Source organism: Pantoea sp. PA1 (assembly GCF_056856975.1).
Genome location: NZ_JBXGEE010000001.1, coordinates 2,045,132 through 2,259,424 on the forward strand (window position 1 = coordinate 2,045,132; position 214,293 = coordinate 2,259,424).

Below are 214,293 nucleotides of genomic sequence, written 5' to 3' on the forward strand. Positions count from 1 at the left end.
CTGACTCTGCTGCTGCTGATTTTGCTGGTCATGGCCTTTGTCGTCTGGTCACTGATGAACGGCAACGATCACCGCACCAACGATGCTTACATCAATGCCGATTACACGCTGGTGGCGCCGAAAGTCCCGGGCTATGTCAGCAGCGTGCAGGTTCAGGATAATCAGCAGGTTAAAGCAGGCCAGCTGCTGGCCACGCTGGACGCTCGTGACTATCGCGTGGCGCTGGAGAGCGCCACCGCTGACCTGCAGGTGAGCCAGGCGAAGCTGCTCAGCAGTCAGGCGCAGCTTGAGCAGCAGCAGTCCGTGATCGATCAGCAAAAAGCCAGCGTAGCGGCCAGTCAGGCGTCAGCACAGTATGCCGGTCAGAGCGCGGAACGCTACAACCGCCTCTACAAGAGCGGCACCGTCGCAGCCGACGATCAGCAAAAAGCGAGCTCAACTCAGCGCTCAGCCCTGGCGGCGGTTCACCAGAGTCAGGCCGCGCTGGCGTCAGCCGTTAAACAGGTGGGGGTACTCCAGGCAGCGGTGCGGTCGGCGGAAGCGGATGTGGCTGCCGCGAAGGCCAGCGTCGATCAGGCCCGGCTGAATCTCTCCTACACGCGTATTGTCGCCCCGGTGGACGGCATGGTCGGTCAGCGTGCGGTGCGGACAGGCGCCTATGTCTCCGCCGGAACCCGTCTGCTGGCGGTGGTCCCGCTGCAGCAAACCTACGTGACCGCGAACTACCTTGAGACGCAGCTCAGCGATGTGCGTCCCGGTCAGCGGGTGCAGATCCGGGTAGATGCCCTGCCTGGCAGGACGTTCACCGGTCACGTGGACAGCATTGCACCGGCAACCGGCGCAACTTTTTCCGCTATCTCTCCCGATAACGCTACCGGCAACTACACTAAAGTGGTTCAGCGTTTGCCGGTCAAAATTGTGCTGGATAGTGACCAACCCAATCTGGCCCAGTTGCGTGTCGGCATGTCTGCGATCCCGGACATCGACGTACCGTAATATTGTGAGCAATATCTCAGAACGGACCTATTTCATTTGGGCGGGATTACGCGTAAATTAGCGCTCGATCCTGTTCTGAGTTATTCAGATCGACCCGGACAAGAGAAGACCCTGCCGCTTATGGCGCTCTCTTTTCCACATCTGTTCGCGTTGCACTGGTTTGGGATCGCCATCATCGTAACCGCTCAGAGGAGTTGCTTTGTGAAATATGCCTTGATGGGAATTTCTTTTTTCGCATTACTTTGGTTCGGAACCTTCGTTCTGCTGCTGAAGTAACGGCGTGACAGTGCCGCCAGAGGGCGACGATAACGTCGCCCTTGCTGGCTGTCAGCGTTCTTCTTCCTGCAGTTTCATGCTGCCCGGCAACACGCCGTCGGCACGAAACATCGCTTTTATCCCCCGCACCGCCTGACGTATGCGATCGCTGTTTTCAATCAGCGCAAAACGCACGTGCGTATCACCGTAGTCGCCAAATCCGATACCGGGCGAGACACAGACTTTTGCCTCCTGAAGCAGATGTTTGGCAAATTCCAGCGATCCCAGATGCGCATAGTGGTCCGGAATTTTTGCCCAGACGTACATGGACGCTTTCGGATTCTCCACCATCCAGCCCGCTTCATGCAGGCCTTTTACCAGCACATCGCGACGGCGTTTGTACTGCTCGGCGATGTCGCGCACGCACTGCTGATCGCCCTCCAGCGCAGCAATCGCCGCCACCTGGAGCGGTGTGAACGTGCCGTAGTCGTGGTAGCTTTTGATACGCGCCAGTGCGGCAACCAGCTCTTTGTTGCCCACCATGAAACCGATGCGCCAGCCTGCCATGTTGTAGCTTTTCGACAGGGTAAAGAATTCCACGGCGACATCACGCGCCCCCGGCACCTGCATGATTGACGGCGCTTTCCAGCCGTCGTAAACGATGTCGGCGTAGGCCAGATCGTGGATCACCAGCACGTTGTACTGTTTCGCCAGCGCAATAACCCGTTCGAAAAAGTCGAGTTCCACACACTGGGCGGTGGGGTTGGACGGGAAGCCGAGGATCATCATTTTTGGCTTGGGATAACTCTCGCGGATGGCGCGTTCCAGCTCGTTGAAGAAGTCAACGCCCGCCACCAGCGGCACTGACCGCACCTGCGCACCCGCAATCACCGCGCCGTAGATATGAATCGGATAGCTGGGGTTCGGCACCAGCACGGTGTCGCCGTGGTCCAGCGTTGCCAGCATCAGATGCGCCAGCCCCTCTTTAGAACCGATAGTTACAATCGCCTCCGATTCCGGATCGATTTCAACCTGATAGCGATCGGCGTACCAGCGGGAAATGGCCCGGCGCAGACGCGGAATGCCGCGGGAAGTCGAGTAACCGTGGGTGTCATCACGCTGTGCCACCTGGCAGAGCTTTTCGACGATGTGCGGTGGGGTCGGACCATCGGGATTGCCCATTGAAAAGTCGATGATATCTTCGCCGCGCCGGCGCGCAGCCATCTTCAGTTCAGCGGTGATATTAAAAACGTAAGGGGGTAAACGTTCAATACGCGAGAAACGACGGGGTGTGCTGTTATCAGCCATAGTGTCCTCTGGATTACGTAAGCGCCCGGACCGTCCGAGCGACGCGGGTCACTGCGGTGACCCGTTATGAACATAACGTGGTGAGGATCATTTTGTCGAGCATGGCAGAAAATATTTTTATTGCTGCGGATTCAGTCGTCCCAGCAGCCAGTCGTTCACCCAACAGCCGTTCAGCAGATAATTATCCCGCAGCGTCCCCTCCAGCTGAAAACCGTTCTTCTCCAGAATACGGCGCGAGGCCCAGTTACCTTCCACCACCAGCGCCTTAAGTTTATGGAAATCAGCCTCCAGTAAAAACTGGCACAGGGCCGCCAGCGCCTCGCTGCCATATCCCTGACCGCAGTAGCGATGCAGCAGCATGTAGCCCACTTCTGCCTGCCGATGCGGCTCCCACTCCGGGCTGCAGCCAAACAGGCCAATCGGCTCCCCGTTATCCCGCCGCCGCGCAACCAGACAGAGCATATGAAAGCTCCCGGGCTGCCAGGGGGCCAGACGCGACGTGAAACGCTGGCGGATATCCGCCTCATCAGGGATTTCACTCACCCAGGCCATGGTGTCGCGATCTTCATGGACGGCGCGGAACAGCTGCCAGTCTTCTGGCTGTAATCGGGTGAGGGTTAAACGGGTGGTGACAAGTTGCATCTGCTGCTCCCGGGTGATGCGGTTTACCGGCGATCGCTGGCACGCGTTATCGCGCAACATAGCAAAATGGCCTTCCAGCGACCAGCGTTAACCGGCAGGAAAACTGTTCCCCTTTATTGCGCTCAGGCTTTCCTCTTTTAGCTGCATCCCCTTAAAAATTGACCTGCAGCAGGAATACCCGGCACGATTCACCAGGAGGCTGGCGGTTCGCGATCACATTTTTTATCATAGGGTCACTTTCCCTTGCCGACGAGCCGCCTGTGCCCTCCCACTTCACGATGTTGCTGGCCGTTTTTGACCGCGCCGCCCTGATGCTGATCTGCCTGTTTTTCCTGACGCGCACCCGTCCGTTTCGTCAGCTGCTGCAGAAAGATGAACACACCCGCGCAGAGAAGATAGCGGTCACCGCGATCTTCTCCCTGTTTGCCCTGTTCAGCACCTGGTCGGGGGTCAATGTGGATGGGTCGCTGCTGAACGTGCGGGTGATCGCCGTGATGGCGGGTGGCATCCTGTTTGGTCCCTGGGTCGGTATCGCCACCGGCATCATCGCCGGCCTGCACCGTTTTCTGATCGATATCCACGGCGTGACCTCTGTTCCCTGTCTGATTACCAGCATCATTGCCGGTGTTGTGGCGGGTGGCATTAACCGCCGGGTCCTGAAAGAGCATCGCTGGCGTGCCGGTATCGTCGGCGGGATGCTGTGTGAAGCCCTGACGATGGTGCTGATTGTCTTGTGGGCGCGCCCCACATCGCTCGGCCTGGCGATAGTGTCCGAAATCGCCCTGCCGATGATCCTCGGCGCCTCCAGCATCGGCCTGATTGTGTTGCTGGTGCAGAGCGTTGAAGGGGAAAAAGAGGCGATTGCCGCGCGTCAGGCCAAGCTGGCGCTGGAGATCGCCAATAAAACGCTGCCGCTGTTTCGTCAGGTTAACAGCGACTCACTGCGCAACATCTGTGACATTATCCGGCGGGAAATCAAAGCCGATGCGGTGGCGATGACCGATAAAAAGCAGATTCTGGCCTATGTTGGCTATGGCGAACATAATTATCAGCACGGGGATGACGGTATCAGTCCTACCACCGCGCAGTCGATCGCCAGCGGTAAAATTATCATCAAAAACAATGATGAAGCCCATCGCACCAAAGACATTCACTCTATGATTGTGATTCCGCTGTGGGAAAAGGGCAAGGTCACCGGCACGCTGAAAATCTACTACCGTCGTGCGCATCGTATTACCGGCTCGCTGAAAGAGATGGCGATCGGTCTGTCACAGATTATCTCTACGCAGCTGGAGGTGTCGCGCGCCGAGCAGCTGCGCGAAATGGCCAATAAAGCGGAACTGCGCGCGCTGCAAAGCAAAATAAATCCCCATTTTCTGTTTAATGCCCTGAACGCGATCTCCTCCTCCATCCGGCTCAATCCCGATACCGCCCGCCAGCTGGTGATTAACCTGTCGCGCTATCTGCGCTACAACCTGGAGCTGAACGACGATGAGCTGATCGACATCCGCAAAGAGCTGTGGCAGGTCAAAGATTACATTGCCATAGAGCAGGCGCGGTTTGGCGACAAGCTGACGATGATTTATGACGTCGATGAAGATCTGCACTTTCTGCTGCCCAGCCTGCTGATTCAGCCGCTGGTGGAGAATGCCATTGTGCACGGTATCCAGCCCTGTAAAGGCAAAGGCGTGGTGACGCTGAGTGTGCGGGATCAGGGCGACCAGGTGCGGATTTCGGTGCGGGATACCGGCAAGGGGATCAGCGAGGAGGTGATGGCCCGGGTGGCGCGCAACGACATGCCCGGCAATAAAATCGGCCTGCTCAACGTACATCACCGGGTGAAACTGCTGTCGGGTCAGGGATTGTGCATTGTGCGGCATGAGCCGGGCACGGAAATCTCCTTTACGCTCAGTAAACATGGCCAGCGGCTGGCGGAGAATCTGTTATGAAAGCCATTATTGTGGAAGATGAATTCCTGGCGCAGCAGGAACTGAGCTGGATGATCCAGCATCACAGCAAAATCGAAATTGAAGCCTGCTTTGATGATGGCCTCGACGTGCTGAAGTATCTGCAACAGCATCGGGTGGATGTGATCTTTCTCGACATCAACATTCCTTCACTGGATGGCATGCTGCTGGCGCAGAACATCCATCAGTTTGCCCACAAGCCGCTGATTGTCTTCATTACCGCCTGGAAAGAGCATGCGGTGGAGGCGTTTGAGCTGGAGGCGTTTGACTACATTCTCAAGCCCTATCAGGAATCACGGATTGTCACCATGCTGAACAAGCTTGAAGCCACGGCACAGGCGCAGCAGGCGGTCAGCCACCTCAGTGCCACACCCGCCCCGCAGACGGTAAATCTGGTCAAAGATGAGCGCATCATCGTCACGGACGTGAATGATATTTACTACGTTGAGGCACATGAGAAGCTGACGTTCGTCTACACCCGGCGTGAATCCTATGTGATGTCGATGAACATTACCGAGTTCTGTTCCCGCCTGCCGGAGCAGCAGTTTTTCCGCTGCCATCGCTCTTACTGCGTCAGCCTGAACAAAATTCGCGAAATCGAACCCTGGTTTAACAATACCTATCTGCTGAAACTGCGCGATCTGGAATTTCAGGTGCCGGTCAGTCGCAGCAAGGTCAAGCTGTTTCGACAGTTAATGCGGCTCTGACGCCGGGGAAAAGCGTGTCCGGGAAGGGAGTCGTAAGGCGGATAAGGCGTGCCTGAGCCCGCCCCGATCAAGCCGGGAATCCGCTCGCGCGCAGTCAGATGCCGTGCACGAGCGGAAGCCGGATCAGATTTCGCGACCCAGGGTCTGACGCAGATGCGCGCCCGCGCCCAGCAGGCCAGGCTGATCGTGCGTAATCATATAGACCGGAATGCTGGCCACATAGTCGCGGAAACGCCCTTTGTCTTCGAAAGCAGCGCGGAACCCGGACGCCTTAAAGAACTCCAGGAAGCGAGGCACGATGCCCCCTGCGATGTAGACGCCCCCGAAGGTGCCGAGATTCAGCGCCAGATTGCCGCCAAAACGGCCCATGATGACGCAGAACATCGACAGCGCACGACGGCAGTCGGTGCAGCTGTCATCCAGCGCACGCTGGCTGACATCTTTCGGCTTCAGGTTTTCCGGCACGCGCTTGTCCACTTTAACAATCGCGCGATAGAGGTTAACCAGACCGGCACCCGACAAAACGCGCTCGGCGGAAACATGGCCGAGCTCTTCGCGCAGCACTTCCAGAATCTGATCTTCTTCTTCGCTGTTGGCCGCCAGATCGACATGGCCGCCCTCGCCCGGCAGGCTTACCCAGCGCTTGTCCACATGCACCAGATGGCTGACGCCTAACCCGGTACCGGCACCATAAATCGCGATAGGTTTATCTTTTACCGGTTCAGTTCCGCCGAACTGAATCACGTTGTCAGCGGTCAGCATCGGGATCGCCATTGAGACGGCCGTGAAGTCGTTAATGATTTCCAGGTGTTCAAAACCGATGTTCTCTTTGAGCTTGCGCGTCGAAAACGCCCAGTCATGGTTGGTCATTTCAACCCAGTCATCGGTAATCGGGCAGGCAATGGCAATACAGCCATCTTTAACATCCTGCTGTTGTTCATCAAGATAGTGGCGGATGACAGCTTCGAGGCTGTCGTAGTCTGATGTTGAGAATGTTTTGGCCTGGGAGATGCTGCCGCTTTCCACCTCACACAGGGCGAGGCGCGCGTTAGTCCCGCCGACATCGCCGACCAAGGCATAGGTTGTCATTCTTCTGTTGCTCCGCTTGGGGTCTTAAGAGTTGGAGGACACTATAAAATTCTGCCCATAAAACAACAACGCTCACCGGTGCGATTGGTGAGCGTCTTACTCAGGTGTGCTACAGCCTAACCGCGATAGTCAACCCTGCACAGCGGCAACTATCTGAATCTTAGCCGCCGTTGCGTTGATTCAGGCAGGCCGTGACTTTTCGTAACAGCGGCGGCAGATCGTCTTTCGGCATCACCACCTCAACCAGCGACAGCCATTGAGGCCGTGAGAGCCGCGCCATCACCTCGTTTAACTGCACCGTTTCACTGATGCGCCAGCTCTGCGCCTGGCCCTGCAGGCTGAAAGCGTGCGGTAAGGCGGTCCAGTTCCACTGTGCAATATCATTATAACGTTGAGTTGCACCATGAATCGCTCTTTCGACGGTATAACCTTCATTATTCAGCAGAAAGATAATCAGCGACTGCTGGTCACGCAGCATTGAGCCCAGTTCCTGAATGGTCAGCTGCGCCGAGCCGTCACCGATGATCAGGATAACCCGGCGATCCGGCGCGGCCGTCTGCGCGCCAAAGGCTGCCGGAAGAGTATAGCCGATCGAGCCCCACAATGGCTGCACCACCAGCTGTGCCTGTGAAGGCAGTCGCAGGGTCGCTGCACCAAAGGCTGCCGTCCCCTGTTCGGCCAGAATCAGGTCGCCGGGTTGCAGGAATGACTGCATGGCCTGCCAGAACGCCTGCTGACTGATGATCGCCGCTGGCGCTTCGGGCTGCGCGACGGTGGGCGTGTCACCACTCTGCCACTGCTGCCCATATTGCGCGAACAGCGACTGGAGCTCGCTTAACGCATCGGCCATCGACAGCGGCGCAAACTGTTCCGAGCCTGCACGGGCGCTGTGCGGCTGCAGGTCAATACATTTCTTCGGGACGAACTGCTGCGTGAAGCCCGCGGTGATCGTATCGGTAAAACGGACGCCGACGCAGATCGCCACGTCCACCTGCTCAATCTGTTCACGCACCTGTCCGGCGCTCGCCTCACCGGCATAGGTGCCGACGTAACCCGGCTGCTGTTCATCCAGTACGCCTTTACCCATCAGCAGCGTGGCGCAGGGTATCGCACGCTGTTCACGCAGCGCGGCCAGTGCCGCCTGCTGCTGCCAGCGCAGCGCAAGGAAATCCGCCAGCAGTGACACGCGCTGCGCCGAAGCCAGCATCCGCTCCGCCGCAGCGCGGAAAGCACGGCGGACGTCGGGCGAAGAGGTTTGCCGGATAATCAGCGGCCGGGCGGGTGGCGGGACTTCCGTCGCCGCGACGTCAACCGACAGCGAAAGATAACCCGGACGACGAGCCTGCAGCGCATGGGTTATCACCCGGTCAATCTCAGCCGTGGCGTTGTCCGCGGTAAGCCGGGCGGTTGCGGCGCTGACCTCCCCGGCCATACGAATAAAATGCTGAAAATCGCCATCGCCCAGCGAATGGTGAACGCAGTCACCCTGCGACTGTGCGCCTGTCGCAGGCGCACCCACGATGTGGATGACCGGCAGATATTCAGCATAGCTGCCTGCGACGCCGTTGATTGCGCTCAGCTCGCCGACACCAAAGGTGGTCAGTAGTGCCCCTGCGCCGTTGCAGCGCGCATAACCATCTGCCGCATAGGCTGCGTTAAGTTCATTGGCGCACCCCACCCAGCTGAGAGTGGGATGGGCAATGACCCGATCAAGAAACTGGAGGTTATAGTCGCCCGGCACACCAAACAGATGCTCTATACCAATCTCCTGCAGACGGCTTAGCAGGTAATCGCCAACGGTAAATGTAGACATCGCGCATTCCTTTCAGGGAAGAGTCGACTTAAGTATCTGACAGCCGTTGAAATTAGCGAGAAAAGGGGTGGCTTTCAGCCGCCGCAATGTGCGGAAAGCGGGCGTTACGCTGGCGGAATATTCTGTAAAATTGCGAACTGGTGCGCATTGCCACTAAGTGTAACCGTATACACTGATAGACTTTTGGCACATCTTCCCGTTTTTACTCAGGAGCGCTGAATGTCCTCTTTCCCCCATCCCGACCGTTATCAGCAGATGGAATACCGGCGCAGCGGCCGCAGCGGCATTAAGCTGCCCGCCATTTCGCTGGGGCTGTGGCATAACTTTGGTGACAGCACCCGCGTCGATAACAGCCGTGAACTGCTGCGCCATGCCTTTGACCGTGGCATTACGCACTTCGACTTAGCGAATAACTATGGTCCGCCGCCCGGCTCGGCAGAGGAGAACTTCGGCCGGCTTCTGCGGGAAGATTTTCGGGCCCACCGCGATGAGCTGATTATCTCCACTAAAGCGGGTTACACCATGTGGCAGGGGCCTTATGGCGACTGGGGATCGCGTAAGTATCTGGTCGCCAGTCTGGACCAGAGCCTGAAACGAATGGGACTGGAGTATGTAGATATTTTCTATCATCACCGCCCCGATCCGGACACCCCGCTGGAGGAGACGATGCGCGCGCTGGATCATGTGGTGCGTCAGGGCAAAGCGCTCTACGCCGCCCTCTCGAACTATCCGGCCGGGCTCGCGGCTGACGCGATAGCGATCCTGCGCGATCTCGGCACGCCCTGTCTGATCCACCAGCCGCGCTATTCGATGTTTGAACGCACACCGGAGCAGGGACTCATTCAGACGCTCGGCGAGGCGGGCGTCGGCTGTATCGCCTTTTCCCCGCTGGCGGGTGGTGTCCTCACCGATCGCTATCTGCAGGGCATCCCGGCCGATTCGCGTGTGGCCAGCGGCAGCCGCTTTCTGGATGAGAACCAGCTGACGGAGGAGAAAATGGCGCGGGTGCGCAGGCTGAATACCCTGGCGCAGCAGCGCGGGCAGAAGCTGGCGCAGATGGCGCTGGCGTGGGTGCTGCGCGATGAGCGCGTCACCTCGGTACTGATTGGTGCCAGTAAAACGGCGCAGATTGATGATGCCGTGGCGATGCTGGCCCGCCGTGAATTCAGCGATGACGAGCTGGCAGCCATTGACGCGGCCCTGATGTGATGCCTGCCCTGCCCGGTGCTCACCGGGCAGTTTCAGGGCCAGAATTGTCTCAATCCCCTTTCTCTCCCCAATTTCCTCACAATCTTCCGACACAATGATACGGTAACAACAGCAATCCGCAGGCACAGACTGCGCCGCAACAGCATCAGACTGTTGATGAGGAGAAAAAAATGAAAAGAGCCCTGATATTTGCTGCCCTGCTGGCCCTGTTGTCGCCACTGGCACACCAGACCGCCCAGGCCTCTGGAGCCTCTATTACACTGGCCCCCGGCGTAACCCTGAACCTGGGTGACCGCGATCGCCGTGGCTACTACTGGGATGGCGGTCGCTGGCGTGAACCGCGCTGGTGGAACGATCGTTATTCTTATAATGAACGCCGCTGGTGGCGCCACGAAGAGTGGCGTCGTCATCAGCAGTGGGAGCGTGAACGTCGCTGGCATGAGCGCGACCGTGAGCGTCGCTGGGAACATCAGCATCGCCGCGATCGTGACTGGGATCATCATGACCGTCGTGGTCCGGGGCCGCATGGGTTCGGGCCTCACGGACCCGGCCCGCACGGCCACGATCGTCACTAAACAAAACGCCCGGCATAACCGGGCGTTTTTGTCAGTCAGGCGCGTTACAGCCCCAGCGCCTCTCCCACCAGCAAATAGAGGTTCAGCGTAATCACCAGCAGCACAATCAGGCGGCCGGTGTTCTGCATCAGGCGGGAGTTAACCATATCCTCCCCCATCAGCTCGCGATTGCCGGTAAAAGCCAGCAGCGGGATCAGCGCCAGTGCAATTCCGAAACTCAGCAGCACCTGACTCATCACCAGAACCCGGGTTGGGTCCCAGCCTGCCGCGATGACAATAAACGAGGGCAGCATGGTGATGGTGCGGCGTAACCAGAGCGGAATATGGAAGCGGATAAAGCCCTGCATCACCACCTGTCCCGCCAGGGTGCCCACCACGGTCGAGGATAATCCCGCGGCGACCAGACTCAGACCGAAGACCGTCGCCGCTGCCTGACCCAGCAGCGGTTGCAGCGTCAGGTAGGCCTGATCGAGTTCCGCAATTTTACTGTGACCGCTGAAGTGAAAGGCGGCTGCCGCAGTCGCCATCATCGCCAGATTGACGAATCCGGCAATCGTCATCGCAATGGCCACGTCCAGCTTGGTCGAGGAGTAACGCTGACTTTTGCTGTCCTCACTTTTACCCTGCGTCAGGGCTGAGTGCAGATAGATAACGTGCGGCATGATGGTGGCGCCCAGCACACCGGCCGCCAGGAAGACGGCATCGGATGTCGGCAGCGCGGGCAGTGCCATCCCGGTCACCAGCTCTTTGACGTCAGGCTGAGAGAAGAAGAGTTCGACGATATAGGCCGCCGCCACAAACAGCAGCAGTCCTCCTATCACCAGCTCCAGCGGCTTTTGCCCCCGGCTCTGCAGCATCAGGATCAGGAACGTGGCGACACCGGTCAGCACCGCGCCCTGCATCAGCGAGATGCCGAGCAGCAGTTTGAACCCCAGCGCGGCCCCGATAAACTCCGCCAGGTCGGTCGCCATCGCAATAATTTCTGCCTGCACCCAGTAGAACCAGACGGCGGGCCGGGGAAAACGATCGCGGATATGTTCAGCGAGGTTTTTGCCCGTGGCGATACCCAGCTTGGCGGACATCAGCTGGATCAGCATGGCCATGACGTTTGCCCACACCACGACCCACAGCAGCTTATAGCCGTAAGCGGCGCCCGCCTGAATATTGGTCGCAAAGTTGCCCGGATCGATATAGCCGATAGCGGCGATAAAGGCGGGCCCCAGCAGTGCGAGTTTGACTTTTCTGACTCCGCGAGCGGCGCGCTCGGCGGTACGACTTTCAAACATATCCGGTACCCTGTCTGAACATGTGCCTGCCCCGGCAGCTTAGGGGTTGGCATGAGCAAGTGAAATTCGTTTATTGTTATCAGTGTAATAGATACTGCTATAAAGTATAGCCATTGCTATACATTACAGCAAAGGAAGTGACTGCTAAAAATGTGAGCAAGCATGTCACTTTACGCTCTGTGTAAAATATAGACAATAATTATGTGGTTATAAGAGGTAAATGATTTGTAAACAGGACGTGATCACGGAAACTTTTCTGGAAAATATAGCGATAGCGAATACTTATATTGTGGTTCAGATCTCGTTTTTAAGTAACGCGTTACATAGAATACGCAGCAAAATACAATCCTCCTCAAATTTGGAGCAACTATGTCCCATATTTTGCAGTTTATTTTAGCACTGGTGGTGGTCGGGATACTCTCCCTGCTGGTCAGTCACGATCGTAAAAGCATTCGCATCCGCTACATCATACAGCTACTTGTGATTGAAATAGTCCTCGCCTGGTTCTTCCTGAACTCAGAAGCGGGACTGGGCTTCGTTAAAGGTTTCGCTGGCTTCTTTGACCATCTGCTGAAGTATGCTGCCCAGGGAACCAACTTTGTCTTTGGCAACATGAACGACAAAGGTCTGGCCTTCTTCTTCCTGAACGTCCTCTGCCCTATCGTCTTTATCTCTGCGCTGATCGGCATTCTGCAGCATTTCCGTATCCTGCCGTGGGTGATTCGCGGTATCGGCACCGTGCTGTCGAAAGTGAACGGCATGGGAAAACTGGAATCTTTCAACGCCGTGAGTTCTCTGATTCTGGGACAGTCAGAAAACTTCATCGCCTATAAAGATATCCTCGGCAAGATGTCTAACCGCCGCATGTACACCATGGCAGCAACCGCGATGTCGACCGTCTCGATGTCTATCGTCGGTGCCTACATGACCATGCTGCAGCCAAAGTATGTGGTCGCGGCGCTGGTGCTCAACATGTTCAGCACCTTCATTGTGCTGTCGCTGATTAACCCTTATCGCGTTGAGAACGAAGAAGACCTCCAGTTGCAGGATCTGCACAAGGGTCAGAGCTTCTTTGAGATGCTGGGTGAATATATTCTGGCGGGGTTCCGCGTCGCGATTATCGTTGCGGCCATGCTGATTGGTTTTATCGCGCTGATTTCAGGGCTGAATGCGCTGTTTGACCTCATCTTCGGCGTCACCTTCCAGGGCGTGCTTGGCTTTGTCTTCTATCCGTTTGCGTGGATGATGGGCGTGCCGTCCGGTGAAGCGTTGCAGGTTGGCAGTATCATGGCGACCAAGCTGGTCTCCAATGAGTTTGTTGCCATGATGGATCTGCAGAAAATTGCGGGTCAGCTGTCGCCAAACTCAGAAGGTATCCTGTCGGTGTTCCTGGTGTCGTTTGCTAACTTCTCATCCATCGGCATCGTGGCCGGTGCGATTAAAGGGCTGAACGAAGAACAGGGCAACGTGGTCTCCCGCTTTGGCCTGAAGCTGCTGTACGGCTCTACGCTGGTCAGCGTGCTCTCCGCCGCTATCGCCGGGCTGGTGCTGGCATTTTAAGTTTCAGAGGGCGAGCCGGTCTCGCCCTTCTCTTCTGCCTTACCCTTCTTTTCCCTCCATCGCTTTAACTTATCTCCTTCGCTCGCCTTCCGCCTGCCTGCTCAGGCCTGTTCTCTTCGTTTAACCGCCGTGCAGAGGCCGCGCAGCATGGCGCAGAACAACCCTGATGGCGGAAAGCGTTAACGAGGGCATAGCGGGAGAAACAGCAACAGAAAGTGAGACTCGCAGAAAAGGCGAAGAATGCGTACTACAGAAAGGATGTTGACAGCGATGTGTCAGAAAATGGTGGAGATAAGCGGGATCGAACCGCTGACCTCTTGCATGCCATGCAAGCGCTCTCCCAGCTGAGCTATACCCCCACATCTGGAATCGTTTTCAGTACCAAACTTTTGGGAAGAAGTTTGGTGGAGCTAAGCGGGATCGAACCGCTGACCTCCTGCATGCCATGCAGGCGCTCTCCCAGCTGAGCTATAGCCCCGAACCGAAAAACTGTCGTGTTAAGCGACGGACGGCATAATATGAAACCGTCCCCGGGGTGTCAACGGCAAAATCACATTCTCGGTTTGATCGCTGAAAAAGGCGGCAACCTGCGAAGTTTCAGCAGCATGGCGCAGCGGAAAACCGTGATGCTGACCTCATACGGGGACAACGGCTGTTATTTACCCTGAGGTCAGGTTAATTCATGGTTAAATATGTTATAGGAATTTTCTTGTCTTCATCTTTTACGCATGCAAAACTTAGCCCGCTAATTTAGCGGATGCCGGGACCCTCTCCCGCGCGCCGCGCGTCCACCAGGCGTTTATCGTCCCATTATTCATAAAAAAACTACTGAGATACTATGTCGCTGCATACACCTAAAGAAATCGCACAACTGGCGATCCAGGCAGGCGTGGCTAAAAGCCGTGTGCCTGTCAGCATCCTTCTGATTCTCGGCTTTTTGGCGGGCGCGTTTATCGCGACCGGCTTCCTGCTGGATCTTCATGTCATTAACTCCCTGCCTGCAGACTGGGGCTCCTTTGGCGGCCTGCTCGGTGCAGCCGTTTTCCCGGTCGGATTGATTCTGACCGTACTGGCCGGTGGTGAGCTGCTGACCGGTAATATGATGACCCTGCCTGTCGCCTGGTTCGCCCGTCGCATCAGCTTTATGAGCGTGGCGCGCAACTGGTTCTGGGTAACCCTGGCTAACTTCCTCGGCAGCGTGGCTGTCGCCTGGTTCTTTGGCCACATCCTGGGCATGACCGAAGGCGATTATCTGAAGAAGACCGTGGCCATCGCCTCGGCAAAAGTTCACGCCGATTTCCTGCACGCCTTTATTTCCGGCATCGGCTGCAACTGGCTGGTCTGCCTGGCGGTCTGGCTGGCGTTTGCCAGTAAAGATGTGGTGGGCAAAATCTTTGGCATGTGGTTCCCGATCATGGCGTTTGTGGCCATCGGCTTCCAGCACGTCGTCGCGAACATGTTCATTATTCCGGCCGCCATTTTTGCCGGTCAGCTGAGCTGGGCGGAATACTTCCCCAACTTCGTTGCCGTCTTCGCAGGCAATGCCGTAGGGGGCGCCGTCTTCGTCGGCCTGGCCTACTTCCTTGCCTTCCGTCCTGCCGCTGAACCTGCCAGCAACCCGCAATAATCCTCTTTTGCCTTTTGTCGAGCGACAAAAGGCAATTTCTGCTTCAGTTACTTTCACGCGTTAGGTTTTGCTGTAATATGTACCGCTAATGTATTTAACAGGGATAGCATCGTGAAAAAGGAATGGCTTACTCCCGAAGAGCTGGCTGCAGAAACGGGTTACAGTCGGCAAACGGTGAATAAATGGATTAAGCGTGAGAACTGGACGACGACACCGAAGCCCGGTGTGCAAGGCGGCAAAGCGCGTCTTATCCATATTGATGAGCGTGTGAAAAGTTTTATACAGTCTACCCGCAATCTCCACGAACCGGTGGCAACCTACGGTGCCGCAGCCAATTCGTTACCTGCGTTATTAATAAGTTCCGTCCAGCAAATGAGTCAGGAAGAGCAGGATCAGTTCACTGCGTTAATCTTACGTGAAGGGATAAAAGGCGTTCTGCAGCGACTGGGCATCAGCCAGGAGTAAAGAAACCGGAAGCGTGAAGCTTCCGGCTGTGTGAATTAAGCCTGCGCTTCCCGCTCACTGATAAAGGCCAGAGCCTGCTCAATGCGCGCCACGCTGCGGTTGCGGCCAATCGCCTCCACGGTGACATCCAGACCCGGAGACTGACCAGCACCGGTCACCGCAACACGCAGCGGCATGCCGACTTTGCCCATCCCGACTTCCAGCTCATCTGCCGTACTCTGAATAGCCTGATGCACGTTTTCAGCGTTCCATTCAGCGATTGCGGCCAGCTTATCACGCACCACTTCCAGCGGCTGACGCGCCACCGGACGAAGATGTTTCTTCGCGGCATCCGCATCAAATTCGGTAAAGTCTTCATAGAAGTAGCGGCACGATTCCGCCATCTCTTTCAGCGTTTTGCAGCGTTCGCCCAGCAGGCCAACCAGCTTCGCCAGTTCCGGGCCGGTGCGGGTATCAATGTTCTGCTGTTCAATATGCCACTGCAGATGGGTCGCCACATATTCAGGCGGCAGCGCGTTAATATAGTGATGGTTCAGCCACTGCAGTTTCTCAGTGTTGAACGCACTGGCAGACTTGCTGACCGCATCCAGGGTAAACAGCTCGGTCATTTCAGCTACGCTGAAAATTTCCTGATCGCCGTGTGACCAGCCAAGACGCACCAGGTAGTTCAGCAGCGCTTCCGGCAGGTAGCCATCATCACGATACTGCATAACCCCTACCGCACCGTGACGTTTGGAGAGTTTTTTACCGTCATCGCCCAGGATCATCGAAACGTGCGCATAGACCGGAACCTGTGCACCGATCGCTTTAAGGATGTTGATCTGGCGTGGCGTGTTGTTGATGTGGTCTTCACCGCGAATAACGTGGGTGATACCCATATCCCAGTCATCCACGACGACGCAGAAGTTGTAGGTTGGCGACCCGTCGGTACGACGGATGATCAGGTCATCCAGTTCCTGGTTGCTGAACTCAATCGGGCCACGGATCTGGTCGTCAAAGATGACCGAGCCTTCCTGTGGATTGCGGAAGCGCACGACGCAGGGCTCATCATCGGCATGATGTTCATGGCTGTCACGGCAGCGGCCGTCATAACGCGGCTTTTCATTATTGGCCATCTGCGCTTCACGCAGCGCTTCCAGACGCTCTTTAGAGCAGTAACATTTATAGGCGGTGCCCGCTTCCAGCATTTCATCAATGACCGCGTTGTAGCGATCAAAACGTTTAGTCTGGTAGTAAGGGCCTTCATTCCAGTCGAGGCTCAGCCAGTTCATCCCATCCATGATGGCTTCAATGGCTTCCGGCGTGGAGCGCTCCAGATCGGTGTCTTCGATGCGCAGCACAAACTCGCCCTGGTTGTGACGGGCAAAAAGCCAGGAGTAAAGTGCGGTACGAGCGCCACCGACATGTAAGTAGCCGGTCGGGCTGGGCGCGAAGCGTGTTTTGATTTTCATTGAGTATTGCCTTAGATGCGCGGGTTCGTTGTCTGGATGACAAAAAACAGGTTAGACGCGAAAAACAGTGGGCACATTCTAGCATCTGCCCATGAATCCTCAATGGATGCCGGCCGGTTGCCGGCCGTGAAAAGGCGCTTTTCTGCCAGTAAAACCAGCATATTGGCTAAAAGCGCGACAGGATGTTTAAAAATAAACCGAACGAACATTTATGTTTTAAAAAGCGTTGACTCAAAATCAACTATCCCTATAATGCGACTCCACACAGCGGGGGTGATTAGCTCAGTTGGTAGAGCATCTCCCTTACAAGGAGGGGGTCGGCGGTTCGAACCCGTCATCACCCACCACTCTTAACAGGGTGCCCGCAGTGAACAGGTATGAAGATATGGGTGATTAGCTCAGTTGGTAGAGCATCTCCCTTACAAGGAGGGGGTCGGCGGTTCGAACCCGTCATCACCCACCATATCTTGCCTGTTAGCACTACTGAAGTACGAAGTGGGTGATTAGCTCAGTTGGTAGAGCATCTCCCTTACAAGGAGGGGGTCGGCGGTTCGAACCCGTCATCACCCACCACTTCGGGTCGTTAGCTCAGTTGGTAGAGCAGTTGACTTTTAATCAATTGGTCGCAGGTTCGAATCCTGCACGACCCACCAATTCAGAGAAAAGCGCCTTTCAGGCGCTTTTTTCGTTTCTGTGCTTTAGCCGCTTATGCGTTTCAGTCCTCCCCTTCACTTATTCTGGCTGCCTGAGTGCCACGTTTATTTTACTGCGCCAGGCTCAGCCTGAATGACGACTCCCCTCAGAAAGGGGCTTTCAGAAGAAGAATCTGCTTTTTTACTCCCCTGCTCTTTTTGACACTTCAGTTATTCCTGCCTGCGCCGATAACCTTATAGACGAACTACAGGGAGAAAATGATGTCCTCAATAGCCGGAGTTTTAAAAGTTATGTCAGGTGGCGGTGACAGCGGCGGCGGCAGTATCGCCTCGCAGATCGCCGCACTGAATAAACAGATTCAGAGCGTGATGAAAAAAGTCAAAGAGCTGGCCGACAACCACGATCTTGACGAAGACCAGAAATCTAAAATAGCGCAGATGTACCAGTCGCAGATCACCATGCTGGAAGCGCAGATTGCTCAGTTGCAGAAGAAGCAGGCTGAGCAGGCCGAAAAGGCGCAGCAGAAAAGCGACAGTGTTAATCCGGTCAGTGAAAGCAAGGCGAACGGGATTAACCGCCCGACTGACAAAAATAATGTCGATGTCTATATCTAAAACGCGGGCGTAATGGCCCGCTGTTGCGCCAGCAGCGCCGCCTGCTGGCGCACCTCCTGCCAGATGGCTTCGGCGGCGGGCGTCAGCGAGCGGTTTTTGCGTTTAATGAGGGTCAGACTTCGATTGATCTCGGGATAAAGCCGCCGCACGGTCAGCGCGCGATCCGCCGGCAGAGGTAATGCCAGCGCGGGCAGAATACTGATACCAATCCCTACCTGCACCATCGGAAACAGCGTGGCAGGATGACCAATCTCCTGCACTACCTCTGCCTGAATATTCTGCTGCTGCATGGCTGCATCAATCAGTACCCGGCTGCCGGATGCATAATCCTGCAACACCAGCGTGCGCCCATCCAGCATCGACCATTCCGCCCTGTCCACCCGCGCCAGCGGATCATCATCCCGGCACAACAGTAAGAAAGGCTCATCGAGAATGGCAATCGTGTCAAAATCGCTGTCGCGCAGCGGCCCGATTACGATGCCAAAATCGACTTCGGCGTTTCGCACACTTTGCAGCACCCACTGCTGCGCGCGGTCGTGCAGTATGACTTTAATGTCGGGGAAGTGCTGCTGGCTGGCCGCCAGACACTGAGGCATCAGATGCGCGGAAATCGTCTGGCTGGCTGCCACCCGCACGGTGCCGCTACGCTGTTCGCCAAAACTGCGGATATCCAGTAGCGTGGTATTAATCTCCTCCAGCAGACGTTCCATGCGGGATGCCAGCTGTTTTCCTGCCTCGGTCAGCATCACCTCGCGCGTGGTGCGATCCAGCAGCCGCACGCCAGTTTCCGCCTCCAGCTCTTTGATGCTGTGACTCACCGCCGACTGGCTCAGGCCTATCGCCTGCCCTGCCTGGCTGAAACCACCGTAATGTGCCACCGCAATGAAAGTCCGCAATTGACGCAGGGTATAATTCATCGATTATGCTCATAGATTAATGCAATAAATCAATTTTATTTCTAAAAATGATTCCCGCACAATCGGCCTATTGAAAAATTTACCGGATTTTAACAATGGGATTTTTAAAACTTGATCCGATGATGGTTAAGCTCATCATCACCGTGCTGCTGGCCACCTTCCTGCCTGCCAGAGGGATCTACGTCGATATCTTCAGCTACCTCGCCACCGCGGCTATCGCACTGCTGTTCTTTATGCACGGTGCCAAGCTGTCGCGGGAGAAGATCATTGCGGGAAGCAGCCACTGGCAGCTGCATCTCTGGATCATGTTCAGCACCTTTGTGCTCTTTCCGGCGCTGGGCATGCTGCTGGTCTGGTGGCATCCGGTTGATGTCGGTCCGGAAATTTATACCGGCTTTATCTATCTCTGTATCCTGCCTGCCACCGTGCAGTCCGCCATCGCATTTACCTCGATGGCCGGCGGTAACGTCGCCGCCGCCGTGTGCAGCGCCTCGGCATCCAGCCTGCTGGGGGTCTTCATCTCCCCGTTGCTGGTGAATGTGGTGATGGATATCCACAGCAGCGCGCCGACTGACGGTCTGGAGCAGATCGGTAAGATTATGCTGCAACTAATGGTGCCGTTCATACTGGGCCATCTTTCACGCCGCTGGATCGGCGGCTGGGTTGAAAAGCACCGCAGCCTGATTGGCAAAACTGACCAGACCTCGATTCTGCTGGTGGTCTACAGTGCCTTCAGTGAGGCGGTGGTGAACGGCATCTGGCATCGCGTGGGCGTGATTACCCTGCTCTGGATTGTGGCAGGCTCCATTCTGCTGCTGGCCACCGTGCTGATTATCAACCTGCTGGCTTCGCGCCTGTTCCGCTTCAAACGCGCCGATGAGATTGTGGTGCTGTTTTGTGGATCGAAGAAGAGTCTGGCGAATGGGGTACCGATGGCAAATATCCTGTTCCCGGCCAGTACCGTGGGGATTATCGTGCTGCCTCTGATGATCTTCCATCAGGTTCAGCTGATGGTCTGTTCGTTCATCGCCGGACGCTACAAGAAGAGCGGTGAGAAAAAGCAGGCTTTAGAGGTGAAAACCTCCGTGATGGAGTCGCAGAAATAGTCTGCATGGCCCGCCTGTGCGGGCCATGTTATTTCCGGGTCTGAAGCGGCTTCACCAGCCCTTCCAGACCTTCGATTTTTATTGTCAGCGTGAGCTGCATCAGATCACCCAGCTGGCCGGAGGGGAAGTCGCCACTGCGGGCAAACCACAGCAGGTAGGGTTCAGGCAGATCGATCAGCATCCGCCCTTTATATTTCCCGAACGGCATCGCCGTGTTCGCTATCGCCACCAGCTGATGCTTATCCATCTCAGGCACCCAGCAGACGGATCATTTCAGCTTCATCGATCACCTCGATGCCCAGCTCCTGCGCTTTCGCCAGCTTGGAACCCGCCGCTTCACCGGCAATCAGCAGATCCGTTTTCTTCGACACGCTGCCGCTGACTTTAGCTCCCAGCGCGATCAGCTGTGCTTTGGCATCGTCGCGGTTCATCTGCGACAGCGAACCGGTCAGCACCACGGTTTTCCCGGCAAACGGACTGTCAATCTCTTCGGCTTTCACCACCACAACAGCCGGCCAGTGAACACCAATATCGTCCGTCAGCTGGCGGATGACCTCGCGGTTGCTCTCCTCTTCCATAAAGTTGCGAACGTGCGCGGCGACGACCTTACCCACATCCGGCACGGCAATCAGCGCCTCCAGATCGGCATCCATCACCTTCTGCAGCTCACCAAAGTGGTTTGCCAGATTGGCGGCGGTGGCTTCGCCCACTTCACGGATCCCCAGCGCATAGAGGAAACGCGCCAGCGTCGTCGACTTCGCTTTTTCCAGCGCATCCACCACGTTCTGCGCCGATTTTGGCCCCATGCGATCCAGCCCGGTCAGCTTACCCGCCGTGAGACGGAAGAGATCGGCGGGGGTCGAGACATACTCTTTCTCCACCAGCTGGTCGATAATCTTATCGCCCATGCCGTCAACATCGAGCGCACGGCGCGAGACAAAATGCTTCAGCGCCTCTTTTCGCTGCGCGCCGCAAATCAGACCGCCGGTGCAGCGCGTGACCGATTCGCCTTCGACCCGTTCCACCTCAGAACCACAGACCGGGCAGTGAGCGGGAAACACCACTTCACGCGTCTCTTCAGGACGTTCAGCGGTGACCACATTCACGACCTGCGGGATCACGTCGCCTGCACGGCGAATCACGACCCGGTCCCCGATGCGCAGTCCCAGCCGCGCGATTTCATCGGCGTTATGCAGCGTGGCGTTGCTGACAATCACACCCGCTACCTGCACCGGCTCCAGGCGGGCGACAGGAGTGATAGCCCCGGTCCTGCCAACCTGGAACTCGACATCCCGCACCCAGGTCAGCTGCTCCTGCGCCGGGAATTTAAAGGCTATCGCCCAGCGCGGCGCACGCGCCACAAAGCCCAGCTGTTCCTGCTGCGCCTGTGAATCGACTTTGATGACCACGCCATCGATATCAAATCCGAGACTGGGGCGCTGTTGCTCAACGTCGTGATAAAAAGCCAGCGCCTCTTCCGCATTATGCACCAGCTTAATGCGGTCGCTGACCGGCAGCCCCCAGGCTTTGAACTGCTGCAGGCGTGCCATGTGACTGTGCGGCATCTCACCGCCTTCCAGCAGGCCGAAACCGTAGCAGAAGAAGGTCAGCGGACGTTTTGCGGTGATGCGCGGATCAAGCTGACGCAGCGAACCTGCCGCTGCGTTGCGCGGGTTAGCAAAGACTTTGCCGTCCGTGCGGCGCGCTTCCTCATTCAGCTTTTCGAAGCCGCGCTGCGTCATAAAGACTTCGCCACGCACTTCCAGCCGCGCCGGAATGTTGTCACCTTTAAGACGCAGCGGAATAGCGCGAATGGTGCGCACGTTGGCGGTAATATTCTCACCGGTGGTGCCGTCTCCCCGCGTTGCGGCCTGAACCAGCAGCCCGTTTTCATACATCAGGCTGACCGCTAAGCCATCGAGTTTAAGTTCACAGCAGTAGGTAATCTCTTCACTGCTTTTCAGCCGATCGCGCACCCGCTTGTTGAAGGCCATAAAGGTCGCTTCATCGAAGGCGTTGTCCAGCGACAGCATCGGGACTTCATGGCGAACCTGTTCAAACACCGTCAGCGGCGCAGCGCCGACGCGCTGGGTTGGTGAGTCCGGCGTAATGAGATCGGGATGATCCGCTTCCAGCTGGCGCAGTTCACGCATCAGGCGATCATATTCGGCATCCGGCACTTCCGGTGCATCCATGACGTGATAGAGGTATTCGTGATGACGCAACGTAGTGCGCAGTTCGGTGATGTGATCCTGGACGGATTTCATAAAGCCCCATCAGATAAAAAACCCCCGACATGCGGGGGTTTGTTTTAACAGTTCAGATAGCGGTTTGCGCCGTGGTCAGACACCGACCACATCGCGAATACGCGCCTTGTAAGTTTCCAGCTTCTGCGGCGTCATCATGCGACGTTCATCATCCAGCACTACGCCGCCAACGTCATCAGCGATGCGCTGTGCCGACTGCAGCATCAGCTTGAAGTTCTGATTCGCATCGCCATAGGAAGGCACCATCATAAAGATAGAGATACCCGGCGTGCTGAAATCTGTCATCAGGTCAGGGTTAAACGAGCCAGGCTTGACCATATTGGCCAGACTGAACAGGACCGGACCACTGCCTGCCGGACTGAGATGGCGATGGAAGATGTTCATCTCGCCAAACTGGAAACCCGCCTGCAGAATCCCCTGGAGGAGAGCCTCACCATTGAGTTCGCCACCCGAGTGTGCGGCAACGTGCAGAACCAGCACCGCTTCTTTCGGCTTCTCTGCCGGTGCGGCAGGTGCAGACGGCGGAACGGGAGTCGGTTCCGGCGCCTGAGTGATTTCAGGCTGCGGCTCGGGTTCAGCCTGGTACTGCGGTGCGGGCTGCACCGATTCCAGCGGGTCCAGGTCCAGCAGCGGATCGGCCTGCACAGGCGGTGCGACAAAAGCAGGCGCAGGCTGTTGCTGCTGACGAGCCGGTTCCGGACGCGGCTGAGGAGCAGGGCTGAAAAGCGGATCGCTTTCCGGTTCGGCTTGCGGAGCAGGTCGTGGCGCTGGCTGGCGTACAGGCTCAGCAGGCGCGGGCTTACGCGGCGCAACCGGCTGGGATTCGCGAATATCATCGAAACGCGGTTCCTGATGGTTGCTGCGCTCAGCGCGAACACGAACCTCGCCGACGCCATCATCTTCGTCGTCGATCAGGTCCGGCTCATCATGTTCATCACGTTGTTTCAGACGTTTGTGCGGGCGATCGCGGAACACTGACGAACGCTCTTTACGGCTGGTCCACAGTCCGTGAAGAAGGAGCGCTATTATGGCGATCGCGCCAACAACGATTAATATCAGACGCAAATCCTGCATCATTGTATTCTCTGTTGTTCCAATACCTTGCCACCGCGGCAAACTTTATCCTCTAACTGTATTTGCCCTGCTACACAAGTGCAAGTCTGTGCACTATTTTCTAACAAATAAGATAGGCAACCCACGCTTTTTTGCTGTTTTTTTACCCAAACGGCACCTGGCCTGGGGAAAAAGCCAGGTTATAGTGGGCCCGCCCTATTACCTTCAGGAGAATTGCCTATATGGCCCTTGAGAAGTCCGTCTCAGATTTTAACGGCATACACTACTTCAGCCAGGGCTGGAAACTGATGCGTTTGCCTGGCATTCGTCGCTTTGTAGTCATGCCGCTGCTGATCAACATTCTGATGCTGGGTGGCGCATTCATCTGGCTTTTCTATCGTCTGGGTGACTGGATCCCGCGGCTAATGGCCTCGATTCCGGACTGGCTGCAGTGGCTCAGCTATCTGTTATGGCCACTGTCGGTGATTGCGATTGTGCTGGTCTTCAGCTACTTCTTTTCCACCCTCGCTAACCTTATCGCCGCACCGTTTTGCGGCCTGCTGGCCGAGCAGCTTGAGGGACGCCTGACCGGTAAACCGCTGCCTGACAGCGGCTGGGCGGGTCTGATCAAAGATGTGCCGCGCATCATGAAGCGCGAGCTGCAAAAGCTGGGCTACTACCTGCCACGTGCGGTGGGACTGCTGCTGCTCTACTTTATCCCGGGTTTCGGCCAGACGGTTGCGCCCGTGCTGTGGTTCCTGTTCAGCGCCTGGATGCTCGCGATCCAGTATTGCGACTACCCCTTCGATAATCACAAAGTGCCTTTTCAGCAGATGCGTAACGCCCTGCGTCGGCATAAAACCGCCAATATGCAGTTTGGTGCGCTTACCAGTCTGTTTACCATGATCCCGGTGCTGAACCTGGTCATCATGCCGGTAGCCGTCTGCGGGGCCACAGCGATGTGGGTCGATCGCTACCGGCAGCAACTGGCACGGCAGGAAGTGCGCTGAACATATCAGCGCGCCTTATGCTCTTTTTAACAAGGCTTATTGCCGGGTGACATATAGATATGCGATTTCTTTCCTTCCGCCCCCAGGCAGAACAGGTATGCTCATAGGGTTCCCAATAATTCATACAGTTAAGGACAGGCTATGAGTAAGATCTACGAAGACAACTCTTTGACAATTGGTCATACGCCATTGGTTCGACTGAACCGCATCGGTAACGGCCGCATCCTTGCGAAAGTTGAATCCCGTAACCCGAGCTTCAGCGTAAAATGCCGTATCGGTGCCAATATGATTTGGGACGCAGAGAAACGCGGTATTCTGAAACCGGGTATTGAACTGGTTGAACCGACCAGCGGCAATACCGGGATTGCCCTCGCCTATGTGGCCGCCGCGCGCGGTTATAAACTGACCCTGACCATGCCTGAGACGATGTCCGTTGAGCGTCGTAAACTGCTGAAAGCGCTGGGCGCGAATCTGGTCCTGACTGAAGGTGCCAAAGGCATGAAAGGGGCTATCGGCAAAGCTGAAGAGATTGTTGCAAGCGACCCGGATAAATATGTCCTGCTGCAGCAGTTCAGCAACCCGGCTAACCCGGAGATCCATGAAAAGACCACCGGCCCGGAAATCTGGGAAGATACCGACGGCGAAGTGGATGTCTTTATTGCTGGTGTCGGCACCGGCGGTACGCTGACCGGCGTGAGCCGCTACATCAAGAACACCAAAGGTAAAAAAGATCTGATCACCGTCGCGGTGGAGCCAACCGATTCGCCGGTCATTGCTCAGGCCCTGGCAGGTGCGGAGATCAAACCTGGCCCTCACAAAATCCAGGGGATCGGCGCAGGCTTTATTCCGGGCAACCTCGAACTGAATCTGGTTGATCGGGTTGTGGCCATCACGAATGAGGAAGCGATCAGCACTGCGCGTCTGCTGATGGAGCAGGAAGGCATTCTGGCCGGTATCTCCTCCGGTGCTGCGGTCGCCGCCGCACTGAAGTTGCAGGAAGAGGAAACCTTCGCCAACAAGAATATCGTGGTGATTCTCCCCTCCTCAGGTGAACGCTATCTGAGTACCGCTTTGTTCGCCGATCTCTTTACAGAAAAAGAGCTGCAGTAGTCGGGGCAGAAAGTCTGAAAATGCCGCAAAAAGCACCCGACCGGGTGCTTTTTTGTGGCGCAGATCTCACTTTCACCACCCGGCAGATTGATTTCAGTGACGCCGCTCTGGTATTTAGACTGCCAATTATTTCGATGCCTGAAATTAATCCGCGTTTGAAGTGGATCAAGCTGAATCGATTTACGGATTCAGTGAAACGGCGAATCACGGCATAATTAACCGGTGACGTGTAGAATCGGTTTTACGACGCAACGGAATGTCGATTTGACGCATGCGCGTCCTGGGTCAGCATGAAGCTATACCCGCGCACCGACACAGGCTAAAGTGAAGGCTCCAGGCTAGACTTTAGATCCATAACACTCATTCTGATAACGTTGGGGAAATAGAATGTTCCAGCAAGAAGTTACCATTACTGCACCAAACGGTCTGCATACTCGCCCAGCAGCGCAATTCGTTAAAGAAGCCAAAGCTTTCCAGTCAGAAATCACTGTGACCTCTAACGGTAAATCTGCCAGCGCCAAGAGCCTGTTCAAGCTGCAGACACTGGGTTTAACGCAGGGAACCGTTGTGACCCTGTCAGCAGAAGGCGAAGACGAACAGAAAGCAGTTGAGCATCTGGTCAAACTGATGGCTGAACTGGAGTAATCTCCGCTCAGCTCTCCAGCCAATCGACTCCTCTGCGCCATTGAGTGCAAACATCTTGATCGCGGACAATCTGTCCGCGTTATTGCTTTCGTAGAGTACGTGTCCCGCGACAATGGCACCGCAAAGAGTCCCATCAGCCATCGTGATTAAAAGGTAGCGTTATGATTTCAGGCATTTTAGCATCACCAGGTATCGCTTTCGGCAAAGCACTGCTGCTGAAAGAAGACGAGATCGTCATCAACCGTAAAAAAATTTCTGATGACCAGGTTGAGCAGGAAGTTCAGCGCTTCCTCGATGGTCGCGGTAAAGCGGCACAGCAACTGGAAGCGATTCGCGTCAAAGCGGGTGAAACCCTCGGTGAAGAGAAAGCTGCGATCTTCGAAGGCCACATTATGTTGCTGGAAGATGAAGAGCTGGAGCAGGAAATCATCGACCTGATCAAAAAAGATCACGCCTCTGCCGATGCTGCTGTCGACTCGGTTATCGATGGTCAGGCGAAAGCGCTGGAAGAGTTAGACGATGAGTACCTGAAAGAGCGTGCGGCTGACGTGCGCGACATCGGTAAGCGTCTGCTGCAAAACATCCTCGGTCTGCATATCGTTGACCTGAGCGCCATTCCGGATGAATCCATTCTGGTAGCAAAAGATTTAACGCCGTCAGAAACCGCACAGCTGAACCTGAAAAAGGTGCTGGGCTTTATTACCGATCTGGGTGGCCGTACCTCACATACCTCAATCATGGCGCGCTCGCTGGAGATCCCAGCCATTGTCGGCACCGGCAATGTCACCGTCACGGTTAAAAACGGCGACTTCCTGATCCTGGATGGTGTGAACAATGCGATTCACGTCAATCCTTCTGACGCCGTTCAGGAAGAGCTGAAAGCCGTACAGAACCAGTATCTGTCGGAAAAACACGAATTAGCCAAGCTGAAAGACCTGCCTGCGGTCACGCTGGATGGTCATCAGGTTGAAGTCTGCGCCAACATCGGCACCGTGCGCGACGTCGCCGGCGCAGAGCGCAATGGCGCAGAAGGCGTGGGTCTTTACCGCACCGAGTTCCTGTTCATGGATCGTGACGCGCTGCCGACCGAAGAAGAGCAGTTCCAGGCGTATAAAGCCGTCGCTGAAGCCATGGGTTCACAGGCCGTTATCGTCCGTACCATGGATATCGGCGGTGACAAAGATCTGCCTTACATGAACCTGCCGAAAGAGGAAAACCCTTTCCTCGGCTGGCGCGCTATCCGTATCGCCATGGACCGCAAAGAGATTCTGCATGCGCAGCTGCGTGCTATCCTGCGCGCCTCCTCCTTCGGCAAACTGCGCATTATGTTCCCAATGATCATTTCCGTTGAAGAAGTGCGTTCGCTGAAAGCGGAACTGGAACTGCTGAAAGCGCAGCTGCGTGAAGAAGGCAAAGCGTTCGACGAGTCCATCGAAGTCGGTATCATGGTGGAAACCCCGGCGTCAGCGGTGATTGCACGTCATCTGGCGAAAGAAGTCGACTTCTTCAGTATTGGGACAAACGATCTGACGCAGTATACTCTGGCGGTCGATCGTGGTAACGATTTGATTTCGCACCTGTACAATCCAATGACGCCGTCTGTGCTTAACTTAATTAAGCAAGTCATTGATGCATCTCACGCTGAAGGTAAATGGACCGGCATGTGTGGTGAGCTGGCAGGTGATGAACGTGCTACACTACTGTTACTGGGAATGGGGCTGGACGAGTTCAGCATGAGTGCCATTTCTATCCCTGGCATCAAGAAAATCATTCGTAATACTAATTTTGAAGATGCGAAGGCATTGGCAGAGCAGGCACTGGCTCAACCGACAGCGGAAGATTTAATGAACCTGGTGAACAAGTTCATTAAAGAAAAAACGCTCTGCTAATCTGCATGATGCTGGCCCCAAATTACTGCTTAGGAGAAGATCATGGGTTTGTTTTCTAAACTTTTTGGCGAAAAAACGGATAGCGCTGGGACAATCGATATCGTAGCGCCTCTGTCAGGCGAAATTGTGAATATTGAAGACGTACCAGATGTGGTGTTTGCAGAAAAAATCGTGGGCGACGGTATCGCGATCAAACCGACTGGCAACAAAATGGTTGCGCCGGTGGATGGCACTATCGGTAAGATTTTTGAAACCAACCATGCTTTTTCAATCGAATCGGACAACGGCATTGAGCTGTTCGTGCATTTCGGTATCGATACGGTTGAACTGAAAGGTGAAGGTTTCAAACGCATCGCTGAAGAAGGCCAGAAGGTCAAAAAAGGCGACGTCGTTATCGAGTTCGATCTGCCATTGCTGGAAGAGAAAGCGAAATCAACCCTGACTCCGGTTGTTATCTCCAACATGGATGAAATCAAGGAACTGATTAAGCTCTCTGGCCAGGTCACCGTCGGCGAAACGCCGGTGATTCGCATCAGAAAATAAGGCTTTGTTCCTGCTCTGACGGCACCTTCGGGTGCCGTTTTCGTTTCTGCTCTCTGCGCTTTTCAGGAGGGCCAGTGCGGCAGCCGCAGCGTCAGTTCCAGCCCTCCTTCCGGCCGGTTCCGTGCCTCGACTTCACCCTGATGCGCCAGCACCACTTTGCGGACGATCGCCAGCCCGAGGCCATAGCCCTTTCCCATCAGCGGTGAGTTGACCCGCACAAACGGGTCAAAGATGCTGGAGAGTTTCTCTTCATCGACACCCGGCCCCTGATCGCGCACCTGAATTTCCAGCCACTGCTGCGCGGTGCGCAGTTCAACCTCGATCCGCTGGCCTGGCAGGGAAAAGCGCAGCGCGTTGCGTAACACATTCTCGGTGGCGCGCCGTATCAGTTCGGCATTGCCACGCACGGTGTAGTCGGCCCGATTGTCCACCTGAAACGCCACCTGCACACCGGGGAGCTGCGCTTCATAGCGGACATCGGTGATCACCGCCTCCAGCAGGCCGGTGAGGTCAAAGTACTGCTCATCCGGAATACTTTCATGCTCAGCGCGCGACAGCGTCAGCAGTTCACCGATCATCTTATCCAGCCGGCGCGCCTCTTCGTCGATACGATCGAGCGAACTGTGCACATTTTCAGGCGTCTGCCTGGCCAGCCCGGTCGCCAGCTGCAGGCGCGCCAGCGGTGAACGCAGCTCGTGTGAGATATCGTGCAGCAGCTCTTCGCGCGCGTGGACCAGGGTCTCCAGCCGCTCAGCCATGGTATCGAAGGCCCGGGCGACATCAGAAATCTCATCATGCCGTTTACGCATCACCGGAAAAAGCCGCACGCTTAAATCGCCCTCTGCGACCCGGGAGAACCCTTCGCGCAGCTGACGCATGGGTCGCGTCAGATTCCAGGCAAGCAGCAGGCTGAAGAGTAATCCTACCGAACCGGCGAAGACAAACATCGGCTCAGGGATATTGAGGAATCTGCGCGGCATGCTGTTCATCATGCTCTCTTTTCGCATGCCATCAATGTCATAGCGCAGCTGATACCCTTTTCCATCGGCGCCGCGCACCCAGCGCTCACTTTCGGCGGGCCGATGCGCCTCCCCATCCGGGTTAGCCTGTGCAGGCGACGGTTGCGCCTGTGGCAGGATGTGGAAAAACTGCCGGTCACGTTCGTCCCAGCCCGACAGCATCGCGTTCAGCGCCTCAGGCCCGTTCTGCGCCAGCACCGTCGCCGCCGAGGTGAGTTGCAGATCGGCCACGCGGCGGACCGCCACCAGTTCAGGCGGCTCGTGTCGTCTACCGGAGAGCGAAAAGCCGAGCCAGATAAGCTGACTGATGATGACAAAGACGATCCAGAAGCCGATAAAGATCTTCCAGAACAGGCGTCCACGGTAGTGCCTCATCGAATGCGATAACCGATACTGCGAACGGTTTCGATCGTGATGCTGTCAGCGGTTAAGGCACTGAGCTTCTGACGGATGTTGCTGATATGCACATCGACGCTGCGATCATACGCCTCGCGCGGGCGACCAAGTCCCTTCTCCGACAGCTCATCTTTTGAGACCACCCTGTCCGGGGCGCGCATCAGCAGTTCCAGCAGATTAAATTCCGAGGCGGTGAGATCGAAGGCTTTCTCCTGCCATTCACTGATACGGGTGGCGGGATTGAGGGTCAGCGCCCCCCAGCGCAGCGGCTCCTGGCTATCCGGCTGCGGAGCCTGCTCTTCGAAACGCCGCAGCACCGCCCGCAGACGTGCCACCAGCTCGCGCGGATAGCAGGGCTTGGGCATATAGTCATCGGCCCCCATCTCCAGACCGATTACGCGGTCAATGTTATCGCCTTTGGCGGTCAGCATGATCACCGGTATACGGCTGTTCTGACGCACCTGCCGCAGAACGTCAATGCCACTCATGTCGGGCAGCATGATGTCCAGGATCATCGCGGTGAACTGGCCGGAGAGCGCGCCCTGAATCCCGGCGCTGCCGGTCAGCACCAGCTGAGCATCGAAGCCTTCCGCAATCAGGTACTGGCTTAACATCGTGCCGAGCTCTACATCATCATCAACAAGCAGAATTTTCATGGTCATTTCTCCGGAGAACGGGCGCTATTTTCACCTGTGCGGCTGAACGGCGCAGCCTGATTTACGTGATCCTTACAGATTCACACTCGCTGGCACAGTAAACCGGGCAAAAAAAAGGCCTGTGGGCAGCAGACGCTTCACAGGCCAGGTTTCGCATCCACAGCGGTTACGGGTGATAGAGACCGGTCGAAAGATAACGATCGCCGCGATCGCAGGCGATCGCCACCACCACGCTTCCCGGATTTGCCTCGGCGATGCGCAGTGCCCCCGCCACCGCGCCGCCTGAACTGACGCCACAGAAGATGCCCTCACGGCGTGCCAGCGCCCGCATGGTCTCCTCCGCTTCCTTCTGCGTCATATCGATGACGTCATCCACCAGATTGGGACGGTAGATCCCCGGCAGATAGGCCAGCGGCCAGCGACGGATGCCCGGAATGCTGCTGCCCTCGCTGGGCTGTAAGCCAATGACCTGCACGCCGGTGTTGTGCTCTTTCAGGTAGCGTCCCACGCCGGTGATCGTGCCGGTGGTGCCCATACTGGAGACAAAATGGGTCATACGCTGATTCGACTGCTGCCACAGCTCCGGGCCGGTGGTCTGATAGTGGCCCAGCGGATTATCGGGATTGTTGAACTGATCCAGCACCCGGCCCTCGCCGCGTGCCGCCATCGCCTGCGCCAGATCGCGCGCCCCTTCCATTCCCTGCTCGCGCGGCACCAGTATCAGCTCTGCCCCATAAGCACGCATCGCATCCTGCCGCTCCTGACTCATGTTGTCCGGCATCAGCAGGCGCATACGGTAGCCTTTCATCGCGGCGATCATCGCCAGCGCAATGCCGGTGTTGCCACTGGTGGCTTCGATCAGCTGATCGCCGGGCGTGATATCTCCGCGCAGCTCCGCCTGATTGATCATCGACCAGGCCGCACGATCCTTGACCGAACCCGCCGGATTGTTGCCTTCCAGCTTAAGCCAGACCTCACTGCCGTTAGCGGGCGTCAGGCGCTGTAACCTGACCAGCGGGGTATTGCCGATGGTATTTTCAAGAGTCGTCACGGTAAGGTTCCTGGCTTAATGCAAACAGAAGGCAAAAAAAAGGCGGGAGTCACACTCCCGCCCGGTGTTGATCAGAAAATATCAGGCGCTCTGGGCAAAGGCAACAGCGCGCAGCGGGGTATCACCCTTATAGAGACGCGCCTGCTGCAGGCCAACAAACAGGCGTTCGCCACGAATCGGGGCGGTCTGTTCACCTTCAAATACCAGCGAAAACGGCTCGCTCTGCCAGCCAGCGGGCTGCACCACCAGCTGCCAGAAGTGTCCACGCGGACTCACTTCCAGCACCTGCACCGGCAGCGGGGTTTCCAGGCTGCTGTGGCGGGACACATCGATTTCCCACGGACGCAGGAACAGCTCAACCGGGCCCTGATGTGCCGAGGTATACCCCAGCGGCCAGTGATGCGCGCCGACATGGAACTGCGACCCGTGGATCTCACCATCAAAGCGATTCACTTCACCCAGGAACTCCAGCACAAAGCGGGTTGCCGGATCGCGCCACACGTCATCTGGCGTGCCGACCTGCTCGATATTACCCTGGCTCATCACCACCACGCGGTCTGCCACTTCCATCGCCTCTTCCTGGTCGTGGGTCACAAACACGCTGGTAAATTTCAGCTCTTCATGCAGCTGACGCAGCCAGCGACGCAGCTCTTTACGCACCTGCGCATCGAGCGCGCCAAAAGGTTCATCCAGCAGCAGGATTTGCGGTTCTACCGCTAACGCACGCGCCAGCGCCACACGCTGTTTCTGCCCGCCCGACAGCTGAGCCGGGAAGCGGTTCGCCAGATGGGCCAGCTGCACCATCTCCAGCAGACGGGTAACACGCTGTTTGATCTCGGCCGCAGAAGGACGTTCCCGACGCGGCAGTACCGTCAGGCCAAAGGCGATGTTGTCGAACACCGTCATATGGCGGAACAGCGCATAGTGCTGGAAAACAAATCCAACCTGACGATCGCGCGCATGCAGACGGCTCACATCGTTGCCATGAAAACGGATCTGGCCGCTGTTCTGATGCTCCAGCCCGGCAATAATGCGCAGCAGCGTGGTTTTACCGGAGCCGGATGGGCCAAGCAGCGCCACCATTTCACCCGAGGCAATATCCAGAGAGATATCGTTCAGCACCGAGGTGCGACCAAAGGATTTGTTGATCTTGTTAATCTCAATGCTCATGATTTCCCTCCTGTTGCAGGTGCTTGTGCTGTTGCTCCAGACGCCACTGCACAATACTTTTCAGAAACAACGTTACAATGGCCATCAGGGTCAGCAGCGCGGCAGCGGTGAAGGCGCCGACCGTATTGTAATCCTGATGCAATAATTCAACCTGAAGCGGCAGCGTATAGGTCTCACCGCGAATCGATCCCGATACCACCGAGACCGCACCAAATTCACCAATCGCACGGGCGTTGGTCAGCACGATGCCATACAGCAGCGCCCAGCGAATGTTCGGCAATGTCACACGACGGAACATCTGCCAGCCTGAAGCGCCCAGCAGCACTGCCGCTTCATCTTCGTGACTGCCCTGGCTCAGCATCACCGGCACCAGTTCGCGCACCACAAACGGACAGGTCACAAACACGGTCGCCAGCACCATGCCCGGCCAGGCGAACATAACCTGGATGTTATGCGCATCCAGCCAGCCGCCCGCCGGACCGTTGACGCCCCAGAACAGCAGATACATCAGACCGGCCACCACCGGCGACACGGCAAACGGAATATCAAGCAGGGTCAGCAGCAGCTGACGCCCCGGAAAGGTAAAGCGGGTCACCAGCCAGGCGAGCAGCGTGCCGAACACCAGGTTAACCGGAACGGTGATCAGCGCCACCATCACCGTCAGCCAGATGGCGTGCAGCATATCGGGGTCAGCCAGGTTGCTCAGGGAGACCAGCAGCCCCTGATTCAGCGCCTCCCAGAAGATGGAGACCATCGGCACCAGCAGCAGCAGAATCGAGAGCAGCGCACCGATACCAATCAGCAGCCATTTTCCCCAGTTCACCGGCTGGCGATCCGCATGATTCAGTTGTGAGACCTCAGCCATTAGTGACCTCCCAGTCGACGGCCAAAGCGGCTCTGTAAGGTGTTAATCGCAAATAACAGGATAAGCGAGGCGGCCAGGATCACCGAGGCGATGGCGCTGGCGGCCGGATAGTCAAACTCCTGCAACCGGACAAAAATCATCAGCGAGGTCACTTCCGTTTTCCAGGCGATGTTACCGGCAATAAAGATCACCGCACCAAACTCCCCCAGGCTGCGGGTAAAGGAGAGCGCCGTGCCCGCCAGCAGCGCCGGGGCGACTTCCGGTAACACAACCCGACGGAAGCTCTGCCACGGTGTGGCACCCAGCGTTTCCGCGGCTTCTTCATACTCCGGGCCTAACTCCTCCAGCACCGGCTGTACCGTGCGCACCACAAACGGGATGCTGGTGAAGGCCATGGCGATGGCGATGCCGATCCAGGTGTAGGAGATTTTGATATCGAAATGGGCAAACCACTGTCCATACCAGCCGTTGACCGAAAAGAGTCCGGCCAGTGTCAGGCCCGCGACGGCGGTCGGCAGCGCAAACGGCAGATCCATCAGGCCATCCAGCAGCGTGCGGCCCGGGAAGCGGTAGCGGGTCAGGATCCACGCCATCAGCATGCCGAACACCGCATTAAACAGCGAGGCGACACCGGCGGAGAGCAGCGTAACCTTGTAGGCCGCAACCAGCTGCGGGTTGGTCACCACATCCCAGTACTGCTGAAGGGTCATCTGTGACAGCTGCATGATCACGGCGCTGATGGGCAGCAGCAGAATCAGGCAGGTAAAAAGCAGGCTGGTGCCCAGGCTCAGTCCAAAGCCGGGCAACACGCGTTTATGACTTGCTGCAAACATTATCCACGCCCCGCCGCTAACAATTTATCCAGCTCACCGCCGCTGGCGAAATGCGTTTTCATCACGTTGTCCCAGCCGCCAAAGGCCTCTTCAACCCGGAACAGGCTGGTCTGCGGGAAGCGATCCTTCTGCTCTGCCATCAGCTGCGGATTGTTCACGCGATAGTAGTAGTGCGTAATAATCGTCTGCGCTTCCGGTGTGTAGAGGTAGCGGAGATAGGCACTGGCCGCATCCGCGGTATGGTTAGCGGCAACGTTTTTATCTACCCACGCCACCGGGAACTCCGCCAGAATGTTGGTTTTCGGCACGATCACCTCATACTCATCTTTGCCGTACTGATTGCGGATATTGTTTACTTCCGACTCAAAGCTAATCAGCACGTCGCCCAGACCACGCTCAGCGAAGGTCGTGGTCGCACCACGGCCCCCGGTATCGAAAACTTCAACGTTTTTCAGAAACTGCGTCATAAAGGCACGGGTTTTAGCCTGATCGTTACCGTCCGCTTTATCAGCAGCCCCCCAGGCGGCCAGATAGGTATAGCGACCATTGCCGGACGTTTTCGGGTTGGGGAAAATCAGCTTCACATCGTTACGGGTCAAATCTGACCAGTCATGAATCTGCTTTGGGTTTCCTTTGCGCACCAGAAACGCCATGGTGGAATAGAACGGTGAACTGTTATTTGGCAGACGGCTTTTCCAGTCTGCGGCAATCAGGTTGCCTTTATCATGCAGGACCTGCACATCCGTCACCTGGTTGTAAGTGACAACATCGGCGCGCAGTCCCTGCAGGATAGCCAGCGCCTGTTTAGATGAACCGGCATGGGACATTTTGATGGTCAGCGGGTCGGCAGGATGGCTGGCATCCCACTGTTTAACGAAAGGGGCATTCAGGGCAACAAACAGCTCCCGGGACACATCGTAAGAGCTGTTAAGAAGTTCAGTGGCATTGCCTGCGCCAGCAAGGCTCAGCGACAACGCGATACCGCTCACGACTTTTTTCATCGCTTGTAATGTCATTTGGCACCCTGAAAAAAATTTGATGCGGATCTCACCCGCTGAAACATCAGTTTATTTATAACTCAGGGAAAACCAGTAACGGTTTTATATATCGTTTGATGATTTCAAAGTCGAAAAAAGCATAAGACAGCGGCAGAGTTTATGCAGAAATCAGCAAAAGCCGCAGAGAGGATAACCCCCGCCGAGTACCAGCCTGCGGGGGTGACCAGGCGCGTCAGCGCATGGCGTTTAGCAGGCAGAGTTAACGCTGCCAGACGATTTTGCTGAGTTTCCAGGTTTTCAGCGTGTCATCAGAAGGCATCAGTCCTTCCGGTCCATGCCAGTCGCCATGGTAGAGATAGGTGAGATGCTGACTGCCAGGGGCCCGGCATGCTATGTCTCGCGCATCCGTTCCGCTGGCCAGGGTGCAGTTGCTGAAGGCTTTGGTGAACTTATTGCTGAAGGCATCGCCCACTTTACTGCCGTCGCTGCTGGCAATCTGGCTGTCCATCACCTCAATGCGTTCAACCTGCGACTGCCCGTAAATCACCAGCTTCACCTTGTCGTCATCCAGCGCCTGCCAGAACGCAACCACCTGACCGTTTTCGCCACGCATGCCCTGACGCAGGGTGTAATCCCCGTTAAGGCCGGCTTTGATCGCCTCCTCTTTCATGGCCGTCGAGGCGGTCAGTCCGCCTACGCCCTGCTCCGTCGCGGTGAGCGATGAACCGAACCAGTTCCACGGCAGCGCCGAGGACCAGTGATACGTCAGCGGATTCCACCAGCTGGCCTGCTGGCTGCTGTCAGTGCCGGAACCCGAACTGGCACAGCCGCTCAGTGCAACGGCGGCGATCAGTAGCGTGGAACGAACAGCTTTCATGAGAACTCCTGTAAATACGATGCCGGAAGGCGGAACTGATTGGAGTCGCAAAGCGCCAAAAAGTTTATTTAAGATGATGTTCAGGCAGAAAGCAGTCGCGGCAGCGACGGTCAGTCTGCAGCCAGATGAGTGCCAGCAGGTCAAACAGCGTCAGCAACAGGGGCAGCGGCGAACTGAGCAGATCACCCTGCACAAACTGCAGTCCCTGCCAGATGAGATTCACTAAAAACGACAGCGACAGCACGCTGCGCCAGTGCTGCCAGAGTCGCGGCAGCCGCAGCCGGTAACCGGTCAGCAGCAGACCTGCCAGCGCCGGTAACCCCAGGGCAAGACCGATCCAGAACGCCTGGCGATCCGGATAGAAGAGCGCCAGCAGATCGTTGCCCTGCTGCCGTGATGCCCCGGCCATCACCAGCAGTAGCCAGGTGCGCGCCTGCAGTAACAGGATCAGCCAAAAAAGAAACGGCAGCCGCAGCTGCCCTCTGGCGTCATAGTGGTCCGGCTGATAGTCAGGGGACGGTTTAGTATTCACGATCTTCGATCAGACGTTTGCCAAACAGCAGTACATCGACCGGCTCATAATCGAGCTTCTCGTAAAAGGCCACCACCTGATCGTTCTCTTCGCGGATCATCAGATGCAGCTTCGGACAGCCGCGAGCGATGAGCTTCTTCTCCAGACGATTCATCAGCGCATTCGCAAAACCGCGTCCCTGATAGTCAGGATGCACCGCCAGATAATAGGCCGCACCGCGATGACCATCGTAGCCCCCCATCAGGGTGCCGACGACCACGCCGCCGACTTCAGCGACCAGAAAGAGATCGGGGTCGTGATGCATTTTGCGTTCGATATCCAGCTCCGGATCGTTCCATGGCCGTAACAAATCGCAACGTTCCCATAAGGTGATCACTTCTTCAAAATCTTCCTGGCGGAAGGCGCGGATTTCCATCTTCTTCACCTGCAATTAAGCACAATTTGCTGATTATCACGCATTCTCTGCCGCACGCAACCCTCGGCTGAACGGCGGCAAATAAAAAAGCGCAAATTTTCTGTTCGCGGCCTGCAATACAAAGTAATGCCCTGAAATGGTTATGTGATCGCAGACAACAGAGCCTTAGGCTATAACACCGGCAGGATTTCTGTTACCGGACCCGCACATGCACCTGCTTAAACGTTTGATTCATCGCCGTCAGTTACTCCTTTCCGGTCTGGCTCTGGCCGTTTTATCGCCGCGCGCGGTTCAGGCCAGAGAGCCTTCAGCGCTTACAGGAACAGGCCGCCATGCACGCCCTGCTCCGCCAGCCAGTAACGGAAAGCGCATTGTGATGATTGATCCCGGCCACGGGGGCATCGACTCCGGCGCGGTTGGCGAAGAGGGTTCAGAAGAGAAGCACATCGTGCTGGAGATTGCCGGTAACGTGAAACGGCAGCTGCAGAGCCATCCGCGCATCGAAGTGCGTCTGACCCGCGACAGCGACCACTTTATTCCGCTCTACCAGCGGGTGGAGATTGCTCATCAGCATGGCGCGCATCTGTTCATGTCGATCCATGCCGACGGCTTTACCAGCCCCGATGCCAGCGGCGCCTCGGTATTTGCCCTCTCTAATCGCGGTGCCAGTAGTTCAATGGCGCGTTATCTCTCTCAGCGTGAGAACGATGCGGACAAACTGGGCGGCGTGAAGGCGCAGCAGCAGGATCACTATCTGCAGCAGATCCTGTTCGATCTGGTTCAGACCGACACCATCAAAAACAGCCTGACGCTGGGCAAACATGTGCTGGATCAGATTCGACCGGTTCATCATCTGCATAGCCAGCACACGGAACAGGCGGCTTTCGCGGTCCTGAAGTCGCCCTCCATCCCTTCGGTGCTGGTTGAAACCTCCTTTATTACCAATCCGCACGAAGAGCAGTTGCTCGGCACCACGGCGTTTCGTCAGAAAATTGCCGCCGCCATTGCCAGCGGCATCGTCAACTACTTTGATGAGTTTGATCGCCGTAATGCCTGATGCGGAAAGTAACAATGACTCAGTGCAGAAGCTTGAATAAACGCATGTGAACCTGAGAAATGCTCCATCCGACGTAACGTTCAGGCGAAGCGAACGGCGGAATGGTCATTGTGAATTAAGTTTTAAGTAAGGCCGTATTAACGGCCTTCTGTCTGCCTCTCTGCCGGAAGTTAATCGTGGCAGAGGGTTATCGGCGGTCAGACTTATCCGCGATAAGATAAGTCAGCCCATAAATCACCAGACCAGCAACAAGCACCAGCAGCGGCCCGACAATACGCATCGCCCCTTCATTCAGCGTTGCGGTCAGAAATATGCCAATCACTATCGCCATAAGCACAAGTCCGCCTGACACCTCGGCTATCAGCTTCCGGATCAGCCTGATAATTTTCGATAGCATTAATAAACTCCTCCGCGGCCGATGGATTTTTGCACAGCGCTTCACCCATTTTTATAAAATTCTGCAAGGTTCTTCAGACATGAAAATTTCCCATTGTATGCCTGCCTGGATAGCCGCACTCATGCAAGCAGCCCGATTTTGCGTATAATCGCCCTAAATTAAAACCGACGATAAGCGAAAAGATGGCTGATATTTCCCGCGTAAAAGCATTCCTGCTCGCTCTGCAGGATGAGATTTGTAACCAGCTGGCGGCTGAAGATGGCGGCGCAGCGTTCGCAGAAGATAGCTGGCAGCGTCCTGGCGGCGGCGGCGGTAAGAGCCGCGTACTGCGAAACGGTGCGGTGTTTGAACAGGCAGGCGTAAACTTTTCGCACGTGCATGGCGATAAGATGCCGGCCTCGGCTACGGCGCACCGTCCGGAACTGGCGGGCCGCAGCTTTGAAGCGATGGGCGTGTCGCTGGTGATCCACCCGAACAATCCCTATGTGCCCACCAGCCACGCCAACGTGCGCTTTTTTATCGCGGAGAAACCCGGTGCCGATCCGGTGTGGTGGTTTGGCGGCGGGTTTGATCTCACGCCGTTCTACGGCTTCGAAGAAGATGCACTGCACTGGCATCAGACTGCCGCCGACCTCTGTCAGCCTTTTGGCGACGACGTTTATCCGCGATATAAAAAGTGGTGTGACGACTATTTCTATCTGAAACACCGCGATGAGCAGCGCGGCATTGGCGGCCTGTTTTTTGACGATCTCAACACGCCCGATTTTGAGCAGAGCTTCAGCTTTATGCAGGCGGTGGGACGCGGCTTTATTGATGCCTACCGGCCGATTGTGGCACGCCGCAAAGATCATCCGTGGGGCGATCGCGAGCGCCAGTTCCAGCTCTACCGCCGCGGGCGTTATGTGGAGTTCAATCTGGTGTGGGACCGTGGCACCCTGTTTGGCCTGCAGACCGGCGGCCGCACGGAATCGATCCTGATGTCGATGCCGCCGCTGGTGCGCTGGGAATATGATTATCAGCCTGAACCAGACTCGCCTGAAGCGGCCCTCTATCGCGACTTCCTGCCGGTGAAGAACTGGCTCAATCTGCCGTCATAATCCCCCGGACCGCAACGTGGCTCTCTGCCTGCGTTGCGGTTCATTACGCTGTCTCAACCGCCTGAAACCGTTCATCTTCCTGCCGCTCCCACCCGACCTGATAACCGATAAAAAGGGTTCAGTTCCGTTTGTTTCTCATTCATTAGTGCCCTGAATTTCATTGATACACTAGGCCATATTCAGGATAAGGACACCAATGATGGCTTCATTCACAGACCCCGATAAAAACCTTGAAACACGGAGTTTTGCGGAGATAGCGGAACGGCTTAACATCGAAATATACAGTGGTTTCAAACCCGACCTTTCTCCCTGGCTGGGCAGAAATATTATCTTCGACGACATCATCGCAAAGAGAGCGGCGACTGAAGGACACTACGAAGATCAATGCTCCGGGAAATATTACTTTGATATTTTTAATACCATTAAGTCGGCACTGGGTGAAGTCAGCAGAATCGTTGAAGTGGGCGTCTTTATGGGAGGCAGCACCTCTGTTCTGGCTGGCTGTGCACACTATCTGGGTATTGAACTCGATTTGATCGACATCAGCCCGGACCATTTACAGTTCGCCAGAGAGCGCGCAAGAAGAGCCTATCCGGAAACCGTCGAAAGCCGGGTCAGGATGTACCATGGCACCCTTCCGGAGTATGTCAGGGATGTGCTGATGAAAGAAGAAGGCGGAAACGTCATCATTCATCATGATGGCGCGCACGATTTCGAACAGGTGATTCGTGACCTCGGCAGCCTCTTTTATATCAAAGATAAACTGCACAGCTTACTGATTCAGGATACCCATCTGCGTGGCGTTCCGGAATCTTTCAATTTTGTCGATGCCGCCGTCTATTCTATTTTCGGTCGGGATGTCACTTATGCGCCGCTGGGCACCGTCTATCACGACGGGCCGGTTTGTGAACCGAACCGCTGGCAGGGCAACTATTTTATGCCGGGTGAACCCGAAGGGATGTATATCCCGCTGACGCATAATAAATTTTACTACCCGCACCCCAAAATAACGCTGGCGCAATTTTTTGAGAGGCAATAGCGCAGCGCGGAATTCGGGCCGCCTGTACTCTCATCGCGGCCTGTTTTAAAACGCCTTTCCCGGGGAGGCTCAGACATCCCCCCTGTTTAGCATTCAGCCTGCCCCGCCACATTTCACTGTGGCAGCGCTTTTACCGTCCCCGCGTTTTTACTTTCCGATTCACCGCACCGTTATCTGCTCCCGGCGTATGACGAGAGTGAGTGTCGTCACGCCGCTTTGATGCGGAGAGGGCACGGATTGCTACAGTGTTGCCTGCGTCATTTTCCCCGACTGCTATGCTTAAGGGTGGAATATGGCGCACCCCTCGGGTTACACCGCATGACGGCTCCTTCGCACCGCCTCGCAGCGCAACAATCAGAGAAACCGCATTTTCATCAGAAAGTGTCTGTTGCAATGTTATGGGTTCGCGTTCCCGCTAGCAGCACATGCCACAGACCGGCTGCGAGGCCTGAGGTGATCCCTGTTCGCTTTCATTTTTCTTTTCAAGGAGTTTAGAGATGAACCAGCTAGAAGCCCTAAAACAGTTCACCACCGTGGTGGCGGACAGTGGCGATATCGAATCGATTCGTCATTACCACCCGGAAGACGCCACCACCAACCCTTCACTCATTCTGAAAGCATCCGGTCTTGAAGGGTACAAACACCTGATGGATGACGCGATTGAGTACGCTAAAAAACAGGGCGGCAGCAAAGAGACCCAGATCATCAACGCCAGCGACAAAGTGGCAATCAATCTCGGTATGGAAATCCTGAAAAGCATACCGGGCCGTGTTTCGACCGAAGTGGATGCGCGCCTCTCCTTCGATCGTGGCATGTGTGTGACCAAAGCAGAAAAACTGATTCGGATGTACGAAGAGCAGGGTATCGACCGCTCGCGCGTGCTGATTAAGCTGGCTTCAACCTGGGAAGGTATCCGCGCTGCAGAAGAGCTGGAGAAGAATGGTATCCACTGCAACCTGACCCTGCTCTTCTCCTTCGCGCAGGCGCGTGCCTGCGCGGAAGCGGGCGTGTTCCTGATCTCGCCGTTCGTGGGTCGCATCTACGACTGGTATAACTCACGCAAGCCGATGGAACCCTACGTGGCAGATGAAGATCCGGGCGTGAAATCCGTGCGTCGCATCTACGACTACTACAAAAAGCACCGCTACAGCACCATCATCATGGGTGCCAGCTTCCGTAAAGTGGAGCAGATTGTGGCGCTGGCGGGCTGCGATCGCCTGACGCTCTCCCCTAACCTGCTGGAGGAGCTGCAGAACAGCGACGCGCCGCTGGAGCGCAAGCTGGAGCCGTCTACCGAAGGCTTCCATCAGCCATCACCGCTCTCCGAGGCGGAGTTCCGCTGGGAGCATAATCAGGATCCGATGGCGGTTGAGAAACTGTCTGATGGTATCCGCCAGTTCGCTGTTGACCAGCAGAAGCTGGAAGATGTATTGGCCGCACGTCTGTAGTCCTCATTTTAGTCGGGCGGGACTTTCCCGCCCTGATGCATAACAAGGGAGAACTTTATGTCCTCACGCAGAGAGTTGGCAAACGCGATTCGTGCACTGAGCATGGATGCGGTTCAGAAGGCAAATTCCGGCCACCCCGGTGCGCCCATGGGAATGGCCGATATCGCCGAAGTGTTGTGGCGCGACTTCCTTCAGCACAATCCGACCAATCCCGCCTGGCTTGATCGCGACCGCTTTATCCTCTCCAACGGCCACGGCTCAATGCTGCTGTACAGCCTGCTGCACCTGAGTGGCTATGACCTGCCGATTGAAGAGCTGAAAAACTTCCGTCAGCTGCACTCTAAAACGCCTGGCCACCCGGAAATCGGCTACACGCCAGGCGTGGAAACGACCACCGGCCCGCTGGGTCAGGGTCTGGCGAACGCCGTTGGATTGGCGATTGCAGAGCGCACGCTGGCCGCGCAGTTTAACCGTCCGGATCATGAGATTGTCGACCACCATACCTATGTCTTTATGGGCGATGGCTGTCTGATGGAAGGGATTTCGCACGAAGTCTGCTCCCTGGCGGGCACCCTGGGTCTCGGCAAACTGATCGGCTTCTATGACCATAACGGTATCTCGATCGATGGTGAAACCGAAGGCTGGTTTACCGACGACACCCATAAGCGCTTTGAGTCTTACAACTGGCACGTCATCGGCGACATCGACGGCCATGACGCGGACGCCATTCGCGAGGCGATCAAAGAGGCGCAGAGCGTTACCGATAAGCCTTCGCTGATTATCTGCCGCACCATTATCGGTTTCGGTTCCCCGAACAAAGCCGGTAAAGAGGAGTCGCACGGCGCAGCGCTGGGTGAGGAAGAAGTCGCCCTGACCCGCAAGCAACTCGGCTGGAACTATCCGGCGTTTGAGATCCCGGCTGAAATCTACCAGCAGTGGGATGCCAAAGCCGCCGGTGCGGAACGGGAAAAAACCTGGGATGCAAAATTTGCGGCCTATAAAGAGGCACATCCTGAGCTGGCGAAAGAGTATGAACGCCGTATGAATGGCGAGATGCCGTCAACGTGGGAAAGCGAAGCCACCCGTTTCATTCAGGAGCTGCAGGCTAACCCGCAGAAAATTGCCAGCCGCAAAGCCTCACAAAACTCGCTGGAAGCCTACGGCAAATTACTGCCGGAGTTCCTCGGCGGTTCTGCAGACCTGGCGCCCAGTAACCTGACGATCTGGTCTGGCTCCAAATCGATCAAAGAAGATCCGGCCGGCAACTACATTCACTACGGCGTGCGTGAGTTCGGGATGACGGCGATTGGTAACGGTATCGCACACCATGGCGGTTTCGTCCCCTACACGGCCACCTTCCTGATGTTTGTCGAATATGCGCGTAACGCAGCACGCATGGCGGCGCTGATGAAGGCGCGACAGATTCTGGTCTACACCCATGACTCCATCGGTCTGGGCGAAGATGGCCCGACTCACCAGCCGGTTGAGCAGATCGCCAGCCTGCGTCTGACGCCCAACATGAGCGTATGGCGCCCGTGCGATCAGGTGGAAACGGCTGTGGCGTGGAAAGCGGCTATCGAACGCCATCATGGCCCGACTGCGCTGATCCTCTCCCGTCAGAATCTGCTGCAGCCGGAACGTACCCCGGAACAGATCGAGAACATCAAACGCGGCGGCTATGTGCTGAAAGATTGCGACGGCACCCCCGAAGTGATCCTGATTGCCACCGGTTCAGAAATTGAGATCACCCTGGGTGCAGCCGATAAGCTCACTTCAGGCGGTCACAAGGTGCGGGTGGTTTCACTGCCTTCAACTGACCTGTTTGATGCGCAGGATGCCGCCTACCGCGAATCCGTTCTGCCTGTCGGCGTGAAGGCGCGCGTGGCGGTGGAAGCCGGAATCGCCGACTACTGGTTCAAGTATGTGGGTCTGGAAGGCGCGATTGTCGGTATGACCACCTTTGGTGAATCAGCGCCAGCCGGCAAGCTGTTCCCGGAGTTTGGCTTCACGGTAGAGAATATCGTCAGTCACGCTGAAGCATTACTCAAGCCGGTGTAATGCTTTTGCCCTTCCCGGTGCACCGGGAAGGGCCATTTCATCACATAGCCCGAAACAGAAAAAAATCTCGTCTCCCCTCTTCACGCCCCGCACAAACTGATTACTATAGAGCCGTCATAGTTAATGCTGCCTGCGCCCTGGCTGCCCGCCTGTTCCTGCTGCTCTTCTGCCGGAATAACGCGATGTGCTGGCCGCGTCTGTCCGATGCGTGAAGGCAGATCTCCTCCGATCTCTATAGCGAAGCCATTTCCGTTGAACATGCGCACACCCTATTTTCTGGCCCTGATGGTTTCACTGCTTCCATTAAAAAGCATGGCGCAGGTCGCGCCCGATCCGCTGCTCGCCTCTCAGATTGTTGACCGCTATGCGGAGCATATCTTTTATGGCAGCGGTGCAACCGGTATGGCACTGGTCGCGATTGATGGCAATCAGCGGGTCTTCGCCAGCTTTGGTGAAACCCGGCCAGGCAACAATGTGCGCCCGCAAAAAGATTCGCTGATTCGTATCGCTTCGCTGAGTAAGCTGATGACCAGTGAAGTGATGGTCAAGCTGGCGGAGCGCGGACAGATTCGCCTCGACGATCCGCTGAGTAAATATGCGCCGCCGGGCACCCGCGTGCCTGCTTATAACGGACAGCCCATTCGTCTGATCAACCTCTCCACCCATACCAGCGGACTGCCGCGTGAACAGCCTGGCGGCAAGGCGCAGCGGCCGGTGTTTGTCTGGCCGACGCGCAGTGAACGCTGGACGTGGCTGTCACGGGCGAACCTCAAAGCCGCACCGGGCAGCAGTGCCGCCTACTCCAACCTGGGTTACGATCTGCTGGGCGATGCGCTGTCGCGCGCGGCGGGCACGCCCTACCCGGCCCTGTTTCAGCAGTTGATCACCCGTCCGCTGGGTATGAAAGACACCACCTTTACGCCTTCGCCTGAGCAGTGTGGTCGCCTGATGGTGGCTGAGAAAGGGGCCAGCCCCTGCAACAACACCCTGGCGGCGATTGGCAGCGGCGGCGTTTACTCCACGCCGGATGATATGGGCCGCTGGATGCAGCAGTTCCTTAACTCGTCGGTTAACCATCGCACCCCGCAGATCGATCGGCTGCAAACGCTGATCTATCGCCGCGATCAGCTGACCCGCGTGGAAGGCATGGATGTGCCAGGGAAAGCGGATGCGCTGGGGATGGGCTGGGTCTACATGGGACCAAAGAATGGTCGTCCCGGGATTATTCAGAAAACCGGCGGTGGCGGGGGTTTCATTACCTATATGGCGATGGTGCCGCAGCATAACGTGGGCGTGTTTGTCGTGGTGACGCGCTCGCCGCTGACCCGCTTTACGCCAATGAGCGACGGCGTAAACAACATGCTGGCTGAGCTGGTCGGCAACCAGACCGGCTCTCCGATGATGGTGCAGGTCATCCGCTAACGCTGCTGGACGCCACCGTCTGACTGGCTGACCCACAGGGTTGGCCAGTCATCACTGCTGTGCCAGGCATCGCAGGTCGACTCCTCCGCATATTCCGCCAGCACAAAGCGGGTACCATCAAACTGCCAGCGTGTGGCACTGCCGCAGTCACCGAGCCCTCGCCCCTTGCCAAAAGTATAAAGCTGGCCGCTGGCCGCATCATACTCAGCGTTAATCAGCTCAAGCTGGCGGTCACTCGCCCGCGGCGGGGTAAAGGGCAGCGTCAGCGTGATGCCCCGGGCCACGTAGGGCGGGCTGCGCGTCACTTCAAACGCCAGATCGATGACGTTATATGCCCCCATTTCACAACTGACCAGCAACAGCGCATGCTGATCGGTGAGAGGCGCAACGCTGACCTCACGCCGCAGCGGGTCGAGTGAGCAGGAGTCGGTATTGATGCGCCAGGTGCCGTAATCAATTAATCCGCTGGTCTCTTCGCGCGTCAGGGGCGCAGGCGGCCTTACGGCGGGAGGCAGCTGTGGCAATGCTGGCGGCGGCGGAACCTCCCAGCTGGCGCGGTCGCCACGTTTAATCCATGCGCTCATGCTGTTCACCCGCCCCTGCCTGTCATCCATCAGCAGCAGTGCAGCTTTCATACCGCGCAGGGAGATCGCGGCACTGGCATCGTAGGTCAGTTGCAGGGTTTTGGCTTCCATCACCAGATCAAGAAATTCATCAATGGCGATAGCATTGCTGGTGGCGAGATGGTGCGGTTCTGCCGTCCAGTGTTTGAGGTCCGGTTTCAGACGCCGCTGGTCGAGCAGCAGATTATCCTGCAGCGGGCCGCCAGGCAGCGCGCCGGTATAGGCACTGCCGTAGTCGATACGGAGTAAGGGGCGATCGTTGACGCCCGCATGGCGCGAAATCGTCATCACCAGCCCTTTATCGCCGGGGATATTGCGGGCCACGCAGAAGGCTTCGTTGTTGCAGGTGATTTGCCAGTCGTTGAATGACTTTTGCAACGGTTCCGCCTGAACACAGGTCACCCATAAAGACGTCGACAGCCACAGCGATTTCATCCAGTACGACATTAAGAAAATCGATCCCCAAAAACCCAGAGTGGAGAGGATAGCGCATCAATGGGCCAGACAGAGTTCGCATTCTGTGAACCCGTGCAAAAAGCGCAGTTAACTGCTTAAAAAGCGTGCATAACCTGGAGACAGTGTCCGCATTGCATCCCGGGCTGTCGCGCGGCGGGCCGTTCAGGGCACGATTATGGTGTCAGCCAGCCTGCGATACGGGCATGCTGCAGCAGCATAATAGTTTTACCGTCGCGAATGCGGCCATCGGCGACCATCGCCAGCGCATCCGGGAAGCGCAGCTCCAGTACATCAATCGACTCATCATCAACGCCCCCGCCCGCATTGTCACGCAGCGCGTCGTGATATTCCGCCGCGAAAAAGTGGATCAGCTCGGTCACGCCGCCCGGTGACATGTAGCAGCTATAGAGTTTTTCCACCTCACCCACGGCGTAGCCGGTCTCTTCGATGGCCTCTTTGCGGATGCAATCTTCCGGCGTGTCATCATCCAGCAACCCCGCGCAGGCTTCGATCAGCATGCCGCTGTCATTACCGTTGACGTAGGTGGCGATGCGGAACTGGCGCGTCAGCACCACACTGTTTTTTTCACGGTTATAGAGCAGGATGGTCGCCCCGTTGCCGCGATCGTAGACTTCACGCTTGTGGCGGATCACCTCACCCTGACGGTCGGTTATCTCATAGGTGTAGTTGCGCAGCACAAACCAGTTTTCAGACAGGAGTTTATCTTTGATGATGTTGATCTTAAACGACATGCAGACTCCGCTACCGCATAAAGGGAGCCTTTCATCATAGGGGCAAGGAGGCGGGAAAACTATCCTAATTCGCGGCGCCGGTTTGCGCCCAAAAAAAAGCCAGCCCGGAGGCTGGCCTGATGACGGCAATGGCGATCAGCGGGAGGATTCATCCGCCAGCTGGGTCGGCTTTGCCTCCTCTTCATGATGATCATGCTCGGTTTCGGCGATAGCGTTAACGCGCTTACGCACGCCAAACCATCCCAGCACCAGCACCACGGCAATCAGCGGAATAGAGGCGATGGTATAGGTGCCGTTCGGGTAGTCGAACGCCATCAGCACCAGCACGCTGAACAGGAACAGCAGGGTCAGCCAGGACGTAAACGGCGCGCCCGGCAGCTTGAAGCTCACATCATCCGCCTTGCCCTCTTTGATCGCCTTACGCAGACGCAGCTGGCAGACCACGATAAAGGCCCAGGAGGAGATAATGCCCAGTGAGGCGACGTTCAGGACGATCTCAAACACCTGTGACGGCACGTAGTAGTTAAGCACTACGCCAATGACATAAACGCCGATGGTGACCAGAATCCCGGCATACGGCACCTGCTGACCGTTCATCTTAGACATGAACTTCGGTGCAGAACCGCCCATCGACATGGAACGCAGAATACGTCCGGTCGAATAGAGTCCGGAGTTCAGGCTGGAGAGCGCCGCGCTCAGCACCACGATGTTCATGATGCTGCCGATGTAAGGTACGCCCAGCTTTGAGAAGAAGGTCACGAACGGACTCTGACCGGCCTGATAGGCGTTCCACGGCAGCAGCAGCACCAGCAGGACCACCGAACCGACGTAGAACAGACCGATACGCCAGATCACGCTGTTAATGGCTTTCGGCAGCATGGTCTGCGGATCTTTACATTCGCCCGCCGCCGTTCCGACGAGTTCGATCGAGGCAAAGGCGAACACTACCCCCTGAATCAGCACCAGCGCAGGCAGTAAGCCGTGCGGGAAGATACCGCCGTTGTCGGTAATCAGATGGAAGCCGGTGCTGTTGCCATCCAGCGGTTTGCCGGTGCCAAGGAACACCACGCCCACCACGAGGAAGACCACGATAGCCAGCACTTTCACCAGCGCGAACCAGAACTCCATTTCGGCAAACCACTTCACGCCGATCATGTTCATGGTGCCAACAATCGCCAGCGCACCCAGGGCGAAGACCCACTGCGGCACATCACCAAACGCGCCCCAGTAGTGCATGTAGAGCGCGACGGCGGTGATATCCACGATACCGGTCATGGCCCAGTTGACGAAATACATCCAGCCCGCCACGTAGGAGGCTTTCTCGCCGAGGAACTCACGGGCGTAAGAGACAAAGCTGCCGCTGCTGGGACGGTGTAACACCAGCTCACCCAGCGCACGCAGAATAAAGAAGGAGAAAATGCCACACACCAGATAGATGATGGCTAAGGCGGGGCCCGCAGCCTGCAAACGGCCACCTGCGCCCAGGAACAAACCGGTGCCGATGGCACCACCGATTGCGATCATCTGTACGTGCCGGTTACCCATAGCCTTCTGGTAGCCCGCGTCATGAGAATTGAGCCAGCGTCGTTTCGCAGCGCGCAACTCGCCTGGGGTTTTCTTTTTAGATTTCATAGCTTTCCTGTTTGTCCTGACCATCAGTCGTCGCTTCCCCCATGCAGGTGTCATGCCCTGAGTTATGGGGTATTTTCCTCTGTGCGCTTGCCTGTGAGTGAGTGCCAGGCAAGGCGGGAATTTACGGCGATGAATCCTACCCGTTATGCAGGAACGAAGCAAAATATACCGGGCGGATGCACAGGCTGATTTGTAAGAATCCGTCATGATGCACAAAAATAAAAAAACCGGCCATTTTCAGGCCGGTAAGAGCTACAGGGATGGAAACAGGAGGGTATAGCTAGCGATAAATCTCTGCGGTGCCGCTCCACAGGCTGGAGTCGCCTGGGTTATCGACGCCGATAACACGGTAGTGGCTGGCGCCCATCTCTTCCGCTTTTTGCGACAGATGGCGGCTGGCATCATCCAGCGAGCCTCGCACGCCGGAGACCGAGACGCTGCCGATGCTCTGGAGGTTCTGCGCCTGGGCCTGATCGACCGGTGCAGCAGCGAAAGTGGTAAATGAGGCGGTAGTCAGTAAGGCGCCCGCCAGAACAGCATTCAGTTTTTTCATGGGATGCTCCTTAATCTGTAATCGGGGGTAAGTCAGTGACTGGAAGAATTATTAGCGCTGCAATGAAAAGCAACATCGGGGCGGTGTAAAGCTGTTTGTTTTTTGACCACAGAACCGTCGTCGATCCTGGGAACTGTCAGTTGCGGTCATTTTTTGTTCGGTCCGACACGACGGGTGCGATAAACCGCAGCAGGATCATTTGCGTCAGGGGATTGCTCTTTTATAATCCCGCACTCACCACAGGGCCATTCATGTGATTGTTAAACGTTCCGTAACTCAAAGCATCGCGCAGGCGCTCAGTGCAATTGTCCTGCTGTCGCTGCTCACAACAGGTCTGGCCCTGGTCACGCTGCTCAGCAGTCAGCGCGACGCAGAGGCGATCAATCTGGCCGGTTCACTGCGTATGCAGAGTTACCGCATGGCCTGGGATGCCAGCCGTCAGCCGCAGAATCTGCCGCAGCATCTGGCGCTCTATCAGCAGACGCTCGACTCCCCGGTGTTACAGAAGCTGGATCGCCCCTGGGTTCCGCGTGAAGTCAGTACTCGCTATCAACGTCTGCGCGCCGCCTGGCCCGACCTGCAACAGCAGTTGCTGCAGGGCGATACCGTCACCTGGCAGCATCAGATCCCGGTTTACGTCGCCGAGATCGACCGCTTTGTGCTGGGCTTACAGCGTTACACCGAACTGAAAATGCATCTGGTGGCGGGCAGCAGCCTGGTGGGGGTGATTGCGATTGTGGCACTGGCGCTGATGACGATTCGCTTTACCCGTCTGCAAGTGGTACGGCCTCTCAATGCGCTGGTCACCGCCAGTCGCTACGTTGAGAGCGGCAATTTTGCTTTTCCGCCGCTGCAGGTCGAACAGCAGAATGAGCTGCGGGTACTGTCACACGCCTTTAGCGGCATGGCGGCTCGCCTGCACTCGCACTATAAGCTGCTGGAAAGTACGGTGCGTGAAAAGACCGAGGATTTAACCCAGGCGAACCGCACCCTCTCCCTGCTCTATGACAGCTCACAGATGCTGACGGCCAGCCCGCTGCATCCGGCCCTGTTTGAAGCCGTTCTGAGCCGCGTGCTGACGCGTGAAAAACTGACGGCTATCCGGCTCGACAGCGATCAGTTTCAGTTCTGCTCCGGTGATGAAGAGGCCGGGGGTCAGTGGCAGCGGCTGCCGGTCCGGCAGGCCGACCAGCCAATGGGCGAGCTGCGCTGGCAGACAGCCGGTGCCTCTCCCCCGGATGAGCTGATGCGCAGCCTCGCGGCGATGCTCGGACGCGCTATCTGGATCTGGCAGGCGCAGCAGCAGTATCAGCAGATGCTGCTGATCGAAGAGCGCACCACCATCGCCCGTGAACTGCATGATTCGCTGGCGCAGTCGCTCTCCTTTTTACGCATTCAGCTGACCCTGCTGCGCCGCACCGTCGATAAAGAGGATAGCGCAGCGCACACTATCATTGCCGACTTCGATCGGGCGCTGGCTGATGCCTACCGGCAGCTGCGTGAACTGCTGACCACCTTCCGCCTGACCATTGAGCAGGCAGATCTGGTCGCGGCGATGCAGGCGATGATCGCCTCGCTGCAGGAGAAGAGTGGCGCAGAGATACAGTTTCACTATCAGACCGGGCTGCTGAGTCTGGAAGCGCAGCAGCAGGTGCATGTATTGCAGATCGCCCGTGAGGCGCTGCTGAACGCGATACGTCACGCCAGCGCAGAGGTCATCCGGGTGGAGTATCAGCACAGTGAAAAAGGTGAGCACTTACTGACGATTACGGACGACGGTGTGGGCATGAACAGCACCGACGACCCCCCCGGCCACTATGGCCTGACCATTATGGCGGAACGCGCTCAGCGCCTGGGCGGCAACCTGACCATCCACGCGCAACCGCGGGGCACCCGGGTCGAACTGCGCTTTCCGCCGCAGCCTGCCCGCCCGCTGGAGTAACGGGCCGCCGCCTGGTTTACTCGCCAGAACAGACTGTCGGTTTCACTGAACCGATAAACGGAGAGACTATGCAACAACCCGCATTAACCCTGATGATTGTGGATGACCACCCGCTGATGCGCCGCGGTATTCGTCAGCTGCTGGCGCTGGAGCCGCAACTGACGGTGGTCGCCGAAGCGAATAACGGCACAGAGGCGCTGGCCGAGGCGCGCCGTCAGGAGCCCGACATCATTCTGCTCGACCTGAATATGAAAGGCATGTCCGGGCTGGACACGCTGAAGGCGCTGCGCCATGAAGGGATCAGCGCCCGCATTCTGGTGCTGACCGTTTCTGATGCCCGCAGTGACATTTTTGCGATGGTGGATGCCGGTGCCGATGGCTATCTGCTCAAGGACAGCGAACCGGAGATCCTGCTGGCGCATATTCTGCAGGCTTCGCGTGGCGAAAAAGTCTTCAGTGAAGGCGTCGCCAGCTATCTGACCAATCGCCAGCACAGCGCCGATCCGCTGCGTCAGCTCACCGATCGCGAGCGGGATGTGCTGCAGGAGGTCGCGCGCGGCCTGTCGAACAAAGAGATTGCCGCTATTCTGCACATCTCGGAAGAGACGGTAAAAGTGCATATCCGTAATCTGCTGCGCAAGCTGGATGTGCGTTCGCGCGTCGCCGCCACGGTGATGTGGCTGGAAAGCCGCAAATAGCCAACGAATTTACACTTTCTCCTCAATTTCTCCACGATTTCCCCCGCTGCCGCACGTAGAGTGAATGGCGGCGGCGAATCGTGGCAAAGCACATCCGATTTGTCTGTCAGTACGCCCGTAGCGGGCAGGCCTGGTCGATTTTAACTGTCGTGAGGAGTGTCGGTTTAATGTCGAATTTCTTTATCGACCGCCCCATCTTTGCCTGGGTGCTGGCGATTCTGCTGTGCCTGTGCGGCACGCTGTCGATCAGGTCACTGCCCATTGAGCAGTACCCCGACCTGGCCCCGCCCAATGTCCGCATTACCGCTAACTATCCGGGCGCATCGGCCCAGACGCTGGAAAATACGGTCACCCAGGTGATCGAGCAGAACATGACCGGCATCGATAACCTGATGTACATGTCCTCCAACAGCAGCAACACCGGCCAGGCGCAAATCACCCTCACCTTTACCGCCGGAACCGATCCTGATGAAGCGCGTCAGCAGGTGCAGAACCAGTTGCAGTCTGCGCTGCGCAAATTGCCACAGGCGGTGCAGTCACAGGGCGTCACGGTGAACAAAACCGGTGACAGTAACATTCTGATGGTGGCTTTCGTCTCCACCGACGGCAGCATGGATAAGCAGGATATTGCAGACTATGTCGCCAGCAACATTCAGGACCCCCTGAGCCGCATTGATGGCGTCGGCCAGGTGGACGCCTACGGCTCGCAATATGCGATGCGCATCTGGCTCGATCCCAACAAGCTTATCGCCTATGCCCTGACCACCGGGGATGTGGTCAGCGCTATTCAGTCGCAGAACACACAGGTTGCCGTGGGTCAGGTCGGAGGCCTGCCCTCGGTGGAGAAGCAGGCGCTGAACGCCACGGTCAATGCGCAGTCGATGCTGCAGACCCCGGAGCAGTTCCGGGCCATCACCCTGAAGAACAATCCTGACGGTTCCGTGGTGACGCTGGGCGATGTCGCCAGCGTGGCGCTGGGGGCGGAAAAGTATGATTATCTGAGCCGCTACAATGGTCAGCCCGCCTCGGGGCTGGGGGTAAAGCTCGCCTCCGGCGCCAACGAGATGAACACCGATAAGCTGGTGCGGGCGCGCATTGAGGAGCTGTCGCACTACTTCCCGCACGGGCTGGAAGCAAAAGTGGCCTACGAAACCTCGCCGTTCGTCAAAGCGTCAATTACCGATGTGGTGAAGACGCTGCTGGAGGCGATCGTGCTGGTGTTTGGCGTGATGTATCTGTTCATGCAGAATTTTCGCGCCACCCTCATTCCGACCATTGCGGTGCCGGTGGTGCTGTTTGGCACCTTCAGCGTGCTCTACGCCTGCGGATTCAGCATCAACACCCTGACCATGTTTGCCATGGTGCTGGCGATCGGGTTACTGGTGGATGATGCCATCGTGGTGGTGGAAAACGTGGAACGTATCATGCGCGAAGAGGGACTCTCGCCGCGGGCCGCCACCCGGAAATCGATGGGCCAGATTCAGGGCGCGCTGGTCGGTATCGCGCTGGTGCTGTCAGCCGTGTTTGTGCCGATGGCATTTTTTAGCGGAACCGTCGGCGCGATTTACCGTCAGTTCTCCATCACCATCGTGTCGGCGATGGTGCTGTCGGTGCTGGTGGCGATGATCCTGACACCGGCACTCTGCGCCACGCTGCTCAGGCCGGTGGCACAGGGCGAACAGCATGCGGCGCGCGGCTTTTTTGGCTGGTTCAATCGTCACTTCAACCGCAATGCTGAGCGCTATGAGCGCGGGGTCGCGGCGATTCTGCGCCGCGGCGGTCGCTGGCTGCTGCTCTATCTCGGCCTTATCGGCCTGATGGCCTTTCTGTTTCTGCGCCTGCCCACCTCGTTTCTGCCGCTGGAAGATCGCGGCGTATTCCTGACGCAGGTGCAGCTGCCGGCGGGCTCGACGCTGGAACAGACCGCTCGCGTGGTCGCCAGGGTGGAGCACTACTATCTGACTCAGGAGAAAGCGAACGTACTGTCGGTCTTCTCCACCATCGGTGCAGGCCCGGGCGGCAACGGACAGAACGTCGCGCGTCTGTTTGTGCGGCTGAAAAACTGGGAGGAGCGGCCCGGTGACGATCGCACCTCCTTTGCGATTATCGAGCGCGCGACCAAAGCTTTTCAGCAGATCAAAGAGGGCCGGGTGATAGCCAGCAGTCCCCCCGCGATTACCGGTATGGGCAGCAGTTCCGGCTTTGACCTGCAGTTGCAGGATCACGGTGGCATCGGTCATACCCAGCTGATGGCGATGCGTGACAGGCTGCTGGAGATGGCGGGCAACGATAAGGCGCTGTCGCGGGTGCGGCACAATGGCCTGGATGACAGCCCGCAGTTGCAGATCGATGTGGATGCGCGCAAAGCGCAGGCGCTGGGCGTGTCACTGGATACCATCAACGACACCCTGACCACCGCGTGGGGCTCCAGCTATGTCAACGATTTTCTGGATCGCGGCCGGGTGAAAAAGGTCTATGTGCAGGCCGCCGCTCCGTTCCGCATGCTGCCGGACGACATTGACAAATGGTATGTCCGCAACAGCAGCGGCAAAATGGTGCCCTTCTCCGCCTTTGCCACCAGCCGCTGGGAGACCGGTTCGCCACGCCTTGAGCGTTATAACGGCTACTCCTCGCTGGAGATCGTGGGCGAAGCCGCCAGTGGCGTGAGCAGCGGCGCTGCCATGGATGAGATGGAGAAGCTGGTTAACGCCCTGCCGCTGGGTGTCGGCTTCCAGTGGAGTGGCGCCTCTTATCAGGAGCGCCTCTCCGGCTCACAGGCCCCGGCGCTCTATGCCATTTCGCTGCTGGTGGTCTTTCTCTGCCTGGCCGCGCTCTATGAGAGCTGGTCGATTCCTTTCTCGGTGATGCTGGTGGTGCCGCTCGGCGTCATCGGGGCGCTGATCGCCACCTGGCTGCGCGGGCTGGAAAATGATGTCTATTTTCAGGTGGGCCTGCTGACAGTGATCGGCCTGTCTGCGAAAAACGCCATCCTGATTGTCGAGTTTGCCAGTGAGATGAACAGCAAAGGGCGTGAGCTGTTGGAGTCTACGCTGGAGGCGTCGCGTCAGCGCCTGCGGCCCATCATCATGACGTCACTGGCCTTTATCTTTGGCGTGCTGCCTATGGCGATCAGTAGCGGAGCAGGCTCCGGCAGCCAGCATGCCGTGGGAACCGGCGTGATGGGCGGCATGATCTCCGCGACGCTGCTGGCGATCTATTTCGTGCCGCTGTTCTTTGTGCTGGTACGCCGTCGCTTCCCGCTGAAAGAGAAGCCGCATGAATGAATGCGGAGCCAATAAAAAGCGGCCCCTGAGATCAGCGGCCGCCTTATTTCTGTGTGTGGTAAGAATGTCAGCAAGCGGGAATGTCCTGCTTTAATCTCCACGTGTTACTTGTTGCGTAACATCGCTTCGATGAATTCTTTCCAGGTTCCCATTTCAGTGTCAATCATAATGCCCTCTCTTATTGTGCTGGCAATATTACGCGTTTTTTTTCGCCAGGTGAATACGTTTACACCTGTTATCACTATCGGCAGCAGCGATGAAAACATGAATATTGCGGATTTTGTAAGCTGACGCACATTTCAGCAACCTCCTAACTACGCAGGAAATATTTCGCGATTAACCCAGCGGTAGACGATTTTTTCAACATGGCGAAATTCTTAATCGCGAAATGATGAGCAGGGTAATGATTGCCCGCTGAATTGATAGCGTTTACCCGGGAGGAAATGATCCTCTGCCTGATACTCGCTTTACGCACTATCAGCCGTCAGGGCAGATGCCGCAACGGATCACACTATGCTAAACTCGCGCTTTGGCTGCTTTTTCAACTTAACGCGCTTCATAACAATAAGGATCAGGCGATGTGCACGCAGTGGGTGATGTTCGGGATAAAAAATTGCGACACCATAAAAAAAGCCCGGCGCTTTTTAACAGATGCAGGCGTTGATTATCACTTTCACGATTACCGGGCCGACGGCCTGAGCGATGCACTGCTGCAGGAATTTATCGATGCGCTGGGCTACGAAGCCCTGCTCAACACCCGCGGCACTACCTGGCGTAAACTGCCCGAGGCTGACCGCGACGCGGTGACCGATGCCCACAGCGCCAAAGCGCTGATGCTGGCGCATCCCGCCATGATTAAGCGTCCGCTGTTGCGCGCCCCGGATGGCAGCCTGCTCGCCGGTTTCAGCGAAGCCACCTATCAGAATGCTATTCAGGAGAAGCCATAATATGTTTTGCCCGGTCATTGAGCTGACGCAGCAGCTTATTCGTCGTCCCTCTCTCAGCCCCGATGATGCCGGATGTCAGGCTTTGCTGATCGCCCGTCTTGAAGCCATTGGCTTTCAGATTGAGACGATGAACATCGACGATACCCTGAACTTCTGGGCCACCCGTGGCGAAGGGGAAACGCTGGCGTTTGCTGGTCACACCGATGTGGTGCCGCCGGGCGATGCCAGCCGCTGGATTAACCCGCCGTTTGAACCCACCATCCGCGACGGCATGCTGTTTGGTCGCGGTGCGGCCGACATGAAAGGATCGCTGGCGGCCATGGTCGTCGCGGCCGAGCGTTTTGTGGCAGCCCGTCCCCATCACAGAGGGCGACTCGCCTTTCTGATCACCTCTGATGAAGAGGCCAGCGGTGCCAACGGCACGGTAAAAGTGGTGGAACGGCTGATGGCGCGCCGGGAACGCCTCGACTACTGCCTGGTCGGTGAGCCTTCCAGCACCGAAGTAGTGGGTGACGTGGTGAAAAATGGCCGACGCGGCTCGATCACCGCCAACCTGATGGTACATGGCGTGCAGGGTCACGTTGCCTATCCGCATCTGGCTGACAACCCGGTTCACCGCGCGATGCCTGCCCTGAATGAGCTGGTGGCGACGGAGTGGGATCAGGGTAATGAGTTCTTCCCGGCCACCAGTATGCAGATTGCCAACGTCCAGGCGGGCACCGGCAGCAACAATGTGATCCCCGGCGAGCTGTTTGTGCAGTTCAACTTCCGCTTCAGCACCGAACTCACCGATGAGATGATCCGCCAGCGGGTCGCAGAACTGCTGGATCGTCACCAGCTGCGTTACACCATTGAGTGGAAACTTTCAGGTCAGCCCTTCCTGACCTCACGCGGAAAGCTGGTTGATGCCGTCGTGAAAGCGGTAGCGCACTATAATGAAATTAAGCCGCAGCTGCTGACGACGGGCGGCACCTCCGATGGCCGGTTTATCGCCCGGATGGGGGCGCAGGTGGTGGAACTGGGGCCGGTGAATGCCACCATTCATAAAATCAATGAGTGTGTGAAAGCTTCCGACCTGCAGATGCTAAGCCGGATGTACCAACGCATCATGGAACAACTGATCGCCTGATGGCGATGTTAAGGAGCAGCAAATGGAATTTATCAAAGATTACTGGTGGATCCTGGTGATCCTGCTGATGGTTGGCGTGCTGATGAATGTCTATAAAGATCTGAAACGGATCGACCATAAAAAATTCATGGATAACAAACCTGACCTGCCGCCCCACCGTGACTTTAACGATAAGTGGGATGACGAAGACGACTGGCCGAAGAAGAAGTAACGAAAATGCCCCTGCTCTGCAGGGGCATTTTTACATCATCGCAATGACATCATCGTCACCGGGTTTTGCCCCGCTTAACGCTTCATCGAAGTAGCGTTTTGGCACCGTGTAGCGCAGATGATTCAGCGCCAGCGTCATGCTGCGGTCATCAATAGCGTGCGCCAGATCGTCGACGATATCGAGCGTGACGTCGCCCCCGCTGGCGGTGAGTCGCTGCTCCGCCTGCTGCGCATGAAACACCGGAATCTGCTCATCATAATCACCGTGGATCAGGTGAACCGTGGTACGGGTGCTGGCTTTCTCCGGCAGGGTAATAAACCGGCCGTTGAACACTACCGCGCGGCCGGCCAGATCGGAATGGGCTTTCACCCCTTCCAGCACCATACTGCCGCCCTGGGAAAAACCGATTAACGCCGTCGCTTCCGGGCGCACACCGCTTTTTTTCTGCCAGTGACGCACAGATTCCACAAACTGTGGCATCGCCGCGTTAACCCGCTGCTGTAGCGTCATATCGTGCAGTTCAGCCTCGCTGAACCACTGACGGCCCGCAGCCGGCGAGCCAACAGAAACCACCAGCGCCTCAGGAAATGTCCGGGCAAACCAGCTGCCAATCTCACCCATAGAATCCGGGTTATCGCCTACGCCATGGTAGAGCAGAAACAGCTGAGCCGTGGTGGCAGGCTGTTGAACGATTACATATTTCAGTGTCATAGTGACCTCCGTTATTCACTCTACGCCAGCTGGCAAAGAATGATATGAGGATTATTTGAACCCGCTGGTCGAATTATTTCAACGACGGGTGCAGCGCATCCTGCCGAATGCCCAGACTTTCCAGTGCGGCTGCCGCCTGCTGACGCAGTACCGAAATCAGCGCCTTGCGTCCGCTTATGCCCGCCTGGTGTGCCAGCCCGCTTAACGCATCCGGTGTGCTTACCGCTGCGGCCAGCAGTGAGTCTGGTGCCGCACTGGCCGCCACCAGACGCTGCAACACCGGCAGGCTCGCTTCCAGTGGGCGCTGCGCCCAGGCAAAACCCGCGGCCAGCGGGATGTCCTGCGCACGCCATCCATCATCACACCTCGCCTCAAACTGCAGCTCCAGCGCGATGTGCTGACGCAGCAGCGGCCAGTCACGCGCCAGCTGGTCTGCCGCGCGACGCTGCAATGCCTCGCCGGCTGCAGAACAGGGCAGGATGGCCATCGCCGCATAACAGCCGCTGCTGGCCTCACGCTGACTGCCAATCCGTACCAGCGTAAAACCGCAGGCGCGCCAGAATGACCAGAGAGATTCAGTGTAGCCGAAGCTGACCGAGAGGTAGTCGCGACCGGCGGCGGCGCGGGCTGCGGCGGCCACGAGCTGCTGTCCCATCCCCCGACGGCGGCTCTCCGCCGCCACGGCAATCCGGCTGATGCGCAGCGAGCGCAGGATTGCCGCCTCAGCCAGACCCGCGTGTGCGGCCAGCGACTGCGCCACCAGATTGCCGCGCGGTCGCCGGGTACCTGCCCAGACCGCCTGCGCCAGGGCGGGCTCCAGCCCGCCCTCCTCCACCAGCCAGAGCGCCCCCTGCAGACCCGGCGGCTCCCCTGCCCGCCACAGCTGCATACCCGGTGCATCCAGCAGGCGGCGCAGATCGAGCGGTGAGGTGCGGTAGTGCGCGCTGGTCAGCAGACGATAGGCGGCCTCCAGCATGGGGAAATCGTGACGCGGGACCGGGTGTGGCGTCACGGCAGAAGCGGGCGTGGTGGCAGCGGCATCCTCAAACAGCAGCGCCGCATTCAGCCACTGCTCCAGCGGATCGTGACGCGACCAGCGCAGCGGCTCATCCAGCGTGAAGTAGCGTGCCTGCGGCAGCCCGGCACAGAATTTAAGGATAAACCCGCGCCCGCTCCCCTCGTAGCCCTGCACGGTGGTAGTCAGCAGGACGCGGGGATAGCGGCTGACCAGTGCCTGCAGCAGCGGAGCCGGGATGGCCGCCGCTTCATCCACGATCAGCCACGACGCCGCTGGTAGGGGATCAGACGCCAGCAGAGCATCCGGGGCCATAAAATGGAAAGCCTCAGCAGCAAAGGTCGCCAGCACTTCCGTGGAGGCTCTGGCCGGGGCGGTCACCAGACACTGCCCGTTCTGCCGGGCCAGCATGCCCGCCAGCGCCGATTTACCCCGTCCGCGAGCGGCCGTCAGGACCGCGACGCCGGAAGGCATCGTCGCCAGCTGATCGAGTATCGCCTGCTGCTGTTGCGGTGCCTGACAGTGCCAGTGTGGCCAGTCCGGTGGAGGCGGAAAACGGTCAGGCTGATGCTGACGCGCCAGCAGTACCTGCTTATCGCCGATTATCAGCTGTTGCAGATGGCGAACAAAACCGGGCGTCGCGATCGGTTCCGCAACATCTGCCCAGCGCAGGCTATCGGCGTCAGGCTGCTGCGACCACTGCCCCCAGGGTGGCACCAGCAGTAACAGCCAGCTACCGGCGCTGAGCGTCCCCGCCAGCGCAGCGAAAGCCTCGGCATGAAAGCCCTGTCGGGCGTCAAAAATGGCGTGATGAAACTCGCGGCCAAGCAGCGTTCGCAGCGCTGCGGGCGGTTTATGCAGTTCGGGAGCGTCAGAGGGACCTGTAAACAGCGGTTCAGGACTCACCTGCAGCCAGTCGCCCGGGAGCGTTTCACGCCACTCTGCGGCCCGCCTCACACACCAGGCCGGGTCGCCGCTGATCACCGCCAGACGACGGAAACCGGCCTGCTGCATTAGCTGCGTCTGCTGTGGCAGAGACATCAGTTGCTGGCGAAGGTGTTGCACTGTCCCGGATCGCCACCATCAAATCCGCGCTTGAACCAGGTGTAGCGCTGCTCAGAGGTACCGTGGGTAAAGCTGTCCGGCACCACGCGCCCCTGACCTTTCTGCTGCAGGCGATCATCACCAATCGCCTCGGCAGCATTCAGCGCCTCCTGCAGATCGCCCGCTTCCAGGATGTTTTCCTTCTGCATGTAGTGTCCCCAGACACCGGCAAAACAGTCAGCCTGCAGTTCCATTTTAACGGAGAGCTGATTGACCTGTGTCTGACTGGCGCCCTGCTGCATTTCACGCACTTTTGGCTCAATGCCCAGCAGCTTCTGCACGTGGTGACCCACTTCATGAGCGACCACGTACCCCTGAGCAAAGTCTCCGCCCGCGCCCAGTTTCGTCTTCATCTCGTCGTAGAAGGAGAGGTCAATGTAGACGGTCTGGTCAGCAGGACAGTAAAACGGTCCCATCACTGACTGGCCGGTGCCACAGCCGGTGCGGGTTGCGCCGCGATACATCACCAGCTTCGGGGCCACATACTGCTTGTTCATCTGCTGGAACAGTTTGCCCCAGGTATCCTCAGTGGTAGCCAGAATTACCTTCGTGAATTTCGCCGCCTCATCATCATTGGCGCTGACGCTGCGCTGCTGCTGACTGGTCGGTGCCACGTCGCCGCCGGTCAGCAGTCCGGTAAGGTCGTAACCGTAATAGCCTGCTACCGCCACCACAATCAGCAGCACGATGCCGCCTTTACCACGTGGCAGACGAATCTGGCGTCCGCCGCCGCCAAAACCGGATGACCGATCGCGACGGTCCTCTACATTGTCGCTCTCGCGACGCCCTTGCCAGCGCATGCTCTACTCCCTTTGATAATCTTCAGATGGCATGATTTTAGTTGTGCGACGAAGCAATCACCAGCTTTACGCCAAAATGAAAAAAGGAGAGCCGGGGCTCTCCTTTTTATCTTCTGCACGGTCGTCAGACTCAGTCGAGTTTAACGCCCAGTCGCTGTGCCACCGCCTCATAGGCTTCCACTACACCCCCCAGGCTCTGGCGGAAACGGTCTTTGTCCATTTTATCCAGCGTCTCTTTGTCCCACAGGCGCGCACCGTCCGGGGAAAACTCATCGCCCAGCGTCACTTCACCGTTGAACAGACCAAACTCCAGTTTGAAGTCGACCAGAATCAGACCCGCCTCGTCGAACAGCCTGCTCAGCACCTCGTTAGCTTTAAAGGTCAGCTCCTGCATCCGCGCCAGGTTCTGTTTACTGACCCAGCCAAAGGTTTCGCAGTAGGATTCGTTGACCATCGGGTCATGCTTTGCATCATCTTTCAGGAAAAGATCAAACAGCGGCGGATTAAGCACCATGCCCTCTTCCACGCCCAGACGTTTTACCAGCGATCCTGCGGCGCGGTTACGCACCACACACTCTACCGGTACCATCTCCAGCTTCTTGACCAGCGCCTCGTTATCGGACAGCAGCGCTTCCATCTGGGTCGGGATACCCGCTTCCTGCAATTTGGTCATGATGAAGTGGTTAAACTTATTGTTAACCATTCCCTTACGATCAAACTGCTCGATTCGGGCGCCATCACCTGCTGACGTATCGTTGCGGAATTCGAGTATCAGCAGATCCGGGTTATCGGTGCTGTATACGGTTTTCGCTTTACCGCGATACAACTCAGCTCGCTTTTGCATCTTGTTCACTCCAGACTTGAAATAACGGGTGTTCAGCGGCCAGCGCCGCTGCGGCGATTGCCTTGACGCAATCGTTTACTTCGCCGCGCGCTATTATGCCAAAAACAAAATAAAAAGGCCGGAGAATCTCCGGCCTGAGGCAACTTTATTTGTTCAGCGCCGCCTGGAACACGGCCACCAGCGCATCGTTCTGCGACTGGGTCAGCACATGCCCTTTCGGGTCGATGAATTGCAGACTGGTGCGGTTGTCGAGATCGCCGACCTGCACTTTGTAATCGCCGTTCGGCAATTCCGGATCTTTCGCGCCCACGGAATCCCAGTCGCTGCTGCTCAGAGACTTGTAGGTCACCTTCATGCTGCCGGTGGAGCGGGTAGTGTCAGTCACCTCCATGCCAACGCGTTTCATTGCGTCTGGCAGACGCTGCCAGGCCACGTTGTAAGGCGTTCGCAGGATCAGCATAGGCAGACCGGTATCATCGGCACCGCTCTGCACATCGATCGCGCCGTTCACCCGACCGGATGCCGCGTTTTCACTGGCGGTATCGATCTTGTCCATGCCGGTGCTGATGTCATTCAGCATCTGCGCGGTGTAACGCTGGATCTGGGCAGGTGAAGTGATGGTTTTCCCATCCTGTTGCAGCTCCAGCAGACGCACGGTCAGCAGCTGCTGATAGCTCTGCGACTGCACGCTGATCTGGTAGCGACCGCGGTACTGCTGATCTTCATCCGCACGGTTCCACTGAACCCAGTCGGTCGTCAGCTGCTGACCGGCATCATTGCGGGAGGCGATCGGGAATTTGTAGGACTGCACCACATTGACGACCTGCGACCAGACCGAGCCACGGCTGTTGTCAATGATCAGCGCGCCGGTGTTGTTACTGAACTGCGCGCGGGTGCCGTTCATCAGTGCCAGCGGCTGTGCTGGCGGACGGATGTCCAGCTGCTTGCCGGTAGGGCCCTGACTGGCGGTGCGGGGCACATCATAGTCGCCACGCTGCACCGGCAGGATCATCCCGGCAGGCGCTTTCAGCTCATGCAGTTCACTGGCCTGAAGATAGGATTCGTCGCCGCTGACCTGGCGCTTATAACGCTGATCGGTTGAACAGGCCGACAACAGCATCAGGGTAGAAAGCCCCACCACTGTGGCAATTGTTGACCGCTTTACTGAGTAATTCATTCAAACTCCCTAAATTATCGCAAACCCGCTTTCACCAGCGCCTGTTCCACTTTCGGCTGGCTGGCTGCTGTCAGTGGCGTCATTGGCAGACGCAGCGTGTCGTTAGCGATTAATCCCAGCTGCTTCGCTGCCCATTTCACCGGGATAGGATTGGGTTCACAGAAAAGCGTCTGGTGCAGGTGCATCAGACGCTGATTCAGGCGGCGTGCCTCGACGAAATTGCCCTGCTGTGCGAGCTGGCAGACTTCCGCCATTTCGCGCGCAGCTACATTCGCGGTCACCGAGATGACGCCTTTGCCGCCCAGTTGCATAAAGTCCAGTGCCGTCGCGTCATCGCCACTCACCAGAATGAAATCTTCATTAACCAGCTCTTGGATCTGACTAACCCGCGATAAGTTCCCGGTTGCCTCTTTGATTCCGATAATATTTTTGATTTCGGCCAGGCGGGCAACGGTTTCCGGCAGCATGTCACAACCGGTACGTGAGGGAACGTTATAGAGCATCTGTGGCAGGCTGGTGCTGTCAGCAATCGCTTTAAAGTGCTGGAACAGCCCTTCCTGCGTCGGGCGGTTATAGTAAGGGGTGACGGTCAGGCAACCCACCACGCCGGAATGTTCAAAACGCTTCGTCAGGGAGATGCCTTCAGCGGTGGCATTAGCCCCGGTTCCGGCAATCACCGGAATACGGCCATCGGCCAGTTCCAGGGTCAGCATCACCACATCGCCATGCTCTTCATGACTCAGGGTGGCAGACTCGCCTGTGGTGCCGACGGAAACGATCGCCGCGGTGCCGCTGGCGACGTGATAATCAATCAGTTTTTTCAGACTCGACCGGCAGACATTACCGCTGTCATCCATTGGCGTAACGAGTGCAACAATACTTCCCGTAAACATTGGCGATCCCCTCGACAAACAAGTGCTTCATGGTACGTTTTACGCTTAGGGAAAAGCAAGCAAGCCACGCCATTCCCGCGCTTGTCAGCAGTTTTTTTTATGTTTACCTTATGGTTATTAGCGAAAGCAGAGGAAAAGCCATTTTGTCGCAATCTCAGCCCCATCATCTGGTGATCACCGCCCTCGGTGTTGACCGTCCGGGTATCGTCAACACCATTACCCGACACGTCAGCAGCTGTGGTTGCAATATTGAAGACAGCCGTCTTGCCATGCTCGGGGATGAGTTCACGTTTATCATGCTGCTGTCCGGCAGCTGGAATGCGATCACGCTGATTGAATCGACGCTGCCGCTGAAAGGGGCAGAGCTGGAGCTGCTGATCGTCATGAAGCGTACCAACGCGCGGTTACGCCCGCCGATGCCTGATACCGCCTTTATCCAGGTTGAGGTCGCCGATTCACCGCACATCATCGAGCGCTTTACCGATCTCATTGATAAGCATCAGATGAACGTGGCCGAACTGGTGTCGCGCATCACCCCCGCGCAACAGGGTTTGCCGCCGACACTCTATATTCAGATGACGGCACACAGTCCGACACGCACCAGCGGCACCACTTTTGAGCAGGCGTTCAATGCGCTGTGTCAGGAGCTGAATGCCCAGGGCACGCTGCGCCTCTACAGTGTGTCAGACGCCGACAGCAGCGAATCTGTCAGCGCGGTGCGCTAAACTTTGCAAATAAACCGGAGTTATTTCTCCACATTACTGCCACTGAAACGTGACCGGCTATGTGGTGAAATACCCCCTGATGGTAACGTTCCCTCTGGTTGTTTTTCGCTGGATGGTGTATTACCCACAGCCTGAATAAAAAAATGGAGAGATGTGATGAATCCACTGAAAGCCGGTGACACCGCACCCGCATTTAGCCTGCCCGATCAGGACGGCGAACAAGTGAATCTGACCGACTTCCAGGGACAGCGCGTTCTGGTCTACTTCTACCCGAAAGCGATGACGCCAGGCTGCACCGTGCAGGCGTGCGGTCTGCGTGACAACATGGATGAGTTGAAAAAAGCGGGTGTGGAAGTGCTGGGTATCAGCACCGACAAACCGGAAAAACTGTCACGTTTTGCGGAAAAAGAGCTGCTGAACTTTACCCTGCTCTCAGATGAAAACCATGAAGTCTGCCAGGCGTTTGGCGTCTGGGGTGAAAAAACGTTTATGGGTAAAACCTATGACGGCATTCATCGCATCAGCTTCCTGGTGGATGCAGAGGGCAAGGTTGAGAAAGTGTTTGATAACTTCAAAACCTCGAATCACCACGACATGGTGCTGGATTACGTCAAGTCCGCCTGATCGTAAGGGCGCGGTAGCCTGGGTGCCGCGCCCTTCTTCTTTCTCCTTCCCCGCCCTCCCCGCTTCCCGAACCGTTAAGATCGGACCACGATAACGCAGTTGCGCCCGGCATTCTTTGCCTCATAAAGCGCGGCATCCGCCTGTTTCAGGCTCACTTCCAGCCCGGCATCCTGCGTTCCTTTCCAGGCCGCGACGCCGATGGAGAGGGTAATCCGCCCCACATCCCTGAGCCAGGCTTCTGCAATGCCCTGCCGCACCCGCTCTGCGATGACCTGCGCTTCATCCAGCGACGTTCCTGGCAGCAGCATCAGAAACTCCTCTCCGCCGTTGCGGCACACCACATCCGAGTGACGGGCGCTGGCACGCAGCGTGCTGGCCACCTGCTGAATCACCCGATCACCGACGTCATGGCCCCAGCTGTCGTTAACGTTTTTGAAATGGTCGATATCCAGCGCCAGCACCGCGAAAGGCTGGCGCAGCGTGCGGTAATACTCCAGGACCGCGTTCAGCCCGCGGCGATTCAGCAGCTGGGTGAGCGGATCGGTCTGCGCTTCCGAGCTGAGACGGCCGATTTTATCCTGCACCAGGCCGATACCGGTGAGCAGCGCGCGCTTCACCTGTGCGGCCTCAAAATACCAGGCGCTGATACCGCCAATCTCCTTAGAGACGCCCTGCGCATCCATCCGGCTGGCTTTGCGCGCCAGCTGAAACAGCGGGCGGGCGATCAGTCGCGCCAGCACCACAGCCACCAGCAGGGTCAGCAGCGCAAACGGCACCGAGTTTTTCAGCACTTTCATTAACAGCCCGGAAAGCGGATCGAGCGTGGCATTGATGGGCTTCAGGGCCACCACCGTCCAGCCGGTGGTCGGAACGACGGCATAGCCTGCCAGCTGCGTGGATTCTCCCGCACCGGTCATCATCAGCGAGCCGTTGGTCTCCTCACCGTTGGGACTGACGATGGCAGGCAGGGTTTTGCCCACCAGCTGACGATTCTGGTGATACAGCACCTCATTATTACTGTCGAGCACATAGACCGTGGTGCCATCGCGGTAGAACTGTTCACCCAGCAGCGCATTCAGAATACTTTTCTTTTTCAGATAGATGGTGCCGCCGACGTAGCCCAGATAGTCGCCCTGTTCGCTCCAGATCGGCCACGAGACAAAAACCAGCAGATTGTTGGCCGGTGACAGCGTCGGTTTGCTGATTGCCGGCTGCCGCAGCGTCAGCGCTTCGCGCGAGGCATCACTGGTGAGATGCATGCCTTTCAGGGTCAGGGACTCAGGCGAGATCGCTTTGACCACGCCCTGCCCATCCACCACCACCACCGAGTTAAAACTGGTGGTCTGCTCACGCAGGCGGTTGACCTCACTGCTCAGCAACGCATCATTATTGAAGTCACGGCTGAGCTGATTGGCGCTGAAGTGCAGCTGTGACTGCGCCAGCTGGAAGAAGATTTCGCTGGTAGAGGCGAGCTTGGCGGCATAGGCGCGGTTAGCTTCAAGCGTGGAATCGATCAGCACCTGACGCTGCACCCGCCAGGTGGCGTAAAGTGTGTTGGCGAGCGTAATGACAATACTGACAATGACCAGCAGGGCGATGAGATTGCGCAAATCGGCTTTAGGCCGAAACAGCTTTAGCATGGCGTTGCCGCCCCGAAGAAGGAAGTCATGTCATGAATGCCTGATTATTTTTTTAATGAAAGCCAGCTGATAATCCGGGCTTAAGTCTACACCCTGCTGGCCTTTTTGAGCAGCATTAAGACAAATTTCAGCCGACTAAATACAAATTATCCTGGCACTGATTTAATGATCAGGGCTTCTCTGCTGACAGGGAAAAAGCACGATAGATAGTGGTCCCGAACCCCGGTAAACATGACGTTTTATCGTAGGAGCCGCGGCAATTAAGGCCAGCCTGAAGCGACAGGGCGCATCCGGTGAGAAGAAAGGAGTAAGGCCGGTCCGCCTTACAGGAAAAGCAAAGCACAGCAGATGACAGCGGCGATGACGCCGCTGTCAGGAGGATCAGAGCATCAGGAAGGCGTAACCGCTGTTTTCCAGGGTGGCGACTGTTGTGCCGCTGGAGATCGTGTGGGTGACCATCGGGTCGATCCAGTCACGCTCCAGCTGATGAAACGCCACTGACTGGTCACAGATAGTGACCTGCACACCCGCTTTTTTCAGTTCGCTGATTAATTTCAGGTTCGGGTTATCGACACCGTAGGCTTTGCTGAACTGCGCATTATTCAGGGCAGATGAAACCGCGTCGCCGTTAATGGATACCACAAATTTCAGCTGGTCGAGCGGAACACCCGCCGCATAATAGAGGTTGGTTACACGCGCGACGCGCTCCAGACCGAGATTCGGTTTACGGATATCGCCTTCACTGCGGTTGATCTGAAAGACGATTTTATTACTCAGGCCTGTCGTTGTGCCGGGTTTAAAGGCTGGCGTATCGACATAATGTATTTTGCCATACCCCTCAATTGCCGGTGTACTCCAGAAGTCGGCAGGCTCGGTTTTATTCTCCGCCAGTTTATCGCTGGCCTTACCAAATAAAGCGGGCAGCTGTAAAACATTGCCGCCAATAAATCCCGCGACGGCTGCCACCACCACTAAAGCTGCTGGACGCATCAGATATTCTCCCGATTAAATAAAACGTTAATTACATTGCCAGCCACGCATACCCCTGGTTTTGCAGCGTTGAGACCGTGGTTGGACTGGAAAGCGCGTGCACAACGGATTTATCAATCCAGTTGTTGGGATAGTGGTGGAAGGCCACCGACTGATCGCACACGGAGACTTTTACGCCCGCCTGATTCAGCTCGTTAATCAGCTTCAGGTTGGGATTGTCGATGCCATAAAACTGTTTGAAATGGGCGTTATCCAGCATGGCGGGGGTCGCGTCACCGGTAACCGAAACCACAAACTTCAGCTGATCGGCCGGAACGCCAGAGGCGATATAAAGATTCACTACCCGCGCGACGCGCTCCAGTCCCAGATTGGGTGCGGTCATCGCGCCATCGCTGCGGGTGATCTGAAAAACAATTTTATTACTCAGACCCGGCACCGGCTTAAAAGCGGCATCAGGCTCATAATGAATTTTGCCGTAGCCTTCAATCGCTGGTGTACTCCAGAATCCGGCGGGTTCCTGAGGCTCTGAGGCAAAATGGCGTGTGACTTTGTCATAAATAGTGCCACTCTGTGTAACAGCCGCACCCACTACGCCACCGATAATGGCGATTAACGCGTACGAAATAGCTGAACGCATAACACTTCTCTCCGGCAAATAATCTCTGGCCGATTCAGGACTGAATCAGGTCGGCTATCTATATCACAGCGCGGACGTGATTCTCTCCTGAAGGAAAGTCGGGCAGGCACGCTGCTGATGACAGCAGAAATGATTCACCGCCTGAATTAATCGAAAAATTTCATTAGCAACTAAAAACCGTCTTTTTATCACTGGCCCGCGATAAGGTCCGCCTGATTTATGGCGACAGGGGAAAGATTTAAAAAATAACAGCCAGCGTTAAATAGAAAAAAACAGATATGGCCGGAATAACGATTGAATTTATCAATGTAAAAAAAGGATTAAACCCATGCGTTTCGCTGTTTTTTTCAGATTTGGCCTGGAAAAAATCATGCCATATTCAGTTTTTTTGAGTGAATTTACATAACTTTAAAAAGGAAAGCGGATTAACGTCAGAAGACCGACAGAAGATTCTGCTTTATTCATGCCGGACTCAATCAGCAGCGTAAATAAGCCGTTGTATAATTGCGCGCCGCCGCGGGCAATCCCCTGCCCCGGCTTATCCGTTTAACTACGGTTTAGGTTTCAGGAATGTTCAAATTTTTTCGTCATATTCGCTGATCTTGCACAAACCGCGCCGCCGGCTGGCCCCGAAAACAGCATTTCTTTCTTTTCGGGCACTGGTTAAGATAGGCGCAAACCGTCGTTATCTGCGGAAAAGGGAACCTACCCGCTGCGCACCTGTCTCTTTTCAGAGCCTCTCTACAGGATTAAGGCATGTTGAACCGGTTAAAAAAAACGCTGATCGCCGCGCTTCTGCCGACGCTCATTCTGTCCACGCTGTCACCGGCTTACGCTGATGTCAGTGATTCTCTTCCCGATATTGGCACCACGGCCGGTTCGACGCTGTCGATTAATCAGGAGCTGCAGATGGGCGACTTCTATGTCCGCCAGCTTCGCGCCAGCGCACCACTGATCAACGATCCGCTTCTCAATCAGTACATCAATCAGCTCGGCCAGCGCCTGGTTGCGCACGCTGACTCGGTGAAAACGCCGTTCCACTTCTTTCTGATACAGAACGATGAGCTGAACGCCTTTGCCTTTTTTGGCGGCAATGTGGTGCTGCACTCCGCGCTGTTCCGCTTTACCGAGAATGAAAGCCAGCTGGCGTCGGTAATGGCGCATGAGATTTCTCACGTTACCCAGCGCCATCTGGCGCGCGCGATGGAAGATCAGAAGCGCAATGCGCCGCTGACCTGGGTCGGTGCGCTGGGCTCTATTCTGCTGGCGATGGCGAGTCCGCAGGCGGGCATGGCAGCACTGACCGGTACGCTGGCGGGCACCCAGCAGGGGATCATCAGCTTTACCCAGGGCAATGAGCAGGAGGCAGATCGCATCGGGATTCAGGTGCTGCAGCGCGCCGGATTCGATCCGCAGGCGATGCCGAACTTTTTGCAGAAGCTGGCCGATCAGAGCCGCTTCTCGTCAAAGCCACCGGAAATTCTGCTGACGCACCCCCTGCCCGACAGCCGTCTGGCGGATGCCCGAAACCGCGCCAACCAGATGCGGCCAGTGGTCGTGCAGTCGACGGAAGATTTTTATCTGGCGAAGGTACGGGCGCTGGGCATGTACTCCACCGGGCGCAATCAGCTTACTGACGAACTGCTGAGCCAGTATGCCAGCGGCAATTCGCGTGAGCAGCTGGCCTCACAATATGGCAAAGCGATACAGTTTTTGCAGGCGAAGAGTTTTGCCGACGCGAAGCGGATTATGACCCCGCTGCTGGCGAAGCAGCCCGGTAATGTCTGGTTCCTCGACATCATGTCCGATATCGATATCGGTCTGAACCAGCCGCAGCAGGCGATTGCCCTGCTCACCGCGGCTACCGGGGCGAAAAACAGCCCGGTGGTGCAGCTCAACCTGGCGAATGCCTATGTAGAAGCGAAACAGTATGCCAGCGCCAGCCGCATTCTGAATCGCTACACCTGGGCAAACAAGGATGACCCCAACGGCTGGGATTTACTGGCGCAGGCTTCTGCTCAGCAGGGGCTGAATGATGAGGAGCTCTCGGCGCGGGCCGAGAGTCTGGCACTGAATGGTCAGCTCGATCAGGCGATTAGCGCACTGAGCAGCGCCAGCGCCCAGGTGCCGCTCGGCAGCCTGAAGCAGGCGCGCTACGATGCCCGTATCGATCAGCTGCGTCAGTTGCAGCAGCGTTTCAAACAATATCAGAAAGGCTGAGCATAACAGCCGGAAAAGGAGAGCCTGACATGGTGACGATTTACCACAACCCGCGCTGCAGCAAGAGCCGCGAAACTCTGGCCCTGCTGAACACCCGCGGCCTTGTACCGGAAGTGGTGCTCTATCTGCAGACGCCGCCTGACCGCGAGACGCTGCAGAGTCAGCTGCAGAAGCTGGGGATGCAGAGCGCACGCCAGCTGATGCGGACGAAAGAAGCGCTCTACAGCGAACTGGCGTTGAGTGATAAAGAGGAAAGTGCGCTGCTGGACGCGCTCGCCGCCCATCCGCAACTGCTTGAAAGGCCGATTGTGATCAAGGGCGATCGGGCGCGAATCGGACGTCCGCCGGAAGCGGTGCTCGACATTCTTTAAAGGCCGAGCGTCTCTTTAACGAAGGGAATGGTGAGTTTGCGCTGGGCGCTGATCGAGGCACGATCAAGCCGATCCAGCGTTTCAAACAGGGTGCGCATTTCACGATCCAGTCGCTTCAGCAGGAAGCGTCCCACATCTTCCGGCAGCTCAAAGCCGCGCAACCCGGCGCGCAGTTGCAGCGCCTGCAGTTTATCTTCATCGGAGAGCGGCTGCAGGCGATAGATCTGCCCCCAGTCCAGGCGCGAGGCGAGATCCGGCAGCTGCAGATTCAGCTGGCGCGGTGGACGATCGCCGGTGATGAACAGCCGCGTGTTGCCGGTTTCCAGAATGCGGTTGTAGAGATCGAAGATCGCCATCTCCCACTCCGGCTCACCGGCAATGCACTCAATGTTATCGATGCAGACCAGTGACAGCTGCTCCATCCCCTCCAGCACTTCCGGTACAAACCAGGTGCGTTTGTCCAGCGGCACATATCCCACCGCTTCACTGCGAGCGGACATTTCGGCGCACGCGGCGTGCAGCAGATGACTCCGCCCGCCGCCTTCGCGTGACCAGAAGTAGAGATAGCTGCCATGTTGTTGGCTGAGAGCGCCTTTCAGCGCGGCAATCAGCGACGGGTTCTCCCCCGGCCAGAAGCTGGCGAAGGTTTCATCGTCAGGTAAATAGAGTGGCAATGACAATTGTGCCGGCGTGTTCAGAAGCACCTCAGCAAGAGAACAAGCAAAAAATCGGGGGAAGTCTACCACAGTTTTCAGAAAGAGATGAATGGGGCGTCCCTGCCCCGATCCTGTCCGTTACGATGCGATCAGGGCTCGCGGGATTCTTCGGCGTCCAGCACCACTTCTTCCGGACGCAGCAGCGAGATCACCCGGAAGATCAATGAGAGTCCGACGCCCACGATCGTCGCTAACGCCATGCCCTTCAGCTCTGCCGCGCCGATGTGCACCTTCGCGCCGCTGACGCCAATGATCAGGATCACCGAGGTCAGGATCAAGTTTTGCGCTTTGTTGTAATCGACTTTCGATTCGATCAGGACGCGGATACCCGAAGCGCCGATCACGCCATACAGCAGCAGCGACACGCCGCCCATAACCGGCACCGGGATCGCCTGGATCACCGCCGCCAGTTTGCCGACGCAGGAGAGCAGGATCGCCAGAATCGCCGCACCGCCAATTACCCAGGTACTGTAGACACGGGTAATCGCCATGACGCCGATGTTTTCGCCGTAGGTGGTGTTCGGGGTGGAGCCAAAGAAGCCGGAGATCACCGTCGATAAGCCGTTGGCGAACATTGAGCGATGCAGGCCAGGGTCGCGGATGAGATCTTTCTTCACGATGTTAGCCGTGACCACCAGATGCCCGATATGTTCGGCAATCACCACCAGCGCGGCGGGGAGAATCGTCAGCATCGCCACCCATTCAAAGCGCGGCGTATAGAAGGTCGGCAGGGCAAACCAGGGGGCACTGACCACGCCGCGCCAGTCCACGATGCCCATAAACGCGGAGAGCAGATAACCCGCCACCACGCCGACCAGGATAGGGATGATCGCCAGGAAGCCGCGGAACAGCACCGAACCAAACACCGTGACGGCCAGGGTCACCAGCGAAATCAGCACCGTTTTACTGTCGGGTGCACTGCCTTCTGCCGGCAGCAGGCCCGCCATATTGGCCGCTACGCCCGCCAGCTCCAGACCGATTACGGCGACAATCGCGCCCATCGCCGCTGGCGGAAACATCACGTCCAGCCAGCCGGTTCCCGCGCGTTTAACAATCAGCGCCACGAGGCAAAAGAGTACCCCGCAGAGGATAAATCCCCCCAGCGCCACCTCATAGCCCAGCGGCAGTAACAGCAGTACCGGCGAGATAAAGGCGAAACTGGAACCGAGATAGGCGGGGATTTTGCCCTTACAGATAAAGAGGTAGATCAGCGTGCCGACGCCGTTAAACAGCAGAACCGTCGCCGGGTTGATGTGAAACAGAATCGGCACCAGCACTGTGGCACCAAACATGGCGAACAGGTGTTGCAGGCTGAGTGGAATGGTTTGCAGTAACGGCGGTCGTTCAGTGACGCCAATGGCGCGACGAGTCATCATTTATCCCCTTATGTTATTTTCCCCACGGGTGCGCGCTTCAGGCACAGCCTCAGGCACGCGGGTCAGCCCTGCGGCAAACCCGCCCCGGTCGGAGAGCTTTTTTTTGCAAAAAAAAGCCGACTCTCTGGTCGGCTATGCGATTTATTTGGTTCCGAAAATCTTGTCCCCGGCATCGCCGAGTCCGGGAATGATGTAACCCTTCTCATTCAGTCCCTGATCCACGGACGCCGTGTAGAGCTCAACGTCAGGGTGTGCCTTCTCCAGTGCAGCGATCCCTTCCGGGGCGGCAACCAGTACCAGCACTTTAATGCTGGTGCAGCCCGCTTTTTTCAGCAGGTCGATGGTGGCGATCATTGAGCCCCCGGTCGCCAGCATCGGGTCTACCACCAGCGCCAGGCGCTCTTCGATGTTAGAAACCAGCTTCTGGAAATAGGGAACCGGCTCCAGCGTCTCTTCATCACGGTAAACCCCAACCACGCTGATACGGGCGCTGGGAACGTGCTCCAGAACCCCTTCCATCATGCCAAGACCGGCACGCAGAATCGGCACCACCGTGATCTTTTTGCCTTTGATCTGATCGATTTCAACCGGGCCGTTCCAGCCCTCAATGGTGACGCGCTCCGTTTCCAGATCGGCGGTCGCTTCGTAGGTCAGCAGGCTGCCCACTTCAGACGCCAGCTCACGAAAGCGCTTTGTACTGATATCATGCTCACGCATCAGGCCCAGTTTATGTTTGACCAGCGGGTGTCTGACTTCCACGATCTTCATTGGTGTTCTCCCGGAATGAGTTGAGCTAAAAAAAAATCGCGGGATTATACCGCCTTTTCCGCTCTGCGCCACCTGTCCTTGCGCAAAGCCGCGAGTCTGGCCGGGATAAAACAAGGATTAATGAAAATTGTCCGATGCGCAATCCCGGACTCGCAAACGTTTGCCTGCACTGTTAGAATTGCCGCGCTTTATTTTAACCACCAACCGCAACTCGCGTGGGGACCTCGCAGTGACCGACAAAACCTCTCTCAGTTACAAAGACGCCGGTGTTGATATTGATGCTGGTAATGCCCTGGTTGACCGTATTAAAGGCGTAGTGAAAAAGACGCGTCGCCCGGAAGTGATGGGTGGACTGGGCGGTTTTGGTGCGCTTTGCGCGCTGCCGCAAAAATACCGTGAACCCGTGCTGGTCTCCGGCACCGATGGCGTTGGTACCAAGCTGCGTCTGGCGATGGATCTCAAACGTCACGACGCCATTGGTGTTGACCTGGTGGCGATGTGCGTTAACGACCTGGTGGTGCAGGGTGCTGAGCCGCTCTTCTTCCTGGATTACTACGCGACCGGCAAACTGGACGTGGACACTGCCTCTGCGGTGATCACCGGCATCGCCGAAGGGTGTCTGCAGTCAGGGTGTGCGCTGGTCGGCGGTGAAACGGCCGAGATGCCAGGCATGTATCACGGCGAAGATTACGACGTGGCCGGTTTCTGCGTGGGCGTGGTGGAAAAATCAGAAATCATTGATGGCAGCAAGGTGCAGGATGGCGACGTGCTGATCGCTCTCGGCTCCAGCGGCCCGCACTCCAACGGCTATTCGCTGGTGCGCAAGATTCTGGAAGTCAGCAACACCGATCCGCTGACCGAACAGCTGGAAGGCAAACCGCTGGCTGATCATCTGCTGGAACCGACCCGCATCTACGTGAAAAATATCCTGAGCCTGATTGAACAGGTCGATGTGCATGCTATCGCACACCTGACCGGCGGCGGCTTCTGGGAAAATATTCCTCGCGTGCTGCCCGACAACACCCAGGCGGTGATTGATGAGAAGAGCTGGCAGTGGCCGGCCGTCTTCAGCTGGCTGCAGCAGGCCGGTAACGTCAGCCGTTTCGAGATGTACCGTACCTTTAACTGCGGCGTCGGGATGGTCATCGCCCTGAGCCCGGCCGACGCGGATAAAGCGATCGCGCTGATGGAAGCGGCCGGAGAGAAAGCCTGGAAGCTCGGCGTGATCAAAGCGTCAGAGGCGGAAGAGCGTGTGGTCATCAACGGATGAAAAAGCTGGTTGTACTGATCTCCGGCAACGGAAGCAATCTTCAGTCCATCCTTGACGCCTGCGCCAGCGGGCGCATTCACGGCAGCGTGGCTGCCGTGTTCAGCAACCGCGCCGCTGCCTTTGGCTTAACGCGGGCGCGTGAGGCGGGCATCCCGGCTCACGCGCTGGCCGCCAGCGATTTCACCGACCGGGACGCCTTTGATCGCCAGCTGATCGCTGAGATTGAAGCGTACTCGCCCGACCTTGTCGTCCTGGCGGGGTATATGCGTATTCTCAGCAGCGCATTCGTGGCCCATTTTCACGATCGCCTGCTGAATATTCACCCTTCCCTGCTGCCGAAATATCCGGGCCTGCATACGCACCGTCAGGCGCTGGAGAACGGTGATAGCGAGCATGGCACGTCGGTGCATTTTGTCACTGACGAGCTGGATGGCGGGCCGGTGATCCTGCAGGCAAAAGTGCCGATTTTTGCCGACGACACGGAGGCGGAGATCACGGAGCGGGTGCAGCATCAGGAGCACGCCATCTATCCGCTGGTCATCGACTGGTTTGTTGAGGGACGGCTGGCGATGCGTGACGGTAAGGCCTGGCTGGATGGCGAACCGCTGCCGCCGCAGGGCTATGCTAACGACTGATAGACGGGAAGTCACACAGACAGCTGTTAAACCTGAAGCGATGGGGACCTGTGTCCGGAGTAAAGCATAGCGGGCCATGGAGGGCCCGCGCTGAGCCCGCCATGGAGGGCGTCTTTTGCGTCTTTACGCAGGACACAAGCCCCCTGAGCCGGTGTGATATCCCGCAGAGCGCCCCTTTCCCGTTGCGGACTCAGCCGTAACGCCCCGTAATATAATCTTCGGTCCGGCGCTGTTTCGGCGCGGTGAAGATACGGTCGGTCTCATCAAACTCCACCAGCACGCCCTGATGCATAAACGCGGTGTAATCTGACACGCGAGAGGCCTGCTGCATGTTGTGCGTCACCAGCACCAGCGTAAAATGCTGCTTCAGCGTGGTCATCAGCTCTTCAATCACCAGCGTCGAGATAGGGTCCAGCGCAGAGGTCGGCTCATCCAGCAGCAGAACCTCCGGTTCAATCGCAATAGCGCGGGCAATCACCAGCCGCTGCTGCTGTCCGGTCGAGAGCGTCAGCGCATTCTGAGACAGCTGATCTTTCACCTCGCCCCAGAGCGCCGCCGCACGCAGCGCACGCTCACAGGCTTCGTTCAGCACCCGCCGGTCGCGTACCCCCTGCAGGCGCAGCCCGTAAACCACATTCTCATAGATCGACTTGGGAAACGGATTCGGCCGCTGAAACACCATCCCGACCCGACGCCGCAGCGCGGAGAGATCCTGCTCCGGTCGCAGTATCGGCAGCGAGCCCAGCAGCACCTCTCCCTCAACCCGGCAGTGATCGATCACATCATTCATGCGGTTAAAGCAGCGCAGCAGCGTCGATTTACCACAGCCTGAGGGACCAATCAGCGCGGTGATCCTGTTTTTCGGCACCTGCATCGAAATATCCTGCAGCGCCTGGCGCTCGCCATACCACAGCGACAGATGGTTAACGGTAAGCGCCATATCCGTGTCGGACGTCATAGTCATAGCCTGTTATTGAGTCATAAGGCGATAGCGTTCACGCAGACGGTGACGCAGGGCCATCGCCAGCAGATTAAGCGACAGAATAATCAGCACCAGCAGCAGCGCGGTGGCAAACACCAGCGGCCGGTCAGCTTCAATATTCGGGCTCTGAAACGCCAGATCGTAAATCTGGAAGCCCAGATGCATAAACTTGCGATCCAGATGCAGATAAGGAAACACCGCGTCTACCGGCAGCTCCGGCACCATTTTTACTACCCCCACCAGCATCAGCGGTGCGGTTTCCCCGGCCGCCCGCGCCACCGCCAGGATCAGACCGGTCAGCATCGCGGGCACCGCCATAGGCAGCACCACATTCCACAGGGTTTCCGCCTGCGTTGCGCCCAGCGCCAGCGAACCCTGTCGCAGACTGTTGGGAATACGGGACAGCCCCTCTTCGGTCGCGACAATGACCACCGGCAGCGTCAGTAACGCCAGCGTCAGTGAGGCCCACAGCAGCCCTGGCGTGCCAAACGTCGGATTGGGCAGTGCGCTGGCGAAGAAGAGCTGGTCGATCGTGCCGCCCACCAGCCAGACGAAAAAGCCCAGGCCAAAGACGCCATAGACAATCGAGGGGACGCCCGCCAGATTGACCACCGCGATCCGCACCAGCCGGGTCAGCGCATGACGTCCGGCATATTCATGCAGCCAGATTGCCGCGATCACGCCCAGCGGCATCACCACCACCGACATCAGCAGCACCATCAGCACGGTGCCGAAAATGGCCGGAAACGCGCCCGATTCACTCTCGCCCTCCGCAGGGGAGTCGCTGACGAAGCGCCACAGCTGATGCAGGAAATGCAGCATTTTGCCGCCTGCCGTCATCGCATTGGGCTTCCAGCTGTCCACAATGTCGGTCAGCGGAATCGCATGTTCGGTGCCGTGTACATCCCGCAGGATCAGCAGATCGCGCTGACTCTGCTGCTGCAGAGAGGCCAGCGTCTCACTCAGCTGATTGAAACGGCGCTGCAGGGCGGCCTGATTGGCCTGAAATTCCGACTCGGTCTGCAGATCAAAGCGTCCGGCGGCCCGTCGTGCCTCCGCCTGCTCGTCTAACTGTTCCCGCTGGCTGTTGAGACGCGCCATATCGACCCGACGGATCTGGCTGGCCTGGCGCACCAGGGTCTGCACCTGCCCGAGCCGTTGATGCAGCAGCGCATCCGGGTCTCTGGCGGTTAACTCTTCATTGTCTTCACGCAGCCCGACAAACCAGCCATAGGCCTGACCGTGGCCGCGCCGCTGCAGCACCATGACATCGGCGGGCTGAGTGATCTGCGCCGCCTGACGGCTGTAAACCACGCGGAAATCGGGCGCGTCCCACTCCCGGTTACCGGTCTTAATCAGATAACGATGAACCTTCTCCCCCTGATTGCCCTGCTCATCGGCCGGGGCGGGAAAGTGCCGCTGATGCTCCAGCGTTTCACCCAGCAGGCGCGTCTCGCCGCCCTCCGGCTGGCTGAAGCTGTAAAGGTCAACGCGCTGCGGCCAGAAGGCACGCACTCCCTGCCAGGCCAGCAAACCAATCAGCAGCGTAAAGGCGAGCAGGCAGACGGCTACCGCGCCGGCGGTTAACCACCGCCAGCGATCGTTCTGGCGCATCACCTTCATGCCTGCTCCTCCTGCTGACTGTATCGCTGACGCAGCCGCTGCCGGATCAGCTCTGCAATGGTGTTGATAACCAGCGTAAACAGCAGCAGCAGCAGAGCGCTGAGAAACAGCACCCGGTAGTGGGCACTGCCCGCCGCCGCTTCCGGCATCTCGATAGCGATATTGGCGGACAACGCGCGCAGGCCGCTGAACAGGCCCCCTTCACTTTGCGGCGTGTTACCGGTCGCCATCAGCAGAATCATGGTTTCTCCCACGGCGCGCCCCAGACCGACCATCAGCGCGGCAAAAATACCGGCAGAGGCACCGGGCAGCACCACGCGGGTCAGCGTCTGCCACGGCGTCGCGCCCAGCGCCAGCGAGCCCTGTCCCAGCGCCGCAGGGACGCTGAAGAGCGCATCTTCCGAGAGGGTAAAGATCAGCGGCACCAGCGCAAAGCCCATCGCCAGTGCGGCCACCAGCAGATTTCGCTGCTCATAATGCGGCAGCCAGTCGCCGGCATCCGGCATAAACTGAGCGGGCAGCCACAGCGTCAGCAGCGTCACTGACAGCAGCAGCGGCAGCAGAATCAGCACTTCGCGACCGGGCTGACGCCAGCGCGGCGGTAAGCGGGCGCTGAATACCCCGCACAGCAGCAGCGCGCCCGCCAGGGTGAGCGGCAGTAGCAGCACCCCCAGCAGGGCCTGACCAATGTGCGGCGCCAGCCAGAGTCCGGCAATCAGCCCGACCACCACACTCGGCAGCGCCCCCATCATCTCTATCGCCGGTTTCACCCAGCGTCGCAGGCCGGGGGCCATAAACCACGCGGTGTACATGGCGGCGGCCAGCGCCAGCGGCGTGGCAAACAGCAGTGCTAACCCGGCCGCTTTCAGCGTGCCCGTCACCATCGGCACCAGGCTGAACTTTGCCTGATAGCCGTCGCCCGCGGCGGTCGACTGCCAGACCCAGTCCGGCGCGGGATAGTTCTCATACCAGATTTTCTGCCAGAAATTACGCCACGTGACGTCGGGCCACGGGTTATCGAGCCGCAGCATCTGCCAGTGTCCTGGACGCTCAATCAGCAGGCTGTCGCCGCGGGGTGAAAACTGCGCCTGTACGATGCCAGGCGCCAGCTGACGCTCCAGTATCGGGCCGCTCTGCTTGCTGGCGAACAGCCGCAGCAGCCCCTGCCTGCTGAGTGTGGCGAACACGCGACGGTGCGGCTCCGTCACCAGAAGCGTCTCACCGTCGCTCTGCGCGAAGGTCTTTATGCGCTGCAGGCGCGGCCCCTGCTCGCCGGCCACAGCAAACCACTGTGTCACGCCGCTGCGATCCTGAATCAGCAGGCTTGCACCGCCCACCAGCAGGTGCAGGCTTTGCGGCGGCTGCGGCAGGGTGTGCGTTTCGCGTAATGAGGCCTGTGCATCACCCAACTGCCAGACGCGCAGCAGATTGCCTTCCGTGGTGTAGAGCAGATCGCCTGTCGGTGAAAGCGCCAGCAGATCGAGCTGACGCTGAGGCAGCGAGAGAATGGAAGCCTGACGATCGGTGCCAATCGTCAGCACCTGAAGCCCGGCCTGGGTGAGCGCCGCGATGCGCCATTGATCGGCATGGCGGGTTGCCAGCGCCATCTTCGTCACCGCGCCAGCGGGTATATGAAAGGGTTTGTCGCCCAGGGGAAAGCGCCACTGCTGGTCGGCTGTAGGCTGCAGCAGCGTCAGCGCTCCCTCAATATTGAGCAGCAGCGTCTGCCCGTCGGCACTCTGCACAATCGCATCCGGTGGCGGCGTCAGCGCCAGTGCCGGTTCTGCGGGCTGCCCATCCAGCGGAATAAAGCGCGCCGCGCCGCGATCGCTGATACGCCAGCCGACCTTGTCCTGATTGCCCATCGCTAATGCAGGCGCACGATCCCAGAGTTGCTGGCTGGAGGCGATTTGCAGACCCGGCGCCGTAAACAGCGGCAGTACCACTCCTATCAGCCAGCAGAACAGCAGCAGCATCAGCAGCAGGATCGCCACGCCGCAGCAGGTGACCAGCCGCCGCGTCAGGCGGTCAATGGCACGACGCTTACGATCGCTGAATTGGACAGGAATGTGGTTTACGCTCATGCGGTTCCGGCAGCAGGCTGAAATAAGCCGCTATGTTGCCCGTAGCGGGTTGATAAGACAACTCCTGGCGTTGGACAACGCTGCCATACTCTCGCCATAATGTTCAGGGACACTGGATCTTCAGTCCTGCAACCGCTAAATGGAGTGAGAATGGGTCAGGTAAAGCTTTATATTGAAAAAGAATTGAGCTGGTTATCCTTTAATGAACGGGTTTTGCAGGAAGCGGCAGATAAAAGCAATCCACTGATTGAGCGGATGCGCTTTCTGGGTATCTACTCCAACAACCTCGATGAATTCTATAAAGTGCGTTTTGCCGACCTGAAACGCCGTATTCTGATTGGTGAAGAGCAGGGTTCCGCCAGTACGCCACGTCATCTGTTTAAGAAAATTCAGCAGCGGGTGATGAAGTCCGATCAGGAGTTCGATGCCCTCTATAACGAGCTGCTGCTGGAGATGGCACGCAACCAGATCTTCCTGATCAACGAACGTCAGCTGTCGCCCAATCAGCAGGCGTGGCTGCGTCACTACTTTAAGCATGAGCTGCGTCAGCACATCTCGCCGATTCTGATCACCCATGAAACCGACCTGACCGAATTTCTTAAAGATGACTACACCTACCTGGCGGTCGAGATTATCCGGGGTGACGACATCCGCTATGCGCTGCTGGAGATCCCGTCCGACAAGGTGCCGCGCTTTATCAATCTTCCGGCGGAGCCACCACGTCGCCGTAAGCCGATGATCCTGCTCGACAACATTTTACGTTACTGCCTGGATGATATTTTCAAAGGCTTTTACGACTACGACGCGCTCAACGCCTATTCCATGAAAATGACGCGTGACGCCGAGTACGATCTGGTGACGGAGATGGAGTCGAGCCTGCTGGAGCTGATGTCCTCCAGCCTGAAGCAGCGACTGACGGCAGAGCCGGTGCGTTTCGTCTATCAGCGCGATATGCCGGAGGCGATGGTTGAACTGCTGTGCCACAAGCTCTCTATCTCTAACTTCGATTCGATTCTGCCCGGCGGTCGCTATCACAACTTTAAAGATTTCATCGGCTTTCCGAACGTCGGCAAAAACAACCTGATAAATCGTCCGCTGCCGCAGATCCGCCACATCGGCTTTGACGGCTACCGCAACGGCTTTGATGCGATCCGCGACCGCGACGTGCTGCTCTATTATCCTTATCACACCTTTGAGCATGTGCTGGAGCTGCTGCGTCAGGCGTCGTTTGACCCGAGCGTGCTGGCGATCAAAATCAATATTTACCGCGTCGCCAAACACTCGCGCATCATGGATGCGATGATCCACGCCGCCTATAACGGTAAGAAGGTCACGGTGGTGGTTGAGCTGCAGGCGCGCTTCGATGAAGAAGCCAACATCTACTGGGCTAAACGCCTGACCGAAGCCGGTGTGCATGTGATTTTCTCCGCCCCTGGCCTGAAAATCCACGCCAAGCTGTTCCTGATTTCACGCCGTGAAGGGGAAGAGATTGTGCGCTATGCCCACATCGGCACCGGCAACTTTAACGAGAAGACTGCCCGGCTCTACACGGACTACTCCCTGCTGACCGCCGATGCGCGTATCACCAACGAAGTGCGTCGGGTGTTCAACTTTATTGAGAACCCCTACCGGCCCGTAACGTTCGATCACCTGATGGTGTCTCCGCAGAACTCACGCCGGATGCTGTATGAACTGATCGACACCGAAATCGCCAATGCCCAGCAGCAGAAGCCCTCCGGCATTACTCTGAAAATAAACAATCTGGTGGACAAAGGGCTGGTTGATCGGCTTTATACAGCCTCCAGCGTAGGGGTAAAAGTCAATCTGCTGGTGCGTGGCATGTGCTCACTGATCCCGGATCTGCCGGGGATCAGCGAGAACATTCGCGTCATCAGTATTGTTGACCGCTATCTGGAACACGATCGCGTCTATATTTTTGAGAATGGCGGCGATAAGAAGGTGTTCCTCTCCTCCGCTGACTGGATGACGCGTAATATTGATTACCGTATCGAGGTGGCGGTGGCGATTCTCGATCCGCGCATCCGGCAGCGCATACTCGACATTATTGCCATTCAGTTGAGTGATACGGTGAAAGCCCGCATCGTCGACAAAGAGCTGAGTAACCATTACGTCCAGCGAGGCAATCGCCGTAAAGTGCGCTCGCAGCTGGCCATCTATGATTACATCAAGAAACTGGAACAACCTGACTAAATCCTATGCCAATTTCTCATAAAAGTACGCCTAAACCCCAGGAGTTTGCGGCGATTGACCTGGGCTCGAACAGTTTCCATATGGTGATTGCGCGGGTCGTCGACGGTGCGATGCAGGTGCTGGGTCGCCTGAAGCAGCGCGTCCATCTGGCTGACGGGCTGGATGCTCAGCACAAACTCAGCGAAGAGGCGATGGAGCGCGGCTTAGCCTGTCTGGCGCTGTTTGCCGAGCGCCTGCAGGGGTTCAGCCCGAGCAACGTGACGATTGTCGGCACCCATACGCTGCGTGAGGCGGTAAACGCCGAAACCTTCCTGCAGCGGGCGGCTGAGGTGATCCCCTACCCGATCGAGGTGATTTCAGGTCATGAAGAAGCGCGTCTGATCTTTATGGGCGTGGAGCATACGCAGCCGGAAAAAGGCCGCAAGCTGGTGATCGACATCGGCGGCGGCTCAACCGAGCTGGTGATTGGCGAGGATTTTGAACCGCAGCTGGTTGAGAGCCGCCGCATGGGCTGCGTCAGTTTCGCCCAGCTCTATTTCCCTAAGGGAGAAATCAGCCGTGAAAACTTCCGTCGTGCCCGTTTAGCGGCCGCGCAGAAGCTGGAAACGCTGGCGTGGCAGTATCGTCTGCATGGCTGGAAATATGCGCTGGGGGCGTCCGGAACCATCAAAGCCGCCTGTGAAGTGCTGCAGGCGATGGATGAGAAAGAGAAGCTGATCACCCCTGAGCGTCTCGACAAGCTCTATGACGAGGTGATGAAGCATAAATCCTTTGCGGCACTGAGCCTGCCGGGCCTCTCTGAAGAGCGCAAAAACGTCTTCGTGCCGGGACTGGCGATTCTCTGTGGCGTATTTGATGCGCTGGCGATCCGCGAGCTGCGCCTCTCTGACGGTGCACTGCGTGAAGGCGTGCTCTATGAGATGGAAGGCCGCTTCCGCCATCAGGATATTCGCAGCCGGACCGCACAGAGTCTGGCGAATCACTACGCCATCGACAGCGATCAGGCGCGACGCGTGCTTGACACCACCGAGCAGCTTTATGTGCAGTGGAGCGAGCAGAATCCTAAGCTGGCCAATCCGCAACTGGCTGCGCTGCTGAAGTGGGCGGCCATGCTGCACGAAGTGGGCCTGACCATTAACCATAGCGCGCTGCAGCGCCATTCCGCCTATATCCTGCAAAACACCAACCTGCCCGGTTTCAATCAGGATCAGCAGATGCTGCTGGCTGCGCTGGTCAGATTCCATCGCAAAGCGATTAAACTTGATGAGTTGCCGCGCGTCACGCTGTTCAAGAAAAAGCAGTTTATTCCGCTGATTTTCCTGCTGCGCCTGGGTACGCTGCTCAATAATCAGCGCCAGGCCACGACGCGCCCGGATGCGTTAAGCCTGAAGTGTGATGACGGCCACTGGACGCTGACCTTTCCTACAGGCTATTTCAGTCAGAACAACCTGGTTCAGCTCGATCTCGAACGTGAGCAGGTTTACTGGAATGACGTGACGGGATGGAAACTGATCCTTAAAGAAGAAGCCTGACCTTACGGGCGCCAGGCGCCCTTTTAACTGAACTGATGACTATGACACAACCAACCACACTGCTTTCAGGCGCAAACTACTTCGCCGAAACCTATGGCCTGACTCCGCCTCACTCTGAAGTGGTTGCGGCTCTGCCCCAGCTCACCGTCGGCAAGGCGCTGGATCTTGGCTGTGGCGTGGGCCGTAACACGCTGTTTCTGAATCAGCAGGGATTTGACGTAACGGCGTGGGATCACAATCCACAAAGTCTGGCGCGCCTGCAGGAGATTGTGACGCAGGAAAACCTCAGCGGTATCCACACCGCGCAGCATGACCTGAACACGACGCGCTTCAATGGCGGCTATGACTTTGTGCTGTCGACCGTGGTGATGATGTTTCTGCAGCCGCAGACCATTCCACAGCTGATTGCGGACATGCAGGCCTGCACGGTGAAATATGGCTTTAACCTGATTGTCGCGGCGATGAATACGGACGATATGCCCTGCCCGGCTGATTTCTCTTTTGCGTTTAAATCGGGTGAACTCAGTCACTACTATCGCAACTGGCACATCGTGAAGTACAACGAGCATCCCGGCCAGCTGCACCGTAAAGATGAAAACGGCCAGCGCATCACCTGCCGCTTTGCCACGCTGCTGGCGCAGAAAGCGAGTTACTGATCATTATCTGCTGTTTTTTTCAACAGCGATTGATTTCATCGGGCGACTGTGACTAAATATTGCAATCGCCCCGATGAGGGTCACTACAGGAACCACCCCGCGTGAACAGCGCTATTTCTCCCCGAAGACGTCAGAAAACCGGCACCATGACCCGCATCGTGTTGCTGATCAGTTTTATCATTCTCTTTAGTCGCCTGATTTTCATCCTGCCTGCTGCCTTCGAACATCATCAGCAACAGAAAGCGACGCCTGGACCGGTTACAGTGACATCAGGCGATACCCGCTAACGCACAGTCCCCTTCTGAACTGAATTTAAAACCTTATCCGACCGATCGGACGCTTTTTTGCATCCCTTTTTCAGGCGAAACGCTACACTTCGTGCTGGTGCTTTCAGACTAAAGGGATCCAATGTGTCTGCCTCTCACTCTCAACGTTTAAGTGAAACCCGTCATCGCATTCTGACGCTGCTGCTCAATGAACACGATCTGGTTGATGCCCTGCTGGAGAAATCCGGCGATCAGCCGCCTGAACAGCAACGTGAAAATGCGGCCCAGCGTGAAGCGCTGGAACAGGATATTCTTCAGCTGCATGCCGCTGACCTTGCCGATATTCTCGAAGCCCTGCCGGAAGAGGAGCGCCAGGCGCTGTGGCGGCTGGTGCCAAACGAGCGGCGCGGTCACGTGCTGGTTGAAGCGTCAGAAACGGTCTGGGCCAGCCTCACGGAGGAGATGAGCGACCGCGATATTCTGCGCGCCATCCAGCCGCTGGATATCGACGATCAGGTCTGGCTGGCGCGCTATCTGCCGCGTGACCTGACCGGACGCCTGCTGGCCACTGTGGAACCTGGCCTGCGCGCCCGGATGCTCAGCATGGTGCAGTTTGACCGCGACCGCGTCGCCAGGGTGATGGATTTCAACATCCTGACGGTGCGTGAAGATGTCACGCTGGCGACGGTGCAGCGTTTCCTGCGCAAGCGCAAAAGTATGCCGGGCGGCACCGATAAGCTCTTCATCACGAATAAAGATAATCAGCTGCTGGGTGAACTGCTGCTGACCGATATCCTGCTGAATAAGCCCAAAACGCTGGTGAGTGAAGTGATGAACGCACGCCCCACCACCTTCCAGCTTAATGACAAGGCAGAAGACGCCGCCAGCGCCTTTGAACGTTATAACCTCATCTCTGCCGCCGTTACCGATGCAAAAGGCAAACTGATTGGCCGTGTGAGCATTGAAGATATCATCGACCTGGTTAATGCCGAAAACGAAAGCAATATCCGTAAGATGGGTGGTATCAGTCAGGAAGAGGATGTCTTTGCCCCGGTGCATAAGTCAGTCCGTAAACGCTGGGCCTGGCTGGCGATCAACCTCTGTACCGCCTTTGTTGCCTCACGCGTTATCGGGCTGTTTGAAGGGACCATCTCGCAAATCGTCGCCCTCGCGACACTGATGCCAATTGTGGCCGGGATCGGGGGCAATACCGGTAACCAGACGATCACCATGATTGTGCGCGCGCTGGCGCTGCATCAGGTGGAGCCGGGTAACTTCTCGTTTCTGATCGTCCGTGAACTGGGCGTGGCACTGATCAACGGCCTCTTCTGGGGCGGCATCATGGGCGGCATCACCTGGCTGATGTATGACAATATGGCGCTGGGCGGCGTCATGATGCTGGCCATGGCGCTTAATCTGCTGCTGGCGGCGCTGATGGGCGTGCTGGTACCGCTGGTGATGACCAGACTGAAGCGCGATCCGGCCGTCGGCTCCAGCGTTCTGATTACCGCCATCACCGACACCGGCGGATTCTTTATCTTCCTGGGACTGGCGACGCTGTTTCTGACCACGCACTGACCCTCAGGCGTGCAGACCGTAGCGTTGCAGTGACCCGCTGAGATTACGCTGGCGCGTCACCTGCGCCAGTTCCCGGGTCGCCACCGGCAGCACATAGTTACCGCGCTGGTTCAGCCACTCCAGCACATCTGACAGGTGCCAGATGGCGGTTTTGCCATCATGCACCGGCAGCGGAAATGGCGGGCGGTGGCTGAGCATCAGCTTGCGCATGTTCTGGCGCGACATGCCGATCAGCTCGGCTACGTCAGTCAGTCCCACAAAGTCAGGCGCCGCTTCCACCAGCGTAGCACCCGGTATCGCGCGCAGGACCGCCGCTTCTGCCTCTGCCAGTGCCTCCGTCGCGGAGCCTGACTCCCGGGTAAACTCCAGTGCGATTCGCCCCGGCATCCCCAGACCGATCAGCGCATCGTCACAGCCGGCTGCGGCCAGCCCTTCCATCATCTCATCTGCCGGCGCATGCCCTTCCGGCAGGCTGAACCGTAATGTAAAACAATATTCCATATGCCTCTCCTTTCGCACGTCCTCCCTATCCTCCCGCCGGATTAACAAGTTGTCAAATGACAACTGATAAAAATATTGTTGTCCGGCTGAGCTTACGCAGACTTTTTCACACAGTAAAACGGTCAGGATCTAAACTGGAAAACGTTACTTAAAAAATGTCAGCGCGATGCTGGCAGCAATCACGACTCACGACGGAGAAACTATGTTTAAAGCAGAGGATTTTGTTCAGTCGAAAACCGGTGGCCCTAAAATGCAGGTATTGCGCGTTGAAGGTGACACCCTGTATTGCGCGAGGGTGGATGATGCGACCAAAAAAGAGATTGAAGTGAAGGCAGAGAGCGTCAACCTCTATCACGAAGAGGGCGATTTTGGCGTGTGCTGAAACAAACCGGCCCCGTTAGCGGGGCCAGACGATCAGGGCTTATCCTGCTGCAGGTTGTCGTTACCCAGCCCGCCAATAAACGGCAACCGCAGGCGGAACGGGGTAAAGTCGAGGCCCATGTTCAGACCCAGCAGATTCACTTCGAACCCCTCTTCCGCTCCGAGCGTGACACCTGCCACACCCAGAACCGATACCTGCAGACCTCGCCCGGATGGCGGCAGCCCGACCGGACGCCACAGTGGCCGGTAATCTTTGCCCAGGGCATTGGCAGGCAAATCGAGTTTTAAGGCCGGGACTTCGCGACCAATGTGCGCCAGGAAAGTATTGCTATTGGGCCCCGGCCACGCGTGATAGGTCGTCGGCCAGGGATAGGATTGAATGGCCGCTTCAATCTGCGGGATCATCGCTTCTGCCTCAGGACCGCGATGGTTCACCAGCAGCCGCGGTTTTGCACCATACCAGTAGCCATCGGGAAGATTGGTATTGTGACGCACTTTATCGCCACTGCCCCAGCTGATCACTTCATAGCGATTGTAGTGCGTTTCACCGGCACGTTTGAAGATAATCCAGGGATGCACCGCGACCCGCCCTTTCCAGCCATAGGTGGGCGCGGCATAGACCTGCACGATAGCCAGATTAGCGAAGGCGCGCGGGTCGGGCGCCATACCGGCTGAATCGCGTCGCGCCGACCACCAGCCGCCCCGCTCTGCGGTTTCGCTGTGACGGGTCGCCTGGGCGATACTGGCTCCCAGAGAGAGCAGCAATACGACAACAAAAAACAGGCTGAACACTTTGAGTGAGAGCATGACAACATTCCTGGTGGCGTCAGAATCAGGAAACGCCTGCGGTGCGGGCGGTTTCCGTAAGCGGCGGCTTTGAGACATGGATAATCGGTAAAAGCGGCGAGTCAAAAGCGGGCGTCAGACAGGAAACCCGACGTGCTTTTGCTGACCAGCAGAATAGCGCAATTTGCGGCAAAGTGAACAGAAAATCACCAGGTTCGGGTGCGGATGTGCTGAAAGGTTAAAACGGCGGTTCGGCGGGCAGCCAGGGCAGAAAAAAGCCCGCTGAGAAGCGGGCTTGAACATCGTCAGGGTTAACCGGCTACAGGCTGATTACTCCCACTCAATCGTCGCCGGTGGCTTACCGCTGATGTCATACACCACGCGGGAGATCCCGTTGATTTCATTGATGATGCGGTTAGAGACGCGGCCCAGGAAATCATACGGCAGATGCGCCCAGTGAGCGGTCATAAAGTCGATGGTTTCCACCGCGCGCAGTGAAACCACCCAGTCATATTTACGGCCATCGCCCATCACACCGACCGAGCGAACCGGCAGGAAGACGGTGAACGCCTGGCTGACTTTGTTGTAGAGATCCGCTTTGTGCAGCTCTTCGATGAAGATAGCATCGGCACGACGCAGCAGATCGCAATACTCTTTCTTCACTTCGCCCAGCACGCGCACGCCCAGACCCGGGCCCGGGAACGGATGGCGGAACAGCATGTCGTACGGCAGGCCCAGCTCCAGACCAATCTTACGCACTTCGTCTTTGAACAGCTCTTTCAGCGGCTCAACCAGGCCCATCTTCATCTCTTTCGGCAGGCCGCCAACGTTGTGGTGCGACTTGATGACGTGCGCTTTTCCGGTGGCTGACGCCGCCGATTCAATCACGTCCGGATAGATGGTGCCCTGCGCCAGCCACTTAACGTCTTCCAGCTTCAGCGCTTCTTCGTCAAACACTTCCACAAAGACGCGACCAATGGTTTTACGCTTGGCTTCAGGTTCATCAATACCTGCCAGTGCGTCCAGGAAACGCTGCTCAGCCGGAACATGGACGATATTAAGACCAAAGTGATCGCCAAACATATCCATCACCTGCTGCGCTTCGTTCAGACGCAGCAGACCGTTATCCACAAACACGCAGGTCAGACGGTCGCCAATGGCACGGTGCAGCAGCATCGCCGTTACCGATGAATCTACACCGCCAGACAGACCGAGGATAACTTTGTCATTTCCTACCTGCTCACGCAGACGTTCTACCGCATCTTCGATGATTTTGGCTGGCGTCCACAGGGCTTCACATTCACAAATGTCGATGATGAAGCGCTCAAGCATCCGCAGGCCCTGACGGGTATGGGTCACTTCCGGGTGGAACTGCACGCCGTAGAAACGCTTCTCTTCGTTCGCCATGATGGCAAACGGACAGGTTTCGGTGCTGGCAACGGTTACGAAGTCAGCCGGGATAGCGGTGACTTTATCGCCGTGGCTCATCCAGACATCCAGCAGCGGTTTACCGGCCGCGCTGATCGCATCTTCGATATCGCGAACCAGAGCGCTTGGCGTGGTCACTTCAACCTGCGCATAACCGAACTCACGTTCGTTTGAACCGGCAACGGCGCCGCCCAGCTGCATCGCCATGGTCTGCATACCGTAGCAGACGCCGAGGACCGGCACGCCAGCATTAAAGACATATTCCGGCGCACGCGGGCTGTTCAGTTCGGTGGTGCTCTCCGGGCCACCGGAAAGGATGATGCCGCTTGGGTTGAACTGGCGAATCTGCTCTTCGCTCACATCCCATGCCCAGAGTTCACAGTAAACGCCAAGCTCGCGCACGCGGCGTGCCACCAGCTGAGTATATTGCGAGCCGAAATCGAGAATCAGAATGCGATGCTTATGGATATTTTCCGTCGTCATTGAGGGGGTTCCAGAACGGTGACTTAATAAATAAAAGCGCCCGGCTTAAGCCGGGCGGGAAATCGGAATTACGAGCCCATACGGTAGTTCGGTGACTCTTTGGTGATGGTCACATCATGTACGTGACTCTCATTGATGCCAGCGCCGCTGATGCGGACAAACTCCGCTTTGGTGCGCAGGTCATCAATGGTCGGGCAACCGGTCAGGCCCATACATGAACGCAGTCCACCCATCTGCTGATGGACGATCTCTTTCAGACGGCCTTTATAAGCCACGCGGCCTTCGATGCCTTCCGGCACCAGTTTGTCAGCGGCGTTATCAGTCTGGAAGTAACGGTCTGAAGAGCCTTTGGACATCGCGCCCAGTGAACCCATGCCGCGGTAGGATTTGAATGCACGACCCTGGTAGAGTTCGATCTCGCCCGGAGACTCTTCGGTGCCCGCCAGCATTGAACCCACCATGACACAGGAGGCTCCCGCCGCGATCGCTTTGGCGATATCACCGGAGAAACGGATACCGCCATCGGCGATGACCGGAATACCGGTGCCTTCCAGTGCAGTCACGGCGTCAGAGACGGCGGTGATCTGCGGAACACCGACACCGGTGACGATACGGGTAGTACAGATAGAGCCAGGGCCGATACCGACTTTGACCGCGCTGACGCCGGCCTCAACCAGTGCCAGTGCGCCGGCACCGGTAGCAACGTTACCGCCGACAATTTCGAGGTCCGGATATTTAGCACGGGTTTCACGGATACGGGAGAGCACGCCTTCAGAGTGACCGTGAGAAGAGTCAATCAGCAGCACGTCAACGCCCGCAGCAACCAGCGCATCGATACGCTCTTCGTTGCCTGCACCGGCACCGACAGCGGCACCCACACGCAGACGGCCCTGTGCATCTTTACAGGCGTTAGGCTTACGTTCGGCTTTCTGGAAGTCTTTAACGGTGATCATGCCCAGCAGATGGAAGCTGTCATCCACGACCAGCGCTTTCTCTACGCGCTTTTCATGCATTTTGTGCAACACGACATCACGCGCTTCACCCTCTTTCACCGTCACCAGACGATCTTTCGGGGTCATGACCGCAGAAACAGGCTGGGAGAGATCGGTCACAAAGCGCACGTCACGACCGGTGATGATACCAACCAGTTCATTGTCGCGGTTAACCACCGGATAGCCTGCAAAGCCGTTGCGCTCGGTCAGCGCTTTGACGTCAGCCAGTGGGGTGGTCGGCAGTACGGTCTGCGGTTCAGTCACGACGCCGCTCTCATGTTTCTTCACCTTGCGCACTTCGTCCGCCTGGCGTTCAATCGACATATTTTTATGGATGAAGCCAAGGCCGCCTTCCTGTGCCAGCGCAATTGCCAGACCCGCTTCGGTCACGGTGTCCATGGCAGCGGAAAGCATAGGAATGTTTAAACGGATGTTTTTGGTCAGCTGTGTGCTGAGATCGGCCGTATTAGGCAGGACGGTGGAGTGAGCAGGAACGAGCAGAACGTCGTCAAAAGTGAGTGCTTCTTTAGCGATTCTTAACATGGCAATACTCCACCTCGGGTGATTGAGATTAGATAAAATATTGCCGCGGCATTATACAGGCCGTAATCGATTGCCTCCACTATTATTTACGAAAAACTCTTGATCCGCACTGGCAGCCCTGTAGTATCGGTGAATTAACCTGCTGATTTGGAATTTGATCTTCGTCACATGTCGCTGCCATCCAACGCCAATATTTTTACCGTCAGCCGTCTCAATACGACAGTGCGTCAGCTGCTGGAGAAAGAGATGGGCCTGGTCTGGATCAGCGCCGAGATCTCCAATTTCACTCAGCCAGCTTCCGGTCACTGGTACTTCACGCTGAAAGATGATGGCGCGCAGGTGCGCTGCGCCATGTTCCGCAACAGCAATCGTCGCGTCACTTTTCGTCCGCAGCACGGCCAGCAGGTGCTGGTGCGCGCCAGCATCACCCTTTACGAGCCTCGAGGCGACTATCAGCTGATTGCCGAGAGTATGCATCCGGCGGGCGAAGGGCTGTTGCAGCAGCAGTTTGAACTGCTGAAGGCAAAACTGTCGACCGAAGGATTGTTCGACCCGCAGCATAAGCAGCCGCTGCCGGAACCGGCGCGTCAGGTCGGGGTGATCACCTCGGCGACCGGCGCCGCCCTGCACGATGTGTTACGCGTGCTGCATCGCCGCGATCCCTCCCTGCCCGTGGTCATCTATCCTGCTGTCGTGCAGGGTGTCGATGCGCCTGCGGCTATCGTCCGGGCGATTGAAGTCGCTAACCTGCGCAATGAATGCGACGTGTTAATTGTCGGGCGCGGCGGCGGTTCGCTGGAAGATTTGTGGAGCTTTAACGACGAACGGGTAGCGCGCGCAATTTTTGCCAGCCGCATTCCCATCGTCAGCGCAGTCGGACACGAAACCGACGTCACCATTGCCGACTTCGTCGCAGATTTACGCGCGCCCACACCGTCGGCCGCAGCAGAAATTGTCAGCCGCAATCAGCTTGAATTGCTGCGTCAGCTGCAGTCACAGCAGCAGCGGCTGGAGATGGCGATGGATTACTATCTGGCGCGCCAGCAGCGGCTTTACAGCCGCCTGGAGCATCGCCTGCAGCAGCAGCATCCGCAGCTGCGTCTGGCCCGCCAGCAGACTGCCCTGTTCCGCCTGCAGCAGCGTCTCGGTGATGCGATGGAAACCCGCCTGCGTCACGCTACCCGTCAGCAGGATCGCCTGCAGCACCGGCTCAGTGCCCAACAGCCGCAGCAGCGCCTGTTCGAAGCGCAGAAGCAGCTGCAAAGCTGGCACTACCGCCTGCAGCAGAGTATGACCACTCAGCTGAGCAGCGGAAAACAGCAGTTTGGTCAGCTGGTAGCGCAGCTGGAGGGCGTCAGTCCCCTGGCCACGCTGGCACGCGGATTCAGCGTCACGACCGACACCACCGGACAGGTGGTGAAAAAAACGGCGCAGCTGCAGAGCGGCGACCTGCTGCGCACCCGTCTGGATGATGGCTGGGTCGAAAGCCAGGTCACACAGTTACTGCCTGAGAAAAAGCGTCGCCGCAAAACCGCCTCCTGACCAGTTCCGCCCTCATCACCCTTCCTTTCCAGTTATGGCTGGTCTCATTTACCGCGTGCATTCGCCGTGACCGGTCTATACTTTCTGGTACATCTCTGCTGCCAGAGCGTTTCAGATGGCCTGTCAACGTGGTCTGTCTGACGGGTCTGTACTCTCCGGTACATCTCTGCTGCCAGGGAGTTTCAGATGGCCTGTCAAAGTTGTCTGCCTGACGGGTCTATACTCTCCGGTACCTCTTTCTCAGCTGCCAAGGAGTTTCAGATGGCTTACTGCGTTATTCCTCCCTATATCCTTCGTAAGATCATTGCTCACGGTTCCGGTCACCAGCAGGCGCAGGCGCGTCGCACCCTCACCCACGTTCAGCACCTGATGGCAGAACACTGGCAAAAACCCGCCGTAGCTAAAACGGCTGCGGGCGGCCATGTGGACCGGGAAATTTATGATGCCCAGGGCAGAGAAACCCTGCCCGGTAAGCTGATTCGACAGGAGGGCCAGCCCACCAGTGATGATGTAGCGGCTGAAGAAGCCTGGGACTACCTCGGCGTGACCTATGACTTTTTCTGGCAGGCTTATCAGCGTAACTCGCTGGATAATCAGGGGCTGAAGCTGCTCGGTACCGTCCATTACGGGGAAAAATATCAGAACGCCTTCTGGAACGGTCAGCAAATGGTATTTGGTGACGGTGACGGCGAAATTTTCAATCGCTTTACCATTGCGATTGATGTGGTGGCACATGAACTCGCGCATGGCGTCACGGAAAATGAAGCCGGATTGATCTACTTTGAGCAGGCGGGCGCACTGAATGAGTCCCTGTCTGACGTCTTTGGCTCCCTGGTCAAACAGTACAGCAAAAAACAGCGCGCCGAAGAGGCGGACTGGATTATCGGTGAAGGCCTGCTGGCAAGCGGCATCAATGGGCGCGGTTTGCGTTCAATGTCTGAACCCGGCACCGCCTACGATGACCCGATGCTGGGTAAAGATCCGCAACCAGCGCACATGGATGACTATGTGAAAACCCGTGAAGATAATGGCGGAGTTCACATCAACTCCGGTATTCCTAACCGGGCATTTTATCTGGCGGCCACCGCGCTGGGCGGCTTTGCCTGGGAGCAGGCAGGCTACGCCTGGTATGACACCCTGTGTGACGACGAGCTGCCTCAGGATGCGGACTTTAAGACCTTTGCCCGCTTCACCGTTCAGCACGGTGAAAAGCGTTTTAATTCGTCGGTCGGCCGTGCCATTGAACAGGCGTGGAAGGAGGTTGGCGTGCTATGAGTGAACTGCCCGAACTCACCGATGACGCTACGGTCATTGTCGCGCGTGAAGGCGGCATGGCCTTTATTCCGGGGCTGCGCGCCGAGCGTCGCTTTATGCTGGGCGATCTGCCACCGCCTGAAAAACAGCGCGTCTGCCATGCGCTGGAACAGGCGATGCCGCTGGGCGAACCCGAGGAGAAAGCCGCGCAGGTGGGCAGTGGCGATCAGCGCTATTTTCGCATTCAGATCCAGTACGCGACCCGCCGTGAGGTCGGCACCATTGTGCTGCTGATCCCGGAACAGGTCGCCCCTCCCGAATTGCAGGCGCTGTGGCGCGACGGCAAATAAGCAAAAAAAGGGCCGACAATGTCGGCCCTTTTCCTTATGCATGGTTACTTGCTGTCTGGCAGCGCGTAAGCAATCACGTAATCACCGCGGTCCGGTGACTGACGTGCGCCACCTGCCGAGATGAGGATGTACTGCTTACCATCTTTCGGTGAAACGTAGCTCATCGGGCCACCCTGACTGCCGACCGGCAGGCGCGCTTTCCACACCTCTTTACCGGTTGAAGAATCAAAGGCGCGCAGATAGTAATCCTGGGTACCGGCGATGAAGACCAGGCCACCCTGCGTTGCCAGCGTTCCGCCCAGCGTCGGCATACCAATCGGCATTTTCACGCCCATTTTGATACCAAACGGTCCGGTGTCCTGCACGGTACCAACCGGTACCTGCCAGACGATTTTCTGGGTTTTCATGTCAATCGCCGACAGCGTACCAAATGGCGGCTTCTGGCAAGGGATGCCCAGCGGAGACATGAAGCGGTTTTTGTTTACGGCGTACGGCGTGCCTTTCAGCGGCACTGCACCCATACCGGTGTTGATCGCTTCGCCACCGTTGCTGCCACGTGAAATGCTGTTGGTGTCAGCCGGGATCATCTGCACCCACAGGCCGAGACGCATATCGTTAACGAACAGCAAATGGTTGTTAGGGTCAGTCGACATGCTGCCCCAGTTCATTCCACCCAGCGAGCCCGGGAAGCTCAGCGACTTGTCGGTGTCCGGCACGGTGAACAGGCCGTTATAACGCATCGATTTAAAGGCAACACGGCAGGCCAGCTGATCGAACGGCGTCGCTCCCCACATGTCAGACTCTTTCAGCGTCTGGTTGCCAATCTGCGGCATGCCGGTCGAGTGTGGCTGAGTTTTGGTGTACTGCTCGTTCGGGATATGGCCCTGCGGCATCGGCAGCTCTTCGACTTTGGTCAAAGGCTTACCGGTCATCCGGTCGAGCACAAAAATCATGCCGGTTTTACCGCCGATCACCACCGCTGGCGTGGTGCTGCCATCTTTCTGCGGGAAGTCGATCAGGCTTGGCTGCATCGGCAGGTCAAAGTCCCACAGATCGTTATGCACGGTCTGATAGACCCACTTCTCTTTACCGGTGGTGGCATCCAGCGCCAGGACGGATGCGCCATATTTGTGATCCAGTGGGGTACGGTTCGCGCCCCAGAGGTCAACAGAGGAGCTGCCCATCGGAATGAACACGGTGTTCATGGTCGGATCGTATGACATCGGAGCCCAGGAGTTCGGCGTACTGCGGGTGTACTCCTTGCCCGGCATCAGGATCGCATTCGGGTCAACGTTGCCCGGGTCAAACGCCCAGCGCATCTTGCCGGTGATAACGTCGAATCCACGCAGCACGCCGCCCGGCATATCGGTCTGTACGTTATCCGCCACGCGTCCGCCAACCACGACAGTGGTGCCTGCCAGCGTAGGAGCTGAGGTCAGCTGATACTGCGGGTCTGGTGCCTTACCGATGCCGGCTTTCAGATCGACAATGCCGTGATCGCCAAAGTCTTCACAGAACTCACCGTTGTCGGCGTTGATGGCAATCAGACGCGCGTCGATGGTGTTCATCAGAATACGACGCTGACAGGTGTCACCGGCAGGCAGGGTAACGGCCGTTACCGGAACTGACCCCGGCTTGTCCGGCTGTTGCAGCGGTTTCGTCGCGTCAAAGTAAGCCAGACCACGGCAGCGCGGCCAGACTTCAGCCTGCGCATTAATTTCGCGTTTCCAGATCTGCTTACCGCTGTTCGCTTCCACCGCAATCACATTATTGTGTGGGGTGCAGAGATAAATCGTGTTGCCAATCTGCAACGGCGTCTGCTGATCTTCTGCGCCGTTACCGGTCGGGCTGATCGGGGTGTCACCGGTGCGGAAGGTCCAGGCAACTTTCAGATCCTTCACGTTGTCGCGGGTAATCTGGTCCAGCGCCACAAAGCGGCTGCCCTGCGGCGTATTGCCGTAGTTATCCCAGTCTTTCTGCTGTTTGGTTTTATCGACCGGAATCAGCGGCAGCTCTTCACCATTACCGGCCACGGTAGGATGCGGCTGGAACATCTGCACCAGCGTGACCACCATGCCTGCGGCCAGCAGTACGGAGAAGGTATAGGAAGGTTTTGCCAGTGAGGGCTTACCTTCATGCTTACGCAGTGAAGGCCAGATCAGGAAGGCCAGCAGTGTCAGTCCGGCTGGCACCATCAGGCGTGAGACCAGCGGCCAGAAATCCAGCCCGGCATCAAACAGCGACCAGATCAGCGTGCCGATAAAGACCAGCAGGAAAAGAACCGCTGCCGACGATTTGCGGCGGAAGAACTGAATTGCGGAAAGTACGATGACAATCCCTGCAATCAAAAAGTACCAGCTGCCGCCAAGCGCAACCAGTTTGCCGCCACCGATTGCAAAGAACAGACCGGTAGCAAGCAGCACCAGTCCGAGCAGCACGGATGCGATTCCCAACCCCCTGGCGGAGCGGGAGGATGTTTCAGCCATAAACTATCTCTCCTGAATAAACAGAACGTCCGGACAGGTACCGTCCGGACTCCGCGCCTTAAAACGTTCTGCGCAGAGCCCCGTTCTGTTTCAAATCAATTATAAACAGACCCGCGTCCGTAAGAATCTGAGGGCCGGAAGCCTACAGATGTGGCTGGCCCCTCCCACGACGCGGCAGGATTGTACCACCTGGTACATAACCGAGTGAACATATACAACTCATTTGTTACGACGTAATAGCATTTTTGCTACAAAACGGCGGGCGGGCCGGGTTCACCGGTACGTTTAATCATAGCCAAATCTTACGGTGTGGACGGCTGAAACTGCACCCGCCTGCGCGAGATCAATCCGTGGCCATGTTGACAAAAATAGTCGACCGCACCGCAGGCTTTCAGTACCGTCAGTGGCTGGTGACAGTCCGGACAGACGGGCTGCGCCGGATAGTGCGCACTGCAGCGGTCACAGATAAATTCGCCGTCGCTGAGCCGCAATGGCTGCTGACATTTTTCGCAGTGAATAGTCACTTTCTCCTCCTGAGCAGCGTGTTCAGCACAAAAAAAAGAGGGCCTCATGGCCCTCTTCTCATTAACGCTTATTCTTTTTCATATGCGCCATCAGACGCTTACGTTTACGCTGCTGAGTCGGCGTCAGCAGGTTACGCTTGCCTTCATAAGGGTTCTCACCCTCTTTGAACTGAATACGGATTGGCGTTCCCATCACATTCAGGGATTTGCGGAAATAGTTCATCAGGTAGCGCTTGTAAGAATCTGGCAGATCTTTCACCTGATTCCCGTGGATGACCACGATGGGCGGGTTGTAACCACCGGCATGGGCATACTTAAGCTTAACGCGACGGCCGCGCACCAGGGGTGGCTGGTGATCGTCTGCCGCCATGTTCATGATGCGCGTCAGCAGCGAAGTGTTTACGCGCCGGGTCGAACAGTCATAGGCTTCAGTGATCGATTCAAACAGGTTACCCACCCCGCTGCCGTGCAGCGCAGAGATAAAGTGGATGCGGGCGAAATCGATAAAGCCCAGACGGAAGTCCAGCGTCTCTTTCACTTCGTCACGCACTTCCTGCGACAGGCCATCCCATTTGTTAACCACGATTACCAGCGAGCGTCCACTGTTGAGAATAAAGCCCAGCAGGGAGAGATCCTGATCCGAGATACCGGCGTGGGCGTCGATGACCAGCATCACCACGTTGGCATCTTCAATCGCCTGCAGCGTCTTGATCACCGAGAATTTCTCTACGGTGTCAGAGATTTTGGCGCGCTTACGCACCCCGGCGGTGTCGATCAGTACGTAATCACGTCCGTCACGCTCCATCGGAATATAGATACTGTCGCGGGTGGTGCCGGGCATATCGTAGACCACTACGCGGTCTTCACCGAGGATACGGTTAGTAAGCGTTGACTTACCTACGTTAGGACGCCCCACGATGGCCAGCTTGATAGGTAAACCTGTCGGGTCGAAGTTTTCTTCTTCCTCGGCGGCTTCCTGCTCAGCGATCTCCTCGGCGTCCAGCGCCGCCCAGTAGGCCTGGTTCTCTTCTTCTTCGGTCAGTTCGACCGGCTCAACCGTCTCCATCCACGGCAGCAGCGCCGTTTCAATCAGACTGGTGACACCACGACCGTGCGACGCCGCAATGGCGTGGATCTCGCCCAGGCCGAGTGAATAGAAGTCGATAACCGCCTGATCCGGATCGAGCCCGTCAGTTTTGTTCGCCACCAGAAAAGTGGCTTTCTGGCGGGAACGCAGATGTTTAGCGATTTGCTGATCGGCGGCCATCATGCCCGCACGTGCGTCAACCATAAACAGTACGACATCCGCTTCTTCAATCGCCAGCAGTGACTGCTCAGCCATCCGCGTTTCAACACCCTCTTCGGTGCCGTCGATACCACCGGTATCAATAACAATAAATTCGCGCCCTTCCACTTCGGCGCGACCATATTTGCGATCGCGAGTCAGTCCGGGAAAATCCGCTACCAGCGCATCACGAGTGCGGGTTAAGCGGTTAAATAGCGTAGATTTTCCCACATTGGGACGCCCAACCAGCGCGACCACAGGTACCATAACAAAATGCCTCAATAAAAAATGAATCGCCCGAATGGCGTGATTATAACGGCTCTGGCCGTTAAGTTCAGGCTTAAGGCGCAAAGAATACCATGCCTGACTAAAAACGAAACGGCCCCTGATTAAATCAGGAGCCGTCGGAACGGAGGATTTCACCTGCCGGACGTTTACCCGTTAACGGGTAATCGCATAAACCTCACCATCTTTCGACTGGATCAGCAGCTTGTCGCTGGCGACCACGGGCTCGGTCTGGAAACCGGCACTGTCCAGCTTCTGCTGCGCGACAAAACGACCGTCGGTGGTGTTCAGCCAGTGCAGATACCCTTCGCTGTCGCCGACCACCAGATAGCCGTTGTAGAGCACCGGTGAAGTCAGGTTGCGATGCAGCAGATCGCTCTGACGCCAGATAGCGACGCCACCGTCCGCGTTCAGGGCAATCACACGGTCATCCTGATCGACCAGATAGATGCGGCCTGCATCAACAATCAGATCTTTCACACCGCCGATTTCGCGTTTCCACAGAATCTGGCCGGAACGCAGATCCAGCGCTGTCAGGTCGCCGTTGTACGCCAGCGCGTAAACCACGCCGTTAACGATAACCGGGGTCGTATCGACATCGTTCAGACGATCGATTTCGGTTGCGCCGCTGACCTGAGAAATACGCTGCTGCCAGATCAGTTGTCCCTGGTTCAGCACGACGGCACTGACGCGGCCGTTGTCACCACCGACAATGGCCCCGCCAAACGCAACAGCCGGAGCCGATTCACCGCGCAGTGATAGCGCAGGCATATCCAGGTTAACGCTCCACTTCACCGCCCCGCTGCTCTGGTCCAGACCCTGCAACATGCCGTTGCTGGTATGGATCAGCACCAGGCCATCGCTGACCACCGGACGTGACAGCGCTTCACCGGCGACTTTCGTCTGCCAGGCCAGGCTGCCATCGCTGCTGTTCAGGGCATAAACCTGACCGCGCTCGCTGCCGACATAGATCCGATCGCCATCCGCCGTCAGGCCGCCCGATAACAGGGCTGAGCGATTTTTCGAGAAGAAGCCGGTTTTCTCAGAGAGATCGACTTTCCATTTTTCTTTACCGTCTGCGGCATCCAGCGCTTTCACGATACCAAAGCGGTCGGCTGCGAAGACCGTATTGTCCTGCCAGGCAGGATGCAGATTGGAGTAGAAATCACCCACGCCATCGCCGACCGAGGTGCTCCACACTTTCTCTGGCGTAAACTGATTTTCCACCTTCGGCAGCGGGGCCATTTTCACTACATCTTCTTCGCCGCTAAACAGCGAACAACCGCTGAGCAAAGTGACTGAAATCAGTCCCGGCAGCAGGTATTTACGTAATTCCATGCGCTCTCTCTTGACTGGCTTAGCTTAAGTTATTCATCTTCATCTGCATCATTTGCTTCAATGCCGGAGAGGCGTCAGATTCCACCCCTTTACTCCAGGCATCGCGCGCGCCCTGCTTGTCGCCTTTGGCCAGCAGCGCTTCGCCGCGAATATCGGCCACAATGGCTGTCCAGCCATCACCCTTCACACCGTCAAGGGTTTTAAGCGCCGCATCCGCTTGATTCTGTTGCAGTTGAATGCGAGCCAGACGCAGGTTAATGACCGCCTGCAGATTGGCATCTTTGGTATCTTTCAGTCCGTTTTGCAGCAGTGCTGCGGCTTTATCAAGCTGACCGGCATCCACATACTGCTTCGCCAGATCCATCGCCGCCAGCGCACCATAAGTGTTGCTGTTTTCGCTGGCAAACCGGTTGACCGCTTCCAGCGTCTCAGGTTTGCCCGCCTGCATGGCGGTGGTCAGTTGCTGATATTGGGCCGATACCGTTTTCGCAGTATCGTCCTGATGACTGCTCCAGTAACGCCAGCCACCCAGCGCAGCAATGCCGATGACTACGCCAATGGCTAACGCCTTACCATTGCTGGTAAAAAAGTTGCGCAGCGCTTCGGTCTGCTCGTTCTCATTGCTATACACTTCCACGCAATCCTTCTCCTTTCTATGGTTGGTGCTGTGTTACGCCTGTAACAGCGTGCGCAATACAGCAGCAGCCTCTGCCTGATCCAGCGTTTGCTGCTCGCCACGGCGCAGATCTTTCACCACGACCTGACCGGCTTTGACTTCATCCTCGCCCAGCACCAGCGCGACGCGAGCGCCCCACTTGTCAGCGCGGGCAAACTGCTTCCTGAAGTTGCCGCCGCCAAAGTTAGTCATCAGCCTCAGCTCTGGCGCTTCATCGCGCAATTTCTCAGCCAGCTGCATCGCAGCGGACTGCACGCCCTGACCGGAAGCGATAACATAGACATCCACATTGCTCGTCGGTTCAAATTCCGGATTCACCGCCTGAACCAGCAGCACCAGACGCTCCATGCCCATCGCGAAGCCTACCGCAGGGGTGGCACGTCCACCGAGCTGCTCTACCAGGCCGTCATAGCGACCGCCGCCGCACACGGTACCCTGTGAACCCAGGCTGTCGGTGACCCACTCAATCACGGTGCGATTGTAGTAATCCAGGCCGCGCACCAGACGCTGATTGACGGTGTAGCGGATGCCCGCGTCATCCAGCAGGGCACACAGGCCGCTGAAATGGTCGCGTGATTCGTCATCAAGATAGTCGCCGAGCTGCGGCGCATCATTCAGCAGCTGCTGAATATCGGGATTTTTACTGTCGAGAACGCGCATCGGGTTGCTGTACATGCGGCGTTTGCAATCCTCATCCAGCACCTCTTTGTGCTGTTCGAGGAAGGCGACCAGTGCGTCGCGGTAGTGCGCACGCGCTTCCAGTGAGCCGATGGAGTTGAGTTCCAGGCGAACGTGGTCGGCAATGCCTAAGGCTTTCCACCAGCGGGCGTTGAGCATAATCAGCTCCGCATCGATATCCGGTCCCTGCAGACCAAACACTTCGACGCCAATCTGGTAGAACTGGCGATAACGGCCCTTCTGCGGACGCTCATAGCGGAACATCGGCCCCATGTACCACAGGCGCTGCTCCTGATTGTAGAGTAAACCGTGCTCGATACCGGCTCGCACGCAGCCTGCGGTTCCTTCCGGACGCAGCGTCAGGCTTTCGCCATTGCGGTCCTCGAAGGTGTACATCTCTTTTTCAACCACATCGGTGACTTCACCGATGGCGCGTTTAAACAGTGGGGTCTGCTCCACCAGCGGCAAGCGAATTTCGCTATAGCCGTAGCTCGCCAGCGTCTGCTTGAGTACGCCTTCAATCCGTTGCCAGAGAGCGGTATCCGCAGGCAGGTAGTCGTTCATCCCGCGAATCGCCTGAATATTCTTCGCCACGTTAAAATCTCTTAATGCAAAAAAACCTGTCCGGCATCATACCTTATGAGGATGAAACCGCACAGGTTCAGTCAAAAAAGTCACGCACGCAGGCTGCGCACGCCATTATTTTTCCAGCTGCTGCACGTCAATACGGCGGCTGGCATCCAGCATCGACGCTTTGGCACGAATGCGCGCTTCCAGCTGATCGATCATGTCATGGTTATCGAGACGATCACGCTGACGCACGCCATCCTCGTAGAAACCACTCTTCTTGCTGCCACCGGTCACGCCCAGGGTCGAGAGCGTCGCTTCGCCCGGTCCGTTGACCACACAGCCGATAATGGAGACATCCATCGGCGTGATGAGATCTTCCAGACGCTGCTCCAGCGCGTTGACGGTGCCGATCACGTCAAACTCCTGACGTGAACAGGTCGGGCAGGCGATGAAGTTAATCCCGCGCGAACGGATGCGCAGTGATTTCAGAATATCGAAGCCGACTTTGACCTCTTCAACCGGATCGGCCGCCAGCGAGATACGCAGCGTGTCGCCGATCCCTTCTGACAGCAGCAGACCCAGCCCAATCGCCGATTTGACTGCGCCAGCGCGCGCCCCGCCCGCTTCGGTGATCCCGAGATGCAGAGGCTGATCGATCTGTTTTGCCAGCAGGCGATAAGATTCCACCGCCAGGAAGACGTCAGAGGCTTTTACACTGACTTTAAACTGGTCGAAGTTGAGACGGTCGAGGTGATCGACGTGACGCATGGCCGATTCCAGCAACGCCTGCGGCGTCGGCTCGCCATACTTTTCCTGCAGATCTTTTTCCAGCGAACCGGCGTTAACGCCAATCCGGATCGGAATATTGTTGTCGCGCGCGCAGTCAACCACCATACGGATACGCTCATTGTTCCCGATATTACCGGGATTGATGCGCAGGCAGTCAACGCCATATTCGGCGACTTTCAGGGCGATGCGGTAGTCAAAATGGATGTCTGCAACCAGCGGCACGTTCACCTGCTGTTTGATCAGCCTGAACGCTTCTGCGGCATCCATGGTCGGCACCGAGACACGAACGATGTCGACACCGACGCGCTCAAGGGCTTTGATCTGATTTACCGTCGCTTCCACGTCAGTGGTGCGGGTGTTGGTCATCGACTGGACGGCAATAGGTGCGCCGTCACCGACCGGCACCTTGCCGACGTAAATGCGTCTGGATTTACGACGGATAATGGGTGCTTCGTTATGCATATTTCTTCTCCACAATTGCCCGGTACGCGATACGCTGTTATTGCGCACCCAACGTCAGGCGAGCAACCTGGTTATTACGGATAAAACGACTTAAATCAACGGGCTGATTCTGATATTGCACCTGAACCGCGGACGGCGCGCCAATTTTCAGACGATACGGAGGTGTGCCCGCGAGGCTCAGTTTACCACCACTACGCTGAATGCCGCTGAACAGTTTTTTGCCGGTGGCATCGCTCACTTCCAGCCAGCAGTCGGCGGTGAAGTTCATGACCACCGCATTCGGATCGGCCGCCGGTTCACTGACTGCGGCAGCGCCGACCGGCATCTGTGGTGTCGTGCTGGTTGCAGGGTTAGTCGTGGCCGGTGCTGCCGATGTGGTGTCCTGTGGCGCCTGGCTCGGTGACACGACAGCATTGCTGCTGTCGGTCTGCGTTGTGGCTGGGGTAGTGGTCGTGCTGGCAGCCGGCGCAGAGGTGGCTGGCGTGCTGGTCGCGCTGTTGTCGCTGGCGGCCGTATTACTTTCGTCAGGCGCGGCTGGCGCCGCGCTGTCACCGCTGGTCTCACCCAGCGGAATCGACTGGCCGCTATCGCCGCTGCTGCCGTTCTGGTCGGTCATCGGCACCAGATCGTCCTGCGACGCTTTGTGATTCTGCCACCACCAGGCGCCGGTCAGGCCAATCACCACGAACACCACCAGCCAGGTAAAAATCATTAACCAGCCGTCGCGTTTCTTGCGGCGCTTGCCCAGGGAGAAACTTTGCATCGGCTCGATTTTTGCCGCCCGGACCGGCGTCTGTTTCGCCATCATCGGCAACAGTTCCTCTTCAGGAATGTGCACCAGACGCGCATAAGAGCGGATGTAACCGCGCAGGAACGTTGAGGCTAAATCGGCAGGCGATTTGTCCTCTTCGATGTCACGCACGGTAGAGAGTTTCAGACACAGACGTTCAGCGACGTTCTGCTGTGACAGCCCCATCTGCTCACGGGCCAGACGCAGGCGATCACCTGTTGAATGTAATGCAGAGTTTTCTTGAGTGGCTTCAGTATTCATTAGCTAAATAACGCTGGTACTGTATCGATTGCGGAAAACGTCGCGCTAACTGGTCGCCATAACGTGAAACGTCTGCGGCATTTCCCTGTAGCGCGGCGAAACGTAAGTGTAACGCCAGACTGCGTGCCGTTTCGGGCAACTGTAGCTGGTAAACGTCGAGCAAAATCTGCACCCTCGCCAGATGGTTTTCAGCCATCTGCTTTTCAGCCTCCGCCAGCAGCGAATCAGCTTTTCGCCTGTCGGCTTCAATGGCCCGGCGTAGCGTCCTGCGGGCGGCAACAACATCCCCCGCCTGCAGGTAACAAAAACCTGCCAGTTCAAGCGCGTCGTTGCGTGCATCAGACGACGGAGCGGTTTCTGCCCGACTAAACTGTTGATGCGCTTCGTCATACTGCCCTAAAGCGCAGAGAAACGCACCGTAATTGTTAGCAACAAAACCATTATCCGGGGCCTGCTGCTGTGCCAGTATAAACCCTGCCTGGGCTGCTGTCTGATTGCCCTGCTGTTGCGCCAGTCGTGCCAGCGCAAGCGAGACCCGGTAATCTTCTGGCGCGGCGGCCTGCGCGCGCAGAAAGTTTCGCTCAGCAGCGGCATAATCACCCGCCGCCAGATAGTGCATCCCTAACTGCAGACGCACCTCTTCAGCACCGGATGAGTGCGGCTGGCTGACACACCCGCTTACAACAAACAGCGCCAGTACACTGGCGGGTAATCCGTTACGCACGATCGTTTCCCTCTGCCTGACATTGACAGGCTGCAGCCTGCCACGCGTCTTCACATCAGGAAACGTTCTCTGTCACGCTTCTAGAGCGCCTTCACAGAGATGGCTTCACCCGCCATTTTTTTACGCAGCGTACGCTTGGTGCGGTCGATCACCTCACCCGCTAACTGACCACAGGCGGCATCAATATCGTCGCCACGGGTTTTACGCACAATGGTGGTAAAACCGTAGTCCATCAGCACCTTGGAGAAGCGGTCGATGCGGCTGTTTGAGCTGCGGCCATAAGGTGCACCCGGGAAGGGGTTCCACGGAATCAGGTTGATTTTACACGGTGTTTCTTTCAGTAATGCGGCAAGCTCATGCGCATCGTCGGTGCTGTCATTGACATGATCCAGCAGGACGTACTCAATGGTCACGCGTCCCTGGTTGGCGTTAGATTTGCCAATGTAGCGTTTCACCGCTGCCAGGAAGGTTTCGATATTGTACTTTTTGTTGATCGGAACAATATCATCACGCAGCTTGTCGTTAGGCGCGTGCAGTGAAATGGCCAGCGCCACATCAATCATATCGCCCAGTTTGTCCAGTGCAGGCACCACACCTGAAGTAGAGAGGGTCACACGGCGCTTGGAGAGACCAAAGCCGAAGTCATCCAGCATGATCTCCATCGCCGGAACCACATTATTGAGGTTGAGCAGTGGCTCACCCATGCCCATCATCACTACGTTGGTGATAGGACGCTGGCCGGTGATTTTTGCTGCGCCGACGATTTTCGCCGCACGCCACACCTGACCAATAATTTCTGACACCCGCAGGTTACGGTTAAAGCCCTGCTGTGCGGTCGAACAGAATTTACACTCCAGCGCACACCCCACCTGCGAAGAAACACACAGCGTGGCGCGGTCGCCTTCCGGGATATAGACCGTTTCCACCAGCTGATCGCCCACACGGATGGCCCATTTAATGGTGCCGTCAGTGGAGCGCATCTCTTCAGCCACTTCCGGTGCGCGGATCTCCGTCAGCTCCATCAGCCGGTTACGCAGCTTTTTATTGATGTCGGTCATCTGCTCGAAATCGTCGCAGCAGTAGTGGTAAATCCACTTCATGACCTGATCGGCACGGAACGGCTTTTCGCCCAGCGACTGGAAAAACTCGCGCATCTGCTGACGGTTGAGATCCAGCAGGTTGATTTTCTGGCTTTTAGGGGAAACGACAATGGGGGATGCGGACGCGGACGTCACAATCTGTTCGGACATAATATTCTCTGGCCTCGTTGTTACACGTTATGGCGCTGTTCAGGGATAGGTGAAAAAAATTGCGCCTTCATTAAGCGAAGTCAATGAAGGCGCAATATTGTACAACATCTGCGGCCTGATAACAGGCGGGAGTGGCTCCCTCAGGCAGATTTTTGTAAAGCCGACCTGCTGTTTATCGCCAGGCGATTAACGGGTACGTGGGCAGATTTCGTTTTCGCCGAAGAAATAGGCGATTTCGCGGGCGGCGGATTCAGCAGAATCTGAACCGTGCGTGGCGTTTTCGGTGAAGCTGTCTGCATAGTCAGCACGCAGGGTGCCAGCCAGTGCGTTTGCCGGGTTAGTCGCACCCATCAGGTCACGGTGACGCTGAACGGCATTTTCACCTTCCAGTACAGAAACGACAACCGGGCCAGAGGTCATGAATTCAACCAGACCATCAAAGAATGGCTTGCCCTGGTGCTCAGCGTAAAAACCTTCAGCCTGCTCTTTGCTCAGCTGCAGCATTTTTGCACCAACGATTTTGAAGCCAGCGCTTTCAAAACGGTTGTAGATAGCACCAATCACATTTTTAGCGACGGCGTTTGGCTTGATGATAGAAAAAGTACGTTCGATTGCCATGATGACCTCTGTCTTGACGTCCTGAAGAAACCGGCGGCGCAGCCCCCGGCCAATAAACGGCGCCGATTATAGGGGCTGAGTGCGGCATTGCCTATCAGAGATCCCTAATTTGTTGAAAATTCTTGATCTGAGTCGACGCAGACGCCTCTCCGTTATGATTTTGCCTGAAAAAGCGCCGGTGCTGCGGCCCTGACGGACGATTCCTGAGCAGCACGCCAGGCTTTTTCTCCTCCCCTGCCCCATTTTATTAACGCATCGCTTGAGATGGTTTCCACATTCCCCGACACTGCTATCACAGATTGCAGAGATGAGGTTGTTATGACGACGCCACTGTTTGTGTCCGCCGACTGGTTACAAGAGCACTATGACGATGAGCGGCTTCAGGTACTGGATGCGCGCATGTTGCCACCCGGCATGGAGGCCGTGCGTGATATTCAGGCCGAATATCTGGCGGGACACTTACCCGACGCTCCTTACTTCGATATCGAAGCGCTGTCCGATCACACCAGCCCCTATCCCCATATGCTGCCGCGCGCCGAACGCTTTGCCGTGGCGATGCGCGAGCTGGGCGTCAGCAGCGATAAACACCTGGTGGTCTATGACGAAGGCAATCTCTTCTCCGCGCCACGCGCCTGGTGGATGCTGAAGACCTTTGGGGTGGCGCAGGTGTCGATCCTGGCGGGCGGACTGCAGGGCTGGAAAGCAGCGGGCTTTGCGCTGGAAACCGGCGAGGTCAGCCTGCCGGAAGGCGAGTTTGAGGCTCAGGCGGATGAAAGCCGGGTGAAACGTCTGACGGATGTGCTGCTGATCAGCCATGAAGGCGGCGCACAGATCGTGGATGCACGTGCGGCCAATCGCTTCAACGCGGAAGTGGACGAGCCGCGTCCCGGATTACATCGCGGGCATATTCCCAACAGTCTGAACGTGCCGTGGAACAGTCTGGTAGAGCAGGGAGAACTGAAGCCGGAGGCGGCGCTGCGCCAGCTGTTTGCTGACGCCGGCGTCGATATCAGCAAACCGGTAGTGGCCAGCTGCGGCTCTGGCGTCACGGCGGTGGTGGTAATCCTCGCGCTGACGGCGCTGGGAGCGCGGGATGTCACGCTGTATGACGGCTCCTGGGGTGAATGGGGCAGTCGCGACGACTTACCGATTGCGAAATAAAAAACAGGCGGCCCATGAGCCGCCTGTTTTTAACTGCGTCAGATAATCCGCTCGCTGCCCTTGAAGTCACGCAGGAAACTGCCCCAGCGACGTTCATAAAAGGGCGTGATGTGCGCGGTAAAGAAGTGGCTGATACCGCGGTCCTGCAGGGTAACTTCGCAGATATCAATCGGCGCATCGTCCGGCAGCGTATCCGTTGCCACGCTGCCCGCCGCCTGAATGATCGCCTCAATGTTGCTGTCCGCTTCGATACCAATCAGCAGATTAGGCGCTTCGTCGGCCTGCTCACGAATGCTGGCAACAAAGGCGCGCCGTACCTCTTTGTGCTTGCTGAACAGCTGCGTCAGCGAGTCGATCATCTGCGCAGGCGGCTCGGCCACCTCAGAGAGCAGCAGGGCGTGCCCGCCTTCCAGCACGGTCTGCTGACTCAGCGCACTGCCCTGCTCCGCCAGCAGATGCGTAATCTCTGCCGGGGTAAACTCTTTGCCGGATGGGAGTTTTGGATTGAGAAACAGCGTTTCGCCGCGCGTAATCTCAAACAGCGTCCGCACCGGCAGACGCAGCCAGGCCTGTTCACCCGTGACGGCTTCGCTCATCGCCTGTTCCGACGTGAAAAAAGGAATGATGCTGCTGCCATCCTCTTTTTCCCAGTGCTGCAGATCAACCGGCGTAGTGGCATCGAGCTGTGGCTGGGTGCTTTCACCCGGAACCCAGACATCGGACTCCAGCAGCAGTTGAAAAAATTCGGGCCGATGGGCTGGCTCAGTTGCGGCCAGCTTCAGCACCTCTTCAAGACGGTTCATAGTTGCTCTCTGCATCGCGGTGGCATCGGCCACCGCTGGGGTCAGCTTATTTCAGTAACAGATTGGCGATAGTGCGCACGCCCAGGCCGGTTGCGCCTGCGGCCCACTGATCGACCGCGCCTTTGCGATAGGTCGCAGAGCAGTCAATATGCAGCCAGCCCTGCTGATAGTGGCTGACGAAGTGGGACAGGAACGCTGCCGCGCTGCTGGCACCCGCCGCATGGGAAGGGCTGGCGATGTTGTTGAGGTCGGCGAAGTTAGACGGCAGGTGGCTGCGATGGAATTCTGCCAGCGGCAGACGCCAGAAAGGTTCATTCTCGCTCACCGCGCTGCCCATCAGCGACTGCGCCATTACGTCGTCAAAGGTAAACAGCGCATGGTAATCGTTACCCAGCGCCGTTTTGGCTGCGCCGGTCAGGGTGGCAGCGTCGATCAGCAGCGTCGGATTCTGTTCGCTGGCATCGATCAGGCCGTCGGCCAGAACCAGACGCCCTTCCGCATCGGTGTTCATCACTTCCACCGATTTACCGTTGCGATAGCGAATGATATCGCCCAGTTTAAAGGCGTTGCTGCTGACCATGTTGTCGGCACAGCAGAGGTAGAGTTTGACGCGCTTGTTGAGGCCACGGGAAATCGCCAGCGCCAGCGCGCCGGTGACGGTCGCCGCTCCGCCCATATCTGACTTCATCGAATCCATGAAGCCGCTCGGCTTCAGGCTGTAGCCGCCGGTATCAAAGGTAATGCCTTTACCGACCAGACAGGCATAGACCGGCGCACTCTCATCGCCGGTCGGGTTGTAATCCAGCGCCAGAAAGACCGGCGGGCGATTTGAGCCACGTCCAACGGTGTGCAGGCCCATGTAGCCCTGCTCGCGCAGATCGTCACCTTTAGTAATGCGATAGCTGACGGCGCTGCCGCCCACTTCACTGATCAGATCGATCGCCATGTGTGCCAGCTGTTCCGGCCCCAGATCTTCTGCAGGCAGGTTGATGACGTTGCGGACCCAGTCGATCGCTTTCAGACGACGGTCAAACTCCGCCTGCTCATGTTCGCCCAGCGCCGGCCACTCCACCTGACGCTGCCCTTTCGGGCCACGGAAGCCCTGCCAGAATGCCCAGCACTGCTCAAGATGCCAGCCTTCGCCGGTGAGCGCCACGTGGCGGATCCCCTGGCTGTCGATTTTGTGCGCCGCACGCTGAATGGTATTCAGCGCATCCGCGCCGGTCAGATGCAGCGTCATGCCGCTGTCGTTGCTGCTGAGAATCGCTTTTTCGCCCCAGCGCGCATCGGCGGGCTGGCTGCTAAGCGTGATGTTCATCGGTTGTGTGGTCATCGAAAAGCTCCATAATCGTTATCTGTTTCATCCAGCCTGATTGTTATAACGGCTTTAATAAGATGTTAAATGCAATCCGCAGACAGACCTGATAACAGATTCCGTCGGGTGATGCCAGCGAAGTGCAATGACAGGTGCCGTTTCCGGATTCTGACCGGGTGTCAGGATTTCATTAATGCCCGCAGACGCGTCACGGATTTCTGCACCAGCGCGATGGCATAGTCGATCTCTTCATCGGTGGTGAAGCGTCCCAGCGAAAAGCGCAGCGAACTGTGCGCCAGCTCTTCACTCAGCCCCAGCGCCCGCAGAACATAGGAAGGCTCCAGGCTGGCGGAGGTACAGGCCGAGCCGGAAGAGAGCGCCAGATCTTTCAGCGCCATGATCAATGATTCACCCTCAACGTCAGCGAAACTGACGTTGAGAATATTCGGTGCGCTCTGCTGAGGATGGCCGTTAAGGGTCACGTCCGGCAGTGCGCTGATGCCCTGCCACAGACGCTCACGCAGCGCCTGCAGACGCGCCATCTCGGTTTCGCGCTCTTCAGCTGCGATGCGAAAGGCTTCCCCCATCCCGACAATCTGATGAACCGGCAGGGTGCCGGATCGCATACCGCGCTCGTGCCCGCCTCCGTGGATCTGGGCGGCGATCTGCACGCGCGGTTTCCGCCGCACATAGAGCGCGCCGATGCCTTTCGGGCCATAGAGTTTGTGAGCAGAAAAGGACATCAGATCCACCGGCAGCACGCCGAGATCGACAGGCAGCTTGCCGACGCTCTGGGTCGCATCCACATGAAACAGAATCTCACGTTCGCGACAGAGTTCACCAAAGGCGGCGATATCCTGAACCACGCCGGTTTCATTATTGACGTGCATCAGGGTGACCAGAATGGTGTCGTCGCGCAGCGCCGCCCGCAGCTGGTCAGGGGAGATAATGCCGTCAGTGCCTGGCGTAAGCCAGGTGACCTCAAAGCCTTCACGTTCCAGCTGCTGACAGCTGTCGAGTACCGCTTTGTGTTCGGTCCGGCTGGTGATGATATGTTTGCCGCGCGCCTGATGAGCGTGGGCCGCGCCTTTGATCGCGAGGTTGTCAGATTCGGTGGCGCCTGAGGTAAAGACGATTTCACGCGGATCGGCATTGACCAGTTCGGCGATCTGATTACGCGCAACATCGACCGCTTCTTCAGACTGCCAGCCAAAACGGTGCGATCGCGAGGCCGGGTTACCGAACGTGCCATCCAGCGTCAGAAACTGCATCATTTTGCTGGCCACACGCGGATCGGCCGGCGTGGTGGCGGCGTAATCCAGGTAAATCGGTAATTTCATTGCGCTACAGCTCCGTATAAAAAATCATACGTCTTTATAGCAGATTCGGCCCTGACCGCGTTAGCAGTAAGGGCCGCAACAGGGGGGATTACGAGGCGCGCTGATTGATGTTGATTTCCTGAGTACGCGGGCTCTGGAAGCGGCGATTATCAATCGCATTCTGCCGGTCGGCGACATCCAGGATCTCCTGATTGTTCACCAGCTCAGCCAGCGTGATGTTATTCAGGAAGTCACTGATGCGCACGCTCAGGTCGCGCCACAGTACGTGGGTCAGGCAACGTTCGCCGCCCTGGCAACCCTCTTTCCCCTGGCACTTCGTTGCATCAACAGACTCATCCACGGCGGTGATCACTTCACCGACAGAGATGGTATTGGACGCTTTGCCCAGCAGATAACCGCCGCCCGGTCCCCGGACGCTGGAGACCAGATCGTTTTTACGCAGCCGCGAGAATAACTGCTCCAGATAGGAGAGCGAAATGCCCTGACGCTCTGAAATATCAGCCAGCGGGACCGGGCCTTCATGGGAGTGAAGGGCAACGTCCAGCATTGCGGTAACGGCATAACGTCCTTTGGATGTCAGTCTCATAGCATACGACCTCAATAGCGTCCGGTTATCGGAGGATTAGCAACAGATGCTCTGAAGTCTGACATTCCCGAGTAAATTGGTCAACTATTTAACCTGGTAAAACACTCAACTATTTAACCTGGTAATTCAGTCAACTATTAACCGCTTATTTTTTATCGCTTTTTGGCTTTTCAAAGGAGGAAAGCATGCCGCGCAGAATGTTGAGTTCATCGCGTTCCGGACGCGCGCGGGTATAAAGACGGCGCAGTTTGCTCATCACCTGACCCGGATTGGCTTCACGGATAAAGCCGCTGTTCAGCATCATCTGTTCCATATGCTGATAGAAGCGCTCCAGGTCGTCGACCAGCGGATAAGGCGATTCTTCATACTTCGGTGGCGGGCTGGCCTGCTCCTGCGACTGTAACCATGCCATGCGCACTTCATAGGCGATAATCTGCACCGCCATCGCCAGGTTCAGCGAGCTGTACTCCGGATTCGCCTGAATCGCGACGTGATAGTGACACTTCTGCAACTCTTCGTTGGTCAGGCCGACGCGCTCACGCCCAAAGACCAGCGCGACCGGTGCCTGCTGGCCCTCTTCCACACTTTTCACGCCGCACTCACGCGCATCCAGCATTGGCCATGGCAGTGAGCGGGACCGGGCGCTGGTGCCCACGACCAGGCTGCAGCCGGCGATCGCCTCATCCAGCGAGTCGACGATTTTCGCGTCGCCGATAACGTCGCTGGCACCCGCCGCGAGTGAGATGGCCTGTGAGTCGGGCTTGACCAGCGGATTCACCAGATAGAGGTTGGTTAAGCCCATGGTTTTCATGGCGCGCGCAACGGAGCCCATGTTACCGGTGTGAGAGGTCTCAACCAGAACAATACGAATATTTTGCAGCATGATTAGGGATACTCAGAAACGGGTCAGTAAAATCAGTGGGGAGAATCCTAACATAAAGCAGGACATTTACCGAACACACTGCTATACTCCGCGCCGTTTTCCCCGTTCTTTAACATCCAGCGAGAGATACCGATGCATCCAATGCTCAACATTGCCGTGCGCGCAGCGCGCAAGGCCGGAAATTTAATTGCCAAATATTATGAAACCCCGGACGCCGTCGAAGCCAGCCAGAAAGGCAGCAACGACTTCGTAACCAATGTTGACCGTGAAGCAGAACGCCTGATTATCGAAATCATTCGTAAATCTTACCCGAAACACACCATCATCACCGAAGAAAGCGGTGAGCTGGCGGGCGAAGATCAGGACGTTCAATGGGTTATCGATCCGCTGGATGGCACCTCAAACTTCATCAAACGTCTGCCCCACTTCGCTGTCTCTATCGCTGTGCGCATCAAAGGCCGCACTGAAGTCGCGGTCGTTTACGATCCGATGCGCAATGAGCTCTTCACCTCTTCACGCGGTCAGGGCGCCCAGCTGAACGGCTATCGTCTGCGCGGCAGCATTGCCCGCGATCTGGATGGCACCGTGCTGGCAACCGGCTTCCCGTTCAAGATGAAGCAGCATGCACCGGCTTACATGAACATCCTGACCAAACTCTTTACGCAGTGCGCCGATTTCCGCCGCACCGGTTCAGCTGCGCTGGATCTGGCCTACGTGGCCGCCGGTCGCGTGGACGGTTACTTTGAAATCGGCCTGAAACCGTGGGACTTTGCTGCGGGTGAACTGCTGGTTCGTGAAGCGGGTGGTCTGGTGACAGACTTCACCGGTAACCATGGCTATATGCACTCCGGTAATATCGTTGCCGGTAACCCGCGCGTGGTGAAAGCGATGCTCTCCTCCATGCGTGATGAGCTGAGCGAAGCGTTAAAGCGCTAAGTCTCAGACAGAAAAAAGGCGGCTTCTCAGCCGCCTTTTTTATTGCCTGTTACAGGGGATTAGCGACGTTCGTGCGCCAGCACCTGACGAGGCTGAGTGCGACGACCCACCATACCCATCACACCCGCCAGCACGGCTTCGATGATCAGCAGAATCAGGGCATACCAGCTCGCTTTTGCAGTGGCAGCGGCCGCTTTTTCGCCGGCTTCACGCGCTTTCTGCTCAGCCTGCTGTTTCAGTTCCTGATACTTCTGAACGGCCTGCTGATAGCTCTGCTCGGTTTTGGCAACGATCTGATCCACTTCCTCATCGCTTTTACCGGTACGCGCCTTGATAATATTTTTCAGCGCATCACGGTCAGCCGCCTGCAGCGTATCGGAATGACGGTCCATCACACCTTTTAACCAGTTAGCCAGATCGGTATCGGCCGTCTGCGGATGGTTTGCGGTATTGTTCGCCTGATTCTCTGCATTCTGCGCTTCGTTATTCGCATCCTGTTTTAAATTCTCTGGCTGTAATTCCGGCTTACCGGTCTGACGCAGCGTGGTTTCCAGTTCGCTCTGCAGGTTATCCAGATTAATATTATTTTCCTGCAGCTTCTCTTTTGCCATTTGCGTTACCGAAGGTGCCGCTGCGGAAATACCGTTACCCAGCGCCTGGAAGCCGGAGCCTACAATATTCATCGCGCCGCCTAATACACTGGAAGCCAGCGTAACCGCCAGGTAAATAGTGAAAATTGTGCTAAGGCCAAACATCAGTAAACCGTGCATGGCGCCTTCGCGCTGCGCCAGGCGTCCTGCCACATAGCTACCCGCCGCAATGGCAACCAGCATCTCAATCGCCGTCCAGACCAGTGCGCCCGTACCAAGGCCATCCAGAGGATTCTGTTCTTTCATCGGATCAATGGTGGTAGCACCGATCGCCGTTCCCAGCAGCGTCAGAATGATATGAACGATAAGCGCGCAGATAACACCGGCAAATACGGCGCTCCAGGAAATACGCTTTAACGGTAATCCTGCGGGCCCGGTCGCCAGCGTTTCGGTATAACCATTATTAATACGGGTATCAGCCATGAAATATACTCCTCACAAAAAAGAAAGCTGCTTTGATCTTTTATCATCCCGACGGCGACGTGCCGATTTGGTATTAACAGCGTAGACAGGAAATAGTCACTTCTCCACTAAAGCGGCGTGAGAAAATAATAAAGATGTGAATTTAAAGCGGATTAGCGAAGAGAAGAACGCAGCGGCTATTTTATTCCCGCTGCGTTTTTAATTCAGAAAGGGCGGATACCACCGCCCAGCGTCAGCTGGGCTGATTGCCACAGGGCGAGACCCGCGACGATTAAAATCAGACTGCCGGTCAGGGTCAGCAGCGGGATAAGCAGCCGCGCCCTGCCCGCCGTTTCGCGGGGCTGCGCCAGCCGTTGCGCCACCGAGCGCGCCTGCTGAACCAGCACGCCTATGGCGGAAATGGTGAGGGCCGTGCCGAGCGCCATCACCGCAGCCGAGAGCACGCCCCAGCCATACACGCCGATCACTTTGGCAAACAGCAGCATCATGATCGCGCCGGAACAGGGGCGTAATCCCATCGACACCACGACCAGCAGCTGAGTCTTCAGGCTGACACTTCCCTGCATCTGCTGCGGTGTCGGCAGGTGCGCATGTCCGCATCCACACTGCGCATCATGCTGATGATGGGGCTGGAAGGCGCGAAACAGTGGCGCAGGCCGGGGACGCAAAGCCCGCCACAGGGCACGCAGCGCCCGATAGCCCATCAGCACACCCAGACCGATCACCAGCAGATAGCTGCCCTTCTCCAGCCAGAAACTGCTGAGGTGCAGCTGGCGCGACGAGGTTTGCAGTATGACCAGCATCACCGTCACCAGCCCGATAGCCACCGAGCCCTGCAACAGTGAGGCGAGCAGCGTCAGCCTGATACTGGTTTTCACTCTGGCAGGATGGGTCGCCAGAAAGGTGGCGATCACCACTTTTCCGTGGCCCGGCCCCAGCGCATGCAGCACGCCATACAGCAGGCTGAAAATCACCAGCGACAGACCGGCCTGGTGGGGTTGCTCAGCCACCTGCTGCAACAGCTGCGTCATCTGCCGGTGCAGATCTTTCTGCCACAAGACGCTCTGCAGCAGAATCTGTGACCAGTAGATCCAGACCAGCAGTCCGCCGCTCAGCAGCAGCGCCGCCATCAGCCAGAGTGGCCAGAGCCGCGATCCCCGTCCCGGTGTGGACATTACTGACATGTCAGCCCCACCGTCTGAGCAAACTGGCGGCCCAGATCCATCTCCTCTGCGGGGGCATCGGCTTTATCCAGCGACAGCGCATACTGCTTCAGCGAATCATTGGGTTTCGGTGTCGTCAGGGTAAAGCGGCAGCGCCCCTGCAGTGCAGGCGGCAGTGTTAAGGCGCCGGGATTGTCATAGAACATATCGACGAAGTAGGTGGGATCGAAGGTCAGGATCTCAAAGTGCTGTCCGGTCAGCGTCGGCGGCTCCGCCAGCGGCAGAATAAATTCGAGCACCGCCTTGTGGCCATTGCGTGACAGATTGTATTCCGTTGGCAGATTCAAAAACTTTACCCGCTGTTTGTTATGCCAGACTTCAGAAAAGTAGTGCTGGCCAAGAACGTTCGCCATCACGCCCGCCGCCAGCTTTTTCCACACTACGCTGCCCGGTCTGGCGTCGCCTGCATCATAAAGCAGATCGGCGGAGGTGATTTCATCCATGGTCCAGGTCATCTTTAAACCGGTAAAGGTATCACCCTGTGCCACCAGCGCGGTTTTCATGTCGATGAAACTGTGAGGGTGAGCCACGACAGCCGGACTTAGTGCCATCAGTAAGGTTAAAAGTGCGCGTTTCATAATGTTATAAAGTAACGTTCCCGATGAAAAGAATCTATAAGTAACAAAATTTTGTGACCCGCCTTAAACCTCCGGCAAATAAACCGCGCAAAGCGCACAGGCGCTGACGCGGTTGACTATTCTTAGCTCAAAATAGCCTGCTGGAAATCTGATTGATGAGTTCTGCTACCCCTTTGGCACCACTCTTCACCCGTTCACAGCGTCAGTGCCACCTTTTATTGCTGCTGTTTCTGCCATCATCCGCGCTCACACTTGAGAAAGTCTGCCAGCTTAATGGCGTCGATCCTGCCGTTGCCCGACAGGATATCGCGGATGTCGGTCATGAGATACAGCGATATCACCAGCTGGAATTGCACCAGATGGTGGACGGCAGTTTTCGTCTTCATGGCACAGAGCTGAATCGGCGACTCTGTCTGCTGCACAACCTGCGGCGCAGTCTGCGTCTGTCGCAGGAGTTTGTCTGCGCGCATTTTGCCGCCCCGCTGCGCCAGCGCCTGAAGGTGATGAAGATTGAGAAAGCGCTGTGGGATGAGACCAATCTGCAGGCACTGATCCAGCACTGTGGCCTGCGCCTGAAGCGGGATTTCAGCGAGCGTGACCGCCTTTTTCTGCAGATTTTTATGAAATATGGCTTATGCGAGCGCCAGCCGGTGCTGTTCAGTGAGGCGCAGCGTCACTGGCTGCTGCATAAGGCAGAGCGGCAGGCCGCCGAGGATGTTATCCACCACTGGCGCAAACGCTGCCACCTGGCCCCGCCGATCAGCGAAGCGGATTTCTGGACGCTGCTCTTCAGCCAGATCCATACGCCGCTGACCCATGCCATTCATCATCCTGCCGAGCAGCAGTTAATGACGGCGACGCAGCAGTTGATCAATGACTTCGAACAGTGCGCCGGTGTTACCTTTGCTGACCGCGACGGATTGCTGAACCAGCTCTACCCGCATCTGGCCCAAGCGCTGGAGCGCACCCACTTCCAGATCGGTATCGACAACAGCGTCGCGCTGGATGTCAGCCGCCTCTATCCCCGTCTGCTGCGCACCACCCAGCAGGCCTTACAGCCGTTTGAACAGCACTACAGTGTCGCTTTTACGCCGGAAGAAGTGAGTTTAATGACCATTATCTTCGGTGCCTGGCTGATGCAGGAGAGTGCGTTGCAGGAGAAGCAGGTGCTGATTCTGACGGGGGATGATACGCAGCTGGAGCAGGATGTGGAGCAGCAGATCCGCGAGATCACGCTGCTGCCGATCAATATTACCTATCAGGATATCAGACAGTTTCAGCAGGAGGGCGCACCGCGTGATGTCGATATCATCATCTCGCCCTACCCTACTTCGCTGCCTCTCTTCTCGCCGCCGCTGGTGCACGCCGAACTGCCGCTGACGTTACACCATCAGCAGCGTATTCGTTACTTACTGGAGTCGTAGCCGGGACGAAGGAACAGTGCGGGCAGCGCCACCAGCGCCATGACCCAGAAAAGGTGGCCCTGCAGATGGGTAAATAGCACGCCACAGATCATGGTCATTACCGCTATCCCGCCGCCCATTGCCAGGGCGGAGTAGAGCGACTGCAGCCGGATCACTTCGGCTCCCTGCCGCGCCGCAATAAAGCGCATCGCCGCCAGATGACAGACGGTGAAGCTGCCACAGTGGAGGATCTGCGCCACAATCAGCAGCGGCAGTGCGGTGGTGGCTCCCATCAGGCTCCAGCGGATTAGCGCGCAGATACCTGAAAGCAGCAGCAGATCCCGGGCGCTCCAGCGACGGAACAGGCGGTTGCTCAGGGCAAAGACCACGACTTCCGCCACCACGCCCAGCGACCAGAGATAGCCCACCGTCGAGGCGGAGTAGCCGCTCTCCTGCCACCAGATAGCACTGAAGCCGTAATAGGCGGCGTGCGCCCCCTGCAGCAGCGTCACGCAGAGCATGAACCGCCAGACGGCGTTCTCACGCAGCAGCGCCCGCCACGCCTGCCAGCCTCCACCTGCGGCGCCCTGACGCTCATCGCCCTGTGGCTGCGTGACGGGGGTGAGCATCATGCCGGCCAGCATACTGACCGCGCCCAGCGACAGCAGCAGCAGAATCGCCTGGGAGGTCCAGGCGCTGACCAGCACACCGGTTAACGCTGAGCTGAGCACAAAGGCCAGCGATCCCCACAGTCGCACCGGTCCATAAGCCAGACCAATCTGCCGTGTCCAGGTGGCGGCCAGCGCATCGCTGAGCGGCACCAGCGGGGAGAAAAAGAGGTTGAAGCCAATCATCACCGCCATCAGCCACATCCACTGCTCACCCACCCAGAATCCGATGATGAACAGGCAGGTCATCAGGGCCAGCAGCCGCAGCGCCGTAATCAGCCGGGCAGGATTTCTGACCTGAGACGCGATAAGCAGGCTGCCGACAAAGCGCGCCACCATGCCACAGCCCAGCAGCAGGCCGATTTTTTCTGCATCCAGACCGGTGCCTTTCAGCCACACGCCCCAGAATGGCAGGTAGATGCCGTAACAGAAGAAGTAAGTGAAGTAGCCCAGTCCGAGCCATCTGGCGGAGCCGATTGCCATATTCCCTCCAGCAGGTTTGCTGCCTTGCAGCACAGGTGGGCGCTACTCTGGCAGAGCGCCACCGAACAGGCAATAAAAAAGGATGGCAGATGCCATCCTTTTTGTGGTGTCTTACAACAGGTTAGCGATTAAGCGTAGACCGGCAGACGACCGCAGATTTCCAGTACTTTCTGCTTCGTGCGCTCAATAGTCGCTTCGTCGTTGACGTTGTCCAGCACGTCCGCGATCCAGCCAGCCAGTTCACGCACGTCTGCTTCTTTAAAGCCACGACGCGTGACGGCCGGGGTACCGATACGGATACCCGAGGTGACAAACGGGCTCTTCGGATCGTTTGGCACGCTGTTTTTGTTGACGGTGATGTTGGCACGGCCCAGTGCGGCATCCGCTTCTTTACCGGTCATGTTTTTGCTCACCAGATCGATCAGGAACAGATGGTTATGGGTTCCGCCAGAGACGATGTCGTAACCGCGCTCAATCAGCACCTCTACCATCGCTTTGGCGTTTTTTGCCACCTGCTGCTGGTAGGTTTTGAACTCCGGCTCCATCGCCTCTTTGAAGGCTACCGCTTTACCGGCGATAACGTGCATCAGAGGACCACCCTGACCGCCCGGGAAGACCGCAGAGTTGAGCTTTTTGTAGAAATCTTCGTCGCCGTTCTTTGCCAGAATGATGCCGCCACGCGGACCCGCCAGGGTTTTGTGGGTGGTGGAGGTGACGATGTGCGCATGCGGAACCGGGCTCGGATAGACCTCAGCCGCGACCAGACCGGCAACGTGCGCCATGTCGACGAACAGCCAGGCACCGACGCTGTCGGCGATTTCACGCATTTTTGCCCAGTCGCAGACGCCGGAGTAGGCAGAGAAGCCGCCCACGATCATTTTTGGCTTGTGGGTCTGCGCCAGTTCAGCCAGCTCGTCATAGTCGATTTTACCGGTTTCATCGATGCCGTAAGCAACCACGTTATAGAGTTTGCCGGAGAGGTTAACCGGTGAGCCGTGAGTCAGGTGTCCACCGTGCGCCAGGTTCATCCCAAGGATGGTGTCGCCCGGCTGCAGCAGCGCGGTGTAGACGGCGAAGTTTGCCTGTGAACCGGAGTGAGGCTGCACGTTAGCGTAGTCGGCACCAAACAGCGCTTTTGCGCGATCGATCGCCAGCTGCTCAACGATATCAACGTATTCACAACCGCCGTAGTAGCGTTTACCCGGATAGCCTTCAGCGTATTTGTTGGTGAGCTGAGAACCCTGCGCCTGCATAACACGCGGGCTGGTGTAGTTTTCAGAAGCAATCAGTTCAATGTGCTCTTCCTGACGCACTTTCTCCTGCTCCATCGCCTGCCACAACTCGGCATCATAATCGGCAATGTTCATATCACGCTTTAACATCCGGATCTCCTGACTCAGCTAACTTTCTGACGGTATTTGCTCCCTCTGGGAGCGAAGGCCAACAGTGTAAACCGTTTTAACAGGTGAAGGTAGGGTGAACCGCCTCTTTTTACGCAAACGATTGGCTGACGGGTGGCACTGCTTTTTTACACCTTTTCTCCCCTCTCCGGCCCGCCGATTCCGCGTCTGATAACAGGCGCTTTTTTCCGGATGCACGGAAAAGTTGCCACCGGCAGCCGGTGAAAACTGACCGGCGGGTTTACAGCAGAAGCGAGACGGTATTAAGATGCATTTAAAATGCAACTTTAAAGATGAGGTCACTGATATGCTTGATGCACAGACAATCGCCGCTGTTAAATCGACCCTCCCTGCCGTCGCCGCCTGCGGTCCGAAGCTGACCGCGCACTTTTACGAACGCATGCTGACCCGCCACCCTGAGCTGAAAAACGTTTTCAACATGAACAATCAGCGCAACGGTGCTCAGCGCGAAGCCCTGTTTAACGCTATCTGCGCCTATGGCGCGAATCTGGAGAATCTGGCCGTGCTGCTGCCCGCCGTAGAGAAGATTGCGCAGAAGCACACCAGCCTGAATATTCAGCCTGCGCAGTACGCTATCGTCGGGGAGAATCTGCTGGCAACGCTGCGCGAGCTGCTGAATCCGGGTGAAGAGGCGCTGGCCGCGTGGGGACGGGCCTATGGCGTGCTGGCAGATCTGTTCATCCAGCGTGAGGAGGAGATTTATCAGGCGACAGAGAACCAGCGCGGTGGCTGGCGCGGCACCCGTGCGTTTCGCATCAGCGTGATTGAACAGCAGAGTGAGGTGATCAAAAGCTTTACCCTGACGCCGGTTGGCGGGGGGCCGGTAGCGGCCTTTAAACCGGGTCAGTATCTGACCGTTCATCTGCAGCCCGCCTCTTTCGACCATCGTCAGATCCGTCAGTATTCGCTTACTCACCTCAGCAACGGCAGAGATTACCGTATCGCGGTGAAACGTGAAGCCGCGGGCAGCGTCTCCGGCTGGCTGCATCACCATGCCTGCGAAGGTGATGTGCTGCAGCTGACTGCGCCGCACGGGGATTTCTTCCTTGAAGTCACCCCTGCTACGCCGGTGGCGCTGATCTCCGCGGGCGTGGGTCAGACGCCGATGCTGGCGATGCTGCATGCGCTGGCCGCCGGTCATCATCGCGCGCCGGTCAGCTGGCTGCACGCGGCAGAGAACGGCAGACAGCATGCGTTCCGCAATGAAGTGGCCGCGACAGGCGCACAGCTGGCCGATTTCACCCACCGGGTCTGGTATCGTGAGCCCGCAGCTGAGGATGCCAGGCACTATGATGCTCAGGGCGTGATGGATCTCAACGCCCTCTCTGCACGGCTGGCCTCACCCGCTACCCACTTCTATCTCTGCGGTCCGCTGGCTTTTATGGAGCACGTGGTGGCGCAGCTGCGGGATGCCGGCGTGGCAGACACACGCATTCATTACGAAATGTTTGGCCCGCATAAAGGCATGTAATGAGCGTGAAAAAGCCCGCAGCGCGGGCTTAATCTGTTGAACGATGCAGGGTAATGCTGGCAGCAGCGGATAGACGCAAGGCGCAGGAGGACATCAGATTGCCTCTTCATCCTCTTCGCCGGTACGGATTCGCACAACGCGCGCAACGTCAAAGACAAAGATTTTACCGTCACCGATTTTGCCGGTCTGCGCCGTGCGCATAATGGTCTCGACGCAGGTATCAACGATATCGTCGCCCACCACCATCTCGATCTTCACTTTCGGCAAAAAGTCGACCATATACTCTGCGCCGCGATACAGCTCGGTGTGCCCTTTCTGGCGACCAAAGCCTTTAACCTCACTCACGGTCATCCCGGTGATGCCCACTTCCGCTAAGGCTTCACGAACATCATCGAGCTTGAATGGTTTGATAATCGCATCAATCTTTTTCATGTCAGACCCTTTTTCACTCCCTCCATGGTCAGAGGGTTTATCAAGTATAAATGTTGCTGGCGCTGTCGGGCGCTAATATCCGGGATTCTTCAGGTTGCCGCAAGCGCTGTCAGCGCCGGGAGCGTGCCCGGCCACGATCCCGGCCTCAGCAGGCAACCTGCCGCTCGCCCGTCTCAGCCTGCCCTACTCTTTGAAATCACTGGCATCCAGCTCATGACGGGAAAGCAGCTTATAGAACTCCGTGCGGTTGCGTCCAGCCAGTCGCGCGGCGTTGGTCACGTTGCCCTTCGTCATCTGCAGCAGCTTACGCAGATAGTTCAGCTCAAACTGATTACGCGCCTCGGCAAAGGTGGGCAGCGCACTGTTTTCACCGCTTAACGCCTGCTCCACCAGCGCATCGCTGATGACCGGCGATGAGCTCAGCGCCACGCACTGCTCAATCACGTTAACCAGCTGACGCACGTTGCCAGGCCAGCTGGCGGCCATCAGACGCTTCATCGCATCGACTGAAAAACTGCGCACCTGCGGTTTATGGCGTTCCGCAGCCTGACGCAGCAGATGATTAGCCAGCAGCGGAATATCTTCGGTGCGCTCATGCAGCGCCGGAATTTTCAGGTTCACCACATTGAGACGATAGAAGAGATCCTCACGAAACTCCTTTTTCTCCATCGCCTTCGGCAGATCGCGGTGGGTGGCGGAGATAATGCGCACGTCGATCTCGCTGTCGTGATCGCTGCCCAGCGGCCTGACCTTGCGCTCCTGCAACACCCGCAGCAGCTTGACCTGCAAGGGTTGCGGCATGTCTCCAATCTCATCCAGGAAAAGCGTGCCGCCGCCCGCGGTTTTGAACAGTCCTTCGCGGGCGCTGACCGCGCCGGTGAAGGCACCTTTGGCGTGACCGAACAGCTCTGACTCCAGCAGCTGCTCCGGCAGCGCGCCGCAGTTAATGGCGACAAACGGCTTGCCGTTGCGCGGGCTGGCGGCGTGGATCGCCTGCGCCAGCATCTCTTTACCGGTGCCGCTCTGTCCGTTAATCAGCACGCTGACGTCCGACTGCGCCACCATATGGGCCTGCTCCAGCAGCCTTAACATCAGCGGGCTGCGGGTCACAATCGCCTCCCGCCAGCGGTCATCACTGACCGGCGCCTGCTGAGCCAGCGCCTCATCAATCGCTTTATAGAGCGCATCGCGATCGACCGGCTTGGTCAGGAAGCTGAATACTCCCTGCTGCGTAGCGGAAACCGCATCCGGAATCGATCCATGTGCGGTCAGGATAATCACCGGCAGACCGGTATGGCGTTTCTGAATCTCGCCAAACAGCGCCAGGCCATCCATCTCATCCATACGCAGATCGCTGATCACCAGCTCAATCTTCTCTTTCTGCAGCAGGCGCAGCGCCTCTGGTCCACTGGCTGCGGTGGTGACCTGATAGCCTTCGCTGCTCAGACGCATGCCCAGCAGCTTCAGCAGGCTGGGATCGTCATCCACCAGCAGCAGTTTTGCCGCTTGTCTGACCATTATTGCTCCTCATCCTGTGGCAGCGCGGTGCCATGGCCGTTTTCAGAGACATCCGGGGCTTTGCGCGAGGAGAGCTGACGCTCAATGTCCGTCAGCCGCTCCAGCTTATGCTGGGTATCGCTGAGCTGCTGCTGCTGTTTAACCATCTGCTGGCGGAGCGTCTCCTGCTGAAGGTCGCTGCTCTGTTGCAGATGCGCATAGCGGGTGCGCGCTTCGCTCAGGTCAAGCTGCGCGGTCTGGTTACTGCGCCACAGCTGAATCAGCGGGCGCACGGACGGCGGAAAATCACTGTTGTAGCGATCCAGGGTTGCCACATAGTCACGGCGCTCTACGGGGGTCACGTTGCCATTGGCCATCAGCACGCCCTGCTTGAACGCGCGCGACCAGCTCTCTGCCGGCCAGCGGTGGGCTTCGGCTCTCGCTTCGGCGGGAGAGAGGCGTTCCGCGCAGTCAATCGCCCGCATCCAGTAGAGGGGATTGCTCAGCGCCGCGCTCTTCTCTATCGGCCACAGATCGTTACAGCGGGTCGCCAGGTAGTCAGCGACCGTTACTTCCGGTTCCGCCACCTGATGACCAGACGGCAGTGAAGAGGTGGCCGGTGCGGTGGTGCATCCGCTGAGCAGCAGCGTCGCCAGCGTGCTCAGCAGCAAAGCGGGTAAATATTTCATCAGTCAGACGTTCCCGGCTGTGGTGTTCAGTTCAATTCGAAAACAGACATCCGCCTGTTCACAGGCAACCAGCGTCAGGTCGCCCTGCATCCGGCGCAGGCAATCTTTGGCAATGCTCAGACCCAGCCCGCTGCCCTTGACCGGCCCTTTACGCTGCTGGCTGCCCTGATAGAACGGCTCAAAAATCATGGCCTGCTCCTCCGGCGGGATCGGCGTGCCGCTGTTGGCGACATCAATCCAGATCCGATCCCCCTGCTGCTGACTGCGCAGCCAGATGGTACCGGATTCGCTGCCGTAGTTCACGGCGTTCGAGTAGAGGTTATCGATGACCCGCACCAGAAGCGTGGGTTCAGCAAGACAGTGGCTGACTTTGAGGTCGACTACCGTCTGCATCATTCTGGCATGGGCCGAGAGTGCATGCGCGTTCACCACCGACCCGACCGCATCCACTACGCTGACCGGCTCCAGCCGAATCGGGCCATCGGCCAGTTTGCGGTTGTAATCAAGCAGCTGTTCAATCAGGCGCTGCAGATGGCGACTGCTGCCGTCGAGGATAGCGACCACCTCTTTCTGATCGGCATTCAGCGAGCCAGCCACCTCATCCGCCAGCAGTTCCGTGCCTTCGCGCAGGCTGGCCAGCGGCGTTTTCAGTTCGTGAGAGATATGGCGCAGAAATTCATGGCGCTGCGTTTCCAGCCAGGCCAGCCGTTCGCTCAGCCAGACGATGCGCTGTCCCAGCGACCGCAGCTCGCGCGGGCCACGAAACTTCACGCTATTCCCCAGCTCCCGCCCTTCCCCCAGCCGGTTGATCATCCGCTCGATACGCTTGACCGGTCCGATAATCATGCCGGTGAACAGCGTCATCAGCGCGAGGCTGATGATAAACAGAATCAGCGCCTGCCAGCCGAAAAACTGGCCGCGATCGGCAATTTCGCGCTGCAGCTGTAAGCCGCGCGCAAACACCACTTCACGCGTGTCCTGCACCATCTGCGCGTTGGTGGCTGAAAAGCGATCCAGCGCCTCTGCGGCAACCGGCACCGGATTGCCATTGTCACATTTCAGTGGCGTCAGCAGCGGCAGGGTGGCCTGCAGCGTCTGAAAGACGGGCAGTTCCGGCAGGCTGGCGCTGTGCGAACTCAGCATCTGACTGTAGCGGGTGTGCTGGGTCTGATAGAGGCGGGCCAGTGAGGCATCGTCCAGCACGCAATACTGACGATAGCTTCGCTCCAGCTCCACCGCCGTGCGCGCCATCGCCTCACTGCGGCGAACATCGGTAAACGTATTGCGGTTGGTGTCAGCGGCCTGCTCGCTTAGCGCAGAGAGACTTTCCCACGCCTGCCAGGCCAGCACCAGTAAAGGCAGCAACACCAGCACGAAAGCCATCAGCACCAGCTGACGCAGAGAACGGGGAAATAAACGCCATTTTTTCACGCGGCCGCTTCCTTAAAAGAGTGCTGACAGGATGCTAGCGGACTCTGCTGACGGAAGAAAGGGGAAGAAAAGAAAACGGCAGGCTCAGTGGCCTGCCGTGGACACGACGCGCAATGCCTCGTGTAAAAATGGGTGGAGCCTTACTCAACGTTACGTCCGGTGTTTGATAACGCAAGCGATTATCGGTCAGTTGGACGGCAGGCTCCGTTTGGTGCGTCATTCGGGCTTTATGAGCTCTTTTCCGCCAGGCGGGGCAATCATAAACAGGTGAATGAGCAGCTGCAGGATTATAGCAAGTTCCGTGCCAGAAAATAAATGATTATATTTTTCAGCATATTGCCTGCCTTAGCCCGCCTCCCCGTGCGAAAAGTCTGATGATGACAGGGGCGGAGTGTCGTCCGAAAGCGACACAAAATCACCCCCGTTCAGCAATCTAATAAAATCAGCAGGATAGATGTCGTCAGAAAGCGACACCACACTTACCGCTCTGTCGCCTTTTGCCAACAGGGAGCAAAAAAAGAGGAGGCCCGGAGGCCTCCTCTTTATTGCAGCGGATGAAATTAACCCAGCTGTCTGCGTGCGTTGCGGAAAATACGCATCCACGGGCTGTCTTCGCCCCACTCTGCCGGATGCCAGGAGTTGCTGACGGTACGGAATACGCGCTCCGGATGCGGCATCATGATGGTGACGCGACCACTTTCGTTCGTCACGGCCGTGATACCGTTTGGCGAGCCGTTCGGGTTAGCCGGATAGGTTTCGGTCACCTTGCCAAAGTTATCCACGAAGCGCAGCGCCACCAGACCTTTCGATTCCAGCGCGGCCAGATGCGCCGCATCACGCACCTCAACGAAGCCTTCACCGTGGGAAACCGCGATAGGCATGTGCGAGCCGGCCATGCCGTCCAGCAGCAGTGACGGACTGGCGGCCACTTCGACCAGGCTGAAGCGGGCTTCGAAGCGCTCAGACTGGTTACGCACAAAGCGCGGCCAGAGATCGCTGCCCGGGATCAGCTCACGCAGATTCGACATCATCTGGCATCCGTTACAGACGCCCAGCGCCAGGGTCTGCGGACGGTGGAAGAAGGTTTCGAACTCATCACGCACGCGCGGGTTGAACAGAATCGATTTCGCCCAGCCCTCGCCCGCGCCCAGCACGTCACCGTAGGAGAAGCCACCACAGGCAACCAGCGCCTGGAACTCTTCCAGACCGCGACGACCGGCCAGCAGGTCGCTCATGTGCACATCAATGGCGGTGAATCCGGCCCGGTCGAAAGCCGCAGCCATTTCCACATGGGAGTTGACCCCCTGCTCACGCAGCACGGCGACCCGTGGACGCGCACCCGTGGCGATCATCGGTGCCGCCACATCTTCCTGCGGATCGAAGGTCAGATTAACGTTCAGGCCCGGGTCGCTGTCGTTTTTCTTCGCCTCATGCTCCTGATCGGCGCACGCCGGGTTGTCACGCAGGCGCTGCATCTGCCAGGTGGTTTCTGCCCACCAGGTCCGCAGCGTGGTCCGGCTTTCGCTGTAGACGGCGCTCTCGCCGGCACGGATCACGAAGCGATCGCCCGGTTGCGCGCTGCCCAGCAGATGCGTTGAGGCGGCAAGGCCGTGATCGGCAAGGATCTGCTCCACCGCAGCACGATCGGCGGCGTTAATCTGGATCACGGCGCCCAGCTCTTCAGTAAACAGCGCGGCCAGCGCATCGTTACCCAGCGCGGCGATGTCAACGTCGATGCCGCAGTGACCGGCAAAAGCCATCTCGGCCAGGGTCACCAGCAGGCCCCCGTCTGAGCGGTCGTGGTAGGCCAGCAGTTTCTGCTCAGCCACCAGCGCCTGAATGGCGTTAAAGAAGCCCGCCAGCTGAGTGGCATCGCGCACGTCCGCAGGCTTGTCGCCAAGCTGACGATAGACCTGAGACAGCGCGGTTGCGCCGAGGGTATTTGCCCCATTGCCAAGATCGATCAGCAGCAGCAGGTTATCCCGGTCGGCCTGCAACTGCGGCGTAACGGTGCGGCGCACATCTTCGACCCGGGCAAACGCGGTAATCACCAGCGACAGCGGAGAAGTCATCTCACGCTGTTCGGTGCCTTCCTGCCAGCGGGTTTTCATCGACATCGAATCTTTACCGACCGGGATGGTGATCCCCAGCGCCGGACAGAGCTCTTCGCCGACCGCTTTCACCGCCGCATATAAACCGGCATCTTCACCCGGATGACCGGCTGCAGACATCCAGTTTGCCGAAAGCTTCACGCGCTTCAGCGAGCCAATCTGGGTTGCCGCCAGGTTGGTCAGCGCTTCACCCACGGCCAGGCGGCCCGAGGCGGCGAAGTCGAGCAGTGCAACCGGCGAACGTTCGCCGAGGGCAAAGGCTTCACCGTGATAGCTGTCGAGGCTGGCGGTGGTCACGGCACAGTTGGCGACCGGGATCTGCCACGGTCCGACCATCTGATCGCGCGCCACCATGCCGGTCACGCTGCGGTCACCGATGGTGATCAGGAAGGTTTTTTCCGCCACGGCTGGCAGATGCAGGACACGATTGACCGCATCAACCAGGGTAATGCCGTCACGCTGCAGTGCGTTGCCCTGCGCCTGCTGCGTCACCACATCGCGCGTCATCTTCGGCGTTTTACCGAGCAGAACGTCAAGTGGCATGTCGATCGGCTTATTATTGAAATGCGAATCTTCCAGGCTCAGGTGCAGCTCTTCGGTCGCTTCACCAATCACCGCGAATGGAGCGCGTTCGCGCTGGCAGATCGCTTCAAACTGCGCCAGCTGATCCGGGGCGACGGCCATCACATAACGTTCCTGTGATTCGTTACACCACACTTCCAGCGGGCTCATGCCCGGCTCATCGCTCAGGATGTCACGCAGATTAAAGCGGCCGCCGCGTCCGCCGTCGCTGACCAGCTCTGGCATCGCATTGGAGAGGCCACCCGCGCCCACGTCGTGGATAAACAGAATCGGGTTCTCATCGCCCAGCTGCCAGCAGCGGTCGATCACTTCCTGGCAGCGGCGCTCCATTTCCGGGTTATCGCGCTGAACGGAGGCGAAGTCGAGGTCAGCATCAGACTGGCCCGAGGCCATTGATGACGCGGCACCGCCGCCCAGACCGATGTTCATGGCCGGGCCGCCCAGCACCACCAGTTTGGCACCGACGCTGATTTCGCCTTTCTGCACATGGTCGGCACGGATATTACCGATGCCGCCTGCCAGCATAATCGGCTTGTGATAGCCGCGCAGTTCGGTGCCGTTGTGGCTGGTGACCTGCTCTTCGTAGGTACGGAAGTAGCCATTCAGAGCCGGACGACCAAATTCGTTGTTAAACGCCGCCCCGCCCAGAGGACCGTCGGTCATGATCTCCAGCGCGCTGACGATGCGAGCCGGTTTACCGAAGTCCTCTTCCCACGGCTGCTCAAAGCCCGGGATGCGCAGGTTAGAAACGGAGAAGCCGACCAGGCCCGCTTTCGGCTTGGAGCCGCGTCCGGTTGCGCCTTCATCACGGATTTCGCCACCGGAACCGGTCGCTGCGCCTGGCCACGGTGAGATGGCCGTCGGGTGGTTGTGTGTTTCCACCTTCATCAGGATGTGCGCCGCTTCCTGATGCCAGCGGTATTCGCTCTCTCCGGCGTCAGCGAAGAAGCGGCCCACTTCGGAACCTTCCATCACGGCGGCGTTATCTTTATACGCAGAGAGCACGTAGTCCGGCGTCTGCTCCATCGTGTTTTTGATCATCTTAAACAGCGACTTTGGCTGTTTTTCGCCGTCGATAATCCAGTCGGCGTTAAAGATCTTGTGACGGCAGTGCTCAGAGTTCGCCTGAGCAAACATATAGAGTTCGATATCGTTGGGGTTGCGCCCCAGCGCGGTAAAGGCCGTCACCAGGTAGTCGATTTCATCATCCGCCAGCGCCAGACCCAGCGTGGTGTTCGCCTGAACCAGCGCCTGACGGCCCTCACCCAGCAGATCGACACTCTTCACCGGCTGCGGCGTATGGTGCGCGAATAATTGCTCAGCCTGCGCCAGATCGCTGAAGACCGTTTCCATCATCCGGTCATGCAGCAGTGTGCTCAGCGCCTGCCACTGCGTTTCGGTCAGCTGCGGGGCCTGCACATAAAAGGCCAGGCCGCGTTCGAGGCGGCGAACCTGCGGCAGGCCGCAGTTGTGGGCGATGTCGGTGGCTTTGGATGACCAGGGCGAAATCGTACCGGGACGCGGGGTCACCAGCAGCAGACGGCCCTGCGGGGCATGTTCAGCAAGAGAGGGACCATATTTCAGCAGGCGCTGCAGACGGCTCTGTTCGTCTGCGCTTAACGGCGTGCTGACATCAGCAAAATGGATGTACTCGGCGTAAATATCACTCACCGGCAGATGAGCGTCCTGAAAGCGGGTCAGCAGTTTGTTTACACGAAATGCCGACAGGGCGGGCGAACCACGCAGAATTTCCATTACATAAGTCTCTCGTCAGGGCGCCGGGCGACGCTTGATTGGGCGCAACAGGGAAAACGGGGCGTATTATAGAGAAAGCGCCTTCGCGACGAAACCGTTTGCGCACAATTTTTGGCGACACGGATTTGCCTGAAATTTGCGCAAAAGCTGCTATAAAAGTTGCTCAGCGTCATTTTGTTGCGCAAAATGCCCCTCGCTCTGGGAGTTCAAAGAAGACAAATACTGCCTTTAAAAGACAGAGGCCTTAGAGCCAGCGAGAGATAACTATTTGAAACGCCTAAAATTTAATTATCTGTTTATCGGTCTGGTTGCCGTGCTGTTAGCGTTAGCGCTGTGGCCATCCATTCCCTGGTATGGGGGTGGGCAGGACGCGATTTCACAGATTAAATCACGGGGAGTGCTGCGCGTCAGCACCATCAATTCCCCCCTGACTTACTACACCGTCAATCAATCTCCGGCCGGTATGGATTATGAGCTGGCAAAACGTTTTGCTGATTATCTGGGCGTAAAGCTCAAGGTCACGGTGCGCCCTAACCTGAGCGATCTGTTCGATGACCTGGATGATGGCAAAGCCGATTTGCTGGCCGCTGGCCTGAATTACAACAGCGAACGCCTGACCCGTTATCAGACCGGGCCGGGTTACTACAACGTATCGCAGCAGCTGGTCTACCGTGTGGATAAGCCTCGCCCCAAAAACCTCGGTGACTTAAAGGGGCGGTTAACGGTCGCGTCCGGATCGGCTTACCTCTCCACGCTGAAGAGTGCCCGTTCCAATCAGTTCCCCGACCTGGACTGGGCCATCTCCACCGACCAGAGCCCGAAAGCCCTGCTGGAAGCGGTGGCAGACGGCAAGCTCGACTACACCATTGGTGACTCCGTCACCATCGCCCTGCTGCAGCGTATCTATCCGCAGCTGGCGGTGGCGTTCGACGTGACTGATGAGGAGCCGGTCACCTGGTATGTGCGGCACAGCGACGATGACAGCCTGAATGCCGCGATGCTCGACTTCTTTAATGGCATGGGTGAAGAAGGCGCGATGGCGCGACTGGAGGAGAAGTATCTCGGCCACGTCGGCACCTTCGATTATGTCGATACCCGCACCTTCCTGCGCGCGATCGACAACACGCTGCCCGACATTAAGCCGCTGTTTGAGAAGTACGCCACCAGCATTGACTGGCGGCTGCTGGCGGCGATCTCCTATCAGGAGTCACACTGGAATCCTCAGGCCACCTCCCCTACCGGCGTGCGCGGCATGATGATGCTGACGCGCAACACCGCAGAGAGCCTGGATGTGGGCGACCGCACCGACCCTGAACAGAGCATTCGCGGTGGCAGTCAGTATCTGCAGGATATGATGTCGAAAGTGCCACAGACCATCCCGGAAGATGAGCGCATCTGGTTTGCGCTGGCCGCCTACAACATGGGCTACGCCCATATGCTGGATGTGCGTAAACTCACGGCCCGTCAGGGTGGCAATCCGGACAGCTGGGCGGATGTGAAGCTGCGGTTACCGATGCTGAGCCAGAAACGCTACTACACCCAGACGACTTACGGCTATGCGCGCGGGCATGAGGCCTATAACTATGTGGAGAACATCCGCAAGTATCAGATCAGTCTGGTGGGCTATCTGCAGGAGCAGGAGAAGCGCCTGGCACGCCAGGCGGCGGAGGCAGCCGCCGAGGCCGAACTGGCCAAAGGCTATCCGGCGGTGGAGCCGAAGATCGCCATGAACTAACTCTGGCGTTGCGCCTGACGCAACGCTTTTTTCTCTTCGCGGCGCATACGAAAGAAGTCGCTCAGCATCGCAGCACACTCTTCCGCCAGCACGCCGCTCGCTAACTCAACCTGATGGTTCATGCCGGGGTGACCCAGCACATCCAGCAGCGAACCCGCCGCCCCGCTTTTCAGATCGTGCGCGCCATAGACCAGCCGGGTGATCCGGCTGTGCACCATCGCCCCGGCGCACATGACGCAGGGTTCCAGCGTCACATAGAGGGTAGTTTCCAGCAGACGGTAATTTTCCAGCACCTTGCCGCCCTGGCGCAGAGCCATGATCTCCGCATGGGCGGTGGGATCGTGCTGGCCGATGGGCCGGTTCCAGCCTTCGCCGATCACCCGGTCATTCTGCACCAGCACCGCCCCCACCGGCACTTCGCCCTGCTCCCAGGCCCGGCGTGCCAGGCTGAGCGCATGGCGCATCCAGTATTCATCTTGTTGTTTCATGCAGACCACTCCGGGCGACAGAAAAGCGGCGCATTATAACGGGTGCCGAAACTTATTCCAGCTGTTGCAGCTCACCTGCCGGTGTCACGCGCCAGCGATGCTGGCAGAAAAACAGCAGCGGGTTATCCTGTTTGCTGTCGCTGTAGCCGCTGTAAAGCTGCAACGGCGTGCCGATTTTCTCTTCGAGCTGGGCGACTTTCTCATGGCCGAGGCAGCGCATGGCCAGCACCCGTCCCCCCCAGCCGCGCCGCATCTGACTGGCAATCAGCTTCACGCGCGGCAGAAAGGCGGAGTCATAGTAGACCTGCTCCACCAGCGACTGAGGCGATCCGGTGATCAGCCAGACATCGGCGTCATCACTGCCGAGGTAGTCGGTCAGGCGCTGCTGCACCACCGGAAAGGCGGTAACCCGCTGGCGAAACCACCGGGCAAACTCCGCCTCAAGACGCAGCAATGTCTGCTCTGAACGGCCGAAGGTAATCGACCAGAGCAGCAGGCTCATGGGCCAGCGGGCCGCCCGGCCTTTAAACAGCAGGCCGATCCCCACCACCGGCAGGAGGGGCACCACCAGCAACAGATTAAGCGGTCGCCGGCGCAGCAGATAGCGCATAAAGGTGCCGAACATGTCCTGCTGGTGCAAAGTGCCATCCAGGTCGAAAAATACGATGCGACGTTGTGTTCCCCTGGTCAAACAACTCTCCTTCGGGTCTGGTTCCGGAATCATAAAGAGTAGTGTAGCCATCATCAGGCGTAACGGCGATGAGTGTCATTTTTAATTCCGATGACTACAATGCCTGATGAATAGTTTATTCTTCTCCGATTATCCCCTGAATGATGAGGATTGGGCATGAGTTCATTGCTGCGCATTCGCCAGCTTTATCCACGTCTGGCACTGAACGAGCGTCGGCTGGCCGATTTTTTACTGTCGCAACCTGACAGGGCGCGTCATCTCAGCTCGCAGAAGCTGGCGGAGGAGTCCGGCGTCAGCCAGTCGAGCGTGGTGAAGTTTGCGCAGAAGCTGGGATACAAAGGATTTCCGGCGCTGAAGCTGGCGCTGAGTGAGTCACTGGCGGACAAGGATGCGATCACGGTGCATAACCATATTCTCAGCGACGACCCGCTCAAAATGGTGGGTGAAAAACTGCTGACCGAAAAGCTGTCGGCGATCCGCGCCACGCTGGATATCAACAGCGAAGAGAAGCTCAATGATGTACTGCAGCTGCTGAAGAATGCCCGGCGTATTCTGCTGGTGGGGATTGGGGCGTCAGGTCTGGTGGCAAAAGACTTCTCCTGGAAGCTGATGAAGATCGGGATCAATGCCGTGGCGGAGCAGGATATGCACGCCCTGCTGGCCAGCGTCCAGGCAATGGGGCCGGGCGATGTGCTGCTCGCCATCTCCTATACCGGTGAACGGCGCGAGATCAATCTGGCCGCGCAGGAGGCCGCTGAGGTGGGTGCGGATGTGGTCGCCTTTACCGGCTTTACCCCGAATACGCTGCAGCAGAGCGCCAGTTACTGCCTCTATACGGTGGCGGAAGAGCAGAGTACCCGCAGCGCGGCGATCTCCTCGACGACGGCCCAGCTTGCGCTGACCGATCTGCTGTTTATGGCACTGGTGCAAAACGATCCGGAGCGCGCTTCCAGCCACATTCGCCACAGCGAGGCGCTGGTGAAAAAGCTGGTCTGATCAGCGGGAGCGCGTATAATACCCGCGCTTTTTCTGTTGTTATCAGGTGGGAAACATGGCGTTATTGATTACGTCCAGATGCATTAACTGCGATATGTGCGAACCGGAGTGCCCGAATCAGGCGATCTCACTGGGCGAGGCGATCTATGAGATAGATGTCAGCCGCTGCACCGAATGTGTCGGCCATTATGAGACGCCAACCTGTCAGCAGGTCTGCCCTATCGATAACACCATCATCGTTAACCCACAGCACACCGAATCACGCGATGCGCTGTGGGAGAAGTTTGTGCTGCTGCACGGCTAGCTTTCGATAATCACCGTGGCGCAGGCGTAATGCCGTTCATCTGCCAGTGTCACGTGTACCCGGCTGACGCCCAGCTGCTGTGCCACTTCCGCCGCGTGCTGGAAGAAGCGTAATCCCGGTTTTCCCAGCGCATCGTTGTAAACTTCAAACTGATTAAACGCCAGGCCACCGCGAATGCCGGTGCCAAAGGCCTTGGCCGCTGCCTCTTTCACCGCAAATCGCTTGGCGAGAAAACGCACCGGCTGCTGATGGGCCTGATACTGCTGCCATTCGGCTTCGCTCAGCACCCGACGCGCCAGACGATCGCCGGAGCGCTCAATCACCCCGGCAATGCGTTCAATCTCAACGATGTCGGTGCCCAGTCCCAGAATAGCCATCAGCGACGGGCTTCACGCAGCAGCTGTTTCATCTCTCTGACCGCTTCCGGCAGGCCACTCATCACCGCACGACCGATAATGGCATGGCCGATATTCAGCTCATGCATCTCCGGCAGTGCCGCAATGGGCAGGACGTTGTGGTAGGTCAGGCCGTGACCGGCATTCACCTTCAGCCCCAGGCTGGTGGCAAAGGTCGCGGCGTGGCGGATGCGGGTCAGCTCCGCCTCGCGCGCCAGCCCTTCCGGTGCTTCGGCGTAGGCGCCGGTGTGAATTTCGATATAGGGCGCGCCGCTGGCAACGGCGGCTTCGATCTGACGGTGGTCGGCATCAATAAACAGCGACACCAGAATGCCCGCATCACTCAGCAGTCGTACCGCCGCAGTGATCTTCTCCTGCTGCCCTGCCACATCCAGGCCGCCTTCAGTGGTGACTTCCTGACGCTTTTCCGGCACCAGGCAGCAGAAATGGGGCTGAATATCGCAGGCGATACCGATCATCTCATCGGTCACCGCCATCTCCAGATTCATACGGGTCTGGATGGTGTCGCGCAGAATACGCACGTCGCGGTCAGTGATGTGGCGGCGATCTTCCCGCAGATGCACCGTGATGCCATCTGCGCCCGCCTGCTCAGCAATAAACGCCGCCTGCACCGGATCGGGATAATTTGTCCCACGGGCGTTTCGCACCGTGGCAATGTGATCGATATTGACGCCTAACAGCAACTCAGCCATGACTATCCTCACTTCTTTTCCATCGGGGTGTTGAGTGTACCGCGCCCATCTCAGCAGGCGGTACGACCAGCGCTATTCATCTGTCTGTTCGGGCTTCTTCTTCGGGATAAACTGACGGAACAGCTCCTGACTCTTCAGCGGCTTGCCGCCCAGATAGGGCTTCAGGGCGATGCGGGTAAAACGCTTCGCGGCGCGCAGGCTCTCCGCATCGGGAAAGTCGCGTTCATAGAGGGCACGCAGTTCCCGGCCGGTAAAGCTGCGCTGATTGAGCACCAGGCTGGCGATAAAGCCACGCTCTTCGCGGTAGCTGTAGGTCATGTTATCCGTAATCGGCTCGCCGCTGCCTGCGCAGTGCAGGAAATCGACGCCATAGCCCAGGTGACCGAGCAGCGCCAGCTCAAAACGGCGCAGGGCCGGTTCGGGCTTGCCGTGCGTTGAGGCTAGCGCCTGCAGACAGTGAAGGTAGTCGAAGAAGAGTTCCTGGAAAGGCGATTCCTGCTGCAGCACGCGAGAAACCAGCTCATTCACATAGAGACCGCAGTAGAGGGTAATGCCGCTGAGCGGCAGTGCCAGCGACACCGCTTCGGCGTTGCGCAGGGTTTTGACTTCACCCCGCCCGCTCCAGCGAACCAGCAGGGGGGTAAAAGGCTGTAACGCGCCCTTCAGCTGTGAGCGCCGGGAACGTGCGCCCTTGGCCAGAACCCGCACCCGCCCTTCATTTTCACTGAACAGGTCGAGCAGCAGGCTGGTTTCGCTGAAGGGGCGACTATGCAGCACAAAAGCGCGTTGCCAGCCTTCCATCAGATCAGAGATCGTCTGTATAACCCAGGCTGCGCAGAGCACGTTCGTCATCTGCCCAGCCGGATTTCACTTTCACCCACAGTTCGAGATGCACTTTCGCTTCGAACATCTCTTCCATATCCCTGCGCGCTTCGGTGCCGATGGTTTTGATTTTGGCCCCTTTGTTGCCAATCACCATCTTCTTCTGCCCTTCGCGCTCGACCAGAATCAGACCGTTAATGTCGTAACCGCCCCGCTCGTTGCTCACGAAGCGTTCAATCTCCACCGTGACGGAATAAGGCAGTTCAGCCCCCAGGAAGCGCATCATTTTTTCACGGATGATTTCAGACGCCATAAAGCGCTGTGAGCGGTCAGTGATGTAATCTTCCGGGAAGTGGTGATCGGCCTGCGGCAGATGCTTGCGGGTGATCGCCGCAATGGTATCGACGTTTTTGCCGCTTTCCGCAGAGATCGGCACGATGTCGAGGAAGTTCATCTGCTGGCTCAGGAACTGCAGATGCGGCAGCAGCACGCTCTTGTCCTGGATATTATCGACCTTGTTGATCGCCATGACGACCGGCACTTTGCCGTCACGCAGCTTGCCTAATACCATCTCATCGTCTGGCGTCCAGCGGGTGCCTTCCACCACGAAGATCACCAGCTCCACGTCGCCAATAGAGCTGCTGGCGGCGCGGTTCATCAGGCGGTTAATCGCGCGCTTCTCTTCCATGTGCAGACCGGGGGTATCGACGTAGATCGCCTGATATTCGCCCTCGGTGTGAATGCCCATGATGCGGTGGCGCGTGGTTTGCGGCTTACGCGAGGTGATCGACACCTTCTGCCCCAGCAGCTGGTTCAGTAAGGTGGATTTACCGACGTTAGGTCGGCCAACAATCGCGACAAAGCCGCAATAAGTAACGTTTTCGCTCATTCGAATCCTGAGTTATTCAGCGCCTGTTGCGGCGCCGAAAGAGTGCAATGTGTCTTGGCGCATCCGGCGTCCGCAGACGCCGGTATGCCGGAGTGCTATTCGAGGCCCAGCTTGATCAGCGCCTGCTCAGCGGCAGCCTGCTCAGCTTTACGACGGCTGGAGCCGACGCCGACAACCGGCTCGGCCATGCCACTCACCTGACAGTGAATGGTGAATTCCTGGTCGTGGGCTTCGCCACGCACCTGCACCACCAGATAGCTGGGCAGCGGCAGGTGTCGTCCCTGCAGATACTCCTGCAGGCGGGTTTTGGGATCTTTCTGTTTATCGCCCGGACTGATCTCATCAAGGCGTGTCTGGTACCAGTCGAGGATCAGCTGCTCTACCCGTTCGATACTGCTGTCGAGGAAGATGCCGCCAATCAGCGCTTCGACCGTATCGGCCAGAATCGATTCGCGGCGGAAGCCGCCGCTTTTCAGCTCGCCCGGCCCTAAGCGCAGGCATTCACCGAGGTCAAATTCGCGCGCCATTTCAGCCAGCGTATTGCCGCGCACCAGCGTGGCGCGCATGCGGCTCATGTCACCTTCATCAACCCGCGGGAAGCGATGATAAAGGGCATTCGCAATCACATAGCTAAGAATAGAATCGCCAAGAAATTCCAGGCGTTCGTTGTGCTTACTGCTGGCGCTGCGGTGTGTCAGGGCCTGCTGTAACAGTTCCGAATGAGTAAAAGTGTAGCCCAGTTTGCGCTGAAGCTTATTAATCAGGATGGGGTTCATGCGATTCCAGTTCTTTGTTGCGTCTGTGACTCTGCATACCAAACGGGGCTGGCTTTCCAGCACGTTCCGTTTGGTGTGCAGTGGCCTCCCAAAGGAGGCCACCCGTTTTGCCTGTTAATCAGACAATTTTATCAGTGAATGCCGCCGATACGACTGAATCGTACGCCGGTTGGCCACTGGCCTTCCTGTTTCTCAAAGCTCATCCAGATAGCGACCGCTTTACCGACCAGGTTACGCTCCGGGACAAAGCCCCAGTAGCGGCTGTCGGCGCTGTTATCACGGTTGTCGCCCATCATGAAGTATTGCCCTTTCGGCACCACCCAGGTCGCCTGCGGCTGGCCCGGCTGCTGATAATACATGCCTGCCTGACTCTGCGCTTCGTTTACCAGCAGAATGTCATGCGTTACGCTTCCGATGGTCTCTTTACGGGTGCCCAGGCGCAGTCCGCCGCGCAGGGTATCGCCCTGCGGCACCTGATAAAAACCGTTGCCGGTTTCGTTGCCATCAAAGCCGCTGAAGGTCTGGATAAACTTGCTTGGCTCAACGCTGGTGTAGGTCACCGGCAGCGCAGAGTCACAGGCTTTGCCCTCATCGCAGGCCGGTTTCACCGTCAGCGTCTTACTGTAAGGATCATAGATGACTTTATCGCCCGGCAGGCCGATCACGCGCTTAATGTAATCCAGGCTCGGATCTTTCGGGTATTTAAAGACCGCGATATCGCCGCGCTTCGGCTGACCGGTTGGGATCAGCGTGGTCTGGGTGATCGGATCTTTAATCCCGTAAGCAAACTTCTCCACCAGGATAAAGTCACCGATCAGCAGGGTTGGCATCATCGAGCCAGACGGGATCTGGAACGGTTCGTAGATAAACGAACGCACGATGAACACCACGGCCAGCACCGGGAAAACAGAGGCGGTGGTTTCCACCCAGCCAGGCTGTGAAGAAACCTTCGCCAGCGTTTTGCTGTCGAGTGCGTTGCCGGTCTGCGCCTGCGCCGCGGCCTGCTTTGCACGGCGCTCCGGCGCCCATTTGAAACGATCAATTACCCAGACGATGCCAGTAATCAGCGTCGCTATCGCCAGAACCAGGGCGAACATATTAGCCATTGGAAATCCTTATTTGCTGTCCTTACCGACATGCAGAATGGCGAGGAACGCTTCCTGTGGCAGCTCAACGTTGCCAACCTGCTTCATTCGCTTCTTACCATCTTTCTGCTTCTGCAACAGTTTCTTCTTACGGCTGACGTCACCGCCATAACATTTGGCGAGAACGTTTTTACGCAGCTGTTTAACCGTTGAACGTGCGATGATGTGGTTACCAATGGCGGCCTGAATCGCAATATCAAACTGCTGACGCGGGATGAGATCTTTCATCTTCTCAACCAGTTCACGGCCGCGATAAGGGGCGTTATCGCGGTGCGTGATCAGCGCCAGCGCATCCACACGCTCAGAGTTGATCAGAACGTCAACGCGCACCATGTCAGAGGTCTGGAAACGCTTAAAGTTGTAATCCAGCGAGGCATAACCGCGCGAGGTCGACTTCAGACGGTCAAAGAAGTCGAGCACCACTTCTGCCATCGGAATTTCGTAGGTCAGCGCGACCTGGTTGCCGTGGTAAACCATGTTGGTCTGCACGCCACGCTTCTCAATACAGAGCGTAATGACGTTGCCCAGATACTCCTGCGGCAGCAGCATGTGACATTCCGCAATCGGTTCACGCAGCTCTTCAATGTTGTTCAGTGGCGGCAGCTTAGAGGGGCTGTCGACATAGACCGTATCACCGCTTGTGGTCACGACTTCATACACAACCGTCGGCGCGGTGGTGATCAGGTCGAGATCGTATTCACGCTCCAGACGCTCCTGAATGATCTCCATGTGCAGCAGACCCAGGAAGCCACAGCGGAAACCAAAGCCCAGTGCCGTTGAGCTTTCTGGCTCATAGAACAGCGAGGCGTCGTTCAGGCTGAGCTTGCCGAGCGCGTCACGGAAGGCTTCATAGTCATCGGAGCTGATCGGGAACAGACCGGCGTAAACCTGCGGCTTCACTTTTTTGAAGCCAGGCAGCGCTTTGTCAGCCGGGTTGCGGGCGGTGGTCAGGGTATCGCCCACAGGCGCGCCGAGGATATCTTTGATGGCGCAGACCAGCCAGCCCACTTCACCGCAGTTCAGTTCGGTACGGTCGACCTGTTTCGGGGTAAAGATACCCAGACGGTCCGCGTTGTAGGTCTGGCCGGTGCTCAGAACTTTAATCTTGTCGCCTTTGCGCATGGTGCCGTTTTTCACACGCACCAGTGAGACCACGCCCAGGTAGTTATCAAACCAGGAGTCGATAATCAGTGCCTGCAGTGGCGCTTCCGGATCGCCTTCCGGCGGTGGAATATCGCGCACTAAACGTTCCAGCACGTCAGGCACGCCAACGCCGGTTTTGGCAGAACAGCGCACCGCATCGGCGGCATCAATGCCGACGATATCTTCAATCTCCTGCGCCGCGCGCTCAGGGTCGGCAGCCGGCAGGTCGATTTTGTTCAGAACCGGCACTACTTCCAGATCCATCTCAATCGCGGTGTAGCAGTTCGCCAGTGTCTGCGCTTCAACACCCTGACCGGCATCCACCACCAGCAGTGCCCCTTCACAGGCAGCCAGTGAGCGGGACACTTCATAGGAGAAGTCTACGTGGCCCGGGGTATCGATGAAATTGAGCTGGTAAGTTTCGCCGTCTTTCGCATGGTAGTCGAGTGTGACGCTCTGTGCTTTGATGGTGATGCCACGCTCACGCTCCAGATCCATAGAGTCAAGAACCTGTGCAGCCATTTCACGGTCTGTGAGGCCACCGCAGATCTGAATAAGGCGGTCAGAGAGCGTGGATTTACCATGGTCGATATGAGCGATGATGGAGAAATTTCTTATGTGCTTCATTTATAGGGATATCTTCGCTTAAAATTCAGTTGAAAACCTGAGCACAGACACATTCAGGAAGATCGCTCTTTACCCACAATCCTGTCAGCCTCATTAATGACGACGCATATTACACTGTTAACGCCGCGCATAAAAGAATGGAACGAGGTGGAAGCGAAACAGATATCTGCGCAGGGCAGAACGGACAAAGGCCGCGGAGTGCGCGGCCTGGACGTGCGTTACGCTTCGCTTTCGACACGCAGCGCATCGGGAGGTAACGCGATATTGAGGATCACCGGCTGAAAGGCTTCGCGATCGCCAAATTTCAGTGAAACGCCTTTCGCGATAATAAAGCCGCCAACGCCGCCCAGCAGCGCACCGCAGGCCGCCGCCAGATCGCTGCTGAACAGCGACTGAAACAGACCCGCCACCAGAAAGAGGCCCAGCAGCGGCGTCATGTAGACCAGCAGCGCCGAACCGAGCAGGCTGCTCTCTCTGATGCCCAGTTCGATGCGCTGCCCCGGCTGCAGTGGCTCGCTGCTGGCGATCTGCATCACGTGAGCATTTTTCGGGCCGAGTTTATTCAGCATATGACTGCCACAGCCTTTGCGCGCCTGGCAGCTGTTGCAGGAGGTTTTTGCTTCAGTGTGCAGCGTGGCGATGCCATCCTGCCATGCCACCACGGTGGCCCATTCTCTCATCATTTCTGTGATCCCAGGTCGATGCTGTCCGCGATACGTTTAGCGGTTGAAGGCGGTATCTCGCCAATCACCGCAATCTCGTAATTATTGCGCACAACAGTCTGAACCGTACGACGCCCAGTGCGCAATGTCTGGGTAAGGCTGGTTTTATCCGCCGGCGTCACGTTGATCGCAAAACTGAACAGGCCGTCGCTGTAGAGCTTCGATTCCATATTTTTGTTCAGCGCCGGCAGCGAACGGCGATTCTGCGACACCAGTGACATCCCGGCAGGTATCCAGCCTGGCTGCCAGGTGAGCGTGACCGCATCCCCTTTTGGCACCGACAGCGACGGCGGCAGATTGGCCTTCTCCAGCCCCTGCATCAGGTTACGCACACCCTCATCCACCGCAAAACTGATCACGCGGAACTGCTCCAGCGTTTCACCATCACGGTCAAGCAGGTCAATGCGCAGCGGCAGTTTGGTATCGACATCCAGCCAGACCACATAGCTGTAGCGGGTGCCATCCCGTGAAACGATACGCAGCACATCACACATCTGATCGGCAATGCGCGAACGTCCCACGGTAATGAAATCGTAGGCGCTGGCCAGCTTGCTGAAGTCAGCAAAAATCACAGACGGCAGTGCGTCAATGATGTGATTGCCGGGAAGCGAAAAGGGATCGAGGCCAGGTTCGAAGTAACTGATATCGTTGCCGCGCTGGATCACTTCCCGACGCGGCCCGTCCATCTGCAGCAGCTGAGCGAATATCCGGTTATCGATCACAGCATGTCGATAGCGCAGCGATTCGATGCCGATGCGGGAGACGTTGATATAGGCGAATTCGTAGTTGAGGTTCTGGCTTGCCTGTTCCATCTGCTGCAATAGCGCCCCGGACGCCGAAGTTTGCGCCGGGGCGACAGATGACCACAACAGGCTGCCTGCCAGCAGGCTAACAGCATACCAATGCGGCTTCATTACTGCTGCTGCTGTCCTAAAGATTGGTTTCCGGGAACATCCACCTGTGCCTGTTTAGGGGCATCGGTTTCGAATTGCAGCTGATCAGCGTGCAGACGACGCTGCAGTTCATAATCCTGCAGCATCGCATTGACGCGACGGCGCTGATCCTGAACCTGCTGATTAGAACTGTTGGTGTCAAACGCATCAGACGGCACGCCCAGGCTGACCGGCGACGCTTTACCCATCATCGGCAGCGTATTGAACACCGGCGAGTCAGAAGTCTGTGTCGCGCTGCCCTCAGGCTGATTGTAGTGCTGAACACCCACGATGACGGCCAGTGACACACAGGCTGCCACACCCACCTGCGTCAGCTGAGCTGCCCACGGACGCGCTTTTTTCCAGAACGGCATCTTTTCCCAGCGGGAAGGTTCTGGCTGAGCTTCAGGGATCAGCGTTGTGACAGAACGCAGCGGTTCTTTTTCGATAGCAGCAGCGACGCGCGCAGAGATATCGAAATGCAGGTGCTCACTCACGTCACCGCGCATGGTATCGCGGATGAGGTGATAGCTTGCCCAGCTTTTCTGCAGTTCTGCGTCCTTCGATAAGGCGGAAAACAGCTCGTTATCTAAGGTCTCACCATCCATTAAAGCGGAAAGTTTTTCTTTCTGCATGCCTATGTACCCTTCCAGTAGCCGTTATCACTGACGTTGGATAAGCGGTTGAACTTTGTTATCAATAGCCTCTCGCGCACGAAAGATACGTGATCGAACAGTGCCTACCGGGCAATCCATAATGACGGCGATCTCTTCATAGCTCAGGCCGTCCAGTTCCCTGAGGGTGATTGCCATACGCAAGTCCTCGGGTAGCGCCTCGATGGTACGAAAGACAATTTGTTTCAATTCGTCAGACAACATTAAGTTCTCAGGGTTCGAAATTTCTTTTAATGCACCCGCACTTTCGAAATTTTCTGCGTCAATCGCATCCACGTCGCTGGATGGCGGACGACGCCCCTGAGCAACCAGGTAATTTTTCGCTGTATTGACCGCAATGCGGTACAGCCAGGTATAAAAGGCGCTATCGCCACGGAATGAATCCAGTGCGCGATACGCTTTGATAAATGATTCCTGTACGACATCAGGCACATCGCCTGAAGGTACATAGCGTGAAACCAGGCTCGCCACTTTGTGCTGGTAACGAATCACCAGTAAGTTGAAAGCTTTTTGATCTCCCTTCTGAACCCGCTCGACAAGAACCTGATCCGTTAACTGCTCGCTCATCCGAGGTAATGTCTCCCCAAACTTTTCTTACGCATAAAGTAACTGCCAGCACATCTCATTGGTTCTGAGCAAGCATGCGCTTAGAGTTGTGATGTGGTGCGAAGTTCACTTCCCGACCTGATATTTGCCGCTCCGGAATTGATTACACAGGTTGTTCGTTTTCGTTCAGTGTAAGGAGCGCAAATCGCAGGCAGAGTAACCTATGACAACAGCTTTTTCATCATTAAATCCTCCGCCGATAATAAGTTTGGTATAGAAAACAGAGCTCAAATTGTACTGTTTATAACTTAATGATTATCGGTGATTTTTCTGAATTCACACCGTGGATCTGCGAACTTTTGTTTAAAATACTTCACAGTGACCGGCTCAGGGCTTATGCTCAGGGCAATCTTTGTTTAGTAAATTAAACATCATGACAAATGCGAATCCGGATTATCAGTGTGATGTATTGATTGTGGGCAGCGGTGCGGCGGGCCTCTCTTTAGCGCTGCGCCTGGCGAAACAGTATCAGGTCACGGTGCTCAGCAAAGCGCAGGTCAATGAAGGCTCTACGCTTTATGCTCAGGGCGGCATTGCGGCGGTGTTCGATGAGACCGACAGTATTGAAGCGCATATAGAAGATACGCTGATTGCCGGCGCCGGACTGTGCGACCGGGAGGCGGTCTCGTTTATCGCCAGCAATGCGCGGCACTGTGTGCAGTGGCTGATCGACAATGGCGTTGCCTTTGATCTCGATCCGCAGGCCTCAGGCGAGATGCGCTATCACCTGACGCGCGAAGGCGGACACAGCCATCGCCGCATTCTGCACAGTGCCGATGCCACCGGTCATGCGGTTGAAACCACGCTGGTAAGCCAGGCGCTCAGCCACCCGAACATCCGCATTCTGGAGCGCACCAACGCGGTCGATCTGATTCTCTCCGATAAAATCGGCCAGCCTGGCCCGCGCCGGGTGGTGGGTGCCTGGATCTGGAACCGTAACCGCGAGCAGGTGGAAACCTGTCAGGCGCGGGCGGTGGTGCTGGCGACCGGCGGCGCCGCCAAAGTGTATCAGTACACCACGAATCCTGACGTCGCCTCCGGTGACGGGATTGCGATGGCCTGGCGTGCGGGCTGCCGGGTCGCCAATCTCGAATTTAATCAGTTTCATCCCACCTGCCTGTTTCATCCCCAGGCGCAGAACTTCCTGCTGACTGAAGCCCTGCGCGGAGAAGGCGCCTGGCTGGTGCGTCCCGATGGCAGTCGTTTCATGCCCGATTTTGATGAGCGCGCCGAGCTGGCTCCGCGCGATATCGTCGCACGCGCCATCGATCATGAGATGAAGCGGCTGGGCGTGGACTGCATGTATCTGGATATCAGCCACCAGCCGGAAGAGTTTGTGCGCGCCCACTTCCCGATGATTTATGAAAAGCTGCTGACCTTTGGCTTCGACCTGACCCGGGAACCGATCCCGATCGTGCCTGCCGCCCACTATACCTGTGGCGGCGTGATGGTGGATCAGCATGGGCAGAGTGACGTCAGCGGCCTGTATGCCATCGGCGAGGTGAGCTACACCGGCCTGCATGGTGCGAACCGCATGGCCTCTAACTCGCTGCTGGAGTGCCTGGTCTATGGCTGGTCAGCCGCCGAAGCGCTGATCCAGAGCCTGCCAGACATAGAGGCTGTGACCACCCTGCCCGCCTGGGATGAGAGCCAGGTCGATGATGCCGATGAGCGCGTCGTCATCCAGCACAACTGGCATGAGCTGCGGCTCTTCATGTGGGATTATGTCGGCATTGTGCGTACGACGCGGCGACTGGAGCGGGCTTTGCGCCGCATCACCCTGCTTCAGCAGGAGATCGATGAGTATTACCGTCACTTCCGCCTCTCCAATCATCTCCTGGAGCTGCGGAATCTGGTTCAGGTGGCGGATCTGATGGTGCGCTGTGCGCTGGAGCGAAAAGAGAGTCGCGGACTGCACTATATTCGCGACTACCCGAACCTGCTGCCTGAGGCGCGACCGACAATTCTGACGCCGCCCGGCTACATAAAGAGATAGAACGCCCGCGTCAGGCTGCACCACTCATCCGAATAGTGGGTGTCTGCTGCGCGGATAGCGAGCCGCTCCAGCAGGGTTTCGCCTGGCTGCGGCGAAAAGCCCAGCACTACCCGGTGCGGCGGACGATGGGCATACTCCGCCACATCCAGGCGCGAACGCAGATGCCAGCCATCCGCCTCTGCCAGCGCGATAAAATCCTGGCCGATGGCGGCAGGCAGCACCACGCAGAACATCCCCTCCTCCTCAATCAGTAACGCCGCGCTGCGCAGTAACGTCTGATGGTCGAGCGAGGCTGTGGCGCGGGCGCTGTCCCGCGCTGGCGTAGAACAGGCCACGCCAGGCGCAAAGTAAGGGGGATTGCTGACGATGAGGGAGTAACGCGCGGTGGACTCCTCTGCCCAGCGGGCGATGTCGTGCTGATGCACCCGGATTCGTTCAGGCCACGGCGACTGCTGCACATTCTCCTGCGCCTGCTGCGCGGCCTCAGGCTCTAATTCAACCGCATCGATCAGCACCTGCGACGGTGTACGCTGCGCCAGCATCAGGGCAATCAGCCCGCTGCCGCTGCCGATATCCAGAATGCGCCTGACCCCGGCCACCGGTGCCCAGGCCCCGAGCAGAATGGCATCGGTTCCCACTTTCATCGCACAGCGATCGTGCGCGACAAAAAATTGTTTAAAGGTAAAACCGTTCTTGTTTAACTGTGGCCGTTCACGCGGCTTATCCTGCATCATTGTTCACTACCATCGTTTTTTCCTGCCGTCCGGCAGCGCATGAGTGTAACGTGGCAACAGAGGGAATTCACGCGGCAGACAACCCCAGGCGCAGCGGAAACGGATTAACAGATGAAGATTCAGTCTGATCTGTCTATAATCAGCGCCCCAAACTGAGGTAGACCATGACAGTAACCACATTTTCCGAACTCGAACTCGACGAAAGCCTGCTACAAGCGTTGCAGGAAAAAGGCTTCACGCGTCCAACAGTGATTCAGGCTGCTGCAATTCCGCCCGCGCTGGAGGGCCGCGACGTTCTGGGTTCGGCACCTACCGGGACCGGGAAAACCGCCGCCTATCTGTTACCGGCGCTGCAGCACCTGCTTGATTTTCCGCGCAAGAAATCTGGCCCGCCACGCATCCTGATTGTGACCCCGACCCGCGAACTGGCGATGCAGGTCGCCGAACACGCGCGTGAACTGGCGAAACATACCCATCTGGATATCGCGACCATCACGGGCGGCGTGGCCTACATGAACCACGCCGAAGTGTTCAGCGAAAACCAGGATATCGTGGTCGCGACCACCGGTCGCCTGCTGCAGTATATTAAAGAAGAGAACTTCGACTGCCGCGCTGTGGAAACGCTGGTGCTGGATGAAGCGGACCGTATGCTGGATATGGGCTTCGCCCAGGATATCGAAACCATCGCGGCTGAAACGCGCTGGCGCAAACAGACCCTGCTCTTCTCCGCCACGCTGGAAGGCGACAACATCCGCGATTTCGCCGAACGTCTGCTGAACGATCCGGTTGAGCTGGAAGCGGATCCGAGCCGTCGCGAGCGCAAAAAGATCCAGCAGTGGTACTACCGCGCTGACGATCTTGAGCACAAAACCAAACTACTGATCCATCTACTGAAGCAGCCGGAAGTGACACGCAGCATCGTGTTCGTGCGCAAGCGTGAGCGTCTGCATGAGCTGGTGAGCTGGCTGCACGAAGCGGGGATTCGCACCAGCTATCTGGAAGGCGAAATGGTGCAGGCGAAGCGTAACGAAGCGATCAAACGTCTGAGTGAAGGACGGGTGAACGTGCTGGTTGCCACCGACGTTGCGGCGCGCGGCATCGACGTTGAAGATGTCAGCCACGTCTTCAACTATGACATGACGCGCACCGCCGATACCTATCTGCACCGTATTGGCCGTACCGGTCGCGCCGGTCGTAAAGGCATCGCCATCTCGCTGGTCGAAGCGCACGATTACGTCCTGCTGGGTAAAATCACCCGCTACGTTAATGAGCCGATTAAAGCGCGCGTCATTGACGAACTGCGTCCGGTGACCCGCGCTCCAAGTGCGAAAACCACCGGCAAACCGTCGAAAAAGGTGCTGGCTAAGCGCGCAGAGAAGAAAGCGAGCGAAACTGAAAAACCCCGCGTGAAAAAACGCCATCGTGACGCCAAAAATATCGGCAAACGCCGTAAGGCAAGCGGCACCGCGTCCGCTAACGAGAATGCGGAATAAAACAGCGCTTAAACAAAAAAATCGCCTCTGATGAGGCGATTTTTTTTAGCTGACAGCTGTTAACAGCCTTTTCACACCATTTTACCTGCCTGATCGCGTTGCTGGCGATACTCACTGACCGGCTCGCTGTACATGACTCTCTATCTTGCTGATGATGCTGATAAAATATGCTGTGTGCGCTTTGCGTTTATTTTCAGCGTCCAATCACTCAGGCCACTTAAAGACTTTCGGTAAAAGTACGGGCAATCACGTCACGCTGCTGTTCAGGAGTCAGTGAGTTGAAGCGCACGGCATAGCCCGACACGCGGATGGTCAGCTGCGGGTAGTTTTCCGGGTGCTTCACCGCATCTTCCAGCGTTTCACGACGCAGCACGTTGACGTTCAGATGCTGACCGCCTTCAACACGCACCTGCGGTTTGATTTCTACCGGAACTTCACGATAAGCAAATTCGCCCAGCTCGCTGATAGCCACAACCTGGTCTTCTTCATAACCCCCGGCGGCACACAGGCAACGCGCCTGGGCTTTCTCTTCGTCCAGCAGCCAGAAGGAGTTCAGCAGGTTGGCATGGTTGGATTGAGTGATCTGGATTCCTGTGATCATCTTTGCATCTCCCGAATAATAGGTGAATAAATCAAATTTAAGGCTCCGGTATACCACCCATCCTTTCGACCGGCCTTGACCTGCATCAATCTTCACCCGGCGCTCCGTGGCCATTCAGGCTAACCCGTTGATCTGAAAATGCATTGCTTCTTAACTTTATTTGTATTTTTCAAATTTATTTTACCTTCAGCTGGGCGGCAGGAACGGCTAAGCTTACGGCACTAACGGAAAGGGAGTTGAACATGGCTGAAAAGCTGACTTGGCACGACGTGCTGGCTGAAGAGAAACAGAAACCCTATTTTGTCGAGACGCTGAAGCTGGTCGCCGATGAACGCGCTGCGGGGGTCACCGTCTATCCGCCGCAGAAAGATGTCTTTAATGCCTTTCGCCTGACGGAACTGGGCGACGTCAATGTCGTCATCCTCGGTCAGGACCCCTATCATGGCCCTCACCAGGCACACGGCCTGGCCTTCTCTGTGCTGCCAGGTGTTCAGGTGCCGCCATCCCTGCAAAATATCTATAAAGAGTTGCAGCAGGATATTCCGGGCTTTGAGAAACCCAGTCACGGCTTCCTGGAGAGCTGGGCGAAACAGGGTGTGATGCTGCTGAACACCGTTTTAACGGTCGAGGCGGGCAAAGCGCACTCCCATGCGCGATTCGGCTGGGAGACGTTTACCGATAATGTGATTGCAGCGATCAATCAGCATCGTGAAGGGGTGATTTTTCTGCTGTGGGGATCGCATGCCCAGAAGAAAGGCAGCATCATCGATCGCCAGCGCCATCATGTATTGCAGGCGCCGCACCCTTCGCCGCTCTCTGCGCATCGCGGCTTTTTCGGCAGCCACCATTTCTCAAAAACCAACGAACTGCTCAGCGCGGCCGGCAAAAAACCGGTGGACTGGACGCCGGTATTACCGGACTGACGCCAGAATGCACACGGCCGCGTCAGTGCGCGGCCGTGTAGCGGGATTCCGGTGCTGAATCAGCCTTTGGCTTTGGCAACGGCAACCATCGCCGGACGCAGCAGGCGACCATTCAGCGTATAACCACGCTGCATCACCAGCATGACATGGTTAGGCTCGAACTCTTCCGACTCCATCATCGACATCGCCTGATGCACTTCCGGGTTAAACGGCACGCCGGTTTCGCCGACCACTTCAACACCGAATTTACGCACGGCACCCAGCAGACCTTTCAGAGTCAGTTCAACCCCTTCGATCATAGGTGCCAGCTGTGAATCTTCTTTGTTCGCCACTTCCAGCGCGCGCTCAAGGCTGTCGATAACCGGCAGCAGTTCGTTGGCAAATTTCTCCAGCGCAAATTTGTGCGCCTTCTCAACGTCCATTTCCGCACGACGACGAATGTTTTCGACTTCAGCCTGCGCACGCAGCTGAGCATCACGCACGCCGGTCTGAGACTGCGCTAATTCAGCTTCGAGCTGAGCGATACGCTCATCACGCGGATCCACCTCTGCCGCTGTCTCCGCTTCCTGAGGTTGCTGCTGATCCTGCTGAATTTCGTCTGAGACTTGCTCGTTTGGGGTGTTCTGTTCTTTACTACTCATGAATTTCTCCGCGTTTTGCACATTCATTTCGCTGGTTGGCTTATTATGGGGATTGAAATAGCGGTTTCAAGGGAACCTGTCACATTGCCTTGCCGTTTTGGCTTATAAGGAACACCGACCAGATGAACAAACACTTTAACTGCATTGGTATTGTGGGTCATCCACGCCATCCCACCGCGCTAACCACGCATGAGATGCTCTGGCGCTGGCTGACAGCCAAAGGTTATCAAGTGATCGTCGAGCAACAGATTGCGCAGGAGCTGTCGCTTCACGATGTGCAGACCGGCACGCTGGCGGAGATTGGTCAGCAGGCCGATTTAGCGGTGGTGGTAGGCGGTGATGGCAACATGCTGGGGGCTGCACGGGTGCTGGCCCGTTACGACATCAAGGTGATTGGCATTAACCGCGGTAACCTGGGCTTTCTTACCGACCTCGACCCCGACAATGCGCAGCAGCAGCTGGATGAGGTGCTGCAGGGCAACTATTTTGTCGAGAGCCGCTTTCTGCTGGAAGCGCAGGTGTGCAAATCGGCCTGTTCGCCGCGCATCGGCACCGCCATCAACGAGGTGGTACTCCATCCAGGCAAAGTCGCGCACATGATCGAATTTGAGGTTTACATCGATGAGGTGTTCGCCTTTTCGCAGCGCTCTGACGGACTGATTATCTCCACCCCTACCGGCTCGACCGCCTACTCGCTCTCTGCGGGTGGCCCGATTCTGACACCGTCGCTGGAAGCGATCGTGCTGGTGCCGATGTTCCCGCATACGCTCTCGGCGCGGCCGCTGGTCATCAACAGCAGCAGCACCATCCGCCTGCGCTTTTCGTCCCGCCGCAGCGACCTGGAAATCAGCTGCGACAGTCAGATCGCCCTGCCGATACAGGAAGGTGAAGATGTTCTGATCCGGCGCAGCAATCATCACCTCAACCTGATTCACCCTAAAAACTACAGCTATTTCAACACGCTGAGCTCTAAACTGGGCTGGTCAAAAAAATTGTTCTGAAAAGGGGTGCAGCCTCTTTACTGGATAAAAAACCAGTTTATACTGTATGGAAAACCATATGTGTTTATTCGTACAGGTGAACCTATGCTGGCCCAACTGACCATCAGTAATTTCGCTATCGTTCGTGAGCTCGACATTGATTTCCACCGCGGCATGACAGCCATCACGGGTGAAACCGGTGCCGGTAAGTCCATCGCGATTGATGCGCTGGGATTATGTCTTGGCGGTCGTGCTGACGCCGACATGGTGCGTCAGGGANCAGTTTATACTGTATGGAAAACCATATGTGTTTATTCGTACAGGTGAACCTATGCTGGCCCAACTGACCATCAGTAATTTCGCTATCGTTCGTGAGCTCGACATTGATTTCCACCGCGGCATGACAGCCATCACGGGTGAAACCGGTGCCGGTAAGTCCATCGCGATTGATGCGCTGGGATTATGTCTTGGCGGTCGTGCTGACGCCGACATGGTGCGTCAGGGAGCCAGCCGGGCTGACCTGTGTGCCCGCTTCCAGCTTAAGGCCTCCCCTTCAGCCCAGCGCTGGCTGCTGGATAATCAGCTGGATGATGGCAACGAGTGTCTGCTGCGCCGGGTGATCAGCGCCGATGGCCGTTCGCGCGGCTTTATCAACGGCACCGCGGTCCCGCTCTCTCAGCTGCGCGACCTTGGTCAGCTGCTGATTCAGATCCACGGTCAGCATGCCCATCAGCTTCTGCTCAAACCCGATCACCAGAAACATCTGCTGGATGCCTATGCCGGTCATGATGATCTGCTGCAGCGCATGCGTGCCAGCTATCAGACCTGGCATCAGAGCTGCCGCACCCTGGCGCTGCATCAGCAGCAGGCGCAGGAGCGCGAAGCGCGCCGTGAACTGTTGCAGTATCAGCTCAAAGAGCTGAACGACTTTGCCCCGCAGCCGGGTGAATATGAGCAGATCGACGAAGAGTACAAGCGTCTGGCGAACAGCGGCCAGCTGCTGTCAACCAGCCAGCAGGCGCTGCAGATGCTCTCCGACAGTGATGACACCAATCTTAACAGCCTGCTCTACAGTGCCCGAGAGCTGATTTCTGAGCTGACCTCGCTGGATGAGAAGCTGAACGGCGTGCATAACCTGCTGGAAGAGGCGGCTATCCAGCTGAGCGAAGCGAGCGATGAGCTGCGTCACTACTGTGACAGTCTCGATCTGGACCCTAATCGCCTGTACGAACTGGAAAAACGGATTTCGCGCCAGATTGCCCTGGCGCGTAAGCATCACGTCACGCCAGAAGCGCTGCCTGAACTGCATCGGCAGCTGCTGGATGAAGCGGAGCTGCTGTCACAGCACGAAAGCGATCAGGAGAGCCTGCAATCGCTGGTCGGTGAACACTATCAGGCGGCCCTTAAGAGCGCCGAAGAGCTCCATCAGCAGCGCAGCCACTTTGCAGATGAGCTGCAGCAGCTGATAACCCAGAGCATGCATCTGCTCTCAATGCCGCACGGCCAGTTTAAAATCGCCCTGACCTTTAACCCGGATCAGCTGACGGCTGACGGCGCGAGCCGCGTCGACTTCCAGGTCACCACTAACCCTGGTCAGCCGTTGCAGCCGCTGGGTAAAGTGGCTTCAGGCGGTGAGCTGTCACGTATCGCACTGGCGATTCAGGTGATCACCGCGAAGAAAATGGAAACGCCGGCAATGATTTTCGATGAGGTTGATGTCGGCATCAGCGGCCCGACCGCCGCTGTCGTAGGTAAACTGCTGCGTCAGCTGGGTGAATCGACGCAGGTTATGTGTGTCACGCACCTGCCGCAGGTCGCCGGTTGCGGTCATCAGCACTTCTTTGTGAGCAAAGAGACCGACGGCGCAATGACTGAAACCCACATGCAGCCGCTGGACAAGCGGGCGCGCCTGCAGGAACTGGCTCGTCTGCTGGGCGGCAGCGAGGTCACCCGCAACACCCTGGCGAATGCAAAAGAACTTTTAGCCGCATAGCAGCGCACTTTTTTAACCTGACGGGGTCATATGCTTGCTCTGCAGAGGTTTCCAACAGCGAAAAGGTTTATTATCATCGGCACTTATGTCGCCAGAGTAATAAAGCCTGCCGCAGGCAGAGTTCAGATTTTGATGGCAATAAAATCGCCTGTTGAGGCGTTTGGCCCCGGAAAAGGAATGTATAGATGCGCTGTAAAACGCTGACTGCCGCGGCAGTGGTAATGTTGATGATGACCGCCGGATGTTCCACTTTAGAGCGCGTGGTCTACCGTCCTGATATCAACCAGGGCAACTATCTGGTTGCCAACGATGTGGCCAAGATCCATACCGGTATGACACAGCAGCAGGTGGCTTACACACTCGGCACGCCGATGATGAAAGACCCGTTTGGCAGCAACGTCTGGTATTACATCTTCCGTCAGGAACCCGGCCATGAGCGCGTCAAACAGCAGACGCTGACCCTGACCTTTGATGGCAACGGTGTGCTGACCAACATCGACAATAAGCCGAATCTCTCTCAGAACAGCGATTAATCACACGGCATAGAGTCTGAAAAAAGCAGCAAAAAGGCGCACCGAGCGCCTTTTTTTATGTCCGTTATCTGCAAAGCCAGACAGAACTTATTTTTTGCTCACCGCAGCCCGCTCTGCACGCTGGCGACGAAGCTCTTTAGGATCGGCAATCAGCGGGCGATAAACTTCGATACGATCGCCCTCATTCACCTCATCATCCAGCTTCACCGGCCGACTGTAGACGCCGACCTTGTTGCTGGCGAGGTCAATTTCGCGACGCAGCTCCAGTAACCCTGATTTTACGATGGCCTGTTCTACCGTGCTGCCCTGCTCCACTTTGACATAGAGCTGATACTGCTTTTCAGGCAACGCATAGACCACCTCAACGGCGATGTCAGGCACTGTAGACCTCTTTGGCACGCTGGGTGAAAGCCTGCACCATGCTGTTGGCAAGCTCTTTGAAGATGCGTCCAAAGGCCATCTCTACCAGCATATTGGTGAATTCAAACTCCAAGCTTAATTCGACTTTGCAGGCGTCATCGCCCAGCGAAACGAACTTCCATCCGCCGGTCAGCTTACGGAACGGGCCGTCAACCAGCTGCATATGGATGCTCTGGTTATCCGTCAGGGTGTTACGGGTGGTAAAGGTTTTGCTGATACCCGCTTTCGAGACATCCACAGACGCCGTCATCTGATTCTCTGACGCATCCAGCACGCGGCTTCCGGTGCAACCCGGCAGGAATTGCGGATAGGCATCCACATCATTTACAAGTTTGTACATCTGCCCGGCACTAAACGGGACCAGTGCCGAACGACTAATCTGAGCCATAATGGTTCCTGTTCATCAAGAAACCGCTGAATAATAGCATTTTCAGCGATCAAACAAAAATGTCCCTGGTAAAGGGTGTGCTAGAATATCCCGTTTCCTGCTGCCCCGCTGGACTGGGGATGCGATAACCGACTAAGTGATGTAAAATACGCCTCATTATGACAAAGAAAAAAGCACACAAACCCGGTTCGGCCACTGTTGCCATGAACAAACGCGCCCGCCACGAATACTTCATCGAAGAGGAGTATGAAGCGGGATTATCGTTACAGGGATGGGAAGTCAAATCACTTCGTGCTGGTAAAGCCAACATCAGCGACAGCTATATTCTGCTGCGCGATGGCGAAGCGTTCCTGTTCGGTTCAACCTTTCAACCCTTAGCGGTTGCGTCCAGCCATGTGGTCTGTGACCCGACCCGTAACCGTAAGCTCCTGCTGAAGCAACGCGAACTCGACTCCCTGTATGGACGCGTTAACCGCGAAGGTTACACCCTCGTGGCGCTGTCGCTTTACTGGAAGAACGCCTGGTGCAAACTGAAGATTGGTGTGGCACGCGGTAAGAAAGAGCACGACAAGCGCGACGACATCAAAGATCGTGAATGGAAATTAGACAAAGCCCGTATCATGAAGAATTCAGCGCGCTAAGCACTGGATTTTATGCTGTTTAATTGCTAATATTTGAAGTTCTGGGGCTGATTCTGGATTCGACGGGATTGTGAAGCCTTAGGAGCATGCCGAGGGGCGGTTTGCCTCGTAAAAAGCCGCAAAAAAATAGTCGCAAACGACGAAAACTACGCTTTAGCAGCTTAATAACCTGCTCTGAGCCCTCTCTCCCTAGCTTCCGCTCTTAAGACGGGGATCAAGAGAGGTCAAACCCAAAAGAGATCGCGTGGATGCCCTGCCTGGGGTTGAAGCGTTAAATCCAATCAGGCTAGTCTGTCAGTGGCGTGTCTGTTCGCAGCTGACCGGCGAATGTAAAAACTGACTAAGCATGTAGTGCCGACGGTGTAGTAATTTCGGACGCGGGTTCAACTCCCGCCAGCTCCACCAAAATTCTTCAATGATGGTTCCAGAGCCATCCGTAGAAGTCCTAGAAGCCCGCATGGCACAAGCCTTGCGGGCTTTTTTGTGTCTGTAGCCTTCCGAGAAGATCCGCCTAAATCCAGTGATAATTGGTATACGTATTGGTATACGGTAAGATGTATCCTAAAAACGTATACCAATTTTCGTAGGAAAGCCCCGTATGGCAAGGACAACGCGCCCTTTAACCAACACTGAAGTGCTTCGCTCAAAAGCCATTGATAAAGATTTAACGTTGCATGATGGCGACGGACTTTTTATGGTTGTAAAGACCACCGGCAAGAAGCTATGGCGCTTTCGCTATCAGCGGCCAGTCACAAAGCAGCGCACTATGATGGGCTTGGGTGCCTTTCCTGCTCTATCGCTGGCCGATGCCAGACGCCTGCGTGCTGATTACCTCTCCTTACTCGCTAATGGTATTGACCCACAGACCCAGGCTGAAAAAGTAACAGAACAGCAGCAGATCGCTTTAGACAGTATTTTTTCAACTGTAGCCTCTAACTGGTTTACCTTGAAGCAAGCAAGCGTTACCCCGGATTACGCGAAAGATATCTGGCGCTCTCTTGAGAAAGATGTTTTCCCTGCCATTGGCGAGATTCCCGTGCAGGAAATCAAAGCACGTAAGCTTGTAGAAGCACTTGAGCCGATTAAGGCCCGTGGTGCTCTTGAGACAGTACGCAGACTGGTACAGCGTATTAACGAGATTATGATTTATGCTGTTAACACGGGTTTGATTGATGCTAATCCTGCTTCTGGGATCGGTATGGCTTTTGAAAAGCCTAAAAAGCAGCACATGCCAACTTTAAGACCTGATGAACTGCCTATGCTGATACGTTCTTTATCTATGTCCAATCTATCGATTCCGACTCGCTGCCTGATTGAGTGGCAGCTTCTTACACTTGTGCGTCCCTCTGAGGCATCCGGTACACTTTGGTCAGAATTAGATTTTGATGCAAAACTATGGATAATCCCTGCAGAACGGATGAAGGCTAAGCGACCTCACATGGTGCCGCTCTCGAACCAAGCATTAGACATTCTTGAGATAATGAAGCCCATAAGCTTTCACCGGTTACATGTTTTCCCGAGCAGAAATCACCCTTTGCAGTCATTAAACAGCCAGACTGCAAATGCTGCTTTAAAACGTATAGGATACAGTGGAAAGCTTGTCGCACATGGCCTCCGGAGCATTGCCAGCACCGCTTTAAACGAAGCTAATTTCGATAAAGATGTAATTGAAGTTTCTCTCGCTCATGCCGATAAGAACGAAGTGAGGAGAGCCTATAACCGTTCAACTTACCTTGAGTAAAGAAGAGTAATGATGGATTGGTGGGGCAGCTTTGTTTATAAAAGGTGAAGCTTAAGGAGATGAAATGTTACGTGATATGATAGATTGCGCCGATGATAAAAGTCTAACTCAAGGTACAATCTTCAACTGTGCTTATTGTGCCTCATATCCCAACCATGAGACCTTAGGCTTAGTAATTACAGCGCGGTGTGATATTGCAAACAAGGATAAAGTAAAATTTTATAACTTCCTGACAGCCGTTCCATTTGATATATGGAAGAACAAAGATTTACTTCCTTTAATTAAGAAAAAAAATTTAACTAGCCTAATTTCCCAACTATCAAATTTGATTCTAAGGGCTGGTTTTTCTAAAGCAAACCTCGATACCTTCGGATATAAAAAAGTATATGAATTCATAGTATCTAATAAAAAACTCAAACCAAGAGAAATAACTCAACTTGATACATTGCAAAGTAAAATTGACTGTTTAACCAACGAGTCATGCTATAAAGACATTCACATTCACTTCTCAGATGAAATCAAAAGGGAGCTGAATGATATAATTCAAAATAAAAATTCGGACTACTTTTTCATTGATGAGATCCAAGGTTATAGATCAGTGATTGTGAATTTGCGAGAAATATATGAGCTTGAAGTATCAATTGCATCAAAAATACCGTATGGGATTGAGCTTGATGACGGGAGACAATACCCGGGACTAAATCTTAACGTTTCAAATAAATTTTGCAGCATCGTCGGTCAAGTGAGATCACCTTATATTGAGCTACTTTTACAACGATTTGCCAATAACTTTGTGAGAGTGGGTGTAAATAATCCACATCCACTTTTATCTTCTTCAATCATGGAGGTTGAGAAATGAATTTCATTGCTATTGATAGTAATGCAGCAAGAAAAATAGTATCTGAAAGGATGCTTCAGTCAGCTGATTATGACAAAGGACTTCTCTTAGCGAACCTATTGAAGAATGGAGTCATCAGTGACTTCAGTAATGATATAAAAGCTGTAATTGGAAGTTCTGGCATATATTTACTAAGTAAAAACCCCTCAAAGAAGAACTTCTTAATATTTGATACAACCACCTTTAACGGGTTTCAAAAAAGTAGTAATGAAATAATAACCATTATACAAAAATCATGTAGATTAGCCATTAAGCTTTGGGACAAAATCGGGCATAGCCCATGCGAAAAAATAATAAGCGGCACATCATTAATTGCTTTACTGCCTTTATCTTTTACAACGGGGAAATCTTACAAGATCTTTCTTGATAAATCCCCTGATAAAGATAGACAAGAAAAACGCAATGAAGCCAGCTTCCTTATTTTCCATGATGGTTATGAAACAGCAGGAATTGAGCCTAAGCTTTCAAATTTCCGCAAGGCAAAAGAAGGAATTCATGATTTAGACACCATCAATTTATTTACTGCAAAAGATAAAAAAGAAGTTACTACCACCTCATATTTAAATATCAATGAGGTTGACACTAATAATACACTCTCAAACCCTCACATGGGATTAGATTATTGGTCAAAGAACTTAACTGAAAATCAAAAAAGATTTGTATATAGCGAAAGCTACGGCCCCGACATTTTAAAAGGTGCAGCCGGAACAGGTAAAACCTTGAGTTTAATTCTGCGTTGTGTTGTTCAGCTAAATAATGCAAAAAAACTAGATTCACCTTTGCGCTCTATTTTTATAACTCATAGTATTGCTACTAAAGCAAACATTGAGAACCTGATCACCTCAAATGGTGGAGCAGAGTTTATCAATTCTGAAGATCAGCAATCTGTTGTTGTAACCACTTTGCAAGAATGGTGTATTCAAAATCTTGGAAACCGCATTTCAGCTACTGAATATTTAGATAACGACGCTCTTGAATCTAAACAATTGCAATTGTTATATATCAGTGAAGCATTAGATGAATTTTTAATAAATGACTATGCTGGGGCAGTTAACTTCATTTCGAACGATTTGAAAGTTTTCTTTGGCAATAACGACCCTTGGTCCATTTCAATGCTATTACAGGAAGAAATATCCACCTATATCAAAGGCCGCGCCAGCGACGATCTAAAGACTTACATTGCCCTTCCAAGAACTAAAAACACCTTACCTTTAAGTACTGAGGATGATTTTAAAACAATATTCTCTATTTATAGCAAGTATCAAGATAAACTCATTTCTTTAAATTTATTTGACAGTGATGACATAACACTATCTGCACTAAAGGAAACTTCGACTCCTATCTGGAAAAGAAGACGAATGAATAGCGGCTTTGATATAATGTATATTGACGAAACCCATTTATTCAATATAAATGAATTAAGCTTATTTCATAACCTCTTAAAACCAAATTCCAATCATATTGTTTTCACCATGGACAGAAGTCAGGCGACCGGTGATACCGCTATTACTAAAGATGATGTCACTAAGGAACTCGACGCCAAGCTAGCTAATGAGCATGGATTAAACGCGGTATTCCGCTCATCTGAACACATTATAAACCTGGCTAGCTGTGTACTAGCTTCAGGAGCAACTCTCTTTCAAGAACTTGAGAACCCTTTATCAGAGTCAATGACAGGACATACTTCACTCATTGAAGAAAAATGTAATGTCCCTTATATAATTACCAAACAGACTTCAGAAGAGGTTTATAAGGCCGCTTTTTCATTAGTTGACTACCTATCTGATTCACATAGCATTTCACGAAGTGATATCCTTATCGTACCGTGTACTGATAGTTTATTGACTGAACTCAAAAAACATGCTGATTCAAACTCGAAAGATTATATTTCAATTGAAAGGCGAGGTGATAATCTAGCCGTTAGCAATGCTGCTAGAAATAATCAGTATATCATTGGCGGCATGGATTACATCGGAGGCCTTGAGTTTTCGGCTGTAATAATCATTGGAGCTGATGCTGATAAATTCCCTGAGCAGTCTACATACTCTGGTGAGTCACCTCATTTTATTAACTATTCATCGTTCAACAAGCTCTATGTTGCTATAACTAGGGCAAAGTACCAAGTTGCCTTTATCAGTGAAAAGACACAAAAAATATCCCCATTGCTTGAAACGGCTCTTGGTGAGGGACTTCTAATTCATGATGATGAGTTAACTGAAAAAATATAAAAATAGTTTGTGCGTTAACACCTCTTCGTTTAGCGCACATTCTTTATTCTCTAGAGCGTTGGCGCGCGCTCGTAGCCCCGCCACGCCTGCCCGCTTTATGCAGCGGTTTTCATGCACCTGCATGATTAGGCCTGATCCGCGCCGCAGCTGGCCTTATCTGCCGTTCCGGGGTGTCGGAGACTCATGCGTTTTCATTCAGCATAGACATGCACTCACGCAGCGGACGTAAAAAAGCCCGGCACGGGCCGGGCTTCGGTGAGTTTCTGAGCCTGCAGCTCAGAAAAGTTTACGCTTGCGGCGGTCGGTTCTGGCTCCCCGGAAAGGATGCGCACCGCTCACGCTCAGCACGTCATCACGGAACATCAGCGGCTGATTTACGCTCGTCCATCGCTTAATCAGGTTCTGGATATATACGCGGTATAGCGTGTCGACATCGTTCGCACCTTCGATAACCCCCGGTGCATGCGTTGAGCCATTACGTTCAAACTGGCTGTACTTCATCCTGAGCAGGCTGCTCAGCTCCGCGCCATGAATGATAAAGAAGTCATCAATCAGCGTATCAATGCGCTCATCCGTAATGCCCTCATGACAGAATACGTAAACGTTAGCCTTGCGCCCGGTCACGTCTGCCAGCACCGGCAGCTGCTTTTCCTTTTCGGCAATCAGCCCGGCAAGGTCTGATGCCGTTTCCTGCTGCTCCAGATACTCCGCGCGCAGCGTCTTCATCTCCGGCGTGACGGTTCCGCCATTCTGTCCCAGCAGCTCACGGAAGCGTGCCCGGTTGTCCCGGCTTGCCTGCTCCATTTCGGCCTTACGCTGGCGCAGCCCGCTGAGATTTTCAGTGGCGGTCTTTTCAGTCTGTCTTGCCTCCAGCCAGGCCAGCATCTTTGTATTGAGGTCTTCAATACGCAACCGCCACTCAGAGGACAACCCCTTTACCAGCTCGGTGGTGTGGCTGATAACGTCGGCCTCGGGTAACCGGAGGAGCCATCCGGCTTCCCTAAGTGGGCGCTGTGCTCTGGCCTGCGCCGTACCGATACGGTTACCGGCGGCCTGAATCTGTTCGTCGGTCATGTTCTGCTGTGTCATGCTGTTTTTCCTCTCTGTCAGGGCTGTGCGTGGCGGTCTTTGCGGGCGCTGGCTGAACCATAGCGGCCCAGCGTCTGCGGCTGGCGAACCGGCACATCATTCTGCCGTTCCGGCTCTACTAATGCGGGCCTGTGGGGCTTCATGATGATTTTCTCGACGCTCTCCAGCGCGGTGAAGGTGCAGGAGCAGTCGAGGTTCTGGCACTGGTACCAGGTACGCTTTACGGAGGGCGCTTCATAAGCGCTGGTGCGGGTGTGGGCTACCTGACCACATTCGGGACATTTCAGGGCCATCTCGTTTCCTGTCGGCTGGTTTCAGTAAGTCAATTGTGCCGGGTCTGGCACAGCGGCTTCTACCGGAGGGCGTTGTATGACGGACCAGACAAAAGCATTACTTCTGGCGAGCCAGGAAAAGGTCTCACTGAAGCCTGTTATCAGCTTTCAGTTTTATATAAATCCTTCACTATTCTTCACCAGAGAGAAAAAAATAGTAAATACAGTAAATTAAGAGGTGAAGAATGAAAAAGTAATCCTTCACCCTCTGTTCACCATTGTTCATTGCCGGGAATCCGGCCTTATTCGCCCTTTAGAATGAGTAGTTTTTAAAATTCGACTGAAGCAAACTTAAAGTTATTGGATAAAACCTTACTATCCCTCTTTAGTACTATTTAGCACTATTCTCGTACACCCATGCTTTATGTGGTTTTAGTGCGACCGGTCAGGCAGATTTCTGTTGTTGTCACCGACAAAAATATTCGCAAAATAAAGAGCTACCCGATGCCGTACACACCTGTGCGGCACTTCACGGACACATAAGAGGTAGCTCATGCACACGACTTTAAACGCTCATTTATCCGCCCCGGCGGCACCAGCCATGCCGGTATCATTCCCGGTTCAGGAGCGCTTTATGCGCCTGCCGGAAGTGATCCACGTCTGCGGCCTGTCCCGCTCAACCATCTATGACCTCATCAGCCGCAGTGCTTTTCCGGCGCAGGTATCGCTTGGCGGCAAGAATGTCGCGTGGCTTGCCAGCGAGGTCAGCGCCTGGATGAATGCACGCATCGCAGCACGCGGTCAGGAACGTGCAGCATGATCTCCACCAACTCTTGAGATTTTACGCCATGCTGCATTTTCCTGTGTCCCCCGGCTTGCGCGCCGGGGGCATTCCCTGGTACAGTCTTTCTGCTGTCGCAAAATCGGCAGCCGGGATTGGCGTCCTGAATATCTCAATGGCGACACCAGACGCCCCATGCGTCTTTTTTTGTGTCCATGCCTTAGTGCAACCATTTTTCGGGCTGCGGCGTTATTGCCGTAGTGCCGACTGTGTAATGGTGGCCCGGGCGGGGGCTTCTCACGAAGCGCCGGTATCCATTGAGGCCGGTTACGCCAACCCCGTCCGGGCTACCACCAGTGAAATTGGCGTTTCCGGTGGTGGCGATAACCGCTACTCAATGGAGACTGCCATCATGGCTACGGTCCTGAATTCCCCATACCCTCAGTTTATTTTCGTCTTTGCCGCCGTGCGCCGTACCGAGCGCCAGCAGCGTATCCACATGCTCCGCACAGTTGCCTCTGACGAACGCGCCGCCCGCCTGCCGCTGGCCCGCGATTACGTGCTGTCACTTGCCGCCCGCCTGCCGGTACGAGAGGTGCGCGCATGACTCACGCCACCATTTCCCACGCAGACCTGTTACGCCTTGAACACCTGCGCAACGCCGGGCGCTTTATCAGCGACATGACCCTGCTTCAGGAGTGCCACGAACAGCCACCGGCCACACAGCAGGCGCAGCTGAACTCGCTGATTTTCCTCATCACCGAGCAGCTGGACGGGGTGGTAAGCCGCTGTCAGGACGGCTGGATGAACGGGGAGGTTAAGCCATGAGCACACGTACCCTTTCCCCCGAACTGCATTCCGCGCTGTCCCGCCGCGCGGTGGCCTGCGCCTGGCTGACCGTCTGCCGCGAACAGAAGCGCTATCCCGGCCTGACGCTGGCGCGCCTTGAACACGCCATTGAAACCGAGCTGGAAGGCTTCTATCTGCGCCAGCACGGACGCCAGCGCGGTCAGGAAATTGTTTGCGCGCTGCTCGACGACCTGCTGGCCACCGGGCCGCTCAAGTCGGTTCCGTGCCTGAGCTTTCTGGGACATGTGGTGATGGATGAACTCTGCGGGCGTCTCAAAGACGCGCCGGTGCTGCACTGAGGGAGAAAAGAACAATGAAAATGACCGTATCAGACGCGGCAAAAGCCGCGCGAGGCCAGTGGCCCCGCATCCTGCCCGCGCTGGGCGTGAAGGTGGAGAAGAACCGCCATACCTCCTGCCCGGTATGCGGCGGAACCGACCGCTTCCGCTTTGACGACCAGGAGGGACGCGGCACGTGGATTTGTAATCAGTGCGGTGCCGGTGACGGCATGGACCTGGTAAAAAAGGCCCTATCACTGAGCCTGATCGAAGCCGCTGCGCGCGTTAACGGCCTGGCCGGCTGCCTGCCACCGGTGGACAACACTCCTGCCGCCAGCGCGTGCGGAGATAACGAAGCCGCCCGTGCCGCAGCCGTTAAGCAGGCCCGGCAGCTGGTCAGCACCGCGCAGCAGGCAACCGGCAACGCTTACCTGTCCCGCAAGGGCTGGCCGGAGCAGTCCTGCCTGACGCTGGCGAAGCCGCAGAAAGTCGCGCTCACTGCCTACCGTGCTGGTGATGTTATCGTTCCCCTGCACGATACGGGCGGCCAGCTGGTGAACGTGCAGCTGATTAACGCCGCGGGCGAAAAGCGCACGCTGAAGGGCGGCCAGGTAAAAGGCGCATGCCACGTTCTCAGCACCGGCAAACCGGCAGCGCGCATCTGGCTGACGGAGGGCTACGCCACCGGCCTGACGGTGCACAACCTGACCGGGGATGATGTGTGGATTGCCCTGTCGTCCGTCAACCTCCTTTCTCTGGCTGGCCTTGCCCGTGAAAAGCATGCCGCGCTGCCGCTGCTGATTGCCGCCGACCGCGACCTGAACGGCGACGGCCAGGCTAAAGCAAAGCAGGCCGCCGAAGCCAGCCGCGCAGCCGTCGCCCTGCCTCCGGTGTTCGGCGACTGGAATGACGCTTTCATGCAGCACGGTGAGGAAAGCACCCGGCGGGCGCTGGCTGAAGCCGCCACGCCGCCCGCCGCCAGTCCGTTCGACGTGATGAGTGAGGCGGAATTTTCGGCCATGAGCGCCAGTGAAAAGGCGGAACGCGTGGCGGAGCACTACCGCAGCGCGCTGGCCGTGGACGCCAGCGGGGAAATTCTGTCCCGCTACCGTTCCGGCGCGTGGAAGGTGATTTCCGGGAAGCAGTTCGAGCGCGACGTGGCAAAGCTGTTTCAGCGCCTGCGCGCGCCGTTTTCGGCGGGCAAGATTTCGGGCGTGGTGGACACGCTGAAGCTGATGCTGCCGCAGCAGGCCGACCCGGCGCGCCGTCTGATTGGCTTCCGTAACGGCGTACTGGATACCCGCACCGGCAGCTTCAGCCCGCACAGTAAAGACTTCTGGCTGCGCACGGTCAGCGAGGTGGACTACACGAAGCCCGTTCAGGGTGAAACGCTGGCAGACCACGCGCCGCACTTCTGGCAGTGGCTCGACCGCGCCGCCGGACGCGACCCGGCCAAACGCGATATTATTCTGGCCGCGCTGTTTATGGTGCTTGCGAACCGCTACGACTGGCAGCTGTTTCTGGAGGTCACCGGCCCCGGCGGTAGCGGTAAAAGCATCATGGCAGAAATCGCCACCATGCTGGCCGGAACGGACAACACCACCTCAGCCACCATTGAAACTCTGGAGTCGTCACGCGAACGCGCGGCGGTGATTGGGTATTCGCTGATTATACTGCCCGATCAGGAAAAATGGAGCGGCGATGGCGCGGGCATCAAGGCCATCACCGGCGGCGATGCGGTCTCCGTGGACCCGAAGTACCGCGACGCCTATTCGACCCACATTCCGGCGGTGATTCTGGCAGTGAACAACAACCCGATGCGCTTCACCGACCGCAGCGGGGGCGTGTCGCGCCGCCGGGTGATACTGCACTTCCCGGAAATTATCCCGGCAGACGAGCGCGACCCGCAGCTGAAGGAAAAAATCAGCGGTGAGCTGGCCGTTATCGTGCGCCAGCTGATGCAGCAGTTCAGCCAGCCGCAGCAGGCCCGATCGCTGCTTCAGTCGCAGCAGAACTCTGACGAGGCGATGCGCATTAAGCGCGATGCGGACCCGATGGTGGACTTCTGCGGCTACCTGTTCACCACGCCGGAGCCAAACGCGCTTTATATGGGGAACGCCAGTATCAGGCCGCTTCAGCCCAGGCGTTACCTTTATCACGCCTATCTGGCCTATATGGATGCCAACGGCTATAAGAATCCGCTCAGCATGAAGATGTTTGGCCTGTCGCTGGAGAGCATCATGCGGGAGTACGGACAGCACTACATGAAGCGCCGTACAAAGCTGGGTATGCAGACGAATCTTGACCTGACGGAAGAAAGCAGCACCGACTGGCTGCCAAAGTGTGATGATCTCACCGCTATATAACTAACCAAGACCGGCGAAAGCCGGTTTTTACAATCAGACTTCCTGTAGTTAAGGAAACTCGTCTCCTCAAAGCACCGTTGATCATTTTACCGCATCCATTTTTAATGAAAACAAAATGGATGAAATTAAGAAATTCATTCTGATAGAATATTAATTAATTTTAAAATGACCTTCAATCATCCAAATGAAAACTTACAGCTTCAAGCAGATCTTCAAGATATTTAATTCTATCTGTATAAATTAAGCAAGTAGCATGAGCTTCTATATTCCTCATGGCATTTCCGGTTAATAAACCATGCAACTCGAGCCGAAGATTAGACTCCGCCTCATGATAACTTTCAAAGCATTCAACTGATTTATCAAATAAGGCTTTTAATTTAACCCCATCTTCTCTTACCAAAGTTATTTTGTCACCAATAACACTTTGTAAATCTTGACATGCAAGATAAATTTTACCTGCTTCAATCTTATGTTGAATTGATGAATTAATGCCTTGCCTTGAAACACCGGGATTAATTATTTGCTCTACCAATTCGAACAAAGCATCTAAAAACAACTGAGCACTTTGGATGTAACCCTCTAATTTTTCTTTATCAACCACATCAAAACTAGCTTCATGAGCAACAATATGTCTAGTCTCGAAAATATTGCCAATATCACTGAGGATCTTAACCGAATCAGTAATTATAAAACCTCTTTTTTCATTACGCTCATTATCTTCATCACTATTTTCATCAAAAAGATCAGGCTCAACAAACGGTTGAATCCCTGAAATAATCGAGTCAAACTTCAATTTAGTTTTATCAGTTGATAGTAGCTTTTCGAAATGAGATGATATATTTTCCAACTTACTGACAGACACTGAATGAGATACCAAATCCCCAAAGGTTATATAGCCTTTACTTAATGCTTTAGTTAATGAGAAATCAAACTTCTGAATTAAACCTTCAGAGTTTGTAAGGTATGGCTCCCCTGAATCAACTAATTTTTTTATAGCCTCCCTCACACTAACTTCAATACATGACGCAATACCTATGATAATTAATGAAAGTGCTGTTGTATTATCCGTTGAATTCAGTAACATCTTTAGGCTGTAAATTTCCAAATGTCCGTGAAGATACTTATCGTTGGATCTTTCATTTTTTTCCCTTATTTCAGAAATCAAATCTCTCTTACTCATACATACTCCAAATTATAATTAAAACTCAATTCAACACTTTCTATAACCGTCACTAACCGTTTTAGGCCCATGCTTCACCCACAGTGAATGATTTCACTCTCCCTACATTGATTCGTCATCAGTCACCCCCTTGTATAATATGGATAAATAACAAAGGTGAACAGTGTGAACGATTGATTTCCAAAAAAAATTTTTTCCGTATCATGAATGCATGATTCGAGATGGAATGACTCAGATGGAAGCTACAAAGAAATTTATCTTAGACGGTTTAGCAAACTTCGGTTTGAGTGATCTGCCGGGAAGACCTTACGATAGTTCGTTTCAACTTTTAGCCTCTCCACCACAAAGAAAACGCGTGATTATAATGGGATTCAACGGCTCACTCGTTGATGCACATATCACCAATGCCCAATCCATCGAAAAGGATTTCGAATCACCCTACATATCTAATGTTCAAAACGGGATCGAAGGGGCGTGGGGGATAACTCACCTTGCTAAGCGGTTGCAACAGATTCCAACGGGGCTTGGCTATGATTGGCAGGATGTCCTTTATACCAATGCTCTCATGATGTGTTCAAAGAATGCAGCATCACTAAAAGTAGAAGCGCTTGCGAAAAATCAATCTTTAGAAGAGATTACGATAAATTCTATGCGATTCTTTGAGAATGTAACGCTGCCCCTTTGCAATCCAGAAGTAATCATCGCTTATAGCAATGGTTTATCTTCATTGTCCGCTGCCAGCTTATTGCTCAAACATTTTGGCGACGTAAGTACATTGAAGTATTCACATCCTAAAGGGTATTACACCACTTACGCCTTTTATGCTAAATTCCACGGCCAACGGGTTCCTGTTGTGTGCGTGCGGCATATGTCGAGGTTCAAACCTCATGATGAGTACATAAAATCAGCGATTTCGCTAATGAAATAAGATGGATAGATTTCAAGTTTAAACCTGTTACATTCCTGAATTGGTATACGTTTAGGTATACGAAGGAAAAGTGAATTGAATAAAACACTTTATTTTCATGATCTTATATTTCTTATTCAGACTCCGCCAGCAATTGATGATTACCAGAGTCATCCGTTGAAGCCCTAAGAGCCCGCACGGCGTAAGCCCTGCGGGCTTTTTTGTGTCTGCGGCCTACGTACACCCAGTCAATAATCGCGACGATTATTCATTCCTGATGCTGACAGATTTAGCTTTTGCAGTGGTGACATCGGCACGTTCACCTCACACCGCCGCGACCAGTAGTTGCGCAAAGTAAGCAGCGTGGACTTCACCGCCCTGCTTCTGAATGAAAACAGCGAGTCCGACTGACCACCCACATGCAGTCATTACCCCCCGCAGCAACCAAACCGGTTCAGGCCGCTTTTTTTTAGTTCCAGCCAGAAGTGATTACTCCATATGTACAACAATGTACACGCAGCCCTTATCCCTTCAACACCTAACAGAATGATTTAGAATACTTAAATCTAAAATGATCAGTGCAAATCCTTTTCACTATGATCATTTCTGGCTCTGAAATGATTGGTCATGTCAGAAAAAAGTTTAGAATAATCCTGTTTGTCTTCTAAACACATGAGGTTGCATTATGGATGATGGCATAAAGATCGCGATGTCCCCTATTCAGCTTGCTGCCGCGCTCTCTGACAAAACAGTGACAGAAGCGGAAACGATGAGTAACCGCCTTATCGGAGGACTGGGACTTGTCATGGGTTCACTTGAGCTGGCTGGCGCCACCGCTCTTTGTATCGCACCTGAACCAACTGGTTTAACAAAAGCAGGATGTGTAGTTGTTGGCGCACATAGTCTTGATAGCATTCACGCTGCTGCAAACCAGCTTATTGTGGGTAGAGACACCCGCACGGCAACTTACGAGGCAGCAACAGCAATTGCTAGATCCTTTGGAGCAGATGACGATACGGCGATGAAAATCGGGCTGACTGTCGATATTGCTGTTCCAATAGGATTTGCACTTGGCATCGGCGCAAGCCGGGTAGCAGCAGTAAAGGCTGGCCGCATTAAACTCAGTGAGCATGAGTCAATGACGGGTTTTAAACCCGGCGGACACACGCTTTCCACACATGTTGGCAAAAGCGATACAGAGCTATTAGCCCGCTTTGAAGCGAATAAACGTTTGCAGTATTCCACCACCTTTAGCAATGTGCATGTTGCAGAAGAAGCCATATCGAGAGCGCTCTTTGCTAATCGGGGCGTTATAAAATCCGTTCTTGGCGGAGGCAGGCAGGGAGCCAGGCTTACTATTCGCTATGCATCTGGTAAAGCGATTGGCTACGGTTTCAGGCGCGGGAATAACCAGCGAATCGTCATGACAAATGTGAGAATTGTTATCGAGTTTCAGCAATATAACGGCAAACCTTATTACATTCTCACCGCGTTCCCGGATCTATAGGTACAAAATGCAAAACTTCCACTTTCTTGACCAGCTTATTTTCGGTTATTTCAACCAAGACGCCGACATCATCAATGATGGCGAGGATACGATTGAGGGCATCATTCGACTATTCAAAAGGTCAGCGCCAGACTGGATGCTCAAAGATCTCGTCGAAGAAGTTGATGATTTTATCTGCACTTATGGTGATGGTGTCGAAGAGGAGTTCAGGAAACGATACGAGTTTGATTTTTCGCCTGAACTTTGGGAAACCAGCGCTCATGGATTCCTGATGACTGTGCGTCAGATTTCGTCAGAGAAATGACGCTTTCAGGGGTACATTTCCTGATGAAAAAATAATTGGTACAAGTAAGAAAACTGAATCAGACGAAAATAATAGTTTGCGATAGTTATCCAGACTCTGCCAGCTGCCCCTCTCCCCCCTGAAATCCCGCCACCCTGCCAGCTTTTCGTCTCCTTCATTCTTCCTGTAACCTCTTCAGCACACCCTCTTTAAATCAGTCACTACCCGCGCCCATCCCATTCCTGCGCACCAACTCAGCGCACTCATATTTTGCACTGCATCGCACTTATCACTTTGCCCTCCCTTTTAACCCCTGATTTTGAAGAATTTTTAGATTGGCACACTTCCTGCAAACTTCTCCAGTCACGTCGTTCCCCAGGGATGATGATCTTAAAGATTTGGTATCAGCCGTTAACCGCCCGGATATCTGCGACGCCATAAGAGTGGCATACAGAGCGGGTGGAATCTGGCTGCATTACAGAACGTACTTCCGGAGAGAGCCATGACCTCAATTAGCGAACCAGTGGTAATAGCGAAACACAGCAAGTGGGTACAGCTTCTGCTTGGCTTAATCTGCATGGCGGCCATTTCCAGCCCGCAGTACGTCTGGACGCTGCTGACAAAACCGATGATGGCCAGACTCGGCGTCGGGCTGGCGGAACTGCAGGTAACGTTCTCAGTGCTGATTATTCTGCAGACCTTTTTCTCACCCTTTCAGGGTCGGCTGGTGGAGCGTTTTGGCCCGCGCCTGCTGATCTCGATAGGTACGGTGATGGCTGGCTTCAGCTGGGTCATCGCCGCCCGGGTCGATAGCCTGGCCGCACTTTATCTGGTTTATGGCTGCCTCGGCGGACTGGGCACGGGAATTGTTTATATCGGCGTCGTGGGGCTGGTGATGAAATGGTTTCCACAGCAGCGCGGTTTTGCCGCCGGAACTGTGGCGGCGGGCTACGGCATGGGCGCGATTTTTACCACCTTCCCCATTTCCATCTCTCTCAACAGCTACGGTCTTGAACAGACAATGACGGTTTTTGGCCTGCTCTTCGCCGCGGTAGGTCTTCTCGCCAGTCAGAACTTAAGGCTGCCCGGCACCAGCATGACGCCGCCGGTCAGCACACCATCCGCACCCGTAGTGAGTCAGCGCCAGTTTAAATCCGGGGAAATGCTGCGTCAGCCGCTGTTCTGGCTGATGTTTATGATGATGACGATGATGTCGACCTCGGGTCTGATGGTGACGTCGCAGATGGCGATTTTTGCCGAAGACTTTGGCATCAGCAAGGCGGTCATTTTCGGTATGGCCGCGCTGCCTCTGGCGCTGACCATCGATCGCTTCACTAACGGCTTAACGCGACCGCTGTTTGGTTTTATCTCTGACCGCTATGGGCGTGAAAACACCATGTTTATTGCCTTCGCACTGGAGGGCGTGGCGATGACGCTGTGGCTGGCGTGCCGTGAAGATCCGTTGCTGTTCGTTCTGCTCTCAGGCGTCGTCTTCTTTGGCTGGGGTGAAATCTTCTCGCTTTTTCCCTCCACACTCACCGACACCTTCGGCAGTGAAAATGCCTCAGCTAACTATGGCTGGCTCTATATCTCTCAGGGCATAGGCTCGATCTTTGGCGGCCCGCTGGCGGCGCTGATGTATCAGCACACTCATAACTGGCACCTGGTCTTTGGCTGCGCGATTACCTTTGACTTTATCACGGCCGGGCTGGCGTTATGGGTTCTCAAGCCGTGGCGGGCACGCTTTATGCGCCGGTAAGTCTGCCGCTGGCGACGCAGAATATAAAGTGTACAGCCGGGACCCGAAGTCCCGGCCAGAAAAGCAGCGCCATCCCTCACCATGCCCGGAATCGCCGTACGACTCTCACCCTCCGCCCGCTTTCAGATGGACCAGTTCCCTTCATGAAAACGTTAAAGCGTAAGCTTAAACGGTCAAACCCACATAAACGGTCACAAACAGTCATGCCTTTCCCGTAACAGCGGTATAGTCTGTTCAGCCGGTATTTTATTTTCACCGGCCCTCACCGCGAAAATATGTGAGGGGAATCACTTTTACCTGCAATTAATTGCATGGCTTTGCATGTTTTATTTCGACTTCATCACTTAATAAAGGGCGTCACTATTTGCCCGCGTGGACTCCTGCCCAGTCCACATTTTCCCATGTTCGCTTCCAGTAATTTATCTCCATCGGAGGAAAAGTATGTTGCCGATTGAAAGACAGCAAAGAATTATTAATGAGATTAATATTAATGGCCGGGTAATTGTCTCAGAGCTGGTCACGCTGTGTCAGGTTTCACAGGAAACCATTCGCCGGGATTTAAGCCAGCTGGAAAAGCGCGGTTTATTACAGCGCAGCCACGGCGGCGCTGTACTGATAAAAAAACAAAGCACCGGCACGCCGGGAAATAACAGAATCGCTAAAGAGAACGAATTATCCTTCCGGCAGCGAATTAATGAGCACGCTGATGAAAAAATGATCATTGCCAAGCGTGCGCTCGACTTTATCAGCCCCGGCGACTGCATCCTGCTGGATAGCAGTACCACCTGCTGGTATCTGGCGCGACAGCTGCCGGACATTGAGTTAACGGTATTAACCAATTCGCTGCGTATCGTGCAGACGCTGGCGGCGCGCGGCAGTATCCGCACGATCTGTTTGGGTGGGGAATATTCCGATCGCGATGAAGATTTTCACGGCGTGGTGGCCGAGCAGCCACTGCGTGAATTTCAGATTAATAAAATCTTTTTTTCCTGTAGCAGTCTGGGCAACGACGGATATTTACGTGAAGGCAATGAAAATAATGCGCACCTGAAACAACAGATGCTGCTGGCCGCAGAAAGAAAACATCTTTTAATGGATGGCAGTAAATTCCTGCGCCCCTCTTTTGCCCGAATCTGTCACTACCGTGATGTCGATTTTCTTATTACCGACCAGTTAAAAGATAAAGAGCTTGAACAGGAACTGGCATGGAATGGTGTCAACGTCATCGTCTGTTCTCAGCGTTATCAATCCATGCAGCTAATTAAAAATTAATCCGGAGTCTGTATGAAAAAACATCTTATCGCCTGCTCTCTGCTTGCCCTGTTTGCCGCCTCCGGTGCGCAGGCCGCAGATAAATTACGTATGGGTATTGTGGTCAAAATAGGCGGTATTCCCTGGTTCAATGCCATGGAGACGGGCATTAAAAGTGAAGCGGCTAAACGCGGTATCGATGCGTGGATGGTGGGGCCGACCGCCGCGGACCCGGCGCTTCAGGTGCGCGCCATTGAAGATTTGATTGCGCAGAAAGTCGATATCATCGGCGTGGTGCCCAACGACCCGAAAGTGCTGGAGCCAGTGCTGAAACGGGCCCGTGACGCCGGTATCGAGGTGATTACCCATGAGTCACCCGGCCAGCAGGGGGCCAACTGGGACTTCGAACTGGTCGATGCGACCACTCACGGCATCAACCATATGAAAGCGCTGGCGAGCTGCATGCATGACGAAGGCAAATATGCCATGTACGTCGGCAGCCTGACGGTGCCTCTGCATCAGCAGTGGACCGACGCCGCGCTCACTTACCAGAAAGAACACTATCCCAGAATGCAGCTGGTCACCGACAAGTTTGGCGTCGGCGAATCGCTGGATGACTCCATCCGTACCACCAATGAGCTGATGTCAAAATATCCCGATCTGAAAGGGATCCTGGCGTTTGGTTCACAGGGACCTATCGGCGCCGGGCGTGCGGTGATGAACCGTAAAAAAATCGACCAGGTCTGCGTCATTGGCTCTTTCAGTCCGGGCCAGGGTGCCTCGCTGGTGCAGCGTAACGCCATCAAAGGGGGCTACATCTGGAATCCGGAGACCGCGGGCGAAGTCTTTGTCCGCATCGCCGACATGATGCAGAAGAAGGAGCCGATCACCGATGGCATGACGATTGAAGGGCTGGGCAAAGTCAAAGTGGATGAAGCCACCCACACCATTCTGGGTAACAGCACCGAAAGTCTGGATAAAGCCAACCTGCCAAAACTGGTAAAAATGGGGCTCTGATATGCAAGAGGTCACTCCACAGACATTGATTGCGCTCGGGAATCTGTCGAAAACATTTGGTGGTAACCGCGCACTCAGCGATATCTCCCTGACTCTGCGGGCAGGCGAAGTGCACTGCCTTGCGGGCACCAACGGCTGTGGCAAGAGCACTCTGATCAAAGTTATCTCCGGGGTGCACGCCCCGGACAGCGGCAGCCGCATCACGCTGGGCGACGGTCCGACGCTGCCGCGCCTCACTACCCGGCAGGCGCGCGACTTCGGTATCCAGGTGATTTATCAGGATCTCTCGCTGTTCCCCAACCTCAGCGTGGCAGAGAACATCGCCTTCGAGCATAACCTCAACGGTCTGCTGCGCTGGCACCACCGCGCACGTCTGCGGGAGAGCGCGCGCACTATCATTACCGAACTGAAGTTCGATCTCGATCTGGATGAGAAAGTCGCGGCGCTCTCTATCGCGCAGCGTCAGCAGGTGGCGATCTGCCGTGCGCTGGTCGCCGATGCGCGGCTGGTGATCATGGATGAGCCGACTGCCTCGCTGACCCGCACTGAGGTCAATCAGCTGCTGCGTACCGTGCGCTACCTGAAAGATAAAAACATCTGCGTGGTGTTTGTCAGCCACAGGCTGGATGAGGTGCTGGAGATCTCCGACCGCGTAACGGTGATCCGCGACGGACGCAAAATGGGCTGCTGGCCTGCGCGGGAGATGACGCCGCACCATCTGACAGAGCTGATGACCGGCCTGAAACTCGACTATCAGCTGAAAGCCCCGACGCGCAACAGCGATCGCGCCATTCTGGAGATCGAGTCGTTAACCCGCGCCGGTCAGTATCACGACGTCAATTTTAAACTCTATGAAGGTGAGGTGCTCGGACTGTGCGGGCTGCTCGGTTCCGGCCGTACCGAGCTGGCGCTGTCGCTGTTCGGCATGACACGTCCCGACAGCGGCAAGATCTGGCTCGACAGCAAGCCGGTGCGCTTTCGCGGCCATGAAGATGCGATCAAAGCGGGCATCGGCTACGTCTCGGAGGATCGGCTGACGCTGGGCCTGGTGCAGCAGCAGTCGGTGGCAGACAACATGGTGCTGCCGATCCTCGACAAGCTGCAGAACCGCTTTCACCTGATCGATGAGTACCGTAAGAACAAGCTGATTCTGCAGTGGATCCAGCAGCTTGGCGTGCGCGTCGCCGATCCAAATCTCGCCATCTCCACCCTCTCCGGCGGTAACCAGCAGAAAATTGTGCTGGCGAAATGGGTGCTGACCCAGCCGCGCATTCTGATCCTCGACTCTCCCACCGTCGGCGTCGATGTGGGTGCCAAGGCCAGTATCTATCAGCTGATCCATGAACTGGCGAAAGAGGGTCTGTCGATCATCCTGATCTCTGATGAGGTGCCGGAGGTCTGGTACAACTGCGACCGGATCCTCCACTTCCGCGATGGCACGATCCATGCCGAATACCAACCCGATAGCGTCGAACAGCAGCAGCTGGCGGAGGTGATCAATGCCTGACTTTTCCCGTTTCCGTCCGCACTCCAGTCAGGGCTGGCTCGCCTGGGTGCTGCTGGCGTTCATTCTGTTTTTCTCGCTCGCCAGCGACCAGTTTCTCACCATGCAGAATCTGCTGGATCTGGCGGAGAGCTACGCCGTTACCGGCATCTTTGCGCTGGGCCTGTTTGTGGTGCTGGTCACCGGCGGGATCGATATCTCGTTTGCGGCCGTCGCCTCGGTGGTGCAGTACCTGCTGGCGTCGCTGTTTGTACAGTTCCAGTTCGACAATGCGCTGCTCAGCATTCTGCTGGCGGTGATGTGCGGCACGCTGTTCGGGGTGGTCAATGCCCTGCTGATCACCACGCTGCGGGTGGTCTCCATCATCATCACCATCAGCATGCAGTCGCTGCTGTTCGGGTTGCTGATGTGGGTTACCGGCGGCCGCAGCCTCTACTCGCTGCCGGAGTGGTGGATCACGCTGCGCAACGTGCTGCCGTTCAGCTGGCAGGGTGAGAGCTTCCAGGTCGGGCTGCCGCTGGTCACCATGCTGCTGATCGCCGCTGTCACCGCCCTGCTGCTGAACAAAACCAACCTTGGACGCCAGCTCTACGCCGTTGGCGGCGATGCGGAGTCGGCCCGTCGTATCGGTATCCGCGTCGGTCTGATTCACGTGTTCGCTTATGGCTGGCTGGGGGCGATGGCGGCCATCGGCGGGCTGGTGCAGGTCTATCGCATGGGCGAGGTGGTGCCCAACGCGCTGGTTGGAGGCGAACTGGACGTGCTGGCCGCCACGGTGCTGGGCGGTGCCAGCCTGATGGGAGGCAAAGGCACGGTGAGCGGCACGCTGATGGGGGTCTTCCTGATCGCCATTCTCAAGAACGGCCTCAACCTGGTCGGCGTCTCGAACTACTTCATGAATATCGTGGTAGGCGGCGTCATCATGATTGCGATCGCCGTGACCCACTACAAAAAACGCAAAGAAACTGACGTCAGTTTCGTGTGACCGAGGGCACTGATGATGAAATCACTGACTGCATTGCGACCCGACGGGACCAACATCGGCCTGATGCTGCTGATTGCGCTGGCGCTGGCCACCTTCACGGTGATGCTGCCGGGGCGCTTCCTGACCGACTCCACCTTTATGAGTATGGCGTTTCAGCTGCCGGAACTCGGCTTACTGACGCTGGCGATGTTTATCGCCATCCTCAGCGGCGGCCTGAACCTTGCGATTATCGCGACCGCTAACCTCACGGCGCTGTTTATCGCCTGGACGCTGATGAGCGCCCTGCCCGCCGGTGCCGGGATGGCGCTGCAGCTGCTGTGGCTCTTTATCGCCATCCTTGGCGCCATGCTGATCGCGGCCGCGATCGGCGTAGTGACGGGCCTGATGGTGACGCGCATCGGCGCACATCCGATTCTGGTGACGCTGGCGACGATGATGACGCTGAACGGCATCGGGATCTGGCTGACCCACGGTGCGGCCGTCAGCGGCATGCCGCCGGTGGTGCAGGCGCTGGGGGCTGACACGCTGCTGGGCATGCCGCTGCCGCTCTGGGTGTTCCTGGTCGCCGCCGCGCTGCTGGCGCTGTTCCTCGGTAAAACCCGCGCCGGTAAATGCATCTATATGGGCGGCAGCAACATCAACGCCACCTGGTTCAGCGGTATCAATACCCATCGCATGGTGATGCTGGTCTATGTGATCTCCAGCCTGCTCTGCGTGCTGGCGGGGTTAATCATGATGGCGCGCTTCAACTCCGCCCGTATGGGCTACGGCGATGCCTATCTGCTGCTGACGGTGCTGGCCATTATTCTCGGCGGCACCGACCCCAACGGGGGCTTCGGCCGTGTGACCGGCGTGGTGCTGGCGCTGATTGCGCTGCAGGTGCTCTCCACCGGTTTCAATCTGATGAACATCAGCCAGCACGTCAGCCTGGCCATGTGGGGCGCGGTGCTGATTGTGGTTCTCGCCTTCAAACAATTCAAAACCCGATTCAACGAACACCGTGCCGTAAAGCTCAGCAGGCTGGCCGCGGTGCTTAATCCTCTGACTGAAAAGAAGGAAGTATGATGCGTACTCAAATCTCCCCGTCACTGATGTGTATGAACCTGATGGAGATCAAGCACCAGCTGCAGATCCTCGACTCGCGCGCTGACTTTCTTCATGTGGATATCATGGATGGTCACTACGTTAAGAACATCACGCTCTCTCCCTTCTTTATTGAGCAGATCCGTCCTTTTACCCGCGTGGCGATTGACGTGCATCTGATGGTGGAAGAGCCAACCGATTTTATCGAGGCGGTCGCCAGAGCGGGTGCTGACTATATCTGTCCGCACGCGGAGACCATCAATCGCGATGCGTTTCGCGTCATTAACCTCATCCGCAGCTTCGACAAAAAGGTGGGCGTGGTGCTGAATCCGGCGACGCCGGTGTCATACCTTCAGCACTATATCCATCTGCTTGATAAGATCACCGTGATGACGGTCGACCCCGGCTACGCCGGACAGCCCTTTATTCCGGAAATGGTGGAAAAGGTGCGTGAGCTGAAAGCGCTGAAGGAGCAGCACGGCTTTCACTATCTGATCGAGATCGACGGCTCCTGCAACACCCGCACCTATCACCAGCTGATCGGCGCAGGCGCGGAAGTGCTGATTGTCGGCACCTCCGGCCTGTTTAATATCCATGACGATTTAGCCACCGCGTGGGAGATGATGCGCGACAGCATTGATGAGGCCCAGGGGCTGGCGAAGGTGTCCGCATGAGATCACGCTGGCTCGGTATCGATATCGGCGGCACCGGTACCCGGCTGCAGCTGATGGAAGAGGGGGGCGTCTGGAGCAGCTTTCGCAAGGTGCCCACCACCAGCTGGGCGCAGCAGCCCGATGCGCTGCAGGCCCTGGCACAGCTCATTGATGAAACGCTGGAGCAGCAGCCGGTCAGCGGCATCATGCTGGGGCTGCCCGGCATCCTCAGCCGCGACAGGAAACAGGTGATCTCGCTGCCCTTTATTCAGGCGCTGGATCATCAGCCGGTGGCGGCGCGTCTGGCGGCGCAACTCGGCGTGCCGGTAGCGATGGACAAAGATGTGAACCATCTGATGCTCTGGGATCTGCTGCAGCTGGAGCAGCTGCCGGCTAACGCCGTGGGCCTCTATCCCGGCACCGGGATGGGCAACAGCCTGTGGCTGAATGGCCACTTTTATCACGGCGAGCATGGTGGTGCAGGTGAACTGGGCCACGTGCCCGTCGCCGGAAACGACCTCCCCTGCCCGTGCGGCAATCGCGGCTGTGCGGAGACCCTGACCTCGGGCCACTGGCTGAGTCACTGGGCCGCTCTGAACGCCGCCGACACGCCTATCGCCGCGCTGTTTACCCGCCACGGGGAGCAGCCGGAACTTCAGGCGTTTGTGCGACGTCTGGCGCAGCTGATCGCCACCGAGATGAATATACTCGACCCGGAATATCTGATCCTTGGCGGCGGCGTGCTGGCGATGGCTGATTTTCCGCTGGCCCTGCTGCGCAGCCAGATCCAGCAGCATCTGCGGCCACCGGTCACACGCGAAAACCTGAAGATTGTTTTCAGCCACTCAACCGACTACACGGGCTGTCGCGGTGCCTGTCTCGCCGCCGAACGCCTGTTCAGGAGCGCAGGATGAAAGGAAAAGTGTGTGTGTTCGGCTCTTTTAATCTTGATGTGGTCGCCGTGATGCGCCGCTTTCCGCTACCGGGTGAGTCGCTGACGGCGCACCACAGCATGATGGGTGCGGGCGGAAAAGGGGCAAATCAGGCCACAGCGGCGCTGCGCGCAGGTGCGCGGGTACACTACATCGGGAAAGTGGGTAACGACGATTTCGGCCTCTTTGCGCGTCGTCATCTGGAGAAAACCGGCTTTGACGCCATTACGCTCTTTACCTGTAAGGAGAAGCCCACCGGTAACGCCCTGATCTATGTTGCAGGCGATGATGCGGAAAATATGATTTCGGTTTATCCCGGCGCCAATACCACCGTGACGGCCGCAGAGGTGACGCGCTGTCAGCCGACGGTAGCCGCCGCAGATATCCTGCTGGTGCAGCTCGAAAATAACCTCAGCGCCATCCAGCGCATGATCGATAACGCCCGAGCCAGCGGCACCTTTGTGATCCTCAATCCGGCCCCCTGGCAGAAAGTCAGCGATGCGCTGCTGGCAAAGATCGATCTGCTGACGCCCAACAGCACCGAGGCGACCCAGCTCAGCGGCGTGACCGTCACCGATTTCGACAGCGCCCGCCGCGCCGCCGCGGTGCTGCATCGTAAAGGAGCGCGTCAGGTGATCATCACGCTGGGCATCGCCGGAGCGCTGCTGTCAACGCCTGCGGAGCAGCAGCGCATTCCGCTCTTCCCGGCGCAGCCGCGCGATACCACCGGCGCGGGAGATGCATTCAATGGCGCGCTCGCCGCCCGGCTCGCTTCGGGCGATGACCTGCCGCAGGCGGCGCGCTTTGCTGCGGCATTTGCCTCACTCTGTGTCGAGCGAGCTGGCGCGGCCGACTCCATGCCCTCCTACGCCGAGGCGCTGGCACGCCTGCAGGCGCACCCGGAGTGTATTGTCGAGCCGATTGAGAGTATCACCGCCTGACGCAGACAGCCCGATTACGCGGCAGTGTCATCTGCCGCCTCTCCCCCCCCTTTACAGCCCCCGTCCAGACACGAAATAATAGCGCCACACGCCAGGCCCCCTGGCAGCCTCTGAACCGACGTTAATCCAGCGGACCCCATTATGACCAACGAAATCCCTCTTAAGTATTACGATGTCGCCGATGAGTATGCGACCGAGTCCGCGAAGCCGGTGGACGAAGCGGAACGCACCCCGCTGGCGCACTACTTCCAGCTGCTGATCACCCGTTTAATGAATAACGAGGAGATCAGTGAAGCGTCGCAGCAGGAGATGGCGCGTGAAGCGGGCATCGACGAGCAGCGTATTGATGATATCGCTGAATTCCTGAACCGCTGGGGCAATGAGTAACGGCGATTGATCCTCAGGCGGGCCTGCGCTTTCCGGCAGCCCGTCTGGTGCGCCTGCCCGCTCACTGCGCTGCAGAGCACGGCGCCGGACAGCCTGATATCCCCGCCTTCCCCTTTTCCGCCCCGCTTTTAACCCCGCCGTCTGACGCGCCGCCGTGCCTGGCACGCCGGAAAATTATCGTCCAGACTGATATAGTCTGCGCAGGCATTGTGTTTTACACTGCGCGCTGTAAAAACTGAGCAGAGTAAGCAGGCAAGAAAAATGGCGATGAACGGAACAATCACAACCTGGTTTAAAGATAAAGGATTCGGCTTTATCAAAGATGAAAACGGCGATAACCGCTATTTTCATGTGATTAAGGTCGCCAATCCTGATCTGATTAAGAAAGATGCGGCGGTAACGTTTGAGCCAACCACCAACAACAAAGGCTTATCCGCCTATGCGGTGAAGGTAGCCCCGGAGAGTAAATATATCTTCATCGCGGGCGAGCGGCTGAAAATCACCTCGATCAAGTCTTACCTGGTCTACAGCGAAGAAGTGCCAGCGGATACCGGTATCGACAAAGAGAACGCGGTGCTCTCAGTAGGTCTGCTGCTGAATAACATCCGGCCTAAATCGGACGCGAAACCGGGTGAGATGCGCTCGCTGAAAAAGCTGGCGGTCACCACTTTCCAGGGCTCGACGCTGATCTTCTCCGAAGATGAGATCGACATTGAAAGCACGGTCAAAGTGCTTAAGTCCCTGAAGTAATCCCGCCGCAGGGCCGGATGCCTGTGCGCCGCCGCACCAGGATACCGGCCCGCTGCCCCTCTCTCCCTGAACCTGTCCCGTCGCTTCGCATCTGACGCCATGCTCCCTAGGTTTCTCTGTTGCGCCACGGGGCCGCGCGCATCCCCTTCTGCTTCAGCACGCCACCCTCTGACGGCCTGCGGAAAAAAACCGGTCAGAAACGCGGGTCAGGCAAGGATCATCCCCCTGAAGCGTTTTCCAGGGTAGAATTACAGACTTTGTTCACGCATGGCTCAGGTTTTCCATCAGCGCAAATTGATACGAAAAGCGGGTGAAATAAGGTATAAAGCCGCATGAAAATCCCAAACAGAATTCAGCCCCTGGTCGATGACGGCCTGATTGACGATGTGCTGCAGCGCCTGAAAAGCGGCAAGGAAGCAGACGTCTACACCGTGCTTTGCGGTGACAAAGTGCAGTGCGCCAAAGTCTATAAAGAAGCGACCCAGCGCAGCTTTAAGCAGGCGGTTCAGTATCAGGAAGGCCGGAAAACCCGTAACAGCCGTAACGCCCGCGCCATGCAGAAAGGCTCAAAGTTTGGCCGTAAGCAGCAGGAAGAGTCCTGGCAGACCGCCGAAGTCGACGCCCTGTTTCGCCTGGCTAACGCCGGTGTACGCGTGCCTCAGCCCTATCTCTGCATCGACGGGGTATTGCTGATGGAGCTGGTCACCGACGCCAATGGTTCGGTCGCGCCGCGCCTCAGCGACGTGACGCTCTCCGAAGAGGAGGCGATCACCGATTTTAACACCATGATCCGCAACATCGTTCGCATGCTCTGTGCCGGTATCGTTCATGGTGACCTGTCGGAGTTCAACGTCCTGCTGGATGATCAGGGACCGGTCATCATCGACCTGCCTCAGGCGGTGGATGCAGCGGCCAACAACCATGCGGAGTCGATGTTCGCGCGTGACGTGAATAACATCACCGCCTACTACGGGCAGTTCGCCCCGCAGCTGTTAAAGACGCGCTATGCCGGCGAGATCTGGCAGCTCTATGAAGAGGGTAAGTTAACCCCGGAAACGACGCTCACCGGCCAGTTTGTGGAAGAGGAGCGTGACGTGGATATGGATTCCCTGCTGGATGAGATCATCACCGCTGAAGATGAGTATTACGAGCGTCAGCGCGCCAGCCGGGAGCGCGACCAGGAATAGGTGCCCCGCCAGTAAAAACGGCAGCGAGTCACCTCGCTGCCGCACGCTCATTCTCCTGTCACCGCACCAGAACCGTCAGCGCAATCAGGGTGACGCCGATAATCATGACGCTGACAAAAACGCGATCCAGCCTGCTTTTTTTCATCTTCCCCTCCTCAGAACCACTGACCGAAACGACGGATGTAGAGACGTTTCATGCCCTGCGCCACCAGGCAGTAGCTGAACAGCGTCAGCACCAGCCAGGGGAAATATTGCCAGGGCAGCGGCACCAGTCCGACCATCGCGCCCAGCGGTGAGAACGGAATCAGGATGCCCAGCGCCATAATCGCCAGCGTCGTCAGCATCACCGGCAAGGTGGCGCGACTCTGGATAAACGGAATCTTCCGGGTACGCAGCATATGCACCACCAGCGTCTGCGACAGTAGTCCCTCAATAAACCAGCCGGACTGGAACAGTGACTGCACGCCCGCATGGTTCGCGCTGAAGACAAACCACATCAGCGCAAAGGTGGTGATATCAAAAATCGACGAGGTTGGCCCCATCCACAGCATAAAGCGTTTGATGTTGCCGGCATCCCATTTGCGCGGCTTGTTCAGGAACTCACGGTCAACCTTGTCCCACGGCAGCGCCAGCTGGGAGACGTCATACATCAGATTCTGAATCAGCAGATGAATCGACAGCATCGGCAGAAACGGAATAAAGGCACTGGCGACCAGCAGCGAGAAAACGTTGCCGAAGTTCGAGCTGGCGGTCATGTTGAGATACTTAATGATGTTGCCAAAGGTCTCACGTCCCTTTAATACCCCCTCGTTCAGCACCTGCAGATCTTTCTCCAGCAGGATGATGTCTGACGAGGCTTTCGCCACATCCGCCGCGCTGTCTACGGAAATCCCGGTGTCGGCCGTCCGCAGCGCAGGCGCGTCGTTAATACCATCGCCCAGAAATCCCACGGTATGACCGTTCTGCTGCAGCAGGCGCACCAGACGTGATTTCTGCAGCGGCGTCAGCTTGGCAAACAGGGTGCAGCGTTCCGCCTCCAGTGCCAGCTGCGTGTCGTCCATCGCCTCAATCTGTTCGCCGGTCAGCATCGCCGGATCGGTCAGCCCGACATCGGCACAGACCCGCTGCGTCACCAGGGGGTTATCCCCGGTCAGCACTTTCACCGCCACGCCGCTGTCGCGCAGGGCTTTAATCGCCTTACCGGCGCTGGCTTTCGGTGGATCGCGGAAGGTCAGCATTCCCTGGATAACCAGATCGCGCTCATCACTTTCGCTGAGCGGCGCGTGCAGTTCATCATCACGGGTCGCCACCAGCAGCACCCGATAGCCCTGCTGATGGTAGCGTTCGGTCTGCGCCAGCAGCGCCTCGCGCTGTGCCGCATCCAGCGCGACGACTTCATCGCCCTGCCGGACGGCGATGCTCACCGCCAGCATCTCTTCCACCGCCCCTTTGCAGATCAGCTGTGAGCAATGCTGCGCCAGATCTTCCACCAGCACCGAAACGCGGCGGCGGGTAAAATCGAATGGCACCTCATCGATCAGCTGATACTGGCTGCGCCGGGTCTGTGAAATAACCTTGTCTCCGGCGCAGAGCACGGCGCGATCCATCAGGTTTTTTGCGCCACTCTGGCTGCCGCTGTTGAGCCAGGCCAGCAGCAGCACCTCCGCATCCTCCGCGCCCCGGGTGTCCAGATGATGCGCCAGCAGGATGGTGTCCTGGGTCAGCGTGCCGGTTTTGTCGGTGCAGAGCACATCCATCGCCCCCAGGTTCTGAATGGCATTGAGCTTTTTAACGATCACTTTGCGGCGTGACATCGCAATGGCGCCTTTTGCCAGGTTGGCACTGACAATCATCGGCAGCATTTCCGGGGTCAGCCCGACCGCCACCGCCAGTGCAAACAGCGTCGCATCCATCCAGTCGCCTTTGGTAAAGCCGTTGATCAGCAGCACCACCGGCACCATCACCAGCATAAAGCGGATCAGCAGTTTACTGACGCTGTTAACACCGCGATCAAAAGCGGTCTGCGGACGGCTGCCGGTCAGCGAGGAGGCCAGTGAGCCAAACCAGGTGTCGCCACCGGTCGCCACCACCACGGCACTGGCGGTGCCGCTGGCCACGCTGGTACCCATCAGACAGATGTTGGCTGACGCCAGCAGCTCCTGATCGGTTCGGTCATGGGCGTCGATACCGGCATCCATACTCTGTTTCTCCACCGGCAGAGACTCTCCGGTCAGCACCGCTTCGCTGATGAACAGATTGCGTGAACTCAGCAGCCGGACATCCGCGGGCACCTGATCGCCGGTGCTGAGCAGAATAATATCGCCCGGCACCAGCTCGCTCATATCCACATCCTGACGCTGTGCGGTTTCACTGCCCGCCTCGCGCCGCAGCACGGTAACCTGGCTGCGCACCAGAGACTGCAGTGCCTGCGCCGCGCGGTTGGTGCGGAACTCCTGCCAGAAACGCAGCAGGCCACTCAGCGTCACCATCGTGCAGATGATGATCACTCCGGAGAGATCGGTCTCCTGACCGGCGCGCAGCGGCAGTATGTAGTCGGTAAACAGGCTGACCAGCGCCAGGACCAGCAGAACATAGATAAACGGGTTATTAAACGCCATCAGAAGCTGCACCAGCGCCGGTGGCGCTTTCTCATGGGCCACTTCATTGCGGCCATAGGTGGCCAGGCGTTTTGCCGCTTCAGCCTGGGTCAGCCCCTGGCGATGCGTGCGCAGATTCGCCAGCGTCATCTCAACGTGCTGACCTGCCTGCCGGGTCACGGCAAATGTTTTTTTACTTTTTTTATCGTTGCGGTTGCCGGAAGCGAGGATGGCAGCCTGTTCCAGTTTCATGTCGCTCATTTCGACATCTCCCTGTTTTAAAGCAATGGTTGTCCTGCACGCAAAATAACGTGCATGGATAAAACCTGGCGTAGCCGGGTTATTTAATGAGGCGACCCTGGGAAATGAACACGCGTTTCTGACTGCGCAGAAAATAATGTCGCGCGCAGCGAAGCGTGACGCTGTTTAAACACAGCGTAATCCGGGTCTGATATCAGCGGTCGGGCGCAGCCTGAGCTACGCCAGACGAGGCGGAGGAAAAAGGGCTAAGATAAACAGCAGCATAACGCGCACTCCCACAGGCAACGGGAAATTATTAAGGAGCGCAATCGGGAATTAAAACGGGGGATCGCTGCTCGCCGGTTGGCAAGCAGCAGAGAAAATTCAGCTTGCCAGAATAATCGTTAATTCAGGGTGACTGTCCAACGGAATACTCCAGTAGTGAGATGCCGCTATTATAAGAAGAGCGGGATTATGGTAAAGCCGTTTCGCGGGAAATAACCGCTTCGTTGAGGTTCTGTTTCTGCTCGGCCTGCCGCTTCGCTAACAACGCCGTTACGCTGTTATAACCACAACCCATCGCTTATAACTTTAAGGCATATGATTAGCCCATATTCGACTATTCTTCACATCGGCCCTTTCGTAAACTCGCGTAACTTTCTAAGGCAAGGAAATTTCATGAAAACTATAATTCCATCACTGCTGGCGCTGACGCTGGCTGCCTCCTTCACAGCCCAGGCCGCCACACCCAAAGATACGCTGGTCATCGCGCAGTCCACAGACGATGCAGACAGCTTTGACCCGGCAAAAGGCTTTGAACTGACCAGCGTTCAGGCCTTTACCAACATCTATCAGCGCCTGGTCCAGTCTGACCCGCAGAACCCGGTGGATCTGAAGCCGACGCTGGCGACCGCCTGGCAGCCTGGCAGCGACAACCGCAGTCTGACCTTTGAACTGCGCAAAGATGCGAAGTTCTCTACCGGCAACCCTGTACGCCCGGAAGATGTGATCTTCTCGCTGGGCCGCGTGGTCAAACTGAACCTGGACCCCTCTTTCATTCTGACGCAGCTCGGCTGGACCAAAGATAACGTCGATGGCTTCCTGAAAAAGGTCGATGACAACCATGTGCAGATTAGCTGGACCGCCAACGTCAGCCCGACCTACGTTCTGAGCCTGCTCTCCGCCCCGGTCTCCTCGATCGTCGATGAGAAAACCGCGATGGCGAACCAGAAAAATGGCGACTTCGGTAACGCCTGGCTGGCCACCCACTCTGCGGGCAGCGGCCCGTATCAGATCCGTAAAGTGGTCATGCATCAGGTGGTGCTGCTGAGTGCCAACCCGACCTCACCGGCGGGCGCACCAAAAATGAAAAACATCCTGATCAAAAACGTGCCGGAACCGGCCGCGCGTCGTCTGCTGCTGGAACAGGGTGATGCGGATATCGCCCGTAACCTGGGCGCTGACCAGATTGCCGCGCTGAACGGCAAAGCGGGCGTGAAGACCGAAGCGATCCCGATGGCGTCGCTCTACTATATCCAGTTCAACATCGGCGCGAACGACACGCTGAAGAACCCGGCCTTCTGGGAAGCGGCGCGCTACCTGTGGGATTACAAAGGCATCGCCAATGAGCTGCTGAAAGGCCAGTTCGACGTGCATCAGTCCTTCCTGCCCAAAGGCTTCCTGGGCGCGATCAACGACACGCCTTACAGCTACGATCCGGAAAAAGCCAAAGCGATTCTGAAGAAAGCGGGCCTGACCAACGTGACCTTTAAGCTCTCCACCAGCAACCAGCCGCCTTATCTGGATATCGCGCAGGCGCTGCAGGGCAGCTTCGCCAAAGGCGGCGTGAAGGTCGAAGTGGTGCCGGGCCTGAGCTCCGAAGTCTCCACCAACGTGAAGGCGCATAAGTATGAAGCGACGCTGAACGCCTGGGGCTCCGACTATTTTGATCCCAACACCAATGCCGCCTCCTTTGCCTACAATCCGGAAGATGGCAGCAAAACCATTGCTTACCGTTCAGACTGGCACATTCCTGAGCTGAACAAGCAGGTGATTGCGGCGACCGCCGAAAGCGATCCGAAAAAACGGGTGGCACTGTATGAAGCGATGCAGCGTGAAGTGATGAAGAACTCACCTTACGTGATTGGGATGCAGGCGAAGAACCTGATCGCCCTGCGCGACAACCTGAAAGGCTATGTCCAGGGCATCAACCCTGACATGGTGTATTACTCGCAGGTCACCAAGTAATGGCTCAGTCTGTTCCTTCAGCCGGGTTCGCCCGGCTTTTTTGGCAGCGGGGCGGGCGTCTGCTCGGCAGCGTGCTGTCGCTGCTGGTGACGCTGCTCGGCCTGCTCGCCTTTACCTTTATGCTGTCGCATCTCTCACCGATCGATCCGGTGCAGCAGATCGCGGGCGATCACGCCAGTGAAGCGACCTATGCGCAGGTGCGTCACGACCTCGGTCTTGACCAGCCGGTGCTGACACAGTTCTGGCGCTACATTGAACATCTGGCGCAGGGCGACCTCGGTGTCTCCCGCCTGACGAATCAGTCGGTCAGCAGCGACCTGATGTCCACCTTCCCGGCCACCATTGAGCTGGCCACCTGTGCGATGATCTTCGCGGTTATCTTCGGCGTCACGCTGGCGCTGCTGGCGGCCTGGAAACCGGGCAGCTGGATCGATAATCTCGCCCGCTTTATCTCCCTGCTCGGCTACTCGGTGCCGGTGTTCTGGCTCGGCCTGCTGGGTCTGCTGCTCTTTTATGCGGTGCTGCACTGGTCTGCCGGACCGGGACGGCTGGATGACATCTGGGTCTATACCCTGGAGCCGAAAACCGGCTTTGTGCTGATCGACAGCTGGCTGTCGGGTGAACCGGAGATGTTCCGCAACGCGATTGCGCACCTCTGGCTGCCGGTGGTGATTCTGGGCCTGCTGGCGATGGCGGGCATTACCCGCCTGCTGCGTGCCGCGCTGCTGGAAGAGAGCAGCAAAGAGTATGTGGTGCTGGCGCGAGCCAAAGGCGCGGGTCGGGTGCGCATCCTGCTGCGTCACATCTTCCCCAACGTGCTGGGGACGCTGGTGACGGTTATCGCCCTCTCCTACGCGACGCTGCTGGAAGGCTCGGTGCTGACCGAAACCGTCTTCGCCTGGCCGGGTGTGGGCCGCTATATGACCAACGCGCTCTTCTCCGGCGACGTGCCAGCGATTCTGGGCTCAACCCTGTTGATCGGCGGCTGCTTTATTCTGATTAACACCCTGGCGGATGTTTTAACCTGGTTAACCGATCCGAGAACCCGATGACGCAACAACTCTCTGAACTCGAAACGCTGCGACCACGCCGTCGCCGTCAACGCGTTACCTCGTTAACCGTTGGGCTGACGCTGGTGGCGATCCTGATTCTGATGGCGCTGTTAGCCCCGCTGATTGCGCCGTTCGATCCCAATCTGCAGACCATGTCTAGCCGCCTGCTGCCGCCTTCGGCGCAGCACTGGTTCGGCACCGACGGCTTTGGCCGCGATCTGCTGTCGCGCGTGATTTATGGCGCGCGTCCTACCCTGCTGCTGGTGTCGCTGATTCTGGTGCTGACCATTCCGGCCGGGCTGTTGATCGGCATCACCGCCGGGTATGTGGGCGGCTGGACGGAGCGCGTGCTGATGCGCATTACCGATATCTTCCTGTCGCTGCCGAACCTGGTCATCGCGCTGGCGCTGGTGGCGATTCTCGGCCCCGGCCTGATGAACGGCGCGCTGGCACTGGCGCTGACCAGCTGGCCGCCGTTTGCCCGCCAGGCGCGCGCGGAAACCCTGGCGCTGCGCCGCAGCGACTACCTGGCCGCCGCGCGGATGCAGGGCATTACCGGCTTTCGCCTGATGTTCGGTCACATTCTGCCGCTCTGTCTGCCGACCGCCGTGGTGCGCGCCGCGCTGAGCCTCGGCGGGATCATTCTGGCCGCTGCCGGCCTCGGTTTCCTTGGCATGGGCGTTCAGCCGCCGACGGCAGAATGGGGGTCGATGGTGGCCGAAGGCAGTAAAGTGATCTTCGATCAGTGGTGGGTAGCTGCCGCACCGGGCGCGGCGATTCTGTTTGCCAGCCTGGCCTTTAACCTGACAGGCGATGGCCTGCGCGACCGACTGGATACCCGTCATGCAAAATAATCTGCTCTCTGCTGAGGGGCTGACCATTCGCAGCGATGATGCGCTGCTGGTCGATAACATCACCTTTTCCGTGGGCCGCGAACGCGTGGCGCTGGTCGGTGAGTCCGGTTCCGGTAAGTCCCTGACTGCCCGCAGCCTGATGGGCTTACTCTCTCCGGCGCTGCATCTGCAGGCCAGCCAGCTGCAGGTCGCGGGCGAAAATGCGCTGACGCTGAGTGAGCGTCGCTGGAGCCAGCTGCGCGGTAACCGCGTGGCGATGGTGATGCAGGACCCGAAATATGCCCTGAACCCGACGCGCACCATCGGCTGGCAGGTGGAGGAGCCGCTGATCCTGCATCGCCGCCTGAGCCGTGCCGAGCGCAAAGAGAAGGTGTGTGAGATGCTGGATGCGGTCGGCCTGCCCGACCCGCGTCGCCTGATACAGCACTATCCGCATCAGCTCTCGGGCGGCATGGGCCAGCGCGTAATGCTGGCCATCGCCCTGATCACCGATCCCGACTTCCTGATTGCCGATGAACCCACCTCCGCGCTGGATCATGCGATGCGCGATCAGGTGCTGGCGCTGATCCGCGGTCTGGTGGAGGCACGCAACATGGGTCTGCTGCTGATCAGCCACGACCTGCAGCAGGTGTCGGAACACTGCGAACGGGTGATGGTGATGTACAAGGGCCGGCTGCTCGATACGCTGCCTGCCGCTGACCTGCCCCGCGCGACCCACCCCTACACCCGCACGCTGTGGGCCTGCCGGCCAGGCAAGGCGACCCACGGCCAGGCGTTACCGGTGCTGGACCGCGCTGCACTGGAGGCAAATCATGATTGAGCTTGCGAATTTAAGCGTCGCCCATAAGCAGGGCTACGAGCTGCGCACCGTGGTGCATGAGGTTAACCTCACGGTCAGAGCGGGTGAGTGCTTTGGCCTGGTCGGCCCGTCCGGCTGCGGCAAGTCGTCGCTGCTGTGGGTGCTGGCGGGGCTGAACCCGCACTGGCAGGGTCAGATGCAGCTGGCCGGTCATCAGGTCCAGCCAGGCAAAGCCTTCACCGGCGCGCTGCGGCAGGAAGTGCAGATGGTGTTTCAGGACCCCTATGCCTCACTGCATCCGCGGCACCGTCTGCGCCGCACGCTGGCGGAGCCGCTGAAGCTGCTGAAACGCGATAACATCAACGACCGTATCGATCAGGGTTTCCGTCACGTCGGGCTGGACCCGGCGCTGGCCGATCGCTATCCGCATCAGCTTTCGGGTGGTCAGCGTCAGCGCGTCGCCATCGTGCGCGCCCTGCTGCTGCAGCCGAAGATCCTGCTGCTGGATGAGCCGACGTCGGCGCTGGATATGTCCGTGCAGGCGGAGATCCTCAACCTGCTTAACGATCTGAAACGGCAGGATGGCCTGACCATGGTGCTGGTCAGCCACGATCCCGATGTGATCGATCACATGTGCGATCGCGCCGTGCGCATGGCGCAGGGTCGTATCATCGAAGAGATCACCGCCTGATCGCCGGCCGGACGGCACCGCTCCGTCGTCCGGCCCCTCCTGCTCCGCCTCTGCCCGCCTTATCGTCTCCCCGGCCATCACGGCTCGCGCTTCCCGCCTGCTCAGGCTCTGCCGTTGCGGTATACTCGCGACGACGTTTTTAACAAGGAGTCTGACGATGACGGTAAAACTGCGTCCGCTGGAGCGGGAAGATCTGCATTTTGTCCATCAGCTGGATAACAACGCCAGCGTGATGCGCTACTGGTTCGAGGAGCCCTATGAGGCGTTTGTGGAGCTGTCCGATCTCTACAACAAGCACATTCACGATCAGACCGAACGTCGCTTTGTGGTGGAGCATGACGGCCAGAAAGCGGGACTGGTGGAGCTGGTTGAGATTAACCATGTGCACCGCCGCGCCGAGTTTCAGATCATCATCGATCCGGCCCATCAGGGCAAAGGGCTGGCCACACAGGCGGCGAAACTGGCGATGGATTACGGCTTCTCGGTGCTGAATCTCTACAAGCTCTACCTGATTGTGGATCAGGAGAATGAAAAGGCGATTCACATCTACACCAAACTCGGCTTCGAAATCGAAGGCGTGCTGAAGCATGAGTTCTTTATCAACGGAGAGTACCGCAACACCATCCGCATGTGCATTTTCCAGCATCAGTATCTGGAACGCCACAAAACGCCAGGCGGAATGGTGAAGCCGACCGCGCAGTAATCAGCCGCGCGCGCCAACCGGGTTCATAAAGGGACGCGGATGTTCCGGCTTGAGGTCATACATGCCGCCGTAGAAGGGGTCGACCAGCAGCCAGCCGGGGAAACCGCCCAGCGGAATGTTGCCCAGCAGATACCAGAGGTTAGCGCGTGCTTCGATAGGCACCGTGACCGGCACGTAGCCCGGACTTTCCAGCATCAGCAGGTAGTGCTTTTTGCCGAAGTAGCGGCCGGTGGATTTGGCCAGTTCAACGGTCTGGGGCGTGAACCCCTGCGCCACCGCATAGCCGCGCTCATCCTGCACGGTAAAACGCGCGCCCTGCGGCAGAGAGTCAATGCGCACCAGTTGGGTTTCATTGCCGACAATGGTGGCGCAGCCGCTGAGCAGCAGCGCGGCGGCCAGAGCCAGAATTCGCTGTTTCATAGAGGGGGTCCACAGAGTGATCAGTGATCAGAGTGTAGTCTCCCCTCTCCGCCTCAATCGGGCTATCATCGCCCGATTCCGGCAGCTTATTGCGGTTGACAAGTGCGGGCGATGGCCGCGATGTCGCCAGGTGAGGTGCGGCAGCAGCCGCCAATCAGCCGGGCACCCGCCTGTTGCCACTCGGCCAGCTTGTCATGCAGGGTGCAGCCCGACGGCGCAGAATGCCAGGTTTTGCTGCCGGCATCATACTGCTCGCCGGAGTTGGGATAGACCACCAGCGGTTTGTCGGTCAGGGTCTGCAACTGCTGCAGGGCGGGCGTTACGCTCTCCAGCGCCACGCAGTTCACCCCCAGCGCTACTACCTGTGGCTGCTGATTCAGCCAGCTCACCACCTCTGCCAGCGGCGTGCCGTCGCTGATGTGTCCGGCGTCACGCAGCGTAAACGAGAACCAGGCGCGGGCGTCAGGGAACTCAGCCAGCAGTTTCACCAGCGCCTGCGCCTCGGCAAAGGAAGGCAGGGTTTCACAGGCCAGCAGATCGGCTCCTGCCGCCAGCAGCGCCTGCACGCGCGGGCGGTGGAACGCCATCATCACCGCTTCCGGCAGCGCATAATCCCCGCGATACTCCGACCCGTCCGCCAGGAAAGCGCCATAAGGCCCCACCGAGCCTGCCACCAGCAGCGTTTTCGCATCGGGCCGCACCGCCAGATAGTCGTGACGGGCGCGCTGTGCCAGTTCAACACTGCGGGCGATCAGCGCCAGGGACTCATCCTCACTCAGGCCACGCGTGGCAAAGCCCTGCGGGGTCGCCTGGTAGCTGGCGGTGATGGCGCAGCAGGCACCCGCCACAAAGTAGTCGTAGTGCACCTGATAGATCAGCTCAGGATCCTCCATCAGCACTTTGGCCGACCACAAGGCATCGGCAAGCTGACAGCCGCGCGCTTCCAGCTCGGTGGCCAGCGCGCCATCCAGAATCAGCAGCGGTGACTCTGTTAAAGCCTGCGCGACAGGGTTATACGACATCATTGGCCTCCTCAGGCTTCGGGGATGATTTGTGGGTCAGATGGTACGCGGCGTAGCAGAACAGTACAAACGGGATGCCACACCACAGGGCGATGCGCTGTGTCGGATCAAACGCCAGGCCGACGCACGCCAGCAGGCAGAGCAGAAAGCCGAGGACAGGCGTCAGCGGATAGAGCGGCGCGCGGTAGGCGAGATCGGCCAGCGATTTGCCCTGCTGAAGGTGACGGCGACGGAACACAAAGTGTGAGGCACAGATGCTGAGCCAGACCGCCACCACTGCAAAGCCGGAGATGGCCGACAGCGCCACAAATACCGTGTCAGGCGCGACCACACTGGAGATCAGCGCCAGCAGGCCGCCGATCATGCTGACGGTCAGCGCCAGCAGCGGCACGCCGCGCCGGTTCACCTTCGCAAAGGCGCGTGGCAGCGTGTTCTCATTAGCCAGCGACCAGAGCATACGTCCCGACGCATAGAGGCCGGAGTTGGCCGCTGACAGAATGGCCGTCAGGATCACAAAGTTGATGATGTCCGCAGCCCAGGGCACACCGATCTTTTCAAACACCAGCACAAACGGGCTTTTCACAATACCGGCCTGATCCATCGGGATCAGCGCCGCCAGCACCAGCACCGTACCGATAAAAAAGAGGATCAACCGGGCCACCGTGGTGCGAATCGCCAGCGGCAGCACCTTCTGCGGCTGCTGGGTTTCACCGGCGGCAATCCCGATCAGCTCGGTGCCGGAGAAGGCAAAGTTCACCGCCACCATGGTCATCAGGATAGGCAGCACGCCGTTGGGCAGCCAGCCGTGCGCCGTGAGGTTACTCAGACCGGGTGCAGGCGTGCCATCTTTCATCGGGATAAAGCCAAACATCGCCGCCGCGCCGAGCAGGATAAAGGCGATGATGGTGACCACCTTGATCAGCGAGAACCAGAACTCCCCTTCGGCGAAGAAGCGGGCAGAAACCACGTTCAGCAGATAGATGGCGCAGCAGAATACCAGGCACCAGCCCCATACCGGCACCTGCGGGAACCAGTACTGCATACAGAAGCCCGCCGCCGTCAGGCTGGAGCCCAGCGCCACCGTCCAGGTCAGCCAGTAGAGCCAGGCCACGGTGTAGCCGGTCGCCGGACTGAGATAGCGCGCCGCATAGACGTGGAACGCGCCCGTTTCCGGCATCGCCACCGACAGTTCACCCAGACAGACCATCACCAGCCAGACCACCAGCGCCCCAATCAGATAGGCGAGCAGCGTACCTGCGGCCCCGGTGGTGGAGATGATATAGCCGGTGTTGAAAAAGAGGCCGGTGCCGATGACACCGCCCAGCGATAGCATCACCAGATGGCGGACTTTCATGGTGCGTTTAAATTGTTGCTGCGGGGAAGTTGGCTGTTCGCTCATCAATTTTATCCGTATGGACGTCTAAACATCTATAAGGGACAAATTTATACGCGTCACAGCCGGGAATTGCAACGGCAGGAGAACAGGGAGCGGGGTCATGCGCGTCAGTGCCCCGTCGCCGCGGGGCCTGATGCCTCAGCCGAAAACGCTCTGAATGTAGCGTTCCAGCGCCATGCGGGAACTGAATCCGTGCGGGATGCCGTAATGTTCCTGTGAATCACCCGCCAGGTAGAGAGGGAATTGGGTGTAGTGATCGCAGGTTTTCATTTCAGACGCCGGCTCAGCGAACGGCTGGCTCTTCTCTTTCAGGGTCGGATGAATCACTAATGCCATGCGCCCCATACGCGCTTCGCGATTCACATAGACATAGTTTTCCCCCCGGCGATAGCCATAGGCCCGTGGGGTAATCTGATCCATTTCGAAACCCGCTTTTTCCAGTACGCGCGCTACCTCATCTGGTCGTAAATACATGCTCGATCCTCTCCTCTTTCAAAAGCTTCGCAACCTTACATCAGCATGACAGAGCGGGCATTCGGAATTTTCCCTAAAGCCCCCTCCCGCGTCTCGTTTATCTCAAGGTCGTCTACACTAGTATTACGTTTTTAAATCAAAGGGAGCCAAAAAATGTTTAATCGCACTGTAAAAAACGATGACATTGATATCAATCAGGACGTTAACGAACTGGCCGATTCACTGGAAGCGCTGTTGAAATCTTACGGCAGTGATGCCAAAGACGAAGTGGACTCTGCCCGCAGTCAGGCAGAAAAACTGCTGAAGCAGACCCGTTCTAAACTGAATGGTGGCAGCAACCGTGTGACCCAGGTTGCCCGTGATGCCGGTGCACAGGTTGATACCTATGTACATGATAAGCCGTGGCACGGTGTCGGTATCGGTGCCGCTTTCGGTATCGTGGTGGGTGTCCTGCTGGCCTCACGCCGCTAAGCGCGAAAAATCTTCTGAGCCCTGCCCCGTGCGGGGCTTTTTTTTGCCTGTCATCCGGCCCGTAAAATTTACAAAAGATTTTTTCCGCGTCGCAGGGCGCACGCCTGCTGGCTTTGGCCGTGTTGCGCAAATGCAAATCATAAAACCCTATATCTGGTGGGCTTGACCACCAAAACCACTACATCTAGTATTTAACCCATCAGTCTGACACACGATGTCCGCCAGAATGAAGCCCGTAAATCAGGCGGGCGGCGTTATTGCCGGGCACCCGAACCGCATACAGAGGGAAATACGAATCATGCGCATTATTATTTACACTAAAGATAACTGTGTCCAGTGCAATGCCACGAAGAGTGCGATGGATCGTCAGGGTCTGACCTATCAGCTCATCAATCTCGACAGCCAGCCCGAGGCGATCGACAACCTGAAATCTCTCGGTTATCGCCAGGTGCCGGTGGTGATGGCGGATAACGATCACTGGAGCGGCTTCCGCCCGGACAAAATCGCCTCCCTGCGCGCGCTGTCCGCTGTCGGGGGATAAGCATATGTTCCCGCTGGTCTATTTTTCCAGCCAGTCGGAAAACACCCACCGGTTTGTGACGCGCCTTGGCCTGCCAGCCCGGCGCATCCCGCTTGATGCCCGTCAGACGCTGCATATCGACCAGCCCTATATTCTGGTCGTGCCCAGCTATGGCGGTGGCAGCAGTCGCGGTGCCGTACCCGGTCAGGTGATTCAGTTTCTTAATGATGAGGCCAACCGGCGGGAAATCCGTGGCGTCATCGCCGCCGGCAACCGGAACTTCGGCGCCGGTTACTGCATGGCGGGCAGCATCATTGCAAAAAAATGTCAGGTTCCCCTGCTCTATCGTTTCGAGCTGATGGGAACCCCGGACGACATCGCGAACGTTAAAGCGGGAGTAACCCAATTTTGGCAACAACAGACACCCTCAACGGCGTGACGCTCGACTATCACGCGCTCAACGCCATGCTCAACCTCTATGACGCGGAGGGGCGCATCCAGTTCGACAAGGATCGCGAAGCGACCCGTCAGTTTCATCTGCAGCATGTGGAGCCGAACACGGTGAAGTTTGCCAGCTGCGCCGAGCGTTTACGCTATCTGGTGGCGGAGAGCTATTACGAAGCTGAGGTGCTGAACCAGTACGATTTCGACTTCCTGCTTGCGCTGCATGAAGTGGCGGAGACGTGGGGATTTGAGTTCAAAACCTTCCTGGGCGCCTGGAAGTACTACACCAGCTACACGCTGAAGACCTTCGACGGCAAACGCTATCTGGAAACCTTTGAACAGCGCGCCTGCATGGTGGCGCTGACGCTGGCTCAGGGCGATGAAACCCTGGCGCGGGCGCTGCTGGAGGAGATCCTGAGCGGCCGCTTCCAGCCTGCCACTCCCACCTTTCTCAACTGCGGCAAGCAGCAGCGCGGCGAGCTGGTCTCCTGCTTCCTGCTGCGCATTGAAGACAACATGGAGTCCATTGGCCGTGCCGTGAACTCCGCGCTGCAGCTCTCAAAGCGCGGCGGCGGCGTTGCTTTTTTACTCTCCAACCTGCGTGAGTCCGGCGCGCCCATCAAGCGTATCGAAAACCAGTCGTCGGGCGTCATCCCGGTCATGAAGATGCTGGAGGATGCCTTCTCCTATGCCAATCAGCTGGGCGCACGTCAGGGCGCGGGCGCGGTATGGCTGAACGCGCACCATCCCGATATTTTCCGCTTTCTCGACACCAAGCGCGAAAACGCCGATGAGAAGATCCGCATCAAGACCCTGTCGCTGGGCGTGGTGATCCCCGATGTCACCTTCCGGCTGGCGAAAGAGAACCAGCCGATGGCGCTGTTCTCGCCCTACGATGTTGAGCGCATTTACGGCCAGGCCTTTGGCGATATCAGCATCAGCGAGAAGTATGACGAGATGCTGGCCGACGATCGCATCCGCAAAACCTGGATTCAGCCGCGTGACTTCTTCCAGACGCTGGCCGAGATTCAGTTTGAATCGGGCTACCCCTACATCATGTATGAGGACAGCGTGAACCGCAGCAATCCGATTGCCGGTCGCATCAATATGAGCAACCTCTGTTCAGAGATCCTGCAGGTGAACAGCGCCAGCGAGTACTTTGATGATCTCAGCTATCGCCGGGTCGGCAAAGATATCTCCTGCAATCTTGGCTCACTCAATATTGCCCACGCCATGGATTCCCGCGACCTGGCGCGCACCGTGGACGTGGCGGTACGCGCCCTGACCTCGGTGTCGATGATGAGTGAGATCGCGTCGGTGCCGTCGGTCGCCGAAGGAAACCGGCGGTCGCACGCTATTGGCCTGGGTCAGATGAACCTGCACGGCTATCTGGCGCGGGAAGGCATCGTCTACGGTTCGCCGGAAGCGCTCGATTTCACCAACCTCTACTTTTACTGCATCACCTATTACGCGCTGCGCACCTCTAATCAGCTGGCACAGGAGCGTCAGCAGACCTTCGACGGTTTTGCTGATTCGCAGTACGCCAGCGGCGTCTATTTCGACAAATATCTGCAGCGCGAATGGCTGCCGCGCACCGAACGGGTGGCAAAACTGTTTGCCGACGCCGGCGTGATGCTGCCGACCCGGGCGGACTGGCAGGCGCTGCGCGATGCGGTAATGCAGCACGGGCTGTTTAATCAGAACCTGCAGGCGATCCCGCCGACCGGTTCGATCTCCTACATCAACCACGCCACCTCCAGCATCCATCCGATTGTTTCGCCGATCGAGATCCGTAAAGAGGGCAAAACCGGACGCGTTTACTATCCCGCGCCGTTCATGACCAATGAGAATCTGCATCTCTATCAGGATGCGTATCAGATTGGGCCGGAAGCGATTATTGATACCTATGCAGAAGCGACTCAGCACGTTGATCAGGGGCTGTCGCTGACGCTCTTTTTCCGCGACGACGTCACCACCCGTGATATCAACAAAGCACAGATTTACGCGTGGAAGAAAGGCATCAAAACGCTCTATTACATTCGACTGCGCCAGATGGCGCTTCAGGGCACGGAGGTTCAGGGCTGCGTCTCCTGCTCCCTGTGATAAAAACTATGCAACTAAAACAGATTCAGGCCATTAACTGGAACCGTCTTCAGGATGAGAAAGATCTTGAGGTCTGGAACCGCCTCACCAGCAACTTCTGGCTGCCGGAGAAAGTGCCGCTCTCCAACGACCTGCCTGCCTGGCAGACGCTGGATAAACAGCAGCAGCAGCTGACCATCCGGGTTTTTACCGGTCTGACGCTGCTGGATACCATTCAGAACGTGATCGGTGCGCCGGGACTGATGGGCGATGCGATCACCCCGCATGAAGAGGCGGTGCTCTCGAATATCAGCTTTATGGAGGCGGTGCATGCCCGCTCCTACAGCTCCATCTTCTCAACCCTGTGTAACACGCAGGATGTGGATGCCGCCTATCAGTGGAGCGAAGAGAATGCGCCGCTGCAGAACAAGGCGCGCATCATTCTGGAACACTATCAGGCCGACGATCCGCTGAAGAAGAAAATCGCCAGCGTTTTCCTGGAGTCGTTTTTGTTCTATTCCGGCTTCTGGCTGCCGATGTACTGGTCGAGTCGCGGCAAGCTGACCAACACCGCGGATCTGATCCGCCTGATTATTCGTGATGAGGCGGTGCACGGTTATTACATTGGCTACAAGTTCCAGCAGGCGCTGGCGACGGTGGACGATCAGCGCCGCGAAGCGCTGCAGCAGTTCGCGTACGATCTGCTGCTGGCATTGTATGAGAATGAAGTGGCTTATACCGAAGCGCTGTATGGTGATGTCGGCTGGGTGGAGGAGGTGAAGACCTTTCTGCACTACAACGCCAACAAGGCCCTGATGAATCTCGGCTACGAGGCGCTGTTCCCGGCGGAGCTGACGGCGGTGAATCCGGCCATTCTGTCAGCGCTGTCACCCAACGCGGATGAGAACCACGACTTCTTCTCCGGTTCGGGCTCATCCTATGTGATGGGTAAGGCGGTTGAGACGGAAGATGAGGACTGGAACTTCTGATGGCGGGCAGGTCGTCCTGATCTGAAAGCGTTTCTTCATTCAGACGGCACCAAAACTCAAAGCGATGGGAGCATACGCCTGTAGCAAAGCATAGCGGGCCAGGGATGGCCCGCGCTGAGCATGCCATGGATGGCATCTTTTGCGTCTTTGCGAAAGGCGTATGCTTCCTGAGCCTATTCGCATAACGTCACCCGTAAATCCTCTACCGAGGTTTAAACCTCTTGTTATGACTGGTCTGGCCTGCTAATAAACATGCGTGTGAAATAGTTTTTTGAGTTATTATTAACCTCATATGATTATTAGCGAACGACACAGTTTATGCCTGCGCCCCGTCAGGGTCTGACGCCCGTTTCAGTGCTCCCGCTGTCGGTAGCCACCGGCCTCTGCGTGGCCAGCAACGACGACGTTCAGCCCCTGCTCATACGATTGCTCAGCACTCTTCCCTCTCTGTCAGCCTCGCCGGAGCACTCTGTCACGTCTCAGAGGGTGAAATCGGCCTGCCGGGTCGGGTGGGGGCCGCCGGATCGCATGCTGAACCCGAAAAATTCACTGAACTCTGTCCGGAAAGCGGATTGCATCTGGTCACAAATGGTTAGGTTTGTTATGGTTAGCAGCAAACCTATTCACTTCAGTTATTTTTCCTCGCGATATTATTAAATTTGCCCCCTTTTTGATAACGCTCTGGCACTGCGGCTGCCGCCGGGCGGACGGGTTTTTGACCCAGGGCCAGGGAATGGCCTGGAACACCTTTAATGGTGCAGCGTGCGTCGGTCAGCGATCACCTGCCGAAAAGTGACTACGCTTAGCCTGTCACCATAGTTATTATACAAGTTGCAATTAGTGAGGTTTTTTTTAATGGAAAGTTCGTTTACTCCCATTGAGCAGATGCTAAACATCCGTGCCAATCGCCATAAGGATTTTCCGTTACAGGAAATTATCCTGACGCGTCTCTGTATGCATATGCAGGGTAAACTGCTGGACAATCGTAATAAGATGTTGAAAGCACAGGGGATCAACGAAACCCTGTTTATGGCGCTGATCACGCTGGATGCTCAGGAAAATCACAGCATTCAGCCTTCGGAACTCAGCTCGGCACTCGGCTCGTCACGCACCAATGCTACGCGCATTGCTGATGAGCTGGAAAAACGCGGCTGGATTGAGCGTCGCGAAAGCGATCACGACCGCCGCTGCCTGCACCTGCATCTGACCGACAAAGGCATGGAGTTCCTGCGTCAGCTGCTGCCCCCGCAGCATCAGAGCCTGCAATATCTCTGGTCTTCTCTGTCGGTTGATGAGAAGTCGCAGCTGGAAGGGATTACCCGCAAGCTGCTTAATCGCCTCGACAAAATGGATGAAGATCAGCTGATCGCCTCACTGTCCCGCTGATAGCAATAAGTGCGACACAATCACCTGTCGGAATCGTTATTTTAAGTTCCTTTTTTATCTGGCCAGCGCTCAGTCGCTGGCTTTTTCGACTCGGGCGCCGGCGGACAGGGATCCCTGCCCCTCCCCGACTCAATGGAATACGTGGAGAAAGACATGAGTGCAACGGCAGAAGCACAAAGCCCGCAACCGTCAGCCAGCAACAAAAAGAAGAAGCGCAAAGGTGTGCTCATTGTGCTGGCGCTGATCTTTGTGCTGATTGGGATTGCCTGGGGTGTTTACTGGTTCCTGGTACTGCGCCATTTTCAGGAAACGGATGATGCCTACGTTGCCGGTAACCAGGTGCAGGTGATGGCCCAGGTCTCCGGCAGCGTCAATAAAGTCTGGTTTGAAGACACCGACTACGTCAAAAAAGGCGATGTGCTGGTTTCCCTGGATAAGACCGATGCCGAGCAGGCGTTTGAAAAAGCGCAGACGGCCCTCGCCACCAGCGTGCGTCAGACGCATCAGCTGATGATCAACGGTAAGCAGTATGAAGCCAGCATCACCCTGCAGCAGACCGCTCTGGCCCAGGCGCAGGCTGACCTGAAACGCCGGGAGCCTCTGGGTGCCGCTAATCTGATTGGCCGTGAAGAGCTGCAGCATGCCCGCGACGCCGTGGCGACCGCCAAAGCGCAGCTGGACGTCGCCGTTCAGCAATACAATGCCAATCAGGCGATGATCCTCAATACCACGCTGGAAAATCAGCCTGCGGTGCAGCAGAGCGCCGCTGAACTGCGTGACGCCTGGCTGGCCCTGCAGCGAACCGACATCCGCAGCCCGATGGACGGTTATGTCTCCCGCCGCAGCGTTCAGGTGGGTTCACAAATCTCCACCAGCACCCCGCTGCTGGCCGTTGTGCCGGCAACCAATCTGTGGATCGACGCCAACTTTAAAGAGACACAGCTGGCCGGCGTGCGTATTGGTCAGCCCGCTACCGTAGTCGCTGATATTTATGGTGATGATGTGGTCTATCACGGCAAAGTCGCCGGTCTGGATATGGGCACCGGCAGTGCCTTCTCGCTGCTGCCCGCCCAGAATGCCACCGGTAACTGGATTAAGGTGGTTCAGCGCCTGCCGGTGCGAATCGAACTGAATCAGGACGATATCGCCAGACATCCGCTGCGTATTGGCCTCTCAACGCTGGTGAAGATCGATACCACCAGCAAAGAGGGCATTACGCTGGCGAACAGTGTCCGGCAGCAGGCCGCTTACAGCAGCAACGCCCTGGCAATTGACCTTGCGCCGGTCAATAAACTGATCACCGATATCGTCCGCGCCAACGCCGGATGATGGCGCGGAGGCTGTAATGGCACAAAAACCGCTTGAAGGGATGCCGCTGGTCCTGATGACCGTGGCGCTGTCGCTGGCCACGTTCATGCAGGTGCTGGACTCGACCATCGCCAACGTGGCTATCCCCACCATTGCCGGGAACCTGGGCGCGTCTAACTCGCAGGGAACCTGGGTGATCACCTCGTTTGGCGTAGCCAACGCGATTTCGATCCCCCTGACCGGCTGGCTGGCCAAACGCATCGGTGAAGTGAAGCTCTTTACCTGGGCAACCATTCTGTTTGCTGTCGCCTCCTGGGCGTGCGGCATGTCAGAGAGCCTGGAGATGCTGATCTTCTTCCGTATCCTGCAGGGGATCGTGGCGGGTCCGCTGATCCCGCTGTCGCAAAGTCTGTTGCTCAGTAACTATCCGCCCGCTAAACGCAGTATCGCGCTGTCGCTGTGGGCGATGACGGTGATCGTAGCGCCGATCTGCGGCCCGATTCTGGGCGGCTGGATCAGTGACAACTATCACTGGGGCTGGATCTTCTTCATCAACGTACCGATTGGTGCGGTGGTGGTGATGCTGACGCTGCAGACGCTGCGAGGCCGGGAAACCAAAACCGAAATCCGCCCCATCGATACGGTCGGTCTGGTGCTGCTGGTCGTCGGGATCGGCTGTCTGCAGGTGATGCTCGATCGCGGGAAAGAGCTCGACTGGTTCAGCTCGACGGAGATCATCGTGCTGGGGGTAGTGGCCGTGATTGCGCTCTCCGTGCTGCTGGTGTGGGAGCTGACGGACGATCATCCGATCATCGACCTGTCGCTGTTTAAGTCGCGCAATTTCACTATCGGCTGCCTGTCGATCAGTCTGGCTTACATGCTCTACTTTGGCTCGATTGTGCTGCTGCCGCAGCTGCTGCAGGAGGTCTACGGCTATACCGCGACCTGGGCCGGTCTGGCCTCTGCGCCGGTGGGGATCATCCCCGTGATCCTGTCGCCGATTATCGGTCGCTTCGCCCACAAGCTCGACATGCGACGGCTGGTCACCTTCAGTTTCATTATGTATGCGGTCTGCTTCTACTGGCGCGCCTGGACGTTTGAACCGGGTATGGACTTCGGCGCTTCCGCCTGGCCGCAGTTTATTCAGGGCTTTGCCGTGGCCTGCTTCTTTATGCCGCTGACCACCATCACGCTGTCGGGCCTCCCCCCGGAGCGTCTGGCGGCGGCATCCAGCCTGTCGAACTTCCTGCGAACCTTTGCCGGGTCAGTGGGTACGTCGATTACCACCACCATGTGGACCAATCGCGAGTCAATGCATCACAGCTATCTGACGGAGTCGATTACCCCGTACAACGTCAACTCGCAGCAGATGTACAGCCAGCTGGAGGGCATGGGGATGACGCAGCAACAGGCGTCGGCCTGGATCGCGCAGCAGATCACTAACCAGGGCCTGATTATTTCAGCGAATGAAATTTTCTGGGCGTCGGCGGGGGTGTTTCTGATCCTGCTGGTGCTGATCTGGTTTGCCCGTCCGCCGTTTGGCGCGGGCGGCGGTGGCGGCGGCGCGCACTGATGAGACAAAGCAAAACGGGCCTTTCGGCCCGTTTTTTTATGCGTTCTGACGCCACCATTCGGCGAGCAGCACGCCGGTAGCAACCGAGACGTTAAGGCTCTCGACGTTGCCGGTGCCGCCAATCGACACGCTCATATCCCCCTGCTGAAACGCCGTGTCAGAGAGACCTTCGCGCTCCTGACCTAACACCAGCACCATTTTTTCCGGCAGCTCAGCCTGAGCCAGTGGCGTACCCTGATGACTGGAGGTGGTGACGATGGTGTAACCCGCTTTGCGAAACGCTTCCAGACCTTCACTGAAGGTGGCACCGCTGATCGCCTGCACATGCTCGGCTCCGCCCTCTGCGGTACGCACCGCCGCACCGGACTCCAGCAGAGAGGCGTCGTTGACCAGCAGACCCTTCACGCCAAAGTGCGCGCAGCTGCGCATGATTGCGCCGAGGTTATGCGGGTTGCTGACATCTTCCAGTGCCAGTACACAATCTTTGGCATTCGCCTGACCCAGCCACTCAGAAACCGCCATACCCATGCGCTTTTTGATCAGGAAGCAGACGCCGCCATGATGCTCAGTGCCGGAGGCTTTGGTGATCTCTGCATCTTCAACCACATGATAGGCTTTGCGGTTGGCCGCCAGCCAGCGCAGGGTTTCGCGGAAACGCGGTGTCACTTCCTGCACAAACCAGGCGCGGACAATCGCTTCCGGACGGCTCTGGAACAGGGCCTGACAGGCGTTCTCACCATAGACGCGCGTCTCTTCGTTACGCTGACGGCGAATCTGCTCCGGATCGACGAAGCTCTTGCCGCTGATGCCGCCATGATCCGGCTTGTCGCTTTCTGACGCCGCGGTGCGATCGGCAGAAGGCGCGCGTGACACGGTCCGCCATGGAGAGTCGCTGCTGCCGTAGCTACGATCGTCGGAGCGCTCGTTGCGACGGCCTGAACCCTCACCCGAGCGGCGTGGCGCACCCCGTCCGCCTTCGTCGCGGCGCGCTGAACCGCTGCGTCCGCTGTCGTCGCTGCGACGACCCGCAGAGCGGCCGCCTTCCTGGCTACGTTCTGTGCGGGAACCCGATGAACGACGATTATCATCCTGGCGGGCGGCAGCGTAACCACCTTTGCCTGTACGAGGATTAGATGTGCTCTTTTCATCCTCGCCACGCACGTACATCACCTTAACCTTACCGCTTTTGCCTTTAAATTCGTCGTTCATGTCTTCCTCCTGCATTGAGAGCGCGCAGATTACCTGATGTGCCGGCGCTTAGCTATCAACTATTGAACCTATAGAGCGATCCAGATTGAGGGTAAATCGCTCCCCTTTCATAATGGACAATAATTACCAGACTGACACTTTCCAACTTCAGAGGTTCCTATGAATACGGTATGCGCTTCCTGCCAGGCAACTAATCGCGTTCCCGAAGAGCGCCTTGCCGATGCGGCGAAATGCGGACGCTGTGGAAGCGAACTGTTCGACGGTGAAGTGGTCAACGCCACCGCCGCGACCTTCGACAAATATCTTCAGGACGACCTGCCCGTCGTGATTGATTTCTGGGCGCCGTGGTGCGGTCCGTGCGTCAACTTTGCGCCGGTCTTTAAAGATGTCGCCAGCGAGCGCAGCGGTAAAGTGCGTTTCATTAAAGTGAACACCGAAGCGGAACCGGCGCTGAGCGCCCGCTTCAACATTCGCAGTATCCCTACCATCATGCTGTTTAAAAACGGCGAGCGGGTCGACATGCTGAACGGTGCCATGCCCAAAGCGCCGTTTAACGAATGGCTGGACGAATCCCTTTAATCTTCCCAGGCCAGCCCGGCTGGCCTTTTCCTTTTCGCCTGCGCTTCGATTACACTGACGTTTTTCCTGCCCTGAATACTCATGTCTGATAATGCTGTTTTGCGCTTGCGCACCCAACGTCTCGCCCGCGCGACCCGTCCTTTCCTCGCGCGCGGAAACCGGGTCATTCGCTGCCAGGGCTGCCTGCTGCCCGAGGCCAGCTGTCTCTGCAGCCAGATCGTCCCGCAAGCCGCCCGCAGCCGCTTTTGTCTGGTGATGTTTGATACCGAGCCGATGAAGCCGAGCAACACCGGCCGTCTGATTGCCGATATTCTGCCCGACACCCAGGCCTTCGGCTGGTCACGCACCGAGCCCGATCCGCTGCTGCTGGCGGCTGTGCGCAACCCCGATTACCAGCCGCTGGTGGTCTTTCCGGCCAGCTATGCCGATCCGGGCCGGGAGGTGCTGACCTCGCCGCCCGCGCAGGGGAAACCGCCGCTGTTTATCATGCTGGATGGCACCTGGACCGAAGCGCGCAAAATGTTCCGCAAAAGCCCCTGGCTCGATGCCCTGCCGGTCATGTCGCTGAATGTCACTACCCCTTCGCGTTACACGCTACGCGAAGCCCATGGCGCAGGTCAGCACTGTACCGCCGAAGTCGCCGCGGCGCTGCTGGAGCAGGCGGGAGATAGGCTCGCGGCAGACGCGTTATCTCACCATTTTGATCGCTTTCGTGCCGCCTACCTGGCGGGCAAACCGCATCATGCCGGGCAGGATTAACCGGCCCCGCTTCTCACCGATTGTCTGAGGCCTGCGCGGCCGGATGCTCAGGCTGCGATCTGCCCGAAAGCACGGCCCGCAAAAAGCGTTTACAATCACGCAAATCCCGAACTCTGGAGGACGCGATGAGTCAACGTGGGCTGGAAGCGCTGTTACGACCTAAATCGATTGCGGTTATTGGTGCCTCGGTGACGCCGGGGCGCGCCGGCTACTTTATGATGCGAAACCTGCTGGCGGGCGGATTCAGCGGACCGGTGCTGCCGGTAACGCCGAAATATAAGGCGGTCAGCGGTGTCCTGGCCTGGCCCACCATCGACAGCCTGCCTTTCGCGCCGGATCTGGCGGTCATCTGCACCCATTCAAAGCGCAACCTTGCGCTGCTGCAACAGCTCGGCGAAAAAGGCTGCAAGGCCTGCATCATCCTTTCGGCCCCCGCCAGCCAGTCTGCTGAACTTAAAGCGTGCGCCAGTCAGTGGCAGATACGCCTGCTGGGACCAAACAGTCTTGGCCTGCTGGCCCCCTGGCAGGGATTAAATGCCAGCTTCTCACCGGTGCCGATAGCCAAAGGCCGACTCGCCTTTATCTCCCAGTCCGCCGCCGTCTCGAATACCATTCTCGACTGGGCGCAGCAGCGTAACCTCGGGTTCTCCTGGTTTATCGCACTGGGTGACAGCCTGGACACCGATGTCGACGACCTGCTCGACTTCCTGGCGCGCGACGGTAAAACCAGCGCCATTCTGCTCTACCTTGAACACCTCAGTGACGCACGCCGTTTCGTTTCCGCCTCGCGCAGTGCCTCCCGCAACAAGCCGATTCTGGTGATTAAGAGCGGTCGCAGCCGTGAAGCGCAGGCGCTGCTCGGCACCCACAGCGGCCTGGATGCGGCCTGGGATGCCGCCATTCAGCGTGCCGGGTTGCTTCGGGTGCAGGATACCCATGAGCTCTTCTCTGCGGTGGAATCGCTGAGTCATATGCGGCCGCTGCGGGGTGACCGGCTGATGATCGTCAGTAATGGTGCCGCCCCTGCTGCGCTGGCGCTGGATGAACTCTATGCCCGCAACGGCAAACTGGCACAGCTCAGCGAACAGACCCGTCAGCAGCTGGAGGCGCTGTTGCCCGCAGGCGCGGGCCGGGGCAATCCGCTCGACTTAAAGGATGATGCAACGCCCGCCCGCTATGCCGCCTGTGTGGAGATCCTGCTCGACAGTCATGACTTTGATGCGCTGATGATTATTCATGCGCCAAGCGCGGTTGCGCCCCCTACCGAAACGGCCAGCCACCTTATCGAAACCCTTGCCCGTCACCCGCGCGGTAAGCGGGTAACCCTGCTGACTAACTGGAGCGGAGAGTTCTCTTCGCAGGCGGCACGACGCGCCTTTACCCAGGCGGGAATCCCCACCTGGCGCACGCCGGAGGGCACCGTCACCGCGTTTATGCATCAGGTTGAATACCGGCGTAACCAGAAGCAGCTGCGCGAAACCCCTGCCCTCCCCGCGACGCTGACGCAGGATAGCGCGCATGTTCACCAGTTACTCTCCCAGGCCCTGGCGCGCGGGATCACGGCGCTGGATACGCACGAAGTGCAGCCGGTTCTTCAGGCATACGGGCTGACCACGCTGCCGACCTGGATTGCCAGCGACAGCGCGTCGGCCGTAACGATTGCCGACCAGATTGGCTATCCGGTCGCGCTCAAGCTGCGTTCACCCGATATCGCGCATAAGTCGGAGGTGCAGGGGGTGATGCTCTACCTGCGCAATGCCAGCGAAGTGGAGCGTGCCGCCGAAGCCATTTTCGATCGGGTCAGGCAGACGCTGCCGCAGGCGCGTATTGAAGGGCTACTGGTTCAGGGCATGGCAAGCCGTGCGGGCGCACAGGAGCTGCGGGTTGTGGTCGAACAGGATGCACTGTTTGGTCCGATCATCATGCTGGGCGAAGGCGGCGTCGAATGGCACGCTGACAAACAGGCCGCCGTTGCGCTGCCGCCGCTCAACATGACGCTGGCGCGCTATCTGGTGATTCAGGCGATCAAGAGCGGAAAAATCCGCAGCCGCAGCGCCCTGAATCCGCTGGATATCGCCGGGTTAAGTCAGCTGCTGGTGCAGGTCTCAAACCTTGTGGTCGACTGTCCGGAAATCGATCGGCTCGATATCCATCCGCTGCTGGCGGCAAGTAGTGATTTTACCCTGCTGGACGTCACCCTGACGCTGGCCCCCTTCCACGGTGACAATGAAGCCCGGCTGGCTATCCGCCCTTATCCGCAGCATCTGGAAGAGCAGGTCGAATTAAAAGATGGGCAGTTCTGCCTGTTCCGTCCCATCCTGCCTGAAGATGAACCCCTGCTGCGCGACTTTATCAGCCAGGTCACGAAAGAGGATCTCTACTACCGCTACTTCAGCGAAATCAATGAGTTTACCCATGAAGACCTCGCCAACATGACGCAAATCGATTATGACCGTGAGATGGCGATTGTGGCCGTGCGTCAGCATCAGGGACACCCTGAGATCATCGGCGTCACGCGCGCTATCTCAGATGCCGATAACATCGACGCCGAGTTCTCAGTGCTGGTGCGTTCAGACCTCAAAGGGCTGGGTATGGGGCGCCGCCTGCTGGAAAAGATGATCCGCTATACGCGCCATCACGGCTTGCAACAATTAAACGGTATCACCATGCCCCACAACCGCGGCATGATTACGCTGGCACGAAAACTTAACTTTCATGTTGATATTCAACTGGATGACAGTATTGTCAGCCTGAAATTGCCTTTACAGGAGGGGATCAACTAACCTTGTAGAGAAAGGTAAAAAAGGTTCGGGTCGACGGAGTTAATGTTATTATTTATGGTTATAACCCTGATTTGATGGCAAAAGGCCATGCAATGAACAGAGAAGAAGTGCACTGTGATGTTGTCTAAATTCAAACGTAATAAACACCAACAACACCTCGCACAGTTGCCGAAACTGTCACAATCCGTTGCGGATGTGTCGACACTTTACTCGCCTGCCGAATTTCGTGAGACGCTGCTGGAAAAAATTGCGGCAGCGCAGACCCGCATCTGTATCGTTGCGCTCTATCTGGAAAATGATGACGCCGGGCGCGCCATCATGGATGCGCTCTACCGTGCGAAGCAGGCGCGTCCGGAACTGGATATTTCAATTCTGGTTGACTGGCATCGTGCACAGCGTGGACGCATTGGTGCCGCGCGAGGCGTCACTAACGCTGACTGGTATTGCGAAATGGCGACCCGCCATGCCGACATTGCGATTCCGGTGTATGGCATCCCGGTTAATACCCGCGAAGCGCTGGGTGTGCTCCATCTGAAAGGCTTCATTATTGATGACACGCTGATCTACAGCGGAGCCAGCATTAATGATGTCTATCTGCATCAGCATGATAAATATCGCTATGACCGCTACCAGATCATCCGCAATGCTCAGCTGACCGATACCATGTATGCCTGGATCGATCTCAATCTCAAACCAGCAGAAGCGGTCAACCGGCTCGACGTGGCAGAACGCCCTTCCAGTCCTGAAATCAAAAATGAAACGCGTCAGTTTCGTCAGGATCTGCGTGGCTTTAACTATCAGTTCGACGGAAATGCGGGTAACGAAGAGCTGGCGGTCACCCCGCTGGTGGGACTGGGTAAGCATAGCCTGCTGAACAAAACGATTTTCCACCTGATGCCCTGTGCAGAGCAGAAACTCATTATCTGCACCCCCTACTTCAACCTGCCTGCGCTGCTGGTTCGCAATATCATTCATCTGCTGCGTCAGGGTAAGCAGGTTGAGATCATCGTGGGGGATAAAACCGCCAATGACTTCTACATCGCCCCCGATCAGCCCTTCAAGATCATTGGTGCACTGCCTTATCTCTATGAGATTAACCTGCGTCGCTTCCTGAGCCGCCTGCAATACTACGTCAGCAACGAACAGCTGGTCGTACGGTTGTGGAAGGATGGCGAGAACAGCTATCACCTCAAAGGAATGTGGGTGGATGATGAGTGGCAGCTGATCACCGGTAATAATCTCAATCCGCGCGCATGGCGACTCGATCTGGAAAATGCGGTGCTGATCCACGATCCGCATCAGGAGTTAACAGCCCAGCGTGAGAAGGAGCTGACGTTAATCCGGCAGCACACCACGGTGGTGAACCATTTCCGTGAACTCGAAAGTATTGCGGATTATCCGGCCAAGGTGCGGAAACTGATCCGCCGTCTGCGCCGGATCCGTATCGATCGCCTAATCAGCCGTATTCTTTAAAAGGTTGCCGCTCAGAGGCCGCACTATGTGAATCCTGCGGCCCGGAGCAGGCAAAGAGGGATATGAGAGCCGATCGGATGGCACAGATTCCGCCCGGGATGCCGCCGGTACAGCCAGCGGCATTGCCCCGCGAAATCTGAGCTAGTAATCGCGTCAGAGCCTGATTCCCTTCCCGCGCTTATGCAGTAACAGCGACACCACAAAGGCCACCGCCCCCATCGCGGAGACATACCAGAAGAAGGTTGTCTCAATGCCCTGCTTCTTCATCAGTAAGGCCACATACTCGGCCGACCCACCGAATATCGCATTGGCGACCGCATAGGAGAGTCCTACCCCCAGCGCACGCACCTGAGGCGGAAACATTTCGGCTTTAAGGATGCCGCTGATGGCGGTGTAGAAGCTGGTGATTAGCAGCGCCAGCATGATCAACACGAAAGCCACGCCGGGGCTCTGCACATTTTGCAGCAGCGTCAGGATCGGAACGGTACAGATGGCCGCGCCCGCGCCAAAAATCATCATTGAGGTACGACGGCCAATTTTATCTGACAGGGCACCAATAATGGGCTGGATCAGCATAAAGACCAGCAGTGCGCCGGTCATCAGGCCGCTGGCGGTCTTAGGATCCATCCCCGAGGTGTTAACCAGATACTTCTGCATATAGGTCGTGAACGTGTAGAAACTCAGAGAACCGCCAGCGGTGAAACCCAGCACCATCAGGAAGGGACGAGTATGATTGCGCAGCAACCCGATTACGCTTCCTGCATCGCGATGTTCACGGCTGGTTTTATCTGAGGTCTCTTCCAGCGATCGGCGCAGCCAGAGCGCAACAACGGCGAGCAGCGCACCAAGGAAGAACGGAATACGCCAGCCCCAGCTCCGCAGTTCTGCATCGGTGAGCAGAAACTGCAACACCACGACGGTGAGCACTGCGGCTAACTGGCCTCCGATCAGCGTGACATACTGGAATGAAGCGTAAAAACCTTTGCGCCCTTCCAGCGCAACTTCGCTCATGTAGGTTGCGCTGGTTCCATACTCGCCCCCTACCGACAGGCCCTGAAACATACGCGCCAGCAGCAGAATGACCGGAGCCGCCACACCAATGGTGGCATAACCGGGTAAGCAGGCGATCACCAGTGAGCCAAAACACATCATACAGACTGAAACCAGCATCGAATTTTTTCGGCCATGTTTGTCGCCGATATAGCCGAACAGCCAGCCCCCTATCGGACGCATTAAGAAGCCGGCCGCAAATACGCCCGCTGTCTGGAGCAGCTGGGTCGTGGTATCGCCCTGCGGGAAGAAAATGTGGGCAAAATAGAGTGAGAAGAATGAATAGACATAAAAGTCGAACCACTCTACCAGGTTACCCGATGACGCACCGACGATGGCCCAGATACGCTTTTTTGTATCATCCGTCTGCATTTTATTTGTTGTGGGTGTCATGCCTTACCTCTGTTCCTTGCTGATCAACAGCGTTTAAAGTATGAGTAAAGCATTTAAGTCCACGGAAGGTAAAGGCGGCCTAATCTGAGATTATTATTGTGAGCCGCATCGCTAATTATCGAAAAATCAGCGGTTTGCTGGCGATAAAGGCAGGGAAAATGGTGGGTCAGAAAGTGAAGGAATGCAGAGGATCAGTACCACATTTCAGTTTAAAACAGAAAAATTCAGACGTAAAAAAGCCCCGCACGTCGGTGCGGGGCTTCTTCACTTGTATAATGCCTGGCAGTTCCCTACTCTCGCATGGGGAGGCCCCACACTACCATCGGCGCTACGGCGTTTCACTTCTGAGT

199 protein-coding genes, 6 tRNA genes, 1 other RNA gene and 1 pseudogene (1 of these 207 running past the window's edge) are annotated in these 214,293 nt (G+C 56.8%); 105 read left to right on the forward strand and 102 right to left on the reverse strand.

Annotated elements, in window-relative coordinates:
* Both AC1V0D_RS09785 and ypdK read left to right on the forward strand, forming a co-directional pair.
* Window positions 1-996: the 3' portion of an HlyD family secretion protein gene (locus AC1V0D_RS09785; RefSeq protein WP_482907344.1), read on the forward strand. It extends 33 nt beyond the left edge of the window; only the last 996 of its 1,029 coding nucleotides appear in the window; the start codon falls outside the window, past its left edge; its stop codon occupies window positions 994-996.
* Between the two features lie 201 nt (window positions 997-1,197).
* On the forward strand, window positions 1,198-1,272 hold the full coding sequence (gene ypdK, locus AC1V0D_RS09790; RefSeq protein WP_099257831.1) for a membrane protein YpdK: 75 nt from the start codon (window positions 1,198-1,200) through the stop codon (window positions 1,270-1,272).
* Window positions 1,273-1,323: 51 nt separating this feature from the next.
* On the opposite strand, the gene alaC is transcribed toward ypdK, so the two are convergent.
* Together alaC and AC1V0D_RS09800 are read right to left on the reverse strand one after the other, a co-directional pair.
* Window positions 1,324-2,559, reverse strand: coding sequence for an alanine transaminase (gene alaC / locus AC1V0D_RS09795; RefSeq protein WP_009088884.1), 1,236 nt, complete (start codon window positions 2,557-2,559; stop codon window positions 1,324-1,326).
* A 117-nt stretch (window positions 2,560-2,676) separates the two neighbouring features.
* Entirely contained in the window at window positions 2,677-3,201 is a 525-nt protein-coding gene (locus AC1V0D_RS09800; protein WP_111208575.1) for a GNAT family N-acetyltransferase, read from the reverse strand.
* Window positions 3,202-3,479: 278 nt separating this feature from the next.
* Between AC1V0D_RS09800 and AC1V0D_RS09805 the strand changes: the two genes are divergently transcribed.
* Both AC1V0D_RS09805 and AC1V0D_RS09810 read left to right on the forward strand, forming a co-directional pair.
* On the forward strand, window positions 3,480-5,150 hold the full coding sequence (locus AC1V0D_RS09805; RefSeq protein ID WP_482907409.1) for a LytS/YhcK type 5TM receptor domain-containing protein: 1,671 nt from the start codon (window positions 3,480-3,482) through the stop codon (window positions 5,148-5,150).
* Window positions 5,147-5,875 (forward strand): LytR/AlgR family response regulator transcription factor, encoded by a 729-nt coding sequence (locus tag AC1V0D_RS09810; protein WP_009088880.1) that lies wholly within the window; start codon window positions 5,147-5,149, stop codon window positions 5,873-5,875. The genes AC1V0D_RS09805 and AC1V0D_RS09810 overlap by 4 nt, the downstream gene beginning before the upstream one ends.
* Window positions 5,876-5,998: 123 nt before the next feature.
* On the opposite strand, the gene glk is transcribed toward AC1V0D_RS09810, so the two are convergent.
* Window positions 5,999-6,964, reverse strand: coding sequence for a glucokinase (glk, locus tag AC1V0D_RS09815; RefSeq protein ID WP_009088878.1), 966 nt, complete (start codon window positions 6,962-6,964; stop codon window positions 5,999-6,001).
* A 160-nt stretch (window positions 6,965-7,124) separates the two neighbouring features.
* On the reverse strand, window positions 7,125-8,777 hold the full coding sequence (ipdC, locus tag AC1V0D_RS09820) for an indolepyruvate decarboxylase (protein WP_482907345.1): 1,653 nt from the start codon (window positions 8,775-8,777) through the stop codon (window positions 7,125-7,127).
* Between the two features lie 219 nt (window positions 8,778-8,996).
* On the opposite strand from ipdC, the gene mgrA reads away from it, so the two are divergent.
* The gene (mgrA, locus tag AC1V0D_RS09825; protein ID WP_150028918.1) at window positions 8,997-9,986 is read left to right on the forward strand and encodes an L-glyceraldehyde 3-phosphate reductase; all 990 of its coding nucleotides are present in this window, start codon (window positions 8,997-8,999) and stop codon (window positions 9,984-9,986) included.
* Window positions 9,987-10,156: 170 nt separating this feature from the next.
* Complete coding sequence (locus AC1V0D_RS09830; RefSeq protein WP_009088875.1) at window positions 10,157-10,561, forward strand: DUF2502 domain-containing protein; 405 nt, start codon at window positions 10,157-10,159, stop codon at window positions 10,559-10,561.
* 44 nt (window positions 10,562-10,605) lie between these two features.
* Here AC1V0D_RS09830 and AC1V0D_RS09835 read toward each other — a convergent pair whose 3' ends face one another.
* Entirely contained in the window at window positions 10,606-11,847 is a 1,242-nt protein-coding gene (locus AC1V0D_RS09835; protein ID WP_009088870.1) for an Nramp family divalent metal transporter, read from the reverse strand.
* Window positions 11,848-12,216: 369 nt separating this feature from the next.
* Between AC1V0D_RS09835 and AC1V0D_RS09840 the strand changes: the two genes are divergently transcribed.
* Entirely contained in the window at window positions 12,217-13,407 is a 1,191-nt protein-coding gene (locus tag AC1V0D_RS09840; protein ID WP_009088868.1) for a NupC/NupG family nucleoside CNT transporter, read from the forward strand.
* A gap of 283 nt (window positions 13,408-13,690) precedes the next feature.
* Here AC1V0D_RS09840 and AC1V0D_RS09845 read toward each other — a convergent pair.
* Window positions 13,691-13,766, reverse strand: a tRNA-Ala gene (locus tag AC1V0D_RS09845).
* A 43-nt stretch (window positions 13,767-13,809) separates the two neighbouring features.
* Window positions 13,810-13,885: transfer RNA gene (locus AC1V0D_RS09850), tRNA-Ala, on the reverse strand.
* 360 nt (window positions 13,886-14,245) lie between these two features.
* Between AC1V0D_RS09850 and AC1V0D_RS09855 the strand changes: the two genes are divergently transcribed.
* Together AC1V0D_RS09855 and AC1V0D_RS09860 are read left to right on the forward strand one after the other, a co-directional pair.
* A complete protein-coding gene (locus AC1V0D_RS09855; RefSeq protein ID WP_009088865.1) occupies window positions 14,246-15,034 on the forward strand; it encodes a formate/nitrite transporter family protein in 789 nt (262 codons plus the stop codon).
* A 111-nt stretch (window positions 15,035-15,145) separates the two neighbouring features.
* Window positions 15,146-15,499, forward strand: a complete 354-nt coding sequence (locus AC1V0D_RS09860) for a YfeC-like transcriptional regulator (protein ID WP_009088863.1) — start codon at window positions 15,146-15,148, stop codon at window positions 15,497-15,499.
* A 35-nt stretch (window positions 15,500-15,534) separates the two neighbouring features.
* Here the strand turns inward: AC1V0D_RS09860 and gltX are convergent, their stop codons facing one another.
* Complete coding sequence (gltX, locus tag AC1V0D_RS09865; protein ID WP_140029683.1) at window positions 15,535-16,950, reverse strand: glutamate--tRNA ligase; 1,416 nt, start codon at window positions 16,948-16,950, stop codon at window positions 15,535-15,537.
* 271 nt (window positions 16,951-17,221) lie between these two features.
* Between gltX and AC1V0D_RS09870 the strand changes: the two genes are divergently transcribed.
* The 5 genes from AC1V0D_RS09870 (at window position 17,222) to AC1V0D_RS09890 (ending at window position 18,218) form a co-directional block, all read left to right on the forward strand.
* Window positions 17,222-17,297: transfer RNA gene (locus AC1V0D_RS09870), tRNA-Val, on the forward strand.
* A 40-nt stretch (window positions 17,298-17,337) separates the two neighbouring features.
* A tRNA-Val gene (locus AC1V0D_RS09875) sits at window positions 17,338-17,413 on the forward strand.
* 34 nt (window positions 17,414-17,447) lie between these two features.
* Window positions 17,448-17,523, forward strand: a tRNA-Val gene (locus AC1V0D_RS09880).
* A 4-nt stretch (window positions 17,524-17,527) separates the two neighbouring features.
* A tRNA-Lys gene (locus AC1V0D_RS09885) sits at window positions 17,528-17,603 on the forward strand.
* A gap of 261 nt (window positions 17,604-17,864) precedes the next feature.
* Window positions 17,865-18,218: a FlxA-like family protein gene (locus AC1V0D_RS09890; protein ID WP_033736159.1), complete on the forward strand. Its 354-nt coding sequence runs from the start codon at window positions 17,865-17,867 to the stop codon at window positions 18,216-18,218.
* Here the strand turns inward: AC1V0D_RS09890 and AC1V0D_RS09895 are convergent.
* Window positions 18,215-19,135, reverse strand: a complete 921-nt coding sequence (locus AC1V0D_RS09895) for a LysR family transcriptional regulator (protein WP_058957427.1) — start codon at window positions 19,133-19,135, stop codon at window positions 18,215-18,217. The two genes, AC1V0D_RS09890 and AC1V0D_RS09895, sit on opposite strands and share 4 nt — an antisense overlap.
* Before the next feature lie 95 nt (window positions 19,136-19,230).
* On the opposite strand from AC1V0D_RS09895, the gene AC1V0D_RS09900 reads away from it, so the two are divergent.
* The gene (locus AC1V0D_RS09900; protein WP_111208557.1) at window positions 19,231-20,241 is read left to right on the forward strand and encodes a bile acid:sodium symporter family protein; all 1,011 of its coding nucleotides are present in this window, start codon (window positions 19,231-19,233) and stop codon (window positions 20,239-20,241) included.
* Between the two features lie 28 nt (window positions 20,242-20,269).
* Here AC1V0D_RS09900 and AC1V0D_RS09905 read toward each other — a convergent pair whose 3' ends face one another.
* The 3 genes from AC1V0D_RS09905 to zipA all read right to left on the reverse strand — a co-directional run bounded on the left by AC1V0D_RS09905 (window position 20,270) and on the right by zipA (window position 23,585).
* Window positions 20,270-20,488: a DUF3820 family protein gene (locus tag AC1V0D_RS09905; RefSeq protein ID WP_009088854.1), complete on the reverse strand. Its 219-nt coding sequence runs from the start codon at window positions 20,486-20,488 to the stop codon at window positions 20,270-20,272.
* 1 nt (window position 20,489) lies between these two features.
* Window positions 20,490-22,508, reverse strand: a complete 2,019-nt coding sequence (ligA, locus tag AC1V0D_RS09910; RefSeq protein ID WP_009088853.1) for an NAD-dependent DNA ligase LigA — start codon at window positions 22,506-22,508, stop codon at window positions 20,490-20,492.
* Between the two features lie 75 nt (window positions 22,509-22,583).
* Entirely contained in the window at window positions 22,584-23,585 is a 1,002-nt protein-coding gene (zipA, locus tag AC1V0D_RS09915) for a cell division protein ZipA (RefSeq protein ID WP_482907346.1), read from the reverse strand.
* Window positions 23,586-23,803: 218 nt separating this feature from the next.
* Between zipA and cysZ the strand changes: the two genes are divergently transcribed.
* The 6 genes from cysZ to crr all read left to right on the forward strand — a co-directional run bounded on the left by cysZ (window position 23,804) and on the right by crr (window position 28,758).
* A complete protein-coding gene (cysZ, locus tag AC1V0D_RS09920) occupies window positions 23,804-24,571 on the forward strand; it encodes a sulfate transporter CysZ (RefSeq protein ID WP_046102335.1) in 768 nt (255 codons plus the stop codon).
* A gap of 141 nt (window positions 24,572-24,712) precedes the next feature.
* Window positions 24,713-25,681, forward strand: coding sequence for a cysteine synthase A (gene cysK, locus AC1V0D_RS09925; protein WP_009088849.1), 969 nt, complete (start codon window positions 24,713-24,715; stop codon window positions 25,679-25,681).
* Window positions 25,682-25,701: 20 nt separating this feature from the next.
* The gene (locus AC1V0D_RS09930; RefSeq protein WP_058957424.1) at window positions 25,702-25,896 is read left to right on the forward strand and encodes a hypothetical protein; all 195 of its coding nucleotides are present in this window, start codon (window positions 25,702-25,704) and stop codon (window positions 25,894-25,896) included.
* Between the two features lie 172 nt (window positions 25,897-26,068).
* Window positions 26,069-26,326 (forward strand): phosphocarrier protein Hpr, encoded by a 258-nt coding sequence (ptsH, locus tag AC1V0D_RS09935; protein ID WP_003848868.1) that lies wholly within the window; start codon window positions 26,069-26,071, stop codon window positions 26,324-26,326.
* A 161-nt stretch (window positions 26,327-26,487) separates the two neighbouring features.
* Complete coding sequence (gene ptsI / locus AC1V0D_RS09940; protein WP_009088845.1) at window positions 26,488-28,215, forward strand: phosphoenolpyruvate-protein phosphotransferase PtsI; 1,728 nt, start codon at window positions 26,488-26,490, stop codon at window positions 28,213-28,215.
* Window positions 28,216-28,257: 42 nt separating this feature from the next.
* Entirely contained in the window at window positions 28,258-28,758 is a 501-nt protein-coding gene (crr, locus tag AC1V0D_RS09945) for a PTS glucose transporter subunit IIA (RefSeq protein ID WP_009088842.1), read from the forward strand.
* Window positions 28,759-28,820: 62 nt separating this feature from the next.
* Here crr and AC1V0D_RS09950 read toward each other — a convergent pair whose 3' ends face one another.
* The 10 genes from AC1V0D_RS09950 to AC1V0D_RS09995 all read right to left on the reverse strand — a co-directional run bounded on the left by AC1V0D_RS09950 (window position 28,821) and on the right by AC1V0D_RS09995 (window position 37,570).
* Entirely contained in the window at window positions 28,821-30,152 is a 1,332-nt protein-coding gene (locus tag AC1V0D_RS09950) for a HAMP domain-containing sensor histidine kinase (RefSeq protein ID WP_482907347.1), read from the reverse strand.
* Window positions 30,149-30,829 (reverse strand): response regulator transcription factor, encoded by a 681-nt coding sequence (locus AC1V0D_RS09955; protein WP_009088840.1) that lies wholly within the window; start codon window positions 30,827-30,829, stop codon window positions 30,149-30,151. Before AC1V0D_RS09955 ends, AC1V0D_RS09950 begins: the two co-directional genes overlap by 4 nt.
* Window positions 30,830-30,995: 166 nt before the next feature.
* Entirely contained in the window at window positions 30,996-31,880 is an 885-nt protein-coding gene (cysM, locus tag AC1V0D_RS09960) for a cysteine synthase CysM (protein ID WP_046102338.1), read from the reverse strand.
* An 81-nt stretch (window positions 31,881-31,961) separates the two neighbouring features.
* Entirely contained in the window at window positions 31,962-33,050 is a 1,089-nt protein-coding gene (gene cysA, locus AC1V0D_RS09965) for a sulfate/thiosulfate ABC transporter ATP-binding protein CysA (RefSeq protein WP_140029689.1), read from the reverse strand.
* Entirely contained in the window at window positions 33,040-33,915 is an 876-nt protein-coding gene (gene cysW / locus AC1V0D_RS09970) for a sulfate/thiosulfate ABC transporter permease CysW (RefSeq protein WP_482907348.1), read from the reverse strand. Before cysW ends, cysA begins: the two co-directional genes overlap by 11 nt.
* Complete coding sequence (gene cysT / locus AC1V0D_RS09975; RefSeq protein ID WP_009088836.1) at window positions 33,915-34,748, reverse strand: sulfate/thiosulfate ABC transporter permease CysT; 834 nt, start codon at window positions 34,746-34,748, stop codon at window positions 33,915-33,917. The genes cysW and cysT overlap by 1 nt, the downstream gene beginning before the upstream one ends.
* Window positions 34,748-35,764 carry a sulfate ABC transporter substrate-binding protein gene (locus tag AC1V0D_RS09980; RefSeq protein ID WP_482907349.1) on the reverse strand — a complete coding sequence of 339 codons (1,017 nt, stop codon included), beginning with the start codon at window positions 35,762-35,764 and terminating at the stop codon, window positions 34,748-34,750. The genes cysT and AC1V0D_RS09980 overlap by 1 nt, the downstream gene beginning before the upstream one ends.
* A 241-nt stretch (window positions 35,765-36,005) precedes the next feature.
* Complete coding sequence (locus tag AC1V0D_RS09985; protein ID WP_350769210.1) at window positions 36,006-36,623, reverse strand: RpoE-regulated lipoprotein; 618 nt, start codon at window positions 36,621-36,623, stop codon at window positions 36,006-36,008.
* Window positions 36,624-36,687: 64 nt separating this feature from the next.
* The gene (locus AC1V0D_RS09990) at window positions 36,688-37,155 is read right to left on the reverse strand and encodes a DUF2919 domain-containing protein (protein ID WP_009088833.1); all 468 of its coding nucleotides are present in this window, start codon (window positions 37,153-37,155) and stop codon (window positions 36,688-36,690) included.
* Window positions 37,145-37,570: a GNAT family acetyltransferase gene (locus tag AC1V0D_RS09995; protein WP_140029692.1), complete on the reverse strand. Its 426-nt coding sequence runs from the start codon at window positions 37,568-37,570 to the stop codon at window positions 37,145-37,147. The genes AC1V0D_RS09990 and AC1V0D_RS09995 overlap by 11 nt, the downstream gene beginning before the upstream one ends.
* A gap of 208 nt (window positions 37,571-37,778) precedes the next feature.
* Here AC1V0D_RS09995 and amiA point away from each other — a divergent pair, with 208 nt between their 5' ends.
* Entirely contained in the window at window positions 37,779-38,627 is an 849-nt protein-coding gene (gene amiA / locus AC1V0D_RS10000; RefSeq protein ID WP_009088831.1) for an N-acetylmuramoyl-L-alanine amidase AmiA, read from the forward strand.
* Window positions 38,628-38,814: 187 nt separating this feature from the next.
* Here the strand turns inward: amiA and AC1V0D_RS10005 are convergent, their stop codons facing one another.
* Window positions 38,815-39,024: a hypothetical protein gene (locus tag AC1V0D_RS10005; RefSeq protein ID WP_482907350.1), complete on the reverse strand. Its 210-nt coding sequence runs from the start codon at window positions 39,022-39,024 to the stop codon at window positions 38,815-38,817.
* A gap of 182 nt (window positions 39,025-39,206) precedes the next feature.
* Between AC1V0D_RS10005 and hemF the strand changes: the two genes are divergently transcribed.
* From hemF to tkt, 4 genes are all read left to right on the forward strand, one after another.
* Entirely contained in the window at window positions 39,207-40,121 is a 915-nt protein-coding gene (hemF, locus tag AC1V0D_RS10010) for an oxygen-dependent coproporphyrinogen oxidase (RefSeq protein ID WP_482907351.1), read from the forward strand.
* Window positions 40,122-40,320: 199 nt separating this feature from the next.
* Entirely contained in the window at window positions 40,321-41,160 is an 840-nt protein-coding gene (locus AC1V0D_RS10015; protein WP_482907352.1) for a class I SAM-dependent methyltransferase, read from the forward strand.
* A gap of 497 nt (window positions 41,161-41,657) precedes the next feature.
* Window positions 41,658-42,608 carry a transaldolase gene (gene tal / locus AC1V0D_RS10020; protein WP_009088826.1) on the forward strand — a complete coding sequence of 317 codons (951 nt, stop codon included), beginning with the start codon at window positions 41,658-41,660 and terminating at the stop codon, window positions 42,606-42,608.
* Window positions 42,609-42,665: 57 nt separating this feature from the next.
* Window positions 42,666-44,666, forward strand: coding sequence for a transketolase (gene tkt / locus AC1V0D_RS10025; RefSeq protein WP_046102346.1), 2,001 nt, complete (start codon window positions 42,666-42,668; stop codon window positions 44,664-44,666).
* Between the two features lie 80 nt (window positions 44,667-44,746).
* Here the strand turns inward: tkt and AC1V0D_RS10030 are convergent, their stop codons facing one another.
* Window positions 44,747-44,926 carry a hypothetical protein gene (locus tag AC1V0D_RS10030; protein WP_482907353.1) on the reverse strand — a complete coding sequence of 60 codons (180 nt, stop codon included), beginning with the start codon at window positions 44,924-44,926 and terminating at the stop codon, window positions 44,747-44,749.
* Here AC1V0D_RS10030 and ampH point away from each other — a divergent pair.
* Window positions 44,925-46,088 (forward strand): D-alanyl-D-alanine-carboxypeptidase/endopeptidase AmpH, encoded by a 1,164-nt coding sequence (gene ampH, locus AC1V0D_RS10035; RefSeq protein WP_265138662.1) that lies wholly within the window; start codon window positions 44,925-44,927, stop codon window positions 46,086-46,088. The two genes, AC1V0D_RS10030 and ampH, sit on opposite strands and share 2 nt — an antisense overlap.
* On the opposite strand, the gene AC1V0D_RS10040 is transcribed toward ampH, so the two are convergent.
* The 4 genes from AC1V0D_RS10040 to AC1V0D_RS10055 all read right to left on the reverse strand — a co-directional run bounded on the left by AC1V0D_RS10040 (window position 46,085) and on the right by AC1V0D_RS10055 (window position 50,104).
* Complete coding sequence (locus AC1V0D_RS10040) at window positions 46,085-47,158, reverse strand: DUF1176 domain-containing protein (protein ID WP_033736150.1); 1,074 nt, start codon at window positions 47,156-47,158, stop codon at window positions 46,085-46,087. The genes ampH and AC1V0D_RS10040 overlap by 4 nt on opposite strands.
* A 182-nt stretch (window positions 47,159-47,340) precedes the next feature.
* Window positions 47,341-47,919, reverse strand: coding sequence for a GDP-mannose pyrophosphatase NudK (gene nudK / locus AC1V0D_RS10045; protein WP_046102349.1), 579 nt, complete (start codon window positions 47,917-47,919; stop codon window positions 47,341-47,343).
* A gap of 135 nt (window positions 47,920-48,054) precedes the next feature.
* Window positions 48,055-49,551, reverse strand: coding sequence for an L-asparagine permease (ansP, locus tag AC1V0D_RS10050; protein WP_009088814.1), 1,497 nt, complete (start codon window positions 49,549-49,551; stop codon window positions 48,055-48,057).
* Window positions 49,552-49,831: 280 nt separating this feature from the next.
* On the reverse strand, window positions 49,832-50,104 hold the full coding sequence (locus AC1V0D_RS10055) for a YdgH/BhsA/McbA-like domain containing protein (RefSeq protein ID WP_058957421.1): 273 nt from the start codon (window positions 50,102-50,104) through the stop codon (window positions 49,832-49,834).
* Between the two features lie 253 nt (window positions 50,105-50,357).
* Between AC1V0D_RS10055 and narQ the strand changes: the two genes are divergently transcribed.
* The 6 genes from narQ to AC1V0D_RS10085 all read left to right on the forward strand — a co-directional run bounded on the left by narQ (window position 50,358) and on the right by AC1V0D_RS10085 (window position 58,315).
* Window positions 50,358-52,046 (forward strand): nitrate/nitrite two-component system sensor histidine kinase NarQ, encoded by a 1,689-nt coding sequence (gene narQ, locus AC1V0D_RS10060; protein ID WP_482907354.1) that lies wholly within the window; start codon window positions 50,358-50,360, stop codon window positions 52,044-52,046.
* A gap of 68 nt (window positions 52,047-52,114) precedes the next feature.
* Complete coding sequence (locus tag AC1V0D_RS10065; RefSeq protein ID WP_058957420.1) at window positions 52,115-52,744, forward strand: response regulator; 630 nt, start codon at window positions 52,115-52,117, stop codon at window positions 52,742-52,744.
* 167 nt (window positions 52,745-52,911) lie between these two features.
* Window positions 52,912-56,028, forward strand: coding sequence for a multidrug efflux RND transporter permease AcrD (acrD, locus tag AC1V0D_RS10070; protein ID WP_482907355.1), 3,117 nt, complete (start codon window positions 52,912-52,914; stop codon window positions 56,026-56,028).
* 578 nt (window positions 56,029-56,606) lie between these two features.
* Window positions 56,607-56,975 carry an ArsC family reductase gene (locus AC1V0D_RS10075; RefSeq protein ID WP_167431291.1) on the forward strand — a complete coding sequence of 123 codons (369 nt, stop codon included), beginning with the start codon at window positions 56,607-56,609 and terminating at the stop codon, window positions 56,973-56,975.
* A 1-nt stretch (window position 56,976) separates the two neighbouring features.
* Entirely contained in the window at window positions 56,977-58,104 is a 1,128-nt protein-coding gene (gene dapE / locus AC1V0D_RS10080) for a succinyl-diaminopimelate desuccinylase (protein WP_009088806.1), read from the forward strand.
* Window positions 58,105-58,126: 22 nt separating this feature from the next.
* Window positions 58,127-58,315 (forward strand): YpfN family protein, encoded by a 189-nt coding sequence (locus AC1V0D_RS10085; protein ID WP_009088805.1) that lies wholly within the window; start codon window positions 58,127-58,129, stop codon window positions 58,313-58,315.
* A 30-nt stretch (window positions 58,316-58,345) separates the two neighbouring features.
* On the opposite strand, the gene ypfH is transcribed toward AC1V0D_RS10085, so the two are convergent.
* The 6 genes from ypfH to dapA form a co-directional block, all read right to left on the reverse strand.
* A complete protein-coding gene (gene ypfH / locus AC1V0D_RS10090; protein WP_009088803.1) occupies window positions 58,346-59,026 on the reverse strand; it encodes an esterase in 681 nt (226 codons plus the stop codon).
* A 73-nt stretch (window positions 59,027-59,099) separates the two neighbouring features.
* The gene (locus AC1V0D_RS10095) at window positions 59,100-61,082 is read right to left on the reverse strand and encodes a tRNA(Met) cytidine acetyltransferase TmcA (protein ID WP_482907410.1); all 1,983 of its coding nucleotides are present in this window, start codon (window positions 61,080-61,082) and stop codon (window positions 59,100-59,102) included.
* On the reverse strand, window positions 61,082-61,945 hold the full coding sequence (gene ypfJ / locus AC1V0D_RS10100; RefSeq protein WP_482907356.1) for a KPN_02809 family neutral zinc metallopeptidase: 864 nt from the start codon (window positions 61,943-61,945) through the stop codon (window positions 61,082-61,084). The genes AC1V0D_RS10095 and ypfJ overlap by 1 nt, the downstream gene beginning before the upstream one ends.
* Window positions 61,946-62,075: 130 nt before the next feature.
* Window positions 62,076-62,789 (reverse strand): phosphoribosylaminoimidazolesuccinocarboxamide synthase, encoded by a 714-nt coding sequence (gene purC, locus AC1V0D_RS10105; protein ID WP_267372628.1) that lies wholly within the window; start codon window positions 62,787-62,789, stop codon window positions 62,076-62,078.
* Between the two features lie 145 nt (window positions 62,790-62,934).
* Entirely contained in the window at window positions 62,935-63,966 is a 1,032-nt protein-coding gene (gene bamC, locus AC1V0D_RS10110; protein WP_009088796.1) for an outer membrane protein assembly factor BamC, read from the reverse strand.
* A gap of 14 nt (window positions 63,967-63,980) precedes the next feature.
* A complete protein-coding gene (gene dapA / locus AC1V0D_RS10115; protein WP_009088794.1) occupies window positions 63,981-64,859 on the reverse strand; it encodes a 4-hydroxy-tetrahydrodipicolinate synthase in 879 nt (292 codons plus the stop codon).
* A gap of 143 nt (window positions 64,860-65,002) precedes the next feature.
* Between dapA and AC1V0D_RS10120 the strand changes: the two genes are divergently transcribed.
* Entirely contained in the window at window positions 65,003-65,584 is a 582-nt protein-coding gene (locus AC1V0D_RS10120) for a glycine cleavage system transcriptional repressor (RefSeq protein ID WP_058957416.1), read from the forward strand.
* A 156-nt stretch (window positions 65,585-65,740) separates the two neighbouring features.
* Entirely contained in the window at window positions 65,741-66,208 is a 468-nt protein-coding gene (gene bcp, locus AC1V0D_RS10125) for a thioredoxin-dependent thiol peroxidase (RefSeq protein WP_009088790.1), read from the forward strand.
* A 74-nt stretch (window positions 66,209-66,282) separates the two neighbouring features.
* On the opposite strand, the gene AC1V0D_RS10130 is transcribed toward bcp, so the two are convergent.
* The 3 genes from AC1V0D_RS10130 to AC1V0D_RS10140 all read right to left on the reverse strand — a co-directional run bounded on the left by AC1V0D_RS10130 (window position 66,283) and on the right by AC1V0D_RS10140 (window position 69,475).
* Entirely contained in the window at window positions 66,283-67,848 is a 1,566-nt protein-coding gene (locus AC1V0D_RS10130) for a sensor domain-containing diguanylate cyclase (protein ID WP_009088788.1), read from the reverse strand.
* A 381-nt stretch (window positions 67,849-68,229) separates the two neighbouring features.
* Window positions 68,230-68,838 carry a DsrE family protein gene (locus tag AC1V0D_RS10135; protein WP_009088786.1) on the reverse strand — a complete coding sequence of 203 codons (609 nt, stop codon included), beginning with the start codon at window positions 68,836-68,838 and terminating at the stop codon, window positions 68,230-68,232.
* Between the two features lie 31 nt (window positions 68,839-68,869).
* On the reverse strand, window positions 68,870-69,475 hold the full coding sequence (locus tag AC1V0D_RS10140; protein WP_009088784.1) for a DsrE family protein: 606 nt from the start codon (window positions 69,473-69,475) through the stop codon (window positions 68,870-68,872).
* Window positions 69,476-70,231: 756 nt separating this feature from the next.
* Here AC1V0D_RS10140 and bepA point away from each other — a divergent pair.
* Both bepA and arsC read left to right on the forward strand, forming a co-directional pair.
* Window positions 70,232-71,695: a beta-barrel assembly-enhancing protease gene (gene bepA, locus AC1V0D_RS10145; protein ID WP_009088781.1), complete on the forward strand. Its 1,464-nt coding sequence runs from the start codon at window positions 70,232-70,234 to the stop codon at window positions 71,693-71,695.
* Window positions 71,696-71,724: 29 nt separating this feature from the next.
* Window positions 71,725-72,066, forward strand: a complete 342-nt coding sequence (arsC, locus tag AC1V0D_RS10150) for an arsenate reductase (glutaredoxin) (protein WP_482907357.1) — start codon at window positions 71,725-71,727, stop codon at window positions 72,064-72,066.
* Here the strand turns inward: arsC and hda are convergent.
* From hda to upp, 3 genes are all read right to left on the reverse strand, one after another.
* Window positions 72,063-72,764, reverse strand: a complete 702-nt coding sequence (hda, locus tag AC1V0D_RS10155; protein ID WP_219854829.1) for a DnaA inactivator Hda — start codon at window positions 72,762-72,764, stop codon at window positions 72,063-72,065. The two genes, arsC and hda, sit on opposite strands and share 4 nt — an antisense overlap.
* A gap of 107 nt (window positions 72,765-72,871) precedes the next feature.
* Window positions 72,872-74,155 (reverse strand): uracil permease, encoded by a 1,284-nt coding sequence (gene uraA / locus AC1V0D_RS10160; protein ID WP_046102358.1) that lies wholly within the window; start codon window positions 74,153-74,155, stop codon window positions 72,872-72,874.
* Between the two features lie 144 nt (window positions 74,156-74,299).
* Complete coding sequence (upp, locus tag AC1V0D_RS10165) at window positions 74,300-74,926, reverse strand: uracil phosphoribosyltransferase (RefSeq protein ID WP_009088774.1); 627 nt, start codon at window positions 74,924-74,926, stop codon at window positions 74,300-74,302.
* Between the two features lie 229 nt (window positions 74,927-75,155).
* On the opposite strand from upp, the gene purM reads away from it, so the two are divergent.
* Together purM and purN are read left to right on the forward strand one after the other, a co-directional pair.
* Window positions 75,156-76,196, forward strand: coding sequence for a phosphoribosylformylglycinamidine cyclo-ligase (gene purM, locus AC1V0D_RS10170; RefSeq protein WP_009088773.1), 1,041 nt, complete (start codon window positions 75,156-75,158; stop codon window positions 76,194-76,196).
* Window positions 76,193-76,831, forward strand: a complete 639-nt coding sequence (gene purN, locus AC1V0D_RS10175; protein ID WP_058957413.1) for a phosphoribosylglycinamide formyltransferase — start codon at window positions 76,193-76,195, stop codon at window positions 76,829-76,831. The genes purM and purN overlap by 4 nt, the downstream gene beginning before the upstream one ends.
* 190 nt (window positions 76,832-77,021) lie before the next feature.
* Here purN and pstB read toward each other — a convergent pair whose 3' ends face one another.
* The 3 genes from pstB to AC1V0D_RS10190 are packed head-to-tail and all read right to left on the reverse strand — an operon-like array spanning window position 77,022 to window position 81,520.
* A complete protein-coding gene (gene pstB / locus AC1V0D_RS10180; RefSeq protein ID WP_482907358.1) occupies window positions 77,022-77,789 on the reverse strand; it encodes a phosphate ABC transporter ATP-binding protein PstB in 768 nt (255 codons plus the stop codon).
* A 12-nt stretch (window positions 77,790-77,801) separates the two neighbouring features.
* The gene (gene pstA, locus AC1V0D_RS10185; protein ID WP_482907359.1) at window positions 77,802-79,436 is read right to left on the reverse strand and encodes a phosphate ABC transporter permease PstA; all 1,635 of its coding nucleotides are present in this window, start codon (window positions 79,434-79,436) and stop codon (window positions 77,802-77,804) included.
* The gene (locus AC1V0D_RS10190) at window positions 79,433-81,520 is read right to left on the reverse strand and encodes an ABC transporter permease subunit (RefSeq protein ID WP_482907360.1); all 2,088 of its coding nucleotides are present in this window, start codon (window positions 81,518-81,520) and stop codon (window positions 79,433-79,435) included. The genes pstA and AC1V0D_RS10190 overlap by 4 nt, the downstream gene beginning before the upstream one ends.
* A gap of 150 nt (window positions 81,521-81,670) precedes the next feature.
* Here AC1V0D_RS10190 and ppk1 point away from each other — a divergent pair, with 150 nt between their 5' ends.
* From ppk1 to mgtE, 5 genes are all read left to right on the forward strand, one after another.
* Window positions 81,671-83,731 carry a polyphosphate kinase 1 gene (gene ppk1 / locus AC1V0D_RS10195; protein ID WP_046102362.1) on the forward strand — a complete coding sequence of 687 codons (2,061 nt, stop codon included), beginning with the start codon at window positions 81,671-81,673 and terminating at the stop codon, window positions 83,729-83,731.
* A 5-nt stretch (window positions 83,732-83,736) separates the two neighbouring features.
* The gene (gene ppx / locus AC1V0D_RS10200; RefSeq protein WP_058957409.1) at window positions 83,737-85,263 is read left to right on the forward strand and encodes an exopolyphosphatase; all 1,527 of its coding nucleotides are present in this window, start codon (window positions 83,737-83,739) and stop codon (window positions 85,261-85,263) included.
* Window positions 85,264-85,304: 41 nt separating this feature from the next.
* On the forward strand, window positions 85,305-85,919 hold the full coding sequence (tehB, locus tag AC1V0D_RS10205) for a tellurite resistance methyltransferase TehB (RefSeq protein ID WP_009088764.1): 615 nt from the start codon (window positions 85,305-85,307) through the stop codon (window positions 85,917-85,919).
* A 101-nt stretch (window positions 85,920-86,020) separates the two neighbouring features.
* On the forward strand, window positions 86,021-86,206 hold the full coding sequence (locus AC1V0D_RS10210; RefSeq protein WP_033736145.1) for a YfgG family protein: 186 nt from the start codon (window positions 86,021-86,023) through the stop codon (window positions 86,204-86,206).
* Window positions 86,207-86,329: 123 nt separating this feature from the next.
* Window positions 86,330-87,763 carry a magnesium transporter gene (mgtE, locus tag AC1V0D_RS10215; RefSeq protein ID WP_009088760.1) on the forward strand — a complete coding sequence of 478 codons (1,434 nt, stop codon included), beginning with the start codon at window positions 86,330-86,332 and terminating at the stop codon, window positions 87,761-87,763.
* Window positions 87,764-87,766: 3 nt separating this feature from the next.
* Here mgtE and AC1V0D_RS10220 read toward each other — a convergent pair whose 3' ends face one another.
* Window positions 87,767-88,264 carry a helix-turn-helix transcriptional regulator gene (locus tag AC1V0D_RS10220; RefSeq protein ID WP_482907361.1) on the reverse strand — a complete coding sequence of 166 codons (498 nt, stop codon included), beginning with the start codon at window positions 88,262-88,264 and terminating at the stop codon, window positions 87,767-87,769.
* Window positions 88,265-88,466: 202 nt separating this feature from the next.
* Between AC1V0D_RS10220 and AC1V0D_RS10225 the strand changes: the two genes are divergently transcribed.
* A complete protein-coding gene (locus AC1V0D_RS10225; RefSeq protein ID WP_009088756.1) occupies window positions 88,467-88,646 on the forward strand; it encodes a hypothetical protein in 180 nt (59 codons plus the stop codon).
* 32 nt (window positions 88,647-88,678) lie between these two features.
* On the opposite strand, the gene AC1V0D_RS10230 is transcribed toward AC1V0D_RS10225, so the two are convergent.
* The 3 genes from AC1V0D_RS10230 to guaB all read right to left on the reverse strand — a co-directional run bounded on the left by AC1V0D_RS10230 (window position 88,679) and on the right by guaB (window position 92,877).
* Complete coding sequence (locus AC1V0D_RS10230) at window positions 88,679-89,452, reverse strand: DUF3750 domain-containing protein (protein WP_046102365.1); 774 nt, start codon at window positions 89,450-89,452, stop codon at window positions 88,679-88,681.
* A 309-nt stretch (window positions 89,453-89,761) separates the two neighbouring features.
* Window positions 89,762-91,342 carry a glutamine-hydrolyzing GMP synthase gene (gene guaA, locus AC1V0D_RS10235; RefSeq protein WP_009088749.1) on the reverse strand — a complete coding sequence of 527 codons (1,581 nt, stop codon included), beginning with the start codon at window positions 91,340-91,342 and terminating at the stop codon, window positions 89,762-89,764.
* Between the two features lie 68 nt (window positions 91,343-91,410).
* Complete coding sequence (guaB, locus tag AC1V0D_RS10240) at window positions 91,411-92,877, reverse strand: IMP dehydrogenase (RefSeq protein ID WP_009088747.1); 1,467 nt, start codon at window positions 92,875-92,877, stop codon at window positions 91,411-91,413.
* A gap of 168 nt (window positions 92,878-93,045) precedes the next feature.
* Between guaB and xseA the strand changes: the two genes are divergently transcribed.
* The 3 genes from xseA (at window position 93,046) to AC1V0D_RS10255 (ending at window position 96,023) form a co-directional block, all read left to right on the forward strand.
* Entirely contained in the window at window positions 93,046-94,419 is a 1,374-nt protein-coding gene (gene xseA / locus AC1V0D_RS10245; protein ID WP_150028986.1) for an exodeoxyribonuclease VII large subunit, read from the forward strand.
* Window positions 94,420-94,680: 261 nt separating this feature from the next.
* Window positions 94,681-95,694 (forward strand): M4 family metallopeptidase, encoded by a 1,014-nt coding sequence (locus tag AC1V0D_RS10250; RefSeq protein WP_336791724.1) that lies wholly within the window; start codon window positions 94,681-94,683, stop codon window positions 95,692-95,694.
* Window positions 95,691-96,023 (forward strand): protealysin inhibitor emfourin, encoded by a 333-nt coding sequence (locus tag AC1V0D_RS10255; RefSeq protein WP_009088741.1) that lies wholly within the window; start codon window positions 95,691-95,693, stop codon window positions 96,021-96,023. Before AC1V0D_RS10250 ends, AC1V0D_RS10255 begins: the two co-directional genes overlap by 4 nt.
* A gap of 44 nt (window positions 96,024-96,067) precedes the next feature.
* On the opposite strand, the gene AC1V0D_RS10260 is transcribed toward AC1V0D_RS10255, so the two are convergent.
* The 11 genes from AC1V0D_RS10260 to ndk form a co-directional block, all read right to left on the reverse strand.
* The gene (locus AC1V0D_RS10260) at window positions 96,068-98,509 is read right to left on the reverse strand and encodes a glucose/quinate/shikimate family membrane-bound PQQ-dependent dehydrogenase (RefSeq protein WP_482907362.1); all 2,442 of its coding nucleotides are present in this window, start codon (window positions 98,507-98,509) and stop codon (window positions 96,068-96,070) included.
* Between the two features lie 302 nt (window positions 98,510-98,811).
* The gene (locus AC1V0D_RS10265; RefSeq protein WP_009088737.1) at window positions 98,812-99,033 is read right to left on the reverse strand and encodes a zinc ribbon domain-containing protein; all 222 of its coding nucleotides are present in this window, start codon (window positions 99,031-99,033) and stop codon (window positions 98,812-98,814) included.
* 61 nt (window positions 99,034-99,094) lie between these two features.
* Window positions 99,095-100,585 carry a ribosome biogenesis GTPase Der gene (gene der / locus AC1V0D_RS10270; protein ID WP_009088735.1) on the reverse strand — a complete coding sequence of 497 codons (1,491 nt, stop codon included), beginning with the start codon at window positions 100,583-100,585 and terminating at the stop codon, window positions 99,095-99,097.
* Between the two features lie 174 nt (window positions 100,586-100,759).
* Window positions 100,760-101,941, reverse strand: coding sequence for an outer membrane protein assembly factor BamB (gene bamB, locus AC1V0D_RS10275; protein WP_482907363.1), 1,182 nt, complete (start codon window positions 101,939-101,941; stop codon window positions 100,760-100,762).
* 19 nt (window positions 101,942-101,960) lie between these two features.
* On the reverse strand, window positions 101,961-102,578 hold the full coding sequence (locus AC1V0D_RS10280) for a YfgM family protein (protein WP_009088731.1): 618 nt from the start codon (window positions 102,576-102,578) through the stop codon (window positions 101,961-101,963).
* Between the two features lie 33 nt (window positions 102,579-102,611).
* Complete coding sequence (gene hisS / locus AC1V0D_RS10285; protein ID WP_046102368.1) at window positions 102,612-103,889, reverse strand: histidine--tRNA ligase; 1,278 nt, start codon at window positions 103,887-103,889, stop codon at window positions 102,612-102,614.
* Window positions 103,890-103,994: 105 nt separating this feature from the next.
* Entirely contained in the window at window positions 103,995-105,116 is a 1,122-nt protein-coding gene (ispG, locus tag AC1V0D_RS10290) for a flavodoxin-dependent (E)-4-hydroxy-3-methylbut-2-enyl-diphosphate synthase (RefSeq protein WP_009088728.1), read from the reverse strand.
* Window positions 105,117-105,153: 37 nt separating this feature from the next.
* Window positions 105,154-106,167, reverse strand: a complete 1,014-nt coding sequence (gene rodZ / locus AC1V0D_RS10295; RefSeq protein ID WP_009088726.1) for a cytoskeleton protein RodZ — start codon at window positions 106,165-106,167, stop codon at window positions 105,154-105,156.
* On the reverse strand, window positions 106,157-106,891 hold the full coding sequence (gene pilW / locus AC1V0D_RS10300) for a type IV pilus biogenesis/stability protein PilW (RefSeq protein WP_058957401.1): 735 nt from the start codon (window positions 106,889-106,891) through the stop codon (window positions 106,157-106,159). Before pilW ends, rodZ begins: the two co-directional genes overlap by 11 nt.
* 80 nt (window positions 106,892-106,971) lie before the next feature.
* The gene (gene rlmN, locus AC1V0D_RS10305; RefSeq protein WP_009088720.1) at window positions 106,972-108,141 is read right to left on the reverse strand and encodes a dual-specificity RNA methyltransferase RlmN; all 1,170 of its coding nucleotides are present in this window, start codon (window positions 108,139-108,141) and stop codon (window positions 106,972-106,974) included.
* Window positions 108,142-108,327: 186 nt separating this feature from the next.
* Window positions 108,328-108,759, reverse strand: coding sequence for a nucleoside-diphosphate kinase (ndk, locus tag AC1V0D_RS10310; protein ID WP_003848684.1), 432 nt, complete (start codon window positions 108,757-108,759; stop codon window positions 108,328-108,330).
* Window positions 108,760-109,077: 318 nt separating this feature from the next.
* On the opposite strand from ndk, the gene sseA reads away from it, so the two are divergent.
* Window positions 109,078-109,920: a 3-mercaptopyruvate sulfurtransferase gene (gene sseA / locus AC1V0D_RS10315; protein WP_009088719.1), complete on the forward strand. Its 843-nt coding sequence runs from the start codon at window positions 109,078-109,080 to the stop codon at window positions 109,918-109,920.
* 38 nt (window positions 109,921-109,958) lie between these two features.
* On the opposite strand, the gene sseB is transcribed toward sseA, so the two are convergent.
* From sseB to trmJ, 5 genes are all read right to left on the reverse strand, one after another.
* A complete protein-coding gene (gene sseB, locus AC1V0D_RS10320; protein WP_482907364.1) occupies window positions 109,959-110,723 on the reverse strand; it encodes an enhanced serine sensitivity protein SseB in 765 nt (254 codons plus the stop codon).
* Window positions 110,724-110,769: 46 nt separating this feature from the next.
* Window positions 110,770-112,056 (reverse strand): aminopeptidase PepB, encoded by a 1,287-nt coding sequence (gene pepB, locus AC1V0D_RS10325; RefSeq protein WP_482907365.1) that lies wholly within the window; start codon window positions 112,054-112,056, stop codon window positions 110,770-110,772.
* A gap of 161 nt (window positions 112,057-112,217) precedes the next feature.
* Entirely contained in the window at window positions 112,218-113,378 is a 1,161-nt protein-coding gene (locus tag AC1V0D_RS10330) for an IscS subfamily cysteine desulfurase (protein ID WP_482907366.1), read from the reverse strand.
* Window positions 113,379-113,466: 88 nt separating this feature from the next.
* Window positions 113,467-113,964 (reverse strand): Fe-S cluster assembly transcriptional regulator IscR, encoded by a 498-nt coding sequence (iscR, locus tag AC1V0D_RS10335; RefSeq protein ID WP_009088710.1) that lies wholly within the window; start codon window positions 113,962-113,964, stop codon window positions 113,467-113,469.
* Between the two features lie 145 nt (window positions 113,965-114,109).
* Window positions 114,110-114,847: a tRNA (cytosine(32)/uridine(32)-2'-O)-methyltransferase TrmJ gene (gene trmJ / locus AC1V0D_RS10340; protein ID WP_046102371.1), complete on the reverse strand. Its 738-nt coding sequence runs from the start codon at window positions 114,845-114,847 to the stop codon at window positions 114,110-114,112.
* A 132-nt stretch (window positions 114,848-114,979) separates the two neighbouring features.
* Between trmJ and suhB the strand changes: the two genes are divergently transcribed.
* Window positions 114,980-115,783: an inositol-1-monophosphatase gene (gene suhB, locus AC1V0D_RS10345; RefSeq protein WP_009088706.1), complete on the forward strand. Its 804-nt coding sequence runs from the start codon at window positions 114,980-114,982 to the stop codon at window positions 115,781-115,783.
* A gap of 59 nt (window positions 115,784-115,842) precedes the next feature.
* Here suhB and AC1V0D_RS10350 read toward each other — a convergent pair whose 3' ends face one another.
* From AC1V0D_RS10350 to AC1V0D_RS10360, 3 genes are all read right to left on the reverse strand, one after another.
* Window positions 115,843-116,856: a TIGR04086 family membrane protein gene (locus AC1V0D_RS10350; RefSeq protein WP_046102373.1), complete on the reverse strand. Its 1,014-nt coding sequence runs from the start codon at window positions 116,854-116,856 to the stop codon at window positions 115,843-115,845.
* A 203-nt stretch (window positions 116,857-117,059) separates the two neighbouring features.
* Window positions 117,060-118,040 (reverse strand): nickel/cobalt transporter, encoded by a 981-nt coding sequence (locus AC1V0D_RS10355; protein WP_154927492.1) that lies wholly within the window; start codon window positions 118,038-118,040, stop codon window positions 117,060-117,062.
* The gene (locus AC1V0D_RS10360) at window positions 118,031-118,657 is read right to left on the reverse strand and encodes a DUF1007 family protein (RefSeq protein WP_009088701.1); all 627 of its coding nucleotides are present in this window, start codon (window positions 118,655-118,657) and stop codon (window positions 118,031-118,033) included. Before AC1V0D_RS10360 ends, AC1V0D_RS10355 begins: the two co-directional genes overlap by 10 nt.
* Window positions 118,658-118,812: 155 nt before the next feature.
* Between AC1V0D_RS10360 and csiE the strand changes: the two genes are divergently transcribed.
* Window positions 118,813-120,081: a stationary phase inducible protein CsiE gene (gene csiE / locus AC1V0D_RS10365; protein WP_111208322.1), complete on the forward strand. Its 1,269-nt coding sequence runs from the start codon at window positions 118,813-118,815 to the stop codon at window positions 120,079-120,081.
* On the opposite strand, the gene AC1V0D_RS10370 is transcribed toward csiE, so the two are convergent.
* Together AC1V0D_RS10370 and glyA are read right to left on the reverse strand one after the other, a co-directional pair.
* Window positions 120,063-121,211 (reverse strand): 3-phenylpropionate MFS transporter, encoded by a 1,149-nt coding sequence (locus AC1V0D_RS10370; RefSeq protein ID WP_058957396.1) that lies wholly within the window; start codon window positions 121,209-121,211, stop codon window positions 120,063-120,065. The genes csiE and AC1V0D_RS10370 overlap by 19 nt on opposite strands.
* 128 nt (window positions 121,212-121,339) lie before the next feature.
* Entirely contained in the window at window positions 121,340-122,593 is a 1,254-nt protein-coding gene (gene glyA / locus AC1V0D_RS10375; protein WP_009088694.1) for a serine hydroxymethyltransferase, read from the reverse strand.
* A 325-nt stretch (window positions 122,594-122,918) separates the two neighbouring features.
* On the opposite strand from glyA, the gene hmpA reads away from it, so the two are divergent.
* On the forward strand, window positions 122,919-124,103 hold the full coding sequence (gene hmpA / locus AC1V0D_RS10380) for an NO-inducible flavohemoprotein (RefSeq protein ID WP_482907367.1): 1,185 nt from the start codon (window positions 122,919-122,921) through the stop codon (window positions 124,101-124,103).
* Window positions 124,104-124,196: 93 nt separating this feature from the next.
* On the opposite strand, the gene glnB is transcribed toward hmpA, so the two are convergent.
* From glnB to purL, 5 genes are all read right to left on the reverse strand, one after another.
* Window positions 124,197-124,535, reverse strand: a complete 339-nt coding sequence (gene glnB / locus AC1V0D_RS10385; protein WP_003848647.1) for a nitrogen regulatory protein P-II — start codon at window positions 124,533-124,535, stop codon at window positions 124,197-124,199.
* Window positions 124,536-124,718: 183 nt separating this feature from the next.
* Window positions 124,719-126,053 carry a two-component system response regulator GlrR gene (gene glrR / locus AC1V0D_RS10390; protein WP_009088690.1) on the reverse strand — a complete coding sequence of 445 codons (1,335 nt, stop codon included), beginning with the start codon at window positions 126,051-126,053 and terminating at the stop codon, window positions 124,719-124,721.
* On the reverse strand, window positions 126,053-126,721 hold the full coding sequence (qseG, locus tag AC1V0D_RS10395; protein ID WP_009088688.1) for a two-component system QseEF-associated lipoprotein QseG: 669 nt from the start codon (window positions 126,719-126,721) through the stop codon (window positions 126,053-126,055). The genes glrR and qseG overlap by 1 nt, the downstream gene beginning before the upstream one ends.
* A gap of 3 nt (window positions 126,722-126,724) precedes the next feature.
* The gene (locus tag AC1V0D_RS10400; RefSeq protein ID WP_009088686.1) at window positions 126,725-128,152 is read right to left on the reverse strand and encodes a sensor histidine kinase; all 1,428 of its coding nucleotides are present in this window, start codon (window positions 128,150-128,152) and stop codon (window positions 126,725-126,727) included.
* Between the two features lie 560 nt (window positions 128,153-128,712).
* Window positions 128,713-132,600: a phosphoribosylformylglycinamidine synthase gene (gene purL / locus AC1V0D_RS10405; protein ID WP_058958394.1), complete on the reverse strand. Its 3,888-nt coding sequence runs from the start codon at window positions 132,598-132,600 to the stop codon at window positions 128,713-128,715.
* A 268-nt stretch (window positions 132,601-132,868) separates the two neighbouring features.
* On the opposite strand from purL, the gene mltF reads away from it, so the two are divergent.
* On the forward strand, window positions 132,869-134,335 hold the full coding sequence (gene mltF / locus AC1V0D_RS10410) for a membrane-bound lytic murein transglycosylase MltF (RefSeq protein WP_046102379.1): 1,467 nt from the start codon (window positions 132,869-132,871) through the stop codon (window positions 134,333-134,335).
* Here the strand turns inward: mltF and tadA are convergent.
* Both tadA and yfhb read right to left on the reverse strand, forming a co-directional pair.
* Window positions 134,332-134,823 (reverse strand): tRNA adenosine(34) deaminase TadA, encoded by a 492-nt coding sequence (tadA, locus tag AC1V0D_RS10415; protein WP_009088680.1) that lies wholly within the window; start codon window positions 134,821-134,823, stop codon window positions 134,332-134,334. The genes mltF and tadA overlap by 4 nt on opposite strands.
* 52 nt (window positions 134,824-134,875) lie before the next feature.
* Window positions 134,876-135,514 carry a phosphatidylglycerophosphatase C gene (gene yfhb / locus AC1V0D_RS10420; RefSeq protein ID WP_009088677.1) on the reverse strand — a complete coding sequence of 213 codons (639 nt, stop codon included), beginning with the start codon at window positions 135,512-135,514 and terminating at the stop codon, window positions 134,876-134,878.
* A 156-nt stretch (window positions 135,515-135,670) separates the two neighbouring features.
* Between yfhb and AC1V0D_RS10425 the strand changes: the two genes are divergently transcribed.
* The gene (locus AC1V0D_RS10425; RefSeq protein ID WP_009088675.1) at window positions 135,671-136,510 is read left to right on the forward strand and encodes a MurR/RpiR family transcriptional regulator; all 840 of its coding nucleotides are present in this window, start codon (window positions 135,671-135,673) and stop codon (window positions 136,508-136,510) included.
* Window positions 136,511-136,565: 55 nt separating this feature from the next.
* On the forward strand, window positions 136,566-136,814 hold the full coding sequence (locus AC1V0D_RS10430; RefSeq protein ID WP_267372616.1) for a YfhL family 4Fe-4S dicluster ferredoxin: 249 nt from the start codon (window positions 136,566-136,568) through the stop codon (window positions 136,812-136,814).
* Here the strand turns inward: AC1V0D_RS10430 and acpS are convergent.
* The 11 genes from acpS to rpoE form a co-directional block, all read right to left on the reverse strand.
* The gene (gene acpS, locus AC1V0D_RS10435) at window positions 136,811-137,191 is read right to left on the reverse strand and encodes a holo-ACP synthase (RefSeq protein ID WP_312829244.1); all 381 of its coding nucleotides are present in this window, start codon (window positions 137,189-137,191) and stop codon (window positions 136,811-136,813) included. The genes AC1V0D_RS10430 and acpS overlap by 4 nt on opposite strands.
* The gene (pdxJ, locus tag AC1V0D_RS10440) at window positions 137,191-137,922 is read right to left on the reverse strand and encodes a pyridoxine 5'-phosphate synthase (protein ID WP_482907368.1); all 732 of its coding nucleotides are present in this window, start codon (window positions 137,920-137,922) and stop codon (window positions 137,191-137,193) included. The genes acpS and pdxJ overlap by 1 nt, the downstream gene beginning before the upstream one ends.
* 72 nt (window positions 137,923-137,994) lie before the next feature.
* Window positions 137,995-138,723 carry a DNA repair protein RecO gene (recO, locus tag AC1V0D_RS10445; RefSeq protein ID WP_058958401.1) on the reverse strand — a complete coding sequence of 243 codons (729 nt, stop codon included), beginning with the start codon at window positions 138,721-138,723 and terminating at the stop codon, window positions 137,995-137,997.
* A gap of 4 nt (window positions 138,724-138,727) precedes the next feature.
* Window positions 138,728-139,633 (reverse strand): GTPase Era, encoded by a 906-nt coding sequence (gene era, locus AC1V0D_RS10450; protein WP_482907369.1) that lies wholly within the window; start codon window positions 139,631-139,633, stop codon window positions 138,728-138,730.
* A gap of 95 nt (window positions 139,634-139,728) precedes the next feature.
* The gene (gene rnc, locus AC1V0D_RS10455) at window positions 139,729-140,409 is read right to left on the reverse strand and encodes a ribonuclease III (protein ID WP_010257656.1); all 681 of its coding nucleotides are present in this window, start codon (window positions 140,407-140,409) and stop codon (window positions 139,729-139,731) included.
* Window positions 140,410-140,540: 131 nt separating this feature from the next.
* Window positions 140,541-141,515 carry a signal peptidase I gene (gene lepB, locus AC1V0D_RS10460; RefSeq protein ID WP_009088659.1) on the reverse strand — a complete coding sequence of 325 codons (975 nt, stop codon included), beginning with the start codon at window positions 141,513-141,515 and terminating at the stop codon, window positions 140,541-140,543.
* Window positions 141,516-141,524: 9 nt separating this feature from the next.
* Window positions 141,525-143,324, reverse strand: a complete 1,800-nt coding sequence (gene lepA, locus AC1V0D_RS10465) for a translation elongation factor 4 (RefSeq protein ID WP_009088658.1) — start codon at window positions 143,322-143,324, stop codon at window positions 141,525-141,527.
* A 218-nt stretch (window positions 143,325-143,542) separates the two neighbouring features.
* Window positions 143,543-144,007 (reverse strand): SoxR-reducing system protein RseC, encoded by a 465-nt coding sequence (rseC, locus tag AC1V0D_RS10470; protein ID WP_046102382.1) that lies wholly within the window; start codon window positions 144,005-144,007, stop codon window positions 143,543-143,545.
* Complete coding sequence (gene rseB / locus AC1V0D_RS10475) at window positions 144,004-144,960, reverse strand: sigma-E factor regulatory protein RseB (RefSeq protein WP_046102383.1); 957 nt, start codon at window positions 144,958-144,960, stop codon at window positions 144,004-144,006. Before rseB ends, rseC begins: the two co-directional genes overlap by 4 nt.
* The gene (gene rseA / locus AC1V0D_RS10480) at window positions 144,960-145,613 is read right to left on the reverse strand and encodes an anti-sigma-E factor RseA (RefSeq protein ID WP_009088654.1); all 654 of its coding nucleotides are present in this window, start codon (window positions 145,611-145,613) and stop codon (window positions 144,960-144,962) included. Before rseA ends, rseB begins: the two co-directional genes overlap by 1 nt.
* 27 nt (window positions 145,614-145,640) lie before the next feature.
* The gene (gene rpoE, locus AC1V0D_RS10485; protein ID WP_009088652.1) at window positions 145,641-146,219 is read right to left on the reverse strand and encodes an RNA polymerase sigma factor RpoE; all 579 of its coding nucleotides are present in this window, start codon (window positions 146,217-146,219) and stop codon (window positions 145,641-145,643) included.
* Window positions 146,220-146,631: 412 nt separating this feature from the next.
* On the opposite strand from rpoE, the gene nadB reads away from it, so the two are divergent.
* Window positions 146,632-148,254, forward strand: coding sequence for an L-aspartate oxidase (nadB, locus tag AC1V0D_RS10490; protein ID WP_111208330.1), 1,623 nt, complete (start codon window positions 146,632-146,634; stop codon window positions 148,252-148,254).
* Here nadB and trmN read toward each other — a convergent pair.
* Window positions 148,239-148,988, reverse strand: coding sequence for a tRNA(1)(Val) (adenine(37)-N(6))-methyltransferase TrmN (trmN, locus tag AC1V0D_RS10495; RefSeq protein WP_111208331.1), 750 nt, complete (start codon window positions 148,986-148,988; stop codon window positions 148,239-148,241). The two genes, nadB and trmN, sit on opposite strands and share 16 nt — an antisense overlap.
* 164 nt (window positions 148,989-149,152) lie before the next feature.
* On the opposite strand from trmN, the gene srmB reads away from it, so the two are divergent.
* Entirely contained in the window at window positions 149,153-150,481 is a 1,329-nt protein-coding gene (gene srmB, locus AC1V0D_RS10500; RefSeq protein ID WP_111208332.1) for an ATP-dependent RNA helicase SrmB, read from the forward strand.
* Between the two features lie 217 nt (window positions 150,482-150,698).
* On the opposite strand, the gene grcA is transcribed toward srmB, so the two are convergent.
* Entirely contained in the window at window positions 150,699-151,082 is a 384-nt protein-coding gene (gene grcA, locus AC1V0D_RS10505) for an autonomous glycyl radical cofactor GrcA (protein WP_009088643.1), read from the reverse strand.
* Between the two features lie 242 nt (window positions 151,083-151,324).
* Between grcA and ung the strand changes: the two genes are divergently transcribed.
* A complete protein-coding gene (gene ung, locus AC1V0D_RS10510; protein WP_111208333.1) occupies window positions 151,325-152,005 on the forward strand; it encodes a uracil-DNA glycosylase in 681 nt (226 codons plus the stop codon).
* Window positions 152,006-152,064: 59 nt separating this feature from the next.
* Here ung and grpE read toward each other — a convergent pair whose 3' ends face one another.
* The gene (gene grpE / locus AC1V0D_RS10515) at window positions 152,065-152,646 is read right to left on the reverse strand and encodes a nucleotide exchange factor GrpE (protein WP_009088632.1); all 582 of its coding nucleotides are present in this window, start codon (window positions 152,644-152,646) and stop codon (window positions 152,065-152,067) included.
* A 122-nt stretch (window positions 152,647-152,768) separates the two neighbouring features.
* On the opposite strand from grpE, the gene nadK reads away from it, so the two are divergent.
* The 4 genes and pseudogenes from nadK to bamE all read left to right on the forward strand — a co-directional run bounded on the left by nadK (window position 152,769) and on the right by bamE (window position 156,152).
* Entirely contained in the window at window positions 152,769-153,647 is an 879-nt protein-coding gene (nadK, locus tag AC1V0D_RS10520; RefSeq protein WP_009088631.1) for an NAD(+) kinase, read from the forward strand.
* A gap of 84 nt (window positions 153,648-153,731) precedes the next feature.
* Window positions 153,732-153,905 (forward strand): annotated as a pseudogene (locus tag AC1V0D_RS10525) (AAA family ATPase); the annotation flags it as partial.
* Window positions 153,906-153,957: 52 nt separating this feature from the next.
* Window positions 153,958-155,619: a DNA repair protein RecN gene (gene recN, locus AC1V0D_RS10530; RefSeq protein ID WP_009088630.1), complete on the forward strand. Its 1,662-nt coding sequence runs from the start codon at window positions 153,958-153,960 to the stop codon at window positions 155,617-155,619.
* A 185-nt stretch (window positions 155,620-155,804) separates the two neighbouring features.
* Window positions 155,805-156,152: an outer membrane protein assembly factor BamE gene (gene bamE, locus AC1V0D_RS10535; RefSeq protein WP_009088629.1), complete on the forward strand. Its 348-nt coding sequence runs from the start codon at window positions 155,805-155,807 to the stop codon at window positions 156,150-156,152.
* A gap of 87 nt (window positions 156,153-156,239) precedes the next feature.
* Here bamE and AC1V0D_RS10540 read toward each other — a convergent pair whose 3' ends face one another.
* A complete protein-coding gene (locus AC1V0D_RS10540; protein ID WP_140029722.1) occupies window positions 156,240-156,533 on the reverse strand; it encodes an RnfH family protein in 294 nt (97 codons plus the stop codon).
* Window positions 156,526-156,960 carry a type II toxin-antitoxin system RatA family toxin gene (locus AC1V0D_RS10545; RefSeq protein WP_009088627.1) on the reverse strand — a complete coding sequence of 145 codons (435 nt, stop codon included), beginning with the start codon at window positions 156,958-156,960 and terminating at the stop codon, window positions 156,526-156,528. Before AC1V0D_RS10545 ends, AC1V0D_RS10540 begins: the two co-directional genes overlap by 8 nt.
* Before the next feature lie 158 nt (window positions 156,961-157,118).
* Between AC1V0D_RS10545 and smpB the strand changes: the two genes are divergently transcribed.
* The 5 genes from smpB (at window position 157,119) to AC1V0D_RS10570 (ending at window position 162,468) form a co-directional block, all read left to right on the forward strand.
* Window positions 157,119-157,601 (forward strand): SsrA-binding protein SmpB, encoded by a 483-nt coding sequence (gene smpB, locus AC1V0D_RS10550; protein WP_009088626.1) that lies wholly within the window; start codon window positions 157,119-157,121, stop codon window positions 157,599-157,601.
* Between the two features lie 43 nt (window positions 157,602-157,644).
* Window positions 157,645-158,006: a transfer-messenger RNA gene (gene ssrA, locus AC1V0D_RS10555) on the forward strand.
* Window positions 158,007-158,199: 193 nt separating this feature from the next.
* Window positions 158,200-159,342 (forward strand): integrase domain-containing protein, encoded by a 1,143-nt coding sequence (locus AC1V0D_RS10560; RefSeq protein WP_482907370.1) that lies wholly within the window; start codon window positions 158,200-158,202, stop codon window positions 159,340-159,342.
* Between the two features lie 64 nt (window positions 159,343-159,406).
* Window positions 159,407-160,201: a hypothetical protein gene (locus tag AC1V0D_RS10565; protein WP_482907371.1), complete on the forward strand. Its 795-nt coding sequence runs from the start codon at window positions 159,407-159,409 to the stop codon at window positions 160,199-160,201.
* The gene (locus tag AC1V0D_RS10570) at window positions 160,198-162,468 is read left to right on the forward strand and encodes a UvrD-helicase domain-containing protein (RefSeq protein ID WP_482907372.1); all 2,271 of its coding nucleotides are present in this window, start codon (window positions 160,198-160,200) and stop codon (window positions 162,466-162,468) included. Before AC1V0D_RS10565 ends, AC1V0D_RS10570 begins: the two co-directional genes overlap by 4 nt.
* A gap of 276 nt (window positions 162,469-162,744) precedes the next feature.
* Here AC1V0D_RS10570 and AC1V0D_RS10575 read toward each other — a convergent pair whose 3' ends face one another.
* Both AC1V0D_RS10575 and AC1V0D_RS10580 read right to left on the reverse strand, forming a co-directional pair.
* Window positions 162,745-163,557, reverse strand: a complete 813-nt coding sequence (locus AC1V0D_RS10575; RefSeq protein ID WP_482907373.1) for a hypothetical protein — start codon at window positions 163,555-163,557, stop codon at window positions 162,745-162,747.
* Between the two features lie 17 nt (window positions 163,558-163,574).
* A complete protein-coding gene (locus AC1V0D_RS10580; RefSeq protein ID WP_111208338.1) occupies window positions 163,575-163,850 on the reverse strand; it encodes an ogr/Delta-like zinc finger family protein in 276 nt (91 codons plus the stop codon).
* A 532-nt stretch (window positions 163,851-164,382) separates the two neighbouring features.
* Here AC1V0D_RS10580 and AC1V0D_RS10585 point away from each other — a divergent pair.
* Genes AC1V0D_RS10585 through AC1V0D_RS10605 form a run of 5 tightly spaced genes read left to right on the forward strand, consistent with a single transcriptional unit; the run spans window position 164,383 to window position 168,103 of the window.
* Window positions 164,383-164,649 (forward strand): helix-turn-helix transcriptional regulator, encoded by a 267-nt coding sequence (locus tag AC1V0D_RS10585; protein ID WP_482907374.1) that lies wholly within the window; start codon window positions 164,383-164,385, stop codon window positions 164,647-164,649.
* Window positions 164,650-164,677: 28 nt separating this feature from the next.
* On the forward strand, window positions 164,678-165,217 hold the full coding sequence (locus AC1V0D_RS10590; protein WP_482907411.1) for a host cell division inhibitor Icd-like protein: 540 nt from the start codon (window positions 164,678-164,680) through the stop codon (window positions 165,215-165,217).
* The gene (locus AC1V0D_RS10595) at window positions 165,214-165,438 is read left to right on the forward strand and encodes a hypothetical protein (protein WP_111208340.1); all 225 of its coding nucleotides are present in this window, start codon (window positions 165,214-165,216) and stop codon (window positions 165,436-165,438) included. Before AC1V0D_RS10590 ends, AC1V0D_RS10595 begins: the two co-directional genes overlap by 4 nt.
* Window positions 165,435-165,758, forward strand: coding sequence for a DUF5375 domain-containing protein (locus AC1V0D_RS10600; protein ID WP_482907375.1), 324 nt, complete (start codon window positions 165,435-165,437; stop codon window positions 165,756-165,758). Before AC1V0D_RS10595 ends, AC1V0D_RS10600 begins: the two co-directional genes overlap by 4 nt.
* A gap of 14 nt (window positions 165,759-165,772) precedes the next feature.
* The gene (locus tag AC1V0D_RS10605) at window positions 165,773-168,103 is read left to right on the forward strand and encodes a phage/plasmid primase, P4 family (RefSeq protein ID WP_482907376.1); all 2,331 of its coding nucleotides are present in this window, start codon (window positions 165,773-165,775) and stop codon (window positions 168,101-168,103) included.
* A gap of 172 nt (window positions 168,104-168,275) precedes the next feature.
* Here AC1V0D_RS10605 and AC1V0D_RS10610 read toward each other — a convergent pair whose 3' ends face one another.
* Window positions 168,276-169,283: a hypothetical protein gene (locus AC1V0D_RS10610; RefSeq protein ID WP_482907377.1), complete on the reverse strand. Its 1,008-nt coding sequence runs from the start codon at window positions 169,281-169,283 to the stop codon at window positions 168,276-168,278.
* Between the two features lie 235 nt (window positions 169,284-169,518).
* Between AC1V0D_RS10610 and AC1V0D_RS10615 the strand changes: the two genes are divergently transcribed.
* The 15 genes from AC1V0D_RS10615 (at window position 169,519) to AC1V0D_RS10685 (ending at window position 184,429) form a co-directional block, all read left to right on the forward strand.
* A complete protein-coding gene (locus tag AC1V0D_RS10615; RefSeq protein WP_482907378.1) occupies window positions 169,519-170,211 on the forward strand; it encodes a hypothetical protein in 693 nt (230 codons plus the stop codon).
* Between the two features lie 664 nt (window positions 170,212-170,875).
* Window positions 170,876-171,697 (forward strand): RNase A-like domain-containing protein, encoded by an 822-nt coding sequence (locus AC1V0D_RS10620; RefSeq protein WP_482907379.1) that lies wholly within the window; start codon window positions 170,876-170,878, stop codon window positions 171,695-171,697.
* A gap of 7 nt (window positions 171,698-171,704) precedes the next feature.
* Window positions 171,705-172,001, forward strand: coding sequence for a contact-dependent growth inhibition system immunity protein (locus tag AC1V0D_RS10625; RefSeq protein ID WP_482907380.1), 297 nt, complete (start codon window positions 171,705-171,707; stop codon window positions 171,999-172,001).
* Window positions 172,002-172,482: 481 nt separating this feature from the next.
* Complete coding sequence (oxlT, locus tag AC1V0D_RS10630; protein ID WP_111208348.1) at window positions 172,483-173,739, forward strand: oxalate/formate MFS antiporter; 1,257 nt, start codon at window positions 172,483-172,485, stop codon at window positions 173,737-173,739.
* Window positions 173,740-174,180: 441 nt separating this feature from the next.
* A complete protein-coding gene (locus AC1V0D_RS10635) occupies window positions 174,181-175,011 on the forward strand; it encodes a DeoR/GlpR family DNA-binding transcription regulator (protein ID WP_009088604.1) in 831 nt (276 codons plus the stop codon).
* Window positions 175,012-175,023: 12 nt separating this feature from the next.
* On the forward strand, window positions 175,024-176,007 hold the full coding sequence (locus AC1V0D_RS10640; RefSeq protein WP_009088600.1) for a substrate-binding domain-containing protein: 984 nt from the start codon (window positions 175,024-175,026) through the stop codon (window positions 176,005-176,007).
* Between the two features lies 1 nt (window position 176,008).
* Entirely contained in the window at window positions 176,009-177,514 is a 1,506-nt protein-coding gene (locus AC1V0D_RS10645) for a sugar ABC transporter ATP-binding protein (RefSeq protein WP_058957968.1), read from the forward strand.
* The gene (locus tag AC1V0D_RS10650; protein WP_046102397.1) at window positions 177,507-178,496 is read left to right on the forward strand and encodes an ABC transporter permease; all 990 of its coding nucleotides are present in this window, start codon (window positions 177,507-177,509) and stop codon (window positions 178,494-178,496) included. Before AC1V0D_RS10645 ends, AC1V0D_RS10650 begins: the two co-directional genes overlap by 8 nt.
* A gap of 15 nt (window positions 178,497-178,511) precedes the next feature.
* Entirely contained in the window at window positions 178,512-179,561 is a 1,050-nt protein-coding gene (locus AC1V0D_RS10655; RefSeq protein WP_046102429.1) for an ABC transporter permease, read from the forward strand.
* Window positions 179,561-180,253 (forward strand): D-allulose 6-phosphate 3-epimerase, encoded by a 693-nt coding sequence (alsE, locus tag AC1V0D_RS10660; RefSeq protein ID WP_009088593.1) that lies wholly within the window; start codon window positions 179,561-179,563, stop codon window positions 180,251-180,253. The genes AC1V0D_RS10655 and alsE overlap by 1 nt, the downstream gene beginning before the upstream one ends.
* Window positions 180,250-181,146: an allose kinase gene (gene alsK, locus AC1V0D_RS10665; RefSeq protein ID WP_046102398.1), complete on the forward strand. Its 897-nt coding sequence runs from the start codon at window positions 180,250-180,252 to the stop codon at window positions 181,144-181,146. The genes alsE and alsK overlap by 4 nt, the downstream gene beginning before the upstream one ends.
* Window positions 181,143-182,105, forward strand: a complete 963-nt coding sequence (locus tag AC1V0D_RS10670) for a ribokinase (RefSeq protein ID WP_111208350.1) — start codon at window positions 181,143-181,145, stop codon at window positions 182,103-182,105. Before alsK ends, AC1V0D_RS10670 begins: the two co-directional genes overlap by 4 nt.
* A 141-nt stretch (window positions 182,106-182,246) precedes the next feature.
* The gene (locus AC1V0D_RS10675; protein WP_009088586.1) at window positions 182,247-182,492 is read left to right on the forward strand and encodes a YmjA family protein; all 246 of its coding nucleotides are present in this window, start codon (window positions 182,247-182,249) and stop codon (window positions 182,490-182,492) included.
* Between the two features lie 261 nt (window positions 182,493-182,753).
* Window positions 182,754-183,242, forward strand: coding sequence for a cold-shock protein (locus AC1V0D_RS10680; protein WP_009088583.1), 489 nt, complete (start codon window positions 182,754-182,756; stop codon window positions 183,240-183,242).
* A gap of 332 nt (window positions 183,243-183,574) precedes the next feature.
* Window positions 183,575-184,429 (forward strand): PA4780 family RIO1-like protein kinase, encoded by an 855-nt coding sequence (locus tag AC1V0D_RS10685; RefSeq protein WP_009088581.1) that lies wholly within the window; start codon window positions 183,575-183,577, stop codon window positions 184,427-184,429.
* 58 nt (window positions 184,430-184,487) lie between these two features.
* Here AC1V0D_RS10685 and mgtU read toward each other — a convergent pair whose 3' ends face one another.
* Both mgtU and mgtA read right to left on the reverse strand, forming a co-directional pair.
* Window positions 184,488-184,574 (reverse strand): magnesium transporter protection protein MgtU, encoded by an 87-nt coding sequence (gene mgtU / locus AC1V0D_RS10690; protein ID WP_350769224.1) that lies wholly within the window; start codon window positions 184,572-184,574, stop codon window positions 184,488-184,490.
* A gap of 10 nt (window positions 184,575-184,584) precedes the next feature.
* On the reverse strand, window positions 184,585-187,287 hold the full coding sequence (mgtA, locus tag AC1V0D_RS10695; protein ID WP_111208351.1) for a magnesium-translocating P-type ATPase: 2,703 nt from the start codon (window positions 187,285-187,287) through the stop codon (window positions 184,585-184,587).
* 657 nt (window positions 187,288-187,944) lie between these two features.
* Here mgtA and AC1V0D_RS10700 point away from each other — a divergent pair.
* The 6 genes from AC1V0D_RS10700 to speG all read left to right on the forward strand — a co-directional run bounded on the left by AC1V0D_RS10700 (window position 187,945) and on the right by speG (window position 193,612).
* The gene (locus AC1V0D_RS10700) at window positions 187,945-189,513 is read left to right on the forward strand and encodes an ABC transporter substrate-binding protein (RefSeq protein ID WP_058957963.1); all 1,569 of its coding nucleotides are present in this window, start codon (window positions 187,945-187,947) and stop codon (window positions 189,511-189,513) included.
* A complete protein-coding gene (locus AC1V0D_RS10705; RefSeq protein WP_046102403.1) occupies window positions 189,513-190,565 on the forward strand; it encodes an ABC transporter permease in 1,053 nt (350 codons plus the stop codon). The genes AC1V0D_RS10700 and AC1V0D_RS10705 overlap by 1 nt, the downstream gene beginning before the upstream one ends.
* Window positions 190,562-191,419, forward strand: coding sequence for an ABC transporter permease (locus AC1V0D_RS10710; RefSeq protein WP_009088573.1), 858 nt, complete (start codon window positions 190,562-190,564; stop codon window positions 191,417-191,419). Before AC1V0D_RS10705 ends, AC1V0D_RS10710 begins: the two co-directional genes overlap by 4 nt.
* Complete coding sequence (locus tag AC1V0D_RS10715) at window positions 191,409-192,239, forward strand: ABC transporter ATP-binding protein (RefSeq protein ID WP_482907381.1); 831 nt, start codon at window positions 191,409-191,411, stop codon at window positions 192,237-192,239. Before AC1V0D_RS10710 ends, AC1V0D_RS10715 begins: the two co-directional genes overlap by 11 nt.
* Window positions 192,232-192,909, forward strand: a complete 678-nt coding sequence (locus AC1V0D_RS10720; protein ID WP_009088569.1) for an ABC transporter ATP-binding protein — start codon at window positions 192,232-192,234, stop codon at window positions 192,907-192,909. Before AC1V0D_RS10715 ends, AC1V0D_RS10720 begins: the two co-directional genes overlap by 8 nt.
* Window positions 192,910-193,066: 157 nt before the next feature.
* Complete coding sequence (gene speG, locus AC1V0D_RS10725; protein WP_009088567.1) at window positions 193,067-193,612, forward strand: spermidine N1-acetyltransferase; 546 nt, start codon at window positions 193,067-193,069, stop codon at window positions 193,610-193,612.
* Here speG and AC1V0D_RS10730 read toward each other — a convergent pair whose 3' ends face one another.
* The 4 genes from AC1V0D_RS10730 to AC1V0D_RS10745 all read right to left on the reverse strand — a co-directional run bounded on the left by AC1V0D_RS10730 (window position 193,613) and on the right by AC1V0D_RS10745 (window position 196,924).
* Window positions 193,613-194,032: a hypothetical protein gene (locus tag AC1V0D_RS10730; protein ID WP_009088566.1), complete on the reverse strand. Its 420-nt coding sequence runs from the start codon at window positions 194,030-194,032 to the stop codon at window positions 193,613-193,615.
* Between the two features lie 86 nt (window positions 194,033-194,118).
* Complete coding sequence (gene mmuM, locus AC1V0D_RS10735; protein WP_482907412.1) at window positions 194,119-195,054, reverse strand: homocysteine S-methyltransferase; 936 nt, start codon at window positions 195,052-195,054, stop codon at window positions 194,119-194,121.
* Window positions 195,044-196,453 carry an S-methylmethionine permease gene (gene mmuP / locus AC1V0D_RS10740; RefSeq protein WP_482907382.1) on the reverse strand — a complete coding sequence of 470 codons (1,410 nt, stop codon included), beginning with the start codon at window positions 196,451-196,453 and terminating at the stop codon, window positions 195,044-195,046. The genes mmuM and mmuP overlap by 11 nt, the downstream gene beginning before the upstream one ends.
* 135 nt (window positions 196,454-196,588) lie before the next feature.
* Window positions 196,589-196,924 carry a DUF2002 family protein gene (locus tag AC1V0D_RS10745; RefSeq protein ID WP_009088560.1) on the reverse strand — a complete coding sequence of 112 codons (336 nt, stop codon included), beginning with the start codon at window positions 196,922-196,924 and terminating at the stop codon, window positions 196,589-196,591.
* A 153-nt stretch (window positions 196,925-197,077) separates the two neighbouring features.
* Here AC1V0D_RS10745 and AC1V0D_RS10750 point away from each other — a divergent pair, with 153 nt between their 5' ends.
* The 8 genes from AC1V0D_RS10750 to emrB all read left to right on the forward strand — a co-directional run bounded on the left by AC1V0D_RS10750 (window position 197,078) and on the right by emrB (window position 205,697).
* On the forward strand, window positions 197,078-197,395 hold the full coding sequence (locus AC1V0D_RS10750) for a DUF883 family protein (protein WP_009088558.1): 318 nt from the start codon (window positions 197,078-197,080) through the stop codon (window positions 197,393-197,395).
* Window positions 197,396-197,693: 298 nt separating this feature from the next.
* Window positions 197,694-197,936 (forward strand): glutaredoxin-like protein NrdH, encoded by a 243-nt coding sequence (gene nrdH / locus AC1V0D_RS10755; RefSeq protein WP_337026004.1) that lies wholly within the window; start codon window positions 197,694-197,696, stop codon window positions 197,934-197,936.
* Window positions 197,937-197,940: 4 nt separating this feature from the next.
* On the forward strand, window positions 197,941-198,354 hold the full coding sequence (gene nrdI / locus AC1V0D_RS10760) for a class Ib ribonucleoside-diphosphate reductase assembly flavoprotein NrdI (RefSeq protein WP_482907383.1): 414 nt from the start codon (window positions 197,941-197,943) through the stop codon (window positions 198,352-198,354).
* Window positions 198,324-200,462 carry a class 1b ribonucleoside-diphosphate reductase subunit alpha gene (nrdE, locus tag AC1V0D_RS10765; RefSeq protein ID WP_482907384.1) on the forward strand — a complete coding sequence of 713 codons (2,139 nt, stop codon included), beginning with the start codon at window positions 198,324-198,326 and terminating at the stop codon, window positions 200,460-200,462. The genes nrdI and nrdE overlap by 31 nt, the downstream gene beginning before the upstream one ends.
* A gap of 8 nt (window positions 200,463-200,470) precedes the next feature.
* Window positions 200,471-201,430, forward strand: coding sequence for a class 1b ribonucleoside-diphosphate reductase subunit beta (gene nrdF, locus AC1V0D_RS10770; protein ID WP_009088550.1), 960 nt, complete (start codon window positions 200,471-200,473; stop codon window positions 201,428-201,430).
* Between the two features lie 855 nt (window positions 201,431-202,285).
* Window positions 202,286-202,816 (forward strand): transcriptional repressor MprA, encoded by a 531-nt coding sequence (mprA, locus tag AC1V0D_RS10775; protein ID WP_003850381.1) that lies wholly within the window; start codon window positions 202,286-202,288, stop codon window positions 202,814-202,816.
* 153 nt (window positions 202,817-202,969) lie between these two features.
* Window positions 202,970-204,145: a multidrug efflux MFS transporter periplasmic adaptor subunit EmrA gene (gene emrA / locus AC1V0D_RS10780; RefSeq protein ID WP_482907385.1), complete on the forward strand. Its 1,176-nt coding sequence runs from the start codon at window positions 202,970-202,972 to the stop codon at window positions 204,143-204,145.
* Window positions 204,146-204,161: 16 nt separating this feature from the next.
* Window positions 204,162-205,697, forward strand: coding sequence for a multidrug efflux MFS transporter permease subunit EmrB (emrB, locus tag AC1V0D_RS10785; RefSeq protein WP_046102406.1), 1,536 nt, complete (start codon window positions 204,162-204,164; stop codon window positions 205,695-205,697).
* A gap of 36 nt (window positions 205,698-205,733) precedes the next feature.
* Here the strand turns inward: emrB and AC1V0D_RS10790 are convergent, their stop codons facing one another.
* A complete protein-coding gene (locus AC1V0D_RS10790) occupies window positions 205,734-206,906 on the reverse strand; it encodes a tRNA/rRNA methyltransferase (RefSeq protein WP_058957956.1) in 1,173 nt (390 codons plus the stop codon).
* Between the two features lie 159 nt (window positions 206,907-207,065).
* Here AC1V0D_RS10790 and trxC point away from each other — a divergent pair, with 159 nt between their 5' ends.
* The 4 genes from trxC (at window position 207,066) to pssA (ending at window position 212,500) form a co-directional block, all read left to right on the forward strand.
* Complete coding sequence (gene trxC / locus AC1V0D_RS10795) at window positions 207,066-207,485, forward strand: thioredoxin TrxC (RefSeq protein ID WP_009088541.1); 420 nt, start codon at window positions 207,066-207,068, stop codon at window positions 207,483-207,485.
* 81 nt (window positions 207,486-207,566) lie between these two features.
* Window positions 207,567-208,244, forward strand: coding sequence for a tRNA-uridine aminocarboxypropyltransferase (locus AC1V0D_RS10800; RefSeq protein WP_046102408.1), 678 nt, complete (start codon window positions 207,567-207,569; stop codon window positions 208,242-208,244).
* A 125-nt stretch (window positions 208,245-208,369) separates the two neighbouring features.
* The gene (locus AC1V0D_RS10805) at window positions 208,370-211,027 is read left to right on the forward strand and encodes a bifunctional acetate--CoA ligase family protein/GNAT family N-acetyltransferase (protein ID WP_482907386.1); all 2,658 of its coding nucleotides are present in this window, start codon (window positions 208,370-208,372) and stop codon (window positions 211,025-211,027) included.
* A gap of 117 nt (window positions 211,028-211,144) precedes the next feature.
* Window positions 211,145-212,500 carry a CDP-diacylglycerol--serine O-phosphatidyltransferase gene (pssA, locus tag AC1V0D_RS10810; protein WP_154927807.1) on the forward strand — a complete coding sequence of 452 codons (1,356 nt, stop codon included), beginning with the start codon at window positions 211,145-211,147 and terminating at the stop codon, window positions 212,498-212,500.
* Window positions 212,501-212,653: 153 nt separating this feature from the next.
* On the opposite strand, the gene AC1V0D_RS10815 is transcribed toward pssA, so the two are convergent.
* The gene (locus AC1V0D_RS10815) at window positions 212,654-213,943 is read right to left on the reverse strand and encodes an MFS family transporter (protein ID WP_350769768.1); all 1,290 of its coding nucleotides are present in this window, start codon (window positions 213,941-213,943) and stop codon (window positions 212,654-212,656) included.
* Between the last annotated feature and the right edge of the window lie 350 nt (window positions 213,944-214,293).

What these genes read in the sequence shown, in the direction of transcription:
- ligA (WP_009088853.1), bottom strand. Translation starts at nt 22,508, where the DNA reads ATGAAATCCGTCCAGGATCACATCACCGAACTGCGCACTACGTTGCGT.
- AC1V0D_RS10360 (WP_009088701.1), bottom strand. Translation starts at nt 118,657, where the DNA reads ATGAAACGCGCACTTTTAACCTTACTGATGGCACTAAGTCCGGCTGTC.
- AC1V0D_RS10600 (WP_482907375.1), top strand. Translation starts at nt 165,435, where the DNA reads ATGAGCACACGTACCCTTTCCCCCGAACTGCATTCCGCGCTGTCCCGC.
- AC1V0D_RS10130 (WP_009088788.1), bottom strand. Translation starts at nt 67,848, where the DNA reads ATGCTAAAGCTGTTTCGGCCTAAAGCCGATTTGCGCAATCTCATCGCC.
- AC1V0D_RS10055 (WP_058957421.1), bottom strand. Translation starts at nt 50,104, where the DNA reads ATGAAAAAACTGAATGCTGTTCTGGCGGGCGCCTTACTGACTACCGCC.
- AC1V0D_RS10355 (WP_154927492.1), bottom strand. Translation starts at nt 118,040, where the DNA reads ATGTCAGTAATGTCCACACCGGGACGGGGATCGCGGCTCTGGCCACTC.
- emrA (WP_482907385.1), top strand. Translation starts at nt 202,970, where the DNA reads ATGAGTGCAACGGCAGAAGCACAAAGCCCGCAACCGTCAGCCAGCAAC.
- purC (WP_267372628.1), bottom strand. Translation starts at nt 62,789, where the DNA reads ATGCAAAAGCGAGCTGAGTTGTATCGCGGTAAAGCGAAAACCGTATAC.
- rseA (WP_009088654.1), bottom strand. Translation starts at nt 145,613, where the DNA reads ATGCAGAAAGAAAAACTTTCCGCTTTAATGGATGGTGAGACCTTAGAT.
- lepA (WP_009088658.1), bottom strand. Translation starts at nt 143,324, where the DNA reads ATGAAGCACATAAGAAATTTCTCCATCATCGCTCATATCGACCATGGT.
- rodZ (WP_009088726.1), bottom strand. Translation starts at nt 106,167, where the DNA reads ATGAATACTGAAGCCACTCAAGAAAACTCTGCATTACATTCAACAGGT.
- glrR (WP_009088690.1), bottom strand. Translation starts at nt 126,053, where the DNA reads ATGGTCAGACAAGCGGCAAAACTGCTGCTGGTGGATGACGATCCCAGC.
- AC1V0D_RS09980 (WP_482907349.1), bottom strand. Translation starts at nt 35,764, where the DNA reads ATGACATTACAAGCGATGAAAAAAGTCGTGAGCGGTATCGCGTTGTCG.
- AC1V0D_RS10800 (WP_046102408.1), top strand. Translation starts at nt 207,567, where the DNA reads ATGTCTGATAATGCTGTTTTGCGCTTGCGCACCCAACGTCTCGCCCGC.
- ypfJ (WP_482907356.1), bottom strand. Translation starts at nt 61,945, where the DNA reads ATGCGCTGGCAAGGGCGTCGCGAGAGCGACAATGTAGAGGACCGTCGC.
- cysZ (WP_046102335.1), top strand. Translation starts at nt 23,804, where the DNA reads ATGGCCCTTGAGAAGTCCGTCTCAGATTTTAACGGCATACACTACTTC.
- AC1V0D_RS10650 (WP_046102397.1), top strand. Translation starts at nt 177,507, where the DNA reads ATGCCTGACTTTTCCCGTTTCCGTCCGCACTCCAGTCAGGGCTGGCTC.
- AC1V0D_RS10750 (WP_009088558.1), top strand. Translation starts at nt 197,078, where the DNA reads ATGTTTAATCGCACTGTAAAAAACGATGACATTGATATCAATCAGGAC.
- suhB (WP_009088706.1), top strand. Translation starts at nt 114,980, where the DNA reads ATGCATCCAATGCTCAACATTGCCGTGCGCGCAGCGCGCAAGGCCGGA.
- AC1V0D_RS09840 (WP_009088868.1), top strand. Translation starts at nt 12,217, where the DNA reads ATGTCCCATATTTTGCAGTTTATTTTAGCACTGGTGGTGGTCGGGATA.
- tadA (WP_009088680.1), bottom strand. Translation starts at nt 134,823, where the DNA reads ATGAAACAACAAGATGAATACTGGATGCGCCATGCGCTCAGCCTGGCA.
- zipA (WP_482907346.1), bottom strand. Translation starts at nt 23,585, where the DNA reads ATGATGCAGGATTTGCGTCTGATATTAATCGTTGTTGGCGCGATCGCC.
- AC1V0D_RS10030 (WP_482907353.1), bottom strand. Translation starts at nt 44,926, where the DNA reads ATGTTCAACGGAAATGGCTTCGCTATAGAGATCGGAGGAGATCTGCCT.
- AC1V0D_RS09855 (WP_009088865.1), top strand. Translation starts at nt 14,246, where the DNA reads ATGTCGCTGCATACACCTAAAGAAATCGCACAACTGGCGATCCAGGCA.
- pdxJ (WP_482907368.1), bottom strand. Translation starts at nt 137,922, where the DNA reads ATGGCTGAGTTGCTGTTAGGCGTCAATATCGATCACATTGCCACGGTG.
- glk (WP_009088878.1), bottom strand. Translation starts at nt 6,964, where the DNA reads ATGACAACCTATGCCTTGGTCGGCGATGTCGGCGGGACTAACGCGCGC.
- AC1V0D_RS09800 (WP_111208575.1), bottom strand. Translation starts at nt 3,201, where the DNA reads ATGCAACTTGTCACCACCCGTTTAACCCTCACCCGATTACAGCCAGAA.
- AC1V0D_RS10715 (WP_482907381.1), top strand. Translation starts at nt 191,409, where the DNA reads ATGCAAAATAATCTGCTCTCTGCTGAGGGGCTGACCATTCGCAGCGAT.
- AC1V0D_RS10075 (WP_167431291.1), top strand. Translation starts at nt 56,607, where the DNA reads ATGTGCACGCAGTGGGTGATGTTCGGGATAAAAAATTGCGACACCATA.
- AC1V0D_RS10640 (WP_009088600.1), top strand. Translation starts at nt 175,024, where the DNA reads ATGAAAAAACATCTTATCGCCTGCTCTCTGCTTGCCCTGTTTGCCGCC.
- bamC (WP_009088796.1), bottom strand. Translation starts at nt 63,966, where the DNA reads ATGAATTACTCAGTAAAGCGGTCAACAATTGCCACAGTGGTGGGGCTT.
- AC1V0D_RS09905 (WP_009088854.1), bottom strand. Translation starts at nt 20,488, where the DNA reads ATGGATAAGCATCAGCTGGTGGCGATAGCGAACACGGCGATGCCGTTC.
- ung (WP_111208333.1), top strand. Translation starts at nt 151,325, where the DNA reads ATGGCTGAAAAGCTGACTTGGCACGACGTGCTGGCTGAAGAGAAACAG.
- AC1V0D_RS10095 (WP_482907410.1), bottom strand. Translation starts at nt 61,082, where the DNA reads ATGTCTCTGCCACAGCAGACGCAGCTAATGCAGCAGGCCGGTTTCCGT.
- bepA (WP_009088781.1), top strand. Translation starts at nt 70,232, where the DNA reads ATGTTGAACCGGTTAAAAAAAACGCTGATCGCCGCGCTTCTGCCGACG.
- dapA (WP_009088794.1), bottom strand. Translation starts at nt 64,859, where the DNA reads ATGTTTACGGGAAGTATTGTTGCACTCGTTACGCCAATGGATGACAGC.
- alsE (WP_009088593.1), top strand. Translation starts at nt 179,561, where the DNA reads ATGCGTACTCAAATCTCCCCGTCACTGATGTGTATGAACCTGATGGAG.
- der (WP_009088735.1), bottom strand. Translation starts at nt 100,585, where the DNA reads ATGGTACCTGTGGTCGCGCTGGTTGGGCGTCCCAATGTGGGAAAATCT.
- AC1V0D_RS10140 (WP_009088784.1), bottom strand. Translation starts at nt 69,475, where the DNA reads ATGCGTTCAGCTATTTCGTACGCGTTAATCGCCATTATCGGTGGCGTA.
- AC1V0D_RS09950 (WP_482907347.1), bottom strand. Translation starts at nt 30,152, where the DNA reads ATGAGGCACTACCGTGGACGCCTGTTCTGGAAGATCTTTATCGGCTTC.
- trmJ (WP_046102371.1), bottom strand. Translation starts at nt 114,847, where the DNA reads ATGCTGCAAAATATTCGTATTGTTCTGGTTGAGACCTCTCACACCGGT.
- AC1V0D_RS10065 (WP_058957420.1), top strand. Translation starts at nt 52,115, where the DNA reads ATGCAACAACCCGCATTAACCCTGATGATTGTGGATGACCACCCGCTG.
- glyA (WP_009088694.1), bottom strand. Translation starts at nt 122,593, where the DNA reads ATGTTAAAGCGTGATATGAACATTGCCGATTATGATGCCGAGTTGTGG.
- ppk1 (WP_046102362.1), top strand. Translation starts at nt 81,671, where the DNA reads ATGGGTCAGGTAAAGCTTTATATTGAAAAAGAATTGAGCTGGTTATCC.
- AC1V0D_RS10580 (WP_111208338.1), bottom strand. Translation starts at nt 163,850, where the DNA reads ATGGCCCTGAAATGTCCCGAATGTGGTCAGGTAGCCCACACCCGCACC.
- AC1V0D_RS10720 (WP_009088569.1), top strand. Translation starts at nt 192,232, where the DNA reads ATGATTGAGCTTGCGAATTTAAGCGTCGCCCATAAGCAGGGCTACGAG.
- AC1V0D_RS10675 (WP_009088586.1), top strand. Translation starts at nt 182,247, where the DNA reads ATGACCAACGAAATCCCTCTTAAGTATTACGATGTCGCCGATGAGTAT.
- glnB (WP_003848647.1), bottom strand. Translation starts at nt 124,535, where the DNA reads ATGAAAAAGATTGATGCGATTATCAAACCATTCAAGCTCGATGATGTT.
- mprA (WP_003850381.1), top strand. Translation starts at nt 202,286, where the DNA reads ATGGAAAGTTCGTTTACTCCCATTGAGCAGATGCTAAACATCCGTGCC.
- AC1V0D_RS10040 (WP_033736150.1), bottom strand. Translation starts at nt 47,158, where the DNA reads ATGTCGTACTGGATGAAATCGCTGTGGCTGTCGACGTCTTTATGGGTG.
- rseB (WP_046102383.1), bottom strand. Translation starts at nt 144,960, where the DNA reads ATGAAGCCGCATTGGTATGCTGTTAGCCTGCTGGCAGGCAGCCTGTTG.
- nrdI (WP_482907383.1), top strand. Translation starts at nt 197,941, where the DNA reads ATGTTCCCGCTGGTCTATTTTTCCAGCCAGTCGGAAAACACCCACCGG.
- AC1V0D_RS09930 (WP_058957424.1), top strand. Translation starts at nt 25,702, where the DNA reads ATGCCGCAAAAAGCACCCGACCGGGTGCTTTTTTGTGGCGCAGATCTC.
- amiA (WP_009088831.1), top strand. Translation starts at nt 37,779, where the DNA reads ATGCACCTGCTTAAACGTTTGATTCATCGCCGTCAGTTACTCCTTTCC.
- AC1V0D_RS10805 (WP_482907386.1), top strand. Translation starts at nt 208,370, where the DNA reads ATGAGTCAACGTGGGCTGGAAGCGCTGTTACGACCTAAATCGATTGCG.
- AC1V0D_RS10370 (WP_058957396.1), bottom strand. Translation starts at nt 121,211, where the DNA reads ATGGCAATCGGCTCCGCCAGATGGCTCGGACTGGGCTACTTCACTTAC.
- oxlT (WP_111208348.1), top strand. Translation starts at nt 172,483, where the DNA reads ATGACCTCAATTAGCGAACCAGTGGTAATAGCGAAACACAGCAAGTGG.
- AC1V0D_RS10710 (WP_009088573.1), top strand. Translation starts at nt 190,562, where the DNA reads ATGACGCAACAACTCTCTGAACTCGAAACGCTGCGACCACGCCGTCGC.
- AC1V0D_RS10605 (WP_482907376.1), top strand. Translation starts at nt 165,773, where the DNA reads ATGAAAATGACCGTATCAGACGCGGCAAAAGCCGCGCGAGGCCAGTGG.
- AC1V0D_RS10565 (WP_482907371.1), top strand. Translation starts at nt 159,407, where the DNA reads ATGTTACGTGATATGATAGATTGCGCCGATGATAAAAGTCTAACTCAA.
- crr (WP_009088842.1), top strand. Translation starts at nt 28,258, where the DNA reads ATGGGTTTGTTTTCTAAACTTTTTGGCGAAAAAACGGATAGCGCTGGG.
- recN (WP_009088630.1), top strand. Translation starts at nt 153,958, where the DNA reads ATGCTGGCCCAACTGACCATCAGTAATTTCGCTATCGTTCGTGAGCTC.
- cysT (WP_009088836.1), bottom strand. Translation starts at nt 34,748, where the DNA reads ATGTTTGCAGCAAGTCATAAACGCGTGTTGCCCGGCTTTGGACTGAGC.
- AC1V0D_RS10680 (WP_009088583.1), top strand. Translation starts at nt 182,754, where the DNA reads ATGGCGATGAACGGAACAATCACAACCTGGTTTAAAGATAAAGGATTC.
- bamE (WP_009088629.1), top strand. Translation starts at nt 155,805, where the DNA reads ATGCGCTGTAAAACGCTGACTGCCGCGGCAGTGGTAATGTTGATGATG.
- AC1V0D_RS10595 (WP_111208340.1), top strand. Translation starts at nt 165,214, where the DNA reads ATGACTCACGCCACCATTTCCCACGCAGACCTGTTACGCCTTGAACAC.
- speG (WP_009088567.1), top strand. Translation starts at nt 193,067, where the DNA reads ATGACGGTAAAACTGCGTCCGCTGGAGCGGGAAGATCTGCATTTTGTC.
- AC1V0D_RS10655 (WP_046102429.1), top strand. Translation starts at nt 178,512, where the DNA reads ATGAAATCACTGACTGCATTGCGACCCGACGGGACCAACATCGGCCTG.
- mmuP (WP_482907382.1), bottom strand. Translation starts at nt 196,453, where the DNA reads ATGAGCGAACAGCCAACTTCCCCGCAGCAACAATTTAAACGCACCATG.
- sseB (WP_482907364.1), bottom strand. Translation starts at nt 110,723, where the DNA reads ATGAACCGTCTTGAAGAGGTGCTGAAGCTGGCCGCAACTGAGCCAGCC.
- AC1V0D_RS10585 (WP_482907374.1), top strand. Translation starts at nt 164,383, where the DNA reads ATGCACACGACTTTAAACGCTCATTTATCCGCCCCGGCGGCACCAGCC.
- qseG (WP_009088688.1), bottom strand. Translation starts at nt 126,721, where the DNA reads ATGAAATATTTACCCGCTTTGCTGCTGAGCACGCTGGCGACGCTGCTG.
- guaA (WP_009088749.1), bottom strand. Translation starts at nt 91,342, where the DNA reads ATGACGACGGAAAATATCCATAAGCATCGCATTCTGATTCTCGATTTC.
- grpE (WP_009088632.1), bottom strand. Translation starts at nt 152,646, where the DNA reads ATGAGTAGTAAAGAACAGAACACCCCAAACGAGCAAGTCTCAGACGAA.
- AC1V0D_RS10225 (WP_009088756.1), top strand. Translation starts at nt 88,467, where the DNA reads ATGTTTAAAGCAGAGGATTTTGTTCAGTCGAAAACCGGTGGCCCTAAA.
- AC1V0D_RS09890 (WP_033736159.1), top strand. Translation starts at nt 17,865, where the DNA reads ATGTCCTCAATAGCCGGAGTTTTAAAAGTTATGTCAGGTGGCGGTGAC.
- AC1V0D_RS10560 (WP_482907370.1), top strand. Translation starts at nt 158,200, where the DNA reads ATGGCAAGGACAACGCGCCCTTTAACCAACACTGAAGTGCTTCGCTCA.
- AC1V0D_RS10135 (WP_009088786.1), bottom strand. Translation starts at nt 68,838, where the DNA reads ATGCGTCCAGCAGCTTTAGTGGTGGTGGCAGCCGTCGCGGGATTTATT.
- AC1V0D_RS10350 (WP_046102373.1), bottom strand. Translation starts at nt 116,856, where the DNA reads ATGGCTGATACCCGTATTAATAATGGTTATACCGAAACGCTGGCGACC.
- cysK (WP_009088849.1), top strand. Translation starts at nt 24,713, where the DNA reads ATGAGTAAGATCTACGAAGACAACTCTTTGACAATTGGTCATACGCCA.
- emrB (WP_046102406.1), top strand. Translation starts at nt 204,162, where the DNA reads ATGGCACAAAAACCGCTTGAAGGGATGCCGCTGGTCCTGATGACCGTG.
- AC1V0D_RS10255 (WP_009088741.1), top strand. Translation starts at nt 95,691, where the DNA reads ATGAGTGAACTGCCCGAACTCACCGATGACGCTACGGTCATTGTCGCG.
- trmN (WP_111208331.1), bottom strand. Translation starts at nt 148,988, where the DNA reads ATGATGCAGGATAAGCCGCGTGAACGGCCACAGTTAAACAAGAACGGT.
- rpoE (WP_009088652.1), bottom strand. Translation starts at nt 146,219, where the DNA reads ATGAGCGAGCAGTTAACGGATCAGGTTCTTGTCGAGCGGGTTCAGAAG.
- purN (WP_058957413.1), top strand. Translation starts at nt 76,193, where the DNA reads ATGAAAAAGCTGGTTGTACTGATCTCCGGCAACGGAAGCAATCTTCAG.
- AC1V0D_RS10230 (WP_046102365.1), bottom strand. Translation starts at nt 89,452, where the DNA reads ATGCTCTCACTCAAAGTGTTCAGCCTGTTTTTTGTTGTCGTATTGCTG.
- ansP (WP_009088814.1), bottom strand. Translation starts at nt 49,551, where the DNA reads ATGAAATCTAAAAAGAAAACCCCAGGCGAGTTGCGCGCTGCGAAACGA.
- ispG (WP_009088728.1), bottom strand. Translation starts at nt 105,116, where the DNA reads ATGCATAACGAAGCACCCATTATCCGTCGTAAATCCAGACGCATTTAC.
- ptsI (WP_009088845.1), top strand. Translation starts at nt 26,488, where the DNA reads ATGATTTCAGGCATTTTAGCATCACCAGGTATCGCTTTCGGCAAAGCA.
- AC1V0D_RS10575 (WP_482907373.1), bottom strand. Translation starts at nt 163,557, where the DNA reads ATGACACAGCAGAACATGACCGACGAACAGATTCAGGCCGCCGGTAAC.
- alaC (WP_009088884.1), bottom strand. Translation starts at nt 2,559, where the DNA reads ATGGCTGATAACAGCACACCCCGTCGTTTCTCGCGTATTGAACGTTTA.
- nadB (WP_111208330.1), top strand. Translation starts at nt 146,632, where the DNA reads ATGACAAATGCGAATCCGGATTATCAGTGTGATGTATTGATTGTGGGC.
- AC1V0D_RS10590 (WP_482907411.1), top strand. Translation starts at nt 164,678, where the DNA reads ATGCTGCATTTTCCTGTGTCCCCCGGCTTGCGCGCCGGGGGCATTCCC.
- bamB (WP_482907363.1), bottom strand. Translation starts at nt 101,941, where the DNA reads ATGGAATTACGTAAATACCTGCTGCCGGGACTGATTTCAGTCACTTTG.
- AC1V0D_RS09895 (WP_058957427.1), bottom strand. Translation starts at nt 19,135, where the DNA reads ATGAATTATACCCTGCGTCAATTGCGGACTTTCATTGCGGTGGCACAT.
- AC1V0D_RS10330 (WP_482907366.1), bottom strand. Translation starts at nt 113,378, where the DNA reads ATGAAATTACCGATTTACCTGGATTACGCCGCCACCACGCCGGCCGAT.
- AC1V0D_RS10700 (WP_058957963.1), top strand. Translation starts at nt 187,945, where the DNA reads ATGAAAACTATAATTCCATCACTGCTGGCGCTGACGCTGGCTGCCTCC.
- mmuM (WP_482907412.1), bottom strand. Translation starts at nt 195,054, where the DNA reads ATGTCGTATAACCCTGTCGCGCAGGCTTTAACAGAGTCACCGCTGCTG.
- recO (WP_058958401.1), bottom strand. Translation starts at nt 138,723, where the DNA reads ATGGAAGGCTGGCAACGCGCTTTTGTGCTGCATAGTCGCCCCTTCAGC.
- trxC (WP_009088541.1), top strand. Translation starts at nt 207,066, where the DNA reads ATGAATACGGTATGCGCTTCCTGCCAGGCAACTAATCGCGTTCCCGAA.
- srmB (WP_111208332.1), top strand. Translation starts at nt 149,153, where the DNA reads ATGACAGTAACCACATTTTCCGAACTCGAACTCGACGAAAGCCTGCTA.
- AC1V0D_RS10015 (WP_482907352.1), top strand. Translation starts at nt 40,321, where the DNA reads ATGGCTTCATTCACAGACCCCGATAAAAACCTTGAAACACGGAGTTTT.
- ppx (WP_058957409.1), top strand. Translation starts at nt 83,737, where the DNA reads ATGCCAATTTCTCATAAAAGTACGCCTAAACCCCAGGAGTTTGCGGCG.
- xseA (WP_150028986.1), top strand. Translation starts at nt 93,046, where the DNA reads ATGTCGCTGCCATCCAACGCCAATATTTTTACCGTCAGCCGTCTCAAT.
- pstB (WP_482907358.1), bottom strand. Translation starts at nt 77,789, where the DNA reads ATGACGTCCGACACGGATATGGCGCTTACCGTTAACCATCTGTCGCTG.
- lepB (WP_009088659.1), bottom strand. Translation starts at nt 141,515, where the DNA reads ATGGCTAATATGTTCGCCCTGGTTCTGGCGATAGCGACGCTGATTACT.
- nudK (WP_046102349.1), bottom strand. Translation starts at nt 47,919, where the DNA reads ATGTCGTTTAAGATCAACATCATCAAAGATAAACTCCTGTCTGAAAAC.
- pepB (WP_482907365.1), bottom strand. Translation starts at nt 112,056, where the DNA reads ATGACCACACAACCGATGAACATCACGCTTAGCAGCCAGCCCGCCGAT.
- AC1V0D_RS09995 (WP_140029692.1), bottom strand. Translation starts at nt 37,570, where the DNA reads ATGGAAATCCGCGCCTTCCGCCAGGAAGATTTTGAAGAAGTGATCACC.
- pssA (WP_154927807.1), top strand. Translation starts at nt 211,145, where the DNA reads ATGTTGTCTAAATTCAAACGTAATAAACACCAACAACACCTCGCACAG.
- rseC (WP_046102382.1), bottom strand. Translation starts at nt 144,007, where the DNA reads ATGATGAGAGAATGGGCCACCGTGGTGGCATGGCAGGATGGCATCGCC.
- AC1V0D_RS10430 (WP_267372616.1), top strand. Translation starts at nt 136,566, where the DNA reads ATGGCGTTATTGATTACGTCCAGATGCATTAACTGCGATATGTGCGAA.
- AC1V0D_RS10220 (WP_482907361.1), bottom strand. Translation starts at nt 88,264, where the DNA reads ATGGAATATTGTTTTACATTACGGTTCAGCCTGCCGGAAGGGCATGCG.
- bcp (WP_009088790.1), top strand. Translation starts at nt 65,741, where the DNA reads ATGAATCCACTGAAAGCCGGTGACACCGCACCCGCATTTAGCCTGCCC.
- grcA (WP_009088643.1), bottom strand. Translation starts at nt 151,082, where the DNA reads ATGATCACAGGAATCCAGATCACTCAATCCAACCATGCCAACCTGCTG.
- ypfH (WP_009088803.1), bottom strand. Translation starts at nt 59,026, where the DNA reads ATGACACTGAAATATGTAATCGTTCAACAGCCTGCCACCACGGCTCAG.
- cysA (WP_140029689.1), bottom strand. Translation starts at nt 33,050, where the DNA reads ATGAGCATTGAGATTAACAAGATCAACAAATCCTTTGGTCGCACCTCG.
- hmpA (WP_482907367.1), top strand. Translation starts at nt 122,919, where the DNA reads ATGCTTGATGCACAGACAATCGCCGCTGTTAAATCGACCCTCCCTGCC.
- purL (WP_058958394.1), bottom strand. Translation starts at nt 132,600, where the DNA reads ATGGAAATTCTGCGTGGTTCGCCCGCCCTGTCGGCATTTCGTGTAAAC.
- AC1V0D_RS09985 (WP_350769210.1), bottom strand. Translation starts at nt 36,623, where the DNA reads ATGAAAGCTGTTCGTTCCACGCTACTGATCGCCGCCGTTGCACTGAGC.
- AC1V0D_RS10620 (WP_482907379.1), top strand. Translation starts at nt 170,876, where the DNA reads ATGGATGATGGCATAAAGATCGCGATGTCCCCTATTCAGCTTGCTGCC.
- AC1V0D_RS09805 (WP_482907409.1), top strand. Translation starts at nt 3,480, where the DNA reads ATGTTGCTGGCCGTTTTTGACCGCGCCGCCCTGATGCTGATCTGCCTG.
- cysW (WP_482907348.1), bottom strand. Translation starts at nt 33,915, where the DNA reads ATGGCTGAGGTCTCACAACTGAATCATGCGGATCGCCAGCCGGTGAAC.
- acrD (WP_482907355.1), top strand. Translation starts at nt 52,912, where the DNA reads ATGTCGAATTTCTTTATCGACCGCCCCATCTTTGCCTGGGTGCTGGCG.
- acpS (WP_312829244.1), bottom strand. Translation starts at nt 137,191, where the DNA reads ATGGCTATTCTGGGACTGGGCACCGACATCGTTGAGATTGAACGCATT.
- AC1V0D_RS10685 (WP_009088581.1), top strand. Translation starts at nt 183,575, where the DNA reads ATGAAAATCCCAAACAGAATTCAGCCCCTGGTCGATGACGGCCTGATT.
- mgtU (WP_350769224.1), bottom strand. Translation starts at nt 184,574, where the DNA reads ATGAAAAAAAGCAGGCTGGATCGCGTTTTTGTCAGCGTCATGATTATC.
- rnc (WP_010257656.1), bottom strand. Translation starts at nt 140,409, where the DNA reads ATGAACCCCATCCTGATTAATAAGCTTCAGCGCAAACTGGGCTACACT.
- AC1V0D_RS10670 (WP_111208350.1), top strand. Translation starts at nt 181,143, where the DNA reads ATGAAAGGAAAAGTGTGTGTGTTCGGCTCTTTTAATCTTGATGTGGTC.
- AC1V0D_RS10425 (WP_009088675.1), top strand. Translation starts at nt 135,671, where the DNA reads ATGAGTTCATTGCTGCGCATTCGCCAGCTTTATCCACGTCTGGCACTG.
- ptsH (WP_003848868.1), top strand. Translation starts at nt 26,069, where the DNA reads ATGTTCCAGCAAGAAGTTACCATTACTGCACCAAACGGTCTGCATACT.
- AC1V0D_RS09955 (WP_009088840.1), bottom strand. Translation starts at nt 30,829, where the DNA reads ATGAAAATTCTGCTTGTTGATGATGATGTAGAGCTCGGCACGATGTTA.
- AC1V0D_RS10545 (WP_009088627.1), bottom strand. Translation starts at nt 156,960, where the DNA reads ATGGCTCAGATTAGTCGTTCGGCACTGGTCCCGTTTAGTGCCGGGCAG.
- dapE (WP_009088806.1), top strand. Translation starts at nt 56,977, where the DNA reads ATGTTTTGCCCGGTCATTGAGCTGACGCAGCAGCTTATTCGTCGTCCC.
- hemF (WP_482907351.1), top strand. Translation starts at nt 39,207, where the DNA reads ATGGCTGATATTTCCCGCGTAAAAGCATTCCTGCTCGCTCTGCAGGAT.
- pstA (WP_482907359.1), bottom strand. Translation starts at nt 79,436, where the DNA reads ATGAAGGTGATGCGCCAGAACGATCGCTGGCGGTGGTTAACCGCCGGC.
- AC1V0D_RS10610 (WP_482907377.1), bottom strand. Translation starts at nt 169,283, where the DNA reads ATGAGTAAGAGAGATTTGATTTCTGAAATAAGGGAAAAAAATGAAAGA.
- alsK (WP_046102398.1), top strand. Translation starts at nt 180,250, where the DNA reads ATGAGATCACGCTGGCTCGGTATCGATATCGGCGGCACCGGTACCCGG.
- csiE (WP_111208322.1), top strand. Translation starts at nt 118,813, where the DNA reads ATGAGTTCTGCTACCCCTTTGGCACCACTCTTCACCCGTTCACAGCGT.
- AC1V0D_RS10615 (WP_482907378.1), top strand. Translation starts at nt 169,519, where the DNA reads ATGGAAGCTACAAAGAAATTTATCTTAGACGGTTTAGCAAACTTCGGT.
- AC1V0D_RS10250 (WP_336791724.1), top strand. Translation starts at nt 94,681, where the DNA reads ATGGCTTACTGCGTTATTCCTCCCTATATCCTTCGTAAGATCATTGCT.
- iscR (WP_009088710.1), bottom strand. Translation starts at nt 113,964, where the DNA reads ATGAGACTGACATCCAAAGGACGTTATGCCGTTACCGCAATGCTGGAC.
- ampH (WP_265138662.1), top strand. Translation starts at nt 44,925, where the DNA reads ATGCGCACACCCTATTTTCTGGCCCTGATGGTTTCACTGCTTCCATTA.
- AC1V0D_RS10730 (WP_009088566.1), bottom strand. Translation starts at nt 194,032, where the DNA reads ATGAAACAGCGAATTCTGGCTCTGGCCGCCGCGCTGCTGCTCAGCGGC.
- AC1V0D_RS09830 (WP_009088875.1), top strand. Translation starts at nt 10,157, where the DNA reads ATGAAAAGAGCCCTGATATTTGCTGCCCTGCTGGCCCTGTTGTCGCCA.
- AC1V0D_RS09810 (WP_009088880.1), top strand. Translation starts at nt 5,147, where the DNA reads ATGAAAGCCATTATTGTGGAAGATGAATTCCTGGCGCAGCAGGAACTG.
- AC1V0D_RS10085 (WP_009088805.1), top strand. Translation starts at nt 58,127, where the DNA reads ATGGAATTTATCAAAGATTACTGGTGGATCCTGGTGATCCTGCTGATG.
- AC1V0D_RS10190 (WP_482907360.1), bottom strand. Translation starts at nt 81,520, where the DNA reads ATGAGCGTAAACCACATTCCTGTCCAATTCAGCGATCGTAAGCGTCGT.
- rlmN (WP_009088720.1), bottom strand. Translation starts at nt 108,141, where the DNA reads ATGTCCGAACAGATTGTGACGTCCGCGTCCGCATCCCCCATTGTCGTT.
- AC1V0D_RS09900 (WP_111208557.1), top strand. Translation starts at nt 19,231, where the DNA reads ATGGGATTTTTAAAACTTGATCCGATGATGGTTAAGCTCATCATCACC.
- era (WP_482907369.1), bottom strand. Translation starts at nt 139,633, where the DNA reads ATGAGCGAAAACGTTACTTATTGCGGCTTTGTCGCGATTGTTGGCCGA.
- ndk (WP_003848684.1), bottom strand. Translation starts at nt 108,759, where the DNA reads ATGGCAATCGAACGTACTTTTTCTATCATCAAGCCAAACGCCGTCGCT.
- upp (WP_009088774.1), bottom strand. Translation starts at nt 74,926, where the DNA reads ATGAAGATCGTGGAAGTCAGACACCCGCTGGTCAAACATAAACTGGGC.
- AC1V0D_RS10790 (WP_058957956.1), bottom strand. Translation starts at nt 206,906, where the DNA reads ATGAACGACGAATTTAAAGGCAAAAGCGGTAAGGTTAAGGTGATGTAC.
- guaB (WP_009088747.1), bottom strand. Translation starts at nt 92,877, where the DNA reads ATGTTAAGAATCGCTAAAGAAGCACTCACTTTTGACGACGTTCTGCTC.
- AC1V0D_RS10260 (WP_482907362.1), bottom strand. Translation starts at nt 98,509, where the DNA reads ATGGCTGAAACATCCTCCCGCTCCGCCAGGGGGTTGGGAATCGCATCC.
- mgrA (WP_150028918.1), top strand. Translation starts at nt 8,997, where the DNA reads ATGTCCTCTTTCCCCCATCCCGACCGTTATCAGCAGATGGAATACCGG.
- arsC (WP_482907357.1), top strand. Translation starts at nt 71,725, where the DNA reads ATGGTGACGATTTACCACAACCCGCGCTGCAGCAAGAGCCGCGAAACT.
- nrdH (WP_337026004.1), top strand. Translation starts at nt 197,694, where the DNA reads ATGCGCATTATTATTTACACTAAAGATAACTGTGTCCAGTGCAATGCC.
- tal (WP_009088826.1), top strand. Translation starts at nt 41,658, where the DNA reads ATGAACCAGCTAGAAGCCCTAAAACAGTTCACCACCGTGGTGGCGGAC.
- smpB (WP_009088626.1), top strand. Translation starts at nt 157,119, where the DNA reads ATGACAAAGAAAAAAGCACACAAACCCGGTTCGGCCACTGTTGCCATG.
- AC1V0D_RS10815 (WP_350769768.1), bottom strand. Translation starts at nt 213,943, where the DNA reads ATGACACCCACAACAAATAAAATGCAGACGGATGATACAAAAAAGCGT.
- sseA (WP_009088719.1), top strand. Translation starts at nt 109,078, where the DNA reads ATGACGACGCCACTGTTTGTGTCCGCCGACTGGTTACAAGAGCACTAT.
- uraA (WP_046102358.1), bottom strand. Translation starts at nt 74,155, where the DNA reads ATGACTCGTCGCGCCATTGGCGTCACTGAACGACCGCCGTTACTGCAA.
- AC1V0D_RS10645 (WP_058957968.1), top strand. Translation starts at nt 176,009, where the DNA reads ATGCAAGAGGTCACTCCACAGACATTGATTGCGCTCGGGAATCTGTCG.
- AC1V0D_RS10705 (WP_046102403.1), top strand. Translation starts at nt 189,513, where the DNA reads ATGGCTCAGTCTGTTCCTTCAGCCGGGTTCGCCCGGCTTTTTTGGCAG.
- nrdF (WP_009088550.1), top strand. Translation starts at nt 200,471, where the DNA reads ATGCAACTAAAACAGATTCAGGCCATTAACTGGAACCGTCTTCAGGAT.
- AC1V0D_RS10005 (WP_482907350.1), bottom strand. Translation starts at nt 39,024, where the DNA reads ATGCTATCGAAAATTATCAGGCTGATCCGGAAGCTGATAGCCGAGGTG.
- nadK (WP_009088631.1), top strand. Translation starts at nt 152,769, where the DNA reads ATGAACAAACACTTTAACTGCATTGGTATTGTGGGTCATCCACGCCAT.
- ipdC (WP_482907345.1), bottom strand. Translation starts at nt 8,777, where the DNA reads ATGTCTACATTTACCGTTGGCGATTACCTGCTAAGCCGTCTGCAGGAG.
- tehB (WP_009088764.1), top strand. Translation starts at nt 85,305, where the DNA reads ATGACACAACCAACCACACTGCTTTCAGGCGCAAACTACTTCGCCGAA.
- AC1V0D_RS09835 (WP_009088870.1), bottom strand. Translation starts at nt 11,847, where the DNA reads ATGTTTGAAAGTCGTACCGCCGAGCGCGCCGCTCGCGGAGTCAGAAAA.
- AC1V0D_RS10745 (WP_009088560.1), bottom strand. Translation starts at nt 196,924, where the DNA reads ATGTATTTACGACCAGATGAGGTAGCGCGCGTACTGGAAAAAGCGGGT.
- AC1V0D_RS10635 (WP_009088604.1), top strand. Translation starts at nt 174,181, where the DNA reads ATGTTGCCGATTGAAAGACAGCAAAGAATTATTAATGAGATTAATATT.
- mgtA (WP_111208351.1), bottom strand. Translation starts at nt 187,287, where the DNA reads ATGAGCGACATGAAACTGGAACAGGCTGCCATCCTCGCTTCCGGCAAC.
- gltX (WP_140029683.1), bottom strand. Translation starts at nt 16,950, where the DNA reads ATGAAAATCAAAACACGCTTCGCGCCCAGCCCGACCGGCTACTTACAT.
- tkt (WP_046102346.1), top strand. Translation starts at nt 42,666, where the DNA reads ATGTCCTCACGCAGAGAGTTGGCAAACGCGATTCGTGCACTGAGCATG.
- AC1V0D_RS10625 (WP_482907380.1), top strand. Translation starts at nt 171,705, where the DNA reads ATGCAAAACTTCCACTTTCTTGACCAGCTTATTTTCGGTTATTTCAAC.
- AC1V0D_RS10570 (WP_482907372.1), top strand. Translation starts at nt 160,198, where the DNA reads ATGAATTTCATTGCTATTGATAGTAATGCAGCAAGAAAAATAGTATCT.